The sequence below is a fragment of the Geodermatophilus sp. URMC 61 genome, assembly GCF_052931555.1.
This window is the reverse complement of the sequence record NZ_JBRFHZ010000002.1, coordinates 2,343,173-2,570,800: the sequence shown is the minus strand read 5'-3', so window position 1 is coordinate 2,570,800 and position 227,628 is coordinate 2,343,173. Positions and strand designations below refer to the sequence as shown.

At 73.6% G+C, this 227,628-nt stretch carries 216 protein-coding genes, 1 pseudogene and 1 riboswitch (1 of these 218 running past the window's edge); of the genes and pseudogenes, 100 read left to right on the top strand and 117 right to left on the bottom strand.

Annotation, left to right across the window (positions count from 1 at the left end; translation table 11 throughout):
- Nucleotides 1-585, bottom strand: the 5' portion of a protein-coding gene (locus ACU610_RS11850; protein ID WP_446767909.1) for a zinc-dependent alcohol dehydrogenase family protein. Its footprint begins 438 nt before the window's first position; the window shows 585 of its 1,023 coding nt (coding positions 1-585); it begins with the start codon at nt 583-585; its stop codon lies beyond the left edge, outside the window.
- A 655-nt stretch (nt 586-1,240) separates the two neighbouring features.
- A complete protein-coding gene (locus ACU610_RS11845; protein ID WP_446767908.1) occupies nt 1,241-1,411 on the bottom strand; it encodes a CsbD family protein in 171 nt (56 codons plus the stop codon).
- A gap of 137 nt (nt 1,412-1,548) precedes the next feature.
- On the opposite strand from ACU610_RS11845, the gene ACU610_RS11840 reads away from it, so the two are divergent.
- Complete coding sequence (locus ACU610_RS11840) at nt 1,549-1,812, top strand: GlsB/YeaQ/YmgE family stress response membrane protein (protein ID WP_446767907.1); 264 nt, start codon at nt 1,549-1,551, stop codon at nt 1,810-1,812.
- A gap of 62 nt (nt 1,813-1,874) precedes the next feature.
- Here the strand turns inward: ACU610_RS11840 and ACU610_RS11835 are convergent, their stop codons facing one another.
- From ACU610_RS11835 to ACU610_RS11820, 4 genes are all read right to left on the bottom strand, one after another.
- Entirely contained in the window at nt 1,875-2,894 is a 1,020-nt protein-coding gene (locus ACU610_RS11835; protein ID WP_446767906.1) for a CNNM domain-containing protein, read from the bottom strand.
- Nucleotides 2,891-4,303, bottom strand: coding sequence for a hemolysin family protein (locus ACU610_RS11830; RefSeq protein ID WP_446767905.1), 1,413 nt, complete (start codon nt 4,301-4,303; stop codon nt 2,891-2,893). The genes ACU610_RS11835 and ACU610_RS11830 overlap by 4 nt, the downstream gene beginning before the upstream one ends.
- A 285-nt stretch (nt 4,304-4,588) precedes the next feature.
- Nucleotides 4,589-5,248, bottom strand: a complete 660-nt coding sequence (locus tag ACU610_RS11825; RefSeq protein WP_446767904.1) for a response regulator — start codon at nt 5,246-5,248, stop codon at nt 4,589-4,591.
- On the bottom strand, nt 5,245-6,246 hold the full coding sequence (locus ACU610_RS11820) for a histidine kinase (RefSeq protein ID WP_446767903.1): 1,002 nt from the start codon (nt 6,244-6,246) through the stop codon (nt 5,245-5,247). The genes ACU610_RS11825 and ACU610_RS11820 overlap by 4 nt, the downstream gene beginning before the upstream one ends.
- Nucleotides 6,247-6,470: 224 nt before the next feature.
- On the opposite strand from ACU610_RS11820, the gene ACU610_RS11815 reads away from it, so the two are divergent.
- Nucleotides 6,471-7,991, top strand: a complete 1,521-nt coding sequence (locus ACU610_RS11815) for a cation:proton antiporter (RefSeq protein WP_446767902.1) — start codon at nt 6,471-6,473, stop codon at nt 7,989-7,991.
- Nucleotides 7,988-8,545 (top strand): annotated as a pseudogene (locus ACU610_RS11810) (hypothetical protein); the annotation flags it as partial. The gene ACU610_RS11815 and the pseudogene ACU610_RS11810, both read left to right, overlap by 4 nt.
- 229 nt (nt 8,546-8,774) lie before the next feature.
- On the opposite strand, the gene ACU610_RS11805 reads toward ACU610_RS11810, so the two are convergent.
- On the bottom strand, nt 8,775-9,038 hold the full coding sequence (locus ACU610_RS11805) for a SulP family inorganic anion transporter (RefSeq protein ID WP_446770719.1): 264 nt from the start codon (nt 9,036-9,038) through the stop codon (nt 8,775-8,777).
- On the opposite strand from ACU610_RS11805, the gene ACU610_RS11800 reads away from it, so the two are divergent.
- A complete protein-coding gene (locus ACU610_RS11800) occupies nt 8,935-9,153 on the top strand; it encodes a hypothetical protein (protein WP_446770775.1) in 219 nt (72 codons plus the stop codon). The two genes, ACU610_RS11805 and ACU610_RS11800, sit on opposite strands and share 104 nt — an antisense overlap.
- Before the next feature lie 201 nt (nt 9,154-9,354).
- On the opposite strand, the gene ACU610_RS11795 is transcribed toward ACU610_RS11800, so the two are convergent.
- The 3 genes from ACU610_RS11795 to ACU610_RS11785 all read right to left on the bottom strand — a co-directional run bounded on the left by ACU610_RS11795 (nt 9,355) and on the right by ACU610_RS11785 (nt 12,882).
- The gene (locus tag ACU610_RS11795) at nt 9,355-10,386 is read right to left on the bottom strand and encodes an alcohol dehydrogenase catalytic domain-containing protein (protein WP_446767901.1); all 1,032 of its coding nucleotides are present in this window, start codon (nt 10,384-10,386) and stop codon (nt 9,355-9,357) included.
- An 80-nt stretch (nt 10,387-10,466) separates the two neighbouring features.
- Nucleotides 10,467-11,603 carry a DUF3500 domain-containing protein gene (locus ACU610_RS11790; RefSeq protein ID WP_446767900.1) on the bottom strand — a complete coding sequence of 379 codons (1,137 nt, stop codon included), beginning with the start codon at nt 11,601-11,603 and terminating at the stop codon, nt 10,467-10,469.
- 82 nt (nt 11,604-11,685) lie between these two features.
- Nucleotides 11,686-12,882 (bottom strand): FAD binding domain-containing protein, encoded by a 1,197-nt coding sequence (locus ACU610_RS11785; protein WP_446767899.1) that lies wholly within the window; start codon nt 12,880-12,882, stop codon nt 11,686-11,688.
- 137 nt (nt 12,883-13,019) lie between these two features.
- On the opposite strand from ACU610_RS11785, the gene ACU610_RS11780 reads away from it, so the two are divergent.
- On the top strand, nt 13,020-14,870 hold the full coding sequence (locus ACU610_RS11780) for a helix-turn-helix domain-containing protein (protein ID WP_446767898.1): 1,851 nt from the start codon (nt 13,020-13,022) through the stop codon (nt 14,868-14,870).
- A 352-nt stretch (nt 14,871-15,222) separates the two neighbouring features.
- On the opposite strand, the gene ACU610_RS11775 is transcribed toward ACU610_RS11780, so the two are convergent.
- Nucleotides 15,223-15,867, bottom strand: a complete 645-nt coding sequence (locus ACU610_RS11775) for a dihydrofolate reductase family protein (RefSeq protein WP_446767897.1) — start codon at nt 15,865-15,867, stop codon at nt 15,223-15,225.
- Between the two features lie 285 nt (nt 15,868-16,152).
- On the opposite strand from ACU610_RS11775, the gene ACU610_RS11770 reads away from it, so the two are divergent.
- Together ACU610_RS11770 and ACU610_RS11765 are read left to right on the top strand one after the other, a co-directional pair.
- Nucleotides 16,153-16,737, top strand: coding sequence for an HhH-GPD-type base excision DNA repair protein (locus tag ACU610_RS11770; RefSeq protein ID WP_446767896.1), 585 nt, complete (start codon nt 16,153-16,155; stop codon nt 16,735-16,737).
- A gap of 156 nt (nt 16,738-16,893) precedes the next feature.
- Complete coding sequence (locus ACU610_RS11765; RefSeq protein WP_446767895.1) at nt 16,894-17,235, top strand: DUF3099 domain-containing protein; 342 nt, start codon at nt 16,894-16,896, stop codon at nt 17,233-17,235.
- Between the two features lie 108 nt (nt 17,236-17,343).
- Here ACU610_RS11765 and ACU610_RS11760 read toward each other — a convergent pair whose 3' ends face one another.
- Together ACU610_RS11760 and ACU610_RS11755 are read right to left on the bottom strand one after the other, a co-directional pair.
- The gene (locus tag ACU610_RS11760; protein ID WP_446767894.1) at nt 17,344-18,213 is read right to left on the bottom strand and encodes a carbohydrate kinase family protein; all 870 of its coding nucleotides are present in this window, start codon (nt 18,211-18,213) and stop codon (nt 17,344-17,346) included.
- 2 nt (nt 18,214-18,215) lie between these two features.
- Complete coding sequence (locus tag ACU610_RS11755) at nt 18,216-19,166, bottom strand: pseudouridine-5'-phosphate glycosidase (RefSeq protein WP_446767893.1); 951 nt, start codon at nt 19,164-19,166, stop codon at nt 18,216-18,218.
- A 77-nt stretch (nt 19,167-19,243) separates the two neighbouring features.
- Between ACU610_RS11755 and ACU610_RS11750 the strand changes: the two genes are divergently transcribed.
- Complete coding sequence (locus ACU610_RS11750; protein WP_446767892.1) at nt 19,244-19,474, top strand: DUF3039 domain-containing protein; 231 nt, start codon at nt 19,244-19,246, stop codon at nt 19,472-19,474.
- A gap of 160 nt (nt 19,475-19,634) precedes the next feature.
- On the opposite strand, the gene ACU610_RS11745 is transcribed toward ACU610_RS11750, so the two are convergent.
- From ACU610_RS11745 to ACU610_RS11735, 3 genes are all read right to left on the bottom strand, one after another.
- A complete protein-coding gene (locus ACU610_RS11745) occupies nt 19,635-20,702 on the bottom strand; it encodes a YihY/virulence factor BrkB family protein (protein ID WP_446767891.1) in 1,068 nt (355 codons plus the stop codon).
- Between the two features lie 140 nt (nt 20,703-20,842).
- Entirely contained in the window at nt 20,843-23,110 is a 2,268-nt protein-coding gene (locus ACU610_RS11740; protein ID WP_446767890.1) for a VanW family protein, read from the bottom strand.
- A 143-nt stretch (nt 23,111-23,253) separates the two neighbouring features.
- Entirely contained in the window at nt 23,254-23,478 is a 225-nt protein-coding gene (locus ACU610_RS11735; RefSeq protein ID WP_012949566.1) for a DUF7455 domain-containing protein, read from the bottom strand.
- Nucleotides 23,479-24,312: 834 nt separating this feature from the next.
- Between ACU610_RS11735 and ACU610_RS11730 the strand changes: the two genes are divergently transcribed.
- From ACU610_RS11730 to ACU610_RS11715, 4 genes are all read left to right on the top strand, one after another.
- On the top strand, nt 24,313-25,434 hold the full coding sequence (locus ACU610_RS11730) for an NAD(P)-binding domain-containing protein (protein WP_446767889.1): 1,122 nt from the start codon (nt 24,313-24,315) through the stop codon (nt 25,432-25,434).
- Between the two features lie 268 nt (nt 25,435-25,702).
- Entirely contained in the window at nt 25,703-27,202 is a 1,500-nt protein-coding gene (locus ACU610_RS11725; RefSeq protein WP_446767888.1) for an acyl-CoA carboxylase subunit beta, read from the top strand.
- Nucleotides 27,202-27,582: an acyl-CoA carboxylase subunit epsilon gene (locus tag ACU610_RS11720; protein ID WP_446767887.1), complete on the top strand. Its 381-nt coding sequence runs from the start codon at nt 27,202-27,204 to the stop codon at nt 27,580-27,582. Before ACU610_RS11725 ends, ACU610_RS11720 begins: the two co-directional genes overlap by 1 nt.
- 694 nt (nt 27,583-28,276) lie before the next feature.
- On the top strand, nt 28,277-29,554 hold the full coding sequence (locus tag ACU610_RS11715; protein WP_446767886.1) for a DUF418 domain-containing protein: 1,278 nt from the start codon (nt 28,277-28,279) through the stop codon (nt 29,552-29,554).
- A gap of 85 nt (nt 29,555-29,639) precedes the next feature.
- Here the strand turns inward: ACU610_RS11715 and ACU610_RS11710 are convergent, their stop codons facing one another.
- The 4 genes from ACU610_RS11710 to ACU610_RS11695 form a co-directional block, all read right to left on the bottom strand.
- On the bottom strand, nt 29,640-30,578 hold the full coding sequence (locus ACU610_RS11710) for a M56 family metallopeptidase (protein ID WP_446767885.1): 939 nt from the start codon (nt 30,576-30,578) through the stop codon (nt 29,640-29,642).
- Complete coding sequence (locus ACU610_RS11705; RefSeq protein WP_446767884.1) at nt 30,575-30,940, bottom strand: BlaI/MecI/CopY family transcriptional regulator; 366 nt, start codon at nt 30,938-30,940, stop codon at nt 30,575-30,577. The genes ACU610_RS11710 and ACU610_RS11705 overlap by 4 nt, the downstream gene beginning before the upstream one ends.
- 385 nt (nt 30,941-31,325) lie before the next feature.
- Entirely contained in the window at nt 31,326-31,757 is a 432-nt protein-coding gene (locus tag ACU610_RS11700) for a response regulator (RefSeq protein WP_446767883.1), read from the bottom strand.
- A 295-nt stretch (nt 31,758-32,052) separates the two neighbouring features.
- Nucleotides 32,053-33,336, bottom strand: coding sequence for a heparan-alpha-glucosaminide N-acetyltransferase domain-containing protein (locus ACU610_RS11695; RefSeq protein WP_446767882.1), 1,284 nt, complete (start codon nt 33,334-33,336; stop codon nt 32,053-32,055).
- 247 nt (nt 33,337-33,583) lie between these two features.
- On the opposite strand from ACU610_RS11695, the gene ACU610_RS11690 reads away from it, so the two are divergent.
- Nucleotides 33,584-34,936 carry a sensor histidine kinase gene (locus ACU610_RS11690; RefSeq protein ID WP_446767881.1) on the top strand — a complete coding sequence of 451 codons (1,353 nt, stop codon included), beginning with the start codon at nt 33,584-33,586 and terminating at the stop codon, nt 34,934-34,936.
- 749 nt (nt 34,937-35,685) lie between these two features.
- On the opposite strand, the gene ACU610_RS11685 is transcribed toward ACU610_RS11690, so the two are convergent.
- The 14 genes from ACU610_RS11685 to ppgK form a co-directional block, all read right to left on the bottom strand.
- Entirely contained in the window at nt 35,686-36,147 is a 462-nt protein-coding gene (locus ACU610_RS11685; protein WP_446767880.1) for an ester cyclase, read from the bottom strand.
- A gap of 788 nt (nt 36,148-36,935) precedes the next feature.
- Nucleotides 36,936-38,156 carry a M14 family metallopeptidase gene (locus ACU610_RS11680; RefSeq protein ID WP_446767879.1) on the bottom strand — a complete coding sequence of 407 codons (1,221 nt, stop codon included), beginning with the start codon at nt 38,154-38,156 and terminating at the stop codon, nt 36,936-36,938.
- Entirely contained in the window at nt 38,153-38,449 is a 297-nt protein-coding gene (locus tag ACU610_RS11675; RefSeq protein ID WP_446767878.1) for a hypothetical protein, read from the bottom strand. Before ACU610_RS11675 ends, ACU610_RS11680 begins: the two co-directional genes overlap by 4 nt.
- A 489-nt stretch (nt 38,450-38,938) precedes the next feature.
- Nucleotides 38,939-40,282, bottom strand: a complete 1,344-nt coding sequence (locus ACU610_RS11670) for an MFS transporter (RefSeq protein ID WP_446767877.1) — start codon at nt 40,280-40,282, stop codon at nt 38,939-38,941.
- A gap of 214 nt (nt 40,283-40,496) precedes the next feature.
- The gene (locus tag ACU610_RS11665) at nt 40,497-40,907 is read right to left on the bottom strand and encodes a YciI family protein (protein ID WP_446767876.1); all 411 of its coding nucleotides are present in this window, start codon (nt 40,905-40,907) and stop codon (nt 40,497-40,499) included.
- On the bottom strand, nt 40,904-41,083 hold the full coding sequence (locus ACU610_RS11660; protein ID WP_446767875.1) for a toll/interleukin-1 receptor domain-containing protein: 180 nt from the start codon (nt 41,081-41,083) through the stop codon (nt 40,904-40,906). The genes ACU610_RS11665 and ACU610_RS11660 overlap by 4 nt, the downstream gene beginning before the upstream one ends.
- A 485-nt stretch (nt 41,084-41,568) precedes the next feature.
- Entirely contained in the window at nt 41,569-41,772 is a 204-nt protein-coding gene (locus ACU610_RS11655; protein WP_446767874.1) for a hypothetical protein, read from the bottom strand.
- A gap of 560 nt (nt 41,773-42,332) precedes the next feature.
- Nucleotides 42,333-43,046, bottom strand: coding sequence for a hypothetical protein (locus ACU610_RS11650; protein ID WP_446767873.1), 714 nt, complete (start codon nt 43,044-43,046; stop codon nt 42,333-42,335).
- A gap of 1,723 nt (nt 43,047-44,769) precedes the next feature.
- Nucleotides 44,770-45,609 carry a ParA family protein gene (locus ACU610_RS11645; protein ID WP_446767872.1) on the bottom strand — a complete coding sequence of 280 codons (840 nt, stop codon included), beginning with the start codon at nt 45,607-45,609 and terminating at the stop codon, nt 44,770-44,772.
- A 573-nt stretch (nt 45,610-46,182) separates the two neighbouring features.
- Entirely contained in the window at nt 46,183-47,535 is a 1,353-nt protein-coding gene (locus ACU610_RS11640; protein ID WP_446767871.1) for a family 43 glycosylhydrolase, read from the bottom strand.
- A 387-nt stretch (nt 47,536-47,922) separates the two neighbouring features.
- A complete protein-coding gene (locus ACU610_RS11635; RefSeq protein ID WP_446770718.1) occupies nt 47,923-48,393 on the bottom strand; it encodes a tyrosine-type recombinase/integrase in 471 nt (156 codons plus the stop codon).
- A complete protein-coding gene (locus ACU610_RS11630; protein WP_446767870.1) occupies nt 48,393-48,812 on the bottom strand; it encodes a tyrosine-type recombinase/integrase in 420 nt (139 codons plus the stop codon). The genes ACU610_RS11635 and ACU610_RS11630 overlap by 1 nt, the downstream gene beginning before the upstream one ends.
- 117 nt (nt 48,813-48,929) lie before the next feature.
- Nucleotides 48,930-50,204 (bottom strand): RNA polymerase sigma factor, encoded by a 1,275-nt coding sequence (locus tag ACU610_RS11625; protein ID WP_446767869.1) that lies wholly within the window; start codon nt 50,202-50,204, stop codon nt 48,930-48,932.
- A 302-nt stretch (nt 50,205-50,506) separates the two neighbouring features.
- Nucleotides 50,507-51,250: a polyphosphate--glucose phosphotransferase gene (gene ppgK, locus ACU610_RS11620; protein WP_446767868.1), complete on the bottom strand. Its 744-nt coding sequence runs from the start codon at nt 51,248-51,250 to the stop codon at nt 50,507-50,509.
- 58 nt (nt 51,251-51,308) lie between these two features.
- Here ppgK and ACU610_RS11615 point away from each other — a divergent pair, with 58 nt between their 5' ends.
- Nucleotides 51,309-52,121 carry an inositol monophosphatase family protein gene (locus ACU610_RS11615; protein ID WP_446767867.1) on the top strand — a complete coding sequence of 271 codons (813 nt, stop codon included), beginning with the start codon at nt 51,309-51,311 and terminating at the stop codon, nt 52,119-52,121.
- A 202-nt stretch (nt 52,122-52,323) separates the two neighbouring features.
- Here ACU610_RS11615 and ACU610_RS11610 read toward each other — a convergent pair whose 3' ends face one another.
- Together ACU610_RS11610 and ACU610_RS11605 are read right to left on the bottom strand one after the other, a co-directional pair.
- The gene (locus ACU610_RS11610) at nt 52,324-52,863 is read right to left on the bottom strand and encodes a LytR C-terminal domain-containing protein (RefSeq protein ID WP_446767866.1); all 540 of its coding nucleotides are present in this window, start codon (nt 52,861-52,863) and stop codon (nt 52,324-52,326) included.
- 53 nt (nt 52,864-52,916) lie between these two features.
- A complete protein-coding gene (locus ACU610_RS11605; RefSeq protein ID WP_446767865.1) occupies nt 52,917-53,963 on the bottom strand; it encodes a phosphotransferase family protein in 1,047 nt (348 codons plus the stop codon).
- A gap of 324 nt (nt 53,964-54,287) precedes the next feature.
- Here ACU610_RS11605 and ACU610_RS11600 point away from each other — a divergent pair, with 324 nt between their 5' ends.
- The 7 genes from ACU610_RS11600 to ACU610_RS11570 all read left to right on the top strand — a co-directional run bounded on the left by ACU610_RS11600 (nt 54,288) and on the right by ACU610_RS11570 (nt 58,951).
- Nucleotides 54,288-54,590 (top strand): DUF4193 domain-containing protein, encoded by a 303-nt coding sequence (locus ACU610_RS11600; protein ID WP_012948011.1) that lies wholly within the window; start codon nt 54,288-54,290, stop codon nt 54,588-54,590.
- Between the two features lie 73 nt (nt 54,591-54,663).
- A complete protein-coding gene (locus ACU610_RS11595; protein ID WP_446767864.1) occupies nt 54,664-55,563 on the top strand; it encodes a hypothetical protein in 900 nt (299 codons plus the stop codon).
- A gap of 150 nt (nt 55,564-55,713) precedes the next feature.
- Nucleotides 55,714-56,208, top strand: a complete 495-nt coding sequence (dut, locus tag ACU610_RS11590) for a dUTP diphosphatase (RefSeq protein ID WP_446767863.1) — start codon at nt 55,714-55,716, stop codon at nt 56,206-56,208.
- Nucleotide 56,209: 1 nt separating this feature from the next.
- Nucleotides 56,210-56,923 (top strand): DUF3710 domain-containing protein, encoded by a 714-nt coding sequence (locus ACU610_RS11585; RefSeq protein WP_446767862.1) that lies wholly within the window; start codon nt 56,210-56,212, stop codon nt 56,921-56,923.
- Nucleotides 56,920-57,729: an alpha/beta hydrolase family protein gene (locus ACU610_RS11580; RefSeq protein ID WP_446767861.1), complete on the top strand. Its 810-nt coding sequence runs from the start codon at nt 56,920-56,922 to the stop codon at nt 57,727-57,729. Before ACU610_RS11585 ends, ACU610_RS11580 begins: the two co-directional genes overlap by 4 nt.
- Complete coding sequence (locus ACU610_RS11575) at nt 57,726-58,103, top strand: OB-fold nucleic acid binding domain-containing protein (RefSeq protein ID WP_446767860.1); 378 nt, start codon at nt 57,726-57,728, stop codon at nt 58,101-58,103. Before ACU610_RS11580 ends, ACU610_RS11575 begins: the two co-directional genes overlap by 4 nt.
- The gene (locus tag ACU610_RS11570) at nt 58,100-58,951 is read left to right on the top strand and encodes a DUF3159 domain-containing protein (RefSeq protein WP_446767859.1); all 852 of its coding nucleotides are present in this window, start codon (nt 58,100-58,102) and stop codon (nt 58,949-58,951) included. Before ACU610_RS11575 ends, ACU610_RS11570 begins: the two co-directional genes overlap by 4 nt.
- Before the next feature lie 55 nt (nt 58,952-59,006).
- Here the strand turns inward: ACU610_RS11570 and ACU610_RS11565 are convergent, their stop codons facing one another.
- Together ACU610_RS11565 and ACU610_RS11560 are read right to left on the bottom strand one after the other, a co-directional pair.
- Nucleotides 59,007-59,675 carry a potassium channel family protein gene (locus tag ACU610_RS11565; protein WP_446767858.1) on the bottom strand — a complete coding sequence of 223 codons (669 nt, stop codon included), beginning with the start codon at nt 59,673-59,675 and terminating at the stop codon, nt 59,007-59,009.
- Nucleotides 59,675-60,343, bottom strand: a complete 669-nt coding sequence (locus ACU610_RS11560; RefSeq protein WP_446767857.1) for a potassium channel family protein — start codon at nt 60,341-60,343, stop codon at nt 59,675-59,677. The genes ACU610_RS11565 and ACU610_RS11560 overlap by 1 nt, the downstream gene beginning before the upstream one ends.
- A 163-nt stretch (nt 60,344-60,506) precedes the next feature.
- Here ACU610_RS11560 and ACU610_RS11555 point away from each other — a divergent pair, with 163 nt between their 5' ends.
- Nucleotides 60,507-62,546: an APC family permease gene (locus ACU610_RS11555; protein ID WP_446767856.1), complete on the top strand. Its 2,040-nt coding sequence runs from the start codon at nt 60,507-60,509 to the stop codon at nt 62,544-62,546.
- Nucleotides 62,539-63,873, top strand: a complete 1,335-nt coding sequence (locus ACU610_RS11550; RefSeq protein ID WP_446767855.1) for a class I SAM-dependent RNA methyltransferase — start codon at nt 62,539-62,541, stop codon at nt 63,871-63,873. Before ACU610_RS11555 ends, ACU610_RS11550 begins: the two co-directional genes overlap by 8 nt.
- 4 nt (nt 63,874-63,877) lie before the next feature.
- Here ACU610_RS11550 and ACU610_RS11545 read toward each other — a convergent pair whose 3' ends face one another.
- Nucleotides 63,878-64,588, bottom strand: a complete 711-nt coding sequence (locus ACU610_RS11545) for a hypothetical protein (protein WP_446767854.1) — start codon at nt 64,586-64,588, stop codon at nt 63,878-63,880.
- 210 nt (nt 64,589-64,798) lie between these two features.
- Here ACU610_RS11545 and ACU610_RS11540 point away from each other — a divergent pair, with 210 nt between their 5' ends.
- The 5 genes from ACU610_RS11540 to ACU610_RS11520 all read left to right on the top strand — a co-directional run bounded on the left by ACU610_RS11540 (nt 64,799) and on the right by ACU610_RS11520 (nt 69,168).
- On the top strand, nt 64,799-65,026 hold the full coding sequence (locus tag ACU610_RS11540) for a DUF4177 domain-containing protein (protein WP_446767853.1): 228 nt from the start codon (nt 64,799-64,801) through the stop codon (nt 65,024-65,026).
- 136 nt (nt 65,027-65,162) lie between these two features.
- Nucleotides 65,163-65,531 (top strand): hypothetical protein, encoded by a 369-nt coding sequence (locus ACU610_RS11535; protein WP_446767852.1) that lies wholly within the window; start codon nt 65,163-65,165, stop codon nt 65,529-65,531.
- A 112-nt stretch (nt 65,532-65,643) separates the two neighbouring features.
- Entirely contained in the window at nt 65,644-67,560 is a 1,917-nt protein-coding gene (gene dxs / locus ACU610_RS11530; protein ID WP_446767851.1) for a 1-deoxy-D-xylulose-5-phosphate synthase, read from the top strand.
- Nucleotides 67,557-67,835: a thiamine-binding protein gene (locus tag ACU610_RS11525; protein ID WP_446767850.1), complete on the top strand. Its 279-nt coding sequence runs from the start codon at nt 67,557-67,559 to the stop codon at nt 67,833-67,835. Before dxs ends, ACU610_RS11525 begins: the two co-directional genes overlap by 4 nt.
- Nucleotides 67,836-67,929: 94 nt before the next feature.
- The gene (locus tag ACU610_RS11520; protein WP_446767849.1) at nt 67,930-69,168 is read left to right on the top strand and encodes a serine hydrolase domain-containing protein; all 1,239 of its coding nucleotides are present in this window, start codon (nt 67,930-67,932) and stop codon (nt 69,166-69,168) included.
- Between the two features lie 213 nt (nt 69,169-69,381).
- Here ACU610_RS11520 and ACU610_RS11515 read toward each other — a convergent pair whose 3' ends face one another.
- Nucleotides 69,382-70,584: an HRDC domain-containing protein gene (locus ACU610_RS11515; protein ID WP_446767848.1), complete on the bottom strand. Its 1,203-nt coding sequence runs from the start codon at nt 70,582-70,584 to the stop codon at nt 69,382-69,384.
- A gap of 178 nt (nt 70,585-70,762) precedes the next feature.
- Nucleotides 70,763-71,392, bottom strand: coding sequence for a DUF3000 domain-containing protein (locus tag ACU610_RS11510; RefSeq protein WP_446767847.1), 630 nt, complete (start codon nt 71,390-71,392; stop codon nt 70,763-70,765).
- Nucleotides 71,393-71,464: 72 nt separating this feature from the next.
- Between ACU610_RS11510 and hemE the strand changes: the two genes are divergently transcribed.
- The 4 genes from hemE to ACU610_RS11490 all read left to right on the top strand — a co-directional run bounded on the left by hemE (nt 71,465) and on the right by ACU610_RS11490 (nt 75,639).
- A complete protein-coding gene (hemE, locus tag ACU610_RS11505) occupies nt 71,465-72,547 on the top strand; it encodes a uroporphyrinogen decarboxylase (protein ID WP_446767846.1) in 1,083 nt (360 codons plus the stop codon).
- Nucleotides 72,544-73,947, top strand: a complete 1,404-nt coding sequence (gene hemG, locus ACU610_RS11500) for a protoporphyrinogen oxidase (RefSeq protein WP_446767845.1) — start codon at nt 72,544-72,546, stop codon at nt 73,945-73,947. The genes hemE and hemG overlap by 4 nt, the downstream gene beginning before the upstream one ends.
- Nucleotides 73,948-74,389: 442 nt before the next feature.
- A complete protein-coding gene (gene hemQ / locus ACU610_RS11495; protein WP_446767844.1) occupies nt 74,390-75,106 on the top strand; it encodes a hydrogen peroxide-dependent heme synthase in 717 nt (238 codons plus the stop codon).
- 149 nt (nt 75,107-75,255) lie between these two features.
- Complete coding sequence (locus ACU610_RS11490) at nt 75,256-75,639, top strand: hypothetical protein (RefSeq protein ID WP_446767843.1); 384 nt, start codon at nt 75,256-75,258, stop codon at nt 75,637-75,639.
- A gap of 27 nt (nt 75,640-75,666) precedes the next feature.
- Here ACU610_RS11490 and msrB read toward each other — a convergent pair whose 3' ends face one another.
- From msrB to ACU610_RS11470, 4 genes are read right to left on the bottom strand one after another with little or no spacing between them, the layout of a single operon-like run.
- Nucleotides 75,667-76,089 carry a peptide-methionine (R)-S-oxide reductase MsrB gene (msrB, locus tag ACU610_RS11485; RefSeq protein ID WP_446767842.1) on the bottom strand — a complete coding sequence of 141 codons (423 nt, stop codon included), beginning with the start codon at nt 76,087-76,089 and terminating at the stop codon, nt 75,667-75,669.
- A 34-nt stretch (nt 76,090-76,123) separates the two neighbouring features.
- Nucleotides 76,124-76,780: a response regulator gene (locus tag ACU610_RS11480; RefSeq protein ID WP_446767841.1), complete on the bottom strand. Its 657-nt coding sequence runs from the start codon at nt 76,778-76,780 to the stop codon at nt 76,124-76,126.
- A complete protein-coding gene (locus ACU610_RS11475) occupies nt 76,767-78,119 on the bottom strand; it encodes a sensor histidine kinase (protein WP_446767840.1) in 1,353 nt (450 codons plus the stop codon). The genes ACU610_RS11480 and ACU610_RS11475 overlap by 14 nt, the downstream gene beginning before the upstream one ends.
- Before the next feature lie 15 nt (nt 78,120-78,134).
- The gene (locus ACU610_RS11470; RefSeq protein ID WP_446767839.1) at nt 78,135-78,896 is read right to left on the bottom strand and encodes a hypothetical protein; all 762 of its coding nucleotides are present in this window, start codon (nt 78,894-78,896) and stop codon (nt 78,135-78,137) included.
- Nucleotides 78,897-79,072: 176 nt separating this feature from the next.
- On the opposite strand from ACU610_RS11470, the gene ACU610_RS11465 reads away from it, so the two are divergent.
- Both ACU610_RS11465 and ACU610_RS11460 read left to right on the top strand, forming a co-directional pair.
- Nucleotides 79,073-79,720: a hypothetical protein gene (locus ACU610_RS11465; RefSeq protein WP_446767838.1), complete on the top strand. Its 648-nt coding sequence runs from the start codon at nt 79,073-79,075 to the stop codon at nt 79,718-79,720.
- A 59-nt stretch (nt 79,721-79,779) separates the two neighbouring features.
- Entirely contained in the window at nt 79,780-80,235 is a 456-nt protein-coding gene (locus ACU610_RS11460; protein WP_446767837.1) for a hypothetical protein, read from the top strand.
- Between the two features lie 64 nt (nt 80,236-80,299).
- Here ACU610_RS11460 and ACU610_RS11455 read toward each other — a convergent pair whose 3' ends face one another.
- Nucleotides 80,300-80,503, bottom strand: a complete 204-nt coding sequence (locus ACU610_RS11455) for a cold-shock protein (RefSeq protein ID WP_091216949.1) — start codon at nt 80,501-80,503, stop codon at nt 80,300-80,302.
- Nucleotides 80,504-80,723: 220 nt separating this feature from the next.
- Here ACU610_RS11455 and ACU610_RS11450 point away from each other — a divergent pair, with 220 nt between their 5' ends.
- On the top strand, nt 80,724-81,014 hold the full coding sequence (locus ACU610_RS11450) for a hypothetical protein (protein WP_446767836.1): 291 nt from the start codon (nt 80,724-80,726) through the stop codon (nt 81,012-81,014).
- A gap of 26 nt (nt 81,015-81,040) precedes the next feature.
- On the opposite strand, the gene ACU610_RS11445 is transcribed toward ACU610_RS11450, so the two are convergent.
- On the bottom strand, nt 81,041-81,436 hold the full coding sequence (locus tag ACU610_RS11445; protein WP_446767835.1) for a hypothetical protein: 396 nt from the start codon (nt 81,434-81,436) through the stop codon (nt 81,041-81,043).
- A 99-nt stretch (nt 81,437-81,535) separates the two neighbouring features.
- A complete protein-coding gene (locus ACU610_RS11440; protein WP_072918663.1) occupies nt 81,536-81,808 on the bottom strand; it encodes a YciI family protein in 273 nt (90 codons plus the stop codon).
- A 159-nt stretch (nt 81,809-81,967) separates the two neighbouring features.
- On the opposite strand from ACU610_RS11440, the gene ACU610_RS11435 reads away from it, so the two are divergent.
- On the top strand, nt 81,968-82,159 hold the full coding sequence (locus tag ACU610_RS11435) for a hypothetical protein (RefSeq protein WP_446767834.1): 192 nt from the start codon (nt 81,968-81,970) through the stop codon (nt 82,157-82,159).
- Nucleotides 82,160-82,276: 117 nt separating this feature from the next.
- Here ACU610_RS11435 and ACU610_RS11430 read toward each other — a convergent pair whose 3' ends face one another.
- From ACU610_RS11430 to ACU610_RS11415, 4 genes are read right to left on the bottom strand one after another with little or no spacing between them, the layout of a single operon-like run.
- Nucleotides 82,277-83,485, bottom strand: coding sequence for an N-acetylglucosamine-6-phosphate deacetylase (locus tag ACU610_RS11430; RefSeq protein ID WP_446767833.1), 1,209 nt, complete (start codon nt 83,483-83,485; stop codon nt 82,277-82,279).
- Nucleotides 83,482-84,228: an MBL fold metallo-hydrolase gene (locus ACU610_RS11425; protein WP_446767832.1), complete on the bottom strand. Its 747-nt coding sequence runs from the start codon at nt 84,226-84,228 to the stop codon at nt 83,482-83,484. Before ACU610_RS11425 ends, ACU610_RS11430 begins: the two co-directional genes overlap by 4 nt.
- The gene (locus ACU610_RS11420) at nt 84,225-84,629 is read right to left on the bottom strand and encodes a RidA family protein (protein ID WP_446767831.1); all 405 of its coding nucleotides are present in this window, start codon (nt 84,627-84,629) and stop codon (nt 84,225-84,227) included. The genes ACU610_RS11425 and ACU610_RS11420 overlap by 4 nt, the downstream gene beginning before the upstream one ends.
- Complete coding sequence (locus tag ACU610_RS11415; protein WP_446767830.1) at nt 84,626-85,417, bottom strand: GntR family transcriptional regulator; 792 nt, start codon at nt 85,415-85,417, stop codon at nt 84,626-84,628. Before ACU610_RS11415 ends, ACU610_RS11420 begins: the two co-directional genes overlap by 4 nt.
- A 157-nt stretch (nt 85,418-85,574) precedes the next feature.
- On the opposite strand from ACU610_RS11415, the gene ACU610_RS11410 reads away from it, so the two are divergent.
- The 13 genes from ACU610_RS11410 (at nt 85,575) to nagB (ending at nt 97,603) form a co-directional block, all read left to right on the top strand.
- Nucleotides 85,575-86,912 carry an ABC transporter substrate-binding protein gene (locus tag ACU610_RS11410; protein ID WP_446767829.1) on the top strand — a complete coding sequence of 446 codons (1,338 nt, stop codon included), beginning with the start codon at nt 85,575-85,577 and terminating at the stop codon, nt 86,910-86,912.
- A complete protein-coding gene (locus ACU610_RS11405; protein ID WP_446767828.1) occupies nt 86,912-87,877 on the top strand; it encodes a carbohydrate ABC transporter permease in 966 nt (321 codons plus the stop codon). The genes ACU610_RS11410 and ACU610_RS11405 overlap by 1 nt, the downstream gene beginning before the upstream one ends.
- Before the next feature lie 5 nt (nt 87,878-87,882).
- Nucleotides 87,883-88,707, top strand: a complete 825-nt coding sequence (locus ACU610_RS11400; protein WP_446767827.1) for a carbohydrate ABC transporter permease — start codon at nt 87,883-87,885, stop codon at nt 88,705-88,707.
- The gene (locus tag ACU610_RS11395) at nt 88,704-89,495 is read left to right on the top strand and encodes a sugar isomerase domain-containing protein (protein ID WP_446767826.1); all 792 of its coding nucleotides are present in this window, start codon (nt 88,704-88,706) and stop codon (nt 89,493-89,495) included. The genes ACU610_RS11400 and ACU610_RS11395 overlap by 4 nt, the downstream gene beginning before the upstream one ends.
- Before the next feature lie 50 nt (nt 89,496-89,545).
- The gene (locus ACU610_RS11390; RefSeq protein WP_446767825.1) at nt 89,546-90,487 is read left to right on the top strand and encodes a sugar phosphate isomerase/epimerase family protein; all 942 of its coding nucleotides are present in this window, start codon (nt 89,546-89,548) and stop codon (nt 90,485-90,487) included.
- 7 nt (nt 90,488-90,494) lie between these two features.
- Entirely contained in the window at nt 90,495-92,081 is a 1,587-nt protein-coding gene (locus tag ACU610_RS11385) for a xylulokinase (RefSeq protein WP_446767824.1), read from the top strand.
- Nucleotides 92,078-93,331, top strand: a complete 1,254-nt coding sequence (locus ACU610_RS11380) for a M20 family metallopeptidase (RefSeq protein WP_446767823.1) — start codon at nt 92,078-92,080, stop codon at nt 93,329-93,331. Before ACU610_RS11385 ends, ACU610_RS11380 begins: the two co-directional genes overlap by 4 nt.
- On the top strand, nt 93,324-94,112 hold the full coding sequence (locus ACU610_RS11375) for an IclR family transcriptional regulator (protein WP_446767822.1): 789 nt from the start codon (nt 93,324-93,326) through the stop codon (nt 94,110-94,112). Before ACU610_RS11380 ends, ACU610_RS11375 begins: the two co-directional genes overlap by 8 nt.
- 10 nt (nt 94,113-94,122) lie before the next feature.
- Nucleotides 94,123-94,314, top strand: a complete 192-nt coding sequence (locus tag ACU610_RS11370; protein WP_446767821.1) for a hypothetical protein — start codon at nt 94,123-94,125, stop codon at nt 94,312-94,314.
- A 182-nt stretch (nt 94,315-94,496) separates the two neighbouring features.
- Nucleotides 94,497-95,561, top strand: a complete 1,065-nt coding sequence (locus ACU610_RS11365; RefSeq protein ID WP_446767820.1) for a pyridoxal-phosphate dependent enzyme — start codon at nt 94,497-94,499, stop codon at nt 95,559-95,561.
- A gap of 46 nt (nt 95,562-95,607) precedes the next feature.
- Nucleotides 95,608-96,645, top strand: a complete 1,038-nt coding sequence (locus ACU610_RS11360) for a Gfo/Idh/MocA family protein (RefSeq protein WP_446767819.1) — start codon at nt 95,608-95,610, stop codon at nt 96,643-96,645.
- Entirely contained in the window at nt 96,642-96,818 is a 177-nt protein-coding gene (locus tag ACU610_RS11355; protein WP_446767818.1) for a hypothetical protein, read from the top strand. Before ACU610_RS11360 ends, ACU610_RS11355 begins: the two co-directional genes overlap by 4 nt.
- The gene (gene nagB, locus ACU610_RS11350; protein ID WP_446767817.1) at nt 96,818-97,603 is read left to right on the top strand and encodes a glucosamine-6-phosphate deaminase; all 786 of its coding nucleotides are present in this window, start codon (nt 96,818-96,820) and stop codon (nt 97,601-97,603) included. The genes ACU610_RS11355 and nagB overlap by 1 nt, the downstream gene beginning before the upstream one ends.
- 200 nt (nt 97,604-97,803) lie before the next feature.
- Here nagB and ACU610_RS11345 read toward each other — a convergent pair whose 3' ends face one another.
- The 10 genes from ACU610_RS11345 to ACU610_RS11300 form a co-directional block, all read right to left on the bottom strand.
- Complete coding sequence (locus tag ACU610_RS11345; RefSeq protein WP_446767816.1) at nt 97,804-98,496, bottom strand: IclR family transcriptional regulator; 693 nt, start codon at nt 98,494-98,496, stop codon at nt 97,804-97,806.
- A 229-nt stretch (nt 98,497-98,725) separates the two neighbouring features.
- The gene (locus ACU610_RS11340) at nt 98,726-100,174 is read right to left on the bottom strand and encodes an aldehyde dehydrogenase family protein (protein WP_446767815.1); all 1,449 of its coding nucleotides are present in this window, start codon (nt 100,172-100,174) and stop codon (nt 98,726-98,728) included.
- Between the two features lie 70 nt (nt 100,175-100,244).
- On the bottom strand, nt 100,245-101,438 hold the full coding sequence (gene fahA, locus ACU610_RS11335) for a fumarylacetoacetase (protein ID WP_446767814.1): 1,194 nt from the start codon (nt 101,436-101,438) through the stop codon (nt 100,245-100,247).
- Nucleotides 101,435-102,274: a hypothetical protein gene (locus ACU610_RS11330; RefSeq protein WP_446767813.1), complete on the bottom strand. Its 840-nt coding sequence runs from the start codon at nt 102,272-102,274 to the stop codon at nt 101,435-101,437. Before ACU610_RS11330 ends, fahA begins: the two co-directional genes overlap by 4 nt.
- Nucleotides 102,271-103,476, bottom strand: a complete 1,206-nt coding sequence (locus ACU610_RS11325) for a homogentisate 1,2-dioxygenase (protein ID WP_446767812.1) — start codon at nt 103,474-103,476, stop codon at nt 102,271-102,273. Before ACU610_RS11325 ends, ACU610_RS11330 begins: the two co-directional genes overlap by 4 nt.
- 115 nt (nt 103,477-103,591) lie before the next feature.
- The gene (locus ACU610_RS11320) at nt 103,592-105,214 is read right to left on the bottom strand and encodes an FAD-dependent monooxygenase (RefSeq protein ID WP_446767811.1); all 1,623 of its coding nucleotides are present in this window, start codon (nt 105,212-105,214) and stop codon (nt 103,592-103,594) included.
- Between the two features lie 20 nt (nt 105,215-105,234).
- The gene (locus ACU610_RS11315) at nt 105,235-106,197 is read right to left on the bottom strand and encodes an MBL fold metallo-hydrolase (RefSeq protein ID WP_446767810.1); all 963 of its coding nucleotides are present in this window, start codon (nt 106,195-106,197) and stop codon (nt 105,235-105,237) included.
- 201 nt (nt 106,198-106,398) lie between these two features.
- Nucleotides 106,399-106,695, bottom strand: coding sequence for a hypothetical protein (locus tag ACU610_RS11310; RefSeq protein ID WP_446767809.1), 297 nt, complete (start codon nt 106,693-106,695; stop codon nt 106,399-106,401).
- Between the two features lie 26 nt (nt 106,696-106,721).
- Complete coding sequence (locus ACU610_RS11305; RefSeq protein WP_446767808.1) at nt 106,722-108,071, bottom strand: flavin monoamine oxidase family protein; 1,350 nt, start codon at nt 108,069-108,071, stop codon at nt 106,722-106,724.
- 25 nt (nt 108,072-108,096) lie between these two features.
- A complete protein-coding gene (locus ACU610_RS11300) occupies nt 108,097-109,602 on the bottom strand; it encodes an APC family permease (protein ID WP_446767807.1) in 1,506 nt (501 codons plus the stop codon).
- Nucleotides 109,603-109,927: 325 nt separating this feature from the next.
- Between ACU610_RS11300 and ACU610_RS11295 the strand changes: the two genes are divergently transcribed.
- A complete protein-coding gene (locus ACU610_RS11295) occupies nt 109,928-110,515 on the top strand; it encodes a TetR/AcrR family transcriptional regulator (protein WP_446767806.1) in 588 nt (195 codons plus the stop codon).
- Between the two features lie 3 nt (nt 110,516-110,518).
- Here ACU610_RS11295 and ACU610_RS11290 read toward each other — a convergent pair whose 3' ends face one another.
- Together ACU610_RS11290 and ACU610_RS11285 are read right to left on the bottom strand one after the other, a co-directional pair.
- Nucleotides 110,519-111,112, bottom strand: a complete 594-nt coding sequence (locus ACU610_RS11290) for a TetR/AcrR family transcriptional regulator (RefSeq protein ID WP_446767805.1) — start codon at nt 111,110-111,112, stop codon at nt 110,519-110,521.
- A gap of 47 nt (nt 111,113-111,159) precedes the next feature.
- On the bottom strand, nt 111,160-113,130 hold the full coding sequence (locus ACU610_RS11285; RefSeq protein ID WP_446767804.1) for a primary-amine oxidase: 1,971 nt from the start codon (nt 113,128-113,130) through the stop codon (nt 111,160-111,162).
- 134 nt (nt 113,131-113,264) lie between these two features.
- Here ACU610_RS11285 and ACU610_RS11280 point away from each other — a divergent pair, with 134 nt between their 5' ends.
- Nucleotides 113,265-113,657: a hypothetical protein gene (locus ACU610_RS11280; RefSeq protein WP_446767803.1), complete on the top strand. Its 393-nt coding sequence runs from the start codon at nt 113,265-113,267 to the stop codon at nt 113,655-113,657.
- A gap of 249 nt (nt 113,658-113,906) precedes the next feature.
- On the top strand, nt 113,907-114,239 hold the full coding sequence (locus tag ACU610_RS11275; RefSeq protein ID WP_446767802.1) for an EthD family reductase: 333 nt from the start codon (nt 113,907-113,909) through the stop codon (nt 114,237-114,239).
- Between the two features lie 51 nt (nt 114,240-114,290).
- Here the strand turns inward: ACU610_RS11275 and ACU610_RS11270 are convergent, their stop codons facing one another.
- The 7 genes from ACU610_RS11270 to paaA all read right to left on the bottom strand — a co-directional run bounded on the left by ACU610_RS11270 (nt 114,291) and on the right by paaA (nt 119,621).
- A complete protein-coding gene (locus ACU610_RS11270; RefSeq protein ID WP_446767801.1) occupies nt 114,291-114,734 on the bottom strand; it encodes a thioesterase family protein in 444 nt (147 codons plus the stop codon).
- Nucleotides 114,731-115,501: an enoyl-CoA hydratase-related protein gene (locus ACU610_RS11265; protein ID WP_446767800.1), complete on the bottom strand. Its 771-nt coding sequence runs from the start codon at nt 115,499-115,501 to the stop codon at nt 114,731-114,733. The genes ACU610_RS11270 and ACU610_RS11265 overlap by 4 nt, the downstream gene beginning before the upstream one ends.
- A 5-nt stretch (nt 115,502-115,506) precedes the next feature.
- Complete coding sequence (gene paaE / locus ACU610_RS11260; RefSeq protein WP_446767799.1) at nt 115,507-116,613, bottom strand: 1,2-phenylacetyl-CoA epoxidase subunit PaaE; 1,107 nt, start codon at nt 116,611-116,613, stop codon at nt 115,507-115,509.
- Nucleotides 116,613-117,134 (bottom strand): 1,2-phenylacetyl-CoA epoxidase subunit PaaD, encoded by a 522-nt coding sequence (gene paaD, locus ACU610_RS11255; protein ID WP_446767798.1) that lies wholly within the window; start codon nt 117,132-117,134, stop codon nt 116,613-116,615. Before paaD ends, paaE begins: the two co-directional genes overlap by 1 nt.
- Nucleotides 117,131-118,042, bottom strand: coding sequence for a 1,2-phenylacetyl-CoA epoxidase subunit PaaC (gene paaC, locus ACU610_RS11250; RefSeq protein WP_446767797.1), 912 nt, complete (start codon nt 118,040-118,042; stop codon nt 117,131-117,133). Before paaC ends, paaD begins: the two co-directional genes overlap by 4 nt.
- Before the next feature lie 161 nt (nt 118,043-118,203).
- Entirely contained in the window at nt 118,204-118,659 is a 456-nt protein-coding gene (paaB, locus tag ACU610_RS11245) for a 1,2-phenylacetyl-CoA epoxidase subunit PaaB (RefSeq protein ID WP_446767796.1), read from the bottom strand.
- The gene (gene paaA, locus ACU610_RS11240) at nt 118,656-119,621 is read right to left on the bottom strand and encodes a 1,2-phenylacetyl-CoA epoxidase subunit PaaA (protein ID WP_446767795.1); all 966 of its coding nucleotides are present in this window, start codon (nt 119,619-119,621) and stop codon (nt 118,656-118,658) included. Before paaA ends, paaB begins: the two co-directional genes overlap by 4 nt.
- 226 nt (nt 119,622-119,847) lie before the next feature.
- Between paaA and paaK the strand changes: the two genes are divergently transcribed.
- Genes paaK through paaZ form a run of 3 tightly spaced genes read left to right on the top strand, consistent with a single transcriptional unit; the run spans nt 119,848 to nt 123,915 of the window.
- The gene (gene paaK / locus ACU610_RS11235) at nt 119,848-121,188 is read left to right on the top strand and encodes a phenylacetate--CoA ligase PaaK (RefSeq protein WP_446767794.1); all 1,341 of its coding nucleotides are present in this window, start codon (nt 119,848-119,850) and stop codon (nt 121,186-121,188) included.
- A complete protein-coding gene (locus ACU610_RS11230; RefSeq protein WP_446767793.1) occupies nt 121,185-121,814 on the top strand; it encodes a TetR/AcrR family transcriptional regulator in 630 nt (209 codons plus the stop codon). The genes paaK and ACU610_RS11230 overlap by 4 nt, the downstream gene beginning before the upstream one ends.
- A gap of 43 nt (nt 121,815-121,857) precedes the next feature.
- On the top strand, nt 121,858-123,915 hold the full coding sequence (gene paaZ, locus ACU610_RS11225) for a phenylacetic acid degradation bifunctional protein PaaZ (protein WP_446767792.1): 2,058 nt from the start codon (nt 121,858-121,860) through the stop codon (nt 123,913-123,915).
- A gap of 82 nt (nt 123,916-123,997) precedes the next feature.
- Here paaZ and ACU610_RS11220 read toward each other — a convergent pair whose 3' ends face one another.
- The 5 genes from ACU610_RS11220 to ACU610_RS11200 form a co-directional block, all read right to left on the bottom strand.
- Complete coding sequence (locus ACU610_RS11220; protein WP_446767791.1) at nt 123,998-125,332, bottom strand: cytochrome P450; 1,335 nt, start codon at nt 125,330-125,332, stop codon at nt 123,998-124,000.
- Nucleotides 125,329-125,499 (bottom strand): hypothetical protein, encoded by a 171-nt coding sequence (locus ACU610_RS11215; RefSeq protein ID WP_446767790.1) that lies wholly within the window; start codon nt 125,497-125,499, stop codon nt 125,329-125,331. Before ACU610_RS11215 ends, ACU610_RS11220 begins: the two co-directional genes overlap by 4 nt.
- 24 nt (nt 125,500-125,523) lie before the next feature.
- Complete coding sequence (locus ACU610_RS11210) at nt 125,524-126,378, bottom strand: 3-hydroxyacyl-CoA dehydrogenase family protein (RefSeq protein WP_446767789.1); 855 nt, start codon at nt 126,376-126,378, stop codon at nt 125,524-125,526.
- An 89-nt stretch (nt 126,379-126,467) separates the two neighbouring features.
- A complete protein-coding gene (locus ACU610_RS11205) occupies nt 126,468-127,712 on the bottom strand; it encodes a thiolase family protein (protein ID WP_446767788.1) in 1,245 nt (414 codons plus the stop codon).
- Nucleotides 127,713-128,044: 332 nt separating this feature from the next.
- Nucleotides 128,045-129,391, bottom strand: coding sequence for an MFS transporter (locus ACU610_RS11200; RefSeq protein WP_446767787.1), 1,347 nt, complete (start codon nt 129,389-129,391; stop codon nt 128,045-128,047).
- A 548-nt stretch (nt 129,392-129,939) separates the two neighbouring features.
- On the opposite strand from ACU610_RS11200, the gene ACU610_RS11195 reads away from it, so the two are divergent.
- The 3 genes from ACU610_RS11195 to ACU610_RS11185 all read left to right on the top strand — a co-directional run bounded on the left by ACU610_RS11195 (nt 129,940) and on the right by ACU610_RS11185 (nt 131,820).
- On the top strand, nt 129,940-131,082 hold the full coding sequence (locus ACU610_RS11195) for a M14 family metallopeptidase (RefSeq protein ID WP_446767786.1): 1,143 nt from the start codon (nt 129,940-129,942) through the stop codon (nt 131,080-131,082).
- Between the two features lie 68 nt (nt 131,083-131,150).
- Nucleotides 131,151-131,441 carry a hypothetical protein gene (locus tag ACU610_RS11190; protein WP_446767785.1) on the top strand — a complete coding sequence of 97 codons (291 nt, stop codon included), beginning with the start codon at nt 131,151-131,153 and terminating at the stop codon, nt 131,439-131,441.
- Nucleotides 131,442-131,616: 175 nt separating this feature from the next.
- A complete protein-coding gene (locus tag ACU610_RS11185; protein ID WP_446767784.1) occupies nt 131,617-131,820 on the top strand; it encodes an antitoxin in 204 nt (67 codons plus the stop codon).
- A gap of 258 nt (nt 131,821-132,078) precedes the next feature.
- Here ACU610_RS11185 and ACU610_RS11180 read toward each other — a convergent pair whose 3' ends face one another.
- The 4 genes from ACU610_RS11180 to ACU610_RS11165 all read right to left on the bottom strand — a co-directional run bounded on the left by ACU610_RS11180 (nt 132,079) and on the right by ACU610_RS11165 (nt 134,880).
- A complete protein-coding gene (locus ACU610_RS11180) occupies nt 132,079-132,543 on the bottom strand; it encodes a pyridoxamine 5'-phosphate oxidase family protein (protein ID WP_446767783.1) in 465 nt (154 codons plus the stop codon).
- A gap of 205 nt (nt 132,544-132,748) precedes the next feature.
- Nucleotides 132,749-133,147 carry a hypothetical protein gene (locus ACU610_RS11175; protein ID WP_446767782.1) on the bottom strand — a complete coding sequence of 133 codons (399 nt, stop codon included), beginning with the start codon at nt 133,145-133,147 and terminating at the stop codon, nt 132,749-132,751.
- 288 nt (nt 133,148-133,435) lie between these two features.
- The gene (locus ACU610_RS11170) at nt 133,436-133,801 is read right to left on the bottom strand and encodes a hypothetical protein (RefSeq protein ID WP_446767781.1); all 366 of its coding nucleotides are present in this window, start codon (nt 133,799-133,801) and stop codon (nt 133,436-133,438) included.
- Between the two features lie 440 nt (nt 133,802-134,241).
- A complete protein-coding gene (locus ACU610_RS11165) occupies nt 134,242-134,880 on the bottom strand; it encodes a TetR/AcrR family transcriptional regulator (protein WP_446767780.1) in 639 nt (212 codons plus the stop codon).
- Between the two features lie 77 nt (nt 134,881-134,957).
- Here ACU610_RS11165 and ACU610_RS11160 point away from each other — a divergent pair, with 77 nt between their 5' ends.
- Nucleotides 134,958-136,319: an FAD-dependent oxidoreductase gene (locus ACU610_RS11160; protein ID WP_446767779.1), complete on the top strand. Its 1,362-nt coding sequence runs from the start codon at nt 134,958-134,960 to the stop codon at nt 136,317-136,319.
- A gap of 551 nt (nt 136,320-136,870) precedes the next feature.
- Here ACU610_RS11160 and ACU610_RS11155 read toward each other — a convergent pair.
- Nucleotides 136,871-137,758 carry an LLM class flavin-dependent oxidoreductase gene (locus ACU610_RS11155; RefSeq protein WP_446767778.1) on the bottom strand — a complete coding sequence of 296 codons (888 nt, stop codon included), beginning with the start codon at nt 137,756-137,758 and terminating at the stop codon, nt 136,871-136,873.
- 1,091 nt (nt 137,759-138,849) lie between these two features.
- Here ACU610_RS11155 and ACU610_RS11150 point away from each other — a divergent pair.
- Nucleotides 138,850-139,029 (top strand): hypothetical protein, encoded by a 180-nt coding sequence (locus tag ACU610_RS11150; RefSeq protein WP_446767777.1) that lies wholly within the window; start codon nt 138,850-138,852, stop codon nt 139,027-139,029.
- A gap of 34 nt (nt 139,030-139,063) precedes the next feature.
- A complete protein-coding gene (locus ACU610_RS11145; RefSeq protein WP_446767776.1) occupies nt 139,064-139,333 on the top strand; it encodes a DUF7455 domain-containing protein in 270 nt (89 codons plus the stop codon).
- Here the strand turns inward: ACU610_RS11145 and ACU610_RS11140 are convergent.
- Nucleotides 139,323-139,619 (bottom strand): universal stress protein, encoded by a 297-nt coding sequence (locus ACU610_RS11140; RefSeq protein ID WP_446767775.1) that lies wholly within the window; start codon nt 139,617-139,619, stop codon nt 139,323-139,325. The two genes, ACU610_RS11145 and ACU610_RS11140, sit on opposite strands and share 11 nt — an antisense overlap.
- A gap of 348 nt (nt 139,620-139,967) precedes the next feature.
- Here ACU610_RS11140 and ACU610_RS11135 point away from each other — a divergent pair, with 348 nt between their 5' ends.
- Entirely contained in the window at nt 139,968-141,197 is a 1,230-nt protein-coding gene (locus ACU610_RS11135; RefSeq protein ID WP_446767774.1) for a PucR family transcriptional regulator, read from the top strand.
- Nucleotides 141,198-141,534: 337 nt separating this feature from the next.
- On the opposite strand, the gene ACU610_RS11130 is transcribed toward ACU610_RS11135, so the two are convergent.
- Together ACU610_RS11130 and ACU610_RS11125 are read right to left on the bottom strand one after the other, a co-directional pair.
- Entirely contained in the window at nt 141,535-141,843 is a 309-nt protein-coding gene (locus ACU610_RS11130; protein ID WP_446770774.1) for a hypothetical protein, read from the bottom strand.
- On the bottom strand, nt 141,840-142,130 hold the full coding sequence (locus ACU610_RS11125; RefSeq protein ID WP_446770773.1) for a hypothetical protein: 291 nt from the start codon (nt 142,128-142,130) through the stop codon (nt 141,840-141,842). Before ACU610_RS11125 ends, ACU610_RS11130 begins: the two co-directional genes overlap by 4 nt.
- 579 nt (nt 142,131-142,709) lie before the next feature.
- Between ACU610_RS11125 and ACU610_RS11120 the strand changes: the two genes are divergently transcribed.
- From ACU610_RS11120 to ACU610_RS11100, 5 genes are all read left to right on the top strand, one after another.
- Complete coding sequence (locus ACU610_RS11120) at nt 142,710-142,904, top strand: hypothetical protein (protein ID WP_446767773.1); 195 nt, start codon at nt 142,710-142,712, stop codon at nt 142,902-142,904.
- A 39-nt stretch (nt 142,905-142,943) separates the two neighbouring features.
- A complete protein-coding gene (locus tag ACU610_RS11115) occupies nt 142,944-143,075 on the top strand; it encodes a hypothetical protein (protein ID WP_446767772.1) in 132 nt (43 codons plus the stop codon).
- Between the two features lie 38 nt (nt 143,076-143,113).
- Nucleotides 143,114-143,311, top strand: a complete 198-nt coding sequence (locus ACU610_RS11110; RefSeq protein ID WP_446767771.1) for an RGCVC family protein — start codon at nt 143,114-143,116, stop codon at nt 143,309-143,311.
- 124 nt (nt 143,312-143,435) lie between these two features.
- Nucleotides 143,436-144,089 carry a hypothetical protein gene (locus tag ACU610_RS11105; protein ID WP_446767770.1) on the top strand — a complete coding sequence of 218 codons (654 nt, stop codon included), beginning with the start codon at nt 143,436-143,438 and terminating at the stop codon, nt 144,087-144,089.
- Between the two features lie 252 nt (nt 144,090-144,341).
- A complete protein-coding gene (locus ACU610_RS11100; protein ID WP_446767769.1) occupies nt 144,342-144,632 on the top strand; it encodes a hypothetical protein in 291 nt (96 codons plus the stop codon).
- A 525-nt stretch (nt 144,633-145,157) separates the two neighbouring features.
- On the opposite strand, the gene ACU610_RS11095 is transcribed toward ACU610_RS11100, so the two are convergent.
- From ACU610_RS11095 to ACU610_RS11075, 5 genes are read right to left on the bottom strand one after another with little or no spacing between them, the layout of a single operon-like run.
- The gene (locus ACU610_RS11095; RefSeq protein ID WP_446767768.1) at nt 145,158-146,405 is read right to left on the bottom strand and encodes an FAD-dependent oxidoreductase; all 1,248 of its coding nucleotides are present in this window, start codon (nt 146,403-146,405) and stop codon (nt 145,158-145,160) included.
- A 23-nt stretch (nt 146,406-146,428) separates the two neighbouring features.
- Nucleotides 146,429-147,127: a maleylpyruvate isomerase family mycothiol-dependent enzyme gene (locus ACU610_RS11090; RefSeq protein ID WP_446767767.1), complete on the bottom strand. Its 699-nt coding sequence runs from the start codon at nt 147,125-147,127 to the stop codon at nt 146,429-146,431.
- A gap of 11 nt (nt 147,128-147,138) precedes the next feature.
- Nucleotides 147,139-147,984: a fumarylacetoacetate hydrolase family protein gene (locus tag ACU610_RS11085; protein ID WP_446767766.1), complete on the bottom strand. Its 846-nt coding sequence runs from the start codon at nt 147,982-147,984 to the stop codon at nt 147,139-147,141.
- Nucleotides 147,981-149,126, bottom strand: coding sequence for a cupin domain-containing protein (locus ACU610_RS11080; protein ID WP_446767765.1), 1,146 nt, complete (start codon nt 149,124-149,126; stop codon nt 147,981-147,983). Before ACU610_RS11080 ends, ACU610_RS11085 begins: the two co-directional genes overlap by 4 nt.
- A 26-nt stretch (nt 149,127-149,152) precedes the next feature.
- Nucleotides 149,153-150,475 carry an MFS transporter gene (locus ACU610_RS11075; protein WP_446767764.1) on the bottom strand — a complete coding sequence of 441 codons (1,323 nt, stop codon included), beginning with the start codon at nt 150,473-150,475 and terminating at the stop codon, nt 149,153-149,155.
- Between the two features lie 50 nt (nt 150,476-150,525).
- On the opposite strand from ACU610_RS11075, the gene ACU610_RS11070 reads away from it, so the two are divergent.
- Nucleotides 150,526-151,263, top strand: coding sequence for an IclR family transcriptional regulator (locus ACU610_RS11070; protein WP_446767763.1), 738 nt, complete (start codon nt 150,526-150,528; stop codon nt 151,261-151,263).
- Between the two features lie 625 nt (nt 151,264-151,888).
- Here ACU610_RS11070 and zwf read toward each other — a convergent pair.
- The 10 genes from zwf to ACU610_RS11020 all read right to left on the bottom strand — a co-directional run bounded on the left by zwf (nt 151,889) and on the right by ACU610_RS11020 (nt 166,319).
- Nucleotides 151,889-153,376 (bottom strand): glucose-6-phosphate dehydrogenase, encoded by a 1,488-nt coding sequence (gene zwf, locus ACU610_RS11065; protein ID WP_446767762.1) that lies wholly within the window; start codon nt 153,374-153,376, stop codon nt 151,889-151,891.
- A 201-nt stretch (nt 153,377-153,577) separates the two neighbouring features.
- A complete protein-coding gene (locus ACU610_RS11060) occupies nt 153,578-153,883 on the bottom strand; it encodes an antibiotic biosynthesis monooxygenase family protein (protein WP_446767761.1) in 306 nt (101 codons plus the stop codon).
- A 415-nt stretch (nt 153,884-154,298) separates the two neighbouring features.
- Entirely contained in the window at nt 154,299-154,502 is a 204-nt protein-coding gene (locus ACU610_RS11055) for a hypothetical protein (protein ID WP_446767760.1), read from the bottom strand.
- Between the two features lie 1,018 nt (nt 154,503-155,520).
- Nucleotides 155,521-158,262, bottom strand: coding sequence for a caspase family protein (locus ACU610_RS11050; protein ID WP_446767759.1), 2,742 nt, complete (start codon nt 158,260-158,262; stop codon nt 155,521-155,523).
- A gap of 163 nt (nt 158,263-158,425) precedes the next feature.
- A complete protein-coding gene (locus tag ACU610_RS11045) occupies nt 158,426-159,115 on the bottom strand; it encodes a hypothetical protein (RefSeq protein ID WP_446767758.1) in 690 nt (229 codons plus the stop codon).
- A gap of 422 nt (nt 159,116-159,537) precedes the next feature.
- Entirely contained in the window at nt 159,538-161,760 is a 2,223-nt protein-coding gene (gene katG / locus ACU610_RS11040) for a catalase/peroxidase HPI (RefSeq protein ID WP_446767757.1), read from the bottom strand.
- A 296-nt stretch (nt 161,761-162,056) separates the two neighbouring features.
- Complete coding sequence (locus ACU610_RS11035; protein WP_446767756.1) at nt 162,057-162,365, bottom strand: hypothetical protein; 309 nt, start codon at nt 162,363-162,365, stop codon at nt 162,057-162,059.
- 1,991 nt (nt 162,366-164,356) lie between these two features.
- A complete protein-coding gene (locus ACU610_RS11030) occupies nt 164,357-164,806 on the bottom strand; it encodes a hypothetical protein (RefSeq protein ID WP_446767755.1) in 450 nt (149 codons plus the stop codon).
- A gap of 143 nt (nt 164,807-164,949) precedes the next feature.
- Nucleotides 164,950-165,210, bottom strand: a complete 261-nt coding sequence (locus tag ACU610_RS11025) for a hypothetical protein (RefSeq protein WP_446767754.1) — start codon at nt 165,208-165,210, stop codon at nt 164,950-164,952.
- A 113-nt stretch (nt 165,211-165,323) separates the two neighbouring features.
- The gene (locus ACU610_RS11020; protein ID WP_446767753.1) at nt 165,324-166,319 is read right to left on the bottom strand and encodes an NAD(P)/FAD-dependent oxidoreductase; all 996 of its coding nucleotides are present in this window, start codon (nt 166,317-166,319) and stop codon (nt 165,324-165,326) included.
- Between the two features lie 92 nt (nt 166,320-166,411).
- Between ACU610_RS11020 and ACU610_RS11015 the strand changes: the two genes are divergently transcribed.
- The 5 genes from ACU610_RS11015 to ACU610_RS10995 all read left to right on the top strand — a co-directional run bounded on the left by ACU610_RS11015 (nt 166,412) and on the right by ACU610_RS10995 (nt 172,108).
- Nucleotides 166,412-167,005: a helix-turn-helix domain-containing protein gene (locus ACU610_RS11015; RefSeq protein WP_446767752.1), complete on the top strand. Its 594-nt coding sequence runs from the start codon at nt 166,412-166,414 to the stop codon at nt 167,003-167,005.
- 83 nt (nt 167,006-167,088) lie between these two features.
- Complete coding sequence (locus tag ACU610_RS11010; protein WP_446767751.1) at nt 167,089-169,905, top strand: LuxR C-terminal-related transcriptional regulator; 2,817 nt, start codon at nt 167,089-167,091, stop codon at nt 169,903-169,905.
- A 144-nt stretch (nt 169,906-170,049) separates the two neighbouring features.
- Complete coding sequence (locus tag ACU610_RS11005) at nt 170,050-170,316, top strand: hypothetical protein (RefSeq protein WP_446767750.1); 267 nt, start codon at nt 170,050-170,052, stop codon at nt 170,314-170,316.
- Between the two features lie 23 nt (nt 170,317-170,339).
- Nucleotides 170,340-171,083, top strand: a complete 744-nt coding sequence (locus ACU610_RS11000) for a DUF4386 domain-containing protein (protein WP_446767749.1) — start codon at nt 170,340-170,342, stop codon at nt 171,081-171,083.
- Nucleotides 171,080-172,108: an NAD(P)-dependent alcohol dehydrogenase gene (locus ACU610_RS10995; protein WP_446767748.1), complete on the top strand. Its 1,029-nt coding sequence runs from the start codon at nt 171,080-171,082 to the stop codon at nt 172,106-172,108. The genes ACU610_RS11000 and ACU610_RS10995 overlap by 4 nt, the downstream gene beginning before the upstream one ends.
- Nucleotides 172,109-172,591: 483 nt before the next feature.
- Here ACU610_RS10995 and ACU610_RS10990 read toward each other — a convergent pair whose 3' ends face one another.
- From ACU610_RS10990 to ACU610_RS10950, 9 genes are all read right to left on the bottom strand, one after another.
- Nucleotides 172,592-173,833 carry a M23 family metallopeptidase gene (locus tag ACU610_RS10990; RefSeq protein WP_446767747.1) on the bottom strand — a complete coding sequence of 414 codons (1,242 nt, stop codon included), beginning with the start codon at nt 173,831-173,833 and terminating at the stop codon, nt 172,592-172,594.
- 408 nt (nt 173,834-174,241) lie between these two features.
- Nucleotides 174,242-175,084, bottom strand: a complete 843-nt coding sequence (locus ACU610_RS10985) for a hypothetical protein (protein WP_446767746.1) — start codon at nt 175,082-175,084, stop codon at nt 174,242-174,244.
- A 257-nt stretch (nt 175,085-175,341) separates the two neighbouring features.
- The gene (locus tag ACU610_RS10980) at nt 175,342-175,533 is read right to left on the bottom strand and encodes a hypothetical protein (RefSeq protein ID WP_446767745.1); all 192 of its coding nucleotides are present in this window, start codon (nt 175,531-175,533) and stop codon (nt 175,342-175,344) included.
- A gap of 467 nt (nt 175,534-176,000) precedes the next feature.
- The gene (locus tag ACU610_RS10975) at nt 176,001-176,276 is read right to left on the bottom strand and encodes a type II toxin-antitoxin system RelE family toxin (RefSeq protein ID WP_446767744.1); all 276 of its coding nucleotides are present in this window, start codon (nt 176,274-176,276) and stop codon (nt 176,001-176,003) included.
- Nucleotides 176,273-176,548, bottom strand: a complete 276-nt coding sequence (locus tag ACU610_RS10970) for a type II toxin-antitoxin system Phd/YefM family antitoxin (protein WP_446767743.1) — start codon at nt 176,546-176,548, stop codon at nt 176,273-176,275. The genes ACU610_RS10975 and ACU610_RS10970 overlap by 4 nt, the downstream gene beginning before the upstream one ends.
- A 488-nt stretch (nt 176,549-177,036) precedes the next feature.
- Entirely contained in the window at nt 177,037-178,104 is a 1,068-nt protein-coding gene (locus ACU610_RS10965) for a DNA polymerase domain-containing protein (protein ID WP_446767742.1), read from the bottom strand.
- A gap of 48 nt (nt 178,105-178,152) precedes the next feature.
- Nucleotides 178,153-179,712, bottom strand: coding sequence for an alpha/beta hydrolase (locus tag ACU610_RS10960; protein WP_446767741.1), 1,560 nt, complete (start codon nt 179,710-179,712; stop codon nt 178,153-178,155).
- Between the two features lie 178 nt (nt 179,713-179,890).
- On the bottom strand, nt 179,891-180,970 hold the full coding sequence (locus ACU610_RS10955) for an ATP-dependent DNA ligase (RefSeq protein ID WP_446767740.1): 1,080 nt from the start codon (nt 180,968-180,970) through the stop codon (nt 179,891-179,893).
- 49 nt (nt 180,971-181,019) lie between these two features.
- Nucleotides 181,020-181,382, bottom strand: coding sequence for a DsrE family protein (locus ACU610_RS10950; RefSeq protein WP_446767739.1), 363 nt, complete (start codon nt 181,380-181,382; stop codon nt 181,020-181,022).
- Between the two features lie 562 nt (nt 181,383-181,944).
- Here ACU610_RS10950 and ACU610_RS10945 point away from each other — a divergent pair.
- Nucleotides 181,945-182,331, top strand: coding sequence for a type II toxin-antitoxin system VapC family toxin (locus ACU610_RS10945; protein WP_446767738.1), 387 nt, complete (start codon nt 181,945-181,947; stop codon nt 182,329-182,331).
- Nucleotides 182,332-182,334: 3 nt separating this feature from the next.
- Nucleotides 182,335-182,736, top strand: coding sequence for a DoxX family protein (locus ACU610_RS10940; RefSeq protein WP_446767737.1), 402 nt, complete (start codon nt 182,335-182,337; stop codon nt 182,734-182,736).
- Here ACU610_RS10940 and ACU610_RS10935 read toward each other — a convergent pair.
- From ACU610_RS10935 to glgX, 5 genes are all read right to left on the bottom strand, one after another.
- On the bottom strand, nt 182,711-183,445 hold the full coding sequence (locus ACU610_RS10935; protein ID WP_446767736.1) for a dihydrofolate reductase family protein: 735 nt from the start codon (nt 183,443-183,445) through the stop codon (nt 182,711-182,713). The two genes, ACU610_RS10940 and ACU610_RS10935, sit on opposite strands and share 26 nt — an antisense overlap.
- A 2-nt stretch (nt 183,446-183,447) precedes the next feature.
- Complete coding sequence (gene treZ, locus ACU610_RS10930; RefSeq protein ID WP_446767735.1) at nt 183,448-185,202, bottom strand: malto-oligosyltrehalose trehalohydrolase; 1,755 nt, start codon at nt 185,200-185,202, stop codon at nt 183,448-183,450.
- A gap of 312 nt (nt 185,203-185,514) precedes the next feature.
- Entirely contained in the window at nt 185,515-186,102 is a 588-nt protein-coding gene (locus tag ACU610_RS10925; RefSeq protein ID WP_446767734.1) for a transglycosylase family protein, read from the bottom strand.
- Nucleotides 186,103-186,105: 3 nt separating this feature from the next.
- Nucleotides 186,106-186,273: riboswitch (cyclic di-AMP (ydaO/yuaA leader) on the bottom strand.
- Between the two features lie 341 nt (nt 186,274-186,614).
- Nucleotides 186,615-188,966 (bottom strand): malto-oligosyltrehalose synthase, encoded by a 2,352-nt coding sequence (gene treY / locus ACU610_RS10920; RefSeq protein ID WP_446767733.1) that lies wholly within the window; start codon nt 188,964-188,966, stop codon nt 186,615-186,617.
- Nucleotides 188,963-191,080 (bottom strand): glycogen debranching protein GlgX, encoded by a 2,118-nt coding sequence (gene glgX / locus ACU610_RS10915; RefSeq protein ID WP_446767732.1) that lies wholly within the window; start codon nt 191,078-191,080, stop codon nt 188,963-188,965. Before glgX ends, treY begins: the two co-directional genes overlap by 4 nt.
- A gap of 460 nt (nt 191,081-191,540) precedes the next feature.
- Here glgX and uvrB point away from each other — a divergent pair, with 460 nt between their 5' ends.
- The 9 genes from uvrB (at nt 191,541) to ACU610_RS10870 (ending at nt 202,800) form a co-directional block, all read left to right on the top strand.
- Entirely contained in the window at nt 191,541-193,655 is a 2,115-nt protein-coding gene (gene uvrB / locus ACU610_RS10910; protein ID WP_446767731.1) for an excinuclease ABC subunit UvrB, read from the top strand.
- A gap of 204 nt (nt 193,656-193,859) precedes the next feature.
- Complete coding sequence (locus ACU610_RS10905) at nt 193,860-194,210, top strand: MmcQ/YjbR family DNA-binding protein (protein WP_446767730.1); 351 nt, start codon at nt 193,860-193,862, stop codon at nt 194,208-194,210.
- 511 nt (nt 194,211-194,721) lie between these two features.
- Nucleotides 194,722-195,879: a TerC family protein gene (locus ACU610_RS10900; protein ID WP_446770717.1), complete on the top strand. Its 1,158-nt coding sequence runs from the start codon at nt 194,722-194,724 to the stop codon at nt 195,877-195,879.
- Nucleotides 195,880-196,223: 344 nt separating this feature from the next.
- Nucleotides 196,224-197,333: a TerC family protein gene (locus ACU610_RS10895; protein ID WP_446767729.1), complete on the top strand. Its 1,110-nt coding sequence runs from the start codon at nt 196,224-196,226 to the stop codon at nt 197,331-197,333.
- Nucleotides 197,334-197,360: 27 nt separating this feature from the next.
- Nucleotides 197,361-199,364, top strand: coding sequence for a S9 family peptidase (locus ACU610_RS10890; protein ID WP_446767728.1), 2,004 nt, complete (start codon nt 197,361-197,363; stop codon nt 199,362-199,364).
- A gap of 89 nt (nt 199,365-199,453) precedes the next feature.
- Nucleotides 199,454-200,719, top strand: coding sequence for an alpha-hydroxy acid oxidase (locus ACU610_RS10885; RefSeq protein WP_446767727.1), 1,266 nt, complete (start codon nt 199,454-199,456; stop codon nt 200,717-200,719).
- Between the two features lie 8 nt (nt 200,720-200,727).
- Nucleotides 200,728-201,729, top strand: coding sequence for an acetamidase/formamidase family protein (locus ACU610_RS10880; protein ID WP_446767726.1), 1,002 nt, complete (start codon nt 200,728-200,730; stop codon nt 201,727-201,729).
- 19 nt (nt 201,730-201,748) lie between these two features.
- A complete protein-coding gene (locus ACU610_RS10875) occupies nt 201,749-202,510 on the top strand; it encodes an SDR family NAD(P)-dependent oxidoreductase (protein WP_446767725.1) in 762 nt (253 codons plus the stop codon).
- Between the two features lie 11 nt (nt 202,511-202,521).
- On the top strand, nt 202,522-202,800 hold the full coding sequence (locus ACU610_RS10870) for a hypothetical protein (RefSeq protein ID WP_446767724.1): 279 nt from the start codon (nt 202,522-202,524) through the stop codon (nt 202,798-202,800).
- A 1-nt stretch (nt 202,801) separates the two neighbouring features.
- Here the strand turns inward: ACU610_RS10870 and ACU610_RS10865 are convergent, their stop codons facing one another.
- The 4 genes from ACU610_RS10865 to ACU610_RS10850 all read right to left on the bottom strand — a co-directional run bounded on the left by ACU610_RS10865 (nt 202,802) and on the right by ACU610_RS10850 (nt 207,462).
- On the bottom strand, nt 202,802-204,037 hold the full coding sequence (locus tag ACU610_RS10865) for a cytochrome D1 domain-containing protein (RefSeq protein WP_446767723.1): 1,236 nt from the start codon (nt 204,035-204,037) through the stop codon (nt 202,802-202,804).
- A 72-nt stretch (nt 204,038-204,109) separates the two neighbouring features.
- The gene (locus tag ACU610_RS10860) at nt 204,110-204,280 is read right to left on the bottom strand and encodes a hypothetical protein (RefSeq protein WP_446767722.1); all 171 of its coding nucleotides are present in this window, start codon (nt 204,278-204,280) and stop codon (nt 204,110-204,112) included.
- 175 nt (nt 204,281-204,455) lie between these two features.
- A complete protein-coding gene (locus ACU610_RS10855; RefSeq protein ID WP_446767721.1) occupies nt 204,456-205,775 on the bottom strand; it encodes an MFS transporter in 1,320 nt (439 codons plus the stop codon).
- 1,030 nt (nt 205,776-206,805) lie between these two features.
- On the bottom strand, nt 206,806-207,462 hold the full coding sequence (locus tag ACU610_RS10850) for an MBL fold metallo-hydrolase (RefSeq protein WP_446767720.1): 657 nt from the start codon (nt 207,460-207,462) through the stop codon (nt 206,806-206,808).
- A gap of 50 nt (nt 207,463-207,512) precedes the next feature.
- Between ACU610_RS10850 and ACU610_RS10845 the strand changes: the two genes are divergently transcribed.
- The 16 genes from ACU610_RS10845 (at nt 207,513) to ACU610_RS10770 (ending at nt 227,297) form a co-directional block, all read left to right on the top strand.
- Nucleotides 207,513-208,931 (top strand): amidase, encoded by a 1,419-nt coding sequence (locus ACU610_RS10845; protein WP_446767719.1) that lies wholly within the window; start codon nt 207,513-207,515, stop codon nt 208,929-208,931.
- Nucleotides 208,932-209,068: 137 nt separating this feature from the next.
- Nucleotides 209,069-211,960, top strand: coding sequence for an excinuclease ABC subunit UvrA (gene uvrA / locus ACU610_RS10840; RefSeq protein ID WP_446767718.1), 2,892 nt, complete (start codon nt 209,069-209,071; stop codon nt 211,958-211,960).
- A gap of 98 nt (nt 211,961-212,058) precedes the next feature.
- The gene (locus ACU610_RS10835; RefSeq protein ID WP_446767717.1) at nt 212,059-212,910 is read left to right on the top strand and encodes a VOC family protein; all 852 of its coding nucleotides are present in this window, start codon (nt 212,059-212,061) and stop codon (nt 212,908-212,910) included.
- 52 nt (nt 212,911-212,962) lie between these two features.
- Nucleotides 212,963-214,192, top strand: a complete 1,230-nt coding sequence (locus ACU610_RS10830; RefSeq protein WP_446767716.1) for a saccharopine dehydrogenase family protein — start codon at nt 212,963-212,965, stop codon at nt 214,190-214,192.
- Between the two features lie 118 nt (nt 214,193-214,310).
- The gene (locus ACU610_RS10825; protein ID WP_446767715.1) at nt 214,311-214,607 is read left to right on the top strand and encodes a hypothetical protein; all 297 of its coding nucleotides are present in this window, start codon (nt 214,311-214,313) and stop codon (nt 214,605-214,607) included.
- An 85-nt stretch (nt 214,608-214,692) separates the two neighbouring features.
- Nucleotides 214,693-215,613: an alpha/beta fold hydrolase gene (locus ACU610_RS10820; protein ID WP_446767714.1), complete on the top strand. Its 921-nt coding sequence runs from the start codon at nt 214,693-214,695 to the stop codon at nt 215,611-215,613.
- 69 nt (nt 215,614-215,682) lie between these two features.
- Nucleotides 215,683-217,728: an excinuclease ABC subunit UvrC gene (uvrC, locus tag ACU610_RS10815; protein ID WP_446767713.1), complete on the top strand. Its 2,046-nt coding sequence runs from the start codon at nt 215,683-215,685 to the stop codon at nt 217,726-217,728.
- 52 nt (nt 217,729-217,780) lie between these two features.
- Entirely contained in the window at nt 217,781-218,845 is a 1,065-nt protein-coding gene (gene rapZ, locus ACU610_RS10810) for an RNase adapter RapZ (protein ID WP_446767712.1), read from the top strand.
- Complete coding sequence (locus tag ACU610_RS10805) at nt 218,845-219,933, top strand: gluconeogenesis factor YvcK family protein (protein ID WP_446767711.1); 1,089 nt, start codon at nt 218,845-218,847, stop codon at nt 219,931-219,933. The genes rapZ and ACU610_RS10805 overlap by 1 nt, the downstream gene beginning before the upstream one ends.
- Nucleotides 219,934-219,960: 27 nt before the next feature.
- Entirely contained in the window at nt 219,961-220,941 is a 981-nt protein-coding gene (whiA, locus tag ACU610_RS10800) for a DNA-binding protein WhiA (protein WP_446767710.1), read from the top strand.
- A 482-nt stretch (nt 220,942-221,423) separates the two neighbouring features.
- The gene (gene gap, locus ACU610_RS10795; RefSeq protein ID WP_446767709.1) at nt 221,424-222,428 is read left to right on the top strand and encodes a type I glyceraldehyde-3-phosphate dehydrogenase; all 1,005 of its coding nucleotides are present in this window, start codon (nt 221,424-221,426) and stop codon (nt 222,426-222,428) included.
- 2 nt (nt 222,429-222,430) lie between these two features.
- Complete coding sequence (locus tag ACU610_RS10790; RefSeq protein ID WP_446767708.1) at nt 222,431-223,624, top strand: phosphoglycerate kinase; 1,194 nt, start codon at nt 222,431-222,433, stop codon at nt 223,622-223,624.
- 15 nt (nt 223,625-223,639) lie between these two features.
- Entirely contained in the window at nt 223,640-224,491 is an 852-nt protein-coding gene (gene tpiA / locus ACU610_RS10785; protein ID WP_446767707.1) for a triose-phosphate isomerase, read from the top strand.
- Nucleotides 224,492-224,524: 33 nt separating this feature from the next.
- Nucleotides 224,525-226,312 carry an ABC transporter substrate-binding protein gene (locus ACU610_RS10780; protein WP_446767706.1) on the top strand — a complete coding sequence of 596 codons (1,788 nt, stop codon included), beginning with the start codon at nt 224,525-224,527 and terminating at the stop codon, nt 226,310-226,312.
- Between the two features lie 229 nt (nt 226,313-226,541).
- Nucleotides 226,542-226,775, top strand: a complete 234-nt coding sequence (gene secG / locus ACU610_RS10775) for a preprotein translocase subunit SecG (protein WP_446767705.1) — start codon at nt 226,542-226,544, stop codon at nt 226,773-226,775.
- 180 nt (nt 226,776-226,955) lie between these two features.
- A complete protein-coding gene (locus ACU610_RS10770) occupies nt 226,956-227,297 on the top strand; it encodes an RNA polymerase-binding protein RbpA (RefSeq protein WP_446767704.1) in 342 nt (113 codons plus the stop codon).
- Nucleotides 227,298-227,628 lie beyond the last annotated feature (331 nt).

Below are 227,628 nucleotides of genomic sequence, written 5' to 3'. Positions count from 1 at the left end.
CATCGCGATGATCCGCTCGGCCCCGAGCTGCTGGGCCGCGAGGACGCCGAGCAGGCCGACGGCGCCGTCGCCGACGACCGCGACGGTCTTGCCCGGGCCGGCCTCGGCGGCGACGGCGGCGAACCAGCCGGTGCCGAGCACGTCGGAGGCGGCCAGCAGAGCGGGTACCAGGTCATCCGACGGGAGGTCGGGGGTGGCCACGAGGGTGCCGTCGGCCAGCGGGACCCTGGTGTACTCCGCCTGCCCGCCGGTGGCGGCGCCGGGTTGCCGGTTGACGCAGGACGTCTGGTAGCCGGCCCGGCAGATCTCACAGGTGTTGTCGGAGGCGAAGAAGGAGCCGACGACGAACTGGCCGGGCTCGATCGTGGTGACCTCGCTGCCGACCTCCTCGACCACGCCGACGTACTCGTGGCCCATCGGGGACGGGCCGTGCACGGGCTCGATGCCGCGGTAGGGCCACAGGTCCGAGCCGCACACGCACGTGGCGGCCAGCCGGATGACCGCGTCGGTGGGCTGCTCGATCCTCGGGTCCGGGCGGTCCTCGACGCGGACGTCGCCGGGGGCGTGCAGGACTGCACCTCGCATGGCGGGTTCCCTTCGGGTTCGGTGGGGCTCGCCGCGGGGAGCGACGTGGCGGCGGGCTCAGGGGGCTGTCGGCCGACCTCGGCCCTCGCCCTCCGGCGCGCACCGGACGGTGTCGCCGGAGCAGAGGACGACGACCTCGCCCCTCGCGGGACCGGGTCGGGCCGATGCCCTCGGTGACGTGCAGGGCCTGACCGTGGGCGTGCCCGTGCCAGGTGCCGGGACCCACCGGCTCTGCTCATCGGGATGGTGGTGGACCAGCACGTGTGTCGAGGAGGAGCGACCAAGGACGCTGCGGCTGCTCGTGCCACCCCGACGCTCGCGCCCGAGGCCGCCCAGCAGCAGTTCCGGGGTGGGAACGGGGGGCGTGACCAGCAGCGCGGCACCACACCAAAGGGTGGTCGTTCCCCATCTGCGGGCCGACGTCCCCCGCACCCCTGGCAGGTGAGCCTGGCCAGGACCGGCGCTCCTCTTGCCGCTACGGCCTCCGGAGCGGGGCGGTTCGGCGGCGTCCAGGGGGTCGTGGCCGTCCGGGGCAGGCGCTCGTCTCCACCGGTCTCCTTGCTCGGACTGCCGGCGGAGGACTCCTGGAGGTGGCGGCTCGGGGCCTCGGCGAGGGCGCCGGCTCAGAGGTGGGCCGCGCCCGTGGGTCGCTGACCTACTTGAAGGCGTCCTTGACCTTCTCGCCGGCCTGCTTGAGGTTGCTCTTGGCCTGGTCGGCCCTGCCCTCGGCCACCAGGTCGGGATCGTCGGTGGCCCGGCCGACGGCCTCCTTGCTCTTGCCGGCCAGCTCGTCGATCTTGTTGTTGATCTTGTCCTCGCGGCTCATGCCGGTCCGGTACCCGCCGGGGACAGGCGGCATGCCGCGCGCACCGCCCCGTGGCGGGTGACGTCGATTCGGGCGCGAAGCGTCACGGACGTGCATCGGGCCGTTTGGCGGGGCCGACGTGCAGGTACCGGCGGGCCATGATCGGCTTCCTCGTCGCAGGCCTCGTCATCGGCGCGCTCGCCCGCCTGATCAAGCCGGGCAAGCAGAACCTGAGCATCCTCGCGACCCTGCTGCTCGGCCTGGTCGGGTCGGTGATCGGCGGTGTCATCGCCAACCTGCTGGGCACCGGCGACATCTTCGAGCTCAACGTGCTCGGCTTCGTCGTGGCGGTGATCGCCGCGGTGCTGCTCATCGGCGTCGCGGAGGGGCTCGCCGGCTCGCGTCACCGCTCGGTGCGCTGACCACCTGAACGCTCCGAACGGCGGTGTGGCCGGGCCCGTCACGTGCCCGGCCACACCGCCGTTCAGGCGGCGGCTGTGATCGGCCGCGGGAACAGCCGGCGCAGCACGTCCGAGAGCGTGATGACGCCGAGGACGGCACCGCCGTCGGTGACGACGGCCAGGTGGTTGCGGGTCTCGCGCATCGCCTTGAGCGCGGCGTGCACGGTGGTGTCGGCCTCGAGGGCGAACACCGGCCGGGCGAACGGCGTGGCCGGCGCCTCGTCGGGCTCGGTGAGGGTGTCGCGGACGTGCACCACACCGGTCAGCCGCGCCCGGGTCCCGAGGAGGATGCGCAGGTGCCCGGTCCGCCGGGTGGCCTCGCGCACCGCGCCGACGGTGGCGTCGGCGGGCACCGCGCCCAGCGGCGCGCCCGCGGAGACCAGCTCGCGGACGGTCATGCGCTCCAGCTCCAGGGCGCCGGAGATCTGCGCGGAGAAGCCGGCGTCCAGCGCCCCGACGTTGGCCGAGTGCTCCACCAGGTGACGCAGCGCGTCGGGGCTGTGCCCGACGGCGACCTCGTCGGCAGGCTCCACCCCGACCTTGCGGACCAGGGCGTTGGCCGCGGCGTTCAGCGCGCGCAGCAGCGGCCGGACGACCGCCATGAAGGCCCGCATCGGCCCGGCGAGCAGCGTGGCCGAGCGCTCCGGGTGGGCGATCGCCCACGACTTCGGCGCCATCTCACCGACCACCAGGTGGATGAACGTCACCACCAGCAGCGCCAGGACGAACCCGACGACGTCGGCGGCGACCAGCGGTAGCCCCCACCTCTCGAACAGCGGGGTCAGCCAGTGGTGCACCGCCGGCTTGCTGATCGCGCCCAGGGCCAGGGTGGCCGCGGTGATGCCCAGCTGCGAGCCGGCCAGCAGCAGCGTCAGCTCCGAGGAGTTGCGCAGCGCCGCCCGAGCGGACCGGCTGGTCGGTGCGGCCTCCTCCAGCCGGTGCCGCTTGGCCGCCAGCGCGGCGAACTCCACGGCCACGAAGAACGCGCTCAGCGCCACGATGACGACGGTGGCGGCGACGACCACCCACGGGTTGTCGCTCATCGGGAGGTCCCCCCGGCAGCAGCGGCCGCGCGAGCAGCGCCGACGGCGGTGCCAGCGCGGTCGGGCAGCTCGAGGCGCACTCGGGACGGCACGTGCCGCTCCACGGCGAGCACCTCCACGTGCAGCAGCCGCGGCCGCGGGTCGTCCTCGTGGACCAGGTCGCCGGGGTCGGGCGGCAGCTCGACGGCCAGCGTCGCCCCGGGCTCGGGCAGCGTGCCGGCGGCGGCGATGACCAGGCCGGCGATCGTCTCGTAGTGACCGCGTGGCAGGTCGACGCCGAGGGAGCGTTCGACCTCGTCGACGTGGACGTCGCCGGCCATCTCCCACACGCCGTCGCCCTCGACCGGCACGTAGTCGGGGTCGACGTCGGCGTCGTGCTCGTCGGTGATCTCACCGACCAGCTCCTCGGCGAGGTCCTCCAGCGTGAGAACGCCGGCGAACCCGCCGTACTCGTCGATGACACAGGCCATCTGGTTTCCGGTGTCGGCGAGCTGGCGCAGTGCGTCGGGCAGCGGGGTGAACGTGGACACGACCAGGCACTCACGGGCGATGGCGGTCACCGGTGCCGTGTCGGGCTCGGGGGTGGTCAGCAGGTCGGCCAGGTGCACCACGCCGACCACGTCACCGGTCCCGGCGTCCAGCACCGGGTAGCGGGAGTGCCCGGAGGCCATCAGCTCGCGCAGGTGGCCGAGGGTGTCGGCATCCTGGACGGTGTCCACCCGCGGGCGGGGGATCATCGCGTGCTCGACGTCGCGGTCGGGGAAGTCCAGGATCCGGTCGACCAGCATCGACAGCTCCGCGGGCAGGTTCCCGCTCTCCCGGGACTCCTCGACGATGTGCTCGAGGTCGCGGGCCGTGGCGGCGTGCTCGACGTCGTGCACCGGCTCGATCCTCAGGGCCCGCAGCAGCAGGTTCGACGCCTGGTCGAAGACCCAGACCAGCCAGCCGAGCACCTTCAGGTAGCCGACGGTGGACGCGGCCAGCCAGCGGGCCACCGGTTCCGGGCGGGCGATGGCGAGGTTCTTCGGGAACAGCTCGCCGAACAGCATCTGCACGACCGTGGAGAACAGCAGCGCCAGCACCGCACCGATGCCGACGCTGACGGCGGTCGGGATGCCGGCGCCGCCGAGCAACGCACCGAGGGACTCGCCGATCAGCGGCTCGGCGACGTACCCGACCAGCAGTCCGGTCACGGTGATGCCCAGCTGGGCACCGGAGAGCATGAACGAGGTGCGGCGGGTGACGCTCAGGGCGCGCTGGGCGGCGGCGTCACCGGCCTCGGCGCGAGCGGCCAACGAGGAGCGGTCGACCGCCATGTAGGCGAACTCCTGCGCCACGAAGTACCCGGTGGCGATGGTGATCGCCAGCACGACGAGCACCCCGAGCAGCAGGGAGAGCACTTCGGTCACCGGCCACGCACCTCCTCACCGAGGTCGGGATGCGCGGCCTGGGGTATGTGATCGGTGCTCATGGCTCTCTTCGTCGGAGTGGGTCGGGGCAGGCTCAGGACCCCGACAGGTCAACGCGGCGTCGCCGGTCGACGTTCCGACCGGCGACGCCGGTCCCCGGGGCCTCTCGGCGCACCCCGGCCCGGGGGTCCTCCAGCAGTCGCGTCCGGAGGATCGGTCTCGTCGGCCGAGCGGTGAGGCGGTCAGCGAGGACCCGGGATCGGCGGCCGTGGAGCGAGGCCGCGGTCAGGGTTCGATCAGGCCGGCACGGATCGCGTACCGGGTCAGCTGGGTGCGGTCCCGCATCTCCAGCTTGGCCAGGACGTTGGCCCGGTGCCGCTCGACGGTCTTGACGCTGATCACGAGCAGGTACGCGATCTCCTGCGAGGAGCGCCCCTCGGCGATCAGCTTGACCACCTCCTCCTCGCGGGCCGACAGCACGCTGCCGGGCAGCCGCTCGCCGCGCGCGGCCCGCTGGAGGTACTCGCGCATGAGGGCGGTCAGCGCATCGGGGTAGATGAACGGCTCCTCGCGCACGACCGCACGGCAGGCCTCGACGAGGTCCCGGTCGGCGACCGACTTGAGCACGTATCCGGAGGCGCCGGCGCGGAGGGCCTCGAAGAAGTACTGGTCGTTGTCGTACATCGACAGCAGCAGGATGCGGGTGGCGGGGGAGCGCCGCGACAGCTCCCGGGCGGCCTGCAGGCCGGTGAGCCGCGGCATGGCGACGTCGAGGACGGCGAGGTCGATGGCGTGCACGCGGGCGAGGGCCAGGGCCTCCGCGCCGTCGCCGGCCTCCGCGACGACGGTCAGGTCCGGCTCGTTGTCCAGGATCAGCCGGACGCCGCGACGGACGAGGGCGTGGTCGTCGGCGAGCAGGATCCGGGTGGGCGCGGCGGAGGTCACCGGCCGTCCCCCGGCCGGGGCACCGGGACCAGCAACCGCAGCTCGGTGCCGCCCTCGGGGTGGGACCCGACGGTGAGCGTGGCGGCGACGAGCATGGCCCGCTCCCGCATGCCGCGGATCCCCGCACCCTCGCGGCCGGTGCCGACACCACGGCCGTCGTCGACGACCCGCAGCTCGACGGCGTCGCCGGCGAACGTGGGCGTCAGGTCCACGCAGACCCGTCGGGCGTCGGCGTGCCGGGCGACGTTGGTCAGCGCCTCCTGCGCCACCCGGTAGACGACGAGCTCGGCATCAGGGCCGAGCGGGGGCAGGTCGGTGGACAACCGGCGGTACACCTGGGCGCCGGTGAGCCGGGCGTGCTCGGTCACCAGCGACGTCAGGGCGCTGACCAGACCCAGGTCGTTGAGCACGCCGGGGCGCAACCGCCGGACCACCTGCCGCACCTCGTCGAGGCCGGCCCGCGCGGTCTCCTGCACGAGCAGCACCTCCTGCTGCAGCTCGGCCGGTGCCCGGTCGGCCACCTGCCGCAGGCCGAGCAGGACCGCGGTGAGGCTCTGCCCGACCTCGTCGTGCAGCTCCTGGGCGACCCGGCGGCGCTCGGCCTCCTGGGCGGCCAGCGCCTGTCCGCTGGAGGCGGCACGCTCGGCCTCGAGCCGTTCCAGCATGGCGTTGAAGCTGCCGATCAGATCGGAGGCCGGTCCGCTGCCCTGCTCCGGGAGGCGCTGGCCGGGGCGCAGCAGGTCCACGTCCTCCATCAGGCACCGCAGCCGGTCCAGTGGCCCCAGCATCCCGCGGAGCAGCAGCCCGTTGGCGACCAGCATCACGGTCAGGCCGACGGAGAGCACCAGCGCCTCACGGGCCAGCACCGGCGTCGAGACGGTCGCCGGGGACGCCGCCAGCACAGCGGTGCCCACGGCGAAGACGGCGCCGTTGACGAGACACACCCGCCAGAACAGCGGCAGACCGCGACCGGTCGCTAGCCGTGCCCCCTGCGCCATCCGCTGCCCCCACCGCCCTGCTGGAGTCGACGACGCCGAGCCTCCGGCATGGCAGGCCACCGGCCAAGAACCCGCGCGGAAGATGGGGCCCAGCACCCATCCCGACCTCCCGAGCACACCCGGAAATGGGTGCTGCCACGGATTCCACCCGGCCGGCCGGCCCGTGAGGATCGGGTGCGGGCCGGCGGCCGGCAGGCGGAGGAGGGCGTCCTCGAGGAGGTCGGGTGCACCACGTCGCTGAGGCACTCCTCGCGCTCGGCGGCGCCTTCCTGGTCTGCGGCCTGGTCGCCCGGGCCGGCGTGCCCATCGGGCTGCCGACCATCCCGCTGTTCATGCTCGCCGGCGTGCTGCTGGGGCCGCACACCCCCGGGTTCGTCCTGGTCGGCGAGCCGGGGGACCTCGAGCTGGTCGCCCGTCTCGGCCTGGTGTTCCTGCTGTTCTACCTGGGCCTGGAGTTCTCCCTCACCCAGCTCACCTCCGGCGGACGGCGGCTTGCGGCAGCCGCGGGCGTCTACCTGTGCCTGAACATCGGCGGCGGGCTGGCGCTGGGCTTCGCGCTGGGCTGGGGGACGTCGGAGGCGTTCGTGATCGCCGGCATCGTCGGCATCTCCTCGTCCGCCATCGTCACCAAGCTGCTGGTCGAGACGCGGCGGCTGGGGAACCCCGAGACCCGGGTTATCCTCGGGATCATCGTCATCGAGGACCTCTTCCTCGCCCTCTACCTGGCCCTGCTGCAACCGGTGCTCGGCGGCGCCTCCGGCGTGGCCGAGGCCGTGACCGGCATCGGCGTCGCCTTCGCGTTCCTGCTGGCGCTGTCCGTGGTGGCGCGGCACGGCACCCGGTGGGTCAGTGCCCTCATGCGGACGAGGGACGAGGAGATCGTCGTCGTCCTGGCCCTGGGGCTGGCGATCAGCACGGCCGGCGCCGGAGAGCACCTGGGCGTCTCGGACGCCATCGGCGCGTTCATGATCGGCCTGATCCTGGCCTCCACGCCGACGGCTCGCCGGCTGCGGCAGCTGACCCATCCGCTGCGGGACGGCTTCGGCGCGATCTTCTTCTTCCACTTCGGCCTGACCATCGACGTCGGGGACGTCTTCGCGGTGCTCCCGCAGATCCTCGTCGCCGCCGGGACGACGGTCGTGCTCGCGGTCGTCGCCGGCATCGTCGCCGCCCGCCTGCACGGCCTCGGGCGCCTGGGAGCGGCCAACATCGGCCTGACCGTGCTGACCCGCGGCGAGTTCTCGCTGGTCCTCGCCTCGCTGGCGCTGTCGGCCGGGCTGGACCCCCGGCTCGGCTCGTTCGCCGCCGGCTACGTCCTCGTCCTCGCCGTCCTCGGTCCGATCGCGGTCTACGCCTCCCCGCGGCTGGCCCGCGGGATCCCGCGCCGCCTCGTGCCCGGAGGCCCCGAGCCGGCAGGGAGGTCCAACGGCGTGCCGCTGGACATGGACGTCGGCACCTCGTCCCTGCACGAGCTGGGCACCGACCTGCTGCAGGTCCGGGTCCTGCCCGGCTCCCGCCTGCACGGCGTCTACATGAACGAGCTCCGCCTCCCCGAGGGAGCGACCCCCGGCCTCCTCGCGCGCGACGGGACCACCTCCGCGGTCGCTCCCCACACCCGGCTGCGCACGGGCGACGTCCTGCTGGTCTTCACCCGACCCGCTCAACGCCCCGACACCGAACGCCGCATCCTCGCCGTCCACCGCAGCGGCCGGCTGGCGCACTGGTTCGGAGACACCGGCACATGAGCGCACCCCCCGACCGGAACGGGCCCGCACGTGCGGTCCGCAGGACGACGGTCCTGCCGGTCCTGGCGCTGCTGGTGCTCGCCGCCACGTGGGGCCGGACGTTCGGCCCGGTGTTCGCCGTCGCCGTGGCGCTGGTCCTGGCCGGGGCGGTGCTCTCCGCGGTGCACCGCGCCGAGGTGGTGGCCCACCGGGTCGGTGAGCCCTCCGGCTCCCTGGTGCTCGCGGTCACGGTCATCGAGGTCGCGCTCATCGTCACCCTGATGGTCTCCTGCGGGTCGGAGACGGTCACGCTCGCGCGTGACACCGTGTTCGCCGCGGTGATGATCACCTGCAACGGCATCGTCGGCCTGTCGCTGCTGCTGGGCGCCCGGCGCTACGGGCTCGCGGTGTTCAACACCGAGGGGAGCGGGGCCGCGCTGGCCACCGTCGCGACCGTCGCCACGTTGAGCCTGGTCCTGCCGACCTTCACGACCAGTCGCCCGGGCCCACAGTTCTCCGGCGCGCAGCTGGCCTTCGCCGCGGTCGCCTCGCTCGTGCTGTACGCGGCCTTCGTGCTCACCCAGACCGTCCGCCACCGCGACTTCTTCCTCCCCGTCCGCGCGCCCGGGACGGTCGACTCGCCGGAGGAGCACGCCGAGCCCCCCACGGGTCGAGCGGCGGTCACCAGCCTGCTCCTGCTGCTGATCGCGCTGGTCGCGGTCGTCGGGCTGGCGAAGGTCGAGTCACCGGCCATCGAGGCCGGCGTCGCCGCGGCCGGTTTCCCGCCGTCGCCCGTCGGCGTGGTCATCGCACTGCTGGTCCTGCTGCCCGAGACGATCGCCGCATCCCGGGCCGCCCTGCGCAACCGCCTGCAGAGAAGACGCCGCCGAGGACGACGGCGGCGAGCAGGTACTCGAGGCCGTGGTCGCGGACCAGCGGGGCCACCACCAGCGCGATGGCGCCGGTGGCCGCGGTGATCATGGCGGGGCGGCCGCCGGTGAACGCGATGACCACGGCCATCACGAACGACGAAAACAGGCCCACCCGGGGGTCGACCCCGGCGAGGATGGAGAAGCTGATCGCCTCGGGGATGAGCGCGAGCGCGACGACCAGCCCGGCCAGCACCTCGGTGCGGGCGACCGTCGGGGACAGCCAGGCGGGCCGGGACAGGCGCGGCTCCTGACCTCCGCCTGCTGGGTGGCCAGGCCCAGGTCGTCGCGGCAGGCCACGTCGGGCCGTCCGTGAGCCGGCCAGTGCCGTCGCCGGGTCCGGGCCGAGCGGCTGACGGCGGGGAGGTCGGGCCGGAGGGCTCGGTGTGGAAGCAGCGAACGGCCTGCTCCACCGCGCGCTCCCGCGGTGGAGCAGGCCGTCGTCCGTCGAGCTGTCAGCTGCTGAGGACGACCTTCAGCGCATCTGTCTCCGCCGCGTTCTTGAAGGTCTCGTAGCCCATGACCATGTCGCCGAGGTCGAACCGGTGGCTGATCATGCTGGTGGGGTCGAGGGTCCCCGACGCGATCGCCTTCATGAGCTGCGGGATGGTGAGCCCGGAGGGGATCCCCGTGGTGAGCGTGATCTGCTTGGCCCACAGCGTCTCCAGGTGGAGCGTCGCGGGTTCCTCGTGGACACCGATGTTCGCGATGTGACCGCCGGGGCGGACGAGGGCCGCGGCGAGCTCGAACGGCTTGGGGAAGCCGGCCGCCTCGATCGTGACGTCGGCACCCAGACCGTCGGTGAGCCCGTTCACCACCTCGTGTGCCTCCTCGGGCGAGACGGCGTGGGTCGCACCCAGCTCCAGCGCCTTCTTGCGCCGGGAGTCCACCAGATCGATGACCACGATGTTGGCCGGCGAGAACAGCCGTGCCGTCAGGGTGGTCGACAGTCCGACCGGCCCGGCGCCGACGATGGCGACGGTGTCCCCGGGCGCCACCGCACCGCGCAGCACACCGACCTCGTACCCGGTGGCGAGGATGTCGGTGAGGAACAGGACCTGCTCGTCGCTGAGCTCGTCCGGGATCTTGTAGACGGAGTTCTGCGCGAACGGGATCCGGGCGTACTCCGCCTGCACCCCGTCGATGAGGTGGCCGAGGGCCCAGCCGCCGTTGAGGCACTGGCCGTACTGCCCCGCGGTGCAGAATCGGCAGTAGCCGCAGGCGCTGACGCAGGCGGCCAGGATGCGGTCGCCCGGGACCACGTTGGTGACCGCCGAGCCGACCTCCTGCACCACGCCGACGCCCTCGTGCCCGAGGACGGTGCCTTGGGGCGTGTCCGGGACGCCGCCCTTGATGATGTGGGTGTCCGAGCCGCAGATCGTGGTCTTGGTGACCCGCATGAGGATGTCGGTGTCGCGCTGCAGGACGGGGTCCGGGTGGTCCCGCCAGTCGATCTTGCCGGGGCCGTCGTAGACAAGGGCCTTCATCGTGCTCTCCTCCTGGTGATCGCCGGTGATCTCCGGCTCGGTGATGCGAGGGCGTCCTCGCGGTGGGCGAGGTCTGGGGGTCAGCGGTGTGCGGCCTGCAGGTGCAGGCGCAAGGCGTCGAACCCGAAGTCGCCCTGCGGGTCGCGCCAGACGGTGTGGACGTGGTTCACGTCGCGCTGGGTGTTGTCGTACTCGACCAGCAGGCGAGGGCCCTGCAGCCGGTAGTAGTGCGGCTGGTGCCGCTCGGTGCCGCCGGCCCAGGCGAAGTGGACCTGACCCAGCCGCTCGCCGGCGAACTTGGCCGCCTCCCGCTCGGCGAGCTCGTCGGGCACGCGCCCGAGGTAGACGTCGAGCAGCGCGCGCAGCTGGTCCTGCTGCACCGGCGTGAGGTCGGCCGCGGCCAGCCCCTTCGGCCGGGCGGTGAGCCGCACGGCCTCGTGGTCCTCCGGGCGCACCCCTGCCTTCTCCTCGGCGCCACGGTGCATCGCCTGCACGCGCTCGGCGAGGCGCGGCTCGCTGAAGTGGTCCCGCCAGACGTCCGGCAGTGGCATCAGCAGGTCCCCGTCGCTGATCCGGGGCCGATTGCCGCCGACGATGTCGACGGGGGCGACGCCGGTGAGCAGCGCACGCCGGGCCTGGGCCTCGTCGAGGGACCGCACGAGGTCGCGGGCCAGGTCCTCCGCGCCGCCGAGCGGGCGCAGCGGGTGCGGGCCGAGCAGCGGGGACTCGGCCGGGTCCGCACCGAGGAAGCACGGCGTGGTCGCCTGCACCTCGCTGTCCACCACCAGGAAGTTCAGCGAGACGTGGTGCCCGCCGAACCGCCACGCCCAGGGCCCGCGGCCGTCCGGCTGGCCGAAGACCCGCAGCCAGTACAACTCCGGATCGCGTCCCCGCTCCCGGCCCCAGTCGACCTGCCAGCCCTCCAGCCGGTCGAGGACGTTCTCCAGCCCCATGATCGTGGACACCGTGACGTAGCCGGCCCGGGACAGCCCGGTGGCGACCAGTTGCAACGCCAGGCTCTGCTGCGCAGGCCGCATGTCCCGCAGCGGCAGCCCACCGTGGTCGGTCGGGGTGTAGAACCAGCGCAGCCGCTCACCGCCGGCCTCCCAGGGCCACGACGCCCGGCCGCGCTGTTCGTCGCTCAGGCTCGCCAGCCAGGTGCGCGCGGCCGTCGTCATCCGGTCGGCGGCGGTCCGCGCGCCGCGGATCTCCGTCATGGCCGCGTTCCGGCCCTCACCGGCACGGTGGCGCGGAGGCTGTGTCGGGTCATCGCCTGTGCTCCTCGTCGAAGGGATCGGTTCAGTGGTCAGGGCCGTACAGCCCGAACCGCAGGTTCCGGTCGGCGGGGTCCGCGTCGCTGGCGACCTGGTAGTGCCGGCCCATCTCGCGGACCCGTGCCAGCAGGTTGCGGCCCACCTCCAGGCGGCCGGGCTCCCACTTCTCCAGGGCGGGGACGACGTCGCCGTCCGTGTCGCGCAGCGCGTCGGCCAGCGCCCACGCGTCGGAGGCTGCCTTCGCCGTGCCAGCGGCCGCGTGCGGGCGGGCGGCGAACGCGGCGTCCCCGATGAGGCAGACCCGGCCGAACGCCATGTGCGGTACCTCGATGTCCAGCACCGGCTGGATGAACGGCTGCTCGGTGCGCACGACGAGCTCGGCGGCGGCCGGCGGGAGGACCTCGCGCGCCGACGCGCGCAACTCGTCGACGTAGCGGTCCTGGACCTGTCCTGGGTGCACCGAGACCGGGCTGGGGAACCCGCGCTTGTCGGTGAGCATCTCGTCGAGCTCGGGGCCCTCGGCGACGTTGCGATACCAGACGTAGTTGAGGTCGCGGGCGCCGACGGCGGTCCCTCCGTCCCTGCCCGGGATCGGGTACATGACGATGTGGGTGCGGGGAGCCGTCGCGTAGGTGACCGAGTCGTGCAGGAGGTCGTGCGTCCGGTGGCTGACCTCGCCCTCCGGGACCGTGCCCCGCCATCCCACGTAGCCGGAGTAGCGCGGGGTGACCTCGGGCAGCAGGCGACGCCGGCCGGTCGAGGAGATGCCGTCGGCGAAGACCACGAGGTCGGCGCGCTCGACGCGCCCGTTGGTGAACCGCAGGGTCACCTCGCGGTCGTCGTGGTCGAGCCCGGCGACGTGGTGGTCGAGGTGGTAGCCGCCGGTGCCCAGGTCGGCGAGCAGCGCGCGGTAGGTCGCCGTCCACGACGTGAAGCGCCACCTCGACGGCTCGTCGTACCTGACCTCGTCGTCCGGGCCGAGGTACCGCAGGTGGGAGGAGCCGGTGCTGACCCGCTCGACGGCCTCGGTCCCGCCGTGCTCGGCGAACCACCGGATGGTGTCGGGCTGCAGCACGATGCCGGCGCCGCGGCCCTCGAGCGGCAGCGGCGAGCGCTCGAAGACGTCCACCTCGAAGCCGAGCTCGCGGAGCAGGAGTCCCGCTGTCAGCCCGCCCATCGAGCCGCCGACCACCACCGCCCGCTGTGGGCTCCGTACCGCCATGTCGCACTCCTGTCGTTCGGGATCGTCCCCGTGGCCCCGTATCAGCGTGGCGTGCACCACATGGACAATCACTGTGGAGATCCACCGGGTATGACCGGTCTGCTGTGGATCTCCACAGCGAGGAAGTGGAACTGCGGATGGTTGTCGAGAGCCGCCACGAGGAGGTCCGGCGCTGGCTGTCCGGCGTGGGGACGATCGCCGCCGCGGTCAACACCGAGGTCGCCTTGCCGAGGCTGGTCGACCTCATCGCCCGCACCGCCTGCGACCTCATGGGCTACGAGGCCGCCGGTGTCCTGCTCGCCGACCGGGACGAACACTCGCTGGTCATCACGGGTGCCCACGGGCTCTCCCCGGAGTACGTGGCGCGAGTCAACGCCGAGCACACCATCCGCCTGGGCTCGGGCCCCCTGGCCGAGGGCCCGTCGAGCCGCGCGTTCCGCAGCGCCGAACCGGTCGCCATCGAGGACATCTCCGCCGACCCGTCCTTCCACCCGTGGGCGGGACTGGCCCGGGAGTACGGCTACCGTGCGATCGTCGCCATTCCCTTGCTCGTGGCCGGGGTGCCGGCGGGGACGGTGAACTGCTACCGGACCGTCACCCACCGATTCGGCGACGACGAGATCACCCTGCTCACCACACTGGCGAACCAGGTGGGCATCGCGCTGCAGACCGCCCGGCTCCGGGACCGGGAGCGGGAGACGATCGCCGATCTGGAGCGGCTCAACGCATCCCTCACCGCCCAGCGTCACCTGCTGGAGCAGGCGGAGGAGATCCACCGGGCGCTCACCGCGGTGGCGTTGCGCGCCGGCGGGGTCGAGGCCGTGGCCGACGCGCTCGCCGTCCTGCTGTCCCGGCCCGTCCTCGTCACCGACCCAGCGGGTCAGCGACTCGCCGACGCCCGGCACGGGGACCGCATCCCGCAGGCCGAACCGCCCGAGCCTCCCGGGGATGCGCCCCGCTCGGGTCTGAGCGAGGTGACCGCCCCCAGCGGGCCGGGAGCGACGGCATGGACCACCGCACCCGTGCAGCTCGGCGAGGAGCTCGTCGGTCGGTTGTGGGTTCCCGGACGGCTGACCGAGCTGAGCGCACTGGACCGGCGCGCGCTGGAGCACGCCGCGGTGGTGTGTGCGCTGGAGCTGTTGCGTCGGCGGACGGCGATGGACGTGGAGTGGCAGTTGCGCGGTGACGTGCTCGCCGAACTCCTCTCCGGCGACGCGTCGGCGACCGTGCGCGCCCGAGCGGCAGCGCTCGGACACGAGCTCGCCCGTCCGCACCGGGTGCTGGTCGCCCGTGCCGACGCCATCGACGGGGACGCCCGCCAGCCGGCGGGCATCCGTCGGCTCCTCGGGGTCGCCCAGGCGGTCGCCGACCGCGCGAGCCCCCGGCCGCTGGTGACCAGCTGGGGGGATTGCGTCCTGGTGCTGTGGCCGGAGACGACGCCCGCCCCGGGCCGGGACCCGCACGCCGCGGCCGAGGCCGTGCGACAGACCTCCCGCCGTGCGCTCGGCGGCTCGACCGCCACGGTCGTGATCGGGCAGCGGTGCACCCGCTTGGAGGACTACCGGTCGGCCGTGCGCACAGCGCGTGGCGCCCTCGGCCTGGCTCAGCTGCGTCGGGCGGCCAACCGCACCGTCACTCTGTCGGATCTCGGTGTGTACGGGCTCCTGCTGCAGCTGGACGACCCCGGCGAGCTCCTCCGCTTCGCCGACCGCGTCCTCGCCCCCTTGCGGGGCTACGACGCGCACAAGGACTCCTCCCTGGTGCGAACGCTGCGCGCCTACCTCGACAACGACCTGAGCACGAGAAGAACGGCAGACATGCTGTACCTGCACCCGAACACCGTGGGGCTGCGCCTGAAGAAGATCGAGGAGCTCATGGGCGTCTCCCTCGCACAGCCCGACGCCCTCCTACAGCTCCAGGCAGCGCTCATGGCCGAGGACGTGGTCGGCTCCACGCGACCTCAGCACGTCTCCCCGGACCGTCGGTGAGCCGGCGAGCACCGCGGCGGCCGGCCCGCCCGTTCGGGGCCGGTCGACCAGGCCCGTGCGGCGGGTCAGCTGTCCTGCCTCGCACTCGTCGTGCACGAGCGACGAAGTGCAGTGGGTGTGAGCAGGGCGACCGTGCCAGAGCATCGCCGCCGAGGTCCGGTGCGACACGTGCCCGTCGTGCCCCGACTCTGCAGCAGCCGGGACGCCGCCGACGACGAACTGCTGAGCCGCGACCCCCCGCGCTCGTTCTCGGCATGCTGTTCGACCGGCACGTGCGCCAGCGCAGCAGCTGAACGCAGGAGCGACTACGGCCACGTCCACCGCATCCGGCGTCCCATCGTGGGCTCTCGTGTCACCTGCGCCAGAACAGGTGGTGCGTCACGCCGCTCGGGCTGGGCACGACGTCGAGGTGGAAGCGGTCGAGCAGCTCGTCGGGTGAGGTCCAGAGCCGTACGCCGGAGCCGAGCTCCACCGGTGAGACCGCCACGTGCATGGTGTCGACGAGGTCGGCGTCGAGGAACTGCCGGATGACGGTGGCCCCGCCGCCGAGTCGGACGTCCCGGCCCCGGGCCGCCTCCCGCGCCTGGTCGAGGACCGTGGCCGGATCGGCGTCGACGAAGTGGAACGTGGTGTCGGAGAGCGTGAACGACGGGCGCGGATGGTGGGTCATCACGAACACCGGGGTGTGGAACGGCGGCTCGGCACCCCACCAGCCCTGCCACTCGTGGTCCTCCCAGGGGCCACGCTGGGGGCCGAACTTGTTGCGGCCCATGATCTCGGCGCCGATGTTGCAGGCGAAGTCCCGGGTGAAGTAGTCGTCGAGCCCGCGGCTGCCGCCGGGATCGGTGCGGTTGGGCCAGCTCGCCGTGGCGCCGGCCCAGGCGAACAGGGCCCGGGGGTCGGCGTGGCCGAACGGTCTCTCCAGGCTCTGGTGCTCACCCGCTCCGAATCCGTCACTCGAGACGGTGAAGTTCTGGACTCTGAGCAGCTGGTCCACGTGGCTCCTCCTCGCGCGGTCGATGACAGGTGGACCGTCGGTCAGCGGGGAACTCATCGCCGCGCGGGCGCCCCGGTCCGCGGCCATCGCAGCCACCGTGTCGGCGGCGGCCGGAGTCGTTCCGCGGCAGCCTGGTCGGACCCACCCTCCCCCCCACGCGGTCGAGCCGACTGCTCGCACCGGGTGCACCGGACCCCTCGCGGCCGAGCGGCTCCATCAGGGCTGGCGGTGGCAGTCACAGCGGCCAGACGTCATCCTCCGGGCGGGTGCGGCAGGATCGCGAGCGTGCCGACCCTGCGCCTGACCCAGGACACCGCCGCGGACGAACTGCTGAGCCGTGACCCGCTCGCCCTGCTGCTGGGCATGCTGTTCGACCAGCAGTTCCCCATGGAGCGCGCCTTCGCCGGTCCCCGGCTGCTGGCCGACCGCATGGGCGTGGACACCCTCTCGGCGGCCGATCTCGCCGACGCCGACCCCGAGCAGGTGACCGCCTGGTTCCAGGGGCCGCCGGCGGTCCACCGCTACCCGGGCTCGATGGCCGCCCGCACGCAGGCGCTCTGCCGGCTGCTGGTCGAGCGCTACGACGGCCGGGCCGAGGCGCTGTGGGCCGACGTGCCCGACGGCGCCACCCTGCTGGAGCGGGTCGGGCAGCTGCCCGGGTTCGGCACGCAGAAGGCGAAGATCTTCGTCGCGCTGCTCGGCAAGCAGTACGGCGTGACCCCGCCGGGCTGGCGGGAGGCCGCCGGCGACTACGGCCAGGAGGGCTCCCGGCGGTCGGTCGCCGACATCACCGGGCCCGAGTCGCTGGCCGAGGTGCGGGCGTCCAAGCAGGAGGCCAAGCGCGCGGCGAAGGCGGCCGTGACCTCCTGAGACGCGACGCCGGGGTGCCTGCATCGCGCGCGATCCGGTGGCACGATGGGCGGCAGACCCCGGGCTGTGCGGGGACCCAGACGCCGTCGGGACGCCGGGCACCGCACCGCGAGAGGGGATCCGCCGTCCCGGGGGACGGCGGAGGGGAGGAAACCCGTGGCCTCGAGCCAGCAGCCCGCGCGATCCCGCCGGCCGGAGCCGGTGCTCATCACCGAGGCGGAACCGAGCCTGGACGAGCAACACGCCGCCCGGAAGAGGCGCTACGTGATCACCATGGCCGTCCGTGGTGTGAGCCTGGTGCTGGCGGCGGTCTTCTACCAGACGCTGTGGCTGGCGATCATCTTCGCCGCCCTCGGCACCGTGCTGCCGTGGATCGCGGTCATGATGGCCAACGACCGGCCGCCGAAGAAGAAGCTCGACATGCACCGGTACACGCCGCCGCGGCCCGATCGCATCCTGGAGAACCCCACGCGCCCCGGCCGGGTCATCGAGCACTGAGCGGACCCTCGCGGCGGCCCCGTCCCGAGGCTCGCCCGAGCCTGCGAGGGGTGAGGACGGGGTCCTTCCACGGTGGGGAGGAGGGGGTCCTCGTGCCTGCAGGGGGCCTCATCGGGCCCCGGGCCGGGCGACGACGGCCGCGGCCCGTGCCAGACCGGCCTCCAGCGCCGCTGCGGGGTCGCCGTCCGGGGCGGCCAGCCAGACCGACAGCAGCCCGGCGGTGAACGCGTCGCCCGCACCGGTCGTGTCGACCACCGTCGCCGGGTGCGCCGGGCGGTGCACCAGCCGGTCGCCGGCGGCCCACAGCGCACCCTCGGCGCCCATCGTCACGACGGCGACCGGGTGGCGCGTCGCCAGTGCCCGCGCGGCCGCCGCGGGGTCGGCGCAGCCGGTGAGCAGCCGCGCCTCGTCGGCGTTGGGCAGCACCAGCGTGGCCGCCGCGGTGTCGGCCAGCCAGCGCTCCACGCCGTAGGCGACCAGCGGCCCGGTGGAGGCGGGGTCCACCGACACCGTGCAGTCGGCCGCGCCGGCAGCGGCCAGCGCCGCCACCCCCGCGGTGCGCGGACCGGGCGCGAAGAGGGTGTAGCCGGACAGGTGCAGGTGCCGGCGCGGCGGGGGGACGTCGTCCGGCGTGAGCGCGAGGTTGGCGCCGCGGTCGGCCAGCATGCTGCGCTGCCCGCCGGGCTCGACCAGGCTGACGATGGTGCCGGTGGCCGTCCCCGGGACGACGCGGACGGCGGGCGTTACCCCGGCGGCGGCCAGCTCGGCGACCAGGCCGGTGCCGGCGGCGTCGTCACCCACGCAGCCGGCGAACGTGACCGGCGTGCCCAGCCGGGCGAGGTGGACGGCGACGTTCGCCCCGGCACCCCCGCCACGGCTGCGGATCGACGCCGGCCGGTCGGACCCGGGCGCGGGGTCGCCCTCGAGCAGCACGACGACGTCGGTCGCCAGGTCCCCGACGACCACGACGTCCGGCACGGTCAGCGGGGGAGGCCGGCCAGGGCGGCGGCGATCCGGGCGGCCAGCTCGGCGTTGCGCAGCACCAGCCGCACGTTGACCGCCAGGGTGGCGCCCTCGCTGGCCCGGTGCAGGTGGTCGAGCACGAACGGCGTCACCGCCTTGCCGCGCACTCCCGCCCGCGCCGCCGCGGCCAGGGCGTCGGCGATCACCCGGTCGTGCAGCGCGGGGTCGAGCTGCTCGTCGTCCGGCAGCGGGTTGGCAACCACCACGCCGCCGGCAGCCAGGCCGCGCCGGGCGGCGAGCACGCCCGCGGCCTCCTGGGGCGAGGACACCGCCCAGTCCACCGTCGAGCCGGAGTCGGCGACGTAGAAGCCGGGGAAGGTGGTCGTCCGGTAGCCGACGACGGTGACCGACAGGGACTCCAGCCGCTCCAGCGTCGCCGGGACGTCGAGGATCGACTTCACCCCGGCACAGACCACGAGCACCGGCGTGCGCGACAGCGTGGTGAGGTCCGCGGACTCGTCGAAGGTGTCCGCCGCCTCGCGGTGCACGCCGCCGAGGCCGCCGGTGGCGAAGACGCCGATGCCCGCGGCGGCGGCCAGCAGCGCGGTGCTCGACACCGTCGTCGCCCCGCTGCGGCCCAGCGCCAGGGCCACGGGCAGGTCCCGGACGGCGAGCTTGGCCAGGTCGGCGTCGGCGCAGACCCGGTCGAGCTGGTCGGCGGTCAGGCCGACGTGCGGCGCGCCGTCCAGGACGGCGATGGTCGCCGGGACCGCGCCGCCGGCCCGCACGGCCGCCTCCACCTCGTCGGCCGCGGCCCGGTTCTCGGGCCGGGGCAACCCGTGGGCGAGCAGCGTGCTCTCCAGCGCCACGACCGGCCGGCCGGCGGCCAGCGCCTCGGCGACCTCGGGGGAGGGCACGGGCGCGGGAGACGTCGGGACGGCGGGCGCGCCGGGGGAGGGGAGCTGCACCCTGCCATCATGGTGGGCGGGGGAGTCGCGCCCAGGAGCCGGCTCCCGGACCCGTCCCCGACCCGAGGGAGCACCGCGTGAGCAGCCCCGACCTCCTCGAGAAGCCCGACGTCCGCGAGGGCGACACCGGCAACGCCAACGAGGTCTTCCACTACGTGCGGAAGAACAAGATCGCCGAGAGCGCGGTCATGGGCACGCTGGTCGAGGCCCTGTGCGGCGAGGTCTTCCCGGTGACCAAGAGCCCGAAGCCGGGCAGCCCGGTGTGCCCCGCCTGCAAGGAGATCTACGAGCAGCTCCGCAAGGACTGAGGACCCCGCCCCTCACCGGAGGAGGACCCCGTCCTCCCCGCTCTTCGAGCTCGGTCGAAGGACCCCCTGCCCACCGCTCGCAGGCTCGCGGCGGGACCCTGCAGGGGGCGCCGTCCCCACCCGGGGGCGACACGTCGTCGGCGGCAGGCCGACGACGTGCTCAGTCCTGCAGCTCTCTCGCGCGCTCGAGCTTGGCCGCTCGTCGGGCCTGGCTGCGGCGCTGGTGCCGGCGCAGCGGTGCCGGCCAGCGGGCCTGGATCGTCGCGTTGAGCTCGGCGCCCAGCAGCACCGACATCCCGAAGAAGAAGCAGAACAGCAGGACGGCGATGGGGGTCGCGAGCGCACCGTAGGGCAGCGTCGTGGTGAGGATGTCCGCCACGTAGGCGCGGGTGGCCAACGCCGCGACGACGAAGAACGAGACGGCCAGCACGGTCCCCGGCAGGTGCCGGTGCCAGGGCAGCCGCCGTGGCAGCACCACGTGGTAGAAGCTCGTCAGGGCCAGGAGCAGGCCGACGAGCACCACCGGCCAGTAGACGGCATTGACCAGCACCGTCGCGGTGCCCTGCCAGTCGGCGGGCAGCAGCGAGACCAGGACCCCCCGGCCGAGCACCAGCAGCGGGAGGGTGAGCACCGCCAGCAGCAGGCCGACGACGAACAGCCACAGTGCCTTCAGCCGGGTGCGGATCGGGCCGCGCACGTCGCGCTGGTCGTAGGCGATGACGACGGTGTTCATGAACGTCGCCGTCGCCGAGGAGCCGGCCCACAGCGACAGCAGGAAACCGACGCTCACCAGGTCCAGCCGCCCCGAGCCGAGGATGTCGTCGAGCGTCGGCTGCACCAGCCCGTCGACGACGTCCGGCGTGAGCACCTCGGTGGAGGCACGCAGCGCTGCCGCCTCGACCTGGGACACCGTGGCCTCGCCGATGAAGGTGCCGAGGTAGCCCAGCGTGCCGAGCAGCCCGATCAGCAGCGGCGGCACCGAGAGGATCTGCCAGAACGCCGCCTCCGCGGAGAGCCCGAGGATGCGGTCCTGCCAGGCCTTGGCGACCGTGCGCCCGAGCACCTGCAGCGGGACCCGCAGCACCGCGGGCCAGCGGTCCAGCCGGCCCCGTGCGGGCGCCGTCTCCCGCCGGACGGCGGTGGCACCCGCCAGTCGGTCGCCGTCGCCGGCACCGTCCTCGGGGTGTCCGGCGCCGGCCGGTCGACCCCCGGGCAGGACGGTGCGCACCGTCCCAGTGTGCACGCAGGTCAGCGCGCCGACCGTCTGGCCGGGCCGGACTCCGCCGCAGGCCCCGTCCCGAGGCTCGCCCCGAGCGTGCGAGGGTGAGGAGGACGGGGTCCTTCCATGCCGGGGGCAGGGGTCCTTCCTCAGCCGCCCGGGACGGGCGCCGGGGGTGGGACGGCGCCGTCCGGCGCCGGCGGCGCGGGCGGCGCGGCGACCGGCACGCAGACGATCCGCGGCTCGGCGGCGTACCGGGTGCGGAAGTCCTCGCGCTTGACCTCCGCGCCGCCGGCCGGATCACGGAACACCCGGGTGACGGTGATGTCGAAACCGGTCGAGCCGGCCTGCGGCTTGCAGCCGCCGTCGTCCGGCTTCTCCTGCACGACCGGCTCGCGGAGGTTGTAGCGGTTGCTGCTGATCGACTCGACGTCGTAGCGCTTGGTCCCGTAGAAGGTGACCGTCAGCGAGTTCGGCGTCCACTGGGTGTCGATGTAGACGCCGGTGTCGCTGTCGTTGCGCCACTTCAGGTCGATCGAGTCGTAGTACACCGTCGCCTCGCGGCCGGCCGGGTAGCGGCTGATGTAGAAGCTGTGCGGCTTGTGGTAGACGTCCTCGAGGCCGGCGAAGAAGACGGCGTTGAACATCGTCGTGGCGACCTGGCTGACGCCGCCGCCGACGGCGGTGGAGAACGCGCCGTTCTGGATGACGCCCGCCTCGACGTACCCCTGAGCCGTGGTGCGCGGGCCGGTGTGGCCGTTGAGGCTGAACGTCTCGCCGGGCCGGACGAGTGCGCCGTCGATCTCCGCGGCGGCCACCCGGATGTTCGTGCCGCTGGCCGCGCTGGTGAAGTTGGTGGTGAAGGTGCTGATCTCCTCGCGGATGCCCAGCGCCTCGGCGTCGGCGGTGCTGAACTCCGCCGGCAGCGGGCCCAGGTCGGCGGTGACCGTGCGGGGCGCCGGTTGCGGCAGGACCTCCAGCAGGTGAGCGGACAGCGCGGCCGGGTCGACGCCGGTGCCGTCGACCGACGGGACGATCGAGACGCTGCCCCCGGACAGCTCGAAGCGGGCGTCCTCGGCGGGGGTGCCGAACTCGGCGAAGTCGTCGCCCATCGCCTCCTGCAGGGCCGCCGGGTCGACCGCGACCGCGAGCTCGCCGCCCTCCTGGGGCGTGAACGTCAGCGAGGCCGCGATCGCGGTCCCGGGCACCTCGACGGAGGTGGCGCCGTCCTGACTGGTCACCGTCACCGGCGCGGCCAGGCCCGGGGTGACCGTCTCGTCGAGCACCCGCTGGGCCTCGGCGGCGTCCACGAGCACCTCGGTCACGTCGACGGGCAGCTCGATCGGGGTGCCCGGGTCGCCCCCCGAGGCCAGCGCCGCGGTGACGGCCTCCGCGGCCCCGTCGCGGTCGAGGGTGCGGCCGGGCACGGGCTCGACGACGCGGGCGTCCGTCCCCTCGATCGCGATCGTCGCGTCGACCGGGGCGCGGTCGACCTGCTGCGCGATGGTGTCGATCTGGGCGGCCAGCGCGGTGTCCTCGCCGGTGATGACGGGGGCGACCTCGCGCTCGTCGACGAGGCTCACCAGGCGGGTCCAGGGGTTGAGCGGCTGGTCGTCGGCAGCGTCCACGGTGCCCTCGACGTCGAGGGTGATCCCGGCGGTGGCGGGGGAGAGGGTGGCCTCCACGTCGTCGGCCAGCACCACGTGGTCGGCGGCCACGCGCGGCGCGAGCTCCGTCTGCAGGCGCTCGGTGGCCGCCGCGGCGGAGAGGCCACCGAGGTCGACGCCGGCCACGACCGTGTTGCGGGGGACGTCGCCGCTGGTGGTCACCAGGTCGACCCCGTAGGCGGCAGCCAGGACACCGATGGCGGCCACCGGCGTCACCACGGCCGGGCGGCGCCACCACGGACGGCGGGTCGGCGGCGTGCCGTCGTCCGGGCCGTCGCCGTCGGAGCCGTTGCCCGTGGTGCCGTTGCCAGTGGTGCCGTTGCCCCTGGTGCCGTCGCCCGTGGTGCCGTTGCCAGTCGTGCCGTTGCCCGTGGTGCCGGCACCGTCCGGGCCGTCGGTCACCGGGGGCAGGACGCCGGTGTGCTGGTCGGCGTCCCCGCCGGGTGGCGGCAGTTGGGCGGGGGTCTCGCCGGGGGCGAAGCGGATGTCCTGGGTCTCGCCGTCCTCGACGGCGGGCGGAGCCGCGTCCTCTGCCCCGGTCGCCGGCGGAGCGGGCGCCTCGGCGGCGGTCACCGGGCCGGGGACCTCGGGGCCGACCGGCCCGCGGTCGCGCGGCACCGGGCGGGTCTCGTCGGACAGGCTCTCCGTGTCGATCCGGGTGGTCTGGTCCGGCTCGTCCGGGACCTGCTGCGCCGGCGTCCGGCCGGTGGGGGTCTGCTGGACGTGCGGCGCGGGGGACTGGGGGGGCATCTCGGGATCTCCGGGTAGTCGTCGACCGGGAGGTCCCGGGAACGACGGAACCGCCGGCGCCCCGTCCCCCTCAGACGGGGACGGGACACCGGCGGCGGCGTCGGGTGAGGGCTTCATCGCTGTGAGCGACGATAGCGCCTCCGTCAGTGACTGAGGCGCTGTTCGCCGTCAGTCTCGATGATGTCGACCGCGATGTCGCGGAGCTTGCCCTCGTACTCACGGGCGTGGTGCCCGCAGAAGACGAGGTCGCTGCCGCTGGCGAGGACCACCCGCACCTTGGCCAGTGCGCCGCAGCGGTCACAGTGGAAGGGAACGACGAGGTCGTCGGCGGGCGGGGTCGTCGTCAGCGTCTGGGTCATCTGGGTCATCACTCGCTCTCTACCGCACGGACCCGCTGCTGCGGATCGGCCTCCTGCACAGCGCCAGGATGTCCCCCTGTGTTCCCGTTCCGCCCAATCCGGTGCCGGACTCGCCGCGGGCGGTGAGGCCGGTGCCGGTGGTGCGGGTGGTGCGGGTCAGCAGGGACGTCACTGTCTCGTGCCGGTCTGTCGGATCGTGTCTTCGTCGTTCTCGTGCGCCGGTCGTCATCCGGCTGGTGGGTCCGCTGCTGTCTTGACAACCCCCACGCTACGCCGTCTACCCGGCGCGTGACGGCGTACACCGATCCACCGGCTCATCAGGGTGAGATCGTGACCATCCCGAGATGCAGCCGATACCGTCCCGCCACTCGGGACACGTGGCCGCAACCACCCCGTCACCACGACGGCCCCGACCCGGATCGGGTCGGGGCCGTCGTGGTGACACTCCGGAACGGCGGCGTCAGCGCCCCGCCGGCCCCGTCCAGAGGCTCACCGCGCCCCGTCCCGGGTCGGCCTCGCCCAGGCCCTGGTTGCGAGCCCGCGAGCGGTGAGGGGACGCAGTCCTTCCCCGAGGGGTGGGGAGGACGGGTCCTCGCACGGTGAGGAGGACGGGGTCCTGCTACGAGCCTGTGCCCGCAGGGGGCCTGTCTCCGTCGAGCTGGTCGCGCACCACGGACGCCTGAGCGGTGTGCCTGGTCCGCTGGCGAGCCTGCAGGTGGCGCTCGTCGATCCTCTTCGCGCGCCACCCGTATCAGGGCCGCCGCGGATGCCCTCTGCATCTGCGACGGCGTCGGGCACCAGCGACACGGACCCCGACGACCCACCGCGGACGCAAGAGGGGGCATGGTGCTCGTCAGCAGTGTTGGTGTCATCGGTCTGGACCCTGTGGGCGGCACCGTCGCTCGCCGGTTGCTCGATCAGGGACTCGAGGTCACCGCGCACGACCCCGATCCCTGGACGGTCGCGACGATGACCCCGGCGGGAGCGACACCTGCGCGGATCCCGGCGGACGCGGCCGAGCCGGCCGACGTGGTCTTCGTGCACGTGCCCGACGAGACCGCCGTGGAGGAGGTGCTGTTCGACTGCGGTGGAGTCGGTGAGACCCTGCGCGACGGCGGCTTCGTCGTGGCCGCCTCCGCCACCGGTGCCACGTTCGTCCTCTCGGCCGCCGAGCGTCTGGCTGCGCTGGGCCTCAAGACCGTGGAGGCGTGGTTCACCGGCCTCTCCGGAGGCGTCCCGGACACCGTGCTCGTGGGTTGCGCCCCCGGAGAGCTGGAGGTGCTCACCCCGGTCCTCCGGATGATCGCCGCGAACGTCGCGCGCGTCGGGCCGCTCGGGTCGGTGTCCGAGCTGAGGTCAGCGGCGACTGCCCTCATGAGGGTCAGGCCGCTCCTGTCCGAGGACGAGTCGAGCGCTGCTGCCTGCGAGCTGCTGCGGGTCCTGACGGGGCCGGTCGGCGACGTGTCCCGCGGCTCTGCGCCGAACGGGCGCGGTGACCGCCCTGCGACGCAGCCGACTCCACCACCGGCGCGTGTCCCTGGGGATCCCCCCGTCGACGGCCACCCGGTACTGGACGCGCGGCAGCACGTGGAGCGAGACCGAAGGGGGGCCGGCGCACCGCGACCACGGGCTCCCCAGCAACGCGGGGTCCTCGCACGACGGGGCAGCCCTCGCTCGTCCACCGTGCTCGACGTCCCCCCAGGTGTGCTGACCCACGACGAGCTGACCGACGTGGTGGACGCCGTGTGCGGGCCGGGCCGCGGATCCGGATCGACCCCTGGGACGGCCACCGGAGGAGCACCCCACGACACCAACTGCCTGGGCCTCGCGTCGGCCGAGTTCGAGGACGTCGTCGCGGAACTGGAACGGCGTTGCCGTGTCCCCCTGCTCCGGGAGGCGCTCCAGTGCAGCACTCCCGGAGAACTCGTGGCACTGGTCAACAAGCAGGTGACGTCCGGCGTGTGAGCCGCCGTCCGGCGAACGGTCCAGCAGACCGGGTACCCGCAGAGGGAGAGCAATGAGAACGGACCCGTCCGGCGCTGCGAGGACGAACGAGGACACCGGCCTGCGCCATGTGCACCGCAGGGGCCAACTCACCGTGGCGCGCGAGGCGCGGATCGACGCGTCGGCCCCCGGCCGACGGATCCAGGGCCATCCTGGTGCGTCGCGGCCGGCGTCGCCCGGGGGTCTCCGGGAGGCGGCTGCGCGCGTGGCCGAGCGTCGACGTCAGGCGGTGGACGGGCACGATGGCGACGCCACGGCCCGCCTGCGTGCTCGAGGCAAGCTGACGGCCAGGGAGCGGATCGCCCTCCTGCTCGACGACGGCTCCTTCGTCGAGACGGAGCCCTTCGCCCGACACCGGGCGACCGGCTTCGGCATGGAGCACCGGCGACCGGACACCGACGGGGTCGTCACCGGATGGGGGACCGTCCACGGCCGGCGGGTCTGCGTCTTCGCGCACGACCCGCGGATCTTCGGGGGTGCGCTGGGCGAGGTCTTCGCGGCGAAGATCCACAAGATCATGGACCTGGCCGAGTCCATGGGAGTGCCGATCATCGGGCTGAACGAGGGTGGCGGTGCCCGGATCCAGGAGGGCATCGATGCACTGGCCGGGTTCGGCGGCATCTTCCGCCGCAACGTGCGGATCTCGGGCGTCGTCCCGCAGCTGTCGATCGTCTTCGGCGCGTGCGCCGGCGGGGCCGTGTACTCGCCGGCCCTGACCGACTTCGTCTTCGCCGTGCAGGACGAGGCGCGGATGTTCATCACCGGGCCGGACGTGGTCGCCGCGGTGACCGGTGAGCGGATCACCCCCGAACAGCTCGGCGGGGCGGCCATCCACGCCACCCGCACCGGCGTGGCCACCTTCACCGCCGAGGACGAGGCCGGGTGTCTCGACGACGCGCGGTACCTGCTGTCCTTCCTGCCCTCCAACAACGAGGAGGAGCCGCCGTCCGTCGTCTCGGCGGATCCTCCCGATCGCGACTGCGAGGCGCTGCTCGATCTGGTGCCGGTCGAGCCGAACCGGTCCTACGACGTCCGGGACGTGGTCGCCGAGATCGTGGACGACGGCGAGTTCCTGGAGCTCCACGAGCGATGGGCCCGCAACGTCGTGTGTGCCCTGTCCCGGCTCGGCGGACAGGTCGTGGGGATCGTGGCCAACCAGCCGTCGGTGCTCGCCGGTGTCCTGGACATCGACGCTGCCGAGAAGGCCGCCCGCTTCGTGCGCACCTGCGATGCGTTCAACATCCCGCTGGTGACCCTGGTCGACGTCCCGGGTTTCCTCCCCGGCTCGGACCAGGAGCACGCGGGGATCATCCGGCGGGGCGCCAAGCTGCTCTACGCCTACTGCGACGCGAGCGTGCCGCGGATCCAGGTGATCCTCCGCAAGGCCTACGGCGGGGCGTACATCGTCATGGACTCCAAGTCCATCGGCGCCGACCTGTCCTTCGCCTGGCCGTCCAACGAGGTCGCGGTGATGGGCGCCGACGCCGCCGCCAGCATCATCTTCCGCAAGGAGATCGCGGCTGCGCCGGATCCGCAGGGTCGGCTGTCGGAGTTGGTGGCCGAGTACACCGACCGACTCATGACGCCCTACGTCGCCGCCGAGCGCGGCCTCGTGGATGACGTGATCGACCCGCGGTCCACCCGGTCGGTCCTGATCCGGTCCTTGTCCTTCCTGCGCACGAAGCGCCCGCTCCGGCCGCACCGCAAGCACGGGAACGTGCCGCTGTGATGGGGGAACCCTCCGCCCGGCCACCCCTGATCTCGGTGACGAAGGGCCGACCGACGGCGGAGGAGCTCGCCGCCGTCGTCAGCGTTCTCCTGGCGGTGGCCGGTCAGCGGACAGCGTCGGCCCTCGCGGGGACACCATCCGGCCGCGCCCCCTGGTCGAGGAGCCACGCCTGGAGCGGGGAGGCCTCCGGGGGCAACCGGACACCGCGATGGAGCACGCCTGTCGGCCGGTGCCCCGATGGCCTCGGCGGCCGGGGGCCGGCGCGGCGTGCGCCCCGGGCTCCGGAGATCCGTGCCACGCCCCTTCGGACCGCTGCGGTGCCGGTCCGTCGGGACTGCTGTCCGGTCTGCGGTGGGCCTGGCGGTGACGGCTGGCGGTAGCCGCGGTGCTCATCGTCTGACGCGGGGCTCGTGCTGCGGGCCCGGAGGGGTCCGCAGGACGGCGCAGCACACACCGGGGCCGCCCGCGGTTCGCGCCCGGCGGGCACCTCGGTGACCTGGCGGAGGCCAGCACGGCCACGCCGATGATCCGGGTACGCACGAGGCCCTGCCCCCGTTCCGCGGCCGTAGGCGACTCCTGACATGCAGTTCCCAGTTCACCGAGCCGGTGCCGCGGCGCACGATGCGCAGCAGCCGGTTGCCCTCGTCGTCGCTGATCGGCCGGACCCGCACGGGCTGAGCCGTCCGCGTCTCCTGCGGGGTGGTCAGGATCAGACGAGACGACAGCGGCAACCTCAACCTCAACCCTCAGCCGGATCCCCGTCGCCGCTCCCGGGGCGGGCGGGAGCTGGCAGCCGCGGCACCGACCGGTCGGCGCCAGGACGCGAGGGCTCCGCGGCGCGGTGTGCGGACTCGGTAAGAAGTTGGCAAACGACGTACGGGGCCGGTCCGGAGCCGACTCTGCATGGGGAGGTCGCGCAGCCACCAACGACGGAGGAAACGACATGCCCTGGCACCCGTCCATGCTCCCCACCATGACCGAGGAGTCCGGCTCACCCGGTCGGAGAGGGCACGCTGTGAGGTCGTGCACGCGTCGAGGGGCTGCGCCGCTCCTGCTCGCGACGGGCGGTGCCTGATGGCTGTCGCGCCCACGATGACCGCCGGCGCGGCGCTCGCCCCGACCGCCGCCACCGCGCCCGTGAGGAACCCGACCGCAGCCACCGCGCCCGTGAAGAACCGGTTCCTGGGCGTCGACGTCACCCGCGGGATCGCCCTGCTGGCCATGCTCGCGACCAACGTCTGGGAGGTGATCGATGACGACGGCCGGCTGACCCTGACCGGGATGACGGCCACCGGCCGGGCCGCGACGCTGTTCGTGATGGTGGCCGGCATCAGCCTGGCCTTCATCTCCGGCGGCCGCCGCCCGGTGCAGGGCACCGCCCGGCGGGCCGCCCGGGCGAACATCGCCGTCCGGGCGGCGCTGATCGGCGTCCTGGGCCTGGCCCTGGGCTACGTCTCCCCCGAGACGGTCGGGATGATCCTGACCTTCTACGGCATGTTCTTCCTGCTGGCGATCCCGCTGATCGGCCTGCGCCCGCGCACCCTGGTCGGCATCGCCGCCGCGCTGGTGGTGCTCGGCCCGCTGGTCCTGATGGCCGCGCACCACCTGGGCCTGGAGGACCCCTTCGACCCGCTGCCGACACTCGCCTCCCCGGTCACCGCTCCGGGGGACCTGCTCCTGCTGGTGCTGCTTACCGGCACCTTTCCGGCCGTCACCTACATGGCCTACATCTGTGTCGGGCTGGCCATCGGGCGGCTGGACCTGTCCTCCGCCACGGTCGCCCGGCGGCTGCTCGTCGGCGGAGTGGCGCTGGCCGTGGCCGCCTGGTCGGTCTCGGGGCTGCTGGTGTCGCGTCTGGGAGGCCTGCAGGCCCTGCTCGCCGCCTCCGATCCGGGAACGACCCCGACCGAGCTGATCTGGGACGGGGATCCGGTGGACTCCTGGTGGTGGCTGGCCCTGCGGACCCACCACTCGGGCACGCCGCTGGACATGCTCGGCACCCTGGGCTCGGCGATCGCGGTGCTCGGCGCGGTGCTGCTGCTCTGCCGGCTGCCGGTGGCCCAGCGCCTGCTGCGGCCGGTGGCGCTGGCCGGGTCGATGACCCTGACCGTCTACGCCGCCCACGCGGTCGTGCTGGCCGTCGTCTCCACCGACCACCTCCTCGCACTGTGGCTGGGCCTGGTGATCGGCGCGCTGGTGTTCGCCGTCCTGTGGCACCGGTGGAGGGGGCAGGGACCGCTGGAGCGCCTGGTGGCGATACCGGCCGACCGCGCCCGCCGGGCCGTGCTCGCCCGCGACCCGGCGCGGCGCGAGACCCGCCGCGACCCGCAGCCGTCCGAGGGACGGACGTGACCCGGCCCGGGATCCGGCCCACCACACGTCGCCGGCTCTGCCGTTGAGCAGGTGGGCCGTCGGTCGGTCGGGCACGTGCAGCGGGTCAGTCCACCAGGCAACCCATGACGTTGAAGGCGGAGAGGCCGGCGGCGACCGGCAGCAGCAGAGCCGCCAGGGCCACGGTCAGACAGCCGGCTGCCCGGGCCGTCGGCCCGCCGCCGACGGGCCCCGAGCTCAACCGCGCCAGTCGCACCTGGACCAGGCGACCGGCCATCGGCAGGCCCAGTGCCGGTGCCGGCTGTCCGGCCAGCCGGCACAGGGCCTCCCGGACGGCGGCGGGCCCGCAGTGACGGGCGGCTCGGGCGTCGGCGGCGAACTCCACGAGGTCCTCGACCGCGGACGGGGCGCGACGGAGCAGCGGGCACATCGGGAGGGCGGTGGCGAGCGTCTGCGCGATTGCCATCAGCAGGTGGTGGCGGCCGCGGAGGTGTGCTCGTTCGTGTTCCAATGCCGCGGCGACCGCTGCGGGAGGCAGCTCCCGGCGCAGCGTGTCGCTCATGATGATGACGCCGGGGCGGCCACCCAGGGACAACGCCAGCGGGCGGTCGTCGCGGATCCACAGCGGCTCGTCGGGCGCTGCCTGGCCGGCGAGGAGACGCAACTGCTTGAGGTGGGGCGCTCGCTTCCGCCTGGCTCGGACTCGCGCTCGCGTCGCCCACCCGAGTCGGGTGAGGACGGCGATGGCGGCGGCGATGCCGATGGTCGCCATCGTCTCCCGCTGGCCGGGCAGGGATCCCGAGGCGAGGGCCGCCAGGCAGTCCTCGGCGAGTCGGACGAGGCCGGTTGAGCGGTGCTCGTGCGGCGGCACGATCAGCAGGGTCAGCGTCGCCAGCGTCGCGGCGACCAGGCCGACGGTGGACAGGACCCAGCCGGTCAGCAGGACGGTGGGGTCGACGCGCCGGTCGCCCGCCCACAGCAGGGGACGGTGGCCGAGGAGGCCGACGACCGTGATGGCGGCGAGGAGGGCGGCCAGTGCGGTCACGACTGTGGCCTCGGGCGCCGGGCCAGCCCGTCCCGGAGGATGGTCGACTCCTCCTCGGAGGCGGTCTGCGCGAAGTACATGAGGACCGACCGTGGGTCGCTCGACGCCTCGAGGACCTCGCGCAGTGAGGCGGCGGCTGCCTCCTCGCGGGACACGGACGGGCGGTACCTGAACGCGCGCCCGGCTGGTTCGCGCTGGACCATGTCCTTCCGGTGCAGGTTGGTCAGCACCGTCATGACGGTGGTGTACGCGAGCGCCCGCTGTCCGGGCATCCGGTCGAGGACCTCGCGCACGGTCAGCGAGCCGTTCGCGGACCAGAGGACGTCCATCACGGCTGCCTCCAGCGGGCCCAGGTGTGGCATGACCGCTCCTCCGTCCTGCTGTGCGGGATGACCAGGGATCGTCCCGCGGTCCCGCGGCTCCCGGACCCGGCGGGTGGATCACGGTCCTGCTCCGTGTAACAGGAATCGATCGGCGTCGGGAGCCACGGGAGCCTGGGAAGTGTTCCAGATCCCGGCTCCGCCGGCGGCCTCGGCGGCGTCCCCGACCGGCCCTGAGGGCCTCACAGGACCGAGCCCGGGGCTCCTGCGCTCGACCGACGGAGGTGTCACCTGGACGCCCGTGGGCGGCGCCTCGCCGCTGCAGGTGCTCGGTGGGGGCAGGGGCGGTCGCGGGCGTGGAGTCCTCCGATCGCGCCCGGACCAGCGCGGGGGCGGTGTCAGGTGGCGGGAGGTCGCGGACACCGGCTCAGGGATGAGGGGGCGGCCACACGGGCAGGCCGGCCATGACCCTGCGGATGGCCCGGACGAACTCGTTCTCTCGGCAGCCCTTGCGCACGAAGCCGGCCGCGCCGGCCTCGCGTGCTGCCCGCACGGTGTCCCGTCGGACCTCGGCGCTGAACAGCAGCACGCGTGTACCGGGTCGTGCCTCGAGGAGCTGCCGGGTGGCCTCGAGGCCCGACATGACCGGCATGTTCACGTCCATGAGAACGACGTCTGGCTCGACGCGGTGAGCGAGCGCGACCACTTCGTGTCCGTCGGCGGCCGTACCGACCAGGGCCAGACCTGCTGTCGAGGCCACCATGTCGACCAGCGCCCCCCGGGCCATCGGGTGGTCGTCGACGACGAGCACGCGGATCGTGCGGCGCCTCGGCACCGGCGACCACGGCCGAGCGACCATGCGAGCAACTTACTACTAAGCAGGTTCGTGGAAGACGGCGGATGAGGGCTGGTGGGCGTCCTCACGTCAGGGTGGCGACACCTGGCCGGCGCCGGCGCGAGCGGCGTGTCGCTCCACCGTCCCGCTCCTGTGCCTTCGTCGCATCGACGCAGGGCTCGCACTCCTGACGACCGGTCGATCCCCGAGAGGCCGATCCGGTGGCACTACCGCCGCCGTCTGCCCTCGAGCCACAACAGAAAGCCGCTGAGGACGATCAACGCGGCAATGACGATCCCGACGACGAGAGTGGTGGTTGTCACGATGTGCTCCGAGCCCCTGCCTGTGGATGGAGCGGATCACCCGCCCCTATTCGGATGGCCGCGTTCCGGCCTGGATCGCCGACGGCCCGACGGCCGAGCGTGTCGGCTCGGTCGGCCTCGGTGCTGTGGGCGCTCCGCGTCGACGGCACGGGCGCTCCTCGTCCGGCCGCTCGCTGGGAGCTCCACGTCAGGAGTCGCTCCATCGGTCCCCGGCCCAGGAGGAGGCGCCAGACCGTGGCGGCGGCGATGGTGGTCAGGACGTAGACCAGCCAGGCCCGGTTGGTGGCGTAGTCAGGGGCACCGGTGACCCAGGCGGCGACGATCCCGCCGGCGTAGGCGGTGAGTGCCATCGACCCCACGGCCGCGAGCGGGAAGAGGAGCGTCGGGAGGCGGTCGGCCACCACCAGGCAGACGGCGATGACGACCAGGGCGACGCCGACGGAGCCGACGACCTCGAACGTCGTGCCGCTGTGCGGGAAGGCTCCGGTCAGCAGGACGGGGTCCGACTGCTCGGGGCGGTAGGTGTCCTCGGCCGGCCAGGTCACGGGACGGCCGGCCGCGAACCACTGCGTCGTCAGCCAGCCGCCGCCGTACCCGGCGACGGCCAGACCCGCACCGGCGGCCAGCAGCGTCGCCCGCACTCTCGTCGAGGTCAGCTCGCAGCGCCCCACGGCCAGGCCGACCAGGATGAACGTCCACCAGATCAGCGCCGGGTAGGCCCCGGTCACCGCCAGGGAGACGAACGGCGTGTCGTAGGCGTCGGTGGCCACGACGAGCTGGGTCAGGAGCAGTTCCGCCGGAGGGGTGAGCACCGCGAGCACTCCGGCCGCGAGGAGCAGCCGGCGGGGCGGCCAGCGCAGGAACGGCAGGGCGAGCACGAACAAGACGGCGTAGACGCCGAGGATGACGTCGATGCCGGTGCCGAGGGCCTCCAGCGCGCCGCCGATGGCGAACACCCACGCGGCCCGGACGAGGATCCGGACCCGGGCGCGGACCAGGTCGTCGCCGCCGACCGGAGCGGGGCGCCCGGACAGCAGCGCCACCGAGATCCCGGCCAGGACCGCGAAGAGGATCGACGACCGGCCGTTGACGACACCGAGCCAGGTCGACGGCGCGACCCCCACGTCGTCGGGGACGGCGCCGACATGGGCACCGAGCATGCCGAACACGGCCAGGGCACGGGCGACGTCGAGGCCGACAACCCGGTGGGGCAGGTCCCTGGAGTGGCGTGGGAGAGCTGATCGCGGGAGGGCACGGCCGCGGGCGAGGGCGGCGGTCACGACGAAGCAAGTTAGTAGCGTCGGAGTCCGCTGGAGCCGCTGCCTCAGGGCTTTACCAACTATTTGCCATAGTTTGCGCGCTGCTTACCCCGGCACCCGCTGTCGCACCCGCTGGTGCGGGACCATCCGACGCGCGCCTGCGCCCTGAACGGCTCGCAGACGCGGTGACCGCGCCGGGTGGGGCGGCTGCTGCCTGGCGCCTCGCCGGCGAACCGTGGGCAGCGGCGGCGGAACGGAGGGGACGCTCGTGCGCACTCGGATGATCACGCTCGCCGTCCTGGCCTCCGTGCTCGCCACGTCCCTGTTCGCGGTGCCGCTCGGCGTCGCGGTGCTGGATCGCCTCCTGGGCAAGGAGCGCGGCCATCTGGTGCGGGTGGCCATCGAGGTCGCCATCGACGTCGCGGACGAGTTGGAGGCGGGCTCACCGATCGACCCGGACGAGCTCACCGACGTCGGGGACGACGGCGAAGACGTCACCGCGGCCGTGTTCGGGGAGGGTGGCCACCGGCTGGCCGGAACCGCGCCCGATCGTGACGTCGACGTCCTGGACCGAGCGCTGGACGGCGCAGTGGGGTCGGGGACCGATGTCGGTCTCCTGGTTGCGGCCGTGCCGGTCACCCATGGCGAGGACGTGATCGGTGCTGTGCTGGTCACCGAGGCACGCAGCGATGTGGTCGCGGAGATCGCCCTCGTCTGGGCCGCGATGGCCGGGCTGGCGGTCGCGGCGGTGACCGTGGCCTGGCTCGTGGGGCGTTGGCAGGCTCGCCGCCTGGCGGAGCCCCTGGAGGATCTGGAGAGGCGCGCCCGCAGGCTCGGCGACGGAGACTTCAGCGTCCGCACCCGCCGGGGCGGGATCGCGGAGATCGACGCGGTCGGGGCCGCCCTCGACGCCACCGCCATCCGCCTGGATGACCTGCTCGCCCGCGAACGGGGGTTCTCCGCCGATGCCTCCCACCAGCTGCGGACGCCCCTGGCCGGCCTGCGCCTGCGCCTGGAGGCCGCCCTCGAGCGCACCGACCAGGATCCCCGGCCTGCGATCGCCGCCAGTCTGATCGATGCCGACCGCCTGGAGGCGATCATCGAGGAGCTGTTGACCCTGGCCCGCGCCGGGCAGGCCGGACGGGCCCACCGGATCGACCTCGAGGCGCTGCTCGGCGAGCTGTCGCCGGAGTGGGAGGCCAGGCTGGCCCTCGCGGGCCGCGACCTGGAGGTCCGGATCGACCCGAGGGCACCGGATCCGCACGCGTCGGCGGCCGCGGTCCGGCAGGTCCTCGCCGTCCTGGTGGACAACGCCACCGTGCACGGCCGCGGCACCGTCACCGTTGCCGTGCGGGAGGCCAGCGGTGCGGTGGCCGTCGACGTCTGCGACGAGGGACCCGGCGTGCGCGAGACCCCCGGGCTCCTCTTCACCCAGCCGGCCGACCGGCACGACGGGCACGGCATCGGCCTGGGCCTGGCCCGCCGCCTCGCCGAGGCCGAGCAGGGCCGCCTGGACCTGACGCGCGCGGCACCGCCGGTGTTCACCCTCCTCCTCCCGCCGACCCCGATTGCGGTAGGGGACGGAGAGGGCGCTGCCGCGGCAGGTCTCGTGGGTCGGTGAGCGCCTCACCGGCCCACGCTCACCAGCCGGACCGAGTGGATGCGCTCACGGCCGCGGGAGCGCCCCTGGTGCCCCGCTCGGTCCCCGACGCCGTACAGGAGACCGTCACCCCGGCGGTCGACGAGGCGGGCGCCGCGTCGCGGCCGGTCGGTTACCCCGACCAGCTCGGACCTGGCCGGTGCCCACGTCGGGTCGCCGTGGTCCTGCTGATCAGCGTCTCGGCTCCCTTGCCGCCGTCGCGACCTCGCCCAGGCCGGTCAGGTCCGGGTGGATGCATGCTGTATCCGGCCTGCTGCAGCTGCCAGGTAGCCACTCCGCCCACCCGGTGTCCCGACCGGCATGGCTGAGGAAGAACTCGGTCCCCTGACCGCTCACGCAACAGCCCCGCACCCATCACCGGCCGTACGCGATGCCCGGCGGCGGAGCCTCGAGCGCCGGAGAGATGCGCAGGTCAACCGCAGCGCCGACGGACTCACCGGTCCCACGACGAGGCGCGTGCGTCCGCCGGAACGGTGTCGCAGCTGTCCGGGCGGTCGTACCAGCAGTACCTCGGTGGCCGCGCACGGGACGCAGGCGATGAGGTCAGGCCGCCTCGGCCTCCGCTGCGACGCTCTGCGGTCCCGCGCATCGCGATCCGGGCGCCCGCGAGGATCGCGACTGCTCGGTCGCCTGCGACGTCCCGCGTCAAGTGGCGGGCAGGCTGCCACGGACGCCCCACGCTCGACGGCTCCGCCGCCGAACCCGTCCCGTCACCGGGTGGCCGGCGCCGGAGCCTCCGGCATCAGGCCGACCTGGGTCAGGTAGTCGGCCATGTTCCAGTACAGGCGCTCCTCGGCGACCTTTCCGTCACGCAGCCGTCCGATCGACAGCCCCTGGATCCGGAACGGGCGACCGGTGTTGGGCAGGCCGCGTGCCTTGTCCTCTCGGTCATTCGTGCCCGACATCGTCCACTCCGCGGCCCACAGGTCATCCGCGCCGACGACGAGGTCGCCCAGGTCGAGGCGGTAGTCGCTGGACATGCTCTCCGTCAGGTCAGCGAGCATGGCCCGCACCGCCTCCGTGCCCTCCAGGCGTTCGCCGAGCCCCTTGTCGTCGAAGACGACGTCCTCGGTCATGCAGGCCAGCACCTTCGCCGGATCGTGGCTGTTCCACGCGTCGACGTAGGCAGACAGCCAGTTCGGGATCCCGGAACGTCCGGTGCTACTGGTCATCGTCCCCACTCCGTCGTGCCCTGGTTCGTCCCCCTGTCGCCCCCGTGGGACCGCGGAAAGTACTCCCGTCCCCGGCCCGTCGACAGGGACCGAAGGCGGTGCGGTGATCCGTCCGGTCGTGGGCCACGGCCGGAGCCGTAGCAGGGGACCCACCGTTCCCGCGGCGAGGCGCACGAGTTCCGTAGGCCCACGTTCACATCGGACGTCCCGGCGGTCGCAAGCACTGTCGCGACCGGACACGTGGTGGCCGCTGCCGTCCTCCTGCGCTGGGTACCGCGTGATCGGTGGCCTGGGCCGAGGACCCGGCGCCAGCGCTGCAGGATGTCCTCGCCGCGGCCGTCGGGATCGGCGGTGGCGGTGTGCGGACAGCCGCCGACGGCCTTGGCGAGGTCGTCCGGCGCGACCGGGTCGCCCCCCTGCTGCACGGCGAGCACGTCGGGGGCAGGGCAGAGATGGTCTCGGCCCGGGCGGCGAGCTCGGCTGGTGGCCCTCCTCGGTGGTCGGGCCGCCCGGGGCCCCGGCAGGAACGGGTTCTCCAGGTTGCAGGTACCGATCCTCACCATCCCGCCCGCCGGTGCGCTCCGCGTCTCGTTCCTTGCTGTTGCTGTCCCGGGATCGGGGTCAGCGCCCAGGACCGGGGCCGGGAGCGTGGTGCAGTCGTCGTCGGCGCGACCAGTACGACGGCCGCGGCCGACCACCGACGAACGGCCGTGACGCGGCGTCTGGCCGCGCCGCTACCTGCTCACGGAGCCGCCGATGCCGCATCCGATGTCCCTGCGGGCCTCCTGCTATCCGCGTGGGCTCGCGCTGTTCGTCGTCGTGTCGGCGTGCGACCGCTGTCCGGGCACGGCCGTGGTGCGGTCAGCCTGGTGCAGGTCGGCGGTGCGGCTGGCGACGGCGGAGCAGAAGGCCAGGAACGCAGCGGTGATCTCCTCGATGATGGGCACCATGTCCGCGTAGTCGGGGTGGAAGCTCTTGGGGATCGACGCCCGCTGGGGCCCCCATTCGATCGTGAAGCCCAGCGCCCTGCCGGTGGTGGAGTCCAGGAAGCTGCGCGAGTAGGCCCAGTCGTCGGAGGTTCCTGACGTGGGATAGAGCCCGACGGCGCTCTTCACGGTGTACTGCCGGCCGTGTGCCGTCTGGATGGCATCGCGCATGACCGTGCCCAGGGAGATCGCCTCGCCCAGATCGGCAGTCGGCAGGTATTCCCGGTACTTGTGCGGGTCCCCACCGGTGGAGCTGTCGGGAATGCCGCGGTGGCCGTCGTAGTCGGGGTTGTGGAAGTTCATCGACGGATCGGTGGTCTGGTCGTCGTCGTCGCCCCAGTTGTAAAGGATCAGCTCGCCGAAGGAGTGGACGTCGATGAAGTGGGTCACCGACGGGAACTGGTCGAGCAGCCAGGTGACGTTGGCGGTCTCCGGTTCGGAGACCACGCCCGGTCCGCGGTAGACCTCGTCGCAGGGGTCGGTGGAGGTGGCCACGGGTGCCTGCGGGCTGAACGCGGTGGGGAAGTCCCAGAGGAAGTCGTAGTTGCGGTTGAGGTCGACGCCGGGGCCGTTCCCGCCGCCGCCCGGGCACGCCGGCTGCCCAGGTTCCGCGGGGCGGCGGTTCTTGCGCCACATCGGGTCCAGGGTCATGGAGTGGTGTCGGCCGTCCGGGTTGGCCTGGGGGAAGACGACCACGTCCAGGGTGGTCACGATGCGCTGGACCTCGTCGGCGCTGACGCTCGCGCCGCCCTGGGTGATGCCGGTGCCGGTTCGGTAGGCGTCGGTCAGCAGCTGCACGAAGTTGATCAGGATGTCGGGGCTGCCCCACTCGCGGGCGTGCACCCCGCCGAGCAGGTAGACGCCGGCGCGTGCGTTCTGCCCCGCGCCGATCCGCAGGGCGGAGCAGGTCCGCCCCTCCCACGTCCGATAGGGGAGGGTGGTCAACTGGGTGAAGGCGGCGTTCTCCGGCCGGGCGGTCAGCGCCAGCGCGGTCTCGACCTCGGCGACGTTGAGGTAGCTCACGACCGATCTCCCCTTGCCTGCATCGCCGCGGCCAGGTCCGTGGCGAACCGATTGCCCTGTCCGACCTGCCCGAGGTCCTCCTGGGCGGCCTCGTCGACGTCCTCGTGCCGCTCCACCCGGTAGCCGGCGTCGGTCAGGCGCTGGATGGTGGGCTCATCGGCCAGGGCGTCGACCCGGGGCTCGGGTCCTCCCTCATCCAGGGTCTGTGGGAGGACCCGTACGCCATGGACGCGCACCAGGTCGGCCATGGCCTCGCGATCGGCCCCGTGGACGGTGATGTGGAAGGTGGGCATGGGACCTCCATGGAGCGGTGTGGCGGATCGGAACCGCGGGGATGTCGATCTCTCCCAGCGGTGAAGGGCCTGCGCCTCTCTGTGCGGACCCGGGTCCGGAGTCGAGACTCGGACGCGCAGCCAGGCGTACCCGGCCTCGCCGCCGAACCGGCGGGGGCTCCCGTTCACGGCGACGGAGGACATCACTGCTGCAGTGCAGCGGGCCACCCGTCACCGATCCATCACCGACGTGTCACGCAGTCCTACGAGGAGGCACCCACCGCCGCTGCGAGGCTCCGGAGCCGACTCGGCGTACCTCCGGCAGCCGGCACGGCAACGCGCTCCGGACCGCGGGGATCGGACCTGAGGCCGACGAACGTCGGAGGCTGCTGCCCGTGCCGAGGGCGCATCCGTGGACCGCGGCGAACCCCTGGGATGTGACTGGGGGACGAGCTGCCATGGGCGGGCTCCGGCGGCGCAGCGATGACGTGGTCCGCCTCGACCGGCCGGTCAGAGGTGCTCGATGGCCTGCGCCTCGTCGAGCTCATGGATCCCCTCGACCCGGTGCAGGGAACCCCTCCGGATCGAGAAGAGGGCGGCCAGGCCGATCAGGGCCACGACGATGACGAAGAAGGCCGGCGCCAGTTCGTTGCCCGTGCGTTCGATGAGCCACACCGCGAGGTAGGGCGCCGTCCCGCCGGCGACGATCACACCGAGGTTCCAGCCCATCGCGACACCGGTGTAGCGCGAGGCCTTGTCGAACAGCAGCGGCAGCACGGTGTAGGCACCCACCTGCGCACCCACCGTGTTGATCATGATGAGCAGGTAGGCCAGGAACGCGACGCCCAGGCCGTCGTCCATCAGCGCCATCATGGGATAGGTCAACAGGATGTAACCGATGAACCCGATCTCCGCGAGCCGCACCCTCCCGATGCGGTCACCGAGCAGACCGCCCAGTGGCATGCAGAGGGCGGAGATGCCGATGGCGGCGGTCGCGACCCAGTAGACGGGTGCCGCGTCGTACCCCAGCCGCTGGATTAGATGGATGCTCAGGTAGGTCAGCCCGATGTAGGCGGTTCCATTGGTGGCGGCGCTGATCGCACTGGCCTGGAGGAGCGCCTTGGGTTGCCTACGGAAGACGTAGCCGACCGGTGAGTGCTCCTCGTGCACGTCCTCGGCGTCGTGCGTCTCCTCCACCCGCGTCCGGGCCCAGAGGCAGAACAGCGTCAGCGGGAGGGCGAGGAGGAAGGGGATCCGCCAGCCCCAGGAGTCCATCTGCGCGTCGGTGGTCAGACCGGTGGTGATCCCCGCCACCGCAGCCGCCAGGGCGAACCCCCCGGTCGAGCCCAGCGGGGTGAAGGCCCCGTAGGTCGCCTTGAGGTGCCGCGGCGTCGACTCGGAGATGAAGGTGGCCGAGCCGCCGACCTCACCGCCTGCCGAGAAGCCCTGGAGGAGCCGGACCAGGACCAGCAGGACCGTCGCCCACACCCCCACCTGGGCATGGGTGGGCAGGACACCCATCAGCGTGCTGCCCACACCCATGCAGACCAGCGTGGCCAGCAGCGCCCGCTTGCGTCCGTACCTGTCCCCCACGTGTCCGAAGACGATGCCGCCGAGCGGACGGATGAGGTAGGCCGTACCGAACACGGCCAGTGCCGAGAGCAGCGAGGTCACCGGATCGTCGCTGGGGAAGAACAGCGGTGCGATGATCACCGCCAGATAGCCGTAGAGGCTGAAGTCGTAGTACTCGATGAGAGTGCCGACGCCACCGGCGAGCGCAGCCTTGCGAGTGCGGCGACGGTCGGCGGCGGTCCAGGTCTCGCCAGGCTGCGCCGGTGCGGTCCGGTCGGTCATGGCGCCTCCCTGCGGTCGGGGAGTTCTGCGAAACCTGTGACGCGCATCACATGCTCCGCCCCATGCGATGTCAAGCGCGGGACCGCGTCCAGTTGGTGTCGGTCCGGCCACCCCGTGCCCACGGCGGTGCCTCCGGAGGCGGACCGCGGCGCTCCGGCTGCACCGCGACGGGGTGGCCCGGCAGGCCGCCGCCGGGGGCGGTGCAGACCGGGCCTCACGTCCTCGATGTCGGCTGCGCGGTCGGCAAGGGCCCGTGCGGATCGGTGCTGCCGGGAGTTCCGCCGGCGAGCAGCGAGGCAGCGAACGGTCCCCGATTGGGGCGGAACTCGATCAGGTCGTAGGTCGCTGCCCGTGCCCGGGCGAACGGGTCGGTCCGGGTCAGGGCCTCGAGGTCGGCTCGGTGGTGGCCGCGAGCCAGGATGACCCCGCCGTCGCGGGGGACCCGTGGTCCCGAGGCGAGGAAGGTGCCGCGGGCGTAGTGCTCGTCCAGCCAGCGGCGATGCTCGGGCAGCAAGGCCTCGATCTGCTCCAGGGGCTGCGTGTAGGTCAGGACGACGAGGAAGAGTGAGACGCCGTCGTCGGGGGTGGGCTCGGTGGTCGCCGTGGAGTCGGTGCCGGTGCTCATGGTGGTCGCGGCGTTCCGCGTGTCCTTCCGATCGGAGGTCGGTGGATCGGTGGCCGGTCCCACACATCCAGCTCAACGCTGCGGCCGGCCTGCTGCAGCTGCCAGGCCAGCCACTCCGCCCACCCGGTGTCCCGGCCGGCGTGACTGATGAAGAAATCGGTCCCCCGACCGCTCACGCACCAGCCATACACCCATCACCCGGCGTGCGCGATACCCGGCGCTGCCGGTCCTCCGCACCCGTCGGTGCGCGGAAGCGGTTCGGTGTCCCTGCCGCAGATTTGCGGACAAGCGCGTGTCCCTCAAGCCGCCCTCAGGGACGGATGCCTCAGTCACGTCGTCGTGACGGTTCGGTGACGGCGGTGGCCATAGCGTCAGCCCTCGCCGTGCTCTCCTTGCGGCGCGAGCCCGACAGCGGGGGTCCGGCCTCGGCTGGAGGTCTTCGGGCGTGTCTCAACCGCTCTCGGTCCGGCGCAGGAGTCGAGACCTCTGCTGCCCACATCCCACTCCTCGCAGCATGTGATGCCGAGGCTGCGGCGAAGGAGGGCCGACCCGGTCGATGGCAGTCGACTGCAGGGGACCGCGAGCGCCCTCTCCGGGCTCGACCCGAACACAGCAGGTCGACAGGAAGCCCCGGGTCAGGAGCGGAGGGAGGCGGGCCTGCTCACCGGGATCTCTGCTGGCCTCGGGCGATGAGGACGAGGCCGCCCACGACGACCACGATGGGCACCCACGACGGCAGCCCGAACGGTCCGAGCAGCAGGCCCACGACCGAGAGCACGAGCTGGAAGCCGAGGAAGAGGCCGAGTGCCGCCAGGGCCCAGAAGAGGACAGGCTGCTCGGCCTGCAGTCGGCGCAGGTGGTTCATGGCGTCTCCTCGGTCGTGTCAGTTGGCGCGGGTCGACGACGCAGCCCGTCCGTGACCAACCGGCTCGAGCCACCGGGGAACATCCCAACGGGGGGTCGGGACTCACGTCCACTGTGCATCGGAGAAGGTCTCTCGGCGAAGACGGCGTTCTCAGTCCTGTTCTCGCCAGGGCCTGGTCAGGCGGCTTCTGCGTGCTGCCACGGCAGTGGCCAGACCGCGCCGTTCACGGTCGTCCGCAGGGATTCGTTGACGACCACACCGGGCGTTGACCTGCAGCGATGGACACCGGTGGACGTCCGCGGACTCCCACCAGCCGCCCTGGGAGTGCGAGGCGCAGGGAGTGTGCGCCCTCTGTCTCCAGGCGCCCGAGGGGGACTTGGGCACCGCAAAGTGGGAGCCGTCCCACCAGCGGCACTCCCGGTGGGGGAGGGGCACGGTGCGCGCGGCTTCGTGGACCTGTTCGGCACATAGCGCGGCCATCGGACAACGCCGAGAGCGTGCCCTCGGGGTGGCCGATGCCGGACAGCGCCGTGGGGTTCCACCACCCGGGGGAGCCGGGCTCACGGAGCGTGCTGCGCTGCGCTGACGCGTCCGTCCGCCGCGGCTGGCTCCTTTCGCGCGCGCCAGACCACCCACGCACCGCTGACGGTGACGAGGCCTGCACCGACGAGGACGGTGGGGGGCGTGGCCCTGGTGGTGAGGGCGCCGAGGATGATCCCGAAGGGGTACATGAGCAGCGCCGCCAGGATCCACAGCGCGCCCGGCCAGACGGTGAGCGCGTCGGAGCGCCACATGGCGATGCCAAGGAGCACGTTGCCGACGAAGCTCGCGAGGATCGCGGCCAGCATGACGAGCGCCTGCATGTCGTCCGCGGTGCTGGTGGGAAGCTCGTCGAGGTTCATCCCGGCCAGGTACGCCTGGCCCTCCAGCGGAGGACCGAAGGCGGAGACGCCGGTGAAGATCAAGAAGAGGCACTGGCCGAACGCCGCCACGGTCATCGCCCAGAGAGCGAGCCGCGCAGCGCGCGTGCCCAGCAGGTAGGCGCCCAGGGCGAAGGTCCCGAAGATCACGAAGATGAGACCGAGCCCGCTGCCCAGCACGTGCGTCAGGACGTACTCCGGCGCCGTGACGAACCGCGCCCACGCCTCGTACTCCTCGTCGGGGTTCGGCTGGGGCTCGCGGGCGGCCCACAGGGTCAGCACCCCGTAGACGGGCAGCCCCATGAGCCCGGCGCGGATCCAGGCCGCCGCCACCGGTGCGGTCGTCCCGTTCATCCCCTGCGGTACTCGGGGTCCTCCTGCGGGCGCGGTGGCGCTGCCGGGAGCCAGGTCGTACCCGGAACGAGAGCCGGTGGGTCGGTGCGTGGACATGGTGCTACCTCCAGTACGGAGCGCCAGGAAATGCCCGGTGCCGGAGCGCACCGGCGGCAGGTCGCCGACCTCCCGGACGGGTGCCTGCGACGTCCCGCGGTCTCGCAGGCCCGCACCACGTCGGTCGAGTCGGCGGCGAGGAGGAAGCACAGGACGGATCCGGTGTGGTGCACCTCCACCGCACCCAGCCACTCCACCGTGGAACCCACGGTGCGCAGCCGGCCGACCGCGTGGCCGGGTGGCGTGACGCTCGACCAGGAACCAGCGGTCCTCGACGCCTACAACCACCGCCCCACCGTGGCTCCCGATGCAGGCGTCCCACATCCGTAGAACTCCGGAGGGATTTACGGGGGTGGCAACGCAGGGCAATGACTTCGGACGACCATGTCGCGGCGAGGAAGCGGGGGTGCCGACCAGGCGCCCTGCAGCAACGCGCTCAGGTAGCGATGCTGTCCGGCTTGCAGCAGGCGACGACGTCCACGACCCCATGGCGGCAGCGGCTCCCAGCCACGTGCCCGGCTGGTTGACGCCGGATGTGACTCTCCTTGAGTTGGCCGTCACGGCGCTCGATCTCGCGTGTCCGGTCGGCGCCGAGCCGCTGGAGTACGAGGGGCTGCGGGAGCGATACCTGCAGAGATGACGCTCCGCGGTCGCGTCGAGCACCGCAACGCCCAGTACGCCCTGTACGCCGCCGCCTGCATGCGCGGCGGGCTGCAACCCGACCTGCTCGGGTTCCAGGCACTGATGCACCCGGCGGACACCTTCCCGATACTCGTCCCGCGAAGACCTCCGCCTGGCACTGAGCGCAACCAGCGGTCAGAGGGGCGGCGGGCAACCGATGCCAGACGAAACCCCACCCAGTCCGGGTGGTGGAACCGCTTCTCGCTCGAGGTGTCTGATCTGCAGGCGATCGCGGACTCGTGCGCAGGGCCGGGGTCCGTTTCCGCAAGGACATCGTCACAGGCGTCGGAGGTCAGGAGGTTCTCTCGAGGATCCTCGGAAAACCCATCGAGCTGCTCGAGCCCATTCGACCGGAGGATCCCGCCGCATCGTCCCCGTGAGGTCACGGAGGAGGTCCCAGCCGACGACGGGATCCACGCGTTCCATGTCGTCGAGGAGACCGAACGGTCGAACGGAACGGAGCGGCCGACGAACAGGTCCTCCAGGGTCCGGAAGCGAACGCCGTCGGAACGCCGTCGGCACGTGTGCATCAGCCGGTGTCCGAGAACGACGCGTATGGGCGCACACGCCTGCCGGATGCTGACGTGGCGGTCACCGTTGCCGGCCGGCCGGGGGCAGGGACCGGTCTCCCCGCTGACTGCGGGTCCGGATCAGTCTCCGCCCAGTGTCCAGGACACGCGTATCGGCCCGATGCCCACGGCCAGACCCGACCCGCCGGGCAGGAGGCGAGCGCGGGGCCACGACCAAGGCTGCAAGCTCACGTGCACCTGCAGCAACGGGGTCTGCCGCTCCCGGGGTTCCGGGCCCTCCGGCGGGCCCGACGGAGCCTGCTCCACGGCCGTCGGGACGATCGGCATGGGGGAGGCCTGACGCAGGTCGTGGAGCAGCTCGTCCTGCGTCGTCCGCCCGCGACCCGCGCTGGGGGCGGGAGGTCGGTTGTCGGTGGTCATGCGTGGAGCCTCTCTGCGCTGGCGAGCACCTCGTCGGCCAACGCCAGGTAGGCGCGGGCGACCGGACTGGAGGGGGCGGACAGAACGACCGGGCGTTTGGCCAAGGTGCTCGTCGGTACCCGGCGCGAGGTCGGCACGCGGCTCTCGAGCAGCGGCAGACCGGTCCCCTCCAGGGCCCCGAGCACCTCTCTGGCGGCCCGCCCTTCCTTGTCCCAGGCCACGCACGCCACGCCGACGAGGACGGCGGAGGTGTTCTCGTACGTCCGGTGCTGTTCGAGGAAGGCGGCAACGCGCACGACGCCGAGCGCGGAGCCGGGGTCGCTGGTGAAGACCGTCAGCACGGTGTCGGCTGCACACACCGCAGCCAGGGTCAGCCCACCCAGGTCTCCCCGCGTGTCGATCAGGATGTGGTCGTACTCAGCGAGCAGCGGTCGCAGCGCGCGCCGGATGCTGGTGACCAGGCCACCAGTGCCGGCCAGCTGGACCGACACCGCTTCGAGGGCCGGGTGGGCGGGCAGCAGGTCCACGCCCGGGACGACGTCGTGCCGGATGGCTGCCCGAGCCTCCGTGACCGGATCCTCTAGCAACGCAGCCAAGCTGTCGTCCCGGCCCTTGGCGACGACCCCGAACGCCCGCCCGAGACTGTCCTGCGGATCGGTGTCGACCGCGAGGACTCGACCCCGACGGGCAAGGGCGACAGCCAGGTTGGCGGCGGTCGCCGTCTTGCCGACACCTCCCTTGGAGGAGCACACGGCCAAGCGCATGTACGGAAGTGTGACCACCGTCGCTGTCCGGGTGAGGAAGGCCGGCCGGTGCGGCGCGCCGGCGTGCCCCACTCGGCCCACGGTGCACAGCCTCCCCACCGGGCGCCCTCCGGCGACCCAGAGCTGCCCGTTCCCGCCGTGCCCTGCCATCCCCATGATCGCGAGCCGTGTCCGCCGTGATGGCGGCCTCCAGGGGCGGTCACCGGCACGGGGGCGAGGGCGAATGGCCGACTTCCTGCGGGTCATGGTGCACGACCGGGTGGGTTGGTCGACCACCACCGGCCGCCGGTCAATGCCTTGCACTGGGAGATGCTCCGGGAAGTCTTGGAAGGGTGGAGCGACACCCCGCGGACCCTGCCGTCCGGGTGGTGGTGTTCGGCAGCGCCCTTGACGCCTACTTCACCGTGGGAGCCGAACCGCGGGACTTCTCCGACATGCACGCTCCGGGCATGCGCCGCTGGGTCGACGGGTGTCACCACCTGGTGCGCAGGATGCGCACATCGCCGAAGCCGCTCCTTGCGGCCGTCCACGGCACCGCGGCGCCTCGTAGCGCGAGCCGTCACCTCCGCGCCGTGACCGCGAGGACCGCTCGAGAGTTGGTCGGCCGCCGCATCGCAGGTCGCGACATCACCGAGGCCGGCTGGCTCAGACGGTCGCGGCGAGGCTGTCGGTGTAGCCGTCGTAGGCCAGCGTCGTGGTGGCCACCGTCTCACCGTCCACGATCCGGTTGATCCGGAAGGCGGCGATGTCAGCCTTGTGCACCACCCGGTCGCCGACGGCCGTGCACACCTCGTTGAAGACCACCGACGACACGTTGCCGGCACGCAGGCAGGCGGTGATGGTGACCCCGTCCCGGGTCTGCACGTCGATCGAGTACTCACCCCGAGGTGCCGCTCCCCACTGCAGGGCCACGGTGTTGATCGTGTACAGGGAGCCGTCGGCCTTGAACACCAGCGGCTGGACGTAGACGTCGCGGCCGGCGAAGACGCCGGTGGAGGTGAATCTGCCGACGTGGTACAGCGTGTAGAACTGGCCGTGCCGGTCGGTGACGGTGTTGTGCCCCTGGTTCTCGATCAGCTGCCCGTCGTGCGTCTTGAGCGGCGAGGAGAGGGAGTGCCGCTCGCGCTCGCGGGTCAGGCTGCTCACCTCGTCAGCCATGACGTAGCTCATCGCATACTCGCTCCAGGTGGTTCCCTGGCTGTAGACGAGGTACTGCCGGCCGTCACGGCCGAACAGGGTGGGCGCCTCGTTGACCTCCTGCTCGGCCGGCGTCCTCGGCCGGGTCACCTCGAAGAGCTCCTCCGGTGCGTCGAGTGGATAGGCCGACACCGCGTTGCCGCCCTCCGGGAGGAACCAGGTGTAGTGCATCCACCGCCGGGAGCCGTCGAAGTACACCGACGGGTCCAGCCGCATCGCCTTGTCGCACCCGTCGGCCGGGCAGCCCGCCGTCACGTAGGTGCGGGGATACCCCGTGTGCTCGTTGAGCGGGTGTGGTGCACCGAACTGCATGTCGTCGTGCGTCGCCGGCGCCGTCGCGTAGAAGATCGTCGGCGCACTGTCGTCCGAGGGGCAAGGCTCGCCCTTGGCCACCCGGTTGGCCACGAAGTGGAGCACGTAGTCGTCGCCCTGCTTGTCCAGGTCCGGCGCCCACTGGTGGCAGTAGTGGTGGAGGGAGTCGTGCTCGTTGGGGTCGTAGCGGCGAAGCAGGCTGAACGTGCGCAGATCGGTCGAGGTGTAGATCGGCAGGTCATCCTGGGGCGACGTCCCGGACAGGAAGTACCGGTTGTCGTCGACCTTGTAGACGTCGGGGTCGGCGAGCTCCGCGACCGCGAGCTCCCGGCCGTACGGTGAGCTCTCGGCGTGCGTGGGGACGGCGCCGACGCCCGCCAGCAGAGGCAGCAGGACGGCGAACAGGCCGAGCAGCGCGAGCGCCTGCCTGCGGCAGCGGGGACGCCGGCGCCCAGGACCACGGACGCGAAGGGTGCTCGAATCCGGCATCGTGTTCTCCCAGGGCGGTCGTGCCCTCGGACGACGTCGCGCGGAGGCGTTCCGCACGGCGGCATGTGCCAGCGCCGTGGGGTCGGCGGATCCGACGAATATGGCACGGCGGGTGGGCCGGTGGGGGAGCGGCGAGCATCCACGAGCGGACACGGGGACCGATGGGCCGACGGCGCGACGCAAACCGCCTCCCTGGATCCGGGCGCCACCTGATCCGGGGCGCCCTCGTCGGGCGTCCTGCTGGTCACCGCGAGGGCCAGCGGCCAGCCTGCCGCCAGCCGGCCGGCCGCGGCGGGCTCGGACGAGGTGGCGCCACCACGCTCTCCAGGTGTGGCCGACGCCGAGCACGTGGTCGGGCCGTCAGCGGAGGGCCGCTGCCCGCCGCCGTCAGAAGTCGCCGAGCCCCAGCTCGCGAGCCTCGGCGGCGGCACGGGCCGACGCCTGCGCGCGGGTGTAGCGCGGCAGCATGTCCGGCCGGGTCCAACCGGCCACCGCCATGAGACCGCCCTCGCTGCCGCCGGCGGCGAGCCAGCGGTGCGCCGCGGTGTGCCGCAGCCGGTGCGGCCGGAACCCCTCGATCCCGGCCGCGCGGGCCCGCTCACCGAGGGTCTCGTGCAGCGCGTCGTAGGAGAACGCCGTGCCGCGGTCGCCGAGCCACAGCGCCGGGGTGTCGGCCGGCCGGTGGCCGCGCCGGGCACGGAGGTAGCGGTCCAGCGCTCGGGAGGTCTGCGGGCCGAAGGGGACCACCCGGCCCCGACCACCCTTGCCCCGGCGCACGGTGGCCGTGCCGGCGGACAGGTCGACGTCCTCGGTGCCGAGCGCGACGACCTCCCCCGCCCGGGCACCGGTCTCGATCATCAGCCGCACGAGTGCCTCGTCCCGGCGGTCGCGCAGCTCCCGGCCCGCGCAGGCGGGACCAGCGCCCGGATCTGCTCGGCGGTCAGCGGCTCGACGACCTGCGCGTCCAGCTTGGGCGCACTGAGGCCGAGCAAGGGGTCGGCGTCGCTCTCGCCCTCTTCGACCAGCCAGGCCGAGAACCGGCGCAGCGCCAGCTGGCGGGCGCGGGCGGTGGCGGGCTCCGCGCCGGCCTCGAGCAGGTCGGCGACAAAGGCGGTGACGCTGGCCCGGTCGAGCACCGCGGGGCGGCCCTCGCCGTCGGCCCAGGCCAGGAAGCGGCGCACCCCGTCGCGGTAGGACTTCACCGTCTCGGGGCTCTTGCGCTCGGCGCGCAGGTGCAGCTCCCAGGACGGCAGCAGGGCGGCGAGGTCGACGGCCACGCCGTGCACCCTGGCCCGGTCAGCTGGACCGGGAGCGCCGTGCATGCCCTCCCACCGCCGCCCTGAGCGCGAAACCGCCCCCCGACCTGCACGGACAGGTCAGGGGGCGGTCGGTGCTCAGTCCAGGTAGTCGCGCAGCACCTGGGAGCGGCTCGGGTGGCGCAGCTTCGACATGGTCTTGCTCTCGATCTGCCGGATCCGCTCGCGGGTCACCCCGTAGACCTGGCCGATCTCGTCGAGGGTGCGTGGCTGGCCGTCGGTCAGGCCGAACCGCAGCCGTACGACGCCGGCCTCCCGCTCCGACAGGGTCTGCAGGACGCTGGTCAGCTGGTCCTGCATGAGCGTGAAGCTGACCGCGTCGACGGCGACGACCGCCTCGGAGTCCTCGATGAAGTCACCGAGCTGGCTGTCGCCCTCGTCGCCGATGGTCTGGTCGAGGCTGATGGGCTCCCGGGCGTACTGCTGGATCTCCAGCACCTTGTCCGGGGTGATGTCCATCTCCTTGGCCAGCTCCTCCGGGGTGGGCTCGCGCCCGAGGTCCTGGAGCAGCTCGCGCTGGATGCGGCCGAGCTTGTTGATGACCTCGACCATGTGCACCGGGATGCGGATGGTGCGGGCCTGGTCGGCCATGGCGCGGGTGATCGCCTGCCGGATCCACCAGGTGGCGTACGTCGAGAACTTGTAGCCCTTGGTGTAGTCGAACTTCTCGACCGCGCGGATCAGGCCCAGGTTGCCCTCCTGGATCAGGTCCAGGAACGCCATGCCACGGCCGGTGTAGCGCTTGGCGAGGGAGACCACCAGGCGGAGGTTGGCCTCCAGCAGGTGGTTCTTGGCACGCTCGCCGTCGCGGACGATCCAGTTGAGGTCGCGGCGCATCTGCGGGGAGAGCTTCTGGCCCTCCTCCTCGGCCTGGCGCAGCCGCTCGGCGCCGTAGAGCCCGGCCTCGATGCGCTTGGCGAGGTCGACCTCCTCCTCGGCGTTGAGCAGCGCCACCTTGCCGATCTGCTTGAGGTAGGCGCGGACCGAGTCGGCGGAGGCGGTGAGCTCGGCGTCCTTGCGGGCCTGGCGGAGGGCCTCGGACTCCTCCTCGTCGTCCCACTCGAAGTCGGCGCCCTCGGCGACCTCCTCGGGAGTGGGGGCCTCGGTCTCGGCGACGCCGTCCGGGGTCGCGACGACGGTCTCGTCGATCTTCAGACCCTCGCCGCCGGCGTCGACCACGGCGACCGTGGCGGCATCCGAGGCCACGGCGGTGAGCACGGCACCCTCGCCGCCGCCGGGCGACGGGGAGATGGTGGGCTTGCGGGCGCCCTTGGCGGCGGTCGGCTTCGCCGCGCTCTTGGCCGTCCGCTTGCGAGCGGGGGCCTTGGCCGGTGCTGGCTGGTCGGCGGGCACTCAGGTTCCTTCCCGTGCTGGGTGCGTTCCCCGGGGAGCCGTCTGGTCCCCGGGCAGCGGCCTCGGCCGGCGTCCGGAGCGGGAGGGCCCGACGAGCGCCGGGTTTGACCGGTGCGCTGGCGGGGGATGCCTCTCCGCTGAGGAGCGACGGGAGCGGGGCTCCTCCATTGTAACGACGCGCTTCGGTGGGTCCACCGTTTCGGCCCGACGGGGTGCCCCCCGACCTGGGGAGAGGGCGCCCGGGCCAGGGCGTTCTCACTCTCCGTGGTGGCCCGGCGGCGGGCGGCGGCGCCCCTGCGCCGTCACTGCCCGATGCGCTCCTCGGCGGCCAGGGCGGCGCCGACGATGCCGGCGTCGTTGAGCAGCTGCGCGGGGACGACGGGGGTGCGGGTGGACAGCAGCGGCACCCACTTGTGCGCCTTCTTGCTCACCCCGCCGCCGACGATGATGAGGTCCGGCCAGACGGCGGCCTCCAGGACGTCGAGGTAGCGGTCCACCCGCTTGGCCCACTGCGGGTAGCTGAGGTCCTCACGGTCCTTCACGGCGGCCGACGCCCGCTTCTCGCCGTCGTGGCCGTCGACCTGGATGTGTCCGAACTCGGTGTTGGGCACCAGGACGCCGTCGGTGAACAGGGCACTGCCGATGCCGGTGCCGAAGGTCAGCATGAGGACGATGCCCCGCTTGTCGCGGCCGGCGCCGTAGCGCATCTCGGCGATCCCGGCGGCGTCGGCGTCGTTGAGCGTCTGCACGGTGCCGGGGATGCGGGAGGCCAGCCCCTCGGCCAGGTGGGTGCCCAGCCAGCTCTTGTCGACGTTGGCCGCGGTGCGCGCGACCCCGCCCTTCACCACGCCGGGGTAGGTGACGCCGATGCGTCCCTCCCACCCGAAGGAGTCGACGATCCGGGCCACGACGTCGTAGACGGGCTCGGGCAGCGAGGGCTGCGGCGTCTCGATGCGCAGTCGCTCACCCTGCAGTTCGCCCTTGTCGAGGTCGACCACGCACCCCTTGATCCCGCTGCCACCGATGTCCACGCCGAACCCGAGCACTCGGTCAGGGTAGTGATCGTCCGGGCGTACGCCAGTCCCGCTCGTGCAGGATCGGGCCATGACCACGACGCCGGAGCCCGCCGCCCTGCTCGACCTCGCCGTCTCGACCGCCCGCGAGGCCGCCGACCTGGTCGCGCGCGGGCGCGCCTCGGCCGCCGAGGAGGTCGACGTCAAGTCGAGCCCCGTCGACATGGTCACCGCCGTGGACCGCGCCTGCGAGGAGCTGGTCACCAGCCGGCTGCTCGGCGCCCGTCCGGACGACGGGCTGCTGGGGGAGGAGGGCGGCGAGCGCACCGGAACCAGCGGGGTGCGCTGGGTCGTCGACCCGATCGACGGCACCACCAACTTCGTCTACGGCCTGCCGGCGTACGCGGTCTCCATCGCCGCGGAGGTCGGCGGGCGGTCGGTCGCCGGCGTCGTGCTCAACGCCGCAACCGGCGAGCTCTTCTCGGCCACCGCGGGCGGCGGCGCGCACCTGACCCTCCCCGGTGCCGAGCCGGTGCGGCTGACCGGCAGCCGGCCGGCCTGCCTGGAGCAGGCGCTGGTCGCGACCGGCTTCGGCTACCGGGCCGAGCAGCGCCGGGCCCAGGCCGCCGTGGTCGCCGGGCTGCTGCCGGAGGTGCGCGACATCCGGCGGCTCGGCTCGGCCGCCCTGGACCTGTGCACCGTGGCCGCCGGCCGGGTGGACGCCTACTACGAGATGCACCTCAATCGATGGGACGTCGCCGCGGGCGCGCTCGTCGCGGCCGAGGCCGGCGTCGTCGTCACCGGTCTGCCGGGGCGGCCGTTCGCGGAGCCGCTGGGCATCGCCGTGGCGCCGTCGGTGGCCGAGGAGTTCGTGGCCCTGCTGGACCGGCTGCACACCCGCTAGTCGTGGCGCCCCGCAGGGGCCCTGGCGGCCTCGTCCAGGGCGCCCCTCCCGGGTGCCGCTGGCCTCCTGCAGGGTCCCGCGGCGAGCTCGCGAGTGGCGGGGAGCAGGGGTCCTGCCACGAAGGGTGGGGAGGACGGGGTCCTTCCACGGTGAGGAGGACGGGGTCCTCCTACGAGCGGTGCGGCGCAGCGGGGCCCTCCAGTCAACAGGCGGCGGCGGCGCTGGCTCCTGCCGCGAGCGCGGCGTCGACGTCCTCCGGCGGCGCGAGGCCAGGGAAGTCGGGGCCGATGACGACGTCGACCGTGGCGGTGGCCCGGGTGTCGAGGAAGTCCCCGGACTGCGGGAGGAACAGCCGGACGAAGGCGGCGGCCTCGTTCCCGCGCGGACCGTGCCGCAGCTCGCCGACGCCGGTGACCTCGCGCTCGGTGGGGTCGTTGGCGATCTCCTCCACCACGAAGCCCCGCTCCTGCAGCGCCGCGGCGACCTCCTGGGCCAATCCGCCCCGATCGGTGGCGTTGAAGACCCGCAGCGCGACCGTGGACGGGTCCAGCGAGGGCGGCGCCGCCGACGCGCTGGCGCAGGCCTGGGCCTCCTCGGCCTCCAGTTCGCCCTCGGTGTCGAAGACGTTCCACCAGACGACCAGCGCGGCCAGCGCGAGCACCAGCAGGAAGACCAGCGGCGGGATCAGCCGCCGGCCGCTGCGGGAACGCGCCGCGGAACGGTCGGTGGGCGGCGCGCTCACGGGCTCTCCTCGGTCACTCGTGGTCGGCCGGAGTGTAGGGCCGGGAACGGTGTCTAGATCACACCGTCGTCGAGTGCGGCGCGTCCCCGCTCCACGCACGGGTCGATGCGGTCGGCGTAGCCGGCGGTGTCCTTGCCCGCCATGGCGCCGGCGGCCGACCGGGCGACGATGCCGGCGACGATCGCGGCGAACTTGAAGTAGGCGAAGGCGACGTACCAGGGCAGGTCGGAGAGGTCCAGGCCGCTGCGCTCCGCGTAGCGTGCTGCGACCTCCGCACGGGTGGGGAAGCCCTCCAGCGCGGTGACCGTGCTCTGTCCGGCGACGCTCTCCTCCCCGGCCTGCGGCCAGTAGACGTGCAGCATCCCCAGGTCGGCCAGCGGGTCGCCGAGGGTCGACATCTCCCAGTCCAGCACCGCCCGGACGCGGCCGGGGGTCTGCGGGTCGAGCAGGCAGTTGTCCAGCCGGAAGTCGCCGTGCACGATCCCGTTGCGCTGCGTGGTCGGCACGGTCTGGGCCAACCGCGCGGCGAGGGCGTCCAGGCCGGGGCGCTCGCGGTCGCGGGTGGCGTCCCACTGCTGGGTCCAGCGGCGCACCTGCCGGGCCATGAAGCCCTCCGGCCGGCCGAAGTCGCCCAGCCCCACCGCGACGTGGTCGACGGCGTGCAGGTCGGCCAGGACGTCGACCAACCCCTCGCCGATGGCCCGCCGCTGGGCCGCCTCGTCGGCGTAGCCGGCCGGGATCCGGTCGACGACGTGCAGGCCGACGACCCGCTCCATCACGTAGAAGGGCGCGCCGAGCACGGCGGTGTCGGTGCACAGGTGCAGCGTCCGCGGCACCGGGACGGGGGTGGGCCCGAGCGCCGAGACGACCCGGTGCTCGCGTGCCATGTCGTGCGCGGTGGCCAGGACCGCACCCGTCGGCGGCCGGCGCAGGATCACCGCGTCGCCGTCCGTCCCGCCCTCCGGGGTCACCGTGTAGGTGAGGTTGGACATGCCCGCCGCGATGAGCTCCACCCGTACCCGGGACCAACGCTCGTCGCCCAGGACGGAGGCCAGGTAGGGCCCGACGACGGCCGGATCAGCACCCACAGGAGTCGACACGGGCGCAGGGTAACCTCTGGCGCTCCGCGCCCCGTCCGACCCGACCCGGCAGCGAGGTGGTCTCCCCCTCGCGCGTCGGGCACAAACGGGGGCCGCGCGACGTTGGGGGGTCCGCCGGTCAGACCGTGCCGGCCGCTCCGCCGTCCGCCGGTGGGTCGGACGGCGCGGGAACGACCAGTACCGGCCCGGTGCCCCGCCCCCTGCGGTCACCGGCCCCCCGACCCCCGGTCGCCCCGAGGCGACCGGACAGCACGGCGGCGCCACGGCGCCGCCGCGGACCATGCGGGCCGCGCCCGCGACGACCCCGGAGGAGGGGCACTTCCCATGGCCACCGACTACGACGCCCCACGCCGCAACGAGGCCGACGAGCTCGGCGAGGACTCGCTCGAGGAGCTCAAGGCCCGGCGCGCCGAGGCGCAGTCCTCGTCGGTCGACGTCGACGAGACCGACTTCAACGAGAACCTCGAGCTCCCCGGCGCCGACCTGTCGAACGAGGAGCTGACCGTCCGCGTGCTCCCCAAGCAGGAGGACGAGTTCACCTGCTCCCGCTGCTTCCTCGTGCAGCACCGCAGCCGGCTGGCCGCCACCAAGGGCGACCAGCTGTTCTGCCGGGACTGCGCCGCCTGACAGAGGACCCCGCTGCCCCCGCCGTAGAAGGACCCGGTCCTCCCCGGTGGGGGCACTCGACCGAGGAGAGCCTGTGACGGACCACCGAGAGCGCACCGGGCCGGTGCGGGACGTCCCGCCACCGCGTCCGGTCGCGCCCGGCGGGGCCGGCCGGCCCTCCGCCCCGCCCGCGGAGGAGGGCCCGCTCGCCCGGGCCGGCCGGCTGCTCGCCGACGCCGTGTCCGGCCTGGTGGGCGCGGCGAACGAGCCGTCCACCGGGGGGCGCCGCTCGACCGCGGCGACGCTCCGCGACGTCGTCGCCGCGGTGGCGGCCGCCGGGGTCCGGGCCGGGCGGGAGGCCCGGGACGCGCGGGCCACCCCGTCGTCCGCCCCGGACGACGGGGCGCCGCGCACCCCCACCGCCCTGCTGGGCGACCTGCTCGCCACCGCCGCCCCGCGGCTGCCCATCCGCGACGCCGCGCGGCTGCGTGCGGCCCACCCCGGCGCGACCGACGACGAGATCGCCGACGGGCTGGTGGCGCGGGCCGCCAAGCTGACCTCGGGGGTCGGCGCGGCCACCGGCGGGCTCTCGGCGGCCTCCTGGCTCACCCCGGCCTCGCTGCTGGCGCTGCCGCTGGAGCTCGGCGCGGAGACGGTGCTCACCGCCGCGGTCGAGGTCGTCCTGCTCGGCGAGCTGCACGAGCTGTACGGCCGTCCTGCCGCGGGTGACGCGCGCACCCGCGCGCTGGCCTACCTGTCCAGCTGGACCGAGCAGCGGGCGGTCGACGAGTCCGGGTTCGCGGGCCTGGGTGCGGTCGTGAGCACGGCCGGCCTGCGCACGCTCAGCCGCCGGATGACCCGGCGGATGGCCCGCAGCGTCCCCGGTGCAGCGCCCTTCCTCGTCGGCGCGGCACTCGGCGGCCGGGCGAACAAGAAGGCCACCGAGGCGCTGGCCCGCCGGGTGCTGGCGGACCTGCGCCGTCCTCGCTCCTGAGGTGAGGACCCGGCCCCCTCGCAGGTACAAGGACCCCGTCCTCCCCACCCTTCGCAAGCTCAGGGCGGTGCCCGGGACGGCGCCGCGGCGAGCCTCTGGACGGGGCCTGGCGCGAGCTTGCGGGCGAGGGGCCCTTATAGGGTCGCGGACGTGCCCGACCCCTCCCGCCCCGCCGTCCCCGAGGTGGAGGTCCCGGTGCGGCTGACCTCCCCGGAGGACGTCGTCCCCGCCTACGCCCTGCCCGGGGACGCCGGCGCCGACCTGGCGATCGCCGAGGACCTCGAGCTCGCGCCGCTGCAGCGCGCGCTGGTGGGCACCGGCGTCGCGGTGGCCATCCCGGAGGGCTACGCCGGCTTCGTGCACCCGCGCTCGGGCCTGGCCCACCGGCTGGGTCTCTCCCTGGTGAACGCCCCGGGCACCATCGACGCCGGCTACCGCGGGGAGGTCAAGGTCAACCTGGTCAACCTCGACCCCACGACGTCGCTGACGCTGCGCCGGGGCGACCGCGTGGCCCAGCTGGTGGTGCAGCCGGTCGTGCGCGCCCGCTTCGTGCCGGTCGAGCAGCTGCCGGAGAGCACGCGGGGAGCCGGGGGCCACGGGTCGACCGGCGGGCACGCGAGCGCCCAGGAGAAGGGGGCCGACTGACATGCCGTTCGGACGGCGACGCAACCGGATCGACCGCAGCCTGCGCGAGCGCGGGGTGCCGCCGGAGCCGCAGCACAAGGTCCGCGAGGTCGTGGCGACCACGGGGCCGTGGGACTCCGCCGACGTCCCGGACGACGGGGTCGCCCGCATCGACCTGGGCTCGCTGCTGCTGCCGGCGGTCCCGGGCACGGAGCTGCGGGTCGACGTCAACACCCAGCAGAAGGTCATCGGCGCCACGCTCCGCTACGGCGACTCGCTGCTGCAGGTGGCGGTGTTCGCCGCCCCCCGCGCGACGGGCATCTGGGACGACGTCCGCGCGGACCTGGCCCGCAGCGCCTCGGGGCAGGGCGGGCGTCTCGAGGAGGTCGACGGGCCGTTCGGGCCGGAGCTGGCCGGCTTCGTGCGGGCGACCCCGCCGGCGCAGCCCGGTCAGCCCGCGCCCGCACCGGTGCGCCGGCCCGCCCGCTTCCTCGGCGTCGACGGCCCCCGCTGGTTCCTGCGCGGCATGATCAGCGGCCCCGCGGCGGAGAGCCCGGAGGCCGCGGCGGCCCTGGAGCAGGTGTTCCGGCAGATCGTCGTCGTCCGCGGGAGCGCACCGATGCCGGTCCGCGAGCCGCTGCCGCTGACCCTCCCGCCGCAGGCCGCCGCGCAGCTGGCCGCGCAGCAGGCCGCCCGGCGACCGGCGACCCCACCGCCGGCCGCGCCCGGCCCGTGAGCGCCGTCCGGACCGCCTACGGGCCGCACCCCGACCAGTTCCTCGAGCTGACCCTGCCCGCGGGCGGCGGCCCGGCGCCGGTGGACCCTGCTCCGGTCGTCGTCGTGCTGCACGGCGGCTTCTGGCGAGCCGCCCACGGTGTGGAGCTGGCCCGGCCGCTCGCCGCCGACCTGGCCGCCGCCGGCTTCGCCGCGGTCGCGGTCGAGTACCGCCGGGTCGGCGCCGGCGGCGGCTGGCCGGCCACCCTCGAGGACGTCGCCGCGGCGCTGGACGCGCTGCCGGACCTGGCGGGTGCGGACCGGCTCGACCTCTCCGACGTCGCGGTCGTCGGGCACTCGGCCGGCGGGCACCTGGCCGCCTGGGCGGCCGGGCGGTCGCGGCTGCCGGAGGAGGCGCCGGGTGGGCGGCCGCGGGTCCGGGTGACCGCCGCCGTCCTGCAGGCCGGGGTGCTCGACCTCGAGCGCGCGGCGGTGCAGCGGCTGGGCGGCGGGGCGGTGCAGGAGATGCTCGGCGCCCAGCCCGCGGACGCGCCGGAGCGCTACGCGGCGGCCGACCCGGTGCGGCTGGTCCCGACCGGCGTCGACCTGCTGTGCGTGCACGGCACCGACGACGACGTCGTCCCGGCCGAGCAGAGCACCCGCTACGCGGCGGCCGCCGCGGCGCAGGGCGCAGCCGTCGACGTGCGGCTCGTGCCGGGTGACCACATGGTGCTCATCGACCCGGCGGGGGAGTCGTGGGCGCTGGTCCGCGACTGGCTGCGGTCGCGCGCCGACAGGGTCCGCGGCGGTTCTACGCTGGGCTCGTGACGCAGACACGCCAGGGCGGTTGGTTCGCGCGGACGCTGCAGCGGCTGACCGCCGACGACCAGACCATCGACGCGGAGGAGCTGCGCGCGGGCTCGGCGAACGCCGGCTGCGAGGCGGTCAGCGCCTGCCGCAAGGGCGCCGTCGTCACCGTGAGCGGCCGGCTGAAGTCGGTCGTCTACACACCGCGGGAGACGGTGCCCACCCTCGAGGCGGAGCTGTTCGACGGGTCGGGTTCGGTCACCCTCGTGTGGCTGGGCCGCCGGCGGATCCCCGGCATCGAGCCCGGCCGCACGCTCACCGCGCGCGGCCGCTTCGCCTCCTTCGACGGGCGGCAGGTCATCTACAACCCCCGGTACGAGCTGAGCGCCGGGTGACGGCTGCGCCCGAGGGGGACGGGCGCCCCGGTGCGGCGGGTACCGGGGACGCCGCCGGGGCCGGGACAGGGGGCGTGGCCTTCGACCGGCACCTGGTCCTCGAGCAGCTCGGCGGCTGGCGCGGCATGCTCGACGCCACGGTGCCCACCGTCGCGTTCATCGTGGCCAACTCCGTGGCCGGGCTGCGCGCCGGCATCTGGTCCGCGCTCGCGGTCGCCGTCCTGCTCTTCGCGCTGCGCCTGGTGCGGCGGGAGAGTGTGCAGCAGGCCTTCAGCGGGGTCTTCGGCGTCGCGATCGCCGTGGCCATCGCCGCCGCCTCCGGTCAGGCCCGCGACTTCTTCGTCCCCGGCCTGATCCGCAACGCCGCCCTCGGTGTGGTGCTGATCGGCTCGATCGCCGTCCGCTGGCCGCTGGTCGGCGTGGTCGCCGAGTTCCTCGCGCCCAGCCACCTGGGTTCGATGGCGTCGCACTCGCTGCCGGGCCTGCGCCGCGGGATCGGCCGGGTCAACGCCACGCTGCACCACCGGCCGCCGCCGGCCGCCACGCCCGGCGAGCGTCCGGCCGACCCCGCGCCCGAGCGGCACTGGCGCGACGACCCGCGCATGCTGCGGGCCTACTCCTGGCTGACCCTGGTGTGGGGCCTCGTCTTCCTGGTGCGCGTCGCCGTCCAGTGGGTGCTCTACCGCGCCGACGAGGTCGAACTGCTCGGCACCGCCTCGCTGCTGCTCGGCCTGCCGGTCACCGCCGTCGAGGTCGTGGTGACCCTGTGGGTGGTGTCCCGGCTGCACCGGCACCGGACCGACGCGGTCGCGCCGCCGGAGGCCGGCGGGGAGCGCCCCCCGGCCTAGGCCCGGACCGGCCCGGTCCCGAGCGGGCGGAGGGTGGGGAGGACGGAGTCCTCCTTCAGATGGTCTGCGCGGGGGAGAGCACCTGCTGCAGCTGCTCCTCGACCTCGGCGTGGGTGATGAACAGCAGCTCGTCGCCGGCCTCGAGCGGCTCGTCCGGGCTGGGCGTGATCACCCGGTCGCCGCGCAGGACGGCGGTCAGCACCGTCTCCCGCGGCAGCGGGACCTCGCTCAGCGGCTTGCCCACCCACGGGGTGTCCTCGGCGAGGGTGATCTCGACCAGGTTGGCCGCGCCCTTGCGGAAGCTCATCAGCCGTACGACGTCGCCGACGGTCACCGCCTCCTCGACCAGGGCGGCGAGCACCCGCGGGGTCGAGACGGCGACGTCGACGCCCCACGCCTCGGTGTAGAGCCACTCGTTGCGCGGGTCCTTGACCCGGGCAACGACGCGGTTGACCGCGAACTCGGTCTTGGCCAGCAGCGAGACGACCAGGTTGGCCTTGTCGTCACCGGTCGCGGCCACGACGACGTCGCAGGTGGCCAGCTGCGCCTCCTCGAGGGAGGAGACCTCGCACGCGTCGGCCTGCACCCACTCGGCGCCGGGCACCGCGCGGGTGCGGACCTTGCGGCCGTCCTTCTCGATGAGCATCACGGTGTGCCCATTGGAGAGCAGCTCCCCGGCGATCGAGCGCCCGACGGCGCCCGCGCCGACGATGGCGACGCGCATCAGTGTCCCCCTTCCCTGGGGCCCTGCTCGACGACCTCGTGCACCCGCTGGGTGATCGCGTCGGTCGAGGCGACCACGAGCTGGTCGCCGTCCTGCAGCACGGTGGCCACGGTGGGCAGCTGGGCCTCGCCGTAGCGGACCAGCCAGGCGGCCCGCGCTCCGGAGGCGGCCTCCAGCTCGGCCAGCCGCCTGCCGACCCACGGCTCGGTGACCGTGACGCGCATGAGCAGCACCTGCCCGGTGGGTTCGCGCCACAGCTCGCTGACCTTGACCGAGAGCAGCTCGCGCAGCAGCCGGTTCACCGTCCACGGGACGGTCGCGACGCTGGGGATGCCCATCCGCTCGTAGACCTCGGCGCGCTTGGAGTCGTAGATGCGGGCCACGACGTGCTGGACGCCGAAGGTCTCACGGGCCACGCGCGCGCTGATGATGTTGGAGTTGTCGCCGCTGCTGACCGCGGCGAAGGCGCCTGCGGAGTCGATGCCGGCGTCGAGCAGCGTCTGGCGGTCGAAGCCCAGTCCGGTGACCTGGCGGCCGGCGAAGTCCGGGCCCAGCCGGCGGAAGGCCTCCGGGTCCTGGTCGATCACGGCCACGCTGTGGCCGACCTCCTCGAGCCGGCGGGCGATCGCCGACCCGACGCGGCCGCAGCCCATCACGACCACGTGCACGGGGGACTCCCAAGTTCACGAGTGCGGTGCGCCGGGGTCGGAGTCCGGCGCGTGTCCGGCCGCGAAGCTACACCTGGGGCGCGGTGGGACCGCGGTCCGCAGCGCCGCAACTCACCCTCCGGACGGGGGCGGGAGGGGTCCCGGCGTCCGTACCATCGCCGCCGTGCCAACGCTGTCCGACCTCGGACAACTCCCGAAGCGCCTGGTTCTGGGCCGTCCCGTGCGCAGCGACCGGCTCGGGGAGTCCCTCCTCCCCAAGCGCCTGGCGTTGCCCATCTTCGCCAGCGACCCGCTCTCCTCCGTGGCCTACGCCACACAGGAGATCCTCATCGTCCTCACGCTGGCCGGGACGGCCTTCCTCTTCCTGGCGCCCTGGCTGGCGATCGCCGTCGTCCTGCTGCTGGTGACCGTCGTCCTCTCGTACCGCCAGGTGGTGCGGGCCTACCCCTCGGGCGGCGGCGACTACGAGGTCGCGTTCAAGAACCACGGGCAGTTCGCCGGGCTCACCGTGGCCAGTGCCCTGCTGGTCGACTACGTGCTCACCGTCGCCGTGTCGGTCGCGGCCGGCACGGACAACATCATCTCGGCGTTCCCGTCGCTGAACCAGCACCGGGTGACCATCGCCCTCGGGTTGATCGCGCTGCTGGCCGCGGCGAACCTGCGCGGGGTGCGCGAGTCCGGCCGCACCTTCGCCGTCCCGACCTACGCCTTCATCACCGGCATCCTGGTCATGGTCGCGACCGGGCTGGTGCGGGACCTGCTCACCGACTCCCCGGTGGTCGCCGAGACGGCCGGGTACACGGTCACCCCCGAGCCCGGGTACGAGCAGCTGGGCGGGCTGGCGCTGCTCTTCTTCGCCCTCCGGGCCTTCGCCTCGGGCTGCACCGCGCTCACCGGGGTGGAGGCGATCGCCAACGGCGTCCCCGCGTTCAAGCCGCCGAAGAGCCGCAACGCCGCCACCACGCTCGCCCTCATGGGCGGGATCGCCGCGACCATGTTCGCCGGCGTCACGGCGCTGGCGCTGGCCGCCGACGTGAAGTACGTGGAGCACCCGTGCGACCTGGTGGGCTTCGCCGACTGCGAGACACAACCGCAGCGGACGGTGATCGCGCAGCTCGCGGCGGCCACCTTCGGCGGGGACACCTCGCCGGGCTTCTTCTACATCCAGGCGGCGACCGCACTGGTCCTCATCCTGGCCGCGAACACCGCGTTCAACGGGTTCCCGCTGCTGGGCTCGGTGCTCGCCCAGGACCGCTTCATGCCCCGGCAGCTGCACACCCGCGGCGACAAGCTGGTCTACAGCAACGGCATCCTGCTCCTGGCCGGGTTCGCGGCGCTGCTGATGATCGCCTTCGAGGCCGACGTCAACCGGCTGATCCAGATGTACATCGTCGGCGTCTTCACCAGCTTCTCGATCGGCCAGTGGGGCATGGTGCGGCACTGGAACCGGGAGCTGCGCTCGGAGACCGACCCCCAGGCCCGCCGGCGCATCCGCCGCTCGCAGGCCATCAACGCCCTCGGCGGGACGCTCACCAGCGTCGTCCTGGTGATCATCGTCATCACGAAGTTCTCGCGGGGCGCGTGGCTGGTCATCCTCGTGATGCCGGTCCTGTTCCTGCTGATGAAGTCGATCAACCGGCACTACTCGCACGTCGCCGAGCAGCTGGTGCCCGACACCGACTCGCGGATGCTGCCCAGCAAGGTGCACGCCGTCGTGCTCGTCTCCAAGGTGCACAAGCCGACGCTGCGGGCGCTGGCGTTCGCCCGGGCGACCCGCCCGGACCACCTCACCGCGCTGACGGTCAACGTGGACGACGCCGAGACGCGGGCCCTGCAGCAGCAGTGGGAGCGCTACGACATCCCGGTGCCCCTGACTGTGGTGGAGTCGCCGTACCGCGAGATCACCCGGCCGGTCGTGGACTTCGTCAAGTCGATCCGCCGGGACAGCCCGCGCGAGCTGGTGGTCGTCTTCGTGCCGCAGTACGTCGTCGGCCACTGGTGGGAGAACGTGCTGCACAACCAGAGCGCGTTGCGGCTGCGCGCCCGGCTGCAGTTCCAGCCCGGCGTGATGATCACCTCGGTGCCCTGGCAGCTGGAGAGCTCGATCGGCCGGGAGGACGCCGGACTGCGCAGGACCGGTCCGGCGCCCGGTGACCTGCGCCGCGGCCTGACCGACGAGCCGGAGCAGACCCCCTATGGGTGAGGACCCCGCTGCCCCCCACCGCTCGCAGGCTCGCGGCGGGCCCCCGCAGCGGGGCCGCGCCCGACCGGACCGGGGCCTGGGCTGGGCCGGCTCCGAGTTCGAGGTCATCGTCGGGCCGGTGGCCCACGGCGGGCACTGCGTCGCCCGGCACGAGGGGCGCGTCGTCTTCGTGCGGCACGCGCTGCCCGGCGAACGGGTCGTCGTCCGGGTCACCGAGGACCGCCAGCCGGGCTTCTGCCGCGCCGACGCCGTCGAGGTGCTCGAGGCAGCCCCCGACCGGGTGCCGCGGCCCTGCCCGTACAGCGGACCGGGACGCTGCGGCGGCTGCGACTGGCAGCACGTCACGCACGAGGGGCAGCTGAGGCTCAAGGCCGCGGTGGTCCGCGAGCAGCTGACCCGGCTCGGCGGCCTGTCCGGGGACGACGCGGTCGTGCGCGACCTGGTCGTCGAGGCGCTGCCCGGCGGTCCGCTGCGCTGGCGCACCCGCGCCCGCTTCGCCGTCGACCGCGCCGGGGCGCCCGGGCTGCGCCGGCACCGCTCGCACGACCTGGTGCTGCTCGACGACTGCCCGATCACCGTGGAGCCGGCCGCCTCCGCCGTCCTCGGCCGCCGCTGGCCCGGCGCCGGCGCCGTGGACGTCGCCGTCGACTCCGCCGGCACGGTGACCACCACCCGGCTCGACCGCCGGGGCCGGCCGCAGTCGACGCGGGTGCTGCGCGCCGGCGAGGACGTTCCGGCCGAGCCGGCCGGCCGGGCGGCGCGCTGGGCCGCCGGTCGCGACTGGGAGGTCGAGGGCACCGGCTTCTGGCAGGTCCACCCCGCCGCGGCCGACGCGCTCACCGGGGCGGTCGCCGCGTTCGCCGACGTCCGGGCGGGGGAGACGGTGCTCGACCTCTACGCCGGGGCCGGGCTCTTCGGCGGCGCGCTCGCCCCCGCGGCCGGGGACGCCGGGCGGGTGGTGTGCGTCGAGGCCGACGAGGCCGCCTGCGCCGCCGCCGAGGCCAACCTCGCCGCGCTGCCGCAGGCGGAGGTCTGGCAGGGCGAGGTGGACGCCGACGGGCTCACCGAGCTGCTCGCCGAGCTGGGCGGGGCCCCCGACGTCGTCGTCCTCGACCCGCCGCGGGCCGGCGCGGGCGCGGCGGTCAGCCGGGTGCTCGCCGGCGCCGGGCCGCGCGCGGTGGTCTACGTGGCCTGCGACCCCGCCTCACTGGCGCGCGACGTCGCCGCGTTCGCCGCGGGCGGCTACCGGCTGACCCGGCTGCGCGGCTTCGACGCCTTCCCGATGACCGCGCACGTGGAGTGCGTGGCGCTGCTCGAGCGCGCCTGACGGGTCAGTCCCGGGCGCGCTTCCGGCGGTCCCGGTCCTTGCGGTCCTCGCGGTCCGGCGCGGGGGTCGCCGCCGTCTCGGTGGCCTCCCTCGGCGTCGGCTCGGCCGACGGGGTCGGCGGCAGCACCGGCGGCACGGCGGGGACGGCGGCCTGCACGCTCGGCGCCGGGGCGGTCGGCTTGGGGGCGGCCGGCTTCGGGACCGACGGGGCCGGGACGCCCGGGGCTCGCGGTGCCGGGGCGGCGGACGACGCGGTCGACGGCGACGGGGCGGGCGCCGGCTGCTGTACCCGCGAGGGGGCCGGCGCGGGGCTGTCGGGGGAGGGAGCCGGTTCCGGCGTCCCGGCGGTCGGCGGCCCGGCCTCGGCGGGGAGGGGCGCGGCGGGGAGGGACGCGGCGGGGGAGGGGACCGGGGTCTCGCGCTCGGCCGTGCGGACGGCGTCGCCCAGCTCGCCGGCGCGGGCGGCGTCTCCGATCTCCCCGGCGCGGACGGCCTCACCGACCTCACCGGCCCGGACGGCGTCCCCCACGCCGCTGTCGGACTCGTCGACCGCGCTGTGCACGGCCGTGGTGCCCGGCCCGGAGACCCCGCCGTCGTCGGCCGCGACGGCGCCCAGGCCGGCGGCCATGCCGACGAAGGACAGCATCCCCAGGGCGGTCGTCGCGATCCGGGACGAGCGGGCGCGCTCGGGATGCGGGCGCGACAGGCGGAGCATGCGGGTGGTCCCCTCGGCGGTGGGTGCGGCAGGTGGCGGGCGGGTCAGGCGTGGAGCCCGGGAGGACGGCACTCCGCTGTGCACACGCAGTGCATTCGGGCGGCCGCGCAAGGTGACGGTAACCCGGACGGCGCCGTGACGGAAGGGTTCGGCCGGGATCCGCTCGGCCGGTCCGGGCAGGACGAGGGCGACCGACTACGGTGGCTGACCGTGACCACCTGGGAGTACGCCTCGGTCATCACGGCCAACGACGCGGAGTCGCAGCGGGCAGGGGTGAGCGTCAAGCTCCCCGGTGGGCCGCTGGAGCGCCAGGCCGGTGACACCAGCTCGGTGCTCAACCGGCTGGGCAGCGAGGGCTGGGAGCTCGTGAGCTACCACTCCAGTGGCGCGGGCACCTGGGGCTTCGAGCAGTTCTGGCTCAAGCGCCCCACTTCTTGAAGGACCCCTCCAGCCGGGCGGGATCGCCGATCTCGTACGGATCCGGCCCGGCAGCCGGGTGGGATCGGCGATCTCGCCGCCGCTGGGCCGCGCGGCGGATCGAACGAGCGTTCGATCCGTGGGGCAGACTGCTCCGGTGGACGCTCCGCTGCCCCCGGGCTGGCCCGCCGCCGTGCGACCGCCCGGCGCCCCCGACTGGGAGCACACCGCGGTCGCCTGGCTCTTCGACCTGGTCCCGCCGGACTACCGGGCGCACGAGGTGCTGCGCCGGTACCCGGTGCTGCTGGCCCGCTTCGCCCGCGACCACGTCGCCGCCGGGCTCGAGGCGGCGCGCGCGGGCTGGCGCACGCTCCGCGTGGAGCTCGCCGACGAGCTGCCGGCGGACGCGATGGAGGCGGCGATCGCCGCGTACGAGCGGGAGGGTGCCCGGCTGGCGTCGGCCGCCCGCGGGGTGGACGTGGTCGCCGGTGCGTTGCGGGGTGAGCGGTGGGTGCCGCGGCTGTGAGCCTGCATCCAGCCTCGGCGCTCGGCCGGAAGGGGAGGACGAGCGCAGATACAGTGGGTCGGCGGCCGTTGCGACGCCGCACCTGCCGCCGATGGAGAGGACGCACCCCCTCGTGTCGCTCCTGCGATCGCTCCGCACCCCTGACGACCTGAAGGCGCTCCCGGCCGACCAGTTGCCGGCGCTCGCCGCCGAGATCCGCGACGCGCTGGTTACCAGCGTCGCCAGGACCGGCGGGCACCTCGGGCCCAACCTCGGCGCGGTGGAGCTGACCATCGCCCTGCACCGGGTCTTCGACTCCCCGCGCGAGCCGATCGTCTTCGACACCGGCCACCAGAGCTACGTGCACAAGATGCTCACCGGCCGCGTCGAGGACTTCACGCGGCTGCGTCAGCGCGGTGGCCTCTCCGGCTACCCGAGCCGTGCGGAGAGCGAGCACGACTGGGTGGAGAACAGCCACGCCTCCACCTCGCTGTCCTACGCCGACGGCCTGGCCAAGGCCTTCGCCGTCCGCGGCGAGCAGCGCCCCGTGGTCGCCGTCATCGGCGACGGCGCGCTCACCGGCGGCATGGCCTGGGAGGCGCTGAACAACATCGCCGGCGCCCAGGACCGCCCGGTGGTCATCGTCGTCAACGACAACGGCCGCTCCTACTCGCCCACGATCGGCGGCGTCGCCGACGCCCTGGCCACGCTGCGGCTGCGCCCGGGCTACGAGCAGGCGCTGCTGCAGGTCCGCCAGGCCCTGCACCGCGCCCCGGTGCTCGGCTCGGCGCTCTACGACGCGCTGCACGCCATCAAGAAGGGCCTCAAGGACGTGCTCTCGCCGCAGGGCATGTTCGAGGACCTCGGCCTGAAGTACATCGGCCCGGTCGACGGGCACGACGTCCGGGCGGTGGAGTCCGCGCTGCGCCGCGCCCGCTCCTTCGGCGGGCCGGTCATCGTGCACGCCGTCACCACCAAGGGCTTCGGCTACCCGCCGGCCGAGACCGACCAGATCGACGCCTGGCACGCCACCGGCGTCTTCGACCCCGACAGCGGGGTGAGCCCGGCGGTCAAGGGCCGGGACTGGACGACGGCCTTCTCCGACGAGCTCGTCCGCATCGGCACCGAGCGCTCCGACGTCGTCGCGATCACCGCGGCGATGCTGCACCCGACCGGCCTGGCCGCCTTCGCCGAGCGGTTCCCCGAGCGCACCTACGACGTCGGCATCGCCGAGCAGCACGCGCTGACCTCGGCCGCGGGCCTGGCGATGGGCGGGCTGCACCCGGTCGTCGCGGTCTACTCGACGTTCCTCAACCGGGCCTTCGACCAGCTGCTCATGGACGTCGCGCTGCACCGCCAGCCGGTCACCGTCGTCCTAGACCGCGCCGGGGTCACCGGAAGCGACGGAGCCTCGCACAACGGCATGTGGGACATGTCGATCCTCTCCGTCGTCCCCGGGCTGCGGCTGGCCGCACCGCGGGACGAGACGACGCTGCGGGAGGCGCTGCGCGAGGCGGTCGAGGTGACCGACGGGCCGAGCGTCGTCCGCTTCCCGAAGGGCGTCCCGCCGGTCGACGTCCCGGCACTGGAGCGGCGCGGCCCGGTCGACGTGCTGCGCCGTGGCGCGCAGCAGGAGGTGCTGCTGGTCGCCGTCGGCTCGATGGTGCCGATGTGCCTGGCCGCCGCCGAGCGCGCCGCCGACCACGGCATCGACGTGACCGTCGTCGACCCCCGCTGGGTGCTGCCGGTCCCCGATGAGCTCGTGGCGCTGGTCGAGGGCTTCCGGCTGGTGGTCACCGTGGAGGACGGCGGCCGGGCCGGCGGCGTGGGCACGACGCTCACCCAGGCGCTGCAGGACCGCGGCGTCGACGTGCCGCTGCGGTCGCTGGGCCTGCCGCAGGCGTTCCTCGAGCACGGCAGCGTCGGGCAGGTGCTGGCCGACGTCGGCCTCACCGAGCAGGACGTCGCCCGGCGGATCGCCGAGTGGACGGCGGTGCTCGCCGAGCGCTCCGAGGGCAGCGTCGCCGAGGCGGTCGAGGAGCGGCCGTGATAGCCGAGATCCAGGTCGCGCCCTCGCCGGCCGGGACCCCCGAGGACCCGCACGCCCACGTCGAGGCCGCGATCGCGGTGATCCGGGACTCCGGGCTGCACTACGAGGTCGGTGCCCTCGGGACGACCCTCGAGGGGGACGACGACGCGGTCTGGGCGACGCTGCGGGCGGCGCACGAGGCGATGCTGGCGGCCGGTGCCACCAGCGGGCTCTCCCACGTCAAGGTGGCATCGGTGGACCGGACGATCGAGAGCCTCACCCACAAGTTCCGCTGAAGGCGCGGCGTCCCTCCGGCGCCGGCCGGGCAACTAGCGTCGCCTCCGTGGACCCGCACACGGCCGACCGCCCGGCGATTCCCTGGCGAGGGCGATGACCGCCACCCTCCTGCTGGTCCCGGTCGCCGCGGTCGCGGCGGGGTGGCTGGCCGTGCGGCTCCTGCGGCGCCGTCGGCGGCTGCTCCGGGTGAGCGTCGCCGTCCTCACCGTGCTCGTCGTCCTGCTCGGCGGGCTGCAGCTGTGGGCGCTGACCGCCCTCGACCGCTCGGCGGCGGCACGCGCGATCGTCTGGCGGGAGGCCGACGTCGACGACGTCTCCCGCTTCCCGGCGCGCGTGATCGAGGCCGGGCCGACGACCCTGACGCTGTCCGAGGGCGGGCTGCCGGGCGGCACGCTCGACCAGGTGACCGACCGGGACGGCCGCGAGCGCCGGCTCGAGCAGCTCGTCGAGGAGAGCACGACCGAGGCGCTCGTGGTGCTGCACGGCGACGAGGTCGTGTACGAGCGGTACGCCAACGGTGGCGCGGCCGACCGGCCGCACACCTCCTTCTCGGTGGCGAAGTCCTTCCTGTCCACGCTGGTCGGCATCGCGATCGACCGCGGCGAGATCGAGAGCCTCGACGACCCGGTCACCGACCACGTGCCCGAGCTGCTCGACCGCGACGAGCGGTTCGCCGACGTCACGCTCCGGCACCTCGTGACGATGTCCTCCGGCCTCGCCTACGAGGAGCAGGGACTGCCGTGGAGCCACGACGCCACCACGTACTACGCCCCCGACCTGCGAGCCGAGGCGCTCAGCGCGGAGGTCGCGGGCGAGCCCGGGCGCACCTGGAACTACAACAACTTCAACCCGCTGCTGATGGGCCTGGTGCTGGAGCGGGCCACCGGCACGAGCGTCTCGGAGTACATGGAGCGTCACCTCTGGCAGCCGATGGGCGCCGATGCCGACGGTTCGTGGAGCCTCGACAGCGAGGACAGCGGCTTCGAGAAGCTGGAGAGCGGGGTCAACGCCGTCGCCCGCGACTACGCGCGGTTCGGCCTCCTCGTCGCCCACGAGGGCCGGGTCGGGGACCGCCAGGTGGTCAGCGCCGAGTGGGTGCGCGAGGCGACGGCCCGTGACACCTCGCGCGACCCCGCCGACCACTACCAGTACTGGTGGTGGGTGGACACCGAGCGTCCCGGCCGGTTCTTCGCCCGGGGGAACTTCGGGCAGTACGTGTACGTGGACCCCGCCACGGACGTGGTCGTCGTCAGGCTGGGTCGCGACGACGGCGGCGAGTACTGGGTCGAGCTGCTGCGCGACGTCGCCGACCGCGTGGCGGCAGCCGCCTGAGACCGGCGGCCGCCGCCACGCTCGGCCCCGCCCTGAGCCTGCGAGGGCTGGGGAGGACGGGGTCCTTCCTCAGGCGGGCAGGCTGGCGACGCCCCTCGGCAGGAACCGGGCGCCGGTCACCTCCTCGGAGACCCCGGCGCGGTCAGGCATAGGAACCAAAACCCACATCAGCGGGCCCAGGACGTGGGTATTGGTTCCTATGCCTGGGACAGCTCAGGCGCTGTTGAGCGCGTCGGTGAGCAGGTCGCGGGTCAGCTCGATCTGCCACTCGCGGGCACCGCCGGCCCGCAGGGTCGCGGCCACGGTCTCGGCGTCCCGCGGCTCCGGTGGGGTCCACATCAGCCGGCGCACGAGGTCGGGTGAGAGCAGGTTCTCCACCGGCAGGGAGTGCGTGGCGGCCAGCTCGGCCAGCCCGGCGCGAGCGGCCTGCAGCCGGGTGGCGGCGGCCGGATCGCGGTCGGCCCAGCGGTTCACCGGCGGCGGGCCGTCGCCGGTGCGGCTGTGCGGGGGCAGCTCGGACTCCGGCAGCTCCCGGCCGCGGGCCAGCGCCCCGAACCAGGTGCCGACCAGCTTGCGGTTGGCCCGGCCGCGGAAGACCGGCAGCTCCAGCAGCGCGGCCTCGGTGCGCGGGTCGGCCTGCACCGCCGAGACCATCGCCGCGTCGGGCAGCACCCGCCCCGGGGCGATGTCGCGGCGGCGGGCCAGCTCGTCACGGGCCTGCCACAGCGAGCGCAGCATGCCCAGCTGCCGGCGGTTGCGCAGCCCGTGCACCCCCGACGTCCGCCGCCAGGGGTCGACCCTGGGCGCGGGCGGCCCGGCGGCGAGGATCGCCTCGAACTCCTGCCGCGCCCACTCGGTCTTGCCCTGCTCCTCGAGGATGGCGGCCAGCGCGTCGCGCAGGTCGACGAGCACCTCGACGTCCAGCGCGGCGTAGACCAGCCACTCCTCCGGCAGCGGACGGGTGCTCCAGTCGGCGGCCGAGTGCCCCTTCTGCAGCGACCAGCCCAGCAGCGACTCGACGACGGCGCCCAGCCCCACTCGCGGCAGCCCGGCCAGGCGGGCGGCGAGCTCGGTGTCGAAGACGCGCGTGGGCACCAGGCCGATCTCGGCCAGGCAGGGCAGGTCCTGGTTGGCCGCGTGCAGCACCCACTCGGCGTCGACGATGGCCGACTGCACGACCGAGAGGTCCGGCAGCGGGATGGGGTCGATCAGCCCGGTACCCGCGCCGGCACGGCGCAGCTGCACCAGGTAGGCCCGCTGGCCGTAGCGGTAGCCCGAGGCGCGCTCGGCGTCGACGGCGACCGGGCCGCTGCCGGCGGCCAGTGCCTCGGCGTACTCGACGAGCGCGGTGGAGGTCTCGACGACCGGGGGCAGCCCGTCGCGCGGGGCGAGCAGCGGGACCGCCGGGGGAGCCATCGGCTCGTCGTCCGGCGCGGGGAGGGGCTGGGCAGGGATGGGCTGGGTGCTCAGGGCAGGTCCACCTTCTCGCCCGTCTCGACAGCGTGGTCAGCGCGCGGTTCCGCGGCGGAGCCGCAGCAGGCCCCGGGAGAGGGGCGCCGGCGCGGGGGTGTCGCGCACCCCCGGGACACCGATGTTACGGAGCGCCGCCTCCCTGCGGACCGGAGGGATCCAGCAGCCGGACGCCCGGCGGCGGGAGCCCGGCCGCGCTGCCCAGCACGTCCAGCCACGCGGTGAGGTGCCGGTCGAGGTGGCTGTCCTCCGCCGTCCAGGAGGCGCGGATCTCGACGTCGACCGTGTGCTCGGGGCCGGCGAGCTCGCCGAACCGGGTCGAGGCGGTGCGGGTGACGGTGCCGCCGAGGGCGTGCGACGCGGCGCCGCACTGCTCGAGGGCGTCGGTCAGCCAGCTCCAGGCGACCTCGGAGAACATCGCGTCGTCGACCATGTGCTCGTCGGTGGTGGCCGACAGGTAGCCGACGCAGCGGGTGGTGCCCGCCCAGGACTCGTGGCCGGCCGGGTCGTGCAGCACGATGAACCGTCCGGTGGCGACCTCGACCTCCTCGTCCCCGTCGAGCTCGGTGACCAGCGCGCCGACGGCGTAAGCGTGGGGCGCCAGGCGCTGGGGGGCCGGGATGGGCTCGAGGACGATCTCGGGGCGGGCGGTCACGCCGGCCAGCGCCTCCAGGGCAGCGCGGAACTCCGCCGGCACCTCGTCGCCGGGTCGGTCCGCGCCGTGGCCGGCACCGGCCAGGCTGGAAGGCTCCACGTTCGCAGGGTAGGTCGCCGGACCGCCCCGTGCCGCCGACGCGCCGCGCGGGTTCTGGGAGGATGGGACGTCGTGACCGCCGTTGCCGACGCCGCGCCGACCCCCGCGTCCTCTCCCGCCGACTCGGACCTGGTGCGGGCCGCCCGCGGCCTGCCGGTGCGGCGCACCCCCGTCTGGTTCATGCGCCAGGCCGGCCGCTCGCTGCCGGAGTACCGCGCGCTGCGGGCCGGCACCCGGATGCTCGAGGCCTGCCAGGACCCCGACCTGGTCACCGAGATCACCCTGCAGCCGGTGCGCCGGCACGGCGTGGACGCCGCGATCCTCTTCTCCGACATCGTGCTGCCCCTGGTCGTGGCCGGCGTCGACATCGACATCAAGCCCGGGGTCGGGCCGGTGGTGGCGAACCCGGTGCGCACCGTCGCCGACGTGGACGCACTGCCGCCCCTGGAGCCCGACCGGCTGGCCTTCCTCGCCACCGCCGTCCGCCGGCTGGTCGCCGAGCTGGGCGCGACGCCGCTGATCGGCTTCGCCGGGGCACCGTTCACCCTCGCTACCTACCTGATCGAGGGCGGCCCCTCCAAGGAGCACGCCCGGACCAAGGCCTTCATGTACGCCGAGCCCGAGGCGTGGGGCCGGCTGCTGGACCGGCTCGCGGTCTCCGCGGCGACCTTCCTCAACACCCAGGTGGACGCTGGCGCCGCGGCCGTGCAGCTGTTCGACTCCTGGGCCGGCGTCCTCTCCGCGGCCGACTACGCCGAGCGGGTGCTGCCGCACTCCCGGGCGGTGTTCGACGCCCTCGGCGCGGGGCGGGCGGGTGAGGACAGAGTGCCCCGCATCCACTTCGGCGTCGGCACCGGTGAGCTGCTCCCGCTGATCGGGGACGCCGGCGCCGACGTCGTCGGCGTCGACTGGCGCGTGCCGCTGGACGAGGCCGCCCGCCGGGTGGGCCCGCAGCGCTCGCTGCAGGGCAACCTCGACCCGGCCGTCCTGCTGGCCGACCGCGCCACCGTCGACCGCGAGGTCCGCCGGGTCGTGCGGCAGGGCCGCGCCGCGCGCGGGCACGTGTTCAACCTCGGCCACGGCGTGCTGCCCGAGACCGACCCGGGCGTGCTGACCTCCGTCGTCGACCTGGTGCACGAGCTGACGACGCAGTGACTCCGTCCCGCCCCACCACCCCGACGAACCGGCTGGTCGTCGTCGGCGCCGGGATCACCGGCCTGGCCGCCGCCTTCGAGTGGCACCGGCGCCGCCCGGACGACGAGGTCGTCGTCCTGGAGGCCGGCGACCGCATCGGCGGCAAGCTCGACCGCGTCGAGCTGGCCGGGCACTGGTACGACACCGGCCCCGAGGCGATGCTCGCGCGGGTCCCCGAGGCGGTGCAGCTGGTCGAGCGGCTCGGCCTGGCCGACCGGCTGGTGGCGCCGGCCACCACGCAGGCCGCGGTGGTGCTGCCCGACGGCCGGTTCCCGCTGCCGGCCGGCACCGTGCTCGGGGTGCCCGCGTCGGCCGAGGGGCTCGAGGGCGTCCTGACCCCGGACGGCGTGGCGCGGGTGGCCGCCGAGGCCGACCTGCCGCCGCTCACGCTGGACGGCGACGTCGCGGTCGGCGCCCTGCTGCGCGCGCGGCTCGGCGACGAGGTCGTCGACCGGCTCGTCGAGCCGCTGCTCGGCGGCGTCTACGCCGGGCGGGCCGACGAGCTGTCGCTGGCCGCGACGATGCCGCAGCTGGCGGCGCACCTGCCCGCCGCCGGGTCGGTCCTGGGTGCCGCCGCCGCGGCCCGCGCGGCCGGGGCGCACAGCCGCTTCGACGCAGGCAGTCCGGTGTTCGTGACCGTCGCCGAGGGCATCGGCTCGCTGCCCGCCGCGCTGGTCGCCGCCTCGGGCGCCGAGGTCCGGCTGCGCACCCCGGCGCACGGTCTGGTGCGGACGCCGTCGGGCTTCGAGCTCTCCACCGGCCGGGCGAGCGCACCGGAGCGGCTGAGCGCGGACGCCGTCCTGGTGACCGCGCCCGCGCCCAAGGCCGCCCGGCTGCTGGCCGGGGTCGCGCCCGGGGCGGTCGAGCCGCTGCAGGGCATCCCGTACGCGTCGATGGCCGTCGTCGCCATGGCGTTCCCGGCGCAGGAGGTGGCCGCGGGGTCCGGGCTGCTGGTGCCGCCGGTGACCGGCCGGCTGGTCAAGGGCGTCACCGTCTCCTCGCGCAAGTGGCCGCACCTCGCCACCGATCCCACCCACCCCCACCTGCTGGTGCGCTCGTCGGTGGGCCGGTTCCGCGACGAGCGGGAGCTCCAGCGCGACGACGACGACCTCGCCGCCGCCGTGGTCGCCGACGTCGCCGACCTGCTGCAGCTGTCCCGGCCCGAACCGGTCGCCACCCGCGTCGTCCGCTGGGGCGGCGGGCTGCCCCAGTACCTGGTCGGCCACCAGGAGCGGGTGGACGCCGTCCGCGCGGCCGTCAGCGCGGTGCCGGGGCTGGCCATCGCCGGGGCGGCGTTCCGCGGAGTGGGCGTGCCGGCCTGCATCCGCGACGCGTACCACGCTGTCGACGCGCTGCTGTGAGCCGTGGCCGACGCCACGGTCGGCCGGGGCATGGGGCCGGGGCGGGGGCTGTTGAGCCTCCAGTGAGTTCCGTGCACCACCCTGTCCGACCCGTTCTCCGCCCCGCCCGCTGTCTGCGGCACCACGTCTGGATGGCCGCGTGCGACGACTGCCGCGACGCCCACACCGTGTCCGACCGGGACCGGCGGGAGACCAGCTCGGCCCCCCGCTGAGAGGACCTCCCTGCTCCTCGCCGGCTCGGCAGTCAGGCTCGTCCAGAGACTCGCCGCGAGCACTGGCGGCCCCCGTGCAGGGTCCCGTCGCGAGCCTGCGGGTGGCGGGGGGCACGGGGGTCCTCCACGAGGAGGACGGGGTCCTTCCACCTGCAGGGAGACCACCGCCGCCGCCCACCCGCTCCCGGGTGGGCGGCGGCGCCCCACCGGCCGCGGGGGATGATGGGGACATGAGCGAGCAGACCGACCAGCGCAGCATCGGCAAGCGGGCGAACGAGTTGAACGCCACCATCCGCTACACGATGTGGTCGGTGTTCCGGCTGGCCCGCCCGCTGGGCGAGGAGCAGCGCACCGCCGTCGCCGACGAGGTGCAGGGGCTGCTCGACGAGCTCGCCGGCAAGGACGTCGTCGTCCGCGGGACCTACGACGTGAGCGGCCTGCGCGCCGACGCCGACCTCATGGTTTGGTGGCACGCCTCGACCCCCGAGGCGCTGCAGGAGGCCTACACCCGGCTGCGCCGCACCGCGCTGGGCCGGCACCTCGAGCCCGTGTGGTCGCAGATGGCGCTGCACCGGCCCGCCGAGTTCAACCGCAGCCACATCCCGGCGTTCCTCGCCGACGAGGAGCCGCGCCGCTACGTGTGCGTCTACCCGTTCGTGCGGTCCTACGAGTGGTACCTGCTGCCCGACGAGGAGCGCCGGGCGATGCTCGCCGAGCACGGCCGGATGGCCCGCGGGTACGCCGACGTCCGCGCCAACACCGTCGCCTCCTTCGCTCTCGGCGACTACGAGTGGATGCTCGCCTTCGAGGCCGACGAGCTGCACCGCATCGTCGACCTCATGCGCGAGCTGCGGGCCTCGACCGCCCGGCGGCACGTCCGCGAGGAGGTCCCCTTCTACACCGGCGTCCGCAAGCAGGTCGCCGAGCTGGTCGCCGACCTGCCGTGACGCCTCGCCCGTCCGTCGCCCGCCGGGATGACGGACGACGGCTGCGGACGGTTCGGCGCACCTGCACCCTCGACGCGCCGGCGGCGGTGGTCTGGCGGGCGTTGCGGTCCCCGGCGACCCTGGTGCACGTCGCTGCTCCCGTGCTCCGCATGCCGGCACTCGACGGTCGGCAGCGGGACTGGCAGCAGGGGGAGTCGGTGAGCACCCGGCTGCTGCTCCTCGGGCTGCTCCCCGTCTCGCGGCACACCCTGCGGATCGACGTCCTCGACGACGCGGCGATGACGGCTCGCACGGAGGAACACGGCGGGCCGGTGTCGGTGTGGCGCCACCGACTCACCGTCGAGCCGACGGGGCCCACCAGCTGCCGCTACACGGACGAGGTCGAGATCGGCGCCGGACGGCTGACCGGTCTGGTGGGCGTCCTGGCCAGTGGGTTCCTCCGCTGGCGGCAGCACCGCTGGCGGCAGCTGGCACCGGTGCTGGCCGCCACGACACCGACGAGTGCCCGAGGGCGGTCATCCGGAGGTGGATGACCGCCCTCGGGAGCGTCTCGACAGGGCTCAGCCCTGCGCGGGCTCGAGGCGGATCGAGACGCTGTTGATGCAGTACCGGTCGCCGGTCGGGGTCTGCGGGGCGTCGTCGAAGACGTGGCCGAGGTGGCTGTGGCAGGTGCCGCACAGCACCTCGGTGCGCACCATCCCGTGGCTGCGGTCCTCGCGCAGCACCACGTTGTCGGCGGACGACGGCTCGTAGAACGACGGCCAGCCGCAGTGCGAGTCGAACTTCGTCTCCGACCGGAACAGCTCGGCCCCGCACGCGCGGCAGCTGTAGACCCCCTGCGTCCTGGTGTCGACGTACTCCCCGGTCCACGGCCGCTCGGTGCCGGCCTGGCGGAGGACGGCGTACTCCTCGGGCGACAGCTGCGCCCGCCACTCCTCGTCGCTCTTGCTGACCTTCGGCTGGTTCTGCGCGGACGTCGTCATGCGCTCAACGGTACGAGCCCCGCGCCAGTGCTGATCAGCGTCCGAGCCCGGCCTCCCGCGCCCGCACGATGGCCTGCGCCCGGTCGGTGACCTGCAGCTTCGTCAGCACGTTGGAGACGTTGTTGCGCACCGTCTTCGGCGACAGGTACAGCGCCGCGGCGATCTGGGCGTTGGACCGCCCGGCGGCGACCAGGTCGAGCACCTCCCGCTCGCGGGCGGTCAGCTGCGGGAAGGCCGTCTCCGGTCCGCTCGGCCCGGCGGCGAAGAACTCGGCGATCCGCCGCGCCAGCGCCGCCCCGAACACCGCTCCGCCACCGGCGACCGTGGTGATCGCGCGGACCACCTCCTCCTGGTCGGCGCCCTTGAGCAGGTAGCCGCGGGCACCGGCCCGGACGGCGGCGAACACCGTCCCGTCGTCCTCGCTCATCGTCAGGACGACGACCCCGACGGACGGTGACTCGCCGGTGATCCGGCGGGTGGCCTCGATGCCGTCGAGGACCGGCATCGACACGTCGATCACCACGACGTCGGGCTGCTCGGAGCGGGCGAGGGCCACCGCGGCCGCGCCGTCCGCCGCGGTGCCGACCACCGCCATGCCCGGCACCGAGCCCAGCAGCACGGCGAGCCCGTCGCGGTAGACCGGGTGGTCGTCGACCACGACCACCCGCAACGGCTCCTCAGGCTCGGACACCGGCACCTCCTCCCTCCGCGGGCAGCACCGCCCGCACCACCGTGCCGCCGGTCGACGGGCACTCGACCGTGGAGCGGCCGCCGAGCTCCGCCGCCCGCTCGCGCAGGGAGACCAGCCCGACGCCGGCCGGGGCGCCGGGCGCGATGCCGACGCCGTCGTCGGCGACCGTGACCACCAGCGCGCCCTCGTCGTCCCGTGCCAGCGTCACCCGCACCCGCGTGGCCGACGCGTGCCGCGCCACGTTGGCCAGTGCCTCGGACGCGATGCGGTACGCGGCGACCTCCACCGCGGCGGGCAGGTCGGCGGTGTCCTCGGCGTCCACCGTGACCGCGACCCGGGGCGCGAGCAGCCGCTCGGCCTGCTGGGCCACCGCCCCGGCCAGCCCGAGGTCGTCGAGGGCCGGCGGGCGCAGGTCGTGCACCAGGCGGCGGACGTCGGTCAGCGCGGCGGCGACGTCGTCGCGCGCCTGGCGCAGCAGCCGGTCGGACTCCTCCGGACGGCCGGCGGCGAGGTTGCGCGCGGTGTCGATCCGCAGGACGACGGCGCCGAGGGTCGGCCCGAGCCCGTCGTGCAGGTCCCGGCGCAGCCGGCGGCGCTCCTCCTCGCGGGCGGCCACCAGCTGCTCGCGGCTGGCCTGCAGCTCGGCGGCGAGCGCGCCGGCCCGGGCGGCCGCGGCGGCCTGCCGGACGACGTCGGCCAGCAGCCGCTCGTCGCGGGTCACCAGCTGCGCGCGGACGCCGTCCCGCGGCAGCAGCAACCGGCCGACCTCCTCGCCGCGGTAGGCGATCGGCAGCGAGCGCACCGCGGCCGGCCGGCGTCCGGACTCGGCCAGCAGCTGCCGGCCGTCGGCCTGGTCGACCTCGACGCCGACGTAGGGGGAGCGGAACGCCTCCGCGATCCCCGCGGCGACCGCCATCAGCTGCTCCTCCGCGCCGTCGGAGCGCTCCAGGCGCTCGGCGAACCCGGAGACGACCCGGTAGGGGTCCTCCTGCTCGCCGAGCACCCAGCGGCGGACCAGCCGCCACAGCGGTGCCCGCAGCGGCACGTACAGCCCGGCGACGAGCAGCAGGGTGAGCAGCGTGGCGTCGCGCTCGCCGAACCGGTCACCGAGCAGCGCACCCGCGGCGGCGAGGACGGCGAGGTCGAGCAGCACCACGCCGATCGCCAGCCCGCCGTAGACCAGGGTGCCGCCGAGCAGCCGGTCGATGTCGACCGCGCGCGGCCGGAGGATGCCGACGGTCACCGCCGTCGCGGTGAGCGCGAGGGCGGCCAGGAGGGCCAGCGTGCTGCCCGTCCCGGGCGTCAGCAGCCCGGTGGCCATCACCAGGACGTCGACCACGCCGGCCCAGAGCAGCTACCGCATCCGGCGGCGGTCCTCGCCGCGGGCCCGGCGCAGCCGGGCGGCGACGCCGGCGGCGGGGACCAGCACGCCCAGCACCGCCAGCGGCAGGGCCGCCTGCAGGAGCGGCTGGGCCACCGACGCGGGCAGCGGCAGGCTGACCGGGTCCAGGTCGAGGCCGGCGTACACCTCGGGGAGGCGCTCGTCGTCCCGTGCGAGCGCGACCGCGGACGGCGCCACGCTCAGGAGGAGGGGGTGCAGCGCCAGGGCGGCCAGGGCGGCGAGGCTCAGCGGTCGCCACCGGCCCGTCGGCAGCCGTCCCTCCGGGTAGAGCAGGAGCAGCAGCGGCAGGCCGGACAGGAGCACGGCCCCGAACCGCGCGACGAACCAGAGGGCGAACGAGGCGCCGGGCAACGGCGGGTCGCCCTGCAGCGCGAAGGTCAGCCACGACTGAGCCAGCCCCTCGAGTGCCCAGAGGGTCCCCACGCCCGCGAGGACCCAGGAGACGGCGTTCCGCGGGACGCGCCGCAGGAGCAGCGTGCCGGGGATGCCGAGCGCCACCCCCGGGAGGCACTCGACCCACCCGACCGACAGGTCGGCGGCGGCCCGCGCGGACGCAGGGGTGACGGCGTCGAGGACCGCCGCGGCCGCCGTCGCCAGGACGGTGACGGCGAGGGAGCCCCACGCGACCACCCCGGCCCACCGGGGCGGGGAGACGGCGCGAGCCGGCGCGCGGGCCGCGCCCTCCTGCTCGCCCACCGGCGCCGTCACCTGCACCCGGGGATCTTGGCCTGCCCGGTGTCCCGAGCGCCATGAGCCGGGTGTCCCGTGTCTCCCGGGACGCGGTACGTGACCCGATCGAGGGCGCCGGCCCCTGGGTGCCCGGGACGCGACCCGGTGACGGTTCTCCCGGCCGGTGCACAGGGCACCGCGAACCAGACCCGGAGGACGACATGTCCCTCAGCACCACCCCCGCCCCGGCGCGCACCGACGCGTCGGCCGTCCCCTCGACCCCCGCGTCCGCAGCGGCCTCCACCCGGCTGGTCCGCCGGGCCGGCATCGCGGTGGTCACCGGGGCCGGGTCCTGGGCGGCCGCCTGCGCGGCCCTCGGCACCACCCCGCCGGCCGGCACCTGGCAGGCGGTCGTGGTGAACCTGACCGCGGTGGCCTTCCAGCTCGGTCTGGCCTTCCTGGTGACGGCGCAGGTGCGCACCGGCGCCATCGGGACCGGCCGGCTCGCCCGCAACCTGCTGCACGTCGAGCACGCGCTGCTGGCCGTCGCCATCGTGTCGTCGCTGATGTGGGCGCTGACGCCCGGGCTGTACGACACGGGCTTCTTCTTCGTCATCGACCTGTTCTGGCCGCTGTCCATGCTCGGCATGGCCGCCATCGGCGTCCGCACCGCGATCGCCGGTCGGTGGCGCGGGGCGGCCCGCTTCTGGCCGATGGTGGCCGAGAGCTGGGCGCCGGTCGTCGTCCCCACGGCCTTCCTGCTGCCGGCCGTCACCCAGTACATCGGCGCCGCGCACCTGCTCGTCGGCTACGTCGCCCTGGGCGTGGTCCTGGCCCGTCGGCCGGAGCTGACCGGGGCGCGAGACTGACGGGGGACCCCGCTGCCCCCCGCAGCGGGGCGCCGTCGTGCGCGGCGGAGACTGGACGGGTGGGCGAGCTCCTCGACGACGTCTGGTTCACCCGCGACCTGCCGGTGCTGCGCGCGATCGCCCGCCTGGTCGACGGGCCCGAGTACGGCGGCAACCCCTACCTGGGCCAGGTCGTGCCGGCGAGCGGTCTGCCCAAGCCGGAGGTGACGGCGGCGGCGCGGGCGCTGGTGGCGGCGGGTTACGTCGAGGCGCTGACGAACTACGCGGGCGAGATCGTGCGGTTCACCGGGATCTCGGCCGAGGCCCGGCGGCTGGCCGGGCTCTGGCCGACACCGCAGGGGGAGTGGGACCGGCTGCTCGAGCAGCTGACCGCCCGGGCGGAGAACGCGCCGACCGACGTGGAGCGGGCCCGGTGGCGGGCGTTCGCCGACGCCGCGGCGGCGGTCGGGCCGGACGCCGGTGCCCTGCTGATGTCGGCACTCATCGGGGGGTACGTGCCCCGGGCCCGCCGGTAGTCCCGGAGACGACGGCGCCCCCGCCCGGCTGAGCCGGAACGGGGGCGCCGTGCTGATCGGTCGATCAGAGCGGGTGGACGTTCGCCGCCTGCGGGCCCTTCTGGCCCTGCTCGATGTCGAACGAGATCCGCTGGCCTTCGTCGAGCGAGCGATACCCGCTGGTCTGGATGGCCGAGTAGTGGACGAAGACGTCCGGTCCGCCACCGTCAGGGGTGGCGAAGCCGAACCCCTTCTCCGCGTTGAACCACTTGACAGTTCCTTCGGGCATTGCTCGCTCCTAGCTGAGGTGGTGCATCGGGGTCCTGCCAGTGCGCAGGGCCTTCCCGACGGCGACGACCTTAGTCGTCCAACCGGTCCGGCGGGGCGCTGGGGCGATCGCACCGGACCTTGCGGGAACCGTGCGGGTCCCTCGACGCGGCGCTGCGGTGCGGACCGGACCGTCGTCCTTGCCGGGACGGACCCGGCCCCGAACGGAACGGACTCCCGCCATGACCGTCACGCCCTCCACCGACCCGGTCGTCCTGCTCGACGTCGAGGACCTGGCCGCGGCGGACCTGGACGCCGACCTCACCGAGCGGCTGGCGCTGGAGGGCCGGGTGTACCTCCGCACGGACGCCGCCGGCGCCCCGGCCGACGAGGTGCGGCAGCCGATCGCCGGCACGGGCACCCGGCCCACTCCGGCGGACGCCGTGTCGCTGGCCGGGGCCATCCGCCGTGGCGGTGCCGCCGCGGCCGCCGCGCACCAGCTGGGTCCGGAGGCCGCCGTGCTCGCCGGCTGAGGTCGCACCGTCCGCACGGACCGCCGTCAGAGCAGGTGCCCGGGGTCCTCGGGGAAGGGGCGGCCGCGCGCGGGGACGGCGTAGCTCCCGCCGGGTGCGGGCTCCCACGACCGGCCGGCCGGCAGCGCCAGCGGCTCCGGTCGCCAGGAGGACACGGTGATCGTCCCGGGCTCGTGCCACGACTCCGCGTCGAGTCGCGCCCGTTCCTCGCGCCACGCCAGCATCGAGCGGTGCCAGCGGCGCCCGCCGACGTCCGCGCCGACGAGGACGGCGATGCCGACGGCCACGGTCAGGCAGGCGTTGGCCACCGCGGTGGCGACGTCCAGCGCGGTCAGCTGCGGCCAGCCGATCGCCTCGATCTGGGCGCCGACGATCTCCACGACGACGTAGAGCACGCCGTAGACCAGGAACGAGACCCGCACCGTGCACCTCCTCCGTCGTGGACCGGACACGTCCTCAACGGCAGGTCGAGGGCGGCGGCGGCGTCGGCGCGGACGGCCGTCACCCGTCCGGGTGACCGGTCAGGGCTGCAGCACCTCGTTCCACGGGCGCACCGCCCAGCTGGCCACCACGCCGTTCACCACGAAGGGGTCGCCGGCGATGAACTCCTCGGCCGCCTCGCGGGTGGTGAAGACGCCCATGGCCTCGCCGTTCATCGGCTCGTCGAAGGTGCCGACCATCAGCAGGTCGCCGCGCCGGGCGAACTCGTCGACCCGCGCCGAGTGTGCGGGGTAGTTCTCCTGGGCCAGCGGCAGGAAGTCCTCGACCGCGCGGTAGGTCATCACGTACTTCATGGCCGGGCATCCTGGCGTGCCGTGGCACCCGACCGGGGCGTCCCGGGCGTGGTCGGCGGTACCGAGCCCGGCCCGCGGGCGGCGGCTGGGTCCGGCCGGCAGCGGTGGCGGAGTCGCTCGGTCGTCCACCCCCCGCCCCGGCCTGCCGATGTAGCGGGCATGGACCGTTCCCTGGTGCCGAGCGCCGTCGCTTCCGTCCTCGCCCTCATCGGCGCCGCTCTCGGAGCGGCGCTCCTGGCCTGGCTCGTCCTCGGTGGTGGCTGGGGGACCCCCGCCGCGATCGGTGCCGGGACCGTCCTCGGCCTGGGGCTGGCGACCTCCCGGCAGAACAGGCGCGCAGCGCACGGGTGACTCGACCGCCGGCGCGCAGGTGCCCGAGGAGGGCGGGCGCCGTCGCTCCCGTCCAGGTGCCCGAGAGCGGCAGCGCGTGTGGGGGTGGGGACGCTGCTGCGTCCGGTCTGCACCGGGTCAGGGGGCCGGGAAGGAGTCGAGCCGGTGTCCGGCTCGCCAGACCGCCACGGGCCGCAGTCCCCGGTCGACGGCGACCACGTCCGCCCGCAGACCGGGTCGCAGCGCCCCCACCTCGTCGTCGAGGCCCAGGACCGCCGCTGGGGTCCCGCTGGCTGCGCGTACCGCAGCGGGGAGCGGGGCGCCGACGTGCTGGACGCAGCGTCGGACCGTGTCGAGCAGTGTGCTGACGCTGCCGGCGATGGCACCCCCGTCCACGAGTCGGGCGGTGCCGGCCGAGACGACGGCGTCGAGGTCCCCGATCCGGTAGCGGCCCTCGGGCATGCCGGTCGCGGCCATCGCGTCGCTCACCAGGGCCACCGACTCCGGGCCGAGCACGTCGAGCACCATGGCCACGGTGGCGTCCGCGAGGTGGACCCCGTCGGCGATCAGCTCCACCACCGCCTCCCGCCGCGCCGCGGCCGCCAGGCTCGCCGCGACGGGTCCCGGTTCCCGGTGGTGCATCGCAGGCATGGCGTTGAAGAGGTGGGTCACCACGGCCCGGCGCCGATCGCCGAGCCGCTCGGCCGCACGGGTCAGCGCTGCGGCCGCCGTCGCGGCGTCCGCGTCGGTGTGCCCCACCGCCGGCACGACGCCGGCGTCCACGAGTCGACGGGTCAGCTCGGCCGTCCCGGCCAGCTCGGGCGCGAAGGTCATGGTGCGCCAGTGCCCGTCACCGGCCTCCGCCAGCGAGGCCACGAGGCCCAGGTCGACCGGTGACAGCGCGGCCGGGTCGTGCGCTCCGCGCCGGGCGGGGGAGAGGAACGGGCCCTCCGTGTGCACGCCGGCCACCACGCCCTCGGCCGCGAGTTCCGCGGAGATCCGCATCCCGGTGACCAGCGCGGCGGGCCGGGCCGAGACGAGGCTGGCCACGACCGTCGTGCTGCCCGCGCGGTGGTGGTGCTCGGCGGCGCGCCGCGCCGACTCCCGGTCGGCGCCGAACTCCCCTCCTGCGCCGCCGTGGCAGTGCAGGTCGACGAGGCCGGGCAGCAGCAGCACGTCCGGCGGGAGGTCCGCGCGGGCTCCGTCCACCGGCACGGCCGGGTCGTCCCGGCGCCCGGCGTGCAGGATGCGGTCCCCGACGAGGACGACGGCTCCGTCGGCCACCAGCCGGTCGGGCAGCACGACGCTGCCCGTGAGCACCTGCGGGCCGCCGGGCGGGGGCGTCACCAGGCGACCAGGAAGTTGGGCGGCGGGACCAGTCGCGCGAAGGACGACGCGGCACGATCGACCGCCTCCGCGGCCCCACCGAGGACGAGGTCCCCGTGGCCGGGGAGCAGGACGTCGGGGGAGCGAGCCGCCAGGGCCGCGACGGTGTCCGCGTACTCCACGAGCCGGCAGTCCGGGATGGCCTGGAGGCTCACCCGGCCACCCGAGAAGAGGCAGTCACCGCTCAGCAGGGCGCCGCCCGTCGTCCCGACGAGGAAGACCAGGTGGCCGTCACAGTGGCCCGGGGCGTCGATGACCTCCACGGAGACGCCGCCGGAGGTCACCCGGGAGCCTCCGGCGAGCGGCTGCACCTCCGCCGGCCGCAGTCGGTAGTCCGGCGGGTACACGCCGACAGCGCGTGCCCGCGCGAGCTGCGTCCGCTCCTCGTCCGCGGTGGCCAGCGCTTCCGCGGTGAGCCGGTGAGCGAACACGGCGAGGCCGGCCTCCTGCGCCGCGGCCGCTCCGCCGGCGTGGTCGGCGTGGTAGTGGGTGAGCAGCACGCCACCGAGCCGGCTCGGATCACACACCTCGCGGACGTTGTCGAGCCACTGCTCGGCGCCGAGCCCGGTCCCCGCGTCGACGAGGACGCCGCCGTCGCCGTCCCACAGGAGGTAGCAGTGGCAGTCGTGGGGGTCCGTCAGCGCCGCCTCGTCCGTTCCGCTGCCGACCAACCAGACGCCACCGAGAACCGGGCGGGCGCTCACCGGCCAGGTTCCCCGGCGGGCGCGGAGGGGCGGACCGCCACCACGTCGATCTCCACCAGGATGCCCAGCAGGTCGCTGCCGACGGTCGTGCGCACCGGGTACGGCGACCGGAACCGGCGGGCGTAGACCTCGTTGTAGGCCGCGAAGTCCCGCTCGAGGTGCTGCAGGTGGACCGTGGCCTTGACGACGTCGCCCAGACCCAGCCCCACCACGCCCAGCGCGGCCTCGACGTTGTCGATCACCTGCTCGGTCTGCCGTTCGATCCCCTCGGGCACCTGTCCGGTGGCCGGATCCTGGGGGCCGAAGCCCGCCGTCCACACCACGTCCCCCGCCTGGACGACGTGGCTGTACGGCCCCGCCGGAGCCGGCAGGTCCGGGCTGGTGTGCGCGGAACGGGTCACGGGGACCTCCGGGGGTCGGACGACTTCCGGGGACGGTCGTCGGGGTGGGGTGTCGGGGGCGACTGGATCGACGTCCAGACCTCGTAGCGGTCGGGTCGGTACCGCGACCGGGCGTACTGGATCGGCCGGCCGTTGGGGTCGGCGAACACGTCGAGGACCTCGAGCACCGGCGCGCCGTCCGGCAGGTCGAGCAGCAGTGCCTCGCGCTGGACCGCCGCGACGGCGCGGACCCGCCGCCGTAGGGACGACGGGACGACGCCGCCCCTGCGCAGGAGGTCGTGGACCGACTGCTCCGGGTCGCCCTCCTCCAGCAGTCGCTGGAACCGCGCCGGGAACTGGGCGACCTCCACGCACATCGGCTCACCGTCCGCCATGCGCAGGCGCTCCATCCACACCACGGCCGAACCCTCCGGCAGGGCGAGCGCCTCCGCCGCCTCGGCGCTCGCGGCCGTCCGCGTGAAGCCGAGCACCCGCGCCGACGGCTGCAGCCCCCGCGCCCGCATGTCCTCGGTGAAGGAGGTGAGGAACGGGCCCATGGTCACCGTGGGCCGGCGGACGAACGTCCCGCTGCCCCGGATCCGCTCGAGCCGCCCCTGCTGCTCGAGTTCGTCCAGCGCCTGGCGCAGCGTCATGCGACTGACGCCGAAGCGCTCGGCGAGGTCCCGCTCCGGCGGCAGGCGCGATCCGTCGGGAGCGTGTCTGAGCTCCTGGCGGAGGGCGGCGGTGATCTCGAGGTACTTGGGCAGCCCTGACGGTTCCGGACCGGGAGGCGCCGGATGTGACGCCATGCGTGCTCCTCGGCTGAGCGGGGGAACGGGCCGTTGACGTGTTCTAGACCGCAACCCTAGGATCCGAAACGCTCTTTCACAAGCAAGGCGCAACGGGGGTTAGGTCTAGACCAAAGTCGCCCGTCCGGGTGGCAGGTACACGGAAGGGACGAACCTCATGACGGTCCGCAGGATCCGGAGGCGCGCGCCGCTCTCTGCCGCTCTCGTCGCCCTCACGCTCGGCGCCACGGCGTGCGGCGGGGGCACGGGGGGCGTCGCGGAGCAGGGTGGTGGGGGCGACACGCTGACGCTGTGGCACATGGAGCAGCCGCCGAACCGCGTCGAGGCGTGGCAGGAGCTGATCGACCGCTACAACGAGACCGACCCCGAGTTCCGGGTCGAGCAGCAGGTCCAGGACTGGAACCAGATCTACACCAAGATCGCCGGCGCGGTGCAGTCGAGCACCCAGCCGGACATCCTCTTCACCATCCCCGACTTCACCACCTACGTCCGCCCCCTGGGCAAGGTGCGGCCGGTGACCGATGTCGTCGAGCAGATGGACGGCGAGCACCAGTACATCGAGGCGGCGACCGCGCCCTACACCGACGAGGGTGAGGTGTGGGCGGTCCCGATGTACGGGATGGTCCAGATGCTGTGGTACCGCAAGGACCTCCTGGCCGAGGCCGGCATCACCGAGGCACCCGCGACGTGGGACGACCTCCTCGCCGCCGCACAGGCGGCGACGAAGGACGGGCAGAGCGGCATCGCCCTCCCGGCCGGCAAGAACCTCGCCACCGACCAGGTGATCTACAGCTTCATGCTGACCAACGGTGCCGGGAACTTCTTCACCGAGGACGGGCAGCCGGACTTCGACCGGCCCGAGGTGGTCGAGACCTTCGACTTCTACGACCGCCTCATGGAGTTCTCGCCGCCGGACAGTGCCAACTACTCCTGGGGTGAGCCCCAGGCCGCCTTCAACAGCGGTGCGGCGGCCATGGCGATCGAGAAGGGGCAGTACCTCGCGCCCTTCGAGGAGGAGTCGGGCCGCCCGGCGGAGGACCTGGGCTGTGCGGCCATCCCGCAGCCGGCCGATGGCGGGCAGCCGGGGAGCATCTACTACTCGAACGCGGCCATGGTGCTGTCCGAGGACGACACGCGCGCCCAGGCGGCGGAGGACTTCCTGACCTGGCTGCTGCAGCCGGAGAACTACGGCGAGTTCCTCAACGCCGAGCCGGGCCTCTTCCTGCCGCTGACCGAGGACGGCGTCACGGCCGAGAGCTGGACGTCCAGCGAGGTCATCACCACGTACCGGGACTGCGTGGACAAGATGCTGGAGCAGTCCCAGAGCGGAGCCCTGTTCGGCTTCGTCGACGGCCAGTACGTCGACGAGATCGGCAACATCTCCGGTCAGAACGTCCTCGCCCAGGTGGTCCAGCAGATCGCCGTCGAGGGCAAGGACCCGGCCGAAGCGGTCGCCGCCGGCCAGCAGATGATGCAGGACGCGGTGCAGGGCTGATGGCCAGCACAGCCGCGCCGGGTGCGGGGGGCGGCCTCCGCACCCGGCCGGGGGGCACGCCGGAACGGGTCCCCGAGGCCGCGGTCCGCCCGCGGCCCCGGCGCCGGTCGGAGACGCTCCTGGGCATCGCTCTGGTGGCGCCGCTGATCCTGCTGATGCTGTTGGTCATCGGGTTCCCGCTGGTCAACACGGTGCTGCTCAGCCTGCAGAACCAGGCCGTCGTGGGCACCCCGTCCTCCTTCGTGGGGCTGGACACGTACCGGACCGTCCTCGGCGACAGCGCCCTGTGGGCGAGCCTGCGACGGTCCGCCGTGTGGCTCGTCGGCAATCTCGTCGTCCAGACGGTGCTGGCCATGGCGACGGCTCTGCTGCTCACCCGCGTGGGCCGCTGGTCGAAGGCGGCGCGCACCTGGGTCCTGCTGCCCTGGGTGATCCCGACCGTGGCCGTGGCGGTCATCTGGCAGTGGCTGACCAACAGCAACTACGGGCTCGTGGCGAAGGGCCTCGGCGCCGTGAGGCTGGACGGCGTGCAGTTCTTCGCCGACCCGGTCTGGGCGATGCCCACGCTGATCCTGATGAACAGCTGGCACTGGTTCCCGCTCGGCACGGTGATCATCTTCGGGGCGCTGCAGACGATCCCCGGCGAGGTCTACGAGGCCGCCAGGGTCGACGGGGTGAACGCCTGGCAGATGTTCTGGCACATCACGCTGCCCCTGCTGCAGCCGGTGCTGTTCGCGCTCGGCCTGGTCGGGACCCTGTGGTCCTTCAACATCATCGACTCGATCTACCTGGTGACCCGTGGTGGACCGTCCGGGGCGAGCACGACCGCGCCGGTGATGATCTACGACACCGCCTTCAAGGCGTTCCGCGCCAGCGAGGCCGCCGCGATGAGCGTTGCCGCCATCGTCCTGCTCGGCATCCTCGCCTGGCTCTACATCCGCTTCGCCAAGCCCGAGGAGGTGTGATCGACGTGTCCGCGATCCTGACCCGCATCCCCCGCTGGGGCGCGATGGCGATCCTCATGGTCGTCGTCCTCGGACCGCTGTACTGGGTGACGGTCTCCTCGTTGAAGTCGCGCGAGGAGATCCTGCGCACGACGCCGACCCTCTTCCCGGAGAGCGTCACCTTCGACAGCTTCCGTCAGCTGTTCACGGCGACGGACTACGGGACCTACCTGACCAACAGCTTCATCGTCGCGCTGCTGACCGCGGTGTTCACCGTGCTGGTCGCCTTCCTCGGCGCCTACGGCCTGTACCGCCTGCGCGTGCCGGGTGGGGAGAAGATCGCCGGTCTGGTCCTGCTCTCCTACATGATCCCCGGCACGCTGCTGCTCGTCCCGCTGTACCAGGTCTTCGCGCAGCTGCGGGTCGTCAACACCCACATGGCGCTGATCCTCGTCAACGTCGCGTTCACGGCGCCGTTCTGCACCTGGCTGCTGCGGGGGTTCCTGCAGGCGGTCCCGAAGGAGATCGACGAGGCGGCAGCGGTGGACGGTGCGGGACCGCTGCGGACCATGTTCTCCGTCGTCCTGCCGCTGATGGCGCCGGGACTGGCCACCGTGGCGGTCTACGCGTTCGTCTACTCCTGGACGGAGTTCGTCTTCGCCTCCCAGCTCCTCATCGACGACGCGCTGAAGACGCTGCCCATCGGGCTCAGCGCGATCATGGGGCAGTACACGGTGAACTGGGGCCTGCTCATGGCCGGCACCGTCTGCACCATGATCCCCGCGATCGTCCCCTTCCTGTTCGTCGGCAAGTACTTCGTCGGCGGGCTCACCGCGGGAGCCGTGAAGTGACCGAGCCTCCGCGTACGGACACGACGGAGGGGACCCTCCCCGCAGAGGACGGGATCCGGGCAGCCGGCGCGGTCTACCGGGACCGCCTGCAGTCGGTGCTCGCCACGGCACTGCGGGAGGAGGGGCAGAACGTGCGCCGGGCGGCCGAGGTCGTCGCCACGACGTTCTCCGCCCGCGGCGTCCTCTACATCTTCGGCAGCGGGCACTCGCACATGTTCGCGGAGGAGGCCTTCTACCGCGCCGGAGGCGCGGCACGGGTGTGTCCGGTGCTCAAGCCGCCGTACATGCTGCACGAGGGCGCGGTCCGCAGCACCGTGCTGGAGCGCGAGCCGGGCCACGCCGCTGACCTGCTGTCCGGTTACCGGCTCGAGCCCGAGCGCGACTGCGTGCTCGTGGTGTCGAACTCCGGCGCCAACGCCCTGCCCGTCGAGGTCGCCTCCGTGACCAGGGCGCAGGGGCTGCCGGTCATCGCCATCACGTCACGGGCCTACGCGCAGGCGGTGCGGCGCCCGGGGCCGCGGCTGCACGAGGTGGCGGACGTGGTCATCGACAACCACTGCCCACCGGGGGACGCGCTGGTCCGACTGGCCGACGACCTGCCGCCGACCGGCCCTGCCTCGACGGTGGTGGGTCTGGCGTTGCTCAACAGCCTCGTCGTCGAGGCCTGCGCGATCCAGCTGGCGCGCGGCGAACGCCCGGAGGTCTTCCTCAGCGCCAACATGCCCGGCGCTGCGGAGCACAACGAGAAGGCGGTGGCCGCGCTGTCCGCGCGGGTGCCGCACCTGTGACGTCCGTCCGGTCGCCCATGACCGACCCGAGCCCGAAGGAGGACTGACCCGTGAAGCTGAGCCTCGAAGTGTGGCCCAACATGCCCTGGGGACGGCTGGAGGCGGCCGGCCCCGCCTGGAACAGCTGGGGCGACAAGCCGGTGACCTGGTGCGCCGAGCGGACCGCCGAGTACGGCTACGACGGCATCGACTTCATCTTCGCCAAACTGCTCGACGTCCCCGCCGACCAGTACGACGAGCAGCTGGTCGACCTGCGGTCCACGGCGGACCGGCTCGGCATCGACATCGGGTACCTCGGCTGCCACACCACGTTCGTCAGCCCCCGGGAGTTCGACCGGGAGCGCGGCATCGCCACCTTCGAGAAGGCCCTCGACGCGGCCGCCGTCCTCGGGTGTGGGTCCGTGGTGACCCTCATCGGGGACGGGTACTACGACCCGCCGCTCAACGTCCTGCTCAGCCGCAAGGAGGCCTGGCGGCAGTGCCGGGAGGCCATCACCGAGGTGGCCGCGCACGCGTCGCGGCTCGGCCTCAACGTCAGCATCGAGCTGCTCCAGGGGACGATCCTGAACCGCGTCGAGCTGATCGAGCGGATGTTCGACGAGGTCGGTGCCGAGAACCTGCGGATGACGATGGACACCGGCGCGTTCTACGTGGCCGTCAAGCCGTTCATGGACGTCAAGCAGGCGATCAAGCGCCTCGGCCGGTACATCGACGTCGTGCAGATCAAGGACGAGGTGGGGCTGCCCACCATCGTCAACACCAACCACATCTGGTTCGGCGGTGGGCTGGTCGACTTCCGGGAGACCTTCGAGGCCCTGTCCGAGATCGACTTCCAGGGCTACGTGAGCGTCGAGTGGGAGGGCTGGCAGGTCGGCGGCAACATCGGGGTGGGTGAGCCGGCCGGTGTCGGCCTGGCGGACTTCGACCGGGTCGCGGAGGAGTCCCTGGAGTTCCTCGGCGAGTTCGGCTTCACCCCCCGGCGCGCCCGGTGACGAGCCGATGACGGCACCGGCGTCGGCCGCGGAGGGCCGGGAGGACGCCCGCGGAGACCTGGTCCTCGGCGTCGATCTCGGCACCACCGGTGCCAAGGCGCTGCTCGTGGACGTCGCCACGGGCCGTCCCGCCGGACGCGGCTACCGGGCGTACCCGTCGGCGACCTCGGCCGAGGGCGGCCACGAGCAGGCGCCCGACGACTGGTGGGAGGCCACGGCGGGCGCCGTCCGCGAGGCCGTGGGGTCGTCGGGGCGCCGGGTCCGCGCCGTCGGGCTCAGCGGTCACATGCACGCCGTCGTCCTGGTCGACGAGGCGAGCCGGTGCGTGCGGCCGGCCATCACCTGGGCGGACCGGCGCAGCGGCCCGCAGGTCCTCAGGCTGCGGGAGTCGGCGGACGTCTTCACCGCCGCCTGCGCCAACCCGGTCGTCGAGGCCTTCACCGCACCCAAGCTGGCCTGGCTCGCCGAGCACGAACCCGAGTCGATCCCGCGGGCCGTCCGGTTGGTGCAGCCCAAGGACGTGCTCCGCCACCGGCTGACCGGCACGTGGGGCACCGACACCACCGATGCCTGCGGCACCCTGCTCTACGACGTGCACCGGAACCGGTGGGACCCGTCCCTGTGGCGGCTGTGCGGTGTGGACCACCCGATGGGCCCCGCCGTCGCGGCATCGGCCGACGTCGTGGGAGGTGTCACCGACGCGGCCGCCGCGGAGCTGGGGCTGCTCCCGGGGACGCCCGTGGTGGCCGGCGCCGGCGACGTCTCCACCTCCGCACTCGGAGCCGGTGTCGTGGCACCGGGCACCGTGTACGTCAACGCCGGGACCGCCGCGCAGATCACGACGCCCCTGGACGAGCCCGTGCCGGGCCGCCACTTCGTCTTCGGCCGCGCGGCGTCGGACGGGTTCCTGGCGATGGCCTCGGTGTACGCCGTGGGCATGAGCGTCGACTGGGTCGCCAGGTCACTCCTGGTCGGGGCGCTCGGCGGCTCGGCGAGCGCGGGAGCCCGCCTCGACGAGATGGCCGCCGACGAGCCGGCCGGATCGGCGGGCGCAGTGTACGTGCCGCACCTGCTGGGCACCAGCGTGCCGACGCACGACCCGGGGGTGCGCGGCGCGTTCCTGGGGCTGACGGTGGACCACCGGCCCTCCACGCTGGCGCGCGCGGTGCTGGAGGGCGTGGCCTTCGCCTGCGCTGCGGCGGTGGCGCACGTGGGGCCGCTCGCGCAGCACGTGACCCGGGTGCGGATCGGCGGCGGCCTGTCGGGCTCGTCCGTGTGGGCCGAGACGCTGGCGGCCGTCCACGACCTGCCGGTCGAGCGCGTCGCCGGAGACGCCTCGCCCACCGGCGCCGCGATGCTGGCCGGGATGGGGCTCGGCGTGTGGGAGGACGCCGAGGAGGCGGCGGAGGTCTGCGTCGACGTCCAGCCGGTCGAGCCGCCCGCCGCCGAGACGGTGCAGCGATACCGCGCTGCCCAGCACCGGTACGAGGCCGGGGTCGAGGCACTGACGGAGCTGGGCCGGCGCACGGCCGCCGACCTGCGCGGTCCGGTGGCGGCGGGCGGCTCCCCGGCGGTGGTGGAGGTGGGTGCGTGACCGGCCCCGCAGCCGCGCGCCGGCTCCTGACCCGTGTCGACCACGACGCGGTGCTCGAGCTGACCGAGCGGCTCATCCGGACGCAGGGGCACCAGGACCTGCCGACGCACGAGCGCGCGGTCGCGGACCTGCTGGCCGAGGAGCTCGCGAGGAGGCTCCCCGACGACCGGAGCGAGGTGTCGCTCCAGGCGGTCGACGGGGACCGGGCCAACGTGACGGCGGTCGTCCGCGGCGGCATGCCCGGCCCGACCCTGATGCTCAACGCGCACCTCGACACGGTGCCCGGCTACGGGATGCCGGACGCCTACCGGCCGGTCGTGCGGGACGGGCGCCTGTACGGGCGTGGGGCCGTGGACATGAAGGCCGCCCTGGCGGCCATGCTGACCTGCCTGGACGTGCTCGCCGCACCCGACGTCGCCTTCCACGGTGAGCTCGTCCTCACCGCCGTCGCCGGCGAGGAGAGCGGCAGCGCCGGTATGCAGGCCCTCACGGGGGGCCGGTCCCCCGGCGCCCCCACCCGGGCGGACTTCGCCATCGTCGGCGAGCCCACCTCGATGAGGGTGGCCCGCGCGCACAAGGGCGCCATGTGGATCGAGGCGGAGTTCGAGGGGATCGCGACCCACGGCAGCGTGCCGCACGAAGGCGTCAACGCGGCCTACCACGCGGCCCGCTTCATCACCGCCGTGGAGGAACAGCTCGTGCCCCGCCTGTCCGGGCGGACGCACCCGGTGCTCGGCAGCGCCACGGTCAGCGTCGGCGTCGTGCGAGGTGGGGACCGTCCTCCCATGGTCCCCGCCCGGTGCAGCGTCCAGCTGGACCGGCGCTGGCTGCCGGGGGAGCGGCACGACGGGGTGCTCGAGGAGGTGCGCGGCCTCGTGGCGGAGCTGGAGCAGATGGACCCGCGGGTCACCGCGGTGGTCCGGGAGATGGAGGGCACCGCCACCTTCGTGCACGCGCCCCTGGAGTGCCCCGAGGACCATCCCGGGGTGGTGCTGCTGTCCGAGGTGGTCGGCGAGCACCTGCCGGGTGCCGGTGAGCCGGTCGGCGTCGACTTCTGGACCGACGGAGCGCTGCTGGCGGCGGGGACGGGCACGCCCACCGTCGTGTGCGGCCCGGGGGACATCGCCCAGGCGCACTCCCTGGACGAGTGGGTCTCCCTCGACCAGGTCCGCGCGGCGACGGACGTGTACGTGGACTTCGCGGCGCGCTACCTGCGGACCGAGATATCCGGGAGGAGTGCACATGGGTGAGCGCGGCGGCGGGCTGCGGGCGGTGGAGCGGGCGGTCGAGGTGCTCAACATCCTGGCCGAGCACCCCTCGGGGCTGTCGCTGGCCGACCTCGCCCGGACCTCGGACGTGCCGATGACGACGCTGCACCGGCTCCTCGGCGTGCTGCGCGAGTCCACCCTCGTCCGGGAGACCGCTGAGGGGCGCTACGCCGTGGGGTCGGGCACGGTGGTCCTCGGCCGGGCGTTCCTCGACGGGCTCGACCTGCGGGAGGCCGCCCGGCCGGCGATGGCCGACGTGGTCGCGCGGACGAGCGAGACCTGCCACCTGGGCATCCTCGCCTCGGTGCACATCGTGTACATCGAGAAGATCGACAGCCCGCACCCCGTGCGGATGTACAGCCGGGTCGGCGGTACGAACCCCGCGCTGAGCACGGCCATCGGGCGCGCCATCCTCGCGTACTCGCCTGCCCCGGTCGTCGAGGAGGTCGTGGAGACCTCCCGCCGGCTGTTCGGCCACGGCGACCGGGGTGAGGACGTCCACGCGGTGCTGGCACAGGTGCGGCGGCACGGCTACAGCACCGACCTCCAGGACAACGAGCTGGGCATCTGCTGCGTCGGGGCGCCGGTCTTCGACCACGGCGGTCGCGTGGTCGCCGGGATCAGCGTGTCCACACCCGCATCTCGATTCGACCGGGCGCGCCTCGACGAGACCGGGCAGCTGGTGCGAGCCGCCGCCGGTCGCATCTCGGCCGCGCTCGGCTGGGGAGGTTCCCCCGCCGGGCGTGGTCCCGACGACGACTGAGGGGACGGACGTGGAACTGCACGAGGTGCTCGAGGCGCAGCCGGTGCTCGCCGTCCCATCAGTGGGGGACTGGACCGCACGCGGAGCCCTGGCCGTCGGGCTCGGCACGGCGCTGTGCTCGCGCGAGGACATCCACCGGCGCGACCGGAGGCCGGTCGGGGCCCGAGCGCGCGCCGCCCTCGACCCCGGGGTGCCGGTGTGACCGCCGGGTCGGGACCCGCGACGCCGGCCGGGTCGTCGGTGGGGTCGTCCTCCCCGACGGAGGACCGCGGCGGTGGTCGACGCGCCTACGGGGTGCGGTGCGCGGAGTGCGGGTCGGCCGCGGACCTCCCGGCCTACCGGTGCGCGCAGTGCGGGGGAGTGGTCGTCGTCCACCCGTCTCCCGTGGCACCGGACGACGTGCGCGAGGACCGGTCCCGGACCGGTGTGTGGCGCCGGGCCGGGCTGCTGCCGCGGACGGCGCACGCCGTGACCCTGGGGGAGGGCGCGACCCCGCTGCTGCCGCTGCCCGGCCTCCTCGGCGACCGCGCGCGCGTCCACGCCAAGGTCGAGGCGCTCAACCCGACCCTGTCGTTCAAGGACCGCGCCATGGCACTGGCCGCGTCGGTGGCGCTGGACCTCGGACTGCCCGGCCTGGTCCTGGCGTCGACGGGCAACGCCGCCGTCTCGGCCGCCGCCTACGCCGCCGCCGCCGGCCTGCCGTGCCGGGTGCTGTGCGGAACGGGGTCGAGAGCCGCCCTGAAGCTGGCGGCCGCAGCCGCGCACGGCGCGGACGTCGGACTGGTCGAGGGCGACTACAGCTCCGCGTACGCGCGGGCGGTCCGGGCCGAGGACGAGGGGTGGTTCAACGTGACGACCACCTACCGCAACCCCGTCCTCGCCGAGGCCTACCGGGCGCTCGCCCTGGAACTGCTCGACGACCTCGGCCACGTCCCGGACGTCGTCGTCGTGCCCGTCGGGGCCGGCCCGCTGCTGCGCGGGCTCCTCGGCGGCTTCCAGGACGCCGTCTCCGCCGGGGTCGCGGCCCGCCCGCCCCGGCTCGTGGGGGTCCAGGCGAGGGCCTGCGCGCCCCTGGCCCGCGCCTGGCGGCACGGGAACTGGGCGGCGTCCCTGGCCGAGCCGCCGCCCGTGCTGCCGACGAGAGCCGGCGCGATCGCCGACTCCCTGCGGGGCTACGAACGCGAGGGGCTGCTCACGCTCGAGGCCGTGCGGGACAGCGGAGGAACGGTGGTCGACGTGGGGGAGGACGACATGGCACAGGCGATGACGGCGTTGGCCGGACGCGGTCTCCTCGTCGAGCCGGCGGCCGCAGCCGCCCTCGCGGCGCTGGCCGACGACGAGGTGGCGCCGCTGGTACCGGACGGCGGCAGCGCCGTGATCGTCCTGACCGGCCACGGCGCCAAGGAGCGGCTGGCGGCGGTGCCGGCCGTCGCCGCGGCGGAGGGGTGAAGCGGTGAGGAGTCCCAGGGGACCGGGAGCGGGTCCACGCGTCGTCGTGGCCGGGGTGGGACGGTTCGGCGCGCTGCACGCGCGGGTGTGGCGCGAACTCGGTGCGCAGATCGTCGGGCTGTGCGACGTCGACGAGCGGCGGCTGGCCGACGTCGCTGCAGGCCTGGGCGTGGCGGCGGTCTCCGGTGACCTGCCGAGCCTCCTGGCCCGGGTGGAGCCGGACGTCGTCGTGGTCGTCTCGGACGAGGCGACGCACGCGGACCTGACCGTCACCGCGCTCGAAGCGGGCTGCCACGTGTTCGTCGAGAAGCCGCTGGCGCTGTCCGGTGCCGAGGCATGGCGCGTCTCCGCGGCAGCCGCAGCGGTCGGCCGGGAGGTGGTCGCGGGCCAGATCTCCCGCTTCGCCGCTCCGTACGTGCGCATGCAGCAGACCCTGCGGGGCGGAGGCATCGGCCGGCTGTGTGCCCTGCGGCTGCGGCGCGACTTCAGCCGGCAGTGGTTCCTCTCGTTCGGAGACCGCGTGCACCCCGTCTGGGAGTCGTGCATCCACGACATCGACCTCGCGGTGTCCTTCGCCGGGCGCCCGGTCCAGCGGGTGAGCGCGGTCGCGACACGGGCGGCCGAGGACGAGGCGCCCAGCGTGGTGAGCGCGTTGCTGGAGTTCCGGGGCGGCGTCATCGCCACCGTGGAGTCGGCGTGGCTGGTGCCCGACTCCGCCCCCCGGACACTGGCGGGCGCGCTGGCCCTGGACGGCTCCATCGTCGCCGAGGCCGAGGTCCTGGGCAGCGACGGCATCCTCCGCCAGCGGCTCGTGGCCGACAACCTCGTCGAGTGGACCAGGTCGGGGACCGTCGTCCCCGACCTCTCGCTGTGGCCCGAGGAGGACGGGACGGTCGGCGGAGCGCTCCGACGGGAGGTGGCCTACGCCATCGACGTCTTCCTCGGGCGGCGGCCCGCCGACCGCGTCCCCCTCCAGGAGGTGTGCTGGGGGGTCGAAGCGGCGGAGGCCGTGGTCACGTCCCTGGCGGCGGGCGCACCGGTGGAGGTGCCGGACCGGGGACCGAGCACGGGGAGGGGCCGATGAGCACCGGCCGGGACCTCGCCGGTCCCGACGTCGTGACCCTGGGGGAGCCGCTCGTGCAGCTCTCACCGAACGCCCGGGCGGAGCAGGCCCTGCTGGACCTCGCCCGCGGGGCCGACCTCGTCGTCGGCGGGCGACCGCGGTCCCGACCCACCGTGGAACCGCAGGAGGTCTGATGGAGGTCGTACTGCTGGCGTCCGCAGACGACGCCGCCGCACTGCTGGCCGACGCCATCGACGCGCTCGTCCGTCGGCGGCCGGACGCGGTCCTGGGCCTCGCCACGGGCTCGAGCCCCCTGCTGACCTACCGGAAGCTGGTCGACCGCCACCGGCAGGGGACGGGTCCCTCGTATGCCGCGGTCCGCGCCTTCCTGCTCGACGAGTACGTCGGTCTGCCCGCGGGGCACCCGCAGAGCTACCGGACGACGATCGAACGGGAGCTGACCGGCCACCTCGACATCGACCCCCGCAACGTGCACGCGCCCGACGCGGGAGCCGAGGACCTCCCCGAGGCCGGGCGCCGCTACGACGCCGCCATCGCGGCGGCGGGGGGTGTGGACCTGCAGGTGCTGGGCATCGGCACCGACGGGCACCTGGCGTTCAACGAGCCGGGCTCCTCACTGGCCTCGCGGACGAGGTTGAAGACGTTGACCGCTCGCACCCGGGAGGACAACGCCCGCTTCTTCGGGGGCATCGGCGACGTCCCGCGCCACGTGGTGACGCAGGGGCTCGGCACCATCCTCGAGGCCCGGCACCTCGTGCTCATCGCGAGCGGGTCCGGCAAGGCCGCGGCGGTCGCGGCGGCCGTCGAGGGACCGCTGACCGCGTCCTGCCCGGCCTCGGTGTTGCAGCTCCACCCGCACGCCACCGTCCTGGTGGACGAGGCGGCGGGATCGCAGTTGCGGCGGAGGGACTACTACCGGGAGACCTACGCGGGCAAGCCGCCGTGGCAGGGCCTGTAGCAGGTCCGCCCGATCGGGAGCAGGGAGAGCTGGGCCGTCGGCGTGACCCCGTCGGTCGGCGGTGGAACGGCAGCAGGCCGGCGTGGTCGAGCGTCGTCGCAGTCCCGCGGAGGACGTGGCCACCCGGCACCCGCACCGGCGACGCCGACGAGGACGCGGCTCGCGTTCGCCGGAGGGCGGTGGGAGGGGGACGCCCCGGGTCACCGGAGGGCGGTGGCGACCTCGCGTGCGGCCGCGGCCACCGCCTGGCCGATCTGGGTCATGTCGGCGGCGTCGTCGACGAAGACCACGGCCAGCGCCGCGCGCGCACCCCCGTCGGGACCGAGCACCGGCGCGGCGACCGACCGCATGCCGGGGATGACCTCGCCGTACGAGGTCGCCCACCCCAGCCGGCGGGCCTCCTGGAGGGCCTCCCGGTCCTCGGGCGTGGCGGCCTCGGGCATGAGGAGGGCGAGGCCGGGTGCCCCCTGCCCCACCGGGTGGCGGATGCCCGGCCGGTAGACGACGTGGGCCGGGGAGTCGTGCGGCTCGACGGTGCTCACCGTCACCGTCTCGTCGCCGGCCCGGACGACGAGGAAGGCCGTCATCCCCAGCTGCGCGACCAGGGCGTTGAGCTGGGGGAGTGCCGCCGACTGGAGGTCGGTCCGCACTCCGCGGGCCAGCCCGACCATGCCCAGACCCAACCGGTAGTGCCCTGCCGGGTCCCGCTCGACCAGCTGGTGGTCCTCGAGCGTGCGCAGCAGGCGGTAGGTGATCGACCGGTGCAGACCCAGGGCCTGACCGATGTCCGCGATCGGCTGGGGGGTGCCGACGGTGGCCAGGTGCTCGAGGATCCGGATGCCGCGGTCGAGCGTCTGGGACTGCGGCGCGCTCGCACCGTCGTCTGCCGCCATCGCCGTCCCTCCCCGCGCCGGTTCGCATCCACCCTACGGTCAGCCGGTTCCGCACCCCGGATGCCGCTGGCGGTACGTGGGATGGCGGCCCCACGTGCACGGGATGACGAGGAGCCGCGCCACAGCCGTCGTCCCCGGAGGACGCCGCGGTGCCCCGACGCCCGGTCCGGCCGGACGCGGCACCACCCCTGACGTCCAGGCGGGGTGGTGTCGCGTCCTCAATGGGTCGTCAGCCGTTGATGACCTGCGGGACGGCCACCGCCTTGAGCCCCTCGACGCCGAACTCCAGCCCGTAGCCGGACTTCTTCACCCCGCCGAAGGGGATCATCGGGTGCACGCCGCCGTGCGAGTTGATCCAGACGGTGCCCGCCTCGAGCCGGGCGGCCACGGCGCGCGCCGCCTCCCGGTCGCTGCCCCACACCGAGGCGCCCAGGCCGACGTCGAGCCGGTTGGCCATCGCCACGGCGGAGTCGACGTCGTCGTAGCGGACGATCGGCAGCGCCGGGCCGAACTGCTCCTCGGCCACCAGGGGGTTGTCGTCGTCGACGTCGGCCACGATCGTGGCCGGGTAGAAGTACCCCGGGGCGTCGGGGTCGGGGTCGCCGCCGACGAGGATCTTGGCGCCGGCGTCGCGGGCGGCGTCGACCAGGCGGGCGACGATCTCGTACTGCGCGCGGTTCTGCAGCGGGCCGAGCACGTTCTGCTCGTCGAGCCCGCGGCCCATCGGCATGGCGCGCGCCACGTCGGCCAGCGCCGCGCAGACCTCGTCGTAGACGTCGGTGTGCACGTACAGCCGCTTGAGCGCCGCGCAGGTCTGGCCGGTGTTGATGAAGGCGCCCCAGAACAGGCCCTCCGCGATGGCGCGGGGGTCGACGTCGGGCAGGACGATGCCGGCGTCGTTGCCGCCGAGCTCGAGGGTCAGCCGCTTCACGGTGTCGGCCGAGCTGCGGATGATGGCCTGCCCGGTGGCGGTGGAGCCGGTGAACACGAGTTTGTCGACGCCCGCGTGGCCCGACAGCCGCGCGCCCACGTCACCCCCACCGGGCACGGCGGTGAGCACGTCGGCCGGGAGCACGCTGTTCAGCACCTCGACCAGCGCCAGCACGCTCAGCGGCGTGTACTCCGAGGGCTTGACCACCACGGTGTTGCCCATGCGCAGGGCCGGGGCGACCTGCCAGACGGTGATCATCATCGGCCAGTTCCACGGGCCGATGGCGCCCACGACGCCGACGGGGCGGTACCGCAGTTCGGCGTGGGTCTCGCCGTCGTCCAGCACGGTCTCGCCAGGCAGCTCGGTGGCGGCCGTGGCGCGCAGCCAGGCCGCGCAGGCGCCCACCTCGAAGCGGGCGTTGGGGCCGTTGAGCGGCTTGCCCTGCTCACGGGACAGCAACTCGGCCAGGGGCTCGGCCGCCGCCTCGACCGCGTCGGCGGCGCGCAGCAACAGGTCGGTGCGCTCGGCGTCGGCGCGGGCGCCCCAGGCCGGCTGGGCGGCACGGGCCCGGGCGACCGCGGCGTCGAGGTCCTCGGGGGACCTGAAGGCGACGCGGCCGACGACCTCCCCCGTCGCCGGGTCGAGGACCTCGCGGCCGTCGGGGTCGGTGACGCCGGCCAGCAGGCTCTCGTACGTGGGCGTCTCCGGCGTGGTGGTCACGGGCTCGGTCACGGTCGGGGTGGTCATCGTGGTCCTTCGGTGAGGGGGACGGGGTGGTGCGGGACTGCGGTGGGAACCGGGCGCGGGGAAGGCGTGCTCACAGCGCGGGCGCCGGCTCGATCCGGCCGGTCACCTCGCCGAGGGCGATCCGGCCGCCGTGCGAGCCGGGCGCGGTCGCGGTGATCGTGACGACGTCGCCGTCCTCGAGGAACGTGCGCGTCGACCCGTCCGACAGGGTCAGCGGCTCCTTGCCGCCCCAGGAGAGCTCGATGAACGAGCCGCGCTGGTCCCTGCCGGGGCCGGAGACGGTGCCGGAGGCGAACAGGTCGCCGGTGCGGAGGCTGGCCCCGTTGACGGTCATGTGTGCCAGCTGCTGGGCCGGCGTCCAGTACATGAGGCCGAACGGCGGGCAGCTGACGAGCTCGCCGTTGAGCCGCACCTCGAGGGTCAGGTCCAGGCCCCAGGGCCGGCCGGTGTCGTCGAGGTAGGGCAGCAGCGGCACGTCGCGGACCGGTGCGACCCGGGCCGCCTCCAGCGCGGCCAGGGGCACGACCCAGGGCGAGACGGAGGTGAGGAAGGACTTGCCGAGGAACGGGCCCAGCGGCACGTACTCCCAGGACTGGATGTCCCGGGCGGACCAGTCGTTGACCAGGCACACGCCGAAGACGTGGTCGGCGACGTCGGCCACGGGGACCGGGGTGCCGAGCCGGGACGGCGTGCCGACGACGAAGCCGACCTCGGCCTCGATGTCCAGCCGCTGCGACGGGCCGAACGTGGGCGCGTCGTCCGTCGGCGCCTTCCGCTGCCCGTTGGGTCGCACGACCGGGGTGCCGGAGAGGGCCACGGTGCCGGCGCGGCCGTGGTAGCCGATCGGCAGGTGCTTCCAGTTCGGCGTCAGCGGCTCCGAGTCGGGGCGGAACATCCGACCGAGGTTCTCGGCGTGGTGCTGCGAGCTGTAGAAGTCGACGTAGTCGGCGACCTCGACCGGCAGGTGCAGCGTCACCTCGGAACGCGGCACGAGGTGCGGCTCCACCCGCGCGCGGTGGGCGTCGTCGGTGAGCCACTCGGTCAGCCGGGCGCGCAGGTCCGCCCAGGCCTGCGGCCCGCGGGCCATGAAGGCGTTGAGCGAGCCGGTGGCGTGCACGTCGTCCCCGGTGGCCGCGGCGAGATCGAGCACGGAGTCGCCGATCGCGACGCCGGTGCGGCGGCGACCGGAGGCGTCGGAGAAGACGCCGTACGGGAGGTTGTCCAGGCCGAAGCCGGTGCCGGCGGGCAGGTCGAGCCAGCTCATGCGGGGGTCCGTTCCAGGGAGGGCAGCAGGCCGAGGTCGACGAGGTCGTCGACCGGCTCGAGGACGCTGCAGGTGCCGAAGGAGGTGAAGACGGCGCGGGCCCGGGCGGCGCGGTCGGCCGGCCAGGAGCGCACGGCGGTCGCCACGGTGCCCGGGTCGGTCTCGTCCAGCCACTCCGACGCGACCGTCGGCGGCGCACCGGAGGCGAGCACCGAGGCCGCGAGCAGCACGTTGAGGAAACCGTGGTGCTCGAAGCCGGTGCCCGGGTCGGTGTGCCGGACGGCGTGGTGCAGGCCGGCGGTGCACTTGACCGCGAGGCCGCGTGCGACGCAGGCGTGCAGGGTGGCGGCGAGCTCGTCCGGGGAGGGGAACAGGGCCGCGCGCACCCCGCCGGTGCGCAGCTTGGCGCGGTACCGGGTGCCGGCCAGGACGTCGAGCACCTCGTCCCGGGCGGCCGTGCGCGGCAGCTCGACCGCCGCCGGCACGTCAGGGGGCAGGACGTCGTCGAGGACCTGGACCGCCTCGCGGGCCGACGCGGCGTCGGTGGCGACCGGGACCTCGACGGCGGCCAGGGTCAGCCCCGGGTGGGCGGTGACCCGGGCCGCGGCGGCCGGCAGGTCGCCGGCCGCCGCGATCAGCGAGACGCCGAGCGGTTCGCCGCCGCCGAGGTGCTCGGCGAGCTCGTCGAGCCGGGCCGCCGGCACGACGAACGGCCCGACGAGATCGCCGAGCTGCGCCCGCAGCCGCCGGTGCGCGGGCACGGCGACGGCCATCGGCGCGTCCCCGGGCGGGAACAGGGCGGCGTCGTCGAAGAGCCCGTCGAAGCGCACGGTCATGCCGAGGGACCCCGGCCCGACCAGGTCCAGGCGTACTTCCCGTCGTCGACCGCGATCCCGGCCTCGCCGAGGTCCAGCGGGCGGAAGGTGTCGACCATGACGGCCAGCTCGTCGAAGGACTCCACGCCGAGCGAGCGCTCCACCGCGCCGGGCTGCGGGCCGTGGCTGTGCCCGCCGGGGTGGACCGAGATCGAGCCCTTGCCGATGCCGGAGCCCTTGCGGGCCTCGTAGTCGCCGTCGACGTAGAACATGATCTCGTCGCTGTCGACGTTGGAGTGGTAGTAGGGCACCGGCACCGCCAGCGGGTGGTAGTCGACCTTCCGCGGGACGAAGTTGCAGATCACGAAGTTGGAGCCCTCGAAGACCTGGTGCACCGGCGGCGGCTGGTGCACCCGGCCGGTGATCGGCTCGTAGTCGGCGATGTTGAAGGCGTAGGGGTAGAGGCAGCCGTCCCAGCCGACGACGTCGAAGGGGTGCTCGGGGACCACGTGGACGGTGCCCGCGAGGCCGCCGGGGCCGTTGCCGCGGTGCTTGACGTAGACCTCGACGTCGGTGCCCTCGGCGAGCAGCGGCTCGGTCGGGCCGCGCAGGTCGCGCTCGCAGTAGGGGGCGTGCTCGAGGAACTGCCCGTACTTCGACAGGTAGCGCTTGGGCGGGGCGATGTGGCTGTTGGCCTCGATCACGTACGTGCGCAGCGGCTCGGGACCGGTGGGGACCCAGCGGTGGGTGGTGGTCCGCGGGAGGATCACGTAGTCGCCCTGGCCCACCTCGAGAGCGCCGAAGGTGGTCTCCACCGTGGCGCTGCCGCGCTCGACGTAGACGCACTCGTCGCCGGTGGCGTTGCGGTAGTACGGGCTCGGCAGCGACGACACCGCGTAGGAGATGCGGACGTCGCCGTTGCCCAGCACCAGGCGCCGGCCGGTGACCGCGTCGACGGCCTTGTGCTCCTCGCCGGGGAACAGGTCGTGCAGCTTCAGGTGCCGCGGCACGAGCGGCGCGTTGGGGGTCAGCGACTGGTCGGGGAGCTCCCACGGGCGGGCGTCGACGATCGCCGACGGGACGCCGCGGTGGTAGAGCAGCGAGGAGTCGCTCGAGAACCCCTCCTCGCCGACGAGCTCCTCGTAGTACAGGGCACCGTCGGGACGACGGAACTGGGTGTGCCGCTTGGGTGGGACCTCGCCCACCTGCCGGTAGAACGCCATGACGAACTCCTTCGGGTCATCGGCCCCCTCCCGGGTCCCCGGCCCCACCCTGAGCGGAGCGAGGGGTGGGGAGGACGGGGTCCTGCTGCGCGGGGTGGGGAGGAGGGGGCCTTGCTTACGCCGGGACGGGGGTGGGGACGGTGCGGGCGAGCAGCCGGGCCACCGCGGGGGTGACGTCGGCGGAGCGGGTGAGGACGGCGGCGACGTGCGCGTCGGGACGCAGCACCCAGACCTCGTCGGGGCGGGCGCCCAGGGCCTCGCGGAGCAGGCCGCTGGGGTCCAGGTCGCCCATCCGGTGCACGGTCACCGGCAGATCGCCGAGCTCGGGCAGATCCGGCAGGACGGCGTCGTCGCCGACCAGGACGGTGACGCCCTCGCGGGCCAGCTGGCGCAGCCGGACGACGTCGGGCCGGTCGGGCACGGTCACCGGGCAGTCCGGCACCAGCACGCCGGGGGCCGGCACGGGGACGTCGCCGCGCGCCGGGCGCCCCGGGAACGGGCGTGCCGGGTCGGGGGTCGTGAGCGGTGAGTCGACGTACCAGAACGGCTCGGCCAGCCGGCCGGAGTCGACCTGCGCCCGTGCCTCGGGATCGCCGGCCGCGCGCTCGAGGACGTCGAGCCGGTGGCGGGCCTCCTGCTCGCTGCGCGGCACGAGGAAGTTCATGGTCGCGGTGGTGACGTTGATGTTCTCCAGCGCCGCGGCGTGCCGCTCTGCGTGGTAGCTCTCCAGCAGCTCCTCGGGGGCCCAGCCGCGGCGGACGAAGGCGATCTTCCACGCGGCGTTCTCGGCGTCGAGGACGCCGGAGTTCAGGCCGCGGGCGCCGAACGGGCTGACCAGGTGCGCCGCGTCGCCGGCGACCAGCACCCGCCCGACCCGCATCCGGTCCACCAGCCGGGAGTGGAAGCGGTAGACCGACTTCCACACGACCTCGTAGGGCCGGTCGCCGATCACCTGGCGGATGCGCCGGTCCAGTCCGCCGGAGGCCTCCTCCGTAGCCAGGTCGAAGTCCGGGGGCACCTGCCAGTCGATGCGGAAGGTCGAGTCCGGGCAGGGGTGGATGAGCACCTGGCGGCCGGGGTTCCACTCCGGGTCGAAGTAGAACCGGCGCTCGGTCTCCCACCCGGGCAGGTCGGTGCGGATGTCGCAGATGAGGAAGTAGTCCTGGAAGGACTCGCCGGGGAAGCTCAGCCCGAGCATCGAGCGGACGTCGTCGCTGCGGGGGCCGGGGCAGGCGACCGCGTGCGAGCCGCGCACCCGCACCGCCCCCTCGGCGGTCTCGCAGGTGACGGTGACGCCACCGTCCCCGTCCGCGGAGCCGTCCTGGTCGATGCCGGTGACCCGGTGGCCCCAGCGCACGTCGATCAGCGGTGAGGCGGCGATCCGCTCGTCCAGCAGCGCCTCGGTCTCGCACTGCGAGACGTTGACGAACGGCGGGAAGGGGGAGCGGCCGCGGTCGGCGAAGCTGAAGGAGAACAGCTCGGCGTCGCGGTGGAAGGTGCGGGCAGTGGTCCAGGTGACCCCGCGGCGCGCGACCTCGGCACCGACGCCGACGGCGTCCCACACGTCGAGGACGTCGCGCTGCTGGCAGATCGCCTTGCTGCCGATCGGGTCACGCTCGGGACGGGCGTCGAGCACGACGACCGGCAGGCCCCAGCGGGCCAGCAGGAGCGCGGCGGTCTGGCCGACCGGGCCGCAGCCCAGGACGAGCACCGGCGGGCCGGGAACGGGAGTGGTCATCGGAGGGGACTCCTGTCGGGTCAGCCCTGCAGCTGGTCCCACACGGCGCGGTCGCGCTCGGCGGTCCAGATGACGGGGCGCTCGGTGCCGGAGAACTCGTCCCACAGCCGCGAGACGTCGAAGGGCAGGCAGTGCTCGAAGATCGGCCAGCGCCCGTACTTCGGGGCCAGCGCGGCGTGGGTGGCCTCGAAGGCCTGCTTGAGGGTGCCGCCGGCGCGGTGCACCTCGCCGACGGTGCGCTGCATGGTGAGCAGGAAGTCGCGGGTCTGCTCGATGGCGGCGTCGACCTCGTCGCGGCCGCGCGCGATCCTCCCGCGGCCACCGACCAGCTGCTGCGCCCCGAGGGCCTTGACCCGGTCGAGGGTCCCGGCGGCCCAGTCGAAGTGGAAGGCGTCGCCGGTGTAGAGCGCGGCCTGCGACTCGACGAGGTCGCCGGCGAAGAGGATCTCCTGCTTGGGCAGCCAGGCGACGATGTCGCCCTCGGTGTGCCCGCGACCGAGGAACTCCAGCACCAGCTCGCCGCGGTCGCCGCCGAGCTCGATGGTCAGCTTGTCGCGGAAGGTCATCGTCGGCCAGGTGAGGCCCGGGATCGACTCGGGCTCCTCGAACAGCCGCGGCATCCGGCCGTACTCGCTCTCCCAGTCCTGCTGGCCGCGCTCCTCGATGAGGTGCTTTGTCTGCTCGGAGCTGATGATCACCTCGGCGTCGAACGCGCTCGCGCCCAGCACGCGGACGGCGTGGTAGTGGCTGAGCACCAGGTAGCGGACCGGCTTGGCGGTGTGCTCGCGCAGCTTGGCCAGCCAGCGGCGGGCGGCCACGGGGGTGGCCAGCGCCTCGAAGCAGACGAGGAAGTCCTCGCCCTCGATGGCGCCCAGGTTCGGGTCGCCCTCCGCGGTCAGCGCGTACACGCCGTCGGCGAGCACCTCGAGGGTCTGCTCCTTGACGCCGAGGTCGGCGGAGGAGGCGAAGGGCTTGGCTGCCATGGGGAGGTCTCCGGGAAGCTCTGTCCGATAATCGGATGAACAGTTCGTTTACAGGTCCAACGGTACGTCGGTGTGGTGGCCGGCACAAGAGGCCGGGCGGCCTTTCCCGGGGTTCGTCGAGGGGTCGCCGCGATCCCGCATGCAGCGGCGCCGGACGCCCGAGAGGTCGTCTCGGGCGTCCGGCGCCGCGTGCATCCGAGCTCAGTCGCGAGGCATCCAGGCCATGTCGATCGAGACGACCTCGCTGACCGCGGCCATCCGGCCAAACTCCGGCATGTCGGCGGCCTTCGCGTTGGCCGCCTCGGCCTGGTCGACGCTGTCGTAGACCCAGACGTCGGTCCACAGGCCGTCCTCGCCCTTCGCGATGATGGGCGCGGCCACGAAGCCGGGGATGGCGGCGGCGACGGCGGCGACGGCGCCGGGGCGACTGGCCAGGAACTCCTCCTCCTGGCCCTCGTGGACGCGGATGTGGACGAACTCGACGAGGTGCTGCTTCACGGTGGTTCCTCTCGGTGGTCGGGGGATCAGGACGGGCTGAGGACGGTGTCGTCGATGGCGGGGAACGCGTCGACGGTGGTCAGCAGTGCGTGCACCTCGCGGCCGGCGCGCATGCCGCTCTCGATGGCGCCGTCGATGAACCCGGCCCAGCCGTTCGCGTAGTCCGAACCCGCGACGAAGACGCGACCCTCTGGGCGCTGCAACTCGGCGAGTGATCCGGTGAGCTGGCCGGCCCGCTGCATCGGCCACGTCTCGCCGGAGAGCTCGTCGGCGACCCAGTCGTGGCTGGCGACCTCGAGCACCTCGGCATCGGGCAGCCAGGTGCGCAGCGCCTCCTGGACGGCGGCGGGGTCGGCGCCGTCGAGGCGCTCGCTGACCGAGCCGAAGGCGACCACGAGCGTCTCGCCGTCGGCGACGTGCTCGACCTGGCACAGCGTCAGCGCGGCGGAGCCGGGGGCGAGGGCGACGAACGGCTCGTACTCACCCCGCAGCCGGGCCCACACCTTGACGCCCTGGGAGGCCTGGCCCTGGTGGGCGGCTCGCCGCTTGCCCTCCGACAGCGGCGGATCGAAGCTCACCGAGTCCAGCATGTTCAGCGGCAGGGTCGCCACGACCGCGGCCGCGGTCAGGGTGGCGCCGTCCTCGAGCGTGACGGTCACCCCGGTGTCGTCCTGCGCGACCGATACGACCCGGGTGTTCGTACGGATCTCCACGCCGGCGTCAGCGGCGATCGCCTCGATGAGGCCACGGGTGCCGCCGACGACCTTGTAGGTGGCACAGGCCTCGAACATCAGCTGCCAGCTGCCGCCGGCCAGAGCGCACCAGCGCAACGCCTGGGCGTAGCCGCCGTCCTCGGTGCGGCCGCTGAAGTTGGTCGCCCACATCCCCTCGACGGCGTCGAACTCCTCGGGACCCAGGCCGAGCTGCTCCAGCTTCTGCCGGACGGTCAGGCCGTCGACCTCGGCGAGCCGGTCGCCGGCGAGCAGCGGCTGGTACGGCTGCGGGAAGTAGGCGAGCGACTCTTCCGTGCTGCCGGCCATGCCCCGGTCGACCAGCCCGAGCAGCTCGTCGGCCGTGCCGCTGTGCACCGTGCCGCCGCTGCGCCAGTAACCCTTGACCGGCGTGGGGGAGGGGGTCACGCCGATGCCGTAGCGGCTCAACTCGGCCCAGGTGTGGGGCTGGATCCAGTGGACCCAGGTGCCGCCCATCTCCAGGTCGTGGCCGAGCCGGGTGTCGGTCCAGGTGCGGCCGCCGATGCGGTCGCGGGCCTCCAGCACCAGCACCCGGTGCCCCTGCCGGCGCAGCTCGCGGGCGGCGGTGACACCGGCGAAACCGGCACCGACCACGATGACATCGGTGTCGTGCGAGGTGGACATGTCTCTCCTTGCGTTTCCGGTGTGGTCAGGCGGTGGGGGTGGTCGGCGCGAGAACTGCGGTCGGTGAGGGGGCGGCCGTCAGCACGTCGTCGGCCGGGCGCCGGCGCAGCGACTCCAGGACCACGCCGACGAGCAGCACCAGCGGGACGGAGAGGACCAGCGGCACCGCGGTGCCCAGGGAGCCCCCGATCAGCAGGGTGAAGTTGGTCAGCACCAGCCCCGCCAGCGCGGCGATCAGCACCGCGGCGAGGACGGGCGCGACGAGCGTCTGCCACGGCCGGGTGTCCAGCCGGGTACGCCGGAAGAAGACCACCACCGAGATCGACGTGAGGAGGTAGAGGACCACCAGGCCGAGGACGGCGACGCCGCTGAACCAGGCGAACAGCGTGAGCACCGGGTCCAGGCCGAGCACCGCGAACGGCATGACCAGCACCAGGGCTAGCACCGTCTGCAGGCCGCTGGCGACGAACGGCGCGCCCTGTCGTGTCGTGCGGGAGACGACCGCCGGCAGTGCCCCGCCCTCGCCCAGCGAGTGCACGTACCGGTTGGAGGCGTTGTGGAAGGCGAGGATCCCGGCCAGCAGAGACGTCGCCAGGAGGACGCCGCCGACCTCGGCCGCCCACGGGCCCAGGGCATCCGAGATGGCCGCGAACAGCAGCACGGTGCCGTCCCCGGACTCCAGTGCGCCACCGGCGGCGGCGACGACCTGGTCGGCGCCGTAGGCGCTGACCACCATCCAGGAGACGAAGGCGAAGAACAGTGCGATGGTGGCGACGGCGAGGTAGGTGGCCCGCGGGACGGTGCGGGCGGGGTCCTTCGCCTCGGCCGAGTAGATGGCGGTGGACTCGAAGCCGAACATCGACGCGATGCCGAAGGTCAGCGCGATGCCCGGCGCGCCGGCCAGCAGTGCCGACGGCCAGAAGCTGGCGCCGGGGTCCAGCCCCTGGGGCCCGCCGCCGGTGAACAGGGTGACCAGGGCGAAGGCCAGCAGGATCCCCATCTCCCCGGCGACGAGCAGCGCCAGGAACCGGGCGCCGAGCTCGATGTTCAGCGAGCCGAGCACCTGGATCAGGACCATCGTCACCAGCGCGCACGCCCACCACGGCGGGGCGACGCCCAGGTACGTGTCGGCCAGGGAGGACACGATGACCCCGTACAGGCCGTACATGCAGGCCTGCACCGTGTTGTAGGACCACAGTGCCAGCAGCGCCGACCCGGTGCCGAGGCGCCGGCCCAGCCCGCGGCCGATGTAGGCGTAGAAGGCGCCCTCGGCGGTGACGTGCCGGCTCATCGCGATGAAGCCCACCGCGAACAGCGCGATGACCAGGCCGACGACCAGGTACGCGGCCGGCGCCCCCGCGCCGTTGCCCAGCGCCACGGCCAGCGGCAGGGCGCCGCCGATGCCGGTCAGTGGCGCCTGGGCAGACAGGACGAAGAACAGGATGCCGACCACGCCGATGGCGCCACGCTTCAACTGGCTGTGGTCGTTCCGCTCACGCGCAGGCGCGGCGGTCTGGGTCGAGTGGGACATGGTCGCTCCGGTGGAAGGCGGCGGGATCCGGGCGCCGGGGTGCGGAGACCCCGGCGACGGGGGACGGGCGTCGTCCTGCATCGGGACGACGAACTGCGGAGTGCCGGAGACGCAGAACTATCCAGATGGATAGATGTGGGCGCCGACACAAAGATGCATGCTGCTGCGAAACTGGTCAAGTGGTCAGTTCGAGGTCTGTCGCGGTGGCCTCGGCCGGCGTGCGGGTGGGATCGCCCGTGTCGAACGCGCCGCGCCACCGTGGCCGGAGGGATCTGCCTCCGGCCCGTCGGCGGTGCGTACCGTCGCTCCAGAGGATCGGGGGGACATGACAGGGATCGAGACGACGGGGGTGGCCGCGCGCCCGGCGCCCGGCTACGGGGAGGGGCGGCGGGCGCTGCTCGCGGCAGCCGTGCACGTGGTCGCCACCCGGGGGCTACGGCACCTGACCTACCGATCCGTGGCGAACGAGGCGGGTGTCGCCCACGGGCTCGTGGCGCACCACTTCGGCTCGCGGGACGCACTGCTGAAGGCCGCCCTGGAGTTCTCGCTGGCCAACAGCGTGGGCTCCATCAGCGCCGACCCGGGCAGCGGTGATCTGGAAGCCCTGTTCGCCGGTGTCGTCGAGATGGTCCAGGCCAACCCCGACGACCAGGCATTCCAGTACGAGCTGATCCTCGAGGCCCGACGCCGCCCGGAGCTGCGCCCGCACGTGGAGGAGGTCTACGCGACCTATCGGCAGGCGCTGCGAGGCGAGCTGGAGGCTGCGGGCATCGATGCGGACGACGGCCTGGTCCACCTCGTGTTCGCGGCCGTCGACGGACTGGTCTTCCAGCAGGTGTGCCTCGACGACTCGGCCGGTGCGCGGGCGGGCGTCGAGCGGTTGCGCACCCTCCTCCGCCCGCTCGCCCGGTAGTCCTCAGCCGGCGCGGAGCCCCGCGAGGAACGCGTCGAGCATCGCGACCTGGGTCGCCGCAGGGGTCGGTGTCCCCGGGGTCGTGGCGAGCACCTGGAGCCCCATGGCCATGGCGAGGAGTTGCTCGGCCAGGACGTGGTCCGGCGTCCCCGCCGTGACGTCGCCGTCCTCCCGGGCCTGCTGCAGCAGCTCCGTCAGCTCGCGACGCCAGCGCTGCATCGCCTCGTCGTTGAGCTGCGCGAAACGCTCGTCGGCGACGGTGCGGCTCCAGAACGGGAGGACGATCCGAGCCTCCAGCCGGGTCACCTCGCTCGTCGGCATGACCTCGACCAGGAACGCCCGCAGAGCCGCCACCCCACGCAGGCCGGCAGTCGCCTCGCGGATGCGGTCGTTGGTCCGGTCGAAGACGTAGCCGTAGGCGGCCTCGACGAGCGCGTCCTTGTTGGCGAAGTAGTAGGCCAGCGCGCCGTTGGCGTAGCCGGCCTCGCGGGCGATCTCCCGCATGGTCGCGGCGTCGGCGCCCCGGGTGGCCATGAGCCGCCAGGTGACCTCCAGGATCTCCCGGCGTCGTTGCTCGCGGTCCACCAGCTTGGGCACGGGACTCCTGACTGTCGTCGGTGGCGTCAGTGTGCCCAACCGCGGACTCAGCCATGGCAGCAGCTCTCCTCCCCCGCGTCACCGCCGGGACCGGCGGCGCGGCTGCGGCAGTGGGCGCTGGCGTTCGGGGGGACGTCGAGGGTGGGGTTGCGGTCGAAGAAGCCGACCGGCTTGAGCCGGAAGCCGGTGTGGTCGACCGGCATGACCGGCCAGTCCTCGGGCCGGGGGACGTGGGTGAGGCCGAAGGTGTGCCAGACGACGAGGTCGGTGCCCTCCAGCTCGCGGTCGGCCGCGACGTACTCGGGCAGGCCCGCCCCGCCGGGGTGCTGGTTGACGAAGTCGCCGGCCGCGTAGCGCTCGGCCGGGTCGTAGGCGGTGACCCACAGGTGCTTGGCGGCGAAGGTGGCCCGGCGGTGGATGGGGCTGTCCGGGTCGGCCAGCAGGGTCGGCTGGCCCTCCGGCAGCAGCGCGTAGGCGACCGGCTCGCCCAGCCGGTTGCGGCTGTTCGGGTTGCTGACGTGCCAGATGCGGCCGACGGACTGGTCGGCCATCCGCTGGGCCTCGGACTCGCGGCTCAGCGTCGTCCGGCGCTGGGCGAAGGCGTTGCCGCGCGGGTTGTCCGGGCCCATCGGGACCCGCACGAAGTCCAGCTCCTCGACGGTGTTGGTCGGGCCGTCGACGGCCATGTCCAGCCGGGCGCTGAACAGGTGCTGGTGGAACGGGGCGCCCAGGCCGGGGGCGATCTCGGAGGCGTAGGGGTAGCCGTTGCCGGGGTGGGCGGAGGTGAAGACGATGCCGGTGGCCTTGACCTCGAACCCGATGGTGCCGTCGAGGTAGAGGTACCAGTAGAAGCCGTAGTCGTAGTTGCCGATGGTGGTGAAGAAGCTGATCACCATGCGGCGCTGGCGGCGGGTCTCTGCGGAGCCGGCCCACAGGTCGGTGTGCTTCCAGAGGATCCCGTAGTCCTCCTCGTGCATGCAGATGGCGTTGCGCAGGACCTGGGGGTTGCCGCGCTCGTCGGCGATGACGGCGTCCATGTAGGTGATGTCGCCGAGGCAGTCGCAGCCGAGCTCGAGGGCGTTGGCGTAGCGGCCGACCAGGTACTCGCCGGTGTCGAAGTAGTTCTGCCACGAGCGGACGGGGGAGGGGTCGGCGTAGGGGACGACCATCTCGGCGATCGAGGCGCGGTGGATGATCGGCCGCAGCCGGCCGCCGTCGACGAACCCGATTTGGTGCAGGGTGAGCCCCTCGCGGGCGTCGAACCCGACCCGCAGCTGCCACCCCTCCCAGGTCAGCAGGTTGCCGTCGAGGGTGAAGCTCGGGCCCTCGGGCTGGGTGATCTCGATCGGCTTCTGCGTGGTCCGCACCGGCCCGGTGACCGCCGGGTCGTGGAAGTTGCCCGACTCCTCGGGAACCGGCACCGGGCCCTGGTCGATCACCTGGGTCACGGTCTTGGCCATGACGTCGACGTAGGCGACCAGCCCGTCGATCGGGTGGGCCCAGGCGTGGTCGCTCGGGTGGTCCTGGCGGAAGGCCAGCCCGCGCAGGATCCGCCGTCCCTCCTCCTCCGGGTACTCGAACACACCGGCCGACAGCGGGGCGACCCGCACGTCCGCCACGTCCAGATCGCGGGCGGCCAGTGCGGCCAGCCACCGCTCGTCGGTGGAGAGGACCTCCTCGACGAGGGCGAACTCCTCGTCGAGCACCGGCAGCTGCCCGTCGGTGGCGGCGTCCAGGGCCCGGTCGGAGACGATCTCGCGCTGGGTCACCGAGACCACGACGTCCCGGGCGGCGGGGCGCGCGACGTCGTGCAGCAGGGCGCGGACCCGCCGGTCGAGGGACGGCGCATCGCCGGAGAGCGATCCCTTCTCCGGCTCCTCCAGGCCGACGTACACGAAGCGGGTCGTGTCGGCGACCAGCCCGGCGTCGGTCAGCACCTGGCGGGCCGTGGTGACCTCGTCCGCGGTGAGTTGCTCGAGGGGGTGCGTCGCCGTCGGCGTCGTGACGGGTGCGGCCATGGGGGCTCCCTGTTTTAGTTCTACGGGTGTAGAAAGACTGCGTGACCCAAGTTACAGCCGGTGTCTCGATATGTGAAGTCCGTGTCTGGAAATCGAACGGCTCCCGGCTGCTCGTCCCGGTCCGCTGGTGCGCGGTGCTCGTGGCCCTGGGGTCAGCGGCGGTGCACGTGCTGGCCCTGGCGACCGGTGTCGCGCCGTCGTCGGTGCAGGTCGTGGCACTGCTCGTGATGGGGATGGCCTGCCTGCCGTGCGCCGTGCACCTCGCCTTGCTGCCGCGGCGTCGCACGTGGGTGCAGACCGCCGTCGTCTCCGCGGCGATGCTCGTGGGCCACCCGCTGCTGTCCGCGGCCGGTTCCGGACACCACGGGACGGCGCACGAGGGTGGAGCGGCCGTCGGCGTGGGTGCGGCGACGGTCGTCGTCCCCGCGACGGGTCTGGTCCTCGCCCTCTCCGGTCTCGCCCTCGAGGCCAGGAGGTCGGCCTCGACCGCGTCAGCCGCCGATCCTCGGACCTGCAGACCTGCATGAAGGTCCTCCACGGTGTGACCACCGCGCCGCGGCTCACCCCGCCAGGAGGCGTCATGGCCGTCTTCCGGATCCTCGAAGGGAGCGGACTCGTCCCACCCGCGCTCCGGGGGACCGGCGGTGCCTTCGCCGATCCGGTCCCGGCTCCTCCGGCGCCGACGCCTGCGTGCGGCTCGCCGCGTTCCTCGGGCGCGCCCCGCGCTGACCGTCCGGGGCTGGGTGCCTGCCCGCCGGCACGGTAGGAACGAGGTCATGACCGTCAGCTACTTCGCGCTGTACCGCACCCCGGACGACCCGGCCGAGTTCGAGAAGAACTACTTCGGCAGCCACGTGCCTCTGGTGGAGAGGACCCCCGGCCTCCTGGAGAACCGGGTGCACCGCGTGACCCGCCAGTTCGTCGGCGAGCCGGGCTACCACCTGCTCACCGAGTTGGTCTTCGAGTCGCCCGAGGCGATGAAGCAGGCGTTCAGGAGCGAGGAGTGGGCGGCCTCGGGTCGGGACCTGCAGTCCTGGGGCGGCATGGAGCTGGTCACCATGTTCTCCGCCGAGCCCTACCAGCCGGCGGCCCCGGCAGGGGCCGACTGACGCCGATCGCGACGTGCCCGCCCGTCCACGGAGGTGGGCCGGGCGCCTCCCTCAGTGCGGGTGCGGCAGGGCGTCCCCGGAACCGGTCCGCCGCTGGCTCCGCGACCGCGCGCCGATGCGGGCCTGGACGGCCTCCTCGCTCATGACCACCTGGCCGGTCGTGCCCCGGCCGAGCGCGCGGCCCTCGGCGTCGACGGCGGTGCACTCGCAGGTCAGCCGGTTGCCGCGCAGCTCCACGCACCGGGCCGTCACCCGGACGGCGTCCCCGACCCAGGCCGGCGCCAGGTGCTCGACCGACAGCGAGCTGCCGATCCCGGCCTCGCCGGGCTCGAGGTACCTGAGCAGCAGCTTCCGGCCGGCCTCCTCGAAGTGCTTGGCCATCGAGTAGGTCGCGTACACCGGGTGGACCGGGCCGAGCTCGTCGAAGCGGACGGTCATCTCCGGCGTCACCACCACGTCGAGGACGGCCGACGCGCCGACGGGGACGGGTCTCACGCGGGCACCCAGCGGGCGGGCCGCTTCTCGCGGAAGGCGGCGATGCCCTCCTGGCCCTCGTCACCGGCGAACAGGCGCGCGGACAGCTCCAGGAGGTCCGGGAACCGCTCGGCCAGTGGCCCGGTCCGCGCTGCGCGCAGCAGCCGCTTGGTCTCGGCCAGGGCCAGCGGCGCGCCCTTGCCGAGGGCCTCGACCTGCGCGGCCACGCAGGCGTCGACGTCCTCGGCGGGCACGACGAGGTCCACCAGCCCGCCGGCCAGCGCCTGCGGGGCCTCGAACACCTCGCCGGTGAGCATCAGCCGGTGCGCCACGCTCGGCACCATGCGGGGGAGGACGACGGCGGAGATGACCGCCGGGGCGATCCCGATCCGGACCTCGGTAAAGGCGAAGGTGGCCGCCTCGGCGGCCACCACCACGTCGCAGGCGGCCAGCAGACCGACGCCGCCGGCCCGCGCGGGCCCGCGGACGACGCCCACCACCGGCTTGGGGGAGTCCCAGACCATCTCCAGCAGTGCCGGGAACTCGTTGACGCCCTGGTCCTCAGCCGCGCCGCCGGCGGCCTCGGCCAGGTCCATCCCCGAGCAGAACACCCGCCCGGTGTGGTCGAGGACGACGACCCGCACGGCGTCGTCGACGATCGCCTCGGTCAGGGCCGAGCGCAGCTGGGCGCGCATCGCCCGCGAGAGCGCGTTGCGGTTCGCGGGGGAGTCGAGCGTCAGCGTGGCGACCCCGCGCCGACGCTCCACCTGCAGGACCCGGTCGCTCATCGCGGTCAGGCGTCGAAGTCGACGGTGACGGCGTCGGACACGGGCACCGTCTGGCAGGTCAGCACGTAGCCGGCCTCGACCTCCTCGGGCTCGAGGGCGTAGTTGCGCCGCATCTCGACCTCACCGTCGGTGACCCGGGCGCGGCAGGTGCCGCAGACCCCGCCCTTGCAGGCGAACGGCAGGTCGGATCGCACCCGCTGGGCGGAGTCCAGCACGGTCTCGTCCTTGGGGAGGGCCAGTGTGGTGGAGCGGCCGTCGAGGACGACGGTGACCTGGCTGCTGGGGCCGGTGACGGTCTGGTCGTCCCCGCGGACCGGCTGCGGCGGGACGTCGTCGACGTAGAACAGCTCCTGGTGCACCTTCTCCGCCGGCACACCGAGCTCGGCGAGGAGCTCCCGCGCGTCGCTGACCATGCCGTGGGGACCGCACAGCCACCAGTGGTCGACGCGCTCGGCCTCGACCAGGTTCTCGACCAGGGCGCGCAGGCGGGCGCCGTCGAGCCGGCCGCTGGTCAGCTCGGCGTCGCGGGGCTCGCGGGAGAGCACGTGCACCAGCTGCAGCCGGGGACCGTAGGCGTCCTTCAGGTCGGCGAGCTCGTCGGCGAACATCACCGTGTTGGTACGCCGGTTGCCGTAGAAGACCGTGACGGTCGACTCGCCGTCGCGCAGCACGCTGGCGGCCAGCGACAGCGCCGGGGTGATGCCGGAGCCGGCGACGACGAAGACGTGGTCGGCCGGTGTCGACAGGTCGGCGGTGAAGGTGCCCGACGGCGGCAGCACCTCGATCGCGTCGCCGGGGCGCACCTGGTGCACGAGGTACGAGGAGAAGAAGCCCCCGGGGACCTCGCGGACGCCGACCCGTGGCGCGGCGCCCACCGGTGCGCAGATGGAGTAGGAGCGGCGCTCGTCCCGGTCGCCCTCGACCCGGCGCAGCGTGAGCGCCTGGCCGGGCTTGAAGCGGTAGTCCTCGGCCAGCTCCTCGGGGACGTCGAAGGTGACCGCGACCGCGTCGTCGGTCAGCCGCTCGACCTTGGCCACCGTGAGCCGGTGGAACTGCGGCCGCCGCCGGGGGCGGGCGGTGGCCGACTCGGCGGCAGGGGCGGTCGCCGTCATCAGATCTCCTTGAAGTGCTCGAACGGCTCGCCGCAGCTGCGGCAGCGGCGCAGGGCCTTGCAGGCGGTGGCGCTGAACTCGCTCTGCTCCACGGTGTCGGGCGAGCCGCACTGCGGGCAGACGGCGGTGCGGCGGGTCGGCCCGAGCTGCAGCGGAACCGGGCCGGGAGCGCGGACCGGCGCCGTCCCCGGCGGGGCGATGCCGCCGGCGGCGAGCTTGCGGCGGCCCTCGTCGCTGATCCAGTCGCTCGTCCACGCCGGGGAGAGCACCGTGCGGACGTCGACGTCGCGGAAGCCGGCCGCGTGCAGGGCGTGCAGCAGGTCGGCGCGCATGACACCCATCGCGGGGCAACCGGAGTAGGTGGGCGTGATCTCGACGACGACCGTGCCGTCGTCGTCGGTGCGGACGTCGCGCAGCACCCCGAGGTCGGCGAGGGTCAGCATCGGCAGCTCGGGGTCGGTGACCGTCTCGGCCACGGCGCGGGGATCGGTGGTGGCCCGCTGCAGGGTCACGGCGGTCACCAGGTCGCCGCCGGGTGCTGCCGGGCCAGCCCCTGCAGGGTGTCGAGCAGCTCGGTCAACTCCGGCCCGTGCTCTCCGACGCGGCCCCGGGGCGGTGCGTCGACGGGCCACTCCGGCACGGCGAGCGTGGCCCGCTCGAGCACCCGGGTGAGCACGTCCCGGACCTCGTCGCGGACGCCGGCCGGGTCGACGGCGACGCCGGCCGCGGCCAGCCGCGCCTCGACGTCGGTCGCCGTGAACAGGTCGGCCAGCAGCGGCCACACCGCGTCGACGCCGTCCTGGGCGCGGCGGTGCGACTCCTCCGTGCCGTCGCCGAGGCGCAGCACCCAGCGGGCGGCGTGGTCGCGGTGGTAGGTGAGCTCCTTGACGCCCTTGGTCGCGATCGCGGCGAGCACCGGGTCGCGGGAGTCGCGGAGCCGCGCGAAGACCGCCAGCCGCACGGTCGAGGCCACCAGCAGCCGGATCATCGTCCGGGCGAAGTCGCCGTTCTCGGCTGCGCCCAGCGCGGTGTTGCGGAACTCGTCGGCGTCACGGAAGTAGGCCAGCGCGTCCTCGTCGGAGATGGTGTCGGTGGCCAGCTGTCGCGAGCGGCCGAGCACACCCACCGAGCCGGCGCGGGCCAGCAGCAGCCGGGCCTGGCCGAGCAGGTCGAGGCCGATGTTGCCGATCGCGACCTCCTCCTCGAGCTCCGGCGCGTTGGTGATCCACTGCGTCAGCCGCTGCGCGAGCACGAGGGCGTCGTCGCCGAGCATCAGGCAGTAGGCGCCCAGGTCGGCGGGGTCGATGCCGTCGGGGACGGTGGTGTCGACCCCGGCGAGGGGGTCGTCGAAGCCGGTGCCGAAAGCCCAGTGCCCCTCGTCGTCGTGGGCGTTGGACAGGGCCTCGTAGACGGTTTCCTCGTGCGCCACGTCGGAACGCTCCTCGGGTTGATGACGGGTTGGAACGGCCCCCTCTCGGGGCCCACGCCGAGCTCGGTGACTTGCTGGAACGGCCCCGTCCCGGGTCCCACCCTGAGCGTGCGAAGGGGTGGGGAGGACGGGGTCCCTCCACGGCGGGGGCAGGGGTCCTCCTACATGTGGGGGACGTCCTCGGGGATCTCGTAGAACGTCGGGTGCCGGTAGACCTTGTCGCCGCTCGGGGCGAACAGCGGGTCCTTCTCGTCCGGGCTGGACGCGGTGATGTCGGCTGCCTTCACCACCCAGATGCTCACGCCCTCGTTGCGCCGGGTGTAGAGGTCACGGGCGGCGTCGATCGCCATCTCGTCGTCCGGGGCGTGCAGCGAACCGACGTGCACGTGGTTGAGCCCGCGCTTGCCGCGGACGAACACCTCGTACAGCGGCCAGTCGCGCTTCACGGCCGGGCGTCGGGGCTGCACCGGGACCTCCGGCCCGGTCGGGATCGCCCCGTGCCCGCCCTCGGCGGTGACGGTGCCGGTCTGCTCCACTCCGCCCTCGTTCCGCTCCTCGGTCGCTGGCGCTCCCTGCGATGCTCGCTCGGGCGTCGTCCTCGCGTCGGTCGTGTTCACGCGGCGGCTCCCTCGTGCTTGCGGGCGTAGGCGGTGGCCGCCTCGGTCACCCAGGCGTTGTCGTCTCGGGCGGCACGGCGCCGGGCGATGCGGATGGCGTTCATCGGGCCACTGCCACTGATGACCCGCTTGAACTCGTCCCAGTCGATCGCGCCGAAGCGCCAGTGGCCGATCTCCTCGTCCCAGGCGAGGTCCGGGTCGGGGAGCGTGACGCCGAGGACCTCGGCCTGGGGCACGGTCATGTCGACGAAACGCTGCCGCAGCTCGTCGTTGGTGTGCCGCTTGATGCCCCAGGCCATCGACTGCGCGGTGTTGGGGCTGTCGTCGTCCGGCGGGCCGAACATCATCAGCGAGGGCCACCACCAGCGGTCGACGGCGTCCTGCACCATCGCCCGCTGTTCCTCGGTGCCGCGCATCATCGTCATCAGCAGCTCGTAGCCCTGCCGCTGGTGGAACGACTCCTCCTTGCAGATGCGGATCATCGCCCGCGCGTAGGGCCCGTAGGAGGAGCGGCACAGCGGCACCTGGTTGCAGATCGCCGCGCCGTCGACCAGCCAGCCGATCACGCCGACGTCGGCGTAGGTGAGCGTGGGGTAGTTGAAGATCGAGCTGTACTTCTGCTTCTGCTCGATGAGCTTGTCGGTCAGGTCGGCCCGGTCGGCGCCGAGGGTCTCCGCGGCGGAGTAGAGGTACATGCCGTGGCCGGCCTCGTCCTGCACCTTGGCCAGGAGGACCGACTTGCGCCGCAGACTCGGCGCGGCCAGCAGCCAGTCGCCCTCCGGCTGCATCCCGATGATCTCCGAGTGCGCGTGCTGGGCGACCTGCCGGATGAGCGTCTTGCGGTAGCCCTCCGGCATCCAGTCACGCGGCTCGATGCGGTGGTCGGCGGCGATGGTGGCGTCGAACTGCGCGTGCAGGGCGGTCTCGTCGGGCGCGGGCCGTTCCAGGGTGGGCGCGGACATCTCGTCCCCTCGGGGTGTGACGGCGATCGGTCAATTACTGACCAGATGGTCGGTAATGAGTGTGCACGACGCCGATCCACCGCACAAGTCCTGGCCCGGAGTCCCCGCGGGGCTTGACAGGGCGAACCGTGGGGAGTTGATTACCTGACCATCTGGTCGGTATTTGGAGCCACGCCCTCCGCCGACCGTCCGGCGACGACGCTGTAGGACCACGGAGGCCTCCGCCATGACGGCTGTGACCAGCGAGCCCACCCGGCGCCTCGGAGCGCCCCCGGACCCGGCCATCCTCGACCCGGCGGAACGGATGTCCGTCGAGGAGTTGCGCGCCCTGCAGCTCGAACGGCTGCAGTGGACCCTGCGGCACGCCTACGAGAACGTGCCGCACTACCGGGCGGCCTTCGACGCGGCCGGCGTGCACCCGGACGACTGCCGGGAGCTGGCCGACCTGGCGAGGTTCCCCACCACCAGCAAGGCCGACCTGCGGGACAACTACCCGTTCGGGATGTTCGCCGTCCCGCAGGACCAGGTGCGCCGGGTGCACGCCTCGTCCGGCACGACCGGCCGCCCCACGGTCGTCGGTTACACGGAACGGGACATCGACACCTGGGCCACCGTCATGGCCCGCTCCATCCGCGCGGCCGGCGGCCGTCCCGGCGACCGGCTGCACAACGCCTACGGCTACGGCTTGTTCACCGGCGGACTGGGCGCCCACTACGGCGCGGAGAGGCTCGGCTGCACCGTCATCCCGGTCTCCGGCGGCATGACGCCGCGCCAGGTCCAGCTGATCACCGACTTTGAGCCGAGGGTGATCATGGTGACGCCCTCGTACATGCTCACCGTCATCGACGAGTTCGAGAAGCAGGGCCTCGACCCCCGGGCCAGCTCCCTGGAGATCGGCATCTTCGGCGCCGAGCCGTGGACCGAGCAGATGCGGCTCGAGATGGAGGAGCGCGCGGGCATCCACGCCGTGGACATCTACGGCCTGTCCGAGGTCATGGGCCCCGGCGTCGCCCAGGAGTGCGTCGAGACCAAGGACGGTCTGCACGTCTGGGAGGACCACTTCTACCCGGAGGTCATCGACCCGCTGACCGGTGAGGTGCTGCCCGAGGGGGAGCAGGGGGAGCTGGTCTTCACCTCGCTGACGAAGGAGGCGATGCCGGTCGTCCGCTACCGGACCCGCGACCTCACCCGGCTGATGCCCGGCACCGCTCGACCGGGGATGCGGCGCATGGAGAAGATCACCGGCCGCACCGACGACATGATCATCCTGCGCGGGGTCAACCTCTTCCCGACCCAGATCGAGGAGATCGTGCTCCGGACTCCCGGTCTCTCGCCGCACTTCACCCTGGAGCTGACGACCCGCGGCCGGTTGGACCACCTCACCGCACGGATCGAGGCCCGTCCCGACTGCCCGGCCGAGCGCCGGCCGACGGCCGCCGCCGAGGTCGTGCAGGCGGTGAAGGACACCATCGGCACCAGCATCGAGGTGCTCGTCGTGGACCCGGAGACCCTGGCCCGGTCCATGGGCAAGCTCAAGCGGATCTACGACAACCGGGACCGCGTGTGACGTCCACGGCCGACCCCGCCCGGGCCCGGCGCGGCCGCCCGGGCCACTCGCTGGACTCGCTGCTCGACATCGCGGTCGCGGTCTTCAACGAGCGCGGCTACGACGCCACGAGCATGGAGGAGCTGGCCGCGCGGCTCGGCGTCACCAAGTCGGCGATCTACCACCACGTGTCCAGCAAGGTCGAACTGCTCCGCCTGGCGCTCGACCGGGCCCTGGACGCGCTGTTCGCCGTCACGGAGGAGCCGGGCGCCACCACCGGGCCCGCCATCGACCGCCTGGAGCACGTCGTCCGCGGCTCGGTGCGCGTGCTCGCCGCCGAGCTGCCGTTCGTCACCCTGCTGCTCCGGGTGCGCGGCAACTCCCCGGTCGAGCAGGCGGCGCTCCAACGACGTCGCCAGTTCGACCGCGTCGTCACCGACCTGGTGCGCGCCGCGGAGGAGGAGGGAGGCGTCCGCCCGGACGTCGACCCCGCCATCACCAGCCGCCTGCTGTTCGGCACCGTCAACTCACTGACCGAGTGGTACCGACCCGACGGCGGCCTGTCCGCCGACGACCTCGCCGACGCACTCGTCGCCACCACCTTCCAGGGCCTGCGCGCCCGGCCCGCCCCATCGCCACCGTCCTGACCCGATCCGTTGCTCCGCGGAGGAGCACCAGAGGAGTCCTCCGATGACCGCACCCCTGCTCCAGAGCTACGTCGCCGGTCGCTGGTACAGCGCGCCGAACGAGGGCACACCCATCGCCGACGCCGTGACCGGGGAGACCGTCGCCCGGATCAGCAGCACGGGCCTCGACGTCCCCGCGATGCTCGACCACGCCCGGACCGTCGGCGGACCGGCGCTGCGCGAGCTGACCTTCCACCAGCGGGCCGGCCTGCTCAAGCAGCTGGGCCTGCGGCTGATGGCCGGCAAGGACGCGTTCTACGCGCTCTCCCGCCGCACCGGCGCCACCGACCGCGACAACGCGGTGGACATCGACGGCGGCTTCGGGACCGTGCTCTCCTACGCCAGCAAGGGCCGCCGCGAGCTGCCCGACGACACCGTCGTCCTCGACGGCGCCGTCGAGCCGCTCGGCAGGGGCGGCACCTTCGTCGGCCAGCACCTCTACACGCCGCTGCGCGGCGTCGCCGTGCAGATCAACGCCTTCAACTTCCCCGTCTGGGGGTTCCTGGAGAAGCTGGCGCCGGCCTTCCTCGCCGGCGTGCCGACGATCGTCAAGCCGGCCAGCCAGACCGCCTACCTGACCGAGGCCGTCGTCCGGGAGATCATCGAGTCCGGCCTGCTGCCGGAGGGATCGCTGCAGCTGCTGGCCGGCAGCGCGAGCGGGCTGCTCGACGGCCTGGCCGGTCAGGACCTGGTGTTCTTCACCGGTTCGGCCGCCACCGCCCGCAAGCTGCGCAGCCACCCCGCGGTCGTGGCCAACTCGGTCCGCTTCAACGCCGAGGCCGACTCGCTCAACTGCTCCGTGCTCGGCCCGGACGCCACCCCGGACACCCCCGAGTTCGACCTCTTCGTCGAGCAGCTCGTCACCGAGATGACGGTCAAGGCCGGCCAGAAGTGCACCGCCATCCGCCGCGCGTTCGTCCCGCGCGACCTGATCGACGACGTCGTCGAGGCGACCCGGGAGCGGCTGGCGAAGGTCGTCGTCGGCGCACCGGGCGCCGAGGGGGTCCGGATGGGTGCCCTGGCCAGCCTCGACCAGCGCGAGGAGGTGCTGCGGTCGCTGAAGGCGCTGCGCGGCGTCGCCGAGCTGGTGGTCGGGGACCCCGAGCACTTCGAGGTGGTCGGTGCCGACCGCGACCGCGGCGCCTTCCTGCCGCCGATGCTGCTGCGCTGCGACGACCTGGCCGCCGCCGAGCCGCACGACGTCGAGGCGTTCGGGCCGGTCAGCACGGTCCTGCCCTACGACGGCGTGGCCCAGGCCGTGGAGCTCGCCGCGCGCGGCCAGGGCAGCCTGGTGGGCTCGGTGGTGACCCACGACCGGGAGTTCGCGCGGGAGTTCGTGCTCGGCGCGGCGCACGCGCACGGCCGGATCCTGGTGCTGGACCGCGACGACGCCGCGGAGAACACCGGGCACGGCTCGCCGCTGCCGGTGCTCGTGCACGGCGGCCCGGGCCGCGCGGGCGGTGGCGAGGAGCTCGGCGGCATCCGTGGCGTGCTGCACCACATGCAGCGCACCGCCGTGCAGGCCTCGCCCGACCAGCTCACCGCGATCAGCGGACGCTGGGTCGCCGGGGCGGAGCGCCACGACGACGGCGTCCACCCGTTCCGCAAGTCGCTGGCCGAGCTGCGCATCGGCGACTCGGTCACCGCCGGGCCGCGGACGGTCACGCTCGAGGACATCGAGCACTTCGCCGCGTTCACCGGCGACACGTTCTACGCCCACATGGACGAGGCCGCCGCCGCGGCGAACCCGCTCTTCGGCGGTCGGGTGGCGCACGGCTACCTGCTCGTCTCGTTCGCTGCGGGCCTGTTCGTCGACCCGGCTCCGGGGCCGGTACTGGCCAACTACGGCGTGGACAACCTGCGCTTCCTCACCCCGGTCAAGCCGGGGGAGGAGCTGACCGTCACGCTCACCGCCAAGCAGATCAGCCCGCGCGGCGGTGCCGACCACGGCGAGGTCCGCTGGGACGCCGTCCTGGTCAACGCCGAGGGCAAGCCGGTGGCCACCTACGACGTCCTGACCATGGTGGCCAAGACCTGGCCACCGGCGTCGACCCCGTCCTGACCGGGCGAGATCTGCACACTCGCGGCCTCCGGGCGCCCGAACGGTGCGAGTGTGCAGATCTCGTCGACGGGGGCGGGGCCGCTCAGCCGGCAGCGACCCAGCGCACCGGCAGCCGCTTGAGCCCGCGCTGGAAGGTCGACCGCAGCAGCGCCGGCGGCCCGTCGAGCTCGAGGCGCTCGGTGCGGCGCAGCAGCTCGCCGAAGAGTGCGCGCATCTGGGCCCGGGCCAGCTGGCCCCCGAGGCAGAAGTGCGGCCCGTGCCCGAGGGACAGGTGCGGATTGGGGGCGCGGCGGACGTCGAAGCGATCGGGATCGGCGAACACGGCCTCGTCGCGGTTGGCAGACGTGAAGGACACGACGACCTTGTCGCCGGCCCGGATCCGGACGCCGGCGAGCTCGACGTCGCGGGTGGCGGTGCGCCGGAAGACCATGACGGGGGTCCACCAGCGCAGCATCTCCTCGACCGCGTCCGGCAGCAGCGAGGGGTCGGCGCGCAGCACGGCCAGCTGCTCGGGGTGCTGCAGCAGGGCGATGAGGCCGCCGGGCAGGCCGTTGCGCAGGGTCTCGTTCCCGGCGACGGCGAACAACCAGAACGTGTTCTCGAACTCGGCGTCGCTGACGCGGCCGCCGCCCCCGTCGACCTGCGCCAGCAGGATCGACATGACGTCGTCCCCGGGCGCCCGCCGCTTCTCCTCGGCCAGCAGGCGGGCGTAGGCGTAGAGATCGGGCATGCCGGCGCGGGTCCGCGGATCGGGCATGCGCCCATCGGCGGCGGGGACCGGCCGCAGGGCCAGCGCCTCCCGTGCCATCGCCGTTCCACCGGTGCCGTCGAAGGCGGCCGACGTGGCGTGGTCGGGGTCCTGCCAGCCGATCACCCGGTTCGACCAGTCGAACAGCAGCCAGCGGTCCTCGGCCGGCACGCCGAGCACGTCGGCGAGGGTGAGCAGCGGCAGGTCGGCAGCGACGTCCCTCGCGAAGTCGCACCGGCCCTCGGGCGCGCCGGCGGTCATCCGGTCGACCAGCCGTGCCGCCGTCGCCTCGATCGCCTCCGTCAGCGCTGCCACGGCTCGGGGCGTGAAGGAGCGGGTGAGCAGCCGCCGCAGCCGCGAGTGGTCCGGCGGGTCCATGTTGAGCATCATCCGGCGCACCCAGTCGAGGTCGGCGGCGTCGCGGACCTGGGTCGCGCCGAGCCACGAGGAGAACGTGACCGGGTCGCGCAGCACCCGCTCGACGTCGGCGTGCCGCAGGACGAGCCAGAACCCCGGCCCGGCCGGATGCCCGTGCAGGGCGGGTTCGTCGACCCACGCCACCGGCGTCTCGGCCCGCAGCCGGCGCAGCAGGTCGAACGGCGGGCCGACCTCGTAGGTCGTCGGGTCGACGAGGGCGACGGTGGGGCCCGACCCGGCCGGCGCGCTCATCGGCCGGTGGAGGCCGGCGTCCGCTCGGCGAGGGCCTCGACCGCTCGCAGGACGCCGGAGAGCTCGACACGGGAGCGGTGGGAGGGACCGGAGCTCTGCAGGGTCACCGTGGCGACGCCGTCGGCGTCGGGGCGGGTCACGGTCGCGCCGGTCGCCGTCGTCGTCATGGTCGGCTCCTCGGGTCGAGGGGATCAGGTGTAGGTGTGGAACCCGCGACCGGTCTTGCGGCCGAGCTCGCCGGCGGCGACCTTGTCGCGGAGCAGTTGCGGCGGGGCGAACCGCTCGCCGAGGGTCCGGTGCAGGTACTCGGCGATCGCCAGCCGGACGTCGAGGCCGACGAGGTCGGTGGAGCGCAGCGGTCCCATGGGATGGCGGTAACCCAGCTCCATGGCGGTGTCGATGGCCTCGGCGTCCGCGACCCCCTCCTCGAGCATCCGGATGGCCTCCAGCCCCAGGAGCACGCCGAGCCGGGAGGAGGCGAAGCCGGGGGAGTCCTTCACCACGACGTCGGTCTTGCCCAGGGCGCGCACCCAGCCGCCGGCCGTCCCGACGAGCTGCGGGTCCGTCTCCGGCGCGACCACCACCTCCACGAGCTTCGACGCCGGCACGGGGTTGAAGAAGTGCAGGCCGAGGAACCGGGTCGGGCGCTCCAGGGCGGAGGCCAGCTCGGTGACGGACAGCGAGCTGGTGTTGGTGGCCAGCACGGCGTCGGGAGCGACGGCTGCCTCGGCGGCCCGCAGCACCTGGGCCTTGAGGTCGGCCTGCTCGGGGACGGCCTCGACGACCAGCCCGGTCTCCCGGTCCAGCTCGGCAGGCGAGCCCACCACGGTCAGCCGGTCCAGGACCGTGGCCACCTCGAGGTCGAGCTTCCCTCGCCGGGCGGCCTCCTCCAGACCGTGGGCGACGCGCCCGCGGGCGGCCGCGGCGGCCTCCCCGCCGGCCTCCACGACCGCGACCCGGGCGCCGGCCACCAGGAAGACCTGCGCGATCCCGGCGCCCATGCGGCCGCCTCCGATGACGCCCACCCGGGCCGGGACGGCGGTCATGTGTCCTCCTCGCTGGTCCCCGCGAGCGGGAGCTGCCCCCAGCTCGTCGGGTACAGGCCCGGCGGTGCCGTGCCCACTGGTGAGCTCGCTCACACCGTCTCCACGAGCATCGCGACGCCCTGACCGACGCCGACGCACAGGGTGGCCAGACCGCGGCGGCCGCCCTCCCGCTCGAGCCGGCCGAGCAGGGTCACCAGCAGGCGGGCCCCCGAGCAGCCGAGCGGGTGGCCGAGGGCGGTCGCACCACCGTCGGCGTTGGTGATCTGCTCGTCGAGCTTCAACCGGCGCAGCACACCGATCGACTGGGCGGCGAAGGCCTCGTTGAGCTCGACGGCGTCCAGGTCGTCGACGGTCCAGCCCGCCCTGGCCAGGGCCTTCTCCGTCGCCGGGACCGGCCCCAGCCCCATCACGTTGGGGGCGACACCGGCGCTGGCGCTGGCCACGATCCGTGCCCGCGGGGTCAGCCCGTGCCGCTCGACCGCCGCGCCGCTGGCCAGCACGAGGGCCGAGGCGCCGTCCGACAGCGGCGAGCTGTTCCCGGCGGTGACGACCCCGCCCGGCCTGAACACCGGCTCGAGCCTGCCGAGGGTCTCCATGGTCGAGCCCCGACGGGGACCCTCGTCCGTGGTCACCTCGACGGTCCCCTTCTTCCCGCGCAGGGGAACCGGGACGATCTCCCGGTGGAACCGGCCGGCGTCCTGGGCGGCGACCGCCCGCTCGTGGCTGCGGACCGCGAAGGCGTCGCACTCCTCGCGGGTGAGGCCGTCGAGGGCGGCGACCTCCTCGGCCGTCTCGCCCATCGACAGCGTGATCTTGCGGGTGCGCGGGTCCTCGGGGTGCTCGACCGCCCGGTCGTGGGCGGCGAACCGGGGATTGGTGAACCGCCAGCCGAGCGCGGTGTCCGCCACCTCGCCCGGCTTGGGCCACGGCATGCCGGGCTTGGCCATCACCCACGGGGCGCGGGTCATCGACTCCACCCCGCCGGCGATGGCCAGGTCCAGGTCACCGGCCCGGATGGACGCTGCTGCCGACGCCGTCGCGGTCAGCCCGGAGGCGCAGAGCCGGTTGGTGGTGTAGCCGGGCACCGTGTCCGGGAGGCCGGCGAGCAGCACGGCCATGCGGGCGACGTCGCGGTTGTCCTCGCCCGCCTGGTTCGCAGCACCCAGGACGACCTCCTCGACCGCCTCTGCGGGAGCGCCGGACCGGCGCAGCGCCTCGCCGACCACCAGGGCGGCGAGGTCGTCGGGGCGGACGGACGCCAGGGCGCCTCCGTACCTCCCCTGCGGGGTCCGCACCCCGTCGACGAGGTAGACCTCGGTGTTCTCGTGGGACATCGTCGCTCCTCCGGCTCGCCGGGTACGGCACTGCACTGCACTGGGCTGGACACGGCGTGGCGGCTGCGCCCCTGTGGAAGCAACGCCCCGTGACGGCCGCCACAGCCGATCGCGTCCGAGGCGACGTGGCGGTCGACGGCCGTGGAGCCACGTCGCCGGGTCGGGACGACGGACGCGGTGCACGGGTGGGCCTGCGGCGACCTGTGTCACCGGCGGGTGGGGGGCCCGGTGGCGCGAGGACGCAGCTTCCTCGTGGGCGGGTGCGGCGACTGCTCGGCCGCCGGCCCACCGGTGCCGGCTCCTCGCGCCCCGGACGTGCGCCGGATGGCGCGTCAGGGTCGGACGTCGAGCGCCCCGGCCGCGTCCGGGTGCGCGCGCAGGTACTCCTCGTGGGCCTCGGCCACCCGCAGGTTCCTCCCGCGGGTCTCCCCGGCGGCGGTCACCGCGGCGAAGGAGATGACGCAGAGCACCATGATGTAGACGCCGACCGAGCCCGACCACCCCGTGGACTGCAGGAGCAGCTCGGCGATCATCGGCGCGAAGGCGCCGCCGAGGATCGCGCCCAGGGCGTAGCCGATCGAGACGCCGGAGTAGCGGACCGCGACGGGGAACATCTCCGCGTACATCGCCGACATCGGGCCGTACGACAGCCCGAGTCCGACGGTCAGCAGGAACAGGGCGCCGCCGTAGAGCCAGATGTTGCCCGTGTCGATGAGCAGGAACATCGGGATCATCCAGACGAAGACCAGGGCGTAGCCGATCTGGAACGTGCGCACCCGGCCGATCCGGTCCGAGAGGGCACCGCCGTACATCGTGAAGACGAGCCAGCCGAAGGAGGCCAGGGTGGTGGCCAGCAGGACGGAGGGTCGCGGCATGCCCAGGGTGGTGCTGGCGTAGGCGATGAAGAACGCGATCAGCAGGTACCCGGCGGCGTTGTTGGCGATGAAGATGAGTGCGCTGAGCACGACCTGCTTGGTGTTGCGCCGGAAGAGATCGCGCAGCGGCGCGGAGGACTCCTTCTTGCGCAGCCGCATCTCCTTGAAGACCGGGCTCTCCTCCACGGCGCGGCGGATCAGGTAACCGATGAGGATCAGCACCACCGAGAGCAGGAAGGGGACGCGCCAGCCCCAGGACTGGAACTGCTCGGCAGTGGTCACCGTGGACAGCAGCCACAGCACGCCGGTCGCCAGGATCATGCCGACCGGCACACCGATCTGCGGGTAGGCGCCGAACAGGCCGCGCCGCTCCACCGGGGCGTGCTCCACCGACATCAGCGCCGCGCCGCCCCACTCACCACCGGCCGAGAATCCCTGCAGGACCCGCAGCAGGATCAGGATGGCCGGTGCGGCCAGGCCGATCTGCTCGTACGTCGGCAGCAGTCCGATGAGTGCGGTGGCCGTGCCCATCAGCAGCAGCGTGAAGACCAGCATCCGCTTGCGGCCGAGCCGGTCGCCGAAGCGCCCGGCCACGATGGCCCCCAGCGGGCGGAACAGGAAGCTGATGCCGATGGTGGCCAGCGACAGCACGGTGGCCAGCCCGGGGGAGTCCTCGCTCACGGGGGACAGGAAGAGCGGGGCGAGGACCAGGCTCGCCGCCTGGGCGTAGATGAAGAAGTCGTACCACTCGATGGTGGTGCCGGCGAGGGTGCCCGCGAGGACCTTCCGCTCCTCCGAGGACATCCGCTGGCGCGTGCGAGGGGGGGCGTGTGTGGGAAGGGACATGGAGATCCGCCGTCGTCCGAGGGGGTTATTTACTGACCGATAGGTCAGTTGGTGGTGCGACGGTACCCGGGTGTGCCCGACGACACAATGGCCTCTCGGCGGGCGCCGACCCTGGAGGGCTGTGGCCCCGTCGTCGGACGGCGAGCGACTCGCGCGGGGCGCCGATCGGGCCTGGCCGCTGCCGACGAGGCGGTCGACGAGGGGTGTCCGTCCCGCGGCGCCGGTCCGCGGCGCGATCGATGGCGGCGGAGCGCTCGAGGTGCAGAGGCCGGACGCGTCACGGCGGTATCCGTCGGGCGCATCGACCGCGACGGCCGTGACACGGGCGTGACGATGCTGTGACGGGTCGTGCCTAGCCTTCGGGACCGAACGGTCCGCACCTGACGTGGTCGGGCGGCTCCTCGAGGAGACGGAGCGGCTGGGTCTCGGCCGACCCGAGCACCGGCCGCGGTCGTCCTCGGCGCGCCGAGTCCACACCAGCCGATGCCCCAGCACGGGAGGGCCCGATGGCAAGCCTGATCGCGAGAGTCACGTCCACGAGCCCGCGGGCGCCGCTCGCCCGGCTGCTCACCGCACCCCTCGGGCTGGACGTGTGGGAGGTCAAGCCCGACCACCTGGTGCTGCAGGCGGACGAGGCCCAGGCCGCCCGGCTGGAGGCGATGGGGTACGGCGTCGAGCAGGTGCAGATGCTCGAGCCCTACCTGTCGACCTTCGCCACCGAGGCGGCTGAGACCGGCTACCACTCGGTGGCGAGCCTGGAGCAGGACCTGCGACGCCTGGCCGAGGAGCACCCGGAGATCGCCGAGCTGCACGAGATCGGGCGCAGCGTGGAGGGCCGCCCGCTGTGGGCCCTGCGCATCGGCGAGCGCCGCGGGAGCACGCGCAAGGTCGCCTTCCTCGGCTGTCACCACGCACGCGAGTGGCTGGCCGTCGAGGTCCCCTACCTGCTGGCCGAGCACCTCCTCGGGAACTCCTCGGCCGACCCCGTCCAGCAGTGGCTGCAGCAGGGCGAGGTCTGGGTGGCGCCGATGGTCAACCCGGACGGCCACGAGTACACGCGCGTCGGCGACCGGCTGTGGCGCAAGAACCGGCGCCCGAACCGGAACGGCAGCATCGGCGTCGACCCCAACCGCAACTACGGCTACATGTGGGGCACGCTCGACGTCAGCACCTCCAGCCACGTCCCGTCCGACCAGACCTACGTCGGCCCGCGGGCCTTCTCCGAGCCCGAGGTGCGCGCGGTGCGGGACCTCGTCGCCCGGGAACGCTTCAGCGGCGTCCTCAGCTACCACAGCTACTCGCAGCTGATCCTGTACCCGTGGGGCTACACGGCCGAGCGGATCGAGGACCCGAACGACTTCGCCGAGCACCGGGACCTCGCCCAGGACATGGAGCAGTTGATCCGGAAGGTCCACGGCAAGACCTACGTCGCGCAGCAGTCGTCGGAGCTGTACCCGACGGCGGGTGACACCACCGACTGGACCTACGGCGAGTACGACGCCGTGTCGTTCACCATCGAACTGCGCCCGGCCTCCGCGGAGGAGGGCGGGTTCATCCTGCCCGCCAGCGAGATCCGACCCTGCTGGGAGGAGAACCGCCCCGCGGCGTTCGAGTTCATCCAGCACGTCTTCGAGCGGCCGGAGGCCTGACCGATCGTGGTCCGTCCAGAACCCACCGGCGGCGCCGCGGCCGGACGTGCCGCCGCGGCCGTGGGCCGGTGACCGCGGGCGAGGGCGATGAGCCGGTGGTCGCCCGCGTGACGCCGGAGGCCGGCAGCAGCGTCGCGAAGCTGCTCGGCATGCCCCTGGGCCTCGACGTCTGGGAACGCCACGCCGACTTCCTGGTGGTGGCGGCGCCCGAGAGCCGGCTCGCTGAACTCGAGCGGCGGCGACTGGCCCACGTCGAGCGCTGGGCCACGGCGACGCAGTACCAGGCCCGGATGCAGAACCGGTCCGCGGACAGGAGTGTCGACCGGCCAGGGGACCCCTCACCGACGGACGACGGTTGATGCCGCACCAGCACGTGGCGGCCCTTCCGCGTGTTCCGCTCGTCCCGTAGGTGCGGCCGACGCCGGGGCGCGCCGGGTCGGTGGCGCGGACAGGAACTGACGCGGCGGAGAGGGGTCGCCGCTGCCCCGCCGGGTACGCAGGAGGAATCTCGCACCCAGACGGAAGGAGCCCGGCGTGGATCCCGGTGGCCTCGCGGACAAGGCGAAGAACGCACTCGACAGCGAGCAGGGCGAGCAGCGCAGCGATCAGGCGCTGGACAAGGCCGAGCAGTTGGCCGACGAGAGGACCGGCGGCAAGTACGACCAGCAGACCGACAAGGTCGGCGACCTCGCCGACCAGCGCATCGGCCAGCAGGACGCCGGGCAGCCCGGCAGCTGAGCACACCGCAGGAGGGCGGGGTGCCTGCCGCACCCTGCCCTCCTCCCGGGCTGGGCGACGCGTCCGTCCGGCGAGCGCGCCACCGACCCCTGCCCTGGCGCATCGGCGCGATCACCGCCGTCGTCCCGGTCCTGCCGCACCGCGGGCACGACCGGCTCACACGATCAGCCAGGGTGCGGAGTCATCGCTGGACGCTCGACGGTGATCCGTCCCCGGCGAGCGGAGTGAGCAGACCGTGGCCTCGGCATCGCCGGTCGATCACTCCGTCGATGCGCGCGTCAGGCCTGACAGCGGCGTCAGCCACGAGCCGGGATCGGCGATCGGGAAACGCCGGCCACTGGTGGTCGTCGGAGAGATCCGGATGGACCGGCCCTCGTCTCCCGCCGGCCAAGGGAAGGGTGGTGGGTCGACGGTGTCGAGCAGATCCTGGCCCCCGCTGATCTCTTCGGCATCTCCCTTGACCACGACGCTCCACGCCTTCGCGGTCGCGTCGTCGTGACCGTCTGCTTCCAGGGCCACCGGCGAGTCGGACAATGCGGCGGAGACCTTGGTGCCGGCCCCGGAGCGGAACACGACAGTTCCGTGGCCCACCACGAAGTTGATCGGAAAGACGTCGGGATGGTCATCCACCCAGACGGCCAGCCGCCCGACGCTGGTGGTGCGGAGCAGTGCCCAGCACGCACTCTCCGACGACTCGTCCACGGTCACGTTCTCGTCAATCATGGTCCGCAGTCCGGTTCGATCGCGGCAACAGGGAGATGTCGGCCCGGCCGCCGAAGCCCCGATACGCCGGCACCGGGACTCATACGGCCAGCGGTACCGCAACACGGCCCGGATGAGGCCGTACCGGGCCGCATGACCACGGACGTGGTCCCGCCGGAGCACGCCAGCCGGGGGACCGCGCCGGCAGCCGGTCAGGGCCCGATGGTCAGCCGGCCAGGAGCACGCCGAGGAAGAGAGCGCCCAGCGCACTCAGCCCGGTCAGCGCACCGTAGACGGCCAGGGCGGCTGGGCTCTTCGCGCGGGCGTGGAGGAGGGCGGTCACTCCGGAGACCGCCACGGCGACGAGCTTGACGATCAGGGTGACGCGGTATGCCCGCCCTTGGCCTCCGACCGCCAGGACGTTCCAGACCCCGGTCGCGACGAGGACGGCGAAAGCCGGCCAGGCGACCCGGTTGAAGGCCCTCGCCGCGTTGCGGGGAGCATCGGACGCGGTGCGACGCAGTACCGGCACCAGGGCCGCGAGGACCACCTGCCCGCCCACCCAGACGGTCGCCGCGAGGACGTGCAGGAACATCCGGATCACGTCGAGGTCGATACCGAGCACGTCGGGGATCGTGGCAGCTGCTGCGGCGGCATCACGCGCTGTTCGATACGAGCCGGCCGACCTGCTGCAGGGAACGGGAGGGGCCGTCTCCTCAGCCGGGGGCGGCCGTGCACCCCACTCGGCCCGATGCGGGTGGGGAGGGAGTCGGTCGGTGTCGAGGGGGACGGCACCGGTCCTCCAGCCGGGCACCTCGCCGCGAGTCGCGGCGCCGGCGTGGTGGCCTTCGCGCCGCGACCCTGCACGCGCCCGACCTCGGCACCGCCTGCTGCGGTCCGATCGAGGTCTGGGTCACTGACCGGCGGCGTCAGCTCCGTCCGGGCCTCGGTCCTCGCTCTCGGGCCGCGCTCCCGAGGCCTGCGTGTCCATGCGCTCGAGGCGCTGACGGATCGCCGCGACGTTGAGGGCCAGGTCCTCGAGCGCCTCGACGGCGCGCGTCACGAGCGCGAACGGGAGGTTCTCGCGCTGCCACTCGGCGCCGGGCTCGCGGTTTCCCTGGGGGATCTCGGGGCGCTCGCGCGGACGACGCGTCGCCTCCGCCCACGTCTCGTCATCGCTCCGCGGGCCGCCGAACAGCTCGCGCAGCATCCGCTGCGCCAACTCGAGGAACTCACCCGGGTCAGGCCGGTTGGTCGCCATCAGTCCCTCCCAGCTCATGTCGAGCACCTGGCGCGGACCGGGGGATCCCCGATCCGCGACGACGCGACCAACCTAGGACCAACGAACCGCTCCCAGCAGCCGGTGGCGGCCGATGGCGTCCGGCGATGGGGAACCCCGCTGAGCTCGACGTCCATCGGTGACCGATCCCTGCCGACACCACCACGGTCGACTCGCGGGGTCACGGGTTCGAGTTCGGTCGGGGAGCGACGTCTCAGGTCGGCCGTGGGTCGACGATGGGCCACGTGGCGGCTGTTGCATGTCGCCCACCGTTCTCGGGTGGGCCCTCGGCGACCCGACCCCGGCCTTCCCGGGTTCGGCTCGCTGATCGTCTCGTCCGACTCGACGATGCGTTCGCCGGCGGCTCGGCCGGGTGCCAGGAGGGCTGTACCTGGGCAGTGAGCGCGCTCCTTCCGGGCGGCCCCCCGTCGCTCGTGCCGTTACGCCAGCAGTGACATCGCCGCCGTCCGTTGCAGGTGCCCGGCGTAGGTCTCGAACCTCCAGCCCCAGGTGCCCACCAGGCGCTGGTAGAGCGTCGGATCGATCAGGACGTCGGCGATGGCGGCAGCCTGTTCGGGATCGAGGTCCGGCTGGAGCCCGCCGAGGTCGGCGACGCGGCCGATGACAGCTCGAGCGCCCTCGGCCCGCTGGCCGTCCGTCGTGGCGAGGAGGGCTGCAGCGTCAGGGTCGGCGTCGGCTGCCACGACGAGGACGTGGTGGAGCGTGGCGAGCCGCCTGTTGATGGCGGCGTTCATGGCCATCCATGCGGCGAGCAGCTCCGCGGGGTCCCCGCCCTGCATCATCCGCTGCACCTCGGGCCGGTCCGCGATGGCCACCGGTTCGTCGTCGCCGGCCAGCGTCCAGTCGAAGGCGAGCTTCAGCACGGCGGCCTTCGCGCCGACCGCGGTGAAGACGGTCCTGCGGCTGACCCCCGCACGCTCGGCGATGGCGTCGATCGTGGTCGGGACATAGCCGCTCTCGACGAACAGCGAGGCTCCGGCGTCGACGATCCGCCGGCGCGTGGCCTGCGACTGCTCGTCGCGGAGGGCGGAGCGGTACGGGCGGCCGCCGCCCGTCATGCGCGTGGCTCCGCCGACCCACTTGACAGCACTACTAGTGTAATCAACACATCGTCAGTGTAACGGGTGATGGAACCATGGACGTCATCGTCATCGGCGCCGGGCCCACGGGCCTGACCCTCGGCGCGGCCCTCGCCCGGCGCGGCCATCGCGTCGTGGCCGTCGACAGGGACCCCGGCCCTCCACCCGACGGCTCGTGGCGGCGCCGGGGTGTGATGCAGTTCCAGCAGGCGCACGGGTTCCGCCCGCAGGTGCGCGACCTGCTGCTCGCCGAGTGGCCCGAGGCGTGGCACGCGTGGCTCGACCTCGGTGCAGAACCGATCCACCTGCCCACGATCGGCGCCTGGACCCCCGCGATCGGGGTGCGGTCCCGCCGCGTCACCTACGAGCGAGCCCTCCGGCGGGCGGCGGCAGAGTCCGACGGTCTCACCGTCGCGGTCGGCCACGTCGACGGCCTCGCCGAACGGGACGGTCGGGTCGTGGGCGCGGTCGTCGACGGGTCGACGGTGAGCGCCGACCTGGTCGTCGATGCGAGCGGTCGCCTCTCCCGGCTGACGCCGCCGCCGCGGATTCGCGGGGACGTCGGCATGGCCTACGTGTCCCGCACCTACCGCCGGCACCTGGGCGTGACGCCGGGTGCTGTGACCACGCCGTTCGCCTGGAGCGCCCGGTTCCAGGGGTACGACGCCTACGCCTTCCCTCACGAACACGGCCACGTCTCGATCGTGATCATCCGACCCAGGGCCGACGTCGGCCTGGGCGCCCTCCGTCACCTGAGCGCCTTCGACGCCGCCTGCCGTGCGATCCCCGGGCTGGCCGAATGGACCGACGCCCGTCTCGCCACGCCCACCAGCGGCGTCATCGTCGGTGGCGGGTTGCTCAACATCTACCGGCAGCAGCTCGGTCGGCCCGGTCTGGTCGCCGTCGGTGACGCGGTCGCGACCACGGCGCCCACGGCGGGCCGGGGGCTCGCCATGGCCAGCATGCAGATCGGCGCACTCCTGGAGTTGCTCGACGCGGGCGCCGACCCCGCCGGCATCGCTGCTCCGTTCGGCGCCTGGTGTGACAGGTGGATCCTCCCGTGGGTCGAGGACCACCTCGACTTCGACGCCGAGTCGGTACGCCGGTGGCAAGGCCACGACCTCGACCTCACTCAGCCCCTGACCTCGGCCGCCATCGTCGCGGCTGCCCAAGCCGACCCGCGGATCCAAGCCCACGTCGCCGGCTTCATGGCCATGACCGCGTTGCCGGCGTCGCTGGCTGCCGCCGAGCCCCTGGCCCGCGCCGTCTACGAGACCGGCTGGCGCCAGCCGACGGCCGAAGGCCCCACGCGCGACGAACTCGTCTCGATCGCCGAGCGCGCGCGAGGAGGCTCGGCCGCCCGGCTCGAGACGGCGGTGGCGCCGGCCCCCGGCTACCTCGAGAGGAGCGCATCGTGAACGCCCGCCGTCTGCCGGTCGCGAGGCTGCCCGAGGTCGACGTCGCAGTGGTCGTCGAGCCGCTGCTGCGCGAGTACGTGCCGTGGGCGGCCGCGCAGCCGCTGGACTGACGCGGCCCAGTCCCCTCCACGCCGTCGTACCGGTGAGCCAGGTCGACGTCGGCGCCAGCCCTCGGGATGGTCGGCCTCGGCGAACAGCGGGAGGAACCGGTCGGCCCTGCGGTCCTCGGGACCGCCGGAGGTGGACATCGGATGCCTTCCGCGTGTTCCGTCCCCACCGGTTCCGCGCCGCCGACGTCCCCGGTGGTCAGCCGGTCCGGGGTGACCAGGGCGAGGAAGCAGGCCGTGCCGTCGAGGTGGACCTCCGCGAGGCACTGGGCGTCGCGCTCGGCGTCCCGCAGCGGAAGCGCTCCCCACGGGGCGCGCCCGGGGCGGCGACCTGCTGCTGCGGCCGGTCGAGCACCAGCGCCGTCCCCCGGTGTCGACCCGGGTGGCGCACCACGTCCCGCCCGCGACGCGGTCACGCCTCCGACGACGGCGGCCCGTCGCGTCCTACGGCCGGGCGCGACCGGCGGCCACCGACTCCCGGACGGCAGGGGCGATCTCCAGGCCGTAGCGAGCCACCTCGTCCGCGTCGTCGCTGGCCAGCACGAACGTGCTGAACCCGTGCTCGAGTGCCAGCGTGGTGAGCATCTCGACCGGCGTCGGCGGCAGGTCGGCACGCGGCTCGCCGCCGAGCGCGCCGATGTTGAGCAGCCGCCGGACGTCTGCGGGTCGCCGTCCCGCCTCGGTCGCTGCCTCGTCGATCAGCGCGTTGGCGGCTGCGAGGTCGTCCAGGCCCGCCCAGCCGCCGAGGGAGGGCAGCCACCCGTCGGCCTTCTCGCCGGTGAGCCGGAGCATCCGCGGCTTGTAGGCGCCCAGCCAGATGCTGATGGTGTGCGCAGGTCGCGGCCCACGCTTGGCTCCGTGCACCGAGTGGACGGCGCCGTCGACACGCAGCACCTTCCCCGCGTCGACGTCCCAGATGCCGCGCATGACCTCGATGGCGTCGCGCACCGATGCAACCGCTTCGCCGGGCGCGAGCCGCCGTCCGCCCATGGCCTCGATCGCGTCCCAGAAGGCGCCGGACCCGAGGCCCAGCTCGAAGCGACCGCCACTGAGCAGGTCGAGGCTGGCCGCGGCGCGGGCGACCACGGCGGGCGGGCGCAGTGGCAGGTTGAGCACGTTGGGCGACAGGTGCACCCGCTCCGTGCGGGCGGCGACGTAGGACAGCAGCGTCCAGGTGTCGAGGAAGCGCGGTTGGTACGGGTGGTCCTGGAAGGTGACCAGGTCCAACCCCGCCCGCTCGGACGCCGCTGCGAGCGCCACCGCGTGCTGCGGATCGGCGTTGGACGGGGTGATGAACGACCCGAACTCCAGCTCGTGCCCGTAGTCGGTCATCGCGGCCTCCGGATGTCGCTGGTGACCGCTTGAACACCATCGCGGTCCGGGGATTCCCGGCCTCTGCCGTGGAACCGGTGGCGACGATCGACGGAGCCGTTCGACTGCTCGCAGGAGCAGATGACGGTGAGCCCCGCCTACTGCGGCTGGTCCTCGTCGGGCCGGTTCGGGCGGCCGGGCTCGTTTCCGACGGCGGGCTCGGGCCCGCGGTACGGATCGCCGTCACTACATCGGACAGCAACCCCTGACCAGTCCGGACAGCTCGCACCCCCACCGCCCCCCGGCCGTGCCGGAGTCCGTGGGAGCCAGTTCGTCGACGGGCACCACGAGGTCATCGCCGGCCGCTCCGTCTGCGTCGGACTCCTGGAGTCCGTCCGTTGTGCTCAGGTCACGCCGCACGGGGAGGGGTGTCGCGACACGGGGCTGGAGGCTCCGTGCGGGGCGGTGCTCCACCGGTCGTTCCACCGCCGAGTGCGTGGATGGCGGCGGACGGGACCGCCAGCCCGAGCGTGGAGCGCAGGGCGGACAGCCGGCGGCCTTCCAGCTCTCGTCTGAGCCGCTCCAAACCGTGCTCCATCGATTCGTCCACCTTTCGCTGGGAGTGCCCCCAGCATGGTCCTCATCCGCCCGTTCCCCCACGGTGTCGTCCGGTCGACTGGCCGTGGTCACGCTTGCCGACGCTCGGCAACCGTGTGGCGGGACGGGATCTCGGGGAGCTCCCGGGCTCGCGCTCGGGAACAGGCGCGGCCGCCGACGCCGTGACCGAGCCAGCCAGTCGTCCCCCGTCGCCAGCCCGCCGGACTGCTCGGGGATCGCGCGCTGCCGATGGCCTGTGGGTTGCCTCGGCAATCCGGCTGACCGTCCCCACGGTTGTTGCCTGCGATCGGCAATGCCGGCGTGCGCCAACTGGCCGACGGCGTCCCTGGCCGGCCGTCGTTTCCGGAGGGCATGGTCGGGCTCAGCAGGAGGTGACCGTGCTGAGCAGTCACGCACAGCGGACACGGTGATGGGGGCGGGGGCGCCTTCGCCGCGCTGCGCGGTGACAGCGGTACCACGCCGTCGGTATCTGCGGTCGATCCGACCGCCTGACGGTGCGCGGCCGGCCGGTGTTCGTCCTCGACGTCATCCGCAGGTTCGTCCGGCTGCGCCGCGAATGCCGCGGCGCCGTGCGTCTCGAGCGGCTGCCGGAGACCGCTGAGGCGATCACCGTCGAGCGGTCGCCCGGCGAGCCCGCGCCGGCACGGCGAGCCGGCGCCACCGGCCACCGATGACCTGAACCGATCGAGAACCAACCGGAGGAACCAGGTGCCGATTGCCACCATGCACGACGACGTCACGTTCCCTGCGCCCGCCGCCCCTCTGACGCTCACCGACCGCTGCGACGCAGCCGCCGTCGTGGGCGGCCCCAACGGCAGGACCGGCCGCGGTGCCTGCGGCGCGCAGGCCTTCATCCGCGCTGTGCTCCCCAGCGGCAACGACCTGGTCTTCTGCGCCCACCACGGCCGTGAGCAGGAGGCTGCGCTCGCCGCCGCTGGTGCGACCGTCCGCGACGGGACCGGCGAGATCAACGCCTAGCTCGGGGTTCGAGTGGGCACGGGCTCGGCGGTGCAGTCGTCAGAGGGCGGGGCGGCACCACGGTCACCGGGCAGCGCGCCTGGTGCACGCCCCGACGGCTGACCGACCCGATGAGCAGCCGCGAGAACCCACCCGGTCCCCGGGAGCCGACCACCAGCTGATCTGTTCCTTCGGCCTGTCGAGCAGGACTGCTGCCGGACCGCACGGGCACTCGGTCCTGCTGCTGCTTGGCGGGGTCTTCGGTGCGCCCTGCGTGCTCAGCTGCGGGCAGCTGCAGCTGCGCCACAGCGCCCACCTGAGCGCAGTGGCGACGCCGACGGCCGGCTCCCGAAGAGGCCCAGCACGATCGTGATCCAGGCGCCGGCGACCACCGGGGCCGGCAGGTCCGCCGGGCCGCGCGACGCCCGTCTCCCGTGGCTGGGCGCGGGCGGCGCGGCGCGGGACGGCTCCCCGACCTCCTCTGCCAGAACCGCTGGACGTCGTCCCGGATCCGCTGCTCCCGCCTGCTGAGCACTGCCCACCTCCTGGACTGGCTTCGACCGTGCCGCCGGGCGGGGTTCGGCACCACGGGCGCCGTCGGTCAGCTGAGGCAGACTGTCCTTGCCGATCGTCGGCAACGACGTGAGGAGGGAACATGACCCGCAACGAGCCAGGGGTGCGTCCCGGCCGGCCGACGACGCCATCAGCCGCCGACGACTGGCTGGCCTCGGTCGCGGCCTCGGCGGCGAACGCCTGCAGGGCACCGGTGGAGCTGCTCGGCGGGTACCTGCCGATGCTGGCCGATGCCGCCATCAACGGCCGACGACCGGACGACTTCGAGCTCGACGCCGTCCGCGAGCTCGGACGGCGCGCGGCCGCGCAGGGGGTCGGCGCCCGCCGCGCGGTGGATCTCTACCTGTCCGCCGCGTGGCGGCTGTGGCGGCAGCTGCCCGTGGTCGTCCGCTCTTCCGATCCGGAGAAGGTCCGCCGCGCCGCCGAGGCGGTGCTGCGGGTGCTCGACGACGCCATCGGCGTGCTGGTCGACGGTCACCAGGCCGAGCGGCGGGACATGATCCGCCACGAGGAGGCGCAGCGGGCCGAGTTCGTCGACGACCTGCTGCGCGGTGACGCCGACGTCTCCCGGCTGGTGGAGCGCGCCGAGCCGTTCGGCATCGACCTCGGCAAGCCCCACCACGTCGCGCTGGTCGCACCGTGCGACGGCGTTGGGGCGGCCGAGCGTGCGGCGATCGCGCTGGAGCGTGCGGTGGTCGAGCGGTTCGGTGACCGGGAGGTGCTGGTGGCCACGAAGGACGGTCGCGTGGTCGTCGTCGTCCCGGGTGGCTCCGCCCCGGCCTTCGCCCTACCGGAGGGCGTCGACGTGGGGACGGTGCTCCAGCAGGCACTGCGCCAGCGGAAACTCGCCGGCCGCTGGCGCGTGGCGGCCGGACGCGCCTTCCCCGGCGCCTACGGCGTCGCCCGCTCGTACGAGGAGGCCCTCGAGGCCCTGACCTTCGCCGACCGGCTCGGCCTGGACACCGACGTCGTGCACGCCCGCGACCTGCTCGTCTACCGGGTGCTGGGCCGTGATCAGGCGGCCATCGTCGACCTGGTCCGCGACGTGCTCACACCCCTGGACCAGGTGCGCGGCGGCGCGGAGGTGCTACTGGAGACCCTGCAGGAGTACTTCAACGCCGGCGAGGTCGCGACCGAGGCGGCCCGCCGGCTGCACGTCTCGGTCCGCACGGTCACCTACCGCTTGGCCCGGGTCGCCCAGCTCACCGGGTACCGCATCTCCCAGCCCGACCAGCGGTTCTCGCTGCACGCGGCCGTGCTGGGCGCACGGCTGCTCGACTGGCCCGCGACGCAGTTGCCCCCCGAACCCTGACCGGCCCCGGCGTCCGGGAAAGCGGGCCGGGCCGCACGCCACGCCCGGACCGGGTGCGTTGCACGGGCTCGTCAGCCACCCGGGCAGCCCCCGGTTCGGGGCGGTCAGCCCCCGCGTCCACGCGCCGCTGGACGGCCAGCCCCAGGGCCACGCCGACGACCAGGCCGGCCAGGCCCACGCCCACCGCGGTGGCGGCCAGGCCGGGCGGTGCGCCGTCACCGGGACCAGCGGCCGCCGAGGGGCCCATCGGCGCGTCGGCCGACGCGGTTCCCACGCTCACGGCCAGGACGGTCACGGCGGCTGAGGATGGTCAGCCCGGCCCGGCGCATCCGGCTGGTCACGACGTTCCCCTGCACTCCCGTGGGTCAGGGACGGCAGTGCCGGCCACGGGGGAGTCGCCGCCCACGCAGCCGCGATCGACGTCCGCAGTGGTCCGGCCGAGCTGCGCGCGCACCCGGGCATCGGTGGCGCCGGCCAGTCCGCGGCGCACCCCGGCGCGCAGCAGCTCGGCGCGGCAGCGGGTCACCGCGCGGATGACGGTCCCGGCCGCCAGGACGGGATGGAACTCGCGGACGAGGAACTCGGTCCGCGCGAGCAGGGCCTTGCGCTCCGCGACGATGATCGCGGCGTGACCCACCGCGGTCACCCCCCGCCCGTCGGCCGCGCCGCGGATCCTCCCGGCGGCTCTTCCCGGCCGCCGCCCGCGGCCAGTTCGGCGAAGTGCCACAGCGTGATCAGGCCGAACGACCGTCCGTCCCGGTCGACCACGGGTACCGCGTCGGCCCGGGCGCCCAGCATGGTCCGGGCCACCGCCGCCACGTCGTCGCCGCCGCGTACCCGGGGCCGGGCACGGTCGCGCAGCAGCGTGTGCACCGGAGTCCGGTGCAACCCCGAGCGGTCCCGGCGGCCACTCCAGGGCGATGGTGCGCTCATCGAGCACCCCGACCGGGCGCTGGCGGTCATCGACGACGACCAGGTGCTGGGTGCGCGACCCGTGCAGCCGGTCCCAGGCGGTCCACATCGAGGCACACCGGTCCACCGTCACGGGAGAGCGGGTCATCACGTCGACGGCGGTCCTCGCACGCCACTCGGGGTCCTCTGCAGCGATCGGGGTGCCGCGCACTGCCTCCAGTTCCTTGGGCGCTGCCAACTCCGCTCGGGTGATGGCCGCTCGACCGAGATGGACCAAGGAGCTCATCGTGCCTCCCCTTCGCCGTTGCTCCCGTGCGCTCCACCCGGAGTCTGCGCGGAGATGGTCGGGCTCTCGACGTCGTCCGTGGGACGAGCTGGGCACAGGCTGCTTGCCGGACATCGGCAACCTGAGCAGGTCAGCGGCCGGTAAGGCGCGGTGTCCGGCCGTCCCGCGAACGCGTCCCGGGGCGGGCGATGTGCCGCATCTTGCCGGGCACCGGCAGTCATGACGTATCCGAATCGACCGAACGGAGCCGTGGGTGACCCGGACGGCCGGCGGCACGCTGGGGAGGCAATACCCGGAGTGAAGGGAGACCCGACGTGCACCTCACGCTCTCCAGAGACCACGAGCTGGAGGCCCCCCGGATCGCAGAGGTGGACCTTCAGGCCGCCCCCAGCGACATCCTCACGCCCGGGCCGACCAACAGGGCCGGGCAGGGCCGTCGGCTGATCGACATCGTCGAAGAATGGGGGAGGCAGTCCTTTCCCGCCAGCGATCCGCCGGCGAACTGGTGAACCACCCACGGACAGTCGTTGCGGAGATGGGGACCCGACGTGAACGAGTTGCTGTCGGGCGATCCGGTGCGGCTGGAGGTGTTCGTCATCCCGGATCTCGAGATCGGTCGGGTCATCCCCCGCGGTGCCGATCGCGAGGTACTCACCCCCCAGCGCCGCGCTGGGACGTGAGCGATCACCGCCCTCCTCCCGTTCGCGAAGGAGTCACCATGCCGGCCTCAGCGTCGACCGCCTCCCGTACCGGCCAGCAGGAGCAGCCTCCGGAGGTCACCCCCCGGTCCGTGGACGACCCGCGTTGCGACGTCTGCTCGCACCCGGTCGTCGACCATGACGCCATCGCGCTGCGGTTCTGCCGAGCCACCCTGGCCGCGGCCATCGCCCGAGGCTGCGTCTGCCGGCCCGCCTGAGGGCCCGACGGGAGGGTGCCGGCGCAGCGCTCGCGCGCGGAGCCGCTCACGGGAGCGGCCGACGGACGGGAAGCACGGAGGGCGGACGAAGCGGCCGGGCGCTCAGCGCGCGGGCGGCGTCCACGTGGGCGTGGACCCGTGCGGGCGCCGCCCACCCTTCGTCGTCGCCATCGCCGCCGCGCACGGCGGCGGGCTGCGCGGGCTGGGCGCGTTCGTCATCGCGTCGGGGGTGGCGAGCCTCGTGGGCGGGCGCCTCTTCGGCCGCTGGGCCGACCGCTCGAGCCGGCAGGTGATGATCCGGGGTGCCGCCACCGCCTCCGCCGTCATCCTCGCGTTCCTCGCGCTGCTCGCCGTCCCCGGGGCGCACGGGTGGGTGCTGCTCCACCCCGCGGTCTACCTGCTGCTGGCGCTGACCCACACCGGGGTGCGGGTGGCCCGCAAGACGTACGTCGTCGACATGGCAGGAGGAGACCGCCGCACCGGGTACGTGGCCGTGGCCAACACGGCGATGGGCGCGCTGCTGCTCGGGGCCGGCGCAATCTCCAGCGTCCTGGCCCTGCTGGGCGCTGAGATCGCGCTGGTCTTCCCGGCGCTGCTCGGGGCGGCCGGCGTGGTCCCCGCCCGCACGCTGCCCGAGGTCAGCGCCCGCTCACCGATCCCGAACCCGCCATGCCCGCCTCCGGCGGCCACGTTCCCGACCACGCCGACAGCGAGGACGGAGTGCGTCCGGCCGGTCAGCGGGCGCCCGGTGCCTGGAGGACCCGGCCGGACCCGATGAAGGGTCGGTGGCGTCGCTGCCCCGAGCGGCGCGGGGACGACCGCCCTGCTCCGGGCCGCGGTTGCCGACACCTGGCAACGTCGGCGGGCTGACCCTGACCGGTGAGACCCCTCGTGCACCCGCCCGGCTCCCGGCAAGCTGGGGGCCAGCAGGAGGTGGCCGGTGCTCAGTCACGACGAACAGCGAGCCTGGGACGAGATCCGGCGTCGATACGCGGAGGAGGCGGAGGAGGCGGAGGAGCCTGCCCGTCCGGTGCCCGACCTGACGGTCCGGCGGCCACGCTCCGGGGAGCCGGCGGACGTCCCCGTCGCGGTCGTCGTCGGCAGCCGGATCGCCGTCCTGCTGGTTCTCGTCGGAGCCCTCAGCGCCGGCCTGGCCATCGCCGTCGCCACCGTGCTCGGTTGGCTGTTGTGGCGCTACCGGTCGCTGCTGACCGGCGGTGTCAGGCCGTCCGCACCCTCGGCGATCCGGGACGTCCGCCTCGACGGTGAGGGGCACCCGTCGTCGGAGCCCCGACACCGACGCACCCCGCGAACGTCGTGACGGCGCTCGACGCCGCGTCCTCGCGCCGTGCGGTTGCCGACGGAGCGGACCGCTCGCACGTCCGGGAGGTGGCTGCTCACCCGCCGGGCCACGCTCCCCGAGCCGGGCCACGCACGGGCCCACGGCGGCGCCGGCCAGGCGCTGGTGGAGCACCTGGCCGAGCGCCAGCACCGATCGGGCCGCTCCCAGCCGAGGACACGACCAGCGCCACCAGGACGACGACCAGGGAGTCGCCGGAGCCCGACCCCCTCTCGAGGGTGGCGCGCAGGTCCCGCCGCAGCGGCAGGGTCCGCACGACGGCGAAGACCGCGGCCGCGTCGGTCGAGGAGGCGACCGCCCGAGGAGGACGACGGTCCGCAGATCGACGTCCTCCTCGGGGCGAGGGTGGAGCAGGGCGGCCGCCGCGTCCGTGGAGCAGCCGGACGGCCGGGACCGCGGCCAGCAGCCGGGGGTGACGGTTGCTCGCGCCCCCGAGATCGCAGCGCCCGGGGGCGGACGTCAGGTGGAGGGCCCGAGTCCCGTGGGTCAGGCGCCGACGGGTACCGGTAGCGGCTGCGGGGTGAACATCGGCGGCTCCTGGTCCGAGGTGAGCGCGGTGGGGCCGTAGAGCCAGTCGACGAAGCCGTAGTCGTGCACGTCCCGCCGCCGGAGCGCGGCGTTGCGTGCGTCCCGCTCCGCGTCGGTGAGGTGCCAGAGCTCGCCCCAGGCCCGGGCGGTGCTCTGCACGCGCCGGCAGTGCTCCGGCCGGACGGCGTTGTAGGCGGCGAGCGCGGCGTCCCACTCCAGGTGTCCCGCGGCCAGCCGGGAGCCGACGTGCTCGGACAGGACCCAGGCGTCCTCGATGGCCATGACCGCGCCCTGCGCCAGGTACTGCAGCGGCGGGTGGGCGGCGTCGCCGGTCAGCGCCAGGCGGCCCTGGACCCAGTTCGGGATCGGGTCGCGGTCGTACATCCGCCACCACTTGTCCCGCCACATCAGCGGCAGGCCGGCCCGGACCTGCTGGCAGGTGCCGGCGAAGGCGGCGTCCAGCTCGTCGGGGGTGCCCCAGTCCTCCTCACCCGCGAGGGCCTTCGGCGACTGGAAGACGGCCACCTGGTTGAACATCTCGCCCTGCCGCAGCGGGTACTGCACGAAGTGGCACTGCGGGCCGACGTAGACCACGACGTCGCTCATCGAGACGTCCATCCGCTCGACCTGCTCGGCGGGGATGGCGCCGCGGTAGGCGACGTACGCGGAGCTGACCGGTTGGTCGGCGCTGATCATCCTGCGCGCGACGGAGTTGAGGCCGTCGGCGGCGAGGACGACAGGCGCGACCTCCCGGCCGCCGCCGTGGATCACGGCCACGCCGTCCGGCACGTGCTCGTAGCCGGTGACGTGGACGTCGTTGACCAGGTCCACGCCGGCGCGGCGGCAGGCCCGCAGCAGGATGCCGTGCAGGTCGCTGCGGTGGATGACCACGTAGGGAGAGCCGTAGCGCTCGCGGGCGTCGGCGAGGTCGAGCCGGGTGAGCACCGTGCCGTCGACGGCGTCCTTCATGACGAGGTTCTGCGGCTGCACACCGTGGGACAGGACCTCGGGCAGCAGGCCCCAGGAGTCCAGGATCCGGGTGCAGTTGGGGGCGATCTGCAGGCCGGCGCCCACCTCACCGAACGCGGGGGCGCGCTCGAGGAGGCGGACCCGCAGGCCCTTCCGGGTGAGGGCGAGGGCGTTGGCCAGTCCGCCGATGCCACCGCCGACGATCAGGACGTCGACGTCGCTGCTGGTGGTGCTCATGGGAACTCCTTCGGGGGCTGGGTCTAGAGCCATGGCGGGAGGTCGGGGACGGCGCCGGACGGAGCCGTGACGTCGGCTCCGGGGCGGCCGGTGAGATGGGTGACGACGGCGCCGAGGGATCCGTGCAGTTCGGTGGGCTCGCCGCGTCCGGGCACCTTCCAGGTGTGCCGACCGTCGGCGGTGGTGAGCACGAGCGCCGGACAGTCGGTGCCCGAGCGCTTCGCGACGACGTCGTCGGCGAGGGCGAGGAGGAACTCCTCGGGCAGGTTCCCCATGGAGAGGGCCGGGTCGAGGTCGACCGCGTGGACCATGACCTCGCGGGCCCGCAGCCACGGGATCTCGCTCGCCGGGACCTGCCGGCCCTGCGCGGTGCGGATGGTCCGGGACCACTGCTCGTCGGTCAGCCGGTCCAGGGCGGCGGCGAGCCGGGAGGCGGACTCCTCCGCCTCCCGGCGCAGCTCGCCCGGGGCCCGCCGGGCGCCGGCCGCGATGTCGGCATCCCGCTGGCCGGGGGAGGAGTACATCGGCGTCTCCTCGCCGGTACGCGCCCAGTGCGCCAGGTTCAGCAGCGCCTCGGCGTTGGCGGCCACGTGGGCCACCAGGTGGCGGCCGGTCCAGCCGGGCAGGGCGGTGGGGCCGGCGAGTGCGTCGTCACGGGTGCGGGCGAGCGCCCCGGAGAAGATCCGGGTGCCCTGGTCCATCCACCGCCGGGTCGTGGCCACGTCGTGCACGGTCATCCCACCCCGAGGTCGGCGACGACCGGGTTCTCGCACCGGCCCAGGCCGCTGATCTCGGTGGTCAGGTGCTGCCCGACCTGCAGGTAGCGGGCCGGCGTGCGGGCGTGGCCGACGCCGCCGGGCGTACCGGTGGCGAGAAGGTCGCCCGGGCGGAGCGTGGTCATCGTGGAGACGTACTCGACCAGCGCGACCGGGTCGAACAGCAGGTCGCCGGTGGTGTCCTCCTGCACCGTCTCGCCGTCGATCCGCGTGCTGATGTCCAGCGCGGGGCGGACGCCCCCGGGCAGCTCGTCCGGGGTGACCAGGTAGGGACCCAGGGGGGTGGTGGCCTCCCAGTTCTTGCCCTGCAGCCACTCGCGGGTGCGGAACTGCCAGTCCCGGCAGGTCACGTCGTTGAGCACGGAGAACCCGGCGATGGCGCGTTCGGCGTCGGCGCCGCGCGCCCGGCGCACCGGGGCGCCGATGACCACCGCGAGTTCGCACTCCCAGTCGAACGCGCCGGTCTCCGGCGGCTTGACGATGTCGTCGTTCGCGCCGACGAGGGTGTCCGCGTACTTGCTGAACAGGGTGGGGTACTCGGGCAGGTCCCGGCCCATCTCCAGGATGTGGTTGCGGTAGTTGAGCCCGACGCAGACGATCTTGCCCGGCCGGGGGACGACCGGGGCGAACGCCGCCCCCCGGGAGTGGGACACCTCCCCGGTCGCGGCGGCGGCGCGCTCCTCCCAGCCCGGCTCGGCGAGGTAGGCGCCGAGATCGGCGGCCCCGAGGTCGACGAGCTGCTCGTCGTCGACCCGGACGGCGCGGGTGGCACCGTCGAGGGTGCGGATGGTGGCCAGCTTCATCGGGTTGCCTCCACGGAGACGCGGTCGAGGTGCAGGGCCTCGAAGACGGGGGTGTCGCTGAACCGGAAGAGGTCCAGGGCGCCGGAGTCGGAGTCGGTGGTGCCGGCCTCCGACCGGACCGACAGCGGCTGCCAGGAGGGGACGACGAACAGGTCGCCGCGCTCGACCCGCCAGGAGGCCTCGCCCACGGTCACCGTGCCGCTGCCGTCGAACACCTGGTACACCGAGGAGCCGGCCTCACGGCGCGGCGCGGTCTCGGTGCCGCGGCGGACGCGGTGCACCTCCGCCCGGATGGTCGGCAGGACGTCGCCGGCGGTGGTCGGGTTGGTGTAGCGGACGGCGGCGTGCCCGGGCTCGACGACCGCGGGGAACCCCTCGGCCTCCAGCTGCAGCTGGTCGGTCAGCGCGGCGTCGGTGTCGGCCCACCGGTAGTTCAGCAGCGGCGTGCCCGGCGTCGCGCCGGGCGCGGACACCGGGCGCAGGCCGGGGTGGCCCCACAGCCGCTGCGCGCGGGAGCGCTCCGGCGTGGTCCTCTCCTGCTCGCTGATCTGGTCGCGGCCGAACTCGAAGAACTGCGACTCGGTGCCGTACTGGAACGGGATGTCCAGGCCGTCGATCCAGGCCATCGGCCGGTTCGCGGCGTTGTGGTGGGCGTGCCAGTTCCAGCCCGCCTGCGGGAGGAAGTCGCCGCGGTTCATCGGCACCGGGTCGCCGCCGACGACGGTCCACACGCCCTCGCCCTCGACGACGAAGCGGAAGGCGTGCTGGGTGTGCCGGTGCTCGGGGGCGTCCTCGCCCGGCATCAGGTACTGGATCGCGGCCCACAGCGTGGGGGTGGCGAAGGGCCGGCCGCCCAGCGCCGGGTTGGCCAGCGCGATCGCCCGGCGCTCACCGCCGCGCCCGACCGGGACCAGCGAGCCGGCCTGGTCGGCCAGCCGCAGCAGGTTCTGCCAGCGCCACACGTGCGGCACGGCCCGGGAGCGCGGGTGGGCCGGCATGAGGTCACCGATCTCGGTCCACAGCGGGACCAGCAGCTCCTGCTCGAAGCCGCGGTACAGCTCCTCGAGCTCGGGCGTGGGGGTGGGCTGGTCGGGGGAGTCGACGGCGGTCAGGGAGACCGGCGAGGTCAGCTGCTGGGTCATGGGGTGCTCCTTCCGAGGGGTGGGGGTCAGTGGGCGAGGACGGCGACCGGGGCGCGGGTGGCCGGCCGGGTGGTCACCGCGGTGACGACGAGCAGGACGGCCGCTGCTGCGGCGGCCAGCGAGAAGGCGAGGAAGTTGCTGCCGACCCCGAGCCGGGCGTCCAGCAGCCAGCCGCCGACCTGGGGGGCCAGCACGGCACCGATGCGGCCGGTGCCGAGCGCGAAGCCGAGCGCCGTGCCGCGCAGTCGGGGCGGGTAGTGGCCGGCGACGGCGGCGATGACCAGGCACTGGGTGCCGTGGGTGCCGACGCCGGCGAGGATGAGGGCGGCGTAGATCGGCAGGGTGCTCGACGGGTAGGTGAGCAGGAAGGCCAGGCCGACCGCGGCGGCGGCGGCCGCCCCGATCGCGCTGCGCAGCGGGCCGAACCGCGTGCCCGCCCAGGCGGTGACGAACGATCCCGCCACCGCGCCGATGTTGAGAGCGAGCAGGAACGACAGCGGCGCGCCCATGTCGAAGCGGGCGTCGGAGGCCATCAGCTTGGGCAGCCAGGTCCCGAGGCCGTACCAGGCGAACAGGGTGAAGACCGTGGCCAGGGCGAACAGCGCCGTGGCGGCCGCCCACCGCACAGCGAACAGCGCGCGCAGCCCCGAGCTGGCGTGCTCGGCCGGCCGGTCCTCGGCGGCGGGGGCGATCCCGTAGGTGGACTCGACGCGCTCCGCCTCGGCGACGCGGCCGTGGGCCCGCAGCCAGACCGGTGACTCGGGGAGCACCGCCACGCACAGCGGCAGCAGGACGAGGACGGCAAGGAACGCCACCGCGTACATCGCCCGCCAGCCGTAGGCGGGCAGCAGCCACAGGCCCAGCAGGGCCGCGGCGCACCCGCCGATGGGAACGCCGGACATCATGAAGGTGGCGACCGCCGACCGGCCTCGGACCTTGACGAACTCCGCCGTCAGGGCGTTCGCGGAGGGCACCAGTCCGCCCAGGCCCAGTCCGGCGAGGAACCGGAAGAGGCCGAAGACCTCCGGCCCGGGTGCGAAGGCGCACAAGCCGGTGAACAGGGAGAACCACAGCGTCGACCACAGGATGGTGCGGCGCCGGCCGAGCCGGTCGGCCAGGGAGCCGGCCGCCAGGGCGCCCACGAGCATCCCCGCGAACGCCAGGCTGCCGATGAACCCTGCGGCCGATGCGGTGAGGCCCCACCCGGGCTCCTCCTGCAGGAGAGGGAGCGTCGTCCCGTAGACGATCAGGTCGTAGCCGTCGAAGACGACGATCAGCCAGCACAGCACCGGCACCAGCCAGGCCGGACGGGTGCTGGCCGGCCGGGTCAGCAGTGTGGGGGAGGTCATGCCTGTAGAGAGTGACTTGTGTTCTGCAGGACGCCCTATACGATTCTGCTGTGAAGAACGCACCTCCGTACGCCATCGCCAGCGTGGACTCCGCGCTGCAGTTGGCGGCGGCACTCCAGGTCGAGGGGTCGCTCAGCGTGAGCGAGGCGGCCGAGCGACTCGGGGTGGCCCGCTCGACGGCGCACCGGCTGCTGGCGATGCTGGTCTACCGCGACTTCGCCGAGCAGCTCCCCGACCGCAGGTACGGACCCGGACCGGTGTTGCGGGGCGACCTGCCGCAGGCGCCGGTGGCCCGGCTGCGGGAGGTCGCCCTGCCGCACCTGCGGCGGGTGGTCGACGCGACGGGGGAGACGGCGAACGTGATGGTCCTGGCCGGCTCCGACGTCCGCTTCGTCGGCACCGTGGAGTGCGGCCACATCCTGCGGGTGGGCGACCGGACCGGCCGGACCCTGCCGGTGCACCTGAGCTCCGGCGGCAAGGCGGTGCTGGCCACCCTGGACCGCGAGCAGCTGGCCGCCGTCCTCGAGTCCCTGAACACGGAGACGGCCACGCGCCTCGAGCGGGAGCTGCGCACCGTCCGGCGCCGGGGGTTCGCTCTCAACGACCAGGAGACCGAGACGGGATTGACGGCGGTCGGCGTGGCCGTGCCCGACCCGGGGGGCGCCGTCCGGGCGGCCCTCTCGTTGGCCGTGCCGACGGCCCGGTACTCGCGCGACCGGCTGCCGGAGTGGGGGGCCGCGCTGCGTGCGGCGGCCGCCGGCGTCTCCCGCGACCTGGCGCTGACCTGACCCCGCCCGGTCGTCAGTCGACCGGCAGGGCGCCAGGACTCGGTGAGCAGCTCGGTCGTCGCGTCCCGGTCGACGTCCCAGCAGACCCGGGAGCAGCGCCGGGAGGAGAACTCCGGCGGGCCGAGAACCAGGACGGCGCGGCGGCGGTTGGACGGCTCGTGTCGTCTTCAGGCGCGGGATCCGGAGAAGGCGAGGTGCAGCCGCTCGGCGGCCCGCCCGACGTGCAGGGGCTCCTTCGAGTGATCGGCCTGTCCACCGGACGGAGCTGGACGGGTGACGACGTCACCGACGTCCGGTACGACCTGCTGGTCGAGGACGTCGGTCCGCTCCGTGGTGAGATCGGATCGCTGCCCGCCGGAGGCCTGGACGACGACGTCCAGCAGGCGATCCTCCGGGCCCGGCGCCCCTCGGCGGCGATCCCGACCCGACGTGGCCCTGACGGGGCGGTGGATCCGTCCCCACGACACCACAGCCGATCGGGCAGTACCACCGCGCCGACGTGTGCGCGCGAGCATGTCGACCCGACACAGCTCATCCCAGCGAGGAGACCGCACCGGCCCTCGTGGTGCCGGGGCCGGGGCGACACCGACGTGATCCTCGGCCGGATCCCCTCCCTGCTCGGTGCTCAGGTCAGGGACCGCCAGCTACGGCCGTCCCGGGTGATGAGTGCTGCGGCCTCGGGCGGTCCCCAGGTCGCCGCCTGGTAGAGCGGGATCGGCCGGGGGTCGTGTTCCCAGTACCGCAGGATCGGGTCGACGATCTTCCAGCATCGGCCGACCTCGTCGGCTCGGATGAACAGCGTGGGATCGCCGATGAGAGCGTCGAGGATGACCCGCTCGTAGGCATCGATCGACTGCTCCTCGAAACTCTGGTAGGAGAAGTCCATCGACGCCTTCTGCACCCGGAAGGCGTGGCCGGGGACCTTCGCGCCGAACCGGAGGCTGAGACCCTCATCCGGCTGGACCCGCACGATCAGTGCGTCCGGCTCCGAGTTGTGCTCCCGGCTGGGGAACAGCGGCAGCTGCGGTGGCCGGTGGAACTCCATGGCCACTTCGGTGACCCGCGCCGGGAGCCGCTTGCCCGTGCGCACGTAGATGGGGACGTCGTTCCACCGCCAGTTGGCCACCTCGAGTCGCATCGCCACGAACGTCTCGGTGTGGCTCAGCGGGTCGACGTCGGACTCCTCGCGGTAGCCCGGCATAAGGTCGTCCCGGGTTCCGCCGCGGGTGTACTGCCCCCGGACGGCGTTGGCGGCGATGTCCGCCTCCGTCTCGAGCGGCCGGATCGCGCGCAGCAGCTTCACCTTCTCGTCGCGGATCGCCTCCGGGTGGAAGGACGTCGGCGGTTCCATGAGGAACAGCGAGAGCACCTGCAGGACGTGGTTCTGGACGATGTCGCGCATCGCGCCGGTGGTCTCGTAGAACCCGCCCCGGTCACCGACACCGAGCGTCTCGGCCACGGTGACCTGCACGTTGTCGACCCACGTGCGGTTCCAGATCGGCTCGAAGATGGAGTTCGCGAAGCGCAGCGCGAGCAGGTTCTGTACCGTCTCCTTGGCCAGGTAGTGGTCGATCCGGAAGATCTGCTCCTCGGAGAAAGCCGAGGAGAGGTCGGAGTACAACTCGCGGGCGCTCTCCTCGTCCCAGCCGAACGGCTTCTCGATCACCGCCCGGACGAAGCCGTCCCCCACCGGCTGGCTGAGTCCGGCCTTCCCGAGACTGAGCGCGATGGGGCCGAAGAGCCGCGGTGGGGTGGAGAAGTAGTAGACCCGGTTGCCGGACGTTCCAGCAGTGCGATCGCACTCGTCCAGGACCTCGGACAGCCGGTTATAGGTGGCGGGGTCGTCGTACCCCCCGGCGACGTATCGCGCGGCAGTGGTCAGGTCGGCCCAGCGGGGGTTCTCCGTCCCGGTCACCCGCTCGCGGCAGTAGTCCCTGAACTCGTCGTCGGTCATCGGGGTTCGTGCCACGCCGATGACGGCCACCTCCGGCGGCAGGGCTCCGTAGGCGGCGAGCCGCTCCAGCGCCGGTAGCAGCTTGCGTGCGGTGAGATCGCCCGAGGCGCCGAAGATCACCAGCGCGCAGGGCGGAGATCGCCGATCTGTATCGCTCATGAGCTGCCGTGCCACCCCTCCGCACTTGCTGCAGCCGCGGATCGGCCACCTGGCCAGTGCGCTCCCTCCATACCCAGCCGTCGTGGAGGTCCGAGCAACGACGACACGCGAGGGGAGCGGCGCGCTGCCACGACCGCCGAGACCGGCTCGCAGGGTCGTTCCGAGTCCGACCGGGGGAGCTGCACCGCCGGTCAGCGGCGGCTAGCCACCCACCCGGGCGTCGGCCACGACGGAGAACCACCGCGTCACGTTGGGCGCTGACTCCAGACCCTCCAGCACTGCGCGCTTGTCGAGGAACGCCGGATCGTCGTGCCAGGCCATCCAGTCCTCGCGGCTGTTCCAGGTACCGACGATCACCCGCGACAGGGGATCGTCCTCGGGAGTCAGCAACTGCCCGGAGATCCAGCCCGGCATGCGCTGCGCGGACTCGAACCGATCGCGCATCGCTGCGTCCCACTCCTGCTCGCCCCCGGGTCGCAGCTTGCTGGTGGTCAGCACGGTCATCATCGCCCGCTCCCCTCGTCGAAGGATCCGCTCGCGGCCGACTCTTCTGTGTCCGTGGGCCAGTCGGTGGGTGGTTTCCGGTGCCAGGGGTCGACCGCGGTCCCTGACCGGCCGGGTGCTCCGCCGAGGATCACTGCCTCGTCGGACCGTCGCCTCGTTCGAGTGGGGAGGACCACCTCGCAGGCGTGGCCCCGCCTCGCCCACGATCCTGCCCCGCCCGCGCTGCGGTCGCGACGTCTGACCAACGCGTCATCTCGCCAGCCGGCATGTCCCCACCCCGAAGGTCATGGACCCTCGGCCCCGTGCGTTCCGTGGCCACGAAGGTCTCGGCCTGGGTGACGCGACGATCCGGTGGTGAACCGAGTCGCGGTAGCCCCGGACGTGGATCGGTGAGGACGCGGATGTGAAACGCGGGTGGTCAGGCGGAGACGCGCGGGTCGTCGTCCTCGGTCTGGGCTGCGTGCAGCTTGGCGATCACGCACTTGATCTGACCCACGGTCTCTGCCTCGTCGTGACCGAAAGCCAGCAGATAGGCCTGCAACGCATGCCGGGCCGTTTCCAGCTCGGCCTCCGTGAGGTGGACCGCGTACATGCCGCAACTGTAGGGCGTCGCGACGGTCATCGAGCGTCCTCGATCCCCGGGGCCGGGAGTGGACCGCTTGCCGCTGGTACCGGTCCACGACGGTGTTCGAGTCCTCCTGCGTCAGTCCTCCAGGGCCTCACAGGTCCTTCTCCGGGATCTCGCAGGCCGGTCGCCCGGGAGCTGCGGATGCGGGCAGGTCTGCCATGTCGAACGCCCGCCGGCCTGGAGGCCCGGGCCGCACCCACTCGGCTGGGCGCCCCGCTGGGCGGCCACACCAGCGTGCTGGCTCTCGCCCCCGACGGAGACCCTGGCCACCTCCGGCGACGACAACACCACCCGACTGCGCGCGAGCTGTTCGCCGAGATCTGTCACCGTCACGGCAGCCGCCAGCCGCGGTACCGATCCCCCTCGTCGAGGGGTGGCAGAGATGTGCCGGTCAGCGCCTCGAACTGACGGGCGTGGACGACGTCGACCCGCACGCTGTGGATCTGGCCTCCCTGGTGCGGGGACGGTGATGGCTCAGCGGGTTCCGACTGGGGCGCCGGTGGGGGCCGGGAGGCGTCGTCACGGCGTCCGAGGTGTTGTCTGCCGTGTTCGCCGACCGGTGGGAGGGGCTCCGTCGGGGGGATGGGCTGAGCGTGTAGTTCGATCCCGCGGCACTGCGGAGCGGACGGGGCGGCGGCGTCGTGCGCCAGTGCCCACCAACGTCCGTCCTTCCGGGAGATGCCGGCGAGGCCGTGCCTCGGCGGGGTTCGGAAGCCCTTGACCGGGGTCGGATCGCTGCGGATGACGGAGAGACCGGTGATGGCGTCGACGAGCTCGCCGGACGCCGTCGAGATCAGCACACGCAGAACGCAGGAGGGGCCGGCAGGCGACGGGACGAGCCCTATCCAGAAGGCCTCGCCGACGGGGCAGGGCAGGACCAGTTGCTGCGGCGCTCGCTCCAGGAGCGGTAGGGCACCCCAGCTCGAGGGCAGCTCGGTCACCACGCCGGTCGGCGGGTACGGGTAGCGCTGGAAGGAGATGGACAGGGTTGGCGTCAGCGGATACTCGTGCATCAGCCCGCCGTCATGCCTCGCCGCTCCGTGGCCTGCTCGGCCCACAGCGCCGCGGCGGCAGTGGCCGGTACCTGGAGCCGGGAGGCGGCGATGCGGATCTCCTCCGGCAGCGTCGCGGTGCCGGCCGCTTCGGCCGTGGGCAGGTCGTCGGGGGCCGGCATGGCCAGCGGCGTCGCCGGCACGGTGGAGGCGGCCGTGGCCGGCGGGGCGCCGGCGGTCGATCGGCCGCCCGCGGGTCCCGGCACCGGTCCCCCTGCAGAAGCCGCAGCCGGTGGCGGGGTGACGAGCTCCGCGCCGACCGGGTGGCCCTCTGCCGTCGCGCCGGCACGGTCTGACTGATCATCGGCCGCCCCGGCCGCGGGCACCGCCCCGGGACCTTCGCCGCTCTGGGCGTACTGGCTGACCCAGTGGGACAGCTGCGCGGCATGCGCCGCTCGAGTCGCCGCGTCGGTGGCCCAGACGAAGAAGGCACCGAGAGAGACCGTGGCATGGACCCGGCGCCACAGGTCGACCGGGACGAGCTCCGGGCGTTCGAAGCTGGCCTCGGCGATCAGTTGCCAGCTCTGCCGGAACATCGGCGGCGATGTGAACGGTCGAGTGGTGCGGAGTGTGGCGTCGGTGCAGCGCAGGGACAGCGCTTCCACGTCGGGATGGTCCGGTCCCAGCAGGGAACGCAGGTTGGCGACGGCCGCGTCGAACTGCTGTGTCTGCACGCGGTCGGGCTCGCCCTCGTTCATGGCCCGCAGCAGCAGGTGCGCCCCGATGATGCCGGCGATGGGGTCGGTGTACTCGGTGAGCAGCAGGTCGGCGAGCTGTGCACCGCGCCCCACCGCGAACAGGTTGCGGCCCTGGCTCAGGGCCAGCCGTGCCGCCTCGATCGTCGCATCCTGCTCGGGGGTGCGGCTCGTCCCCACCCGCCGCATGAACACGCTCACGTCGGAGATGACTCCCGGTCGGCGTCCCGTGCTGCTCCGGGGATCTCTGGAGCCGGCGGGTTCGTCGCCGCGGGGCGGTGCCGTGGCAGTCGTCGAGACGGTGCGCTGGATGGCCAGCTGGGTCACCCAGTCAGGAGCGGCGATGACGCACCCCTCGTACTGGCGACCGTCGTCCAGCACCTGTCGGAGGAAGTACGCACCATGGGGCACTTCGCCCTCCCAGATCGCCACAGGGTCGACCGGGGTCTGTTGCTCGACCGTGCAGTGCTGGGTCAGGTCGGCGACGGTTCGCCCATCAGCGTCCACGAGGTGGAGGCCCTGCATCGGATGCGGTGACGGCGCGGGGCTGACCGTGGCCGTCGGACCGCCTGGGTCGGTCCAGAACCTGGCCAGGATGGAGATCATCGACTGGCCCGGTGTCGGCCCCGTGAAGGCGCCCTGGCGGTTCGCCGCGTTCTCGAACGGCGCGACGTGGAACTCGTGGGTGGCCGCAGTGCCGGGGATGGGCGCGGGCGAGGCCAGCCGGGGGTCCGGTGGCGGGCCGGCCACGGTGTCCCGGTCGAGCAGGACGACCTCGTCCGAGGCGGCGGTGATGTCCCGCCCGAACTGGATGCGGATCTTGTAGACGCCCGGGAGCTCGGTCTCGTGCAGCTGTCCGGTCTCGCTGAAGACGCGCTCGAAGCGGTAGTCCATGACGCTGACCGCGGCGGCCGGGTTGCCGGCCTCGACATCGAGGGAGAACAGGTCCGACGCGTCCGGGACGGTGACCGGCGGGCCGGTCCGGGTCACCGTCTCCTCCACGGCGCCGGCGCCGCTGACCTGGAAGCCGTGGCGCAGCCCGGTAGCGGGTACCTCGGCCACGTACAGACCGCGGAGGAGTTCCCCCCGCCACTCGGCGCCGGGCAGCACCTCGGAGAGGACTCGGGTGAGCGGCCGGCCGGTCCAGATCCGCAGCTCCTCGCCGACCGCGTCGGCCGGGAGCACGAGTCGCACCGGGTACTTGGGTCGCGCGGCCAGCCGCTGGAACACCATGCCCTCGTCGGCTCGGATGAACGGCTGCAGGTCCACCGCGGTCGTCGTCCGGGCCTGGTCGGGGAGGTACTCGGGCATGACGGTGTAGAGGAAGCTGCGCAGGCTCTGCCCGGTCACCCGGCCCCGCTCGTCGGCCGCCCCGCCGCGCAGACCCTGCAGCAGCGTCCAGGTGAACACGCCGTGCACCTGTCCGTCTGGCATCTCCTGCTCCAGGGCGCTCTTCGTCTGGGCAGCGAGCGCGATGAAGGCCGGGCCGGGAACGCCGGTGCCGATCTTCGGCCGCATCAGCACCTCGTTGACCGGGATGGACTGCTCGTAGTTCATGCAGCTGTCCATCCACAGCACGGTCTCCCGGAATCGCTGGGCCTTGCGGAACCAGCGCGTCCACGCGTGCGCGTACACGTACTCGGGACCGATCTGCGTTGCGTCGGCCGTGAACAGCGCGCCTTCCTCTAGCACGGGGGAGAAGCCGTGGCCGGAGAAGTACAGGTAGAGCCGGTTGCCGGCGACGTCGGCGGTCTGCTGCTCCACCCACCTGAGTTCCCGCTCGATCCTCGCTCGAGCCGGTTGTGGATCGTTCGGGTCGATCGGCATGAAGTCGGCCGAACGCACGAGCCGCACGTTCTCCGGCTGCAGTCGGCCACCCGTCGGATCGATCAGCCAGTCCCGGACTGCCAGCGCGTCGTTGTTCGGGCCGTCGAGATCGGTGGCCACGCCCTCGGCGGCGAGCGCCGGATACCGGGCGACACCGACGACCACCGCGAAGTCGGACATGAACGTCTCCCTCCTCGCCCACGTCGATGTCTTCTGGTCCTCGTCGATGTGCTGGCGCCCCCCGGTCCCGTGCATCTCGCCGCGGGCACGCACGGCGCGAGCGCGACCGACATCCAGACCCGGGGCCGACGCTCCGAGCCTGGATGTGCGGCCGTCACGTCGGTCACCAGGGATAGGCGTCGCGGATGAACTGCTTGTCGGTCTGCGACAACTCCCCGTTGAACCCCGCCGAGAACCCGTCGGTGGTCCAGGAGGCGGGGATCGGGTACATCATGATCGACAGCGCGTCGACCGGGGTGCTGGAGACCTTGCTCGGGTCGTAGCGCTTGAAGATGTTGTGCTCGATGGTCGCCGGACCCCAGCTGTTCGGCGGTTTGGACAGATCGGCGATCACCGCGGCACGGTTCCACGCGATCGGCCGATTGGGGTTCTGGTGCTCATGGATCAGGCCCAGCGCGTGACCGAACTCGTGCAGGACGACCCGCCGCAGCTCGTCCTCGTCGGAGTCAGGCGTCAGCCAGCCGTAGTTCATCGTCGGTTCGGACGCCGAGATCTGCTGGCACATGGTGCCCAGGTACGACCAGGACCCGTTCCCCTGCTGGAAAGCGACGCGGACGTCGGCGTCACCACTGTCGACGACCTTCAAGCCGACGTTGGCCATCTGCGGCCCCGTCCACTCCTGAGCGACCGCCGCGACTCGCTTCTGCAGGTCCGCATCCCCTTCCAGGAACCGCACGGTGACCTCGGTTCCAGGCTGCCACTTGAACTCGTTGAGCAATGCGGCCCTGGTCTTCCCCACCGACTCCGCCGGCATGGGCACCATGCAGTAGTGGCTCGCATCCTGCTGGGTCATCGAAGAACCTTCCTCGTCGCGTTCCGGTTGCACGGCAGCCGTGGAGACACCCCTCGACAAGGTCCGGATCCGGAGCGGATCCCCACCCCGAGAGGCCGTCCACGACGGCCCATGAGCCGGGTCACTCGACGTGCCGATGACCTGGCTCGAGGGCTGGTCGAACGCTAGGAGGAGCCCATCACCCGGCCGTCACCGATGCGTCACGCCACTCAGCGAGCGACCGAACCCCAGGCCACGGCGAGGACCTCGTCAGCCGATTCCCCTGCCGGCCACCTGACGGTGATCGCCTGGCACGGCAAGGGGTGACGTCCCGTCGATGGTGCAGACCGGCCCTCCGACGCGACCGGTTCGGCTCGACGTCGCGCGCCAGGCCGACGCCCCGGCCCGCGGGATGCGAACCGGGGCGTCCGGACAGGCGGGGTCTACCGCAGGTCGAAGCGGTCGAGCTCCATGACCTTGACCCACGCTGCGGCGAAGTCCCGCACGAACTTCTCCTTCGCGTCATCGGCCGAGTAGACCTCGACGATGCCGCGGAGGACCGAGTGCGAGCCGAACACCAGGTCGGCGGCGGTGGCGGTACGGACGACGGTGCCGTCGGCGTCCAGCCCCTCGTAGACGCCCTCGGTGTCGACCGAGGTGCGCCACGAGATGCCCAGGTCCAGCAGGTTGCGGAAGAAGTCCTGCGACAGCACGCCCGGACGATCGGTGAAGACGCCGTGCTGCACGCCGCCGGTGTTGGCGCCGAGCACGCGCAGCCCGCCGACCAGCAGGGTCATCTCCTTCGCGGTGAGGTCGAGCATGTACGCCCGGTCGACCAGCAGCGTCTCCGGCGCCAGCTTGCTGCCCGGAGCGATCCAGTTGCGGAAGCCGTCGGCCCGCGGCTCGAGCCAGCGGGCGTTGTCGACGTCGGTCTGCTCCTGCGAGGCGTCGGTGCGACCCGGGGAGAACGGCACGCTCACCGGCACGCCGGCGTCGGCCGCGGCCTTCTCCACCGCCGCGGTGCCACCGAGCACGATCAGGTCGGCCAGCGAGACCTTGTTCCCGGTCTGCTGCTCGAACTCCGCCCTGATCCGCTCGAGCACCGGCAGCACGTCCTGGACGCCGGCGTTGACCGCCCAGTCGACCTGCGGCTGGAGGCGCAGCCGGGCGCCGTTGGCGCCACCGCGCTTGTCCGTGCTGCGGAACGACGCCGCGGCCGACCACGCGGTGTGCACCAGCTGCGACACGGTCAGGCCGGAGGACAGCAGACGCTGCTTGAGGTCGGCGATCTCCGCCTCGCCGACGAGCTCGTGGTCGACCGCCGGGACCGGGTCCTGCCAGATGAGCTCCTCGGCCGGCACGTCCGGGCCGAGGTAGCGGCTCCGCGGGCCCATGTCGCGGTGCAGCAGCTTGAACCAGGCGCGGGCGTACTGGTCGGCGAAGTACTCCGGGTCCTCGTAGAACCGCTGCGAGATCTCCCGGAACCCGGGGTCGGCGATGAGGGCGAGGTCGGTGGTCGCCATCATCGGCGGGTTCTTCTTGCCCTCGATGTGCGCGTCGGGGACCAGCTCCTGCGCCCCGGCGTCCTCGGGCCTCCACTGCTTGGCACCGGCGGGGCTCTCGGTCAGCTGCCACTGGTAGCTGAACAGCATCTGGAAGTAGGTGTCGTCCCACGTCGTCGGGGTCGGCGTCCAGGCGCCCTCGAGACCGCTGGTGATGGTGTCGGCGCCCCTGCCGGTGCCGTGCTGGCTGATCCAGCCCAGGCCGTTGCCGTGCACCGGGCACCCCTCGGGCTCCGGGCCGACGAGCTCCGGGTCGCCCGCGCCGTGCGTCTTGCCGAAGGTGTGCCCGCCGGCGATCAGCGCGACGGTCTCCTCGTCGGTCATGCCCATCCGGCTGAACGTCACCCGGATGTCGTGGGCCGACGCGACCGGGTCGGGCCGGCCCTTCGGACCCTCCGGGTTGACGTAGATGAGGCCCATCGTGACCGCGGCGAGGTGGCCCTCCTCGAGGTCGAGCGGGTCCTCGCCGCTGTAGCGCTCGTCGCCCAGCCAGGTGTCCTCCGGGCCCCAGAAGATCTCCGGGGGCTGCCAGGTGTCCTCGCGGCCGAAGGCGAAGCCGAAGGTCTTCAGCCCCATGTCGTCGTGCGCCACGTTGCCGGCGAACAGCAGCAGGTCGGCCCAGGAAAGCTTGCGGCCGTACTTCTGCTTGATCGGCAGCAGCAGGCGGCGGGCCTTGTCCAGGTTGGCGTTGTCCGGCCAGCTGTTGAGCGGGGCGAAGCGCTGCCCGCCGGTGGCGCCGCTGCCGCGGCCGTCGGCAGTGCGGTACGTGCCGGCCGCGTGCCAGGACATGCGGATGAACAGCGGGCCGTAGTGGCCCCAGTCGGCGGGCCACCAGTCCTGCGAGGTGCGCATGACCTGGACGAGGTCGCGCTTGAGCTCCTCGACGTCGAGCTTCGCGAACTCGGCCCTGTAGTCGAAGTCCTCGCCGAGCGGGTCGGAGTCCTTCGACGACCTGGTGAGCACCGACAGGTCCACCTGGTTGGGCCACCAGTCCCGGTTGCTCTGCGGCCGCCGGTGCATGACCGGGGTCGGCGAGGGGATCGCCGGGTTCTCGCTCTCGCTCGTGCTGTGGCTCTGGGCCTTGTCGGCCTCGTTGGTCGTCACGGTGTCCCTCTCTGTGCTGCGGGGCGGTCGGGGAAGGTGGGGGAGGCTGGCCGGCCGCGCAGGACGGGCAGCCCCGATGGATGACCGCGGCCTCGTCGATGACGAAGCCGCGGTCATCGGAGGGGGTCGGGCAGGGCGCGGCTCCGCGATCAGCCGCTCCACCAGCGTCCACAACTCGTCACTGATGGGTCACGGTGGCGAGGAAGACGCCGGCGAGGACAGACGCCGCACCCTGCGCCAACGCGTCAGGCCGGTACAGAGCCCGACGATCTGCTTCCGCAACGTCTCCCGAGCGGCTACGACTGCTGATCGGCCCTCGGGATCGACGAGATGGTGGAGCCGGTCCAGCGCTGGCCGGCCACCTCGAGCTCGCGCACCTTCAGCGAGCCGATCTCGATCTCCTCGGCGCGCAGTCTCCGGATCACCGCGTCAGCGATCGCGAGCCGGCCGATGGCCATCGCGCCGACGGCGGTGACGGCGAGAGCGAGAGGCCCCATCGCCGACGGCCCGAGGACGCGGGCGCCGACAGCCATCGCGCCGGTGACGCTCGCCGTCGTGGCGGTGGAGCCGGTCCTCTGGCGACGGATGCTGATGATGCTGGACATGGCGCCTCCTGTGGCTGTGCCTCGGGCCTGGCAAGCCACCGTTGCGCGTTCGGGCACGCCTACGCAACCACCGGCGGGCGTCAAGCCGTCGGTCGTCGACCTCCGGCGTGGTCCTCGGGGTACTGCTCGGTCCGGCGTGCGGCGTCGACACACACGGCCTGCCGGCGGCTGCACGGCCGCACCGCCGTCGGCCCGTCGTCCCATCGGTCGCCCTCTGTCCTGGAGCGGCCCGTGTGGAGACAACTCTGGACCGCGGCCTCGCCAGGTACGAGGGTCGTCCGGCCGGCGCCCCTCGGGCGGCAGGGTGAGCGGCACCCCGATGCGGACGCGGTCGTGTCGGGCCCGCGAAGACGGCGACGCGACGGCCGTGGACGCCTGTGGAGCGACCGCTCGGCACGACTCGCCGAGGACGGCCCATCGGCGAAGACGACCAGTCACTCCGGCTGGAGGAACGAGGGTGCCGGCCCTGCCATCGAGCGCCCGGACCGCACGTCGACCTCGTGGGTCAGGGACGGCCACCCGACGGGGTCGTGGCCGGGGATCGACGGGTACCCACGGGCGGCCGCCCCGTGCCTCCGGCCGGCGCACCTGTTCGACGCACTCCTCCGGCGAGGCGTGCACCCGGCTGCCGACCGACACCTCACCCTCGGGTGTCCTCGGTGGGGTCGGCGGCGTCGGAGGCCAGCACGTAGCCGCCGCCCCGATGCCGTCGTCGAAGTCGATGACGACGCTCTGGTGGCCCGGGATGTGGCCAGCCGTCAGGACCGCGGTGACACCGGGTGCGATCTCGGCGTCCCCGTCCGCGAGCCGCCGATCGTGACGTGGGTCGTCGAAGTGGATGCGGGGGATCGCGTGTCGGTCAGCCCGAGGTCCCCCTCGCGCCACCGGCAGTGCACGGGGACCCCGGTGAGGTGGCGGAGGCGGCCGGCGCGGTCGGTCAGCCAGCGGCTGGAGCATCGGACGCTCCGGCCGTAGAGCCCGCTCGTCCGCGCTGCTTCGGGAGCGGCCCCAGCCGCCCGGAAGGGGACCGGAGGACCACGCCAGATCCCCTGCAGGACGTGGGTTGTCACTCGAGTGAGCGCTGCGCTTCCCTGGCGTCGAGCGCCGGATCATCCGTCCGCGTTGGTAGGACGCTTGGCCCTGCTCGGCTGCACCCGCATCGGCTCGCCCGGCATCTTGGGGGTGCGAGACCCGAAAGCGCTGTTCAGAGCTGCAAGACCGCAGGTGGCGCATGAGCGTGGGCGGGTGGGTTGTCGGGCGAGTTCTCGCGCTCGGCTCCCGCGCGCTGAAGCTGCCGGTGCCCCCTCGGTCCCCGTGCTCGGTAGCCGTCCTGCTCTGGCCCGACGGTCGACGGGCCGTCGTCGGTCGAGGGGCACGGGCCCCGAGCATCGAGGAGATCCAGCGGCCCTCCGCGCCGGCGCTCCGCGCGTTGTGGAGGGGGACTGCTCGCTGGATCCGGTGGAGCGCGCGCCCGTCTACTGCGGGCGGTTTTCGTCCGGCAGGCTCGGGCAACCGTTGTCCTCTTCGACGGCGAGGATTTCGCGTCGTGCCTACGCCGATCGCAGCGCGCGGCGGGCTTCTCCAGTTCGGCGCGACAACGCAGATGACGCGGCGGTCCTGCCACTGCTCACCAACGGGGCGGGAGTCGGTCGGTCGCGACTGATCGCGGCGGCGCGCAAGTCCTCGTCGCTCGAGGGAATGGGGTCGCTCCGCCGGGTTTCCGGTCCATCTCCAGTTCTTCTGCAGCCGCGGGCCGGCGAGGGGCCGGGGGCACCCTCGCCCGGAGCCCGGCGGCCCAAGGTGCTGAACAGCGGGGTGGGTGTGCGCGGCTCCATGGGATGGTCGGGACGTAGCGCGGCGGTCGGACGGAGAGCCCCTGATCGTGAGGGGGCCAACGCCTCTCACATCGCCCTTGCTGGACCGACACGGCACGTGGCCCGCCGGTCCTGTCCGGACAGCGAGCCACGCTGCTCCGTCCAGCAAGCGACTGCTCACCGCCACCGCTCGCCTTTCGCGGTGACGTATCGCTGCCAGACGTACCGCCACGGGACGACGGCCACGATGATGACGACCAGCGAGCAATCGAAGATCATCTCGCTCATGGCCTGGTCCACGTCACCGGCGGCCACCGCAGGCAGCGCCACGACGGACAGCCAGATCAGCTTCCACAGGGACTCGAACAGCAGGATCGGCAGCAGCCGGACCGGGTACCGGAGCCCGAGGAACGCCAAGAGCGACATGGCGGTGAGCAGAGCGGCGACGACTCCCTCGTACAGCGGCATGGCGCGGTCGTAGCCGATGACGAGCGGCCACTTCACCGCGGCCAGGCCGACGCCCATCACGAGGTAGCCGATCCGCATCATGTTCAGCCGCCCGCTCGGCAGCTCGGCCGCAGCGGCGCGGCCGGCGTGGGTGATCGGGTCGGTGCTGGCGGCGGTCATGGCGGTGTCCCTCGTTCCGGGTGGCCGCGGCAGGTGCCGCGAGTGGCGCTGAAGGTAGGCAGGTGCGTGGTGAGCGGGGATCACCACACGATGTGAACGGCGTGGTGATCCGGACGCCAGGAGTGGTCCGGCGCCTCGCGAGGTCAGCGGGCGGGCTGGCGGGCCAGCAGCCGGGCGCGGAGCCGGTGCAGGCGGGGCATCAGGCCGTACATGACGATCGGGACGGCGATCGTGGCGACGATGACGGTGCGCAGCACGACCGGGGTGTCGGCGAGCAGGCTGCTCAGGCCGACGTTGAGCACGGTCAGGGTCGGCAGGACGGCCAGCCAGATCATCAACGCCAGCTGGTGCTTCGACGGCGGCGGGACGGGGCCGGGCCGCTGGTGTCCGGGGTCGGAGGGCATGCCGTTCTCCTTCTGGTGCGGGGACTGCTTCTGGGTGTGGGACTCCGCCGGTGTGGCCGCGGCTGATGCCGTGGCCGGCAGGGGCGGCCACCGCGGTCTTGCCAGGGACGGGGCTAGAGCCCGTGCCGGCGGTCACCGAGCACAGCGGTGGTGAGCCGGGCTTCGACCGGCGGGGTGAAGACGTCGCCGACCGCGTGGTGGTCGTCGAGGGCCCGATCGACGTCCTCGGCGACCAGGTCGGCGTTGATAGCGATCGCAGCGGTGTTCGCGGCGCCGGCCGCGGCGATGACCTGGGCGCGCGGGTCGACCACGTTGCCCGCGGCCCAGACGCCGAAGTTGCTGGTCCGTCCGGTGCTGTCGATGGTCACGAAGCCGGCGTCGTCGGTCTCGCATCCGAGTCCGGTCAGCAGGCCGTCGGCGTGCGGGACGTTGCCGGGTCGGATGAACACCGCGGTCCGCGCGATCACCCTGCCATCGGCCAGCTGGACACCGGTCAGCCGGTCAGCCTCGACGACCAGCCGGGTGACCTCGCCGTGCACGACCTGGATACCGCGGGCGCGCAGTTGCAGGCGTTCGCCGGTGGTCAGCGGGTGGGTGTGGGCGAAGAAGACCACGTCGCCGGACCACTGCCGGACCAGCTGCGCGTGCTGCACGGCACCGGGGCCGGTGTTCAGCATGCCGAGGGGTTGGTCGCGGACCTCCCAGCCGTGGCAGTAGGGGCAGTGCAGCAGATCGCGGCCCCACCGCTGGCGAACTCCGGGGATGTCCGGTAGCTCGTCGTGAACACCGGTGGTGAGCAGGATCCGCCGCGCCCGCAGCACCCGGCCGCCGGCCAGGCGGACGAAGAACCCCGGGTCGATGCCGACCACCCGGTCGGTGACCAGTTCCACGCCGTACCGGTCGATCTCGGCACGCCCGGCGGCCAGGAACTCGGCCGGGGGCATCCCGTCGCGGGACAGGAACCCCTGCATGTGGGCTGCGGGCGCGTTGCGGGGCGCGCCGGCGTCGATGACCGCGACCCGGCGCCGGGCGCGGCCGAGCAGCAGCGCCGCGCTCAGGCCGGCCGCGCCGCCGCCGACCACCACCACGTCGTGAACGTTCGCCCCCATGGCGATCACCTCCGCGACGAAGAGTCCGCGGGGCGCCGAGCCGGCGACAACGATCGTTGCCATTTCCGGGAACGGCTGGTGGGGTGACCGGCATGCAGCACTCGGCGGCGATCGCCGCGGCGCTGGCCGACGTCGGGCCGCGGCTGAAGCGGGTGCGGACCCAGCGCGAGATCACGCTGACCGAACTGGCCGCGGCGACCGGCATCTCCAAGAGCACCCTGTCCCGGCTGGAGTCCGGCCAGCGCAAGCCGAGTCTGGAGCTGCTGCTGCCGATCGCGCAGGCCCACCGGATTCCGCTGGAGGAGCTGATCGGCGCCCCCGAGGTGGGCGATCCCCGGGTGCGGTTCACCCCGCGACACCGCAACGGCCGCATCGTCGTGCCGCTGACCCGCACTCCCGGGGGTATCCAGGCCTGGAAGACGATCATTCCGCCCGAGCCGGGGGAACCGGAACTGCGCACGCATGAAGGCCACGAATGGCTCTACGTGCTGGCCGGGCGGGTGCGGCTGATCCTGGCCGGCCACGACCTCATTCTGGGTCCCGGCGAGGTCGCCGAGTTCGACACCCGGCTGCCGCACTGGTTCGGTCCCGCCGGCGACCAGCCGGTCGAGATCCTCAGCCTGCTGGGCCCGCAGGGGGAACGCATCCACGTCCGTGCCGCGCCCCGCCGCACCGCCGACACCTGATCACACAGGTGACCGGAGCCAGGGGCGTCGACACCACGCGGCCCGGCTGCCACGATGCGTATCCGGAGCCGACGGTGTGGCCGGTGACCAGAGTCGTCGACGCCGGGGCCTGGCCCCTCCAGGGAGAGGCGGTCGCGGTGGGGCCCCTGCTCACCACCAAGCTGCACGCGCCCCGGCGGAGGCGCGGCCTGGTGGCCCGCCCCCGGCTCATCGAGCGGCTCAGCCGCGGGGACGAGGCGGCGCTGACGCTGGTGTCGGCACCGGCCGGGTTCGGCAAGACGACGGTGCTCACCGACTGGTTGTCCGCCGTGGCAGCGGCGAACCGGTCGGTGGCGTGGCTGTCCCTCGACGCGCGGGACAACGATCCGGCGCTGTTCTGGGCCTACCTGGTGGCCGCGGTGCAGACGGCGCTGCCCGACGTCGGCGCCGGCGCGCTCGCACTGCTGTCCACGCCCCAGACCTCAGCGGAGGCGGTCGTCGCATCGCTGGTCAACGACCTGGACGCCGTCCCGGGCGACCTGGTGCTGGTCCTCGACGATTACCACGTCATCGGGTCCCCCGACGTGCACGAGGGGATGGCGTACCTGCTCGAGCACCTGCCGGCGCACGCCCACCTGGTGATCGCCGGCCGTGCCGATCCGCCACTGCCGCTGGCTCGCCTGCGGGTCCGCGGCGAGCTGGTCGACGTCCGCGCCGCCGACCTGCGCTTCACACCCGGGGAGGCCGCGGAGTACCTCACCCGGGCCATGGGATTGGCCCTGAGCGCCGGCGAGGTGGCCGCCCTGGACACCCGCACCGAGGGCTGGATCGCCGCGCTGCAGCTGGCGGCGCTGTCCATGCAGGGCCGGACCGACCTCACAGCCTTCCTCACCGACTTCGCCGGGGACGACCGCTACATCGTCGACTACCTCGCTGAGGAAGTCCTGCAGCGTCAGCCGGAGCGGATCCGCAGCTTTCTGCTGCAGACCTCGATCCTGAGCCGGCTGAGCGGCCCACTGTGCGACGCCGTGACCGGCCGGCACGACGGTCGGGAGACGCTGGAGGCCCTCGACCGGGCGAACCTGTTCCTCATCCCGCTCGATGACCGCCGCCGGTGGTACCGCTACCACCACTTGTTCGCTGACGTCCTGCAGGCACACCTGCAGGGCGAGCAGCCCGATGCCGTCGCCGACCTGCACCGGCGGGCCGCCGACTGGCACGAGACCACCGGCGAGCGGGCCGAGGCGGTGCACCACGCACTGGCCGGCGGCGACCACGCGCGCGCGGCGGAGCTGATCGAGCTGTTGCTGCCGGCGCTGCAGCAGGGCCGGCAGGAGGCCACCATGCGCCGCTGGTTGGCGGCGCTTCCGAGGGAGGTGCTGCGGGTCCGGCCGGTGCTCAGCATCGGCTACGCCGCAGCCCTCATGGTCAGCGGGCTGACCGACGGCGTGGAGGAGCACCTGCGCGACGCCGAGCGGTGGGTGGCACGGACGCCGGGCAACGGCCAGGACCTCGGGGCGCCGGCGGCGGAGATGGTCGTGGTCGACGAGGAGGCGTTCCGCCGAGTGCCCAGCGCGATCTCCCTGTACCGCGCCGGGCAGGCGCTGCTGTCCGGCGACCCGGCCGGGACGATCCGGCACGCCCGGGCGGCGCTCGATCGTGCCGGCGCCGACGACGACCACCTCAGCCGCGGCCCGGCCGCCGGCCTGCTGGGGCTGGCGTACTGGGGAACCGGGGACCTCGACGCCGGGCACCGGTGGTACGCCGAGGCCGCGGCGCACCTGGAGCGGGCCGGGCACCTGTCCGACGTGGCCGGCTGCACGATCGCGCTGGCCGACATCCGCCTCGCCCAAGGCCGCCTCGGGGAGGCGCTTCGCACGCTGGAGCGGGCGCTGCGCCTGGTGACCCCGGAGGCCAGGCCTCCGCTGCGGGGGGCGGCGGACGTGCACGTGGGCATCGCCGGCGTGCTCATCGAACGCGGGGAGCTCGACGCCGCCCGCCGACACCTCGCCACCGGCCGCAAACTCGAGGAGCACGCCGCCCTGCCGCAGACCTCGTACCGCTGGCGGGTCGCCATGGCTGGCATCTGCGAGGCCGAGGGCGACCTCGACGGCGCGCTGGCGCTGCTTGAGGACGCCGAACGCCGCTACGTCGCCGACTACTTCCCCCGGGTGCGGCCGGTTCCGGCGCTGCGGGCACGGCTGCTGGCCCGCTGCGGGCGGTGGGCCGACGCGCTGGCCTGGGCCGGCGAGCGGGCGTTGTCGGTCGACGACGAGCCCGACTACCTGCACGAGTTCGAGCACCTCACGCTCGCCCGGGCGCTGGTCGCTCGGTTCACCGCCGACGGCGGCGAGGATTCGATCACCGGGGCGGTGCAGCTGCTGACCCGTCTGCGGTGGGCCGCGGAGGTCGGTGGGCGGACCGGCACTCTGCTCGAGGTGCTGGTCGTGCAGGCGCTCGCCGAGCAGGCACGCGGCCAGGTCGCCGCGGCGCGGGCAACTCTGCGCCGGGCGCTGGCGGCCGCCGAACCGCAGGGCTACGTCCGGATCTTCCTCGACGAGGGTCGCCCCCTCGTGGCGCTGCTGCGGGCAGCCACGACGGAGGTCAGCGCCGACGGCTACGCCCGCCGGCTGCTGGCTGCCCACGCGCCGGATCAGAACGGTGGACGCCGGCGCGGGACCTCGGTCGACCCGCTGAGTGGGCGCGAGCTGGATGTGCTGCGGCTGCTCGGCACCGATCTGGACGGCCCGGACATCGCCCGCGAGTTGTTCCTGTCGGTGAACACCGTGCGCACCCACACCAAGAACATCTACGCCAAGCTCGGCGTGACCAACCGTCGCGCGGCGGTCCGCCGTGCCGAGGAGCTCGACCTGCTGGCCCGGGCCGGCGACCGCCCAGGCCGCACCAGCGACAGCCGGTAGGCCCCACCCGCCGTCCTCTCACCACCCGGATCACCACACCTGGTGATCCGGTCTCACCACCCCGGCTCCTACGTTCTCGGCCGTACCGAACGAACGCCGGAACGCCTGCCGGGCCCTCCCGGTCGGCTCGGACTGGGAGCCCCGATGACGGAGACCACGCGCGGCCGTTCCTCCGACTCGAGCCGCTACGAGATCCGCATCGCTGGTCGCCTCGCCCCCCGCTGGGCCGCCTGGTTCGACGGGATGACCCTCACCACCGCCGGCGACGGCACCACCGTCCTGGCCGGCCCGGTGACCGACCAGGCAGCACTGCACGGCGTGCTGGCACGGATCCGCGACCTCGGGCTGCCGCTGGTCTCGGTCACCCGCCTCGACGCCGACCCACCCCATTGCTCCAGCCGACCCCGCTGAGGACATCCCCCCAGGAGACCGCCATGGCAACCACCATCCCGAGCGCACCGTCGAGCACGGCCCCGGTCGACTCGATGCGGCGCACCTCCCGCGCCGCCGGAATTCTCTACCTGATCACGTTCGTGTCCGTCCCCACGCTCATGGCGTTCCAGCCGGTGCGGGACGGCGCCCGGTTCGTCCTCGGCACCGGCAGTGCCACCGCCGTGCTGTGGGGGTCCTTCTCCGAGGTCGTCGTCGCCCTGGCCGGCATCGGTACCGCGGTGGTGCTGTTCCCGGTCGCCAAGCGGGTGAGCGAGACGGCCGCCCTCGGGTTCGTCACCGCCCGGGTCGTCGAGGGCGCCCTCATCATCGTCGGCGTCGTCAACATCCACACGCTCGTCACCCTGCGCGACGTCGCCGGCACCGCCGGCGCCGACCAGGGCTCGCTGGTCACGACCGGCCACACCCTGGTCGCTACCTACGACTCGACGCTCCTGCTGTCCCAGAGCCTGATGCCGGTCTTCAACGCGCTGTGCCTGGGCTACGTGCTGTACCGGTCCGGCCTCGTCCCCCGGATCCTGCCCACGCTGGGGCTCATCGGCGCCCCGCTGCTCCTGGCCTCCGACATCGCGATCTTCTTCGGCGTCATCGACCGCGTCTCGCCGTTCGCCGCGGTCGCCTTCATCCCGATCGCCGTGTGGGAGCTCTCGCTCGGCGTCTACCTGACCGTCAAAGGCTTCCGGCCGTCCGCCGTCGCCGCCCTGCCGCCCGTGCAGGCCGTCCGATGAAGGCCGCGGTCTACCGCCGGTTCGGCGGGCCGGACACCGTCCGCGTCGAGGAGGCGCCGCGGCCGACGGTCGGCCCGGACGACGTCCTCATCCGCGTGTACGCCAGCACCGTCAGCGCCGCCGATCACCGCGCCCGCAGCCGTGAGGTACCCCGCGGACTGGGTCTGCTCGCCGCGACCGGGATCGGGCTTCTGCGTCCCAAGCGCCGCGTGCTCGGCATGGACGCCGCCGGCGTTGTCGAGGCCGTCGGGGCGAACGTCACTCGCTTCGCCCCCGGCGACGAAGTGATCGCCATGCTGGGTGCGGACTTCGGCGGGCACGCCGAGTACGCCCGGATCCGGGCCGACGGCGCCCTCGCCCACAAGCCGCGGAACATGTCCTTCGACGACGCCGTGACGCTCGTCTTCGGCGGGCTGACCGCCCGCGGCTTCCTGCAGCAGGCCGATCTCGCGTCAGGTGCGACGGTCTTGGTCAACGGGGCGTCGGGCGCGGTCGGCTCCGCGGCCGTGCAGCTCGCCAAGCACGCCGGCACCCGGGTGACCGCGGTGTGCAGCGCGCCGAACAGAGAGCTGGTGACCTCGCTGGGCGCCGACCGGGTGATCGAGTACGCCACCGAGGACTTCACCACCGAGACGACCGCTTACGACGTGATCGTCGACTGCGTCGGCAACGCCCCGTACGAGCGGGTCGCCCACCTGCTCAAGCCCGGCGGCGCGCTGCTGCTCGTCATCGCCGACCTGCCGGCCATCCTGCGGGCACCACTGCGCCGCCGACGGACCGGCTACCGGGTCACCGCCGACGTCGGGAAGCTCACCGCCGAGGATCTGGCCGTCTTGGTGGACCTCGCCGAGGCCGGCGCCTTCCGGGCGGTCCGCGACCGCACCTTTGACCTCGCCCACATCGCCGAGGCGCACCGCTTCGTCGACACCGGGCACAAGCGCGGCAACGTCGTCCTCCGCCTCAGCTCCGCCGAGACCGAACTCGCGCCGTCGGCCGCCCAGCAGACCGAGGTGGTGTCGTCATGATCGAGGCGCACCAGCTCACCAAGCGCTACGGCGACAAGACCGTCGTGGACGGCATCAGCTTCGCCATCAATGCCGGCTCGGTCACCGGCTGGAAGGCCTGACGGCCCGGTCGTCGTCGCCTCACCCTTCCACCTTTTCGGCAAGCAACCACTGGCAAAACCGGCGCATCCCGGTGCAGCCGCGTGGCGACCGTGGAGGTTCGGCGCTTCGACGAGATCGGCCGCGCCATCTCGTGATCGCGGCCAACCGCAGTTCATGAGTGATGGCCCCTTGGACGCATCGTCTCGACGGCGGACCACCTCAGGGGGGCTACCGCACTCCCGGCCGTCCGGGTCCGCCGCGGCCCCGGTCGCAGCAGCGCGTAGGAGTGCCGTCATCGGTGACGTTCACCCTGATCCGCGGATTGCGATGAGTCCTTCGGCATCTGGCGGTCGTAAGGGCAAAGCCGACACCGGGGAGCTACTGGGCATGGCTCGATGCTCTTCAGCGGAAGTCGGACACGGACAAGAACAAGGGGTGAGTCTTTTCTTGTCGGCTCGGCGTTCCCACGATCCGGAGGCTCGTAGCCGTGCTGTTGGCCTCGTCGACCGTTCCAGCCAACGTATAACGGTCGATCACAAAGGGAAGGCTGTTGGCGGTGAGGGGGTCGAGCCCATCCATCAGTTCGAAGTGCAGGTGTGGCTGTGTGGAGTTGCCGGAGTTGCCCAGCGCGCCTAGCGGCTGACCCGTCCTCACACGGTCACCGACCCTGACTTGAATGCTGCCTGGCTGCAAGTGGGCATAGTACGCATAGACGCCCGAGGCTGTACGCACGGCGACCGAGTTGCCTCCAAAGTCCTCCGGATGGAGCACGTGGATGGGGTCGAGCATCGGCGTCTCCTCCGGCTGTCCATCCCGAACCGCTACGACCTCCCCATCGATGGCCGAGAGCACCTCCGCCCCGTATGCGAAGTACTGCTCATTTGTCGTGCAGTCAGCCTGGCAGAGCGATCTGCCTTGCTCCTTCACCCAGTCGATCGCGAACGTTTCGGGCGTGACCACCCGCTGACCATCGACGGTGATTCGGAAAGATCGGTGCAGGGTCACCTGGCAGCAACCGTTTCCGTTGAACCAACCCGGACCGCTCAGAGGTGAGGCGATCACCATGGACTGGCGATTATCCACGCTGAGGGATGGTCCCTCGATCACCAGACTGCCGATCAGCGCCCTAAGAATCGGTGGCGTATCGGGTGGTAGCTCATACGTGACTCGGTTGGTGACATGTTCAGGCAGCCTGCCAGGCGGGACCATGACGTCCACGAGAGTTGCCACTGAGCTCGAGCTGGCCACGACTCTAGTTGGAGTAACGGCGGGAGGTTGCTCGCCGAGCGGCTGTGTTACCGCTTGCAACCTGTCTCCGGTCAGGGAGAGCAGCTGAGTTCCATCGTCCGCTCTGACCTCCACCTGAGTCAAGGTGACAGGGACTTCGAATATGTTGGTGGCGACCAGGTCGTATTCGAAGTGTACGTTGCCGTCGGTCCCGAGAACGTGGCCTGGTCTGCCGATCACGGACATCTTGAGCGCTGTCGTTCGTGGCGTTCCCTGGCCAGGGGTGCTCGACTCATCGCCGGTCCGAAATGCCGGCTTCGGCGAACCTGCTGAAGACTGAACCAAAGGAAAGGCAACGAGCGCAGCCGTCACCAGGGCCGCGGCAAGAACCGCAGGTAGACGTACCAGCTTCGCCATTGTCGTCCTCCCTCGAGGCCTACAGGCGCCGAGTTGCTCACCTGGCACCCGACTGTTGGGGCCCTGCTCTGGAATGATGACCACTCGATCAAGGCTGTGGCAAGGCCTTCGAGCAGAGCCACCGTGAATTACTCAGCAAAAAGCGGTGCCCACTAAAGCAATGAGGTTGTCTACCGGCTTTGGCCGGCGGCTTGACGGCCTGATGTATCGGCGCTGGCTGCGGCCGGGCCAGGGCTGAGTCAACGTCCGGAGTGGCCGGCGTGACCTGGCCTTCCTGGGGGTGATCGGCGGCAGTGAGGATCTCGAAGGTCGTGGCGGCTCGCCAGCCGGCCCGGCGTTGGACGCGGGCGATGTTGGTGTGGCCGGCCAGCCGGTGCAGGTTGAGCACGGTGTTGCGCGGGGCGGCCATCACCTGGGGTCCGGAGCCGGCGCGGACGCTCGAGTGGGCGGGTCGCGGTCAGCTGGCGGCAACGCCGGCTGATCACGTCGGACCGGCAACACGGACGTCGGCCGACCGGCCACGGCGTCGAAGATCCGGTGCTTGAGCCGCCGCCACCGCAGCTCATGGCGGCGGGCGCGGGCAACCGCCCGTGCGCTCTTGCGCGATTCCGGCCGGTAGCACCAGCGCGCCCACGGCGAGTTCGGTCTGGCCAGCCGCAGCGTGCCGATCAGCGCGAGCAACGGAAACAGCAGGCCGAGCACGCCGAGCCACAGCCGACCCTTCAGCAGGGCGACGGCGCTCAGGACGCCGCCGATGGCGATCGTGACCAGGAACGCCGCACGTCCCGCAGTCGCCGCCGTGCCCACCGACTCCACACCGAACGGCAGCGCGCCCAGCATCAGCAGCCCGATGACGGCCGCGGCGAGCACCACCGCGTCGACGGACTTGCGCCCCTGTTCCGACCAGTACACGTCTTCGAGGTGCAGGATCAGGGCGAACTCGTCCAGCACCAGCGCTGCCCCCACGCCGAACAGCGCGCCCAGCATCTCCCACCACGGTGATTGCCAGCCCGCGGGCGCGAACGCCAGCAGGCCGGCGACGAACATCAGCACCGCGCCGAACACGACGTGGTGGACGTGCACGTCGCCGGTGGAGATGTTGCCCGGCCACCATGACACCTGGGCGCGGATCATCCGGACGCTGAGCCGGATGAACAAGAAGGTCAGGATGAACCCGACGAGCAGGAAGAGCAGCGCCTGCTTGCCCGGCTGCACGATGTACTCGACGTAGAGCTCGGCCACGACGATCACGCCCCGGGTCGGTCGATCGAGAACAGCACGGTCTCGCGGATGTTGCGGCCGGTCAACACCATGATCATCCGATCGGCGCCCATGCCCGGCAGGCCGGACGGGGCATCGCGTACTCATGGTTGTGCAGGAAGTCCTCGTCGAGCTCCATGGCTTCGCCGTCGCCACCGGCGGCCAGCGGCAACTGCTCGGTGAGCCGCTTGCGTGGCGCGACGGGGTCGATCAGCGCGGTGGGAATGCCTCAGTCTCTACCGCCTGGCCTACGAGGAGGAGCTCGTGGCGGTAATGCCGTCGGTCGGGGCAACCTCCAGTTCTCCTTCGGCCACCAGCCAGCGGCGGAAGCGGCGCATCTCGCGCAGCCGGGTGCCGACGGTGGAGAGCTCGGCGGCCTCGGCGAGCTCGGTGAGCCAGCGACTGAAGCAGTGGACGCTCTGCCTGTGGAACCCGATCATCCGCGGTGCTTCGAGAGCGGCCCCAGCCGCCCGGAAGGGGACCGGAGGGCTACGCCAGATCCCCTGCAGGACGTGGTTGTCTGTCGAGTGAGCGCTGTGCTTCCCTGGCGTCGAGCGCCTGATCACCCGTCCGCGCTGGTGGGACGCCTGGCGCGGCTGGGCTGCACCCGCATCGGTTCTCCCGCATCTTCGGGGAGCGGAACCCGGAGCGCTGTTCAGAGCGGTAAAACCGAAGGTCGGGGATGAGCATGGGCGGATGGGTCATCGGGGTGAGTTCTCGCGCCCGGAAGCCGCGCAGATACCCGTCCCGTGCCCTCCCGGTCCTGATCCTCGCCCCGCCGTCGAGCCGGCCACCCACCCGTCCGGTGCGGGCGCGGAGAGAGGGGCACCGGCCGCGGGCCTCGCTGCTGTGTCCGAGGAGGGACACAGGGCTTCCGCACCTGCCGGTGCCGACCCGGAGGTACCGATCAGCCGTAGACGTCGACGCGGTGCGAGATGCGCACGACTCTGACGAGGACCTCGTCGTCGTGGATCGAGTAGATGACGCGGTACTGGCCCCGTCGCGCGGACCAGTAGCCCTCGAGTTCGAAGCGCAGCGGCTTCCCGACGCGGTACGGATCCGCAGCCAGCGGCCCGTAGAGAAAATTGACGACCGCGACAGCCACTCGCTCGGGGAGGTCTCGCTCGATGGCCCGCTTGGCCGCCGCCGAGAGGACGACGGTATGGCGACGAGGGCCGGTCACCGCCGGCGGGCCGCGAGTGCGGCCCGCACCTCGGCCTCGCCGTAGACCTCACCGGCGGCCATCGATTCCTCGGCCTGCCTGATGTCCGAGCGCGCTCGGGGATCGGACAGGATCTCCAGGGTCTCCACCAGGGACTCGTAGTCCTCGACGGCGAGGATGACCGCGACCGGACTGCCGTTCCTGGTGACGGTGACGCGCTCGTGTGTGCCGGCGACCTCGTCGATCACCTGGCTGAAGTGCGCCTTGACCGCCGCCAATGACTGGGTCGTCATGACCACAATCATGGTCAGCTCGCCCGCTGGAGTCAAGCAGCTCAGCCGTGGCTCTGACAGAACCTCCACCCACCACCGGCGCAGTTCGGCGGTGAAGGCGATGGGGACAGGTGAACGGCGGAGCGGTGACATGCCGACGGGTTCGTGCCTCTCACGGACGCCCCAGGACGTTGCCCACAACCGCCGGCTCAGACCCATCAAGCCAGTGACCGGCACCCTGAGACGACGGAGCCCCTCCTGTCATCGGGCCGGCCAGTCACGCGGCGGGGGCGTGCCGGGCAGCTCGTCGAGCACCGGCTCGCGGCCGCGGGCTGATCGACCAGCGGGAGGAGCAGCGGACGCTCCAGCTGATGAGCTCGATGGGCCCACGCTGCTTGGGGGTGGTCCCAGGCGCCCGGAACGGCGACCGGAGGAGTACGCCAGATCTCCTGCAGGACGCGGGGTGTCCGTCGAGCAAGCGCTGTGCTTCCCTGACGCCGAACGCCCGATCACCCGTTTGTGCTGGTCGAACGCCTGGCGCGGCTCGGCTGCACCCGCATCGGTTCGCCCGGCATCTTCGGGTAGTCCGGGGGATAGGGCAGGTCGCCGAGGCCCTGGTCCTTGGCCTGCCGCTCGGCCAGCTCGAGCAGCGGCTCGATGCCGAACGCGTGGTCGGAGATCTCGGCGTGCTTGTCGCCGACCTCGCGGAAGCGGGCGGGCATGGTCAGCACGTCGAAGTCGGTCGGGTGGACGTCGGGCAGTTCGTCCCAGTCGAGGGGGGCCGAGACCGGCGCGTGCGGCCTGGGCCGGATGGAGTACGCCGAGGCGATCGTGCGGTCCCGGGCCATCTGGTTGTAGTCGATGAAGATCTTCTCGCCGCGTTCCTCCTTCCACCACGACATCGTCACGCGGTCGGGTATCCGCCGTTCCAGCTCGCGGCCGAAGGCGATGACCGCGCGGCGGACCTCGGGGAAGGTCCAGCGCGGCTGGATCGGGACGTAGACGTGCACCCCGCGCCCGCCGGAGGTCTTCGGCCAGCCCTGCATGCCGAACTCCGCCAGCAGCTCGCGCACGTGCGGCGCCACCCAGACGGCGTCGGAGAACTCGGTGCCCGGCTGCGGGTCCAGGTCGATGCGGATCTGGTCCGGCGACTCGACGTCGGACTTCGACACCGGCCACGGGTGGAACGTCAGCGTGCCCAGGTTCGCGCACCAGGCGACGACGGCCACCGAGTCCGGCGCGATCTCGTCCGCCGTCCGCCCGCTGGGGAAGGTGATGTGCGCCGTCGGCACCCACTCGGGGGCGTTCTTGGGCACCCGCTTCTGGTAGAAGGCGTCGCCGGTGTTGTCCATCCGGGTGGACAGCCGGGCGCCCTCGAACACCCCGCCCGGCCAGCGCTCCAGCGTCGTCGGCCGGTCCCGCAGCGCGTGCAGGATCCCGCCGCCGACGGCGATGAAGTACTCGATGACGTCGATCTTGCGGATGCCGCGCTCGGCGAAGTACGGCTTCTCCGGGTTGGAGACGCGCACCTCGTGCCCGTCGACCTGCAGCAGGACGGCGTCCTTCGACGACGCCATCAGAGACCCGATCCCGCGGAAGTGATCACCCGGCGCACCCTAGGGCGCTCAGGCCGGGCACGTCAGCCCGTCCTGCGGCACCACCAGGTCGATCAGGTAGGCGTTGACCGCGCCGGTCACGCAGGCGGTCTTCGGGTAGGCGGTGTGCCCCTGGCCCTGCCAGGTGAGCAGGACGCCGGAGGTGAGGTCCTCGGCCAGGTCCACCGCGCCGGGCAGCGGGGTCACCGGGTCGCCGGAGGTACCGACCACCAGGATCGGTGCGGCACCCTCGGCGTCCCGCTCGGGGATGGGGGTCCGCGCGGCCTCCCACACCGTGCAGCTGTTCAGCCCCACGGCCGCGCCGGCGCCGAACAGCGGGAAGCGCTGCCCCCACTCGGTGGCCAGGGTGCGGATCTCCTCCTCGGGCAGCGCCGTCGCCGGGTCGGTGTCGGCGCAGTTGACTGCCACGTTGGCGTCGAGCAGGTTCGTGTAGGTGCCGTCCTGCAGGCGGCCGGAGTAGGCGTCGGCGAGGGAGAACAGCTGCTGCGAGTCGCCGTTGCGGGCGGCCGTCAGGCCCTGTGCCAGCTGCGGCCACGAGTCGGTGCTGTACAGCGCCGAGAGGACGGCAGTCATGATCACGCCCGGCGTCGCCTGGCGGGTCTTGCCGGACAGCGCGCTCGGGATGGGCGCCGTCGCGGCCTGGGCCAGCAGCTCCTCGATGAAGCGGCGGGGCTCCGGGCCGAGCGGGCAGCCGGCGACCAGGCCGGTGCAGTTGGCCGCGAAGGCGTCGAAGCTGGCCTCCAGCGAGGTGGACTGCTGCTCGGCCTCGGCGCGCGGGTCGACGTCCGGGTCGACGGCGGCGTCGAGCACCAGTGCCCGTACCCGGTCGGGGAACAGCTCGGCGTAGGTGGAGCCCAGGGTGGTGCCGTACGAGTAGCCGAGGTAGGTCAGCTGCTCGTCACCGAGCGACTGGCGCAGCAGGTCCATGTCGCGCGCGGTGTCGACGGTGTTGAAGGTGCCCAGCGAGTCGGGGTACTGCTCGGCGCAACCGTCGGCGACCTCCTGCTGCAACGCGAACGCCTCGTCCACCTGCTCCGGCGTGGTCGGCCGCGGCTCGGAGGCCACGATCCGGTCCTTGAGGTCCGGCGGGATGCACTCGACCGGCGTGGACAGCCCGACGCCGCGCGGATCGAAGCCCACGACGTCGAAGCGGCGCAGCACGTCCTCGGGGAGGGTGAGCGCCTGACCGATCGCGGCGTCGGCACCCGAGCCGCCGGGGCCGCCGGGGTTGATGACGAGCGAGCCGATGCGGTCCGTCTGCTGAGCCCAGCGGGCGCGGACCAGGAACAGTGGCAGCGTGGCGCCCCGCGGTTCGTCGTAGCTGATCGGCACCTCGGTGCGGCCGCACTCGAAGGCCAGGTCGCGCTCGCTGCCCGGGGTGCCGGCCACCAGCTGGGTGATCTGGGCATCGCAGTCGCTCCAGGCGATCTCCGCGGCCTCCGGCGCGGCCGGTGCCGAGGACGCCGGGGCCGACGCGTCCGCCGCGGTGTCCTCGGAGGAGGAGGTGCAGCCGGAGATCGCCACGAGCAGGCCGGAGGCAGCGGCGATCAGGCCGCGGGACACGCGCATGGGTCCCCAGGGTATGAGGCCGGGCCGGGCGGCGCAGGCACGGGCCCGACCAGGTGACGGAGCCCTCTGCCGAACGTCACGGGGCAGTCACCCGGCGCGGTGGACCCGCCCCGGGTCCCGCCGGCCCACCGCAGGGCCCACGCCGAGCGTGGGAGGCCTGGGGAAGCGCGGTCCTCCGTCAGCCGGCGAAGACCTCCGCCAGGTCGTAGCGCACCGGCACCTCCAGCTGCTCGTAGGTGCAGCTGCGCGCCTCGCGGTCGGGACGCCAGCGCAGGAACTGGCCGGTGTGCCGCAGCCGCCGTCCCTCCAGCTGGTCGTACTTGACCTCCACCACCAGCTCCGGGCGCAGCGGCACCCAGGAGAGGTCCTTGCCGGCGTTCCAGCGGCTCTGCGCGCCGGGCATCCGGTGCTCCTCGCCGTTCGCTCCGTTGACGACGTCCGCGTTGGCCCAGTCCTGCCAGGGGTGCCCCTCGAGCGCCTCGGCCCGGTAGGGCGCCAGCTCCTCGACCAGCTCGGCCCGGCGGGCCATCGGGAAGGACGCCGCGACGCCGATGTGCTGCAGGTCGCCGGAGTCGTCGTAGAGGCCCAGCAGCAACGACCCCACCACCGGCCCGCTCTTGTGCCAGCGGAAGCCGGCCACCACGCAGTCCGCCGTCCGCACGTGCTTGACCTTGGTCATCAGCCGCTGGTCGGGGCCGTAGGGCAGGTCGGGGGTCTTGGCCACGACGCCGTCCAGCCCGGCGCCCTCGAACTGCTCGAACCAGCGCTGGGCGGTGGCGGCGTCCTGGGTGATCGCCGTGACGTGCACCGAGTCGGTGCCGGTGACCACCTCGCGCAGCCGGGCCTGGCGCTGCGCGAACGGCACCTCGAGCAGCGACTCGTCGCCGACCGCGAGCAGGTCGAAGGCCACGAAGGACGCCGGCGTCTGCTCGGCGAGCAGCCGGATGCGCGACTCGGCCGGGTGGATGCGCTGCAGCAGCGCCTCGAAGTGCAGCCGGTCGCCGTTGGGGACGACGATCTCGCCGTCGACCACGCAGCGCTCGGGCAGCGCCGCCTTGACCGCCTCGACCACCTCGGGGAAGTAGCGGGTGAGCGGGCGCTCGTTGCGGCTGCCCAGTTCCACCTCGTCGCCGTCCCGGAAGACGATGCACCGGAAGCCGTCCCACTTCGGTTCGTAGAACATGCCCTCGGCGGTGGGCACCTTGGTGACGGCCTTGGCCAGCATCGGCTTCACCGGCGGCAGCAGGGGCAGGTCCATGCCGGCCAGTCAAGCAGCCGCCGCCGACGGACGGCGGCGTGCGGCCGGTTCAGTAGCTGAAAGTGGTGGCGCCCTCGTCGCCGATCCACTCCCACAGGGGCACCGTGCCGGCGAGCTCGGCGCCCTTGACCAGCGCGGTGGCGTCCAGCTGCTTGGCGTTGAAGCAGATCGGGCAGACGAACAGCCGCCCGCCCGCCGCGGCGTAGCGCTCGAACAGACTGGCCAGCGGGGGACAGCCCTCGCAGGCGGTGCCGACGGCCACCCCCTCGAGGGCCAGCCGCACCGCCTCCTTGGCCAGGAACATGGCGGTCGGACGGCCGGACTCGGCCGCACCCACCGCCATGAGCAACGCGACGGTGACGGTCTCCGAGTCCTCGAGGCCGGTCTTCAGGCTGACCACTGCCTTGCCCATGGCGTCTCCTCCGCACGGTCGGGGAGGGGACGCTAGGGGCGGCCGGGTGCCCGGCGGAGGAGTCGGAGGTCCCGCGTCGGGGGCCGATGCCGTTCCGGTGGACAGCAGGCCGTCCGCTCGAGGCCGCCGACGGCAGCGCCTCACGGCGGTTCCGACGGGGATGGGGACACCGGCGGGCCGGTGCCGGTGATCGCGGACCTCGCGCCGTGGTGGCCGTCCTCGTGCCGTACCGCGAAGGCGGGGACTGCACTCCGGGGACGGCCGCTCAGCGTGCGTTGCGCGCGCGGCGGTGTCGCAGTGCGACGTCGGTGAGCCGCCCGCGAGTGGACCAAGTTCCATGGCTACGTCGGTCGGCGTGCACGAGGCCAAGACGCACCTGTCGCGGCTGCTCGAGAAGGTCGCCGCGGGTGAGGGAAGTCGAGATCACCAACCGCGGCAAGGTGGTGGCCAGGCTGGTGGGTCCCGCGCGGCGCACACCCGACTTCGACCGCGGCAACGTGTGGATCGCTGACGACTTCGACGAGCTGCCCGAGGACCTGCAGCGGGCGTTCGAGGGCGAGGAGTGGAGGTCCTCCTCGACACCCAGGTCGTCGTCTGGGCCACCCACCAGTCGGCCCGGCTGGGTGCGGCCAGACAACTGGTCCTCGACGCCGACCAGCGGTTGCTCTCCGCGGTGAGCGTCTGGGAGCTGGCGATCGAGCAGCGCCTCGGGAAGCTCTCCGTCGGGTCCGACATCCGGACCTGGGTGCGACGGGTGACCAGCGAGCTCGTGCTCCACCACCTCCCGGTCGCTGCGGACCATGCTGCCGCGGTGGAGCACCTGCCCGACGTCCACCGGGACCCCTTCGACCGGCTCCTCGTGGCACAGGCCGTCGCCGAAGGGGCCGTGCTGCTCACGGCGGACGACCGGCTCAGGGAGTACGGCGACGTCGTGCGGCTGGTCGGCTGACCCGTGCCCCGCTCGAGGACGGACGACCCGGCGGCGTGGGCACTGGCGGCGCTCATGGTGGTCAGCGGGGTCACCCACGTCACCTCGCCCGGCTACCACCGGGGCCTGGTGCCGTCGTGGCTGCCGGCGCGGTCGGCGGTGGTGGCGGTCAGCGGGCTGGCCGACGTCGCCACCGGCGTCCTCGTGGCGGTGCCGGCGACCCGTCGGGCCGGCGCGCGGGCGACCGCCGCGCTGATCACCGCCCACCTGCCGGCGCACCTGGAACCGCTGCGCCACCGGCGCACCGCGCAGCGGGCGTTCGACCGGCCGGTCGGTGTCGCGGCGCGGGTCGCCGTCAACCTGGGCTACGTGGCCTGGGCTGCGGCGGTCGCCCGGCGCGCTACCGGTCGACCGCGTACCGGGTGAACAGCACGCCGTCCTCCTCCAGCACCTGCACCAGCCGCGGGCGGACGACCTCAGTCAGCGCGCCGGCCAGCAGCCGGTCCGGGCTGCCGACCAGGGCCGGCGCGATCGACAGGTCCAGCTCGTCGACCACCCGCGCCTCCAGCGCCGCCGACAGCAGCGCGGGCCCGCCCTCGCACAGCACCTGCTCCAGCCCCCGCTCGGCGAGCGCGTCCAGCGCGGTGGGGAGGTCGACGTCGTCCTCCCCGCAGACGAGCACGGTCACGCCGGCGTCGGCCAGGGCCGCCCGCCGGCCGGCGTCGGCCGCCGCGCAGGTGACCAGCAGCGTCGACGGGACGGCCAGCCGGTCGCCGGGGGCCAGCGAGGCCCGCCGGGAGACGACCGCGATCGGCGCCGACGCCGGCCGGCCGATCGCCGTCCGCAGCCTGCCGACAGCGGGGTCGGCGTCCACCGGGCGGTAGCCCTCGGCGGCCGCCGTCCCGTGCCCGACCAAGACGACGTCGGCGTGCGCCCGCAGCGTGCGGAACACCCGCTTGTCGCCGGGTGAGCCCAGGCCGCCGCTGCGGCCCTGCACGGCCACCGACCCGTCGAGGGAGGCGACGAAGTCCACCCGCAGCGACCGTCCGCCCGGCAGCCGGTAGGCCCTGACCAGGGCGTCGTCGTCCAGGTCCGCGGTGTCCTCTCCGCCGGCCCCGGGCAGCAGCCGGCGCACGGTCAGGCCGTGGTGAGCACGGCCGCGCTCTCCGCCGGCAGCGTCACCGTGGTCCCGGCGAGGGCCGGCTCGTCGCCGGTGGCGAGGAGGACGCCGGTGGCCGCCCGGTCGAGGTCCACCTCCCGCGCGTCCCCGGACAGGTTGGCCACCACCCGCAGCGCGCCGCGGTGCACGACCAGCCAGCGGTCCTCGTCGTCCCAGCCCACCTCGACCCGCGACAGGTCGGGGTCGACCAGGTCGGGGTGCTCGTGCCGCAGCGCCAGCAGCGTCCGGTGCACGGCGAGCAGCGTGCGGTGCGGCTCGCGCTCGGGCTCGTCCCAGTCCAGCTTCGAGCGGGTGAAGGTCTCCGGGTCCTGCGGGTCGGGCACCTCGTCGGCGTCCCAGCCGTGCTCGGCGAACTCGCCCTTGCGGCCCTCGGCCGTCGCCCGGCCGATCTCCGGGTCCGTGTGGCTGGTGAAGAACTGCCACGGCGTCGAGGCGCCCCACTCCTCGCCCATGAAGAGCATCGGGGTGAACGGGCTGGTGAGCACCAGCGTCGCGCCGACGGCGAGCAGGCCGGGGGAGAGGGACGCCGAGACGCGGTCGCCGACGGCGCGGTTGCCGATCTGGTCGTGGTCCTGCAGGTAGCCGAGGAACTTCCAGCCGGGCAGCAGCGCGGTGTCGACCGGCCGGCCGTGGTGCCGGCGGCGGAAGCTCGACCAGGCACCGTCGTGGAAGTACGCGCCGGTCAGCGTCTTGGCCAGCCCGGCGAGCCCGGCGGCGGCGAAGTCCCCGTAGTAGCCCTGGCCCTCACCGGTCAGCACCGAGTGCAGCGCGTGGTGGAAGTCGTCGCTCCACTGCGCGGAGATGCCCGTGCCGTTGGCCACCCGCGGGGTCACCATCCGCGGGTCGTTGAGGTCGCTCTCGGCGATGAGCGTCAGCGGCCGGCCGAGCGCCACCGAGAGCCGGTCGACCTCCTGCGCCATCTCCTCGAGCACGTGGGTGGCCCGCTCGTCGACCAGCGCGTGGACGGCGTCCAGCCGCAGCCCGTCGACGTGCATGTCCCGCAGCCACATCAGCGCGTTGTCCAGGATGTAGCGGCGCACCTCGTCGGAGTCCGGGCCGGAGAGGTTGACCGAGCTCCCCCAGGTGTTGGCGCCGCCCTCGCTGAAGATCGGCATGAACAGCGGCAGGTAGTTCCCGGACGGGCCGAGGTGGTTGTAGACGACGTCCTGGATGACGCCGAGGCCGCGCTGGTGGCAGGCGTCGACGAAGCGCTGGTAGGCCGCGGGACCGCCGTAGCTCTCCTGCACCGTGTACCAGAGGACGCCGTCGTAGCCCCAGTTGTGCGTGCCGTCGAAGCCGTTGACCGGCAGCAGCTCGACGAAGTCGACGCCGAGGTCGACCAGGTGGTCGAGCTTGCCGGTGGCGGCGTCCAGCGTGCCCTCGGGGGTGAACGTGCCGACGTGCATCTCGTAGACCACGCCACCGGCCAGCGGGCGGCCGGTCCAGGCGCGGTCGCCCCACGCGTACGAGGACGGGTCGTAGCGGCGGGACGGCCCGTGCACACCCTCGGGCTGGCGGCGCGAGCGCGGATCCGGGCGGGGGGTGTCGTCGTCGCCCAGCAGGAAGCCGTAGTCGGCCTCCGGGCCGGCCTCGACCTCGGCCCGCCACCAGCCGCCGTCCTCCCGGCGCATGTCGTGCACCGACCCGTCGACCTGCAGCCGGACCCGTTCCGGGACCGGCGCCCAGACGGCGAACTCGACGGCAGCGGACATGCAGGGGCCTCCAGGGGAGTCGTGGGTGGTCCGAGGGGTCATGCCCGCGCGGACGGCCGCCAACCACGTCTTTCCCGCGTGCCGCGCGCCACTCCTCGAGGACCCCGTCCTCCCCACCCCTCGTGGAAGGACCCCCGACCCCCACCGCTCGCAGGCTCGGGTCAGGCCCCGTCCGGAGGCTCGCCGCGAGCTCGTGAGCGGTGAGGAGGACGGGGTCCTCGTGCCGGCAGGGGGCCGGCGGGACCCGGGACGGAGCCGAGGGGCCCGGGCTCCCGGCGGCCGGGGGAGTGCCTCCCCGGCCGCCGGTCCGCCTCACGGCAGCTGCAGCACCTGACCGGCCGAGATCCGGTTCGGGTCGCTGAGCTGGTCGTCGTTGGCGGCGTACAGCGCCTGCCAGCCACCGGCGACGCCCTGCTGCTGGGCGATCGTGCCCAGCGTGTCACCGGCCTGGACGGTGTAGGTACCCCCGCCGGCCGCTGCCGGGGCCGGCGCGGCCACCGGGGCAGCGGCGATGGGAGCCGCGCCGGCCTCGGGAGCGGAGGGGTTGAGACCCTTGCCGCAGGTCGGCCAGGCGCCCGGGCCCTGGGCGTCGAGCGTGCGCTCGGCGACGGCGATCTGCTGCGCCTTGGTGGCCAGGTGGGCGTTGGACGCGTACTGGTGGCCACCGAACGCGGCCCAGGTGCTCGCGCTGAACTGCAGGCCGCCGTAGTAGCCGTTGCCGGTGTTGATGGCCCAGTTGCCGCCGGACTCGCACTGGGCGACGGCGTCCCAGTTGTTGGGGGCGGCCGCCGAGGCCGGGGCGGCCAGGACGCCGAGGGAGACGGCGGCGGCACCGCCGAGCACCACGGCACCACGGCGCAGGGCGCGTGCGGACGTGCGGGCAGGAGAGGACGAACGCATGGGGGACTCCCGATCCGCCGCCTGCGAGGTGAGCTGTCGGGTTCGGAGCGATCGGTGCCCCGGCCGTGCGCACACGGCTTCACCCCGAGGTGCCCGGCCGGACCGGCCGGGCACCGAGATGGGTCCCCCACCCCCGTCCTGGCTGTGCAGGAGGTACGGCGGCCGACGGACGGGGTTCGGCGGATCGGCTCCGGCACCCGGTTCCGGATGGGGGTGCCCGGACAAGGTAACGGTCAGGTCACGGCGGCACACCCCGTGCCCCACGGGCAACTCGGGTGACACGGCCGGCCGTCGGCGCCGGGACCGGGCGGATCACCTGGTCACGTCCCCGCGTGGGCACGTGCCCACGCGGGGACGTGAGGTCCGTCTCACCTCGGCCCCGCGCCCCGGCCCTGGACCCCTGCAGGCACGAGGACCCCGTCCTCCTCACCGCTCACGAGCTCGCGGCGAGCCTCGGGACGGGACCTGGGGCGAGCCTGCGAGATGGTGGGGGCAGGGGTCCTGCTACCGCTTCAGTCGCGGACCAGGAGCGCGACCGGGAGCCGGTCGAGCAGCCCGGCCACCGGCAGCCCGTCGGCGTCGGAGACGAACCGCCCGCCGGTGAGCAGGTCCCGCCAGGCCCCGGTCGGCAGCTGCAGCGCGGTGTCGCCCCACCCGGTGATCGACAGGCCCACGGGCAGCCGGGTCGCCACGGGCACCACACCGCCCCGGTCGAAGGCGACCACGTGGTCGGAGGCGACCCCGGTCGCCGTCACCGGCTCGTACCCGGTGAACCACTCCGGGTGCTCCCGGCGGGCGCGCAGCACGCGGGAGACGACGAGCAGCTTGGCCGCGCCGGTCTCGTCGACCGTGGGGACCTCGCCGGCGTCCAGCCGGGCCAGCAGCCTCCGCCGCAGGTCGTGGTCGACCGGACGGCGGTTGTCCGGGTCGACCAGCGAGAGGTCCCACAGCTCGGTGCCCTGGTAGACGTCCGGGACGCCGGGCATCGTCAGCTGCAGCAGCTTCTGCGCCAGCGAGTTGGACCGGCCGAACGGCGCGATGCGGGCGACGAACCGCTCGATCTCGGAGCTGGTCCGCTCGTCGTCGAAGGCCGCGTCGACCATCTCGTGCAGAGCGGTCTCGAACTCCTCGTCGACGTCGGTCCACGTCGTCGACGTCCCCGCCTCGCGGGCCGCCTTCTCCGCGTAGCCGTGCGCCCGCTCGCGCGACAGCGGCCAGGCGCCGACCAGGTTCTGCCACACCAGGTGCGCCAGCGGGCGGTCGGGCAGCGGGTGCCGGGTCAGCAGCCCGCGGACCAGGTCGGCCCACTCGGCCCCGAGCTCGGCGAGCACGGCCAGCCGGGCTCGGGTGTCCTCGCTGCGCTTGGTGTCGTGGGTCGACAGCGTGGTCATCGACTGGGGCTTGCGCTCCAGTCGGCGCTGCTGCGCCTCGTGGAACTCCTGCACCGTGCTGCCGAACCGCGCCGGGTCCCCGCCGACCTCGTTGAGCATCACGAACCGCGCCCACCGGTAGTAGGCGCTGTCCTCGACCCCCTTGGCCATGACCGGACCGCTGGTCTGCTCGAAGCGGGTCGCCGCCTCGGTCCCGGCCTGGGAGAGCACCGGGTGCAGCGCGTCCAGCGCGGCGGAGAGGTCGGGACGGCGCTCCCGCACCGCGGCCACGGTGGCGTCGAGGTGCTCGCGGCCGTCGGGGAGGTAGGTGCGGTAGACCGGGAAGCTGGCCAGCAGCTCGGCCAGCGCCTCGGTCTGCTGCTCCCGGTCGATGCCGGGCAGCTCGCCGATCACCCGCACCAGCCGGGCCACCTCCGAGCCGAGGATCCCGTCGGTCACCTCGCGCTTGCAGTCGTGCACCAGCTGCGCGTAGTCGACCGGGGCGCCGGTGAGCTCGGTGTCCAGCGCGCTGAGCACCGCCTCGCCGGCCGGGTCGACCAGCACGTCGTCGACCTCGGCGAGGGCGTCGTAGCCCGTCGTCCCGGCGGTCCGCCACGACTCCGGCAGGTCCTCCCCGGGCTCGAGGATCTTCTCCACCACGGTCCACCGGCCGCCGGAGGCCTCGGCCAGCCGGTCGAGGTAGCCCTTGGGGTCGGCCAGGCCGTCGGGGTGGTCGATGCGCAGCCCGTCGACCGCGCCCTCCTCGACCAGCCGCAGGACGAGCCGGTGCGTCGTCTCGAAGACCGCCGGGTCCTCCGTGCGCAGCCCGGCGAGGGTGTTGATCGCGAAGAACCGGCGGTAGTTGAGGTCGCGGTCGGCGCGCCGCCAGTCGACCAGCTCGTAGTGCTGCCGGTCGTGCACCTCCTGCGGCGTCCCGTGCTCGGTGCCCGGCGCGACGGGGAAGCGGTTGTCGTAGTAGTGCAGCTCCGGGGCAGCGTCCTCCCCACCCGCCCCCTCGACGACCTCGAGCTTCTCGACGTCGTCCGCCGACCCGAGCACCGGGATGCGCACCCGGCCGCCGCCGAAGTCCCAGTCGACGTCGAAGGCGGCCGCGTGCGCGCTGTCCCGCCCGTGCTTCAGCACGTCCCACCACCAGGGCGCCTCGGCCGGGTCGGCGATGCCCATGTGGTTGGGCACCAGGTCCAGCACCAGCCCGAGGCCGTGCTCGTGCAGCGCGGCGACCAGCCGGTCGAAGCCGGGCCGACCGCCGCGCGACTCGTCGATGTGCGCGTGGTCGACGGTGTCGTAGCCGTGCGTGCTGCCCGACGCCGACCGCAGCAGCGGTGAGGCGTAGGCGTGGCTCACGCCCAGGTCGGCGAGGTACCCGGCCAGCGACGCGGCGTCGTCCAGCGTGAAGTCGGCGGTGACCTGCAGCCGGTAGGTCCCGGTGGGGACGGCGCGGCGGCGGGCCGCGCCGTCCATCGGCTCGCTCACGAGCGGCGGGGGGCGCTGAGCACGACCATCGAGCGGTCCTGCACCGTCACCGTCTCGCCGGCCTTGAGCTCCCGCGGCTCGACCTCACCCATCTCCGCGGTGTCGAGCACCACGGTCCACGCGGCCACGGCGTACTCCTCCGACGGCAGGGTGAACTCGATCGGCTCGTGGTGGGCGTTGAAGGCCAGGTAGAAGTGGTCGTCGACCACGTACTCCCCGCGCTCGTCGGTCTCCCGGATGCCGTGCCCGTTGAGGTACATGCCGATCGTCCTGGCGTAGCCGGCGTCCCAGTCGTCCTCGGTCATCAGGTCGCCGGACGGAGTGAGCCAGGCGACGTCCTGCACCGGGTCGCCCTCGCCCCGGCGCACCGGGCGGCCGTGGAAGAACCGGCGGCGGCGGAACGTCGGGTGCTCGCGGCGCAACCGGGTCACCGCCTTGGTGAACTCCTGCAACCCCTCGTCGACCTCGTCCCAGTGGATCCAGGTCAGCGGGGAGTCCTGGCAGTAGCCGTTGTTGTTGCCCTGCTGGGTGCGGCCCAGCTCGTCACCGTGCAGCAGCATCGGGACGCCCTGGCTGAGCATCAGCGTGGCCAGGAAGTTGCGCCGCTGCCGGGCGCGCAGGTGGAGGACCTTCTTGTCGACGGTCGGGCCCTCGACGCCGCAGTTCCAGCTGCGGTTGTGGCTCTCGCCGTCGTTGTTGCCCTCGCCGTTGGCCTCGTTGTGCTTCTCGTTGTAGGAGACCAGGTCGTTGAGGGTGAACCCGTCGTGCGCGGTGACGAAGTTGATGCTCGCCACCGGGCGCCGGCCGGAGTGCTGGTAGAGGTCGGCCGAGCCGGTGAGCCGGCTGGCGAACTCGCCGATCGTGGAGGGCTCGCCGCGCCAGAAGTCCCGGACGGTGTCGCGGTACTTGCCGTTCCACTCGGTCCACAGGGCCGGGAAGTTGCCGACCTGGTAGCCGCCCTCACCGACGTCCCACGGCTCGGCGATGAGCTTGACCTGGCTGACCACCGGGTCCTGGTGCACCAGGTCGAAGAAGGCCGACAGCCGGTCGACGGCGTGCAGCTCGCGGGCCAGCGTGGAGGCCAGGTCGAAGCGGAAGCCGTCGACGTGCATCTCGGTGATCCAGTACCGCAGCGAGTCCATGATCAGCTGCAGCGCCTGCGGGGTGCGGGCGTTGAGCGAGTTCCCGGTGCCCGTGTAGTCCATGTAGTACTGCGGGTCGTCCTCGACCAGCCGGTAGTAGGCCCGGTTGTCGATGCCCTTGAACGACAGCGTGGGGCCGAGGTGGTTGCCCTCGGCGGTGTGGTTGTAGACCACGTCGAGGATGACCTCGATGCCCGCCTCGTGCAGGGTGCGGACCATCCCCTTGAACTCCTGCACCTGCATGCCGTTGTCGGTGTTGCTCGCGTACTCGTTGTGCGGCGCGAAGAACCCGATCGTGTTGTAGCCCCAGTAGTTGCGCAGGCCCTTCTGCTGGAGCGTGTCGTCCTGCACGAACTGGTGCACCGGCATGAGCTCGATGGCGGTCACGCCGAGCTCCTGCAGGTAGGAGATGACGGCCGGGTGCGCGATGGCGGCGTAGGTGCCGCGCAGCTCCTCCGGGACGTCGGGGTGGGTCATCGTCAGGCCCTTGACATGGGCCTCGTAGATGACCGACTTGTGGTACGGCGTCCTCGGCGGTCGGTCCACACCCCAGTCGAAGTACGGGTTGACGACGACGGACTTCGGCATGTGCGCGGCCGAGTCGTCGTCGTTGCGCTCACCGCTGTCGAAGTCGTAGCCGAAGACCGAAGGGTCCCAGTCGATCGGGCCGTCGATCGCCTTCGCGTAGGGGTCGAGCAGCAGCTTGTTGGGGTTGCAGCGCAGGCCCTGGGACGGGTCGTAGGGGCCGTGCACGCGGTAGCCGTAGCGCTGCCCGGGCTGGATGCCAGGCAGGAAGGCGTGCCAGACGTAGCCGTCCATCTCGGGGAGCCGGATGCGCTCCTCGTTGCCGTCGCCGTCGAAGAGGCACAGCTCGACCTTCTCCGCGACCTCGCTGAAGATCGCGAAGTTCGTGCCGGTGCCGTCGTAGGTCGCGCCGAGGGGGTAGGCGGTTCCAGGCCACACCTGGTTCATGGACGAGGTCCTCCTGTGCTGGCGCCCCCGGGAGCCGGGGGCCGGTGGCCTCCCCGCCGCGAGGCGTCGTCGGGGAGGTCGGTTCGCGTGGTGTTCCGGACCGTCCTGCCCGGGCGCGCCGCCGTCCAACCCTCTCCGAGGTCACTGCGCGGAGACGTCGCTCACGTCCCCGGAGGGAGGGGCCGTGTCGGGACGACGACGCCCCCCGCGGAGGTCTCCGTGGGGGGCGTCGTGCGCAGGTCCGGCCGGGGCAGTGACGCCGGGTCCGACCTCGTCCTGGGCGCAGGGCCCCGGGTGGCACTGGTCCTCGGCGGTGACCGCTCCTGCGACCGGGGACGCTAGGCGGCGACCCCAGCACGTGCAAGCACCGGACGCCAGTCCCGCCGTCCCAGTCGCCCCTCGCGTCCGCCCACGGCTCACGGACGACTTCCTGTCACTGGCGGGTCGTACCGTCGGACCCGTGCGCACGTCCACCGACCTCCGGCCCACCCGCGGTCGTTTCCGCGTCGTCAGCGAGTTCGAGCCCTCGGGCGACCAGCCGGCCGCCATCGAGGCGCTGGCCGAGCGCGTCAACTCGGGCGCGACCGACACGGTGCTGCTCGGCGCCACCGGCACCGGCAAGTCGGCGACGACGGCCTGGCTGATCGAGCAGGTCCAGCGGCCGACGCTGGTGATGGCCCCGAACAAGACGCTGGCCGCGCAGCTGGCCAACGAGTTCCGCGAGCTGCTGCCGGACAACGCCGTCGAGTACTTCGTCTCCTACTACGACTACTACCAGCCCGAGGCGTACGTCCCGCAGACCGACACCTACATCGAGAAGGACTCCTCGATCAACGAGGAGGTCGAGCGGCTCCGGCACTCCGCCACCAACAGCCTGCTCACCCGGCGCGACGTCGTCGTCGTCTCCACCGTCTCCTGCATCTACGGCCTGGGGACGCCGGAGGAGTACGTCGACCGGGCGCTGAAGATCAAGGTGGGCGAGGAGCGCGACCGCGACGAGCTGCTGCGCACCCTGGTCACCGAGCAGTACACCCGCAACGACCTCTCGTTCACCCGCGGCACCTTCCGGGTGCGGGGCGACACGATCGAGGTCTTCCCGGTGTACGAGGAGCTCGCCTGCCGGATCGAGATGTTCGGCGACGAGGTCGAGCGGCTGTACTACCTGCACCCGCTCACCGGCGAGGTGGTCCGTGAGGTCGACGAGCTGTTCGTCTTCCCGGCCACCCACTACGTCGCGGGCCCCGACCGGATGGAGCGGGCGATCGCCTCCATCGAGGCCGAGCTGGAGCAGCGGCTGGCCGAGCTGGAGCGGCAGGGCAAGCTGCTGGAGGCCCAGCGGCTGCGCATGCGCACCACCTACGACATCGAGATGATGCGCCAGGTCGGGTTCTGCTCCGGCATCGAGAACTACTCGCGGCACATCGACGGGCGCGCCCCCGGCAGCGCCGGCGCCTGCCTCATCGACTACTTCCCCGACGACTTCCTGCTGGTCATCGACGAGTCGCACGTCACCGTGCCGCAGATCGGCGGCATGTACGAGGGCGACATGAGCCGCAAGCGGACGCTGGTCGAGCACGGCTTCCGGCTGCCGTCGGCGATGGACAACCGCCCGCTGAAGTGGGAGGAGTTCACCGACCGGATCGGCCAGACCGTCTACCTGTCGGCGACACCGGGGCCCTACGAGCTCGGCCGGGTCCAGGGTGACGTGGTCGAGCAGGTCATCCGCCCGACCGGCCTGGTCGACCCGGAGGTCGTCGTCAAGCCGACCAAGGGGCAGATCGACGACCTGGTGCACGAGATCCGGGTGCGCACGGAGAAGGACGAGCGCGTCCTGGTCACCACGCTGACCAAGAAGATGGCCGAGGACCTCACCGACTACCTGCTCGAGCTGGGCATCAAGGTCCGGTACCTGCACTCGGAGGTCGACACGCTGCGCCGGGTGGAGCTGCTGCGCGAGCTGCGGCAGGGCGAGTACGACGTGCTGGTCGGCATCAACCTGCTGCGCGAGGGCCTCGACCTGCCCGAGGTGTCGCTGGTGGCCATCCTCGACGCCGACAAGGAGGGCTTCCTCCGGTCGGAGCGGTCGCTGATCCAGACGATCGGCCGTGCGGCCCGCAACGTGTCCGGCCAGGTGCACATGTACGCCGACACCATCACCCCGTCGATGACCACCGCGATCGAGGAGACGAACCGGCGGCGCGAGAAGCAGATCGCCTACAACCGCGAGCACGGCATCGACCCGCAGCCGCTGCGCAAGAAGATCGTCGACATCCTCGACGGCATCTACCGCGCCGCGGAGGACGCTGAGAGCGTCGAACTGGTCGGCGGTTCGGGCCGGCAGCAGTCGCGCGGCAAGGCGCCGGTGCCGGGACTGTCGTCGAAGAAGGCGGGCAAGGCCGGCGGCATCGACGTGCAGGGCCTGCCGCGCGCCGAGCTGGCCGACCTCATCACGCAGATGAACGAGCAGATGCTGGCCGCCGCCCGCGAGCTGCAGTTCGAGGTGGCCGCCCGGCTGCGTGACGAGCTGACCGAGCTGAAGAAGGAGCTGCGCCAGCTCGACGCCGCCCACGCCTGAGAGGACCACCCTGCCCCTGCCGCTCGGAGCAGGACCCCGTCCCCCCTTGACGGCCCCCTTGCCCCCCCGCCACTCGCAGGCTCGCGGCGGGACCCTGCAAGAGGGCCGTCAGAGCTCAGGGCGGTGCCCTGGACGGGGCCGCGGCGAGCCTCTGGACGGCGCCGGGCCGGAACGGGACCGGCGGGACCCTGCAGGATGGCCACCGTGGAGCGGGACGAACTGGTCGCCTACTGCCTGGCCAAGCGGGGCGCCGAGGAGACCTACCCGTGGGGTGACGCCGAGCTCGTGGCGAAGGTCGGCGGCAAGGCCTTCGCCTTCCTGGACCTCGACGGCGGCACCGTCGGCGTCAAGTGCGGGCGCGACGCGCAGGAGGCCGCCGAGTGGCGGGAGCGCTACCCGGGCGCGATCGCGCGGAGCTCCTACATCGGCCGCTACGGCTGGAATGCCGTCGACTGGACCGGGCCGGTGCCCGACGACGAGGTCCGCGAGCTCGTCGACGCCTCCTACGAGGCGATCATCGCCGCCCTCCCCAGGAGCAGGCGCCCGGCGGACTGAGCGAGGCGCCCCTCGCGCGCCGCAGCAGTGTGCGGTCGCGGCGGGTTCCGCGGTCCAGCCCCGCCAGAGACGTACAGCGCTCGACCAACCCCGGAGCGGCGCACCGCGTCTCCCGCCGCGAGGCCGCCACCAGGTCGGGGACGACGAGCGCCAGAGCCCGGCCGCCGTGGCGATCCGGACGGCGAGCGAGACGGACGTCGACGTGCAGATGGGTCCTCGAGGGGCCGGGTGGCCCACGCCACGCCCGGATGAGGGTGTTCTCATCGAGGGAACACCGCGCATCCCGGTAGCGTCGATGGGTAAGTAAGCCGTCCGACGGTGGCCCGCAGCGCGGGTCGGCGTCGGCGGTTCCGTGGAGGGGAGTATCCCCGCGCAGCGGCGTCGTCAGTACGAGGTCCCCATGGACCTCCGGCGCCGTTGGCCACCTCAGGGATGAGGGGCGGGAGAGACCTCGGGTCAGACACACGGCGCCTTGCGCGCCGTCGAGTCACCGGAGGTATCTGCCTTGGACGTGCCCTTCTGGGTGTGGGCTCTGACGATCGCCGCGATCGTCGGGATGCTCCTGTTGGACTTCGTCGGCCACGTGCGCACCCCGCACGCGCCGACGCTGCGTGAGTCGGCGATCTGGTCGGCGGTCTACGTCGGTATCGCCGTGGTCTTCGGCCTGCTGGTCCTGTGGTTCTCCGGCGGCCAGTACGCCGGTGAGTACTTCGCCGGGTACATCACCGAGAAGAGCCTCTCGGTCGACAACCTCTTCGTGTTCGTCCTGATCATGGCCAGCTTCGCGGTCCCGCGGGAGCTGCAGCAGAAGGTGCTGCTGTTCGGCATCGCCTTCGCCCTGGTGCTGCGGACGCTGTTCATCTTCGTCGGCGCCGCCGCCATCGAGCAGTTCAGCTGGATCTTCTACGTCTTCGGTGGGTTCCTCGTCTGGACCGCGTGGGTGCAGGCACGCGGCGGCCACTCGCACGACGAGGAGTACAAGGACAACGTCGCGCTGCGGCTGGCCCGCAAGGTCTTCCCGACCACCGACGAGTACCACTCCGACAGGATGGTAACCAAGATCCACGGCCGGCGGCACATCACCCCGCTGGCCATCGCCCTGGTCGCCATCGCGAGCGCGGACATCCTGTTCGCCGTCGACTCGATCCCGGCGATCTTCGGGCTGACCCAGGAGACCTACCTGGTCTTCACCGCCAACGCCTTCGCGCTGCTGGGTCTGCGCCAGCTGTTCTTCCTCATCGACGGCCTGCTCGACCGGCTGGTCTACCTGTCCTACGGCCTGGCCGTGATCCTCGGCTTCATCGGCGTGAAGCTGCTCATCCACGCGCTCCACGAGAACGAGCTGCCGTTCGTCAACGGCGGCGAGCACGTCACGGTGATCCCCGAGGTGCCCACCTGGCTGTCTCTGACGGTCATCCTGGCCACGCTGGTCGTGACCACGGTCGCGAGCCTGGTGAAGGACCGGCGCGACCGGGCCCGTGGCGTCGAGTCGCCCACCGGCGCGGGTGACGCGGCGGCCGGCTCCGAGGGTCCGGTGGCGCAGGGGCCCGGCGACCGCGACCCACACGCGCGCCGTGCCGACGAAGCCACGCCCTCGCCGCACGACGCGCCGGTGACCGGCGCCGTCGACGAGCACGCCGCCAGCGGCGCCACCCGCCACCGCGGCTGACCCGTCCCGCCCCACCCCACCGGGCCCGTCCTCGCCGAGGGCGGGTCCGGTGCCGTCCGCGGCCGGTCCAGCGGCGGTATCCCCGAGAACACTACGAACACTTCAGACGTCGCGTCGAAGGACGACCGGAGGGCAGGTACGGTGAGCGCCACGGCTTCAGAAGGCCGCAGCCGCTGACGGCTGCGCCGGTCCGGGGCCGCTCGATGGAGGGGAGTATCCCCCCGCGGCAGTGTCGTCATCACGAGGTCCCATGGCCTCCGGTACTGCCGATCGCCGGCCCCGCGGCCGGCGGTGGGAGAGACCTCCGGTGCTGACACCTGCCTGTCCCCGGAGGAAACCACCGAATGGAACTCCCCGTCTGGTTCGAGGTCGCGACGTTCGTGGGGCTCACGGTCCTGCTGCTCGCGGACCTGGCCATCGTCGCGCGCCGCCCGCATGAGCCCTCCGTGAAGGAGGCGAGCATCTGGGTGAGCTTCTACGTGGCACTGGCCCTGCTGTTCGGGCTGTTGCTGCTGAGCTTCACCAACGGCACGTACGCGACGGAGTTCTACGCCGGTTGGCTGACCGAGTACTCGCTGTCGGTCGACAACCTCTTCGTCTTCGTGATCATCATGGCCCGCTTCCGGGTGCCGCGGCACCTGCAGCAGGAGGCCCTGATGGTCGGCATCATCATCGCGCTGGTGCTGCGCGGCATCTTCATCCTGCTCGGCGCCGCGGTCATCGAGCGGTTCATCTGGGTCTTCTACATCTTCGGCGCGTTCCTCGTGTACACCGCGATCAACCTGGTGCGGCACCGCGGCGAGGACGAGGACTACGAGGAGAACGCCTTCATCCGGCGGATGCGCAGGGTCCTGCCGATGACCCAGGACTTCCAGGGCGCCAAGATCCGCGTCACCGAGAACGGCAAGAAGCTCTGGACGCCGATGGTGATCGTCTTCCTCGCCCTGGGGACGACGGACCTGCTCTTCGCGCTGGACAGCATCCCGGCGATCTTCGGTCTCACCCGCGAGCCGTTCATCGTCTTCACCGCGAACGTCTTCGCGCTGATGGGCCTGCGGCAGCTGTACTTCCTGCTCGGTGGCCTGCTCAAGCGGCTGGTCTACCTGTCGCTCGGCCTGGCGGTCATCCTCGCCTTCATCGGCGTGAAGCTGATCCTCGAGGCCCTGCACGAGAACAACCTGCCGTTCATCAACGGCGGCGAGCACGTCGAGTGGGTGCCGACGATCCCGATCTGGCTGTCGCTGTCGATCATCCTCGGGGTGCTGCTGCTGGCCACGGTCGCCAGCCTGGTCAAGACCCGCGGCCAGCTGCCGGACGAGGAGCCGGGTCTGGGAGCTCCCGACGTCGCGCCGGAGACCGCCGAGTCGGTCGCCACGGGTGGCCCGGCGGCCGCGGCCGCGGCCGAGTCGCGGCTCGCGACGGAGACCGATGGGGAGGGGCGTTCCCGCCGCTGAGCCCCGCGCCCGGGAAGCGCGCCGACGGTGCGCCCTGACGACCTCGCGCTGCTGCGCGCCCCCGGCGTCCCCACCGTCTCCGCGGACGGGCGCATGGCCGTCGTCGCGGTCACCCGGCCCGACCCGGGGGACGACGCGGAGCGCAGCCGGCTGTGGGCCGTGCCCACCGACGGGTCGGCGCCGGCCCGCGCGCTGACGTCCGGCCGCCGGGACACCGACCCGGTCTTCTCCCCGGACGGCCGCTGGCTGGCCTACCTGGGCGCCGAGGCCGGCGGGCCGCCGCAGCTGTACCTGCTGCCCACGGCCGGCGGCGCACCCCGCCGGCTGACCGACGCCCCACTGGGCGCCGGCCGGCCGGTCTGGTCGCCGGACTCCCGCCGGCTGGCCTGGACCGCCCGGGTGCCGCAGGTGGACCGGTCCGGCGCGGACCGCGCCAGGCAGGCGCCGTGGCTGGTCACCACGCTGCGCTGGCACGCCGAGGGCGCCGGGGTCGTCACGGACCGGCACAGCCACGTCTTCGTCCTCGACCTGCCGTGCGACGCGGAGGACGACGGGACGCCGCCGCGGCCCCGGCAGGTCACCGACGGCAGTGCCGACGACACCGACGTCACGTGGAGCCCGGACGGTGCCGAGCTGGCGTTCGTCTCCGCCCGGCACGCGCGGGCCGACCGCGACCTGGTGCAGGACGTCTACGCCGTCCCGGCCGCGGGCGGGACGCTGCGCCGGGTCACCGACGGCCGGGCGGAGTGTGCCCGGCCCGCCTACGACCCCTCCGGCGACTGGATCTGGGTGACCGCCCGGCTCGAGCTGGGTGGGGACGGGCTGGACGTCGCCGGCCGCGGCGCCACCCTGTGCCGGGTACGCGCCGCCGGCGGCGCGCTCGAGCCGGTGCTGGCCCCCGCCGCCACCGATCGGGGCGACGCGACGCCGGCCACCGTCCTGGCCGGGGGAGCGGCCCACCTCGGGGTGCGGTCGCGCGGTGCCGTCGAGCTGGTCCGCGTGCCCCTGGACGGCGGGTCGCCGGAGGCGCTGGTCGACGGGCCGTTCACCGTGCACGGGCTGGCTGCCGCCGGCGGGGTCGTCGTCGCGACGGTCGGGCACGACCGCTCGGCCGGCGAGCTGATCGCCGTCACGCCCGGCCGGCGGCGGCTGCTCACCGGCTTCGGCCGGGCGCTCGGCGCGACCGGGCGGTTGCACCGCGCGGAGGAGCGCACCGCGGTCGCGCCGGACGGCACCCAGGTGCACGGGTGGGTGACCCTGCCCGACGGACCGGGGCCGCACCCGGTGCTGCTGTACCTGTCCGACCCGCTGCACCGCCCGGAGGGCTGGTCGCTGTCGGTGGACACCCAGGTGCTGGTGTCGGCCGGCTACGCCGTCGTCCGCTGCGCACCGCGGGGCTCGCCCGGGTACGGGCAGGCGCACGCCCGCGCGGTGCGGGGCGCCGGCGGCACGGTGGACGCCGACGACGCCGCCGCGTTCCTCGACGCCGTGCTGGTCGATCCGGCGCTCGACCCCGAGCGGGTCGGGGTCATGGGCACCGGCTACGGCGGCTGGCTGGCGACCGTGCTCACCGGGCGGACGACGCGGTTCGCCGCGGCCGTCGTGGACGGGGCGCTCACCGACCCGGTGGGTCTGGTGGGCACCTCCGACGTCGGCTGGTGGTTCGTCGACCAGTACCTGGGCGCCGACCCGCCGGCCCCGTCGGCCGGGACCGCCACGCCGACCCTGGTGGTGCACGGGGAGGACGACCGGCGCTTCCCGCGTGAGCAGGGGATGCGGTGCTACGTCGACCTCAAGCGTCGCGGTGTCCCGGCGGAGCTGCTGCTCTTCCCCGCGGAGGGATCGGATCTCGGCCGTACCGGGCGGCCCCGGCACCGGATCGCCCGGCTCGAGCACCTGCTGCGCTGGTGGGCGCGCTGGCTGCCGGTCGCCCCGGACGAGGAGCTCCCGGGTGAGGTCGTGGACGGGGGACCGCCGAGCGAGGACGACGACCGGGAGCCGCTGACCGTGCGGGCGACCCGGCTGGACTGAGTCGCGGCCTGCCGTGGCCGGCGAGGGACCGCCTGCGGGACGACGCCCGGCCTGCGAGGCTGGGCCGACCCGACAGGAGGAGGTCCGCCGTGGTCGAGCGCCGCGTGCCCCGCTGGTCCGAGCTGCGCGAACTGATCCGCGTCCGCCGCCTGGCCGGCGACGCGACCGACCGCCGGCTGGCCACGGCCGCCACCGTCGCCGACCTGCGCGAGGTCGCCCGCCGCCGGGCGCCGCGCGCGGTCTTCGACTACACCGACGGCGGCGCCGGCGCGGAGATCAGCCTGCAGCGCGCGCGGGAGGCGTTCGCCCGCGTCGAGTTCCGCCCCAGCGTGCTGCGCGACGTCTCCACGGTCGACCCGTCCACGACGGTGCTGGGCCGGCCGTCGTCCCTGCCGCTGGTGTTCGCGCCGACCGGCTTCACCCGGCTCATGCACACCGAGGGGGAGTCCGCGGTCGGCCGGGTGGCCGAGCGGGTCGGCGTCCCCTACGCCCTCTCCACCATGGGGACGACGACCATCGAGGCGCTCGCGGCGGCCGCACCCGGGGCCCGCAGGTGGTTCCAGCTGTACCTGTGGCGCGACCGCGAGGCCAGCGCGGCGCTGGTCGCCCGCGCCGCAGCCGCCGGGTACGAGGCGCTGGTGCTCACCGTGGACACGCCGGTGGCCGGGCCGCGGCTGCGCGACGTCCGCAACGGCTTCACCATCCCGCCGGCGCTGACCCTGCGCACGATGGCCGACGCCGCCGTCCACCCGCGCTGGTGGGTCGACCTGCTCACCACCGAGCCGCTGGAGTTCGCCTCCCTGCGCTCCTGGGGCGGGACGGTCGCCGAGCTGGCCGATCGCGTCTTCGAGCCGGCCGCCACGCTCGCCGACCTGCGGGCGCTGCGCGGGACCTGGCGGGGCGCGCTGATCGTGAAGGGCGTGCAGACGGCGGACGACGCCCGCGCGGTGGTCGACGCCGGAGCGGACGCCGTCGTCGTCTCCAACCATGGCGGCCGCCAGCTCGACCGCGCGCCGACGCCCCTGGAGGAGCTGCCCGCGGTCGTCGCGGCGGTGGGCGACCGGGCCGAGGTCTACCTCGACGGCGGCATCCTCGACGGCGCCGACGTCGTCGCCGCGGTGGCCTGCGGCGCCCGGGCCTGCCTGGTCGGCCGCGCCTACCTCTACGGGCTGATGGCCGGCGGGGAGCGCGGCGTGCAGCGGGTCGCCGACATCCTGGCCCGCGAGGTGACGCGCACCCTCCAGCTGCTCGGCGTCCGATCGGTGGCGGAGCTGACCCCCGACCGGGTCCGGCTGCGCGGCGCCACCGGGCGGGAGGGGGAGGGCGAATTGCCCGCGGTGGCCGCGCGTCCCTAGGGTGCGGCATGGACGTCGTCGAGGTCACGCCCTCGTTCGAGCAGTACGCCTACACCTTCGGCGGCGTCGCACCCCTGATGCGGATCAGGCCGGGGACGGCGCTGCGGGTGTGGTCCGACGACGCGTTCGGCGGCGCGCTCCGCAAGACGTCCGACCTCTCCAGCGAGAAGGTCGACCTGCGCTTCGTGAACCCGCAGACCGGGCCCTTCCACGTCGAGGGCGCCGAGCCGGGGGACACCCTGGCCCTGCACTTCGTGGCGATGGAGCCGGCGCGGGACTGGGGTGCCTCGGCCGCGATCCCGTTCTTCGGCGGGCTGACCAGCACCGCGGTGACCGCGACCCTGCAGGAGGCGCTGCCGGACACCACCTGGATCTACGAGCTCGACCGCGCGGCCAACACGGTGACCTTCGCCGCCCGGCACACCGACCTGGAGATCGCCCTCCCGGTGGAGCCGATGCTCGGCACGGTCGGCGTCGCGCCGATGGGCGGCGAGGTGCGCAGCTCGCTGGTCCCCGAGCGCTTCGGCGGCAACATGGACACCACGCAGATGCGGCCCGGCACCACCTGCTTCCTCGGGGTCAACGTCGAGGGCGCGCTGTTCTCGATCGGCGACGGGCACTACCGGCAGGGCGAGGGCGAGGCCTGCGGCACCGCGGTCGAGGGCGCGATGACCACCACGCTGATCGTCGAGCTGATCAAGGGCGACGCCCCGGCCTGGCCCCGCCTGGAGGACGACAGCCACTGGATGACCGTCGGCTCCAGCCGCCCGCTCGAGGACGCGTGGCGGATCGCGCAGGTGGAGCTCGTGCGCTGGTTCCGCGACCTCCACGGGCTGCACCCGATGGACGCCTACCAGCTGCTGTCGCAGACCGTCGAGGTGCCGATCGCCAACGTCGTCGACGCGAACTACAGCACCGTGGTGAAGGCGCCGAAGGCGCTGCTGCCGCGGGCCACCGCGTACGGCGGGCTGCACGACGACCTCCGCCGCCGCGCGGCCACCCTGCTCTGACGCCCACCCGGAGGGACCCGTGGACCTGCAGCTCACCGGCTCGCGCGTGCTCGTCACCGGCGGCACCCGCGGCATCGGCCGCGCCATCGTCGAGACCTTCGTCGACGAGGGCGCCGTCGTGGAGTTCTGCGCCCGCGACGCCGCCGAGATCGAGGCGACGGAGAAGGCGATCGGCGGGCGCGGCGGCCGGGCGACCGGCGCGCAGCTCGACGTCCGGGACGGGCCGGCGCTGACCGGCTGGGTCGAGGCCGCCGCCGGCCGGCTCGGCGGGCTGGACGCCGTCGTGGCCAACGTCAGCGCGCTGGCGATCCCGGACACCGAGGAGAACTGGTACACGAGCTTCGAGGTCGACCTGATGCACACGGTGCGGCTCGCGACGGCGGCCATCCCGCACCTGGAGCGCAGTGGGCAGGGCTCGATCGTGGCCGTCTCCAGCGTCTCGGGTCGCGAGTCCGACGCCGTCTCGGGGCCGTACGGGACGATGAAGACCGGGATCGTCGGCTACGTCTCCGGCCTGGCGATGCAGCTGGCGGGACGGGGTGTGCGCGCCAACGTCGTCTCGCCGGGCAACACGTACTTCCCGGACGGCTTCTGGCAGGGCATCGAGCGCGGCGACCCCGAGTTGTTCGCGACCGCGCTCGGACTGAACCCCACCGGCCGGATGGGGACGGCGGAGGAGATGGCCCGCGCCGTGGTCTTCCTGTCCAGCCCGGTGTCGAGCTTCACGACCGGCACCAACCTCGTGGTGGACGGCGCCCTCACGCGCGGCATCCAGCTCTGAGAGGCTGCGGCATGGCGCTCATCTATCCCGTGCAGGCCGACTCCCCGGAGCCCGAGGACGGCACCGAGCCGGAGTTCGCCGAGCTGGCCGCCGACCTCTCCGACACCTGGCTGGTCGAGGTCGCCCTCAGCGACGACGGGGACGACGCGTGCTTCGGCCCGCTGACGGCCCGCGCCGCCTGGGACCTCGCGCTCGGCATCGACCAGCGCCGTCCCGGGTGGACGGTGTCCGTCGTCCCGCTGCACGTGGCCGGCACGCCGGACGAGCTGGTGGCGCTCTTCGAGGAGTGACCTACGCCGTCTCCAGGAACCGCACCGTGCCGTCGCCGGAGTGGGTGACCAGGACGCGACTCCCGTCCGGCAGCACGGCGACCCCCGTGGGTGCCGGACCGGTGGGGACCCGGGCGGTCACGGTGCCGGTCGCGGTGTCGACGACGGACACCGTGCCGTCACCGGAGTTGGCCGTGTAGAGGTGTCGCCCGTCCGGCGCGTAGGCGACGTGCTGCGGGCTCGCGCCGACCGTCGGCACCGTGGCGATGACGGTCCGGGTGGCGGTGTCGATCAGCGCGACGTCCGCGCTGGCCCGGTTCACCACCGCGACCCGGGTGCCGTCGGGGGACAGCGCGAGGGCTTCGGCGCCGGCCGGGATCGTCGCCGTGACCTCCCCGGTCGCCACGTCGAGGACCGCGACGACGTTCGCGACGGGGTCGGCGACGTAGGCGAGGCGGCCGTCGGCGCCGAGCACCACGGCGCGCGGGTTGGGCGTCGTGTCCAGGTGGCCGACCTGGACACCGATCCGCCCGTCGAGGACGTCGAGGTGGGCGCCGAGCGACATCGGCACGTAGACCCGCCGCCCGTCGGCGCTCACGGCGGCGGCGTGGGGACCGCGGCCGGTCGGGACCGTGTCGACCACGGCGCCGGAGGCGACGTCGAGGACCACGACGGCGTTCACGCCGGCCGCGGCGTCGTGGACCGACACGAAGGCGCGTCGGCCGTCCGGCGTGAACGCCACCTGCTGCGGCGGTCCCTCGGCCACCGGGACGGTGCGGACCACCTCGCTGGAGGCGGTGTCGATGACGATCACCGCGCGGGCGGCGGGGTCGGCGACGTAGGCGGTGCGGCCGTCAGGGGTGACCGCGACGTGGCTCGGCTGCGCTCCGGCCGGGACGGCGGGGCCCAGGGTGGGCGTGGCCGGGCTCGGCGCGGGGGGAGCCGGCGGGGCGGTCCCGGCGCCGACCGTCACCTGCGGTGTCGCGGCAGCCGGTGCGGTCGCCACCCCGCCGGCGGCGTCCTCCCCGTCCGGCCACAGCACCACGGCCAGGACGGCGAGCGCCAGGGCGAGGACGAGAGCGAGGGCGAGGGCGTACCGGTGGCGCCGCCTCCTGGAGTGCTTGGCCCGGTGCAGCCTCGGGTGGTGACCCGCCCGGTCGAGCCGACGGGCCCCCGGGAGGTCCGTGCCCCAGCGGTCACCGGGGCCGGTCCCGTGCGGGGGCCCGCTCGCAGGTCGGCCCGCAGGCGGCTCGGCCATGCACGGATGATGCTCCGGCAGGGCTCGCCGGGGGACCGGTCCGCTCACGGCGTCCGGGTCCGGTGCGCGGCCTCACCAGCCGCGGGCGCGCCACTCCGCGAGGTGCGGGCGCTCGGCGCCCAGCGTGGTGTCCTTCCCGTGGCCGGGGTAGACCCAGGTGTCGTCGGGCAGCGTGCCGAACAGCCGCTCCTCGACGTCGCCGATGAGGCCGGCGACGTCCTCCGGCGACCAGGTCCTGCCCACCCCCCCGGGCAGGAGGCTGTCGCCGGACCAGCAGCGCTCCGAGCGCCCTGCCGGGGCCCGGCCTCACCGAGGGTGATGCCGTCGCCAGTCCGCAGCGCGTGCCCCGATCGTGACCCGCGGGATGACGCCTGATCGATCACCAGCGGTTGGATGCCTGTCGCCGACGGGCTTCGGCTCACCGTGCCGATCGGACCGGCCTGATGGCCAACGCGCCGAGTGCAGCGAAGAGCGCGGCGACGATGAACAACGCCACGTAGTTGCTGCCCGTCCCGTTGCCGAGGACGGGGATGGCGAGGAAGAGCGGGGCCACCGCCGGTGCCACCGCCGGGGGGAGCGCGGTCGCCACGTTGAAGACCGCCATCTCCTTCGCGGCCTCGTCCGGGTTCGGGAGGACGTCGGTGACCAGCGCGAGGTCGACGGCGAGGTACACCCCCTCGCCGATCCCCGTGACCGCCATGCCCACGAGGAAGACGGTGAACGACTCGGCGAATGCGATGACGGCGAGGCCGACGGCGTAGAGGCCGGCAGCGACGCTGATGAAGACCTTCCGGCGGTCCAGCCGGTCCGACAGCCAGCCACCGACCGGGCTGGCGGCGAAGACGAAGGCGTAGTGGACCAGGGTGGAGAAGGCGACGAGGGTGGCCACCCGTTCCAGCGGGATCCGTAGTTGGTCGATCAGGTAGTACGCCTGGAACGTCACCAGGGTGGAGACCCCCATGAAGACCAGGAACCGGCTCAGCCAGGTCCACCCGAAGTCCGGGTACCGACGCGGGCTCACCCAGTAGCTGCTGAGGAACTCCCTCCAGTCGAACCTGGGCAGTCGCCGTGCGTCTTCCTGGCGCAGTCGGCGGTCCGTGTAGGCCGTCAGGAGCAGCCCTACGCCGATCACGAGGACGACCGCCGGCGCCAGGAACAGCAGGAACGGCCTGGTGGTGAACGCCTGCGCGAGGCCGGCGCCGCCCACCGCGCCGACGGGGATGCCCATGCCCAGGAGGCCGGAGACCCTGCCCCGCTGGTGGTGGGGCACGTGGTCCGGCAGCAGGGAGGTCAGCGCCGCGATCGTCGCGTTCAGCCCGACGGTCGCGACACACCAGCCGAGCAGGATGAGCACGACGGTGGTGGAGGAGGCGATCACCACCAGCCCCAGGATCGTGATGACGACGCCGGCGACGATCCAGGGCTTCCGCATCCCGAGCCGGGATGTGGTGCGGTCGCTGAGCTTGCCGACCAGCGGGTTCGCGACGACGCCCACGATCCCTGCCACGCCGAGGACCAGCGCCAGCGCACCAGCCCGTTCGCCCTCGGGGAGGAGGGGGGCCAGGTGGACGGACAGCGCGATGACCGTCGGGGTCAGCAGGGTCATCCACAGCCCGAAGTAGGCGATGGCGAACGGGACGACGAAGCGCGCTCCGACCGGCGTGGTCGGCGGCTGGAACCCCGTCGCGGACCCGCTCGAGGCGACGGTGGCCGAGGCTCCATCCTGCGATGCGTCCATGTGGTCGTCCTCTCCTGCAGCTCGTGGCGGTCTGTCGTCAGACGGGTGCGAGGGGATGTCCGCCACAGCAAAGGGCCTGGCGCGGCCGAGCGGAAGCGGGCTGCACGCGCTCGCGTGCGGCGATGTCACCGCAGTGGGAGCGGGGCTCGGGTCGGGCCCGGTCGACCGCAGGAGACGCCGTGCCCCGGCCATCGGGATGAACTCGGGCGGACCTGGGCGAACCCGCGGCCGACGCCTGGGGGTCAAGGGCTCGGGGTCGTGATGACACTCTGGCGAGGACTGCGTAGGAGTGGGTGGTCCGGCCGCCCCGGCAGTTGGGCAGCAGGCTGTTGCGCAACTACCGGCTCGTGTCGGGACTGGTCATTCCCTGCCATCTGCCCGCCATACGGCGACGGTGGGTGGCGCAGCAGTGACCGCCGTTCGTGGACGACCCCCGCCTCCGCAGGCATCGTCCGGCAAGGCGAGCAGGAGGGCACGAAGGCCTCGAGTTCGCGGGCGCAGCATGGATCCTCACCGCGGCGGACTCGGGTCGTCTGCGGCGGCATCGTCTCCGAGCGGGGAATCGTCGTCACGGCGACCTCGGCCACGTACCGCGTGATCGGGTGATCCGCGCCGAGCGTCCGGAGGCAGCGCGGCAGGGTGTCCTCGCCTGGGGCACGAGCCGCCCCGGTCTCGCCCAGCCCGGCCAGGGTGCCGGTCGCGCGCCACTGAGAAGGCCGAGCGTCGAACCAGCCGCCCTGATACGGGGGAGTTCACCGTTCTCACGACGAGGCGCACGAGCTCCGTCGCCCAGGGGACGGCGCAGGAGGCTGGTGGTACGAGCACGACGGGAGCTACCACTGGACCACGTGGGCGTGGACAGGCGCCGGCGTCTCGTCGATCCCGCGCCAGGAGGCCCCGGACGATGCGATGGCCCGACCGGTCTCGGTGATGGGGCCGGTTCACAGGCCCTGGCCTCGGTGACAGCGCCGAGTGCTATCGGCTGGTCTCTCCTCCGACCCGGGGCGGCGCGTCCGCCCGTGTGGGGCCGCTACCAGCCCCGGGCCCGCCACTCGCCCAGGTGGGGTCGCTCCACCCCGAGCGTGGTGTCCTTCCCATGGCCGGGGTAGACCCAGGCGTCGTCCGGCAGCGCGCCGAAGATCCGCTCCTCCAGGTCGTCCATGAGGGAACGGAAGTCCTCGGGAGTTGTTGTCCTCCCAGGACCCCCCGGGAAGAGGCTGTCGCCGGTGAAGAGGTGCGTGCCGGCGCCCTCCGGCCCGCGCCAGAGCAGCGCGATGCTGCCCGGCGTGTGCCCGCGCAGGTGGATGACCTCGAGCGTGTGCCCGCCGACCCGGACCGTGTCCCCGTGCACCACCGGCCGCTGGACGGGCACGGGCAGCTCGTCGGCGTCGGCCGGGTGCGCGACGGTGACGGCGCCGGTCATCTCGACCACCTGGGGCAGGGCGCGGTGGTGGTCCCAGTGCCCGTGCGTGGTGACGACGGTGCGCACGTCGGCGTCCCCGATGAGCGCGCGCAGCGCCTCGGGCTCGGCCGCGGCGTCGACGAGCAGTGCCTCACCGGTCTGCGGGTCGCGCAGCAGGTAGGCGTTGTTGGCCATCTCGCTGACCGCCAGTTTGCTGATCGTCAGCCCCGGCAGCTCCCGGACGTCGGCCGGTCCTCCCACCTGGACGTCGCCGGTGTAGCCCATCCCCAGCCTCCCGTTCGGAGAGTGTCGGCGGCCGCGGTTACGGTCCAGGCATGGACGCTAGCGGAGGTCTCCCGGCCGGTCGGATCGTCGGGCTCCCGGCCACCGAGCTCGCCACCCGCGTCCGGTCCGGGGAGCTGACCGCCGTCGACGTCGTCCGCGCGCACCTGGCCCACCTCGACGAGGTCGAGCCGCGCATCGGGGCCTTCCGCGTCGTATGCCGGGAGGCCGCCCTGGCCGAGGCGCACGCCGTCGACACCGCACTCACCCGTTTCGCGATGCCGCTGGCCGGCGTGCCGGTGGCGGTCAAGGACAACGTCGCCGTCGCCGGTGAGGTCTGCACCGACGGCTGCGCCGCCCGCAGCGGTCCGCCGGAGACCCGCGACTCCGAGGTGGTCACCCGGCTGCGCCGGGCCGGGGCGGTCGTCGTCGGCATCACCCGCGTGCCCGAGCTGTGCCTCTACGGCGCCACCGACGGGCCGGGCACGGTCAGCCGCAACCCCTGGGACACCGCCCGCTCGCCGGCCGGCAGCTCCGGCGGCAGCGCGGCGGCGGTCGCCGCCGGCGTGGTCCCCATCGCACACGGCAACGACGGCATGGGCTCGCTGCGGCTGCCCGCCGCCGCCTGCGGGCTGGTCACCCTCAAGCCCGGCCGGGGCGTCGTGCCCGGCGGCATCGGCGCGGACGACTGGTCCGGCATGGCCGTCAACGGCGCGCTGGCCACCACGGTCGCCGACCTCGCCGTGGCGCACGCGGTGCTGGCGGGCGAGGAGCCCACCCCGCTCGAGGCACCCGGCCGGCCGCTGCGCATCGCCGTCTCGACCCGCTCCCCGGTGCCGGGCACGGGCGCCGACGGGCCCGCCCGGGCGGCGGTCGACACGGTGGTCGCAGCCCTCACCGCGGCCGGCCACACCGTCGTCCGCCGCGACCCGCCGATCACCCCGGGTGCCGCCGCCGGCGCACTGGCCCGCTGGATGGCCGGTGCCGCCGACGACGCCGCACACCTCGGCGTCCCGCTGGCCGGCCTCCAGCCGCGCAGCCGCACGCACGCGCGGATCGGCCGCGTCGTCCGAGCCGCCGGGCTGGTCCGGCCGGCCACCGCCGACCGGTTCCGCGAGCGCATGGTGCGGTTCTTCGCCGGGGAGGCCCTCGATCTGCTGCTGAGCCCGGTCGTGACCGGTCCGCCGCTGCCCGCCCGGCCGTGGCACGAGCGCTCGTTCCTGGCCAACGTGACGGCCAACGCCCGCTGGGCGCCGTGGACGGCGGCCTGGAACCTGGCCGGTCTCCCGGCGCTCGTGCTGCCCGCCGGCACGCGACCCACGGGGCAGCCGCTGGCGGTCCAGTTCGTCGGCCCCCCTGGTGCCGAGAGACGACTACTCTGGCTGGCCGGAGAGCTGGAGCGTCGGCTGCCCTGGCGCCGTCACGCGCCCGTCTTCGACCCCGCCGGAGCGTCGTCCCCGGCTCCCATCTGAGCACCCCGGCGAGCGGCAACGTCGCCGTCGTCACGGATTGCGCCCGGGCGGTGACGGCGTTGCCCGTATCGACATCTCGACACTCCCACCGCGGCCCCGGCGCGACCGGCCGGCCCGGCTGACCGACAGGGATCACATTGGACCGTCTCGTCGTCCGCGGCGCCCGTGAGCACAACCTCAAGGACGTCCACCTCGACCTGCCCCGCGACGCGCTGATCGTCTTCACGGGCCTGTCCGGATCGGGGAAGTCCAGCCTCGCCTTCGACACGATCTTCGCCGAGGGCCAGCGCCGCTACGTCGAGTCGCTGTCGGCCTACGCCCGCCAGTTCCTGGGCCAGATGGACAAGCCCGACGTCGACTTCATCGAAGGCCTCTCGCCGGCCGTCTCGATCGACCAGAAGTCGACCAACCGCAACCCGCGGTCGACCGTCGGCACGATCACCGAGGTCTACGACTACCTCCGGCTGCTGTACGCCCGCGCCGGGCAGCCGCACTGCCCCAACTGCGGCAAGCCGATCTCGCGCCAGACCCCGCAGCAGATCGTCGACCAGGTGCTGGCCATGGAGGAGGGCACCCGCTTCCAGGTGCTCGCCCCCGTCGTCCGGGCCCGCAAGGGCGAGTACGTCGACCTGTTCAGCTCGCTGCAGACCCAGGGCTTCTCCCGCGTCCGCGTCGACGGCGTCGTCCACCAGCTGACCGACCCGCCGAAGCTGAAGAAGCAGGAGAAGCACACGATCGAGGTGATCGTCGACCGGCTCACCGTCAAGGAGAGCGCGAAGCGGCGGCTCACCGACTCGGTGGAGACCGCGCTGGGCCTGGCCGGTGGCCTCGTCGTCCTCGACTTCGTCGACCTCCCCGAGGACGACCCCTACCGCGAGCGCACCTTCTCCGAGCACCTCGCCTGCGTGGACGACGGGTTGTCCTTCGAGGCGCTCGAGCCCCGGTCGTTCTCCTTCAACTCACCGTTCGGCGCCTGCCCCGAGTGCACCGGGATCGGCACCCGCAAGGAGGTCGACCCCGACCTCGTCGTGCCCGATCCGGAGAAGAGCCTGGCGCAGGGCGCGATCGCCCCGTGGGCCACCTCGATGAGCAACGAGTACTTCACCCGGCTGCTCACCGGCCTCTCCCAGCAGCTCGGCTTCTCCATGGACGACCCGTGGGAGCGGCTGCCGGCCAAGGTGCAGAAGGCCGTGCTGCACGGCTCGCCGGACCAGGTGCACGTCCGCTACCGGAACCGCTACGGCCGCGAGCGCAGCTACTACGCCGCGTTCGAGGGCGTGCTGCCCTTCCTGGAGCGGCGGCACGAGGACACCGACAGCGAGTTCATGCGGGACAAGTACGAGGGCTACATGCGCGACGTGCCCTGTCCCGTCTGCCACGGCACCCGGCTGAAGCCCGAGATCCTCGCGGTCAAGCTCAACGGCCGCTCGATCGCCGAGGTCACCGGGCTGTCCATCGGCGAGGCCTCGGAGTGGCTGGGCGCGCTGGAGCTGGGCGAGCGGGAGCGGGCGATCGCCGACCGCGTGCTCAGGGAGATCCAGGCGCGGCTGTCCTTCCTCGTCGACGTCGGCCTGGACTACCTCTCCCTGGACCGGCCCGCGGCGACCCTGGCCGGCGGGGAGGCGCAGCGGATCCGGCTGGCCACCCAGATCGGCTCCGGGCTGGTCGGCGTCCTGTACGTGCTCGACGAGCCCTCCATCGGGCTGCACCAGCGCGACAACACCCGGCTGATCGAGACCCTCGTGCGGCTGCGCGACATGGGCAACACGCTCATCGTCGTCGAGCACGACGAGGACACGATCAAGACCGCCGACTGGGTGGTCGACATCGGCCCGGGCGCCGGTGAGCACGGCGGCGAGGTCGTCGTCAGCGGCACCGTCGAGGAGCTGATGGCCAGCGAGCGGTCGCTGACCGGGCAGTACCTCTGCGGGCGCAAGGAGATCGCCGTCCCGCAGGTGCGCCGCCAGCCGACTCCGGGCCGCGAGCTGGTGGTCAAGGGTGCCCGCGAGCACAACCTCAAGGGCGTCGACGTCACCTTCCCGCTGGGCCTGCTCGTCGGGGTCACCGGCGTCTCGGGCTCGGGCAAGTCCAGCCTGGTCAACGACATCCTCTACACGACCCTCGCCAACGAGCTGAACCGCGCGCGGCTGGTGCCCGGGCGGCACCGCACGGTCACCGGCCTCGAGCACCTCGACAAGGTCGTGCACGTCGACCAGTCGCCCATCGGCCGCACCCCGCGGTCCAACCCGGCGACCTACACCGGGGTCTGGGACCACGTGCGGAAGCTGTTCGCCAGCACGTCCGAGGCGAAGATCCGCGGCTACCAGCCCGGCCGCTTCTCCTTCAACGTCAAGGGCGGCCGCTGCGAGGCCTGCTCCGGCGACGGCACGCTGAAGATCGAGATGAACTTCCTGCCGGACGTCTATGTGCCGTGCGAGGTGTGCAAGGGCGCCCGGTTCAACCGCGAGACCCTCGAGGTGCACTACAAGGGCAAGACGGTCGCCGAGGTCCTCGACATGCCCATCGAGGAGGCCGCTGACTTCTTCGCCGCCATCCCGGCGATCTCGCGGTACCTGCGCACGCTCACCGAGGTGGGGCTGGGCTACGTCCGGCTCGGCCAGCCGGCGACCACCCTCTCCGGCGGTGAGGCGCAGCGGGTCAAGCTGGCCAGCGAGCTGCAGAAGCGCTCCAACGGCCGCAGCATCTACGTGCTCGACGAGCCCACCACCGGGCTGCACTTCGAGGACATCCGCAAGCTGCTGATCGTGCTGCAGGGCCTGGTCGACAAGGGGAACTCGGTCATCGTCATCGAGCACAACCTCGACGTCATCAAGAGCGCCGACTGGCTCATCGACATGGGCCCCGAGGGCGGCTTCCGCGGCGGCACGGTCGTCGCCGAGGGGCCGCCGGAGTTCCTCGCCACGGTCCCGGAGAGCCACACCGGCCGGTACCTGGTGCCGATGCTCGACCCGGAGGCGGTGGCCGCCGCGGCCGCGCCGAAGAAGCGGGCGCGCAAGAAGGCCAGCTGAGCGGCCAGGCGGGGCCGGACGCCGGGCGTCCGGCCCCGCCTGGAGCCCTCGTTCCCGTCACCCCTCGTCACCAGCGTCGGCGGCCGGACGGAACGGAGGTGACGGGGTGGCCGAGCCGCGAGACCTATCCGCACGGCGTGACCTGCTGGATCGACACGGAGCAGCCCGATCCGGCCGAGGCAGCCGGTTTCTACGCCGGGCTCTTCGGCTGGACGTTCACCGACGCGCTGCCGCCGGACGCGCCCGGGGCCTACCTCGTCGCCACCCTCGACGGGCGGGACGTCGCCGCGATCGGCCCCGCGACGTCCGGCTCGGGCGGCGCGGCCTGGAACACCTACGTCGCGGTCGACGACGCGGACGCCACGGCGGCCGCGGTGGTCCGGCTCGGCGGCACGGTCTCGGCCGGTCCCGAGGACGCCGGGCCCGGTGGCCGTGCGGCGACGTGCACCGATCCCCAGGGGGCGGGGTTCCGGCTCTGGCAGGCGCGGCGCCGCCTCGGCGCGCAGTCGGTCAACACACCGGGCACCTGGAACTTCAGCGACCTCCACACGCCCGACCGCGACGCCGCGATGGCCTTCTACGGGCCGCTGTTCGGCTGGCTCGCCGTGGACATGGCGCAGGGGGCCGGCACGATGATCCAGGTCCCCGGATACGGCGACCACCTGGCGGCCACCGTGGACCCGGGCATCCACGAGCGGCAGGCGTCGGCGCCGCCGGGTTTCGCCGACGTCATCGGGGGCCTGGTGGTGGTCCCGGCGGGTGAGCCGGCCCGCTGGCACGTCACCTTCACCGTGGCCGACCGCGACGACAGCGTCTCCACCGCCGAGCGGCTCGGCGCGACGGTGGTGACCTCCTCCGACGACCTGTGGACGCGCACCGCGCTCCTGCGCGACCCCCAGGGGGCGCAGTGCACGATCGCCCAGTTCACCCCGCCCGGCGGGGAGTGGTGAGCCCGCCCGGGTCTGCCGGGCGGCGGTCGGACACCCGGGCGAGGATGGCCGGGTGTCCGATCCCGCGCGCACCCACGACCTGGTCGTCTACGGCGCCACCGGCTTCGCCGGCCGGCTGCTCGCCGCCTACCTGGCCGGGGCGGCGCCGTCCGACGTCCGCATCGGGCTGGCCGGCCGGTCGCTGAGCCGGCTCGAGCAGGTGCGCGGCGAGCTGCCGGCGGCCGCCCGCGACTGGCCGCTGGTCGAGGCCGACTCCACCGACGCCGCCTCGCTCGCCGCGCTGGCGGCCTCGACCCGGGTGCTCGCCACCACGGTGGGTCCGTACGTGCGCCACGGGCTGCCCGTCGTCGAGGCCTGCGCCCGGGCCGGCACCCACTACGCCGACCTCACCGGCGAGGTGCTGTTCGTCCGCCGGGCCATCGACCGCACCGACGCGGTCGCCCGCGACACCGGCGCCCGCGTCGTCCACGCCTGCGGTTACGACTCCATCCCCTCCGACCTCTCGGCCCTCCTGCTGGCCGAGCGCGCCCGGGCCGACGGCGCCGGCGGCCTGCGCGACGTGCAGCTGGTCGCCACCGCCCGCGGCGGGTTCAGCGGCGGCACCGTCGACTCCGTCCGGGCCCAGTTCGAGGAGCTGAGCCGCGACACGGCGGCCCGCCGACTGGTCGGGGACCCGTTCGCGCTGAGCCCCGACCGCGACGCCGAGCCCGACACGCGCCAGCCGCGGGACGCCGGTCCGCCGTCGCGCACGCCCGACGGCCGGTGGACGGCGCCCTTCGTCATGGCCCCGTTCAACACCCGCATCGTCCGGCGCAGCAACGCGCTGCAGGACTGGGCGTACGGCCGCGGGCTGCGCTACGGGGAGGTGATGGGCTGCGGGCGGGGGATCCGCGGTGCCGCGACGGCCACCGCGGTCACGGCCGCGCTGGCCGGCGTCGCCGCCGCGATGAGCCTGCCCCCGACCCGTGCCGTGCTGGACCGGGTGCTGCCCGAGCCGGGCACCGGCCCCGGCGAGCAGGCCCGGGCCCGCGGCTGGTTCCGCATGCAGGTCGACGCGACCACCGAGAGCGGGCGCGGGTACCGCGCCACCGTGGCCGGCCAGGGCGACCCGGGCTACGCCGCCACCGCGGTCATGCTGGGCCAGACCGTCCTCGGGCTGGCCCTGGACGGCGACCGGCTGCCCGACCGGGCCGGGTCGCTCACCCCGGCCACCGCACTCGGCTCCGTGCTGGTCGAGCGGCTGCGCGCCGCCGGGCACACCTACGAGGTCGCGGAGGCCTGAGCTCTCCGGCCGGGGACGCCGGCGCACTTGAACGGACGGCGACCCGCGCCCTACCCTCCGTGTGACCAACGTCACGTCCGCGTGTCGGCGTGACGTGTCTGCCATGGAGGAGGCGCCGATGAGTGCGCTCACGCCCGACTGTGACCCCGACCTGTCCAACTGCGGCTCGCCGACGGAACCGCCGCGCCGCGTGCGGTCCACGGTGGTCCTGCTCGCGTTGGTGACCCTCGGGGTGCTGGCAGTGACCGGGGAGGCGGTGCCGGGCGCGCTGGCCTTCCTCGCCGGCGGCGTGGGTCTGCTCTCGGCCCTCGTGCTGACCCGGCGGGCGGTGCGGCTGGCCGGCCGGGCCGGTGCCGCCGTCGCGGCGCACGGGCCCTGGGCCGGGGCGGTTCACCGCTCGCACCCGGTCGGCTGACCGCGGCGGGCCGACCCGGCTCTGCGCCGGCGGCGGGGAAGAGGCAGGCTGACCGGCGACGACGCCGTCCGAGGAGGCCCGCCCGATGACCAGCCCCGCCCCCGTCACCTGGACCGAGGCGCGCGACGGCGCCCGGCTGGCCGAGCGCCGCTGGACGCCCGACGGCGCCGTGCGGGGGACCGTCCAGCTGGTGCACGGGCTCTCCGAGCACGCCGGGCGGTACGAGCGGCTGGCTGGTGCGCTCACCGCCCGGGGGTTCGCCGTGGCCGCGCTCGACCAGCGGGGGCACGGGCGCACCGCGGAGTCCACCGGCCCCGGCGGCTTCGGTACGGGGGCGACGAGCGACGCCGTCCTCGACGACGTCCGTGACCAGGGGGAGCGGCTGGCCGCCGACCACCCCGGCGTCCCGCGCTTCCTGCTCGGCCACTCGCTGGGCTCGGCGGTCGCGCTGGCCTCCGCCGAGCGGGACGGCGCGGACCTGGCGGGCCTGGTGCTGTCCGGGCCGATCGGCGTCGCGCCGCACCTGGCCGAGGCGGTGCCGCAGCTGGAGGCGGCCGTCGCCGGCGGCCTGGGGGACCAGCCGATGGACGCCCTCGGCGCCTTCAACGCGCCCTTCGAGCCCGCCCGCACGCCCTACGACTGGCTCACCCGCGACCCGGCGGAGGTCGACGCCTACCTCGCCGACGCGCTCTGCGGCGACGACGTCCCGCCCACGTACCGCTACGGCGCCGGGATGTTCGTCCTGGTCACCCGGGGCGCGAGCCCCGAGGGCGTGGCCGGTCTGCCCGACGGCCTGCCGGTGCTGCTGCTGGCCCGGCAGCGCGACCCGGTCGGCGGGACCGACGCCGCCCAGGTCGCCGCGCTGGCCGACCTGCTGCGCGACCGCGGCCTGCCGGTGGAGCTGCGGGTCTACCCCGACGCCCGGCACGAGGTCTTCAACGAGACCAACCGCGAGGAGGTGACCGGCGACCTGCTCGCCTGGCTGGGTGCCCGGCTCGGTGGCTGACCGGCGTCCGAACCACACCGGTGTCATCTGGACGGCGAACCGTCGTCGGCCCGTCCTAACCTGGGGTGCATGCCCGACCCGTCCACGTACCGACCGGCGGTCGGCAGCATCCCGGAGTCACCCGGCGTCTACAAGTTCCGCGACCCCAACGGCCGGGTCGTCTACGTCGGCAAGGCCAAGAGCCTCCGGCAGCGGCTGAACAGCTACTTCGCCGACGTGGCGGGCCTGCACCCCCGCACCCGGCAGATGGTGACGACGGCGGCCAGCGTCGAGTGGACCGTCGTCGGCACCGAGGTCGAGGCCCTCCAGCTCGAGTACAACTGGATCAAGGAGTTCGACCCGCGGTTCAACGTCCGCTACCGCGACGACAAGAGCTACCCGTCGCTGGCCGTGACGCTGAACGAGGAGTACCCGCGGCTGCAGGTCATGCGCGGCCCGAAGAAGAAGGGCGTGCGCTACTTCGGCCCGTACGCGCACGCCTGGGCCATCCGCGAGACGCTCGACACCCTCACCCGGGTGTTCCCGGCGCGCACCTGCTCCAACGGCGTCTTCAAGCGCGCCGGCCAGATCGGCCGCCCGTGCCTGCTCGGGTACATCGGCAAATGCGCCGCACCGTGTGTCGGCCGGGTCTCCGCCGAGGAGCACCGGGAGATCGTCGACGGCTTCGTCGACTTCATGGCCGGCCGCACCGACCAGATGATCCGCCGCCTCGAGCGCGAGATGGCCGAGGCCGCCGAGGCGATGGAGTACGAGAAGGCCGCCCGGCTGCGCGACGACCTCGGCGCCCTGAAGCGGGCGATGGAGAAGCAGGCCGTCGTCCTCGGGGACGGCACCGACGCCGACGTCGTCGCCTTCGCGCAGGACGAGCTCGAGGCCTCGGTGCAGGTCTTCCACGTCCGCGGCGGGCGGGTCCGCGGCCAGCGCGGCTGGATCGTCGACAAGGTCGAGGAGGTCACCACCGGCGGGCTGGTCGAGCAGTTCCTGCTGCAGGTCTACGGGGGGGTCGACGAGGCGACCGGCGTCGGCGAGGCGGGGGAGGCGGTGCCCAGGGAGGTGCTCGTCCCCGAGCTGCCCGACGACGCCGACGTCTACGAGGAGCTGCTCAGCGAGCTCCGCGGCAGCCGGGTCAGCCTCCGGGTGCCCCAGCGCGGCGACAAGCGGGCCCTGCTGGAGACGGTGGAGCGCAACGCCAAGGAGGCCTTCGCCCGGCACCGGGTCAAGCGGGCCAGCGACCTCACGGCGCGCTCGCTGGCGCTCTCGGAGCTGCAGGAGGCGCTCGAGCTGCCCGAGGCGCCGCTGCGGATCGAGTGCATCGACATCTCGCACGTCCAGCAGACCAACGTCGTGGCGTCGATGGTCGTGTTCGAGGACGGGCTGGCGAAGAAGTCGGACTACCGCCGCTTCTCGGTCCAGCAGGGCACCGACGACACCGCGGCGATGGCCGAGGTGGTCCGGCGCCGGTTCGCCCGCCACCTCAAGGAGGAGGCCGACCGCCGCGACGAGCAGGGGGTCGCTGCGGAGGAGGGCCGGCCGCGCAGGTTCGCCTACCCGCCGAACCTGCTCGTGGTCGACGGCGGTGCGCCGCAGGTCGCCGCCGCCGCCCGGTCGCTCGACGAGCTCGGCGTCGTCGACGTCGCCGTGTGCGGGCTGGCCAAGCGGATGGAGGAGGTGTGGCTGCCCGGGGAGACGGACCCGGTCATCCTGCCGCGCACCTCCGAGGCGCTGTACCTGCTGCAGCGGGTGCGGGACGAGGCGCACCGTTTCGCGATCACCTACCACCGGCAGAAGCGGTCCACCAGCATGCTGGTCTCCCTGTTGGACGACGTCCCCGGTCTCGGGGAGGCACGGCGAAGGGCGCTGATGAAGCAGTTCGGGTCCCTCAAGCGGCTGCGGGCCGCCACCGTCGAGGAGCTGATGACCGTGCCCGGCATCGGCCGGCGGACGGCGGAGGCGGTGCTCGCGGCGGTGGCGGAACCGGCACCGGCACAGCCTGACGACGCCGTCCCTGCCGAGGAGCCCGTCGAGACGACGACCGCCCCGGCCGGCCCGGCCGAGCGCGGCACCCCCCGCAGCGGCTCCGGCGCCACCGCCGAGGTCGGACTGGTGGCCTCGTGAGCGGCTCCGTGGTCGAGCCGGTTCCGCCGGGCGGGAGCGGACGGGGGGCATCGTGACCGAACGGGCCGAGACCGCCGCCCAGGACACCGCACCCCGGGACGTCGAGCAGGACACCGGCCACCGGGACGACGGCCACCGGGACGACGGCCACCGGGACGACGGACACCGGGACACCGCCCACCTCGAGGTGCCCCCCGGCACGCCGGGCCACCCGCACAGCGACGTCCCGGCACCGCTGGACCCGACCTCCACCGAGACCTCGCCGCTGGACGTCGTCGTCGTCACCGGGCTCTCCGGCGCCGGCAAGAACAGCGCCGGCCGGGTGCTGGAGGACCTCGGCTGGTTCGTCGTCGACAACCTGCCGCCGGCTCTGCTGCTGCCGATGGTCGAGCTCGGCGCCCGCGGTGACGTCCGCCGGTTCGCCGCCGTCGTGGACGTGCGCAGCCGGGCCTTCTCCAGCGATCTGCAGGAGGCCATCCGGGTGCTCGCGGAGGCCGGCCACCACCCGCGGGTCGTGTACGTGCACGCGCGCGACGAGGTGCTGGTCCGCCGCTACGAGTCCAACCGGCGTGAGCACCCGCTCCAGGGCAGTGGCACGCTCATCGACGGCATCACCGAGGAGCGGGCGCTGCTGACCGGCATCGCCGGCGAGGCCGACCTCTGGGTCGACACCAGCGACCTCAACGTCCACCAGCTGCGCGCCACCCTGGAGAACGCCTTCGCCCGCGAGGGCAAGGCGCCGCCGCTGACCGCGACCGTGCTCAGCTTCGGGTTCAAGTACGGCTTGCCGCTGGACGCCGACCTCGTCGTCGACGCCCGCTTCCTGCCCAACCCGCACTGGCTGCCCCACCTGCGCCCGCACACCGGCCAGGACCCGGACGTGCGGGACTACGTCCTCGGCCAGGACGACGCCCGGCCCTTCCTCGACCGCTACACCGACGTGCTGCGCCTGCTCATCCCCGGCTACCGCCGCGAGGGGAAGCGCTATCTCACCCTCGCCGTGGGCTGCACCGGCGGCAAGCACCGCAGCGTCGCCATCGCCGAGGAGTTCGCCCGCCGGCTGCGCGCCGACGGCGTCGACACCACCGTCCAGCACCGCGACCTGGGCCGCGAGTAGTGGGGGCCCCGGAGCACACCCCGTCCCCCGGACCGGACGGGGCCGCGGCCCGGCCGCCGCGCGTGGTCGCCTTCGGCGGCGGCCACGGGCTGGCCGCCGCCCTCGCCGCCTGGCGGCGGATCACGCCGGAGCTCACGGCGGTGGTGACGGTCGCCGACGACGGCGGCTCCTCCGGGCGGATCCGGCGGGAGATGCCCGTGCTGCCGCCCGGGGACCTGCGGATGGCCCTGGCCGCCCTGGCCGGCGACGGCGAGGACACCCGGCAGCTGGCCGCGCTGCTGCAGCACCGCCTCGGCGGCACGGGTGTCCTCGCCGGCCACTCGGTGGGCAACCTGGTGCTCACCGGGCTTACCGAGATGCACGGCGGGGACACCGTCCGCGCGCTGGACGACGTGTGCCGACTGCTCGACGCCTGCGGGCGCGTGCTGCCGATGGCCGCCGTCCCGCTCGACCTGGTCGCCCAGGTGGAGAGCGCGGACCCCGACGACCCGGTGCGCACCCGCACGATCCGCGGGCAGTCGGCGATCGCCGCGACCCCCGGCCGGGTGCGCCACATCATCGTCTCGCCGCCCGACCCGCCGGTGGACCAGGCGGTTCTCGACGCGATCGCCACGGCCGACGTCGTCTCGCTCGGCCCGGGCTCCTGGTACACCTCCGTGCTGCCGCACCTGCTCGTGCCGCGGCTGCGCGCCGCGCTCGCCGCGAGCAGCGCCCGGGTGGTCGTCGTCCTCAACCTCGAACCGCAGCCGGGCGAGACCGACGGCTTCTCGCCGGAGGAGCACCTGACCGTCCTCCAGAGCCATCTCCGTGGAGTGGCGTTGCACACGGTGATCGCCGATGAGGAATCGGTGGTTGACCGCTGTGGTCTCCTGTCTGCGGTACGTGGATGCGGTGCCGAGCTCGTGCTGGCCCCGGTCGCCGAGGACGGCGGCGTGCCGCGCCACGACCCGGCGCGCCTCGCCGGAGCACTCCGGGAGGCGCTCGGGACGCGGCAGGGCATGGAAAAACGCGAGCGGGTGTCGCAACCTCACGTACCGGATCCGGTACGAGGGGGAGACGAAGGGAACGCCGCACATGGGGCTGGTTGAGCCCGGGGGAACGTGGGGGTGGACGGCATGGCGATGACGGCCATGGTCAAGGACGAGCTGTCGCGCGTGGAGTGCACGAAGACCTCCGAGCGCAAGGCGGAGGTCACCGCGCTGCTGCGGTTCAGCGGCGGCCTGCACATCGTCGGTGGTCGGGTGGTCATCGAGGCGGAGCTGGACACCGGGTCGGTGGCCCGTCGCCTGCGTCGCGACATCAGCGAGGTCTACGGCTACACCAGTGGCGTGAGCGTGCTGGCCGGCGGCAACATCCGCCGCGGGGTGCGCTACCTGGTCCGCATCGCCAAGCACGGCGAGGGCCTGGCCCGGCAGACGGGCCTGGTCGACCAGCGCGGTCGTCCGGTCCGCGGGCTGCCGCCGTCGGTGGTCAGCGGGGGCATCAACGACGCCGAGGCCGCCTGGCGCGGGGCCTTCCTGGCGCACGGCTCGCTGACCGAGCCCGGCCGCTCCTCCTCGCTGGAGGTCACCTGCCCCGGTCCCGAGGCCGCGATGGCGCTCGTGGGTGCGGCCCGCCGGCTGGGCATCGCCGCCAAGGCCCGCGAGGTCCGCGGTGCCGACCGGGTGGTCGTGCGGGACGGCGACGCGATCAGCGCGCTGCTGACCCGGATGGGTGCGCACGACGCGGTGCTGGCCTGGGAGGAGCGGCGGATGCGCCGCGAGGTCCGGGCGACCGCCAACCGGCTGGCCAACTTCGACGACGCCAACCTGCGCCGCTCGGCCCGTGCCGCGGTCGCTGCCAGCGCCCGAGTGGAGCGGGCGCTGGAGATCCTCAACGGCGACGCCCCCGAGCACCTGCTCATCGCCGGTCGGCTGCGGCTCGAGCACGGCCAGGCGTCGCTGGAGGAGCTCGGCCAGCGCGCCGAACCGCCCATGACCAAGGACGCCGTCGCCGGCCGGATCCGCCGGCTGCTCGCCATGGCCGACAAGCGGGCCAAGGACCTCGGCATCCCGGACACCGAGTCCGTCGTCACCGAGGACATGCTGACCCAGTAGACGTCGGCACCGCGGTCCCCGCGGCGCGCTGACCGGCGGTCGTCGCTGGAGGCCCCTCCCTCGACCGGCTGAGGGGCCTCCAGCCGACCGAGCCGGGCGTCGGCCGGCACCGGTCGCCCGCGAGCAGGGGGTCGACACCGCGCTCGCGGCTCGGCGGCCGGGAGTCCGTGCTGGTCCTGCCCAGCGCCGGGCGGGAGCAGGCGATCGAGCGCGCCGAGCAGGTCCGTCGGGAGGGCGCAGACCGGGCCCCTGCACCGCCGAGGCCACCGGCCGGAACCGGGTTGTTGCCGCGGGTCCCCGGCGGCCCCGACGACGTCCCGGTCCCGGCTACCGGCTGCACCGTCGTCCCGGAGCCGGTCCCCGGCCGCTGAACCTGGACCGGACGGCCGGGGCCCTGGCCGATAGGGTCGTCGCAGATCGCGGCCGCGCGCCCGTGCGGCCGACCGACGCGACAGACCGATCGAGCACATGGAGGGTCAGCTGTGACCGTACGAGTGGGCATCAACGGTTTCGGCCGGATCGGACGCAACTTCTGGCGGGCCGCCGCGGCCAGCGGCAAGGACATCGAGATCGTGGCGGTGAACGACCTCACCAGCCCCGAGGTCCTCGCGCACCTGCTGAAGTACGACAGCATCCTGGGCGTGCTGTCCGAGGACGTCGCCGCCGACGGCGAGGGCATCAAGATCAGCGGGAGCACCATGAAGGTGCTCTCGGAGCGCGACCCCGCCAACCTGCCGTGGGGCGACCTGGGCGTCGACGTCGTCGTCGAGTCCACCGGCTTCTTCACCAAGGCCGACGACGCGCGCAAGCACGTGGACGCCGGCGGCGCCAAGAAGGTCGTCATCTCGGCGCCGGCCACGGGCGACGACCTCACCATCGTCATGGGCGTCAACCACGACAGGTACGACGGTTCCCAGACGATCATCAGCAACGCGTCCTGCACGACGAACTGCCTGGCCCCGCTGGCCAAGGTCCTCAACGACAGCTTCGGCATCGAGCGCGGTCTCATGACCACGATCCACGCCTACACCGCCGACCAGAACCTGCAGGACGGGCCGCACAAGGACCTGCGTCGCGCCCGCGCCGCCGCGCTCAACATGGTCCCGACCTCGACCGGTGCGGCCAAGGCGATCGGCCTGGTCCTGCCCGAGCTCAACGGCAAGCTCGACGGGTATGCCGTCCGCGTCCCGGTGCCCACCGGCTCGGCCACCGACCTCACCGTCCAGCTCTCCCGCGAGGTGCCGGCCGACGAGATCGACGCCGCCTACCGCGAGGCCGCCTCGGGCCCGCTGGCCGGGATCCTGAAGTACACCGACGCCCCGATCGTCTCCTCCGACATCGTCACCGACCCGGCCAGCTGCATCTACGACAGCAAGCTGACCAAGGTCTTCGGCCCGATGGCCAAGGTGCTCGGCTGGTACGACAACGAGTGGGGCTACTCGAACCGCCTCGTCGACTCGGTCGAGCTCGTCGGGCGCTCGCTGTAGCGATGCGGACCCTCGACGACCTGCTCGCCGAGGGCGTCTCGGGTCGGCGCGTGTTCCTGCGCGCCGACCTGAACGTCCCCCTGGACAAGACCACCCGGGCCATCACCGACGACGGTCGGATCCGCGCCAGCCTGCCCACCCTGCAGGCGCTGCGCGACGCCGGCGCCCGCGTCGTGGTCGCCGCCCACCTGGGGCGGCCCAAGGGCGCGCCGGATCCGCAGTACTCGCTGGCGCCGGTCGCCGCGCGGCTCGGTGAGCTGCTCGGCGCCGACGTCCCGCTGGCCGCCGACGTCGCCGGGGACGACGCCCGGTCCCGGGCCGACGCGCTCGGCGACGGCGACGTCCTGCTCCTGGAGAACGTCCGGTTCGAGGCCGCCGAGACGTCGAAGGACGACGCCGAGCGGGGCGAGCTGGCCGACCGGTTCGCCGCCCTCGCCGACGTCTTCGTCGACGACGCGTTCGGCGCGGTGCACCGCAAGCACGCCTCGGTGTACGACGTGGCGCTGCGGCTACCGCACGTCGCCGGGCGGCTGGTGGCCACCGAGCTGGACGTGCTGACCCGGCTGACGCAGGACCCCGAGCGGCCCTACGTCGTCGTGCTCGGCGGCTCGAAGGTCAGCGACAAGCTCGCCGTCATCGAGGCGCTGCTGCCCAAGGTCGACCGGCTGCTGGTCGGCGGGGGGATGTGCTTCACCTTCCTCGCCGCCCAGGGCCACGGCGTCGGGCGGTCGCTGCTGGAGACTGACCAGGTCGAGACCTGCAAGCGCCTGCTGGCCGAGGCGGGGGAGCGGATCGTGCTGCCGGTCGACGTCGTCTGCGCGCCCGAGTTCAGCGCAGAGGTGGAGACGACCACCGTCCCCGTCGACCAGATCCCGGACGACCAGATGGGCCTGGACGTCGGCCCGCGCACGGTGGAGGCGTTCGGCCGCGAGCTGGGGGGTGCCCGCACCGTCTTCTGGAACGGCCCGATGGGCGTCTTCGAGCTCGCGCCGTTCCAGGCCGGCACCCGCGGGGTGGCCGAGGCGGTGGCCGCGGTCGACGGCCTGTCGGTCGTCGGCGGCGGCGACTCCGCCGCCGCGGTGCGCCAGCTCGGCCTCGACGAGGCTGCCTACGGCCACATCAGCACCGGCGGCGGCGCGTCGCTGGAGTACCTCGAGGGCCGTGAACTGCCCGGCCTCGCGGTGCTGGCCGACTGAGCGAGGAGGACGGACGTGGCACGCAGGGGCACTCCCGCACGCCGTGAGGGACGCCGGCCGCTCATCGCCGGCAACTGGAAGATGCACCTCACCCACCTCGAGGCCATCGGGCTGGTGCAGAAGCTGGCCTTCAGCCTCAAGGAGCCCGAGCTGGAGGCCGCCGAGGTCGTCGTCCTGCCGCCGTTCACCGCGCTGCGCAGCGTGCAGACGCTGGTGACCGGCGACAAGCTCGAGATCGGCTACGGCGCGCAGGACCTCTCGGTGCAGGACTCCGGCGCCTACACCGGCGAGGTCAGCGGCGCGATGCTCGCCGCGCTGGCCTGCCGCTACGTCGTCGTCGGCCACTCCGAGCGGCGCGCGCTGCACGGCGAGGACGACGCCGTGGTGGCCGGCAAGGTGCAGGCGGCCCTGCGGCACGGGCTGGTGCCGATCCTCTGCGTGGGGGAGGGGCTGGAGGTGCGCCGGGCCGGCGAGCACGTCGGGCACTGCACCGCCCAGCTCGACGCCGCGCTCGAGGGGCTGACCGCCGAGCAACTGGCGGGTTCCGGCGAAGGCGCCGGCGTGGGTTCCGGGTCCGGCGGGGGAGTGGTCATCGCCTACGAGCCCGTGTGGGCGATCGGCACCGGCGAGGTCGCCACGCCCGAGGACGCTCAGGAGGTGTGTGCTGCCCTACGGTCACGGCTCGCCGAGCGTTTCGGCGCCGAGACCGCCGGGATCGTCCGTATCCTCTACGGCGGGTCGGTGAAGGCCGCCAACACGGCCGGGATCCTGGCCGGGCCGGACGTCGACGGTGCCCTCGTCGGTGGCGCCAGCCTGGACGCCGACGAGTTCGCGCAGATCTGTCGGACAGCCGCCGACGGCGGCTGACCGCCGCCGCCGGACGGGCGGGGAGCGGGTGGGGTGGACAGCACGCTGGAGCGGGGCCCCGCCTGGGCGCGGGGCACCCGCGGCCGGGTGGCCGGCATCGCCGCCGTCGTCCTGCTGGTGGTCGGGGTGGCGGTCAGCTGCGCCAATGCCGGTGAGGACAGCCCCACGCTCCCCGTCTTCGGTGGCGGCCCGGACACCGGTGTCACCGGCGTCCGGGCGCCGTCCGAGGCCGCCGGCGGCACGCTGCGGGTGGTGACCGGCGAGGTCGACAACCTCGACCCGCAGCGCTCCTACCTCCCCGGCGTGTGGAACCTCATGCGGCTCTACACCCGCACGCTGGTCAGTTACTCCTCCGAGCCCGGCCACACCGGCGAGCTGGTGCCCGACCTCGCCACGGACCTCGGCACCACGCCGGACGGCGGCACCACCTGGACCTTCACCCTCCGCGAGGGCGTCCGCTTCGAGACCGGCGCGCCGATCACCTCGCGCGACGTCAAGTACGGCATCGAGCGCTCGTTCGCCTCGGACGTCGTCGTCGGCGGTCCCACACGGGTGGTCGAGCTGCTCGACGACCCGGGCAACCCCTACGCCGGCCCGTACCAGGACGAGACCCCCGGCAGGCTGGGCCTGGCCTCGGTCGAGACCCCCGACGACCGCACGATCACCTTCCGGCTGCGCTCGCCGCAGCCGGACTTCCCGTACGTCATGGCGCTGCCCTCGAGCAGCCCGGTCCCGGCCGACAGCGACACCGGCGCCGAGTACGGCCGCGACCCGGTGTCCTCCGGCCCGTACGTGGTCGCCACACGGGACGACGTCACCGGCATCGTGCTCGAGCGCAACCCGCAGTGGGACCCCGCGACCGACCAGGTCCGGACCGCGCTGCCCGACCGGGTCGTCGTGCGCACCGGGCTGACCGGCGTGGAGCGCGACCAGGCGCTGCTGGCCGGCTCGGCCGACGTCGACGTCTCCGGCACCGGCATCCAGGCGCCGACGACGGCCCGACTGGGCGAGGACGCCGGCGGCGACGTCCGGCTGGTCGACCGCATCGACGAGGTGACCAACAACGTCGTCCGGCTGCTCGCCCTGCCGACCGACGTCGCGCCGTTCGACGACCCGGCCTGCCGGGCCGCGGTCGCCGCCGTGGTCGACCGCGCCGCGGTGCAGGAGGTGCTCGGCGGTCCGGCGGAGGCGGTGCGCACCTCGCAGCTGTGGCCGCGCGGTGTGGAGGGGGCGCCGGAGGAGCCGGACCCGACGCCCGACCCGGCCGCGGCCGAGGAGGCCCTCGCGACCTGCGGGCAGCCGGAGGGCTTCGACACCGTGCTCGCCGTCCCGGACGCCCCGACGGGTGTGGCGGTCGCCGAGGAGGTGGCCGAGCAGCTGTCCCGCATCGGCATCCGGGCTCAGGTCCGCCCCCTCGACGCGCCCAGCTTCTACGCCACCGAGGTCGGCAACCCCGACCGGGTCCGCGACAACGGCATCGGCATCGTGCTGGCCACCTGGACCGCCGACTTCCCGACCCCCGGCTCGTTCCTCGTGCCGCTGGTCGACGGGCGGTCGGTGAGCACCGTCGGCAACACCAACTTCGCTCGGCTCGCCGACCCCGCGATCGACCGGCTCATCGACGCCGCGCGCACGGCCGCCGGCGACCCCGAGGCCGCCCGCGCCGCGTGGCGCAAGGTGGCGACCGCGGCCACCGCCACCGGCGCGTACGTACCCCTCGCCGAGTCGCGGGTGCAGCTGCTGGCCGGTCAGCGGCTGCGCAACGGCGTGGTGATGGGCCCGTACACGAGCTACGACCTCGCGACCGCCGGCGTCCGCTGACGGCCCGGGGAGCATCGCAGCGAGCGCTGCGAGCGAGGAGCGGACCCGGGCGCGGAAGCGGACCGTGGGCACAGCCGCTGACAGCCCGGGGAGCATCGCAGCGAGCGCTGCGAGCGAGGAGCGGACCCGGGCGCGGAAGCGGACCGTGGGCACAGCCGCTGACGGCCCGGGGAGCGGCGGACACGGTCGGCTGGACGGCTGGCCGCGGCCCGTCGGTTACCCTCGGAGCATGGTCGAGTTGGTCCTCAACGTGCTGCTGGTGCTCACCAGCGTGCTCCTCGTGGTGCTGATCCTGCTGCACCGCGGCAAGGGCGGGGGCCTGTCCTCGATGTTCGGCGGCGCGGTCTCCTCGCAGCTGGCCGGCTCCTCGGTGGTGGAGAAGAACCTCAACCGGCTGACGGTCTTCATCGGCCTGATCTGGACGGTCTGCATCGTCGCGCTGGGCATCCTGCTCAAGGTCTGAACGAGGACGCCGTCCTCCTCGCCGCTCGCAGGCTCGGGGCGGTGCCCTGGACGGGGCCGACGGCGGTCCCGCGAACGCCGAGGTCACCGGGACCAAAGTCCTCTGCGCGGCAAGATCCAGGCCATAGACTGCCCCGGCGGCCACTCGTCGCCGCAGACCGCTGAGACGCAGGGGGCACTGGTGGCTGGTGGTAACGCGATCCGGGGTACGCGGGTGGGCGCGGGTCCGATGGGCGAGGCCGAGCGCGGCGAGGCCGCGCCCCGCCAGCGAGTGCCGTACTGGTGCGCCCAGGGCCACGAGACCCAGGTGTCCTTCGCCTCCGACGCCGAGGTGCCCGAGCTGTGGGACTGCCCGCGCTGCGGCCTGCCGGCCGGCCAGGACCAGGACGCCCCGCCGCCCGCGCCGCACACCGAGCCCTACAAGACCCACCTGGCCTACGTCCGCGAGCGGCGCAGCGACGCCGACGGTGATGCCCTCCTCGAGGAGGCCCTGGCCAAGTTACGGGCGCGCCGCGGTGCGTGACCCCCTGGTCTGAGGCGGCGCCCAGCGGGAGTTGACGGCCGCCGCCGGCGCGCCCCGAACCCCTCCGGAACCAGGGGGTCCGTCCCGGGTCCCGCCGCGAGCCTGCGAGCGTCGGGGAGCAGGGGTCCTCCCTCAGTCCCGGGGCGGTCGCGGCTGCGGCACGGGCGTCCAGGCCACCCAGGTCGCCCGTTCCCAGTTCCAGTAGCACCCCGGGCGCCCGGTCGGTGCGACGGGGACGACGTCCCACACCGGACGAGGCGTGCGGCGGACGACGGGGGCGGGGAGCGTCATCGCGGGCTCCAGGGGGAGGGTCGGCGCCGGGTGGCTGCCG

Coding starts and splice junctions, on each gene's coding strand:
- ACU610_RS11845 (WP_446767908.1), bottom strand. CDS start 1,411: ATGAGCCGCGAGGACAAGATCAACAACAAGATCGACGAGCTGGCCGGC.
- ACU610_RS11840 (WP_446767907.1), top strand. CDS start 1,549: ATGATCGGCTTCCTCGTCGCAGGCCTCGTCATCGGCGCGCTCGCCCGC.
- ACU610_RS11835 (WP_446767906.1), bottom strand. CDS start 2,894: ATGAGCGACAACCCGTGGGTGGTCGTCGCCGCCACCGTCGTCATCGTG.
- ACU610_RS11820 (WP_446767903.1), bottom strand. CDS start 6,246: ATGGCGCAGGGGGCACGGCTAGCGACCGGTCGCGGTCTGCCGCTGTTC.
- ACU610_RS11795 (WP_446767901.1), bottom strand. CDS start 10,386: ATGAAGGCCCTTGTCTACGACGGCCCCGGCAAGATCGACTGGCGGGAC.
- ACU610_RS11790 (WP_446767900.1), bottom strand. CDS start 11,603: ATGACGGAGATCCGCGGCGCGCGGACCGCCGCCGACCGGATGACGACG.
- ACU610_RS11785 (WP_446767899.1), bottom strand. CDS start 12,882: ATGGCGGTACGGAGCCCACAGCGGGCGGTGGTGGTCGGCGGCTCGATG.
- ACU610_RS11780 (WP_446767898.1), top strand. CDS start 13,020: ATGGTTGTCGAGAGCCGCCACGAGGAGGTCCGGCGCTGGCTGTCCGGC.
- ACU610_RS11740 (WP_446767890.1), bottom strand. CDS start 23,110: ATGCCCCCCCAGTCCCCCGCGCCGCACGTCCAGCAGACCCCCACCGGC.
- ACU610_RS11735 (WP_012949566.1), bottom strand. CDS start 23,478: ATGACCCAGATGACCCAGACGCTGACGACGACCCCGCCCGCCGACGAC.
- ACU610_RS11730 (WP_446767889.1), top strand. CDS start 24,313: ATGGTGCTCGTCAGCAGTGTTGGTGTCATCGGTCTGGACCCTGTGGGC.
- ACU610_RS11720 (WP_446767887.1), top strand. CDS start 27,202: ATGGGGGAACCCTCCGCCCGGCCACCCCTGATCTCGGTGACGAAGGGC.
- ACU610_RS11715 (WP_446767886.1), top strand. CDS start 28,277: ATGGCTGTCGCGCCCACGATGACCGCCGGCGCGGCGCTCGCCCCGACC.
- ACU610_RS11705 (WP_446767884.1), bottom strand. CDS start 30,940: ATGCCACACCTGGGCCCGCTGGAGGCAGCCGTGATGGACGTCCTCTGG.
- ACU610_RS11700 (WP_446767883.1), bottom strand. CDS start 31,757: ATGGTCGCTCGGCCGTGGTCGCCGGTGCCGAGGCGCCGCACGATCCGC.
- ACU610_RS11685 (WP_446767880.1), bottom strand. CDS start 36,147: ATGACCAGTAGCACCGGACGTTCCGGGATCCCGAACTGGCTGTCTGCC.
- ACU610_RS11675 (WP_446767878.1), bottom strand. CDS start 38,449: ATGCCCACCTTCCACATCACCGTCCACGGGGCCGATCGCGAGGCCATG.
- ACU610_RS11670 (WP_446767877.1), bottom strand. CDS start 40,282: ATGACCGACCGGACCGCACCGGCGCAGCCTGGCGAGACCTGGACCGCC.
- ACU610_RS11665 (WP_446767876.1), bottom strand. CDS start 40,907: ATGAGCACCGGCACCGACTCCACGGCGACCACCGAGCCCACCCCCGAC.
- ACU610_RS11655 (WP_446767874.1), bottom strand. CDS start 41,772: ATGAACCACCTGCGCCGACTGCAGGCCGAGCAGCCTGTCCTCTTCTGG.
- ACU610_RS11650 (WP_446767873.1), bottom strand. CDS start 43,046: ATGAACGGGACGACCGCACCGGTGGCGGCGGCCTGGATCCGCGCCGGG.
- ACU610_RS11640 (WP_446767871.1), bottom strand. CDS start 47,535: ATGCCGGATTCGAGCACCCTTCGCGTCCGTGGTCCTGGGCGCCGGCGT.
- ACU610_RS11635 (WP_446770718.1), bottom strand. CDS start 48,393: ATGATCGAGACCGGTGCCCGGGCGGGGGAGGTCGTCGCGCTCGGCACC.
- ACU610_RS11615 (WP_446767867.1), top strand. CDS start 51,309: ATGACCACGACGCCGGAGCCCGCCGCCCTGCTCGACCTCGCCGTCTCG.
- ACU610_RS11600 (WP_012948011.1), top strand. CDS start 54,288: ATGGCCACCGACTACGACGCCCCACGCCGCAACGAGGCCGACGAGCTC.
- ACU610_RS11585 (WP_446767862.1), top strand. CDS start 56,210: ATGCCGTTCGGACGGCGACGCAACCGGATCGACCGCAGCCTGCGCGAG.
- ACU610_RS11565 (WP_446767858.1), bottom strand. CDS start 59,675: ATGCGCGTCGCCATCGTCGGCGCGGGCGCCGTCGGGCGCTCGATCGCC.
- ACU610_RS11550 (WP_446767855.1), top strand. CDS start 62,539: ATGGGTGAGGACCCCGCTGCCCCCCACCGCTCGCAGGCTCGCGGCGGG.
- ACU610_RS11545 (WP_446767854.1), bottom strand. CDS start 64,588: ATGCTCCGCCTGTCGCGCCCGCATCCCGAGCGCGCCCGCTCGTCCCGG.
- ACU610_RS11520 (WP_446767849.1), top strand. CDS start 67,930: ATGACCGCCACCCTCCTGCTGGTCCCGGTCGCCGCGGTCGCGGCGGGG.
- ACU610_RS11515 (WP_446767848.1), bottom strand. CDS start 70,584: ATGGCTCCCCCGGCGGTCCCGCTGCTCGCCCCGCGCGACGGGCTGCCC.
- hemQ (WP_446767844.1), top strand. CDS start 74,390: ATGAGCGAGCAGACCGACCAGCGCAGCATCGGCAAGCGGGCGAACGAG.
- ACU610_RS11490 (WP_446767843.1), top strand. CDS start 75,256: ATGCCGGCACTCGACGGTCGGCAGCGGGACTGGCAGCAGGGGGAGTCG.
- msrB (WP_446767842.1), bottom strand. CDS start 76,089: ATGACGACGTCCGCGCAGAACCAGCCGAAGGTCAGCAAGAGCGACGAG.
- ACU610_RS11465 (WP_446767838.1), top strand. CDS start 79,073: ATGTCCCTCAGCACCACCCCCGCCCCGGCGCGCACCGACGCGTCGGCC.
- ACU610_RS11455 (WP_091216949.1), bottom strand. CDS start 80,503: ATGCCCGAAGGAACTGTCAAGTGGTTCAACGCGGAGAAGGGGTTCGGC.
- ACU610_RS11450 (WP_446767836.1), top strand. CDS start 80,724: ATGACCGTCACGCCCTCCACCGACCCGGTCGTCCTGCTCGACGTCGAG.
- ACU610_RS11440 (WP_072918663.1), bottom strand. CDS start 81,808: ATGAAGTACGTGATGACCTACCGCGCGGTCGAGGACTTCCTGCCGCTG.
- ACU610_RS11435 (WP_446767834.1), top strand. CDS start 81,968: ATGGACCGTTCCCTGGTGCCGAGCGCCGTCGCTTCCGTCCTCGCCCTC.
- ACU610_RS11415 (WP_446767830.1), bottom strand. CDS start 85,417: ATGGCGTCACATCCGGCGCCTCCCGGTCCGGAACCGTCAGGGCTGCCC.
- ACU610_RS11410 (WP_446767829.1), top strand. CDS start 85,575: ATGACGGTCCGCAGGATCCGGAGGCGCGCGCCGCTCTCTGCCGCTCTC.
- ACU610_RS11405 (WP_446767828.1), top strand. CDS start 86,912: ATGGCCAGCACAGCCGCGCCGGGTGCGGGGGGCGGCCTCCGCACCCGG.
- ACU610_RS11385 (WP_446767824.1), top strand. CDS start 90,495: ATGACGGCACCGGCGTCGGCCGCGGAGGGCCGGGAGGACGCCCGCGGA.
- ACU610_RS11375 (WP_446767822.1), top strand. CDS start 93,324: ATGGGTGAGCGCGGCGGCGGGCTGCGGGCGGTGGAGCGGGCGGTCGAG.
- ACU610_RS11355 (WP_446767818.1), top strand. CDS start 96,642: ATGAGCACCGGCCGGGACCTCGCCGGTCCCGACGTCGTGACCCTGGGG.
- nagB (WP_446767817.1), top strand. CDS start 96,818: ATGGAGGTCGTACTGCTGGCGTCCGCAGACGACGCCGCCGCACTGCTG.
- ACU610_RS11345 (WP_446767816.1), bottom strand. CDS start 98,496: ATGGCGGCAGACGACGGTGCGAGCGCGCCGCAGTCCCAGACGCTCGAC.
- ACU610_RS11340 (WP_446767815.1), bottom strand. CDS start 100,174: ATGACCACCCCGACCGTGACCGAGCCCGTGACCACCACGCCGGAGACG.
- fahA (WP_446767814.1), bottom strand. CDS start 101,438: ATGAGCTGGCTCGACCTGCCCGCCGGCACCGGCTTCGGCCTGGACAAC.
- ACU610_RS11330 (WP_446767813.1), bottom strand. CDS start 102,274: ATGACCGTGCGCTTCGACGGGCTCTTCGACGACGCCGCCCTGTTCCCG.
- ACU610_RS11325 (WP_446767812.1), bottom strand. CDS start 103,476: ATGGCGTTCTACCGGCAGGTGGGCGAGGTCCCACCCAAGCGGCACACC.
- ACU610_RS11320 (WP_446767811.1), bottom strand. CDS start 105,214: ATGACCACTCCCGTTCCCGGCCCGCCGGTGCTCGTCCTGGGCTGCGGC.
- ACU610_RS11315 (WP_446767810.1), bottom strand. CDS start 106,197: ATGGCAGCCAAGCCCTTCGCCTCCTCCGCCGACCTCGGCGTCAAGGAG.
- ACU610_RS11305 (WP_446767808.1), bottom strand. CDS start 108,071: ATGTCCACCTCGCACGACACCGATGTCATCGTGGTCGGTGCCGGTTTC.
- ACU610_RS11300 (WP_446767807.1), bottom strand. CDS start 109,602: ATGTCCCACTCGACCCAGACCGCCGCGCCTGCGCGTGAGCGGAACGAC.
- ACU610_RS11295 (WP_446767806.1), top strand. CDS start 109,928: ATGACAGGGATCGAGACGACGGGGGTGGCCGCGCGCCCGGCGCCCGGC.
- ACU610_RS11285 (WP_446767804.1), bottom strand. CDS start 113,130: ATGGCCGCACCCGTCACGACGCCGACGGCGACGCACCCCCTCGAGCAA.
- ACU610_RS11275 (WP_446767802.1), top strand. CDS start 113,907: ATGACCGTCAGCTACTTCGCGCTGTACCGCACCCCGGACGACCCGGCC.
- ACU610_RS11265 (WP_446767800.1), bottom strand. CDS start 115,501: ATGAGCGACCGGGTCCTGCAGGTGGAGCGTCGGCGCGGGGTCGCCACG.
- paaE (WP_446767799.1), bottom strand. CDS start 116,613: ATGACGGCGACCGCCCCTGCCGCCGAGTCGGCCACCGCCCGCCCCCGG.
- paaA (WP_446767795.1), bottom strand. CDS start 119,621: ATGTCCGCGCCCACCCTGGAACGGCCCGCGCCCGACGAGACCGCCCTG.
- paaK (WP_446767794.1), top strand. CDS start 119,848: ATGACGGCTGTGACCAGCGAGCCCACCCGGCGCCTCGGAGCGCCCCCG.
- paaZ (WP_446767792.1), top strand. CDS start 121,858: ATGACCGCACCCCTGCTCCAGAGCTACGTCGCCGGTCGCTGGTACAGC.
- ACU610_RS11220 (WP_446767791.1), bottom strand. CDS start 125,332: ATGAGCGCGCCGGCCGGGTCGGGCCCCACCGTCGCCCTCGTCGACCCG.
- ACU610_RS11215 (WP_446767790.1), bottom strand. CDS start 125,499: ATGACGACGACGGCGACCGGCGCGACCGTGACCCGCCCCGACGCCGAC.
- ACU610_RS11210 (WP_446767789.1), bottom strand. CDS start 126,378: ATGACCGCCGTCCCGGCCCGGGTGGGCGTCATCGGAGGCGGCCGCATG.
- ACU610_RS11205 (WP_446767788.1), bottom strand. CDS start 127,712: ATGTCCCACGAGAACACCGAGGTCTACCTCGTCGACGGGGTGCGGACC.
- ACU610_RS11200 (WP_446767787.1), bottom strand. CDS start 129,391: ATGTCCTCGGAGGAGCGGAAGGTCCTCGCGGGCACCCTCGCCGGCACC.
- ACU610_RS11195 (WP_446767786.1), top strand. CDS start 129,940: ATGGCAAGCCTGATCGCGAGAGTCACGTCCACGAGCCCGCGGGCGCCG.
- ACU610_RS11180 (WP_446767783.1), bottom strand. CDS start 132,543: ATGATTGACGAGAACGTGACCGTGGACGAGTCGTCGGAGAGTGCGTGC.
- ACU610_RS11170 (WP_446767781.1), bottom strand. CDS start 133,801: ATGAGCTGGGAGGGACTGATGGCGACCAACCGGCCTGACCCGGGTGAG.
- ACU610_RS11165 (WP_446767780.1), bottom strand. CDS start 134,880: ATGACGGGCGGCGGCCGCCCGTACCGCTCCGCCCTCCGCGACGAGCAG.
- ACU610_RS11160 (WP_446767779.1), top strand. CDS start 134,958: ATGGACGTCATCGTCATCGGCGCCGGGCCCACGGGCCTGACCCTCGGC.
- ACU610_RS11155 (WP_446767778.1), bottom strand. CDS start 137,758: ATGACCGACTACGGGCACGAGCTGGAGTTCGGGTCGTTCATCACCCCG.
- ACU610_RS11135 (WP_446767774.1), top strand. CDS start 139,968: ATGACCCGCAACGAGCCAGGGGTGCGTCCCGGCCGGCCGACGACGCCA.
- ACU610_RS11125 (WP_446770773.1), bottom strand. CDS start 142,130: ATGAGCGCACCATCGCCCTGGAGTGGCCGCCGGGACCGCTCGGGGTTG.
- ACU610_RS11110 (WP_446767771.1), top strand. CDS start 143,114: ATGCCGGCCTCAGCGTCGACCGCCTCCCGTACCGGCCAGCAGGAGCAG.
- ACU610_RS11095 (WP_446767768.1), bottom strand. CDS start 146,405: ATGAGCACCACCAGCAGCGACGTCGACGTCCTGATCGTCGGCGGTGGC.
- ACU610_RS11085 (WP_446767766.1), bottom strand. CDS start 147,984: ATGAAGCTGGCCACCATCCGCACCCTCGACGGTGCCACCCGCGCCGTC.
- ACU610_RS11080 (WP_446767765.1), bottom strand. CDS start 149,126: ATGACCCAGCAGCTGACCTCGCCGGTCTCCCTGACCGCCGTCGACTCC.
- ACU610_RS11075 (WP_446767764.1), bottom strand. CDS start 150,475: ATGACCTCCCCCACACTGCTGACCCGGCCGGCCAGCACCCGTCCGGCC.
- zwf (WP_446767762.1), bottom strand. CDS start 153,376: ATGAGCGATACAGATCGGCGATCTCCGCCCTGCGCGCTGGTGATCTTC.
- ACU610_RS11060 (WP_446767761.1), bottom strand. CDS start 153,883: ATGATGACCGTGCTGACCACCAGCAAGCTGCGACCCGGGGGCGAGCAG.
- ACU610_RS11055 (WP_446767760.1), bottom strand. CDS start 154,502: ATGACCGTCGCGACGCCCTACAGTTGCGGCATGTACGCGGTCCACCTC.
- ACU610_RS11050 (WP_446767759.1), bottom strand. CDS start 158,262: ATGTCCGACTTCGCGGTGGTCGTCGGTGTCGCCCGGTATCCGGCGCTC.
- ACU610_RS11045 (WP_446767758.1), bottom strand. CDS start 159,115: ATGACCCAGCAGGATGCGAGCCACTACTGCATGGTGCCCATGCCGGCG.
- ACU610_RS11035 (WP_446767756.1), bottom strand. CDS start 162,365: ATGTCCAGCATCATCAGCATCCGTCGCCAGAGGACCGGCTCCACCGCC.
- ACU610_RS11030 (WP_446767755.1), bottom strand. CDS start 164,806: ATGACCGCCGCCAGCACCGACCCGATCACCCACGCCGGCCGCGCCGCT.
- ACU610_RS11025 (WP_446767754.1), bottom strand. CDS start 165,210: ATGCCCTCCGACCCCGGACACCAGCGGCCCGGCCCCGTCCCGCCGCCG.
- ACU610_RS11020 (WP_446767753.1), bottom strand. CDS start 166,319: ATGGGGGCGAACGTTCACGACGTGGTGGTGGTCGGCGGCGGCGCGGCC.
- ACU610_RS11015 (WP_446767752.1), top strand. CDS start 166,412: ATGCAGCACTCGGCGGCGATCGCCGCGGCGCTGGCCGACGTCGGGCCG.
- ACU610_RS11005 (WP_446767750.1), top strand. CDS start 170,050: ATGACGGAGACCACGCGCGGCCGTTCCTCCGACTCGAGCCGCTACGAG.
- ACU610_RS11000 (WP_446767749.1), top strand. CDS start 170,340: ATGGCAACCACCATCCCGAGCGCACCGTCGAGCACGGCCCCGGTCGAC.
- ACU610_RS10995 (WP_446767748.1), top strand. CDS start 171,080: ATGAAGGCCGCGGTCTACCGCCGGTTCGGCGGGCCGGACACCGTCCGC.
- ACU610_RS10990 (WP_446767747.1), bottom strand. CDS start 173,833: ATGGCGAAGCTGGTACGTCTACCTGCGGTTCTTGCCGCGGCCCTGGTG.
- ACU610_RS10980 (WP_446767745.1), bottom strand. CDS start 175,533: ATGATCGGGTTCCACAGGCAGAGCGTCCACTGCTTCAGTCGCTGGCTC.
- ACU610_RS10970 (WP_446767743.1), bottom strand. CDS start 176,548: ATGACGACCCAGTCATTGGCGGCGGTCAAGGCGCACTTCAGCCAGGTG.
- ACU610_RS10965 (WP_446767742.1), bottom strand. CDS start 178,104: ATGGCGTCGTCGAAGGACGCCGTCCTGCTGCAGGTCGACGGGCACGAG.
- ACU610_RS10960 (WP_446767741.1), bottom strand. CDS start 179,712: ATGCGCGTGTCCCGCGGCCTGATCGCCGCTGCCTCCGGCCTGCTCGTG.
- ACU610_RS10955 (WP_446767740.1), bottom strand. CDS start 180,970: ATGGACCTGCCCCTGCTGCCGCCGGTGAAGCCGATGCTGGCCAAGGCC.
- ACU610_RS10950 (WP_446767739.1), bottom strand. CDS start 181,382: ATGGGCAAGGCAGTGGTCAGCCTGAAGACCGGCCTCGAGGACTCGGAG.
- treZ (WP_446767735.1), bottom strand. CDS start 185,202: ATGTCCGCTGCCGTCGAGTTCGCCGTCTGGGCGCCGGTCCCGGAACGG.
- ACU610_RS10925 (WP_446767734.1), bottom strand. CDS start 186,102: ATGCGTTCGTCCTCTCCTGCCCGCACGTCCGCACGCGCCCTGCGCCGT.
- glgX (WP_446767732.1), bottom strand. CDS start 191,080: ATGAACCAGGTGTGGCCTGGAACCGCCTACCCCCTCGGCGCGACCTAC.
- ACU610_RS10895 (WP_446767729.1), top strand. CDS start 196,224: ATGGAACTCCCCGTCTGGTTCGAGGTCGCGACGTTCGTGGGGCTCACG.
- ACU610_RS10880 (WP_446767726.1), top strand. CDS start 200,728: ATGGACGTCGTCGAGGTCACGCCCTCGTTCGAGCAGTACGCCTACACC.
- ACU610_RS10870 (WP_446767724.1), top strand. CDS start 202,522: ATGGCGCTCATCTATCCCGTGCAGGCCGACTCCCCGGAGCCCGAGGAC.
- ACU610_RS10865 (WP_446767723.1), bottom strand. CDS start 204,037: ATGGCCGAGCCGCCTGCGGGCCGACCTGCGAGCGGGCCCCCGCACGGG.
- ACU610_RS10855 (WP_446767721.1), bottom strand. CDS start 205,775: ATGGACGCATCGCAGGATGGAGCCTCGGCCACCGTCGCCTCGAGCGGG.
- ACU610_RS10850 (WP_446767720.1), bottom strand. CDS start 207,462: ATGGGCTACACCGGCGACGTCCAGGTGGGAGGACCGGCCGACGTCCGG.
- ACU610_RS10845 (WP_446767719.1), top strand. CDS start 207,513: ATGGACGCTAGCGGAGGTCTCCCGGCCGGTCGGATCGTCGGGCTCCCG.
- ACU610_RS10825 (WP_446767715.1), top strand. CDS start 214,311: ATGAGTGCGCTCACGCCCGACTGTGACCCCGACCTGTCCAACTGCGGC.
- ACU610_RS10820 (WP_446767714.1), top strand. CDS start 214,693: ATGACCAGCCCCGCCCCCGTCACCTGGACCGAGGCGCGCGACGGCGCC.
- uvrC (WP_446767713.1), top strand. CDS start 215,683: ATGCCCGACCCGTCCACGTACCGACCGGCGGTCGGCAGCATCCCGGAG.
- whiA (WP_446767710.1), top strand. CDS start 219,961: ATGGCGATGACGGCCATGGTCAAGGACGAGCTGTCGCGCGTGGAGTGC.
- ACU610_RS10790 (WP_446767708.1), top strand. CDS start 222,431: ATGCGGACCCTCGACGACCTGCTCGCCGAGGGCGTCTCGGGTCGGCGC.
- secG (WP_446767705.1), top strand. CDS start 226,542: ATGGTCGAGTTGGTCCTCAACGTGCTGCTGGTGCTCACCAGCGTGCTC.